General features: G+C 29.3%; 201 protein-coding genes, 3 tRNA genes and 1 other RNA gene (2 of these 205 only partly in view). 41 read left to right on the forward strand and 164 right to left on the reverse strand.

The genetic code is table 11. The annotated features are described in order from the left end of the window. The 11 genes from IPM32_00235 to IPM32_00285 form a co-directional block, all read right to left on the reverse strand. Positions 1-935 carry the 5' portion of a DUF853 family protein gene (locus tag IPM32_00235; protein ID MBK8943672.1) on the reverse strand. Its footprint begins 826 nt before the window's first position, so only the first 935 of its 1,761 coding nucleotides appear in the window; it begins with the start codon at positions 933-935; its stop codon lies off the left edge, out of view. After that, on the reverse strand, positions 932-2,125 hold the full coding sequence (locus IPM32_00240; protein ID MBK8943673.1) for an SIR2 family protein: 1,194 nt from the start codon (positions 2,123-2,125) through the stop codon (positions 932-934). Before IPM32_00240 ends, IPM32_00235 begins: the two co-directional genes overlap by 4 nt. 329 nt (positions 2,126-2,454) lie before the next feature. Next, positions 2,455-3,294, reverse strand: coding sequence for a carboxypeptidase-like regulatory domain-containing protein (locus IPM32_00245; GenBank protein ID MBK8943674.1), 840 nt, complete (start codon positions 3,292-3,294; stop codon positions 2,455-2,457). A 337-nt stretch (positions 3,295-3,631) separates the two neighbouring features. Continuing rightward, positions 3,632-3,859: a hypothetical protein gene (locus IPM32_00250; GenBank protein ID MBK8943675.1), complete on the reverse strand. Its 228-nt coding sequence runs from the start codon at positions 3,857-3,859 to the stop codon at positions 3,632-3,634. Positions 3,860-4,056: 197 nt separating this feature from the next. Continuing rightward, a complete protein-coding gene (locus IPM32_00255; protein MBK8943676.1) occupies positions 4,057-4,758 on the reverse strand; it encodes a hypothetical protein in 702 nt (233 codons plus the stop codon). Continuing rightward, positions 4,749-5,966, reverse strand: a complete 1,218-nt coding sequence (locus IPM32_00260) for a hypothetical protein (protein MBK8943677.1) — start codon at positions 5,964-5,966, stop codon at positions 4,749-4,751. The genes IPM32_00255 and IPM32_00260 overlap by 10 nt, the downstream gene beginning before the upstream one ends. A 135-nt stretch (positions 5,967-6,101) precedes the next feature. Beyond that, on the reverse strand, positions 6,102-6,326 hold the full coding sequence (locus IPM32_00265; protein MBK8943678.1) for a hypothetical protein: 225 nt from the start codon (positions 6,324-6,326) through the stop codon (positions 6,102-6,104). Positions 6,327-6,387: 61 nt separating this feature from the next. Continuing rightward, positions 6,388-6,663, reverse strand: a complete 276-nt coding sequence (locus tag IPM32_00270) for a hypothetical protein (protein MBK8943679.1) — start codon at positions 6,661-6,663, stop codon at positions 6,388-6,390. A gap of 68 nt (positions 6,664-6,731) precedes the next feature. Then, positions 6,732-6,986, reverse strand: a complete 255-nt coding sequence (locus IPM32_00275; GenBank protein MBK8943680.1) for a hypothetical protein — start codon at positions 6,984-6,986, stop codon at positions 6,732-6,734. Between the two features lie 90 nt (positions 6,987-7,076). Continuing rightward, the gene (locus tag IPM32_00280) at positions 7,077-7,331 is read right to left on the reverse strand and encodes a hypothetical protein (GenBank protein ID MBK8943681.1); all 255 of its coding nucleotides are present in this window, start codon (positions 7,329-7,331) and stop codon (positions 7,077-7,079) included. Between the two features lie 305 nt (positions 7,332-7,636). Further along, complete coding sequence (locus tag IPM32_00285; protein ID MBK8943682.1) at positions 7,637-7,825, reverse strand: hypothetical protein; 189 nt, start codon at positions 7,823-7,825, stop codon at positions 7,637-7,639. A 493-nt stretch (positions 7,826-8,318) separates the two neighbouring features. Here IPM32_00285 and IPM32_00290 point away from each other — a divergent pair, with 493 nt between their 5' ends. Genes IPM32_00290 through IPM32_00300 form a run of 3 tightly spaced genes read left to right on the forward strand, consistent with a single transcriptional unit; the run spans position 8,319 to position 11,676 of the window. Further along, entirely contained in the window at positions 8,319-9,059 is a 741-nt protein-coding gene (locus IPM32_00290) for a recombinase family protein (GenBank protein ID MBK8943683.1), read from the forward strand. A 56-nt stretch (positions 9,060-9,115) separates the two neighbouring features. Then, entirely contained in the window at positions 9,116-9,655 is a 540-nt protein-coding gene (locus IPM32_00295) for a hypothetical protein (GenBank protein MBK8943684.1), read from the forward strand. 2 nt (positions 9,656-9,657) lie between these two features. After that, a complete protein-coding gene (locus tag IPM32_00300) occupies positions 9,658-11,676 on the forward strand; it encodes an ATP-binding protein (GenBank protein MBK8943685.1) in 2,019 nt (672 codons plus the stop codon). A 6-nt stretch (positions 11,677-11,682) separates the two neighbouring features. On the opposite strand, the gene IPM32_00305 is transcribed toward IPM32_00300, so the two are convergent. The 8 genes from IPM32_00305 to IPM32_00340 all read right to left on the reverse strand — a co-directional run bounded on the left by IPM32_00305 (position 11,683) and on the right by IPM32_00340 (position 18,595). Further along, positions 11,683-11,958, reverse strand: coding sequence for a hypothetical protein (locus IPM32_00305; GenBank protein ID MBK8943686.1), 276 nt, complete (start codon positions 11,956-11,958; stop codon positions 11,683-11,685). Continuing rightward, the gene (locus IPM32_00310) at positions 11,955-12,344 is read right to left on the reverse strand and encodes a hypothetical protein (protein MBK8943687.1); all 390 of its coding nucleotides are present in this window, start codon (positions 12,342-12,344) and stop codon (positions 11,955-11,957) included. Before IPM32_00310 ends, IPM32_00305 begins: the two co-directional genes overlap by 4 nt. A 405-nt stretch (positions 12,345-12,749) precedes the next feature. Further along, entirely contained in the window at positions 12,750-13,787 is a 1,038-nt protein-coding gene (locus tag IPM32_00315) for a hypothetical protein (GenBank protein MBK8943688.1), read from the reverse strand. A 347-nt stretch (positions 13,788-14,134) separates the two neighbouring features. Beyond that, a complete protein-coding gene (locus tag IPM32_00320; protein ID MBK8943689.1) occupies positions 14,135-15,046 on the reverse strand; it encodes a replication-relaxation family protein in 912 nt (303 codons plus the stop codon). A 197-nt stretch (positions 15,047-15,243) separates the two neighbouring features. Further along, positions 15,244-15,598, reverse strand: a transfer-messenger RNA (tmRNA) gene (ssrA, locus tag IPM32_00325). Continuing rightward, complete coding sequence (locus IPM32_00330; GenBank protein ID MBK8943690.1) at positions 15,591-16,139, reverse strand: cob(I)yrinic acid a,c-diamide adenosyltransferase; 549 nt, start codon at positions 16,137-16,139, stop codon at positions 15,591-15,593. The genes ssrA and IPM32_00330 overlap by 8 nt, the downstream gene beginning before the upstream one ends. Positions 16,140-16,141: 2 nt before the next feature. Beyond that, positions 16,142-17,209: a hypothetical protein gene (locus tag IPM32_00335; GenBank protein ID MBK8943691.1), complete on the reverse strand. Its 1,068-nt coding sequence runs from the start codon at positions 17,207-17,209 to the stop codon at positions 16,142-16,144. An 18-nt stretch (positions 17,210-17,227) separates the two neighbouring features. Further along, positions 17,228-18,595 carry a dipeptidase gene (locus IPM32_00340; GenBank protein ID MBK8943692.1) on the reverse strand — a complete coding sequence of 456 codons (1,368 nt, stop codon included), beginning with the start codon at positions 18,593-18,595 and terminating at the stop codon, positions 17,228-17,230. A 152-nt stretch (positions 18,596-18,747) separates the two neighbouring features. Between IPM32_00340 and IPM32_00345 the strand changes: the two genes are divergently transcribed. Next, the gene (locus tag IPM32_00345; GenBank protein MBK8943693.1) at positions 18,748-20,109 is read left to right on the forward strand and encodes an LptF/LptG family permease; all 1,362 of its coding nucleotides are present in this window, start codon (positions 18,748-18,750) and stop codon (positions 20,107-20,109) included. Further along, a complete protein-coding gene (gene lptG, locus IPM32_00350; protein ID MBK8943694.1) occupies positions 20,096-21,178 on the forward strand; it encodes an LPS export ABC transporter permease LptG in 1,083 nt (360 codons plus the stop codon). The genes IPM32_00345 and lptG overlap by 14 nt, the downstream gene beginning before the upstream one ends. An 80-nt stretch (positions 21,179-21,258) precedes the next feature. On the opposite strand, the gene IPM32_00355 is transcribed toward lptG, so the two are convergent. The 6 genes from IPM32_00355 to IPM32_00380 all read right to left on the reverse strand — a co-directional run bounded on the left by IPM32_00355 (position 21,259) and on the right by IPM32_00380 (position 30,573). Beyond that, positions 21,259-22,701, reverse strand: coding sequence for a hypothetical protein (locus tag IPM32_00355; GenBank protein ID MBK8943695.1), 1,443 nt, complete (start codon positions 22,699-22,701; stop codon positions 21,259-21,261). Continuing rightward, entirely contained in the window at positions 22,698-24,749 is a 2,052-nt protein-coding gene (locus IPM32_00360) for a hypothetical protein (GenBank protein MBK8943696.1), read from the reverse strand. Before IPM32_00360 ends, IPM32_00355 begins: the two co-directional genes overlap by 4 nt. 16 nt (positions 24,750-24,765) lie before the next feature. Then, a complete protein-coding gene (locus IPM32_00365) occupies positions 24,766-25,812 on the reverse strand; it encodes a T9SS type A sorting domain-containing protein (protein ID MBK8943697.1) in 1,047 nt (348 codons plus the stop codon). A 113-nt stretch (positions 25,813-25,925) separates the two neighbouring features. Next, entirely contained in the window at positions 25,926-28,940 is a 3,015-nt protein-coding gene (locus IPM32_00370) for a hypothetical protein (protein MBK8943698.1), read from the reverse strand. 85 nt (positions 28,941-29,025) lie between these two features. Continuing rightward, positions 29,026-29,352: a DUF3467 domain-containing protein gene (locus IPM32_00375; GenBank protein ID MBK8943699.1), complete on the reverse strand. Its 327-nt coding sequence runs from the start codon at positions 29,350-29,352 to the stop codon at positions 29,026-29,028. A gap of 81 nt (positions 29,353-29,433) precedes the next feature. Beyond that, a complete protein-coding gene (locus tag IPM32_00380) occupies positions 29,434-30,573 on the reverse strand; it encodes a tetratricopeptide repeat protein (protein ID MBK8943700.1) in 1,140 nt (379 codons plus the stop codon). A gap of 225 nt (positions 30,574-30,798) precedes the next feature. Here IPM32_00380 and IPM32_00385 point away from each other — a divergent pair, with 225 nt between their 5' ends. The 4 genes from IPM32_00385 to IPM32_00400 all read left to right on the forward strand — a co-directional run bounded on the left by IPM32_00385 (position 30,799) and on the right by IPM32_00400 (position 35,080). Continuing rightward, positions 30,799-31,887 (forward strand): adenosine deaminase, encoded by a 1,089-nt coding sequence (locus IPM32_00385; protein MBK8943701.1) that lies wholly within the window; start codon positions 30,799-30,801, stop codon positions 31,885-31,887. A gap of 92 nt (positions 31,888-31,979) precedes the next feature. Further along, a complete protein-coding gene (locus IPM32_00390; protein MBK8943702.1) occupies positions 31,980-32,222 on the forward strand; it encodes a hypothetical protein in 243 nt (80 codons plus the stop codon). Continuing rightward, entirely contained in the window at positions 32,215-33,876 is a 1,662-nt protein-coding gene (gene hutU, locus IPM32_00395; GenBank protein MBK8943703.1) for a urocanate hydratase, read from the forward strand. Before IPM32_00390 ends, hutU begins: the two co-directional genes overlap by 8 nt. 16 nt (positions 33,877-33,892) lie before the next feature. After that, the gene (locus tag IPM32_00400) at positions 33,893-35,080 is read left to right on the forward strand and encodes a phosphoglycerate dehydrogenase (GenBank protein MBK8943704.1); all 1,188 of its coding nucleotides are present in this window, start codon (positions 33,893-33,895) and stop codon (positions 35,078-35,080) included. 32 nt (positions 35,081-35,112) lie between these two features. Here the strand turns inward: IPM32_00400 and IPM32_00405 are convergent, their stop codons facing one another. From IPM32_00405 to IPM32_00765, 73 genes are all read right to left on the reverse strand, one after another. Then, on the reverse strand, positions 35,113-35,865 hold the full coding sequence (locus tag IPM32_00405) for a hypothetical protein (protein ID MBK8943705.1): 753 nt from the start codon (positions 35,863-35,865) through the stop codon (positions 35,113-35,115). A 49-nt stretch (positions 35,866-35,914) separates the two neighbouring features. Beyond that, a complete protein-coding gene (rplS, locus tag IPM32_00410; GenBank protein MBK8943706.1) occupies positions 35,915-36,259 on the reverse strand; it encodes a 50S ribosomal protein L19 in 345 nt (114 codons plus the stop codon). 2 nt (positions 36,260-36,261) lie between these two features. Next, a complete protein-coding gene (trmD, locus tag IPM32_00415) occupies positions 36,262-36,942 on the reverse strand; it encodes a tRNA (guanosine(37)-N1)-methyltransferase TrmD (GenBank protein ID MBK8943707.1) in 681 nt (226 codons plus the stop codon). Continuing rightward, complete coding sequence (gene rimM / locus IPM32_00420) at positions 36,932-37,447, reverse strand: 16S rRNA processing protein RimM (GenBank protein ID MBK8943708.1); 516 nt, start codon at positions 37,445-37,447, stop codon at positions 36,932-36,934. The genes trmD and rimM overlap by 11 nt, the downstream gene beginning before the upstream one ends. Before the next feature lie 4 nt (positions 37,448-37,451). Continuing rightward, entirely contained in the window at positions 37,452-37,685 is a 234-nt protein-coding gene (locus IPM32_00425; GenBank protein MBK8943709.1) for a KH domain-containing protein, read from the reverse strand. Positions 37,686-37,786: 101 nt separating this feature from the next. Next, a complete protein-coding gene (gene rpsP / locus IPM32_00430) occupies positions 37,787-38,254 on the reverse strand; it encodes a 30S ribosomal protein S16 (GenBank protein MBK8943710.1) in 468 nt (155 codons plus the stop codon). A 26-nt stretch (positions 38,255-38,280) separates the two neighbouring features. Then, positions 38,281-39,615: a signal recognition particle protein gene (gene ffh, locus IPM32_00435; protein MBK8943711.1), complete on the reverse strand. Its 1,335-nt coding sequence runs from the start codon at positions 39,613-39,615 to the stop codon at positions 38,281-38,283. A 26-nt stretch (positions 39,616-39,641) separates the two neighbouring features. Continuing rightward, a complete protein-coding gene (gene atpG, locus IPM32_00440) occupies positions 39,642-40,526 on the reverse strand; it encodes an ATP synthase F1 subunit gamma (GenBank protein MBK8943712.1) in 885 nt (294 codons plus the stop codon). Between the two features lie 11 nt (positions 40,527-40,537). Then, entirely contained in the window at positions 40,538-42,091 is a 1,554-nt protein-coding gene (locus IPM32_00445; protein ID MBK8943713.1) for a F0F1 ATP synthase subunit alpha, read from the reverse strand. Between the two features lie 24 nt (positions 42,092-42,115). After that, on the reverse strand, positions 42,116-42,670 hold the full coding sequence (gene atpH / locus IPM32_00450) for an ATP synthase F1 subunit delta (protein MBK8943714.1): 555 nt from the start codon (positions 42,668-42,670) through the stop codon (positions 42,116-42,118). Between the two features lie 3 nt (positions 42,671-42,673). Then, complete coding sequence (atpF, locus tag IPM32_00455) at positions 42,674-43,195, reverse strand: F0F1 ATP synthase subunit B (protein MBK8943715.1); 522 nt, start codon at positions 43,193-43,195, stop codon at positions 42,674-42,676. A 53-nt stretch (positions 43,196-43,248) separates the two neighbouring features. Beyond that, positions 43,249-43,467, reverse strand: a complete 219-nt coding sequence (gene atpE, locus IPM32_00460; protein ID MBK8943716.1) for an ATP synthase F0 subunit C — start codon at positions 43,465-43,467, stop codon at positions 43,249-43,251. 25 nt (positions 43,468-43,492) lie between these two features. Then, complete coding sequence (gene atpB / locus IPM32_00465; GenBank protein ID MBK8943717.1) at positions 43,493-44,344, reverse strand: F0F1 ATP synthase subunit A; 852 nt, start codon at positions 44,342-44,344, stop codon at positions 43,493-43,495. Further along, positions 44,344-44,724, reverse strand: a complete 381-nt coding sequence (locus tag IPM32_00470) for a hypothetical protein (protein ID MBK8943718.1) — start codon at positions 44,722-44,724, stop codon at positions 44,344-44,346. The genes atpB and IPM32_00470 overlap by 1 nt, the downstream gene beginning before the upstream one ends. After that, positions 44,721-44,951: an AtpZ/AtpI family protein gene (locus tag IPM32_00475; GenBank protein ID MBK8943719.1), complete on the reverse strand. Its 231-nt coding sequence runs from the start codon at positions 44,949-44,951 to the stop codon at positions 44,721-44,723. Before IPM32_00475 ends, IPM32_00470 begins: the two co-directional genes overlap by 4 nt. Next, the gene (locus tag IPM32_00480; GenBank protein MBK8943720.1) at positions 44,938-45,318 is read right to left on the reverse strand and encodes a polymer-forming cytoskeletal protein; all 381 of its coding nucleotides are present in this window, start codon (positions 45,316-45,318) and stop codon (positions 44,938-44,940) included. The genes IPM32_00475 and IPM32_00480 overlap by 14 nt, the downstream gene beginning before the upstream one ends. A gap of 14 nt (positions 45,319-45,332) precedes the next feature. After that, the gene (locus IPM32_00485) at positions 45,333-46,166 is read right to left on the reverse strand and encodes a M23 family metallopeptidase (GenBank protein MBK8943721.1); all 834 of its coding nucleotides are present in this window, start codon (positions 46,164-46,166) and stop codon (positions 45,333-45,335) included. Positions 46,167-46,240: 74 nt separating this feature from the next. After that, a complete protein-coding gene (locus IPM32_00490; protein MBK8943722.1) occupies positions 46,241-47,116 on the reverse strand; it encodes a lysophospholipid acyltransferase family protein in 876 nt (291 codons plus the stop codon). Between the two features lie 8 nt (positions 47,117-47,124). Next, the gene (locus tag IPM32_00495; GenBank protein MBK8943723.1) at positions 47,125-48,489 is read right to left on the reverse strand and encodes a GWxTD domain-containing protein; all 1,365 of its coding nucleotides are present in this window, start codon (positions 48,487-48,489) and stop codon (positions 47,125-47,127) included. Between the two features lie 31 nt (positions 48,490-48,520). Further along, a complete protein-coding gene (locus IPM32_00500) occupies positions 48,521-49,894 on the reverse strand; it encodes a GWxTD domain-containing protein (GenBank protein MBK8943724.1) in 1,374 nt (457 codons plus the stop codon). 103 nt (positions 49,895-49,997) lie between these two features. After that, complete coding sequence (locus tag IPM32_00505; GenBank protein ID MBK8943725.1) at positions 49,998-51,023, reverse strand: PorV/PorQ family protein; 1,026 nt, start codon at positions 51,021-51,023, stop codon at positions 49,998-50,000. Positions 51,024-51,047: 24 nt separating this feature from the next. Continuing rightward, complete coding sequence (locus IPM32_00510) at positions 51,048-54,854, reverse strand: T9SS type A sorting domain-containing protein (protein ID MBK8943726.1); 3,807 nt, start codon at positions 54,852-54,854, stop codon at positions 51,048-51,050. Between the two features lie 35 nt (positions 54,855-54,889). Beyond that, positions 54,890-57,907 (reverse strand): TonB-dependent receptor, encoded by a 3,018-nt coding sequence (locus tag IPM32_00515; GenBank protein MBK8943727.1) that lies wholly within the window; start codon positions 57,905-57,907, stop codon positions 54,890-54,892. 429 nt (positions 57,908-58,336) lie between these two features. Continuing rightward, complete coding sequence (trxA, locus tag IPM32_00520) at positions 58,337-58,654, reverse strand: thioredoxin (GenBank protein MBK8943728.1); 318 nt, start codon at positions 58,652-58,654, stop codon at positions 58,337-58,339. A 23-nt stretch (positions 58,655-58,677) separates the two neighbouring features. Next, on the reverse strand, positions 58,678-59,820 hold the full coding sequence (locus IPM32_00525; protein ID MBK8943729.1) for an acyl-CoA dehydrogenase family protein: 1,143 nt from the start codon (positions 59,818-59,820) through the stop codon (positions 58,678-58,680). Positions 59,821-59,831: 11 nt separating this feature from the next. Then, positions 59,832-60,656 (reverse strand): SDR family oxidoreductase, encoded by an 825-nt coding sequence (locus IPM32_00530; protein MBK8943730.1) that lies wholly within the window; start codon positions 60,654-60,656, stop codon positions 59,832-59,834. 102 nt (positions 60,657-60,758) lie between these two features. Then, positions 60,759-64,208 carry a DNA polymerase III subunit alpha gene (dnaE, locus tag IPM32_00535; GenBank protein MBK8943731.1) on the reverse strand — a complete coding sequence of 1,150 codons (3,450 nt, stop codon included), beginning with the start codon at positions 64,206-64,208 and terminating at the stop codon, positions 60,759-60,761. Positions 64,209-64,222: 14 nt separating this feature from the next. After that, on the reverse strand, positions 64,223-64,678 hold the full coding sequence (gene dut, locus IPM32_00540; GenBank protein MBK8943732.1) for a dUTP diphosphatase: 456 nt from the start codon (positions 64,676-64,678) through the stop codon (positions 64,223-64,225). Between the two features lie 96 nt (positions 64,679-64,774). Continuing rightward, a complete protein-coding gene (locus IPM32_00545; GenBank protein MBK8943733.1) occupies positions 64,775-66,235 on the reverse strand; it encodes an oligosaccharide flippase family protein in 1,461 nt (486 codons plus the stop codon). Positions 66,236-66,255: 20 nt separating this feature from the next. Continuing rightward, positions 66,256-66,666: an acyl-CoA thioesterase gene (locus tag IPM32_00550; GenBank protein ID MBK8943734.1), complete on the reverse strand. Its 411-nt coding sequence runs from the start codon at positions 66,664-66,666 to the stop codon at positions 66,256-66,258. A 2-nt stretch (positions 66,667-66,668) separates the two neighbouring features. Then, positions 66,669-67,619: an acetyl-CoA carboxylase carboxyltransferase subunit alpha gene (locus IPM32_00555; GenBank protein MBK8943735.1), complete on the reverse strand. Its 951-nt coding sequence runs from the start codon at positions 67,617-67,619 to the stop codon at positions 66,669-66,671. Then, entirely contained in the window at positions 67,619-69,610 is a 1,992-nt protein-coding gene (locus IPM32_00560) for a glycosyltransferase (protein ID MBK8943736.1), read from the reverse strand. Before IPM32_00560 ends, IPM32_00555 begins: the two co-directional genes overlap by 1 nt. 3 nt (positions 69,611-69,613) lie before the next feature. After that, entirely contained in the window at positions 69,614-70,330 is a 717-nt protein-coding gene (locus tag IPM32_00565; GenBank protein ID MBK8943737.1) for a polyprenol monophosphomannose synthase, read from the reverse strand. Beyond that, on the reverse strand, positions 70,327-71,730 hold the full coding sequence (locus IPM32_00570; protein ID MBK8943738.1) for a sugar transferase: 1,404 nt from the start codon (positions 71,728-71,730) through the stop codon (positions 70,327-70,329). Before IPM32_00570 ends, IPM32_00565 begins: the two co-directional genes overlap by 4 nt. 154 nt (positions 71,731-71,884) lie before the next feature. Next, on the reverse strand, positions 71,885-72,352 hold the full coding sequence (locus IPM32_00575; GenBank protein ID MBK8943739.1) for an N-acetyltransferase: 468 nt from the start codon (positions 72,350-72,352) through the stop codon (positions 71,885-71,887). Positions 72,353-72,364: 12 nt separating this feature from the next. After that, complete coding sequence (locus IPM32_00580) at positions 72,365-73,384, reverse strand: Gfo/Idh/MocA family oxidoreductase (GenBank protein MBK8943740.1); 1,020 nt, start codon at positions 73,382-73,384, stop codon at positions 72,365-72,367. Positions 73,385-73,404: 20 nt separating this feature from the next. Continuing rightward, entirely contained in the window at positions 73,405-74,535 is a 1,131-nt protein-coding gene (locus IPM32_00585; GenBank protein MBK8943741.1) for a DegT/DnrJ/EryC1/StrS family aminotransferase, read from the reverse strand. Between the two features lie 308 nt (positions 74,536-74,843). Further along, a complete protein-coding gene (locus IPM32_00590) occupies positions 74,844-75,983 on the reverse strand; it encodes a glycosyltransferase (protein MBK8943742.1) in 1,140 nt (379 codons plus the stop codon). A gap of 37 nt (positions 75,984-76,020) precedes the next feature. Continuing rightward, a complete protein-coding gene (locus tag IPM32_00595; protein MBK8943743.1) occupies positions 76,021-77,130 on the reverse strand; it encodes a glycosyltransferase family 4 protein in 1,110 nt (369 codons plus the stop codon). Beyond that, positions 77,127-78,050, reverse strand: a complete 924-nt coding sequence (locus tag IPM32_00600; GenBank protein ID MBK8943744.1) for a glycosyltransferase family 2 protein — start codon at positions 78,048-78,050, stop codon at positions 77,127-77,129. The genes IPM32_00595 and IPM32_00600 overlap by 4 nt, the downstream gene beginning before the upstream one ends. Beyond that, positions 78,047-78,880 (reverse strand): class I SAM-dependent methyltransferase, encoded by an 834-nt coding sequence (locus IPM32_00605; protein ID MBK8943745.1) that lies wholly within the window; start codon positions 78,878-78,880, stop codon positions 78,047-78,049. Before IPM32_00605 ends, IPM32_00600 begins: the two co-directional genes overlap by 4 nt. Before the next feature lie 52 nt (positions 78,881-78,932). Beyond that, on the reverse strand, positions 78,933-79,787 hold the full coding sequence (locus IPM32_00610; GenBank protein MBK8943746.1) for a glycosyltransferase family 2 protein: 855 nt from the start codon (positions 79,785-79,787) through the stop codon (positions 78,933-78,935). A gap of 96 nt (positions 79,788-79,883) precedes the next feature. Further along, complete coding sequence (locus tag IPM32_00615; protein MBK8943747.1) at positions 79,884-81,371, reverse strand: flippase; 1,488 nt, start codon at positions 81,369-81,371, stop codon at positions 79,884-79,886. Positions 81,372-81,381: 10 nt separating this feature from the next. Then, positions 81,382-82,710 carry an oligosaccharide repeat unit polymerase gene (locus IPM32_00620; GenBank protein ID MBK8943748.1) on the reverse strand — a complete coding sequence of 443 codons (1,329 nt, stop codon included), beginning with the start codon at positions 82,708-82,710 and terminating at the stop codon, positions 81,382-81,384. An 11-nt stretch (positions 82,711-82,721) separates the two neighbouring features. After that, a complete protein-coding gene (locus IPM32_00625; GenBank protein ID MBK8943749.1) occupies positions 82,722-83,936 on the reverse strand; it encodes a hypothetical protein in 1,215 nt (404 codons plus the stop codon). Positions 83,937-83,953: 17 nt separating this feature from the next. Next, the gene (locus tag IPM32_00630) at positions 83,954-85,411 is read right to left on the reverse strand and encodes an SLBB domain-containing protein (protein ID MBK8943750.1); all 1,458 of its coding nucleotides are present in this window, start codon (positions 85,409-85,411) and stop codon (positions 83,954-83,956) included. 5 nt (positions 85,412-85,416) lie between these two features. Continuing rightward, positions 85,417-86,430, reverse strand: a complete 1,014-nt coding sequence (gene rfbB / locus IPM32_00635) for a dTDP-glucose 4,6-dehydratase (GenBank protein MBK8943751.1) — start codon at positions 86,428-86,430, stop codon at positions 85,417-85,419. 6 nt (positions 86,431-86,436) lie between these two features. After that, entirely contained in the window at positions 86,437-87,156 is a 720-nt protein-coding gene (locus IPM32_00640) for a hypothetical protein (protein MBK8943752.1), read from the reverse strand. Between the two features lie 167 nt (positions 87,157-87,323). Then, positions 87,324-88,589 (reverse strand): cell division protein FtsZ, encoded by a 1,266-nt coding sequence (ftsZ, locus tag IPM32_00645; protein ID MBK8943753.1) that lies wholly within the window; start codon positions 88,587-88,589, stop codon positions 87,324-87,326. Positions 88,590-88,612: 23 nt separating this feature from the next. Further along, complete coding sequence (gene ftsA, locus IPM32_00650; GenBank protein ID MBK8943754.1) at positions 88,613-89,857, reverse strand: cell division protein FtsA; 1,245 nt, start codon at positions 89,855-89,857, stop codon at positions 88,613-88,615. After that, entirely contained in the window at positions 89,854-90,627 is a 774-nt protein-coding gene (locus IPM32_00655; GenBank protein ID MBK8943755.1) for a cell division protein FtsQ/DivIB, read from the reverse strand. The genes ftsA and IPM32_00655 overlap by 4 nt, the downstream gene beginning before the upstream one ends. Further along, positions 90,611-92,008: a UDP-N-acetylmuramate--L-alanine ligase gene (locus tag IPM32_00660; GenBank protein ID MBK8943756.1), complete on the reverse strand. Its 1,398-nt coding sequence runs from the start codon at positions 92,006-92,008 to the stop codon at positions 90,611-90,613. The genes IPM32_00655 and IPM32_00660 overlap by 17 nt, the downstream gene beginning before the upstream one ends. Next, on the reverse strand, positions 92,009-93,124 hold the full coding sequence (murG, locus tag IPM32_00665; GenBank protein ID MBK8943757.1) for an undecaprenyldiphospho-muramoylpentapeptide beta-N-acetylglucosaminyltransferase: 1,116 nt from the start codon (positions 93,122-93,124) through the stop codon (positions 92,009-92,011). Next, entirely contained in the window at positions 93,121-94,197 is a 1,077-nt protein-coding gene (locus IPM32_00670) for an FtsW/RodA/SpoVE family cell cycle protein (GenBank protein MBK8943758.1), read from the reverse strand. Before IPM32_00670 ends, murG begins: the two co-directional genes overlap by 4 nt. Beyond that, the gene (locus tag IPM32_00675) at positions 94,197-95,543 is read right to left on the reverse strand and encodes a UDP-N-acetylmuramoyl-L-alanine--D-glutamate ligase (GenBank protein ID MBK8943759.1); all 1,347 of its coding nucleotides are present in this window, start codon (positions 95,541-95,543) and stop codon (positions 94,197-94,199) included. Before IPM32_00675 ends, IPM32_00670 begins: the two co-directional genes overlap by 1 nt. Continuing rightward, the gene (locus tag IPM32_00680) at positions 95,543-96,652 is read right to left on the reverse strand and encodes a phospho-N-acetylmuramoyl-pentapeptide-transferase (protein MBK8943760.1); all 1,110 of its coding nucleotides are present in this window, start codon (positions 96,650-96,652) and stop codon (positions 95,543-95,545) included. The genes IPM32_00675 and IPM32_00680 overlap by 1 nt, the downstream gene beginning before the upstream one ends. After that, complete coding sequence (locus IPM32_00685) at positions 96,652-98,025, reverse strand: UDP-N-acetylmuramoyl-tripeptide--D-alanyl-D-alanine ligase (GenBank protein MBK8943761.1); 1,374 nt, start codon at positions 98,023-98,025, stop codon at positions 96,652-96,654. The genes IPM32_00680 and IPM32_00685 overlap by 1 nt, the downstream gene beginning before the upstream one ends. A gap of 1 nt (position 98,026) precedes the next feature. Beyond that, positions 98,027-99,490, reverse strand: a complete 1,464-nt coding sequence (locus IPM32_00690) for a UDP-N-acetylmuramoyl-L-alanyl-D-glutamate--2,6-diaminopimelate ligase (GenBank protein ID MBK8943762.1) — start codon at positions 99,488-99,490, stop codon at positions 98,027-98,029. After that, positions 99,491-101,497, reverse strand: a complete 2,007-nt coding sequence (locus IPM32_00695; GenBank protein MBK8943763.1) for a transpeptidase family protein — start codon at positions 101,495-101,497, stop codon at positions 99,491-99,493. It lies immediately after the preceding gene. Then, entirely contained in the window at positions 101,490-101,687 is a 198-nt protein-coding gene (locus tag IPM32_00700) for a hypothetical protein (protein MBK8943764.1), read from the reverse strand. The genes IPM32_00695 and IPM32_00700 overlap by 8 nt, the downstream gene beginning before the upstream one ends. Before the next feature lie 125 nt (positions 101,688-101,812). Then, positions 101,813-102,733 (reverse strand): 16S rRNA (cytosine(1402)-N(4))-methyltransferase RsmH, encoded by a 921-nt coding sequence (gene rsmH, locus IPM32_00705; protein MBK8943765.1) that lies wholly within the window; start codon positions 102,731-102,733, stop codon positions 101,813-101,815. 3 nt (positions 102,734-102,736) lie between these two features. Beyond that, positions 102,737-103,177 (reverse strand): division/cell wall cluster transcriptional repressor MraZ, encoded by a 441-nt coding sequence (gene mraZ / locus IPM32_00710; GenBank protein MBK8943766.1) that lies wholly within the window; start codon positions 103,175-103,177, stop codon positions 102,737-102,739. Positions 103,178-103,677: 500 nt separating this feature from the next. Further along, positions 103,678-104,379 carry a hypothetical protein gene (locus IPM32_00715; GenBank protein ID MBK8943767.1) on the reverse strand — a complete coding sequence of 234 codons (702 nt, stop codon included), beginning with the start codon at positions 104,377-104,379 and terminating at the stop codon, positions 103,678-103,680. A gap of 350 nt (positions 104,380-104,729) precedes the next feature. Continuing rightward, complete coding sequence (locus IPM32_00720; protein ID MBK8943768.1) at positions 104,730-106,661, reverse strand: DUF4038 domain-containing protein; 1,932 nt, start codon at positions 106,659-106,661, stop codon at positions 104,730-104,732. A 12-nt stretch (positions 106,662-106,673) separates the two neighbouring features. Beyond that, the gene (locus IPM32_00725) at positions 106,674-107,876 is read right to left on the reverse strand and encodes a hypothetical protein (GenBank protein ID MBK8943769.1); all 1,203 of its coding nucleotides are present in this window, start codon (positions 107,874-107,876) and stop codon (positions 106,674-106,676) included. Positions 107,877-108,483: 607 nt separating this feature from the next. Beyond that, positions 108,484-110,805: a DEAD/DEAH box helicase family protein gene (locus IPM32_00730; GenBank protein MBK8943770.1), complete on the reverse strand. Its 2,322-nt coding sequence runs from the start codon at positions 110,803-110,805 to the stop codon at positions 108,484-108,486. 14 nt (positions 110,806-110,819) lie between these two features. Continuing rightward, positions 110,820-112,661, reverse strand: a complete 1,842-nt coding sequence (locus IPM32_00735) for an ATP-dependent helicase (protein ID MBK8943771.1) — start codon at positions 112,659-112,661, stop codon at positions 110,820-110,822. Between the two features lie 13 nt (positions 112,662-112,674). Then, on the reverse strand, positions 112,675-114,414 hold the full coding sequence (locus tag IPM32_00740) for an AAA family ATPase (GenBank protein ID MBK8943772.1): 1,740 nt from the start codon (positions 114,412-114,414) through the stop codon (positions 112,675-112,677). A 12-nt stretch (positions 114,415-114,426) separates the two neighbouring features. Beyond that, positions 114,427-115,641 (reverse strand): restriction endonuclease subunit S, encoded by a 1,215-nt coding sequence (locus tag IPM32_00745; protein MBK8943773.1) that lies wholly within the window; start codon positions 115,639-115,641, stop codon positions 114,427-114,429. Next, positions 115,638-117,092: an N-6 DNA methylase gene (locus tag IPM32_00750; GenBank protein ID MBK8943774.1), complete on the reverse strand. Its 1,455-nt coding sequence runs from the start codon at positions 117,090-117,092 to the stop codon at positions 115,638-115,640. Before IPM32_00750 ends, IPM32_00745 begins: the two co-directional genes overlap by 4 nt. 23 nt (positions 117,093-117,115) lie before the next feature. Then, on the reverse strand, positions 117,116-117,538 hold the full coding sequence (locus tag IPM32_00755) for a hypothetical protein (protein ID MBK8943775.1): 423 nt from the start codon (positions 117,536-117,538) through the stop codon (positions 117,116-117,118). A 130-nt stretch (positions 117,539-117,668) separates the two neighbouring features. After that, entirely contained in the window at positions 117,669-118,346 is a 678-nt protein-coding gene (locus IPM32_00760; GenBank protein MBK8943776.1) for a hypothetical protein, read from the reverse strand. 156 nt (positions 118,347-118,502) lie between these two features. Then, positions 118,503-118,826, reverse strand: a complete 324-nt coding sequence (locus tag IPM32_00765; protein MBK8943777.1) for a hypothetical protein — start codon at positions 118,824-118,826, stop codon at positions 118,503-118,505. 400 nt (positions 118,827-119,226) lie between these two features. Here IPM32_00765 and IPM32_00770 point away from each other — a divergent pair, with 400 nt between their 5' ends. The 5 genes from IPM32_00770 to IPM32_00790 all read left to right on the forward strand — a co-directional run bounded on the left by IPM32_00770 (position 119,227) and on the right by IPM32_00790 (position 122,476). After that, positions 119,227-119,808 (forward strand): host-nuclease inhibitor Gam family protein, encoded by a 582-nt coding sequence (locus IPM32_00770; GenBank protein MBK8943778.1) that lies wholly within the window; start codon positions 119,227-119,229, stop codon positions 119,806-119,808. After that, positions 119,747-120,199, forward strand: a complete 453-nt coding sequence (locus IPM32_00775) for a hypothetical protein (GenBank protein ID MBK8943779.1) — start codon at positions 119,747-119,749, stop codon at positions 120,197-120,199. Before IPM32_00770 ends, IPM32_00775 begins: the two co-directional genes overlap by 62 nt. Further along, the gene (locus IPM32_00780; protein MBK8943780.1) at positions 120,192-120,368 is read left to right on the forward strand and encodes a hypothetical protein; all 177 of its coding nucleotides are present in this window, start codon (positions 120,192-120,194) and stop codon (positions 120,366-120,368) included. Before IPM32_00775 ends, IPM32_00780 begins: the two co-directional genes overlap by 8 nt. Positions 120,369-120,382: 14 nt before the next feature. Beyond that, entirely contained in the window at positions 120,383-121,138 is a 756-nt protein-coding gene (locus tag IPM32_00785) for a DUF932 domain-containing protein (protein ID MBK8943781.1), read from the forward strand. A gap of 153 nt (positions 121,139-121,291) precedes the next feature. Beyond that, on the forward strand, positions 121,292-122,476 hold the full coding sequence (locus IPM32_00790; protein ID MBK8943782.1) for a hypothetical protein: 1,185 nt from the start codon (positions 121,292-121,294) through the stop codon (positions 122,474-122,476). A 171-nt stretch (positions 122,477-122,647) separates the two neighbouring features. Here the strand turns inward: IPM32_00790 and IPM32_00795 are convergent, their stop codons facing one another. Beyond that, positions 122,648-123,421 (reverse strand): competence protein CoiA, encoded by a 774-nt coding sequence (locus tag IPM32_00795; protein ID MBK8943783.1) that lies wholly within the window; start codon positions 123,419-123,421, stop codon positions 122,648-122,650. Between the two features lie 227 nt (positions 123,422-123,648). Between IPM32_00795 and IPM32_00800 the strand changes: the two genes are divergently transcribed. Next, positions 123,649-124,155 (forward strand): hypothetical protein, encoded by a 507-nt coding sequence (locus IPM32_00800; protein ID MBK8943784.1) that lies wholly within the window; start codon positions 123,649-123,651, stop codon positions 124,153-124,155. A 770-nt stretch (positions 124,156-124,925) separates the two neighbouring features. Here the strand turns inward: IPM32_00800 and IPM32_00805 are convergent. From IPM32_00805 to IPM32_00835, 7 genes are all read right to left on the reverse strand, one after another. Next, entirely contained in the window at positions 124,926-126,005 is a 1,080-nt protein-coding gene (locus IPM32_00805; GenBank protein ID MBK8943785.1) for a hypothetical protein, read from the reverse strand. Beyond that, positions 126,005-127,906, reverse strand: coding sequence for a PriCT-2 domain-containing protein (locus tag IPM32_00810; protein MBK8943786.1), 1,902 nt, complete (start codon positions 127,904-127,906; stop codon positions 126,005-126,007). Before IPM32_00810 ends, IPM32_00805 begins: the two co-directional genes overlap by 1 nt. Positions 127,907-128,135: 229 nt before the next feature. Beyond that, complete coding sequence (locus tag IPM32_00815; GenBank protein MBK8943787.1) at positions 128,136-129,140, reverse strand: site-specific integrase; 1,005 nt, start codon at positions 129,138-129,140, stop codon at positions 128,136-128,138. A gap of 175 nt (positions 129,141-129,315) precedes the next feature. Further along, positions 129,316-129,388 (reverse strand) — tRNA-Thr (locus tag IPM32_00820). Positions 129,389-129,502: 114 nt separating this feature from the next. Next, positions 129,503-130,093: a tetratricopeptide repeat protein gene (locus IPM32_00825; protein MBK8943788.1), complete on the reverse strand. Its 591-nt coding sequence runs from the start codon at positions 130,091-130,093 to the stop codon at positions 129,503-129,505. 22 nt (positions 130,094-130,115) lie between these two features. Further along, on the reverse strand, positions 130,116-130,415 hold the full coding sequence (locus IPM32_00830; GenBank protein MBK8943789.1) for an integration host factor subunit beta: 300 nt from the start codon (positions 130,413-130,415) through the stop codon (positions 130,116-130,118). Positions 130,416-130,559: 144 nt separating this feature from the next. Then, positions 130,560-132,173 carry a tetratricopeptide repeat protein gene (locus IPM32_00835; GenBank protein ID MBK8943790.1) on the reverse strand — a complete coding sequence of 538 codons (1,614 nt, stop codon included), beginning with the start codon at positions 132,171-132,173 and terminating at the stop codon, positions 130,560-130,562. Positions 132,174-132,284: 111 nt separating this feature from the next. On the opposite strand from IPM32_00835, the gene IPM32_00840 reads away from it, so the two are divergent. Both IPM32_00840 and cadA read left to right on the forward strand, forming a co-directional pair. After that, positions 132,285-132,482, forward strand: coding sequence for a cation transporter (locus IPM32_00840; GenBank protein ID MBK8943791.1), 198 nt, complete (start codon positions 132,285-132,287; stop codon positions 132,480-132,482). Positions 132,483-132,488: 6 nt separating this feature from the next. Then, positions 132,489-134,672, forward strand: coding sequence for a cadmium-translocating P-type ATPase (gene cadA / locus IPM32_00845; GenBank protein MBK8943792.1), 2,184 nt, complete (start codon positions 132,489-132,491; stop codon positions 134,670-134,672). 88 nt (positions 134,673-134,760) lie between these two features. On the opposite strand, the gene IPM32_00850 is transcribed toward cadA, so the two are convergent. From IPM32_00850 to IPM32_00890, 9 genes are all read right to left on the reverse strand, one after another. Next, complete coding sequence (locus IPM32_00850; GenBank protein ID MBK8943793.1) at positions 134,761-135,771, reverse strand: guanosine monophosphate reductase; 1,011 nt, start codon at positions 135,769-135,771, stop codon at positions 134,761-134,763. A 14-nt stretch (positions 135,772-135,785) separates the two neighbouring features. Beyond that, positions 135,786-137,693, reverse strand: a complete 1,908-nt coding sequence (gene pepF / locus IPM32_00855; GenBank protein MBK8943794.1) for an oligoendopeptidase F — start codon at positions 137,691-137,693, stop codon at positions 135,786-135,788. 84 nt (positions 137,694-137,777) lie between these two features. After that, positions 137,778-141,278, reverse strand: a complete 3,501-nt coding sequence (locus IPM32_00860) for a UvrD-helicase domain-containing protein (GenBank protein MBK8943795.1) — start codon at positions 141,276-141,278, stop codon at positions 137,778-137,780. After that, positions 141,278-145,075, reverse strand: coding sequence for a HAMP domain-containing protein (locus IPM32_00865; protein ID MBK8943796.1), 3,798 nt, complete (start codon positions 145,073-145,075; stop codon positions 141,278-141,280). The genes IPM32_00860 and IPM32_00865 overlap by 1 nt, the downstream gene beginning before the upstream one ends. A 99-nt stretch (positions 145,076-145,174) precedes the next feature. Continuing rightward, positions 145,175-146,023: a hypothetical protein gene (locus IPM32_00870; protein MBK8943797.1), complete on the reverse strand. Its 849-nt coding sequence runs from the start codon at positions 146,021-146,023 to the stop codon at positions 145,175-145,177. Between the two features lie 148 nt (positions 146,024-146,171). Beyond that, positions 146,172-147,461 (reverse strand): dihydroorotase, encoded by a 1,290-nt coding sequence (locus IPM32_00875; GenBank protein MBK8943798.1) that lies wholly within the window; start codon positions 147,459-147,461, stop codon positions 146,172-146,174. Positions 147,462-147,482: 21 nt separating this feature from the next. Continuing rightward, positions 147,483-148,406, reverse strand: coding sequence for an aspartate carbamoyltransferase catalytic subunit (locus IPM32_00880; protein ID MBK8943799.1), 924 nt, complete (start codon positions 148,404-148,406; stop codon positions 147,483-147,485). A gap of 14 nt (positions 148,407-148,420) precedes the next feature. Next, positions 148,421-148,963 carry a bifunctional pyr operon transcriptional regulator/uracil phosphoribosyltransferase PyrR gene (gene pyrR, locus IPM32_00885; GenBank protein ID MBK8943800.1) on the reverse strand — a complete coding sequence of 181 codons (543 nt, stop codon included), beginning with the start codon at positions 148,961-148,963 and terminating at the stop codon, positions 148,421-148,423. A gap of 170 nt (positions 148,964-149,133) precedes the next feature. Then, the gene (locus IPM32_00890; protein MBK8943801.1) at positions 149,134-149,415 is read right to left on the reverse strand and encodes a hypothetical protein; all 282 of its coding nucleotides are present in this window, start codon (positions 149,413-149,415) and stop codon (positions 149,134-149,136) included. 305 nt (positions 149,416-149,720) lie between these two features. On the opposite strand from IPM32_00890, the gene IPM32_00895 reads away from it, so the two are divergent. The 3 genes from IPM32_00895 to IPM32_00905 all read left to right on the forward strand — a co-directional run bounded on the left by IPM32_00895 (position 149,721) and on the right by IPM32_00905 (position 150,646). Further along, on the forward strand, positions 149,721-150,002 hold the full coding sequence (locus IPM32_00895; GenBank protein ID MBK8943802.1) for a hypothetical protein: 282 nt from the start codon (positions 149,721-149,723) through the stop codon (positions 150,000-150,002). A gap of 60 nt (positions 150,003-150,062) precedes the next feature. Next, positions 150,063-150,338 carry a hypothetical protein gene (locus IPM32_00900; protein ID MBK8943803.1) on the forward strand — a complete coding sequence of 92 codons (276 nt, stop codon included), beginning with the start codon at positions 150,063-150,065 and terminating at the stop codon, positions 150,336-150,338. Positions 150,339-150,487: 149 nt separating this feature from the next. Continuing rightward, positions 150,488-150,646 (forward strand): hypothetical protein, encoded by a 159-nt coding sequence (locus tag IPM32_00905; GenBank protein ID MBK8943804.1) that lies wholly within the window; start codon positions 150,488-150,490, stop codon positions 150,644-150,646. Between the two features lie 2 nt (positions 150,647-150,648). Here the strand turns inward: IPM32_00905 and IPM32_00910 are convergent, their stop codons facing one another. After that, positions 150,649-151,506, reverse strand: a complete 858-nt coding sequence (locus tag IPM32_00910) for an HDOD domain-containing protein (GenBank protein ID MBK8943805.1) — start codon at positions 151,504-151,506, stop codon at positions 150,649-150,651. A 125-nt stretch (positions 151,507-151,631) separates the two neighbouring features. Here IPM32_00910 and IPM32_00915 point away from each other — a divergent pair. Together IPM32_00915 and IPM32_00920 are read left to right on the forward strand one after the other, a co-directional pair. Continuing rightward, positions 151,632-151,705 (forward strand) — tRNA-Pro (locus IPM32_00915). Between the two features lie 87 nt (positions 151,706-151,792). After that, complete coding sequence (locus IPM32_00920) at positions 151,793-152,290, forward strand: YajQ family cyclic di-GMP-binding protein (GenBank protein ID MBK8943806.1); 498 nt, start codon at positions 151,793-151,795, stop codon at positions 152,288-152,290. On the opposite strand, the gene IPM32_00925 is transcribed toward IPM32_00920, so the two are convergent. From IPM32_00925 to IPM32_00935, 3 genes are read right to left on the reverse strand one after another with little or no spacing between them, the layout of a single operon-like run. Further along, positions 152,291-153,562 (reverse strand): insulinase family protein, encoded by a 1,272-nt coding sequence (locus IPM32_00925; protein MBK8943807.1) that lies wholly within the window; start codon positions 153,560-153,562, stop codon positions 152,291-152,293. It abuts the gene before it with no gap. A gap of 11 nt (positions 153,563-153,573) precedes the next feature. Further along, positions 153,574-154,785: an alkaline phosphatase family protein gene (locus IPM32_00930; protein ID MBK8943808.1), complete on the reverse strand. Its 1,212-nt coding sequence runs from the start codon at positions 154,783-154,785 to the stop codon at positions 153,574-153,576. Positions 154,786-154,822: 37 nt separating this feature from the next. After that, on the reverse strand, positions 154,823-157,372 hold the full coding sequence (locus IPM32_00935; protein MBK8943809.1) for a TonB-dependent receptor: 2,550 nt from the start codon (positions 157,370-157,372) through the stop codon (positions 154,823-154,825). Between the two features lie 360 nt (positions 157,373-157,732). On the opposite strand from IPM32_00935, the gene IPM32_00940 reads away from it, so the two are divergent. From IPM32_00940 to IPM32_00960, 5 genes are all read left to right on the forward strand, one after another. Then, positions 157,733-161,035 carry a TonB-dependent receptor gene (locus IPM32_00940; GenBank protein ID MBK8943810.1) on the forward strand — a complete coding sequence of 1,101 codons (3,303 nt, stop codon included), beginning with the start codon at positions 157,733-157,735 and terminating at the stop codon, positions 161,033-161,035. Between the two features lie 97 nt (positions 161,036-161,132). Continuing rightward, a complete protein-coding gene (locus IPM32_00945) occupies positions 161,133-161,627 on the forward strand; it encodes an HAD hydrolase family protein (GenBank protein ID MBK8943811.1) in 495 nt (164 codons plus the stop codon). Positions 161,628-162,088: 461 nt separating this feature from the next. Beyond that, a complete protein-coding gene (locus IPM32_00950) occupies positions 162,089-164,074 on the forward strand; it encodes an OmpA family protein (GenBank protein ID MBK8943812.1) in 1,986 nt (661 codons plus the stop codon). 229 nt (positions 164,075-164,303) lie between these two features. Continuing rightward, a complete protein-coding gene (locus tag IPM32_00955; GenBank protein ID MBK8943813.1) occupies positions 164,304-165,860 on the forward strand; it encodes an OmpA family protein in 1,557 nt (518 codons plus the stop codon). A gap of 78 nt (positions 165,861-165,938) precedes the next feature. Continuing rightward, a complete protein-coding gene (locus tag IPM32_00960; GenBank protein ID MBK8943814.1) occupies positions 165,939-167,273 on the forward strand; it encodes an insulinase family protein in 1,335 nt (444 codons plus the stop codon). 55 nt (positions 167,274-167,328) lie between these two features. Here the strand turns inward: IPM32_00960 and IPM32_00965 are convergent, their stop codons facing one another. The 13 genes from IPM32_00965 to IPM32_01025 all read right to left on the reverse strand — a co-directional run bounded on the left by IPM32_00965 (position 167,329) and on the right by IPM32_01025 (position 181,132). Next, the gene (locus IPM32_00965; protein ID MBK8943815.1) at positions 167,329-168,330 is read right to left on the reverse strand and encodes a hypothetical protein; all 1,002 of its coding nucleotides are present in this window, start codon (positions 168,328-168,330) and stop codon (positions 167,329-167,331) included. Positions 168,331-168,351: 21 nt separating this feature from the next. Beyond that, positions 168,352-169,131, reverse strand: coding sequence for an enoyl-CoA hydratase/isomerase family protein (locus tag IPM32_00970; protein ID MBK8943816.1), 780 nt, complete (start codon positions 169,129-169,131; stop codon positions 168,352-168,354). A 10-nt stretch (positions 169,132-169,141) separates the two neighbouring features. Next, positions 169,142-169,738 (reverse strand): hypothetical protein, encoded by a 597-nt coding sequence (locus IPM32_00975; GenBank protein MBK8943817.1) that lies wholly within the window; start codon positions 169,736-169,738, stop codon positions 169,142-169,144. A gap of 11 nt (positions 169,739-169,749) precedes the next feature. Continuing rightward, positions 169,750-170,205 (reverse strand): DUF2231 domain-containing protein, encoded by a 456-nt coding sequence (locus tag IPM32_00980; GenBank protein MBK8943818.1) that lies wholly within the window; start codon positions 170,203-170,205, stop codon positions 169,750-169,752. Positions 170,206-170,239: 34 nt separating this feature from the next. Further along, positions 170,240-170,974, reverse strand: a complete 735-nt coding sequence (truA, locus tag IPM32_00985; protein ID MBK8943819.1) for a tRNA pseudouridine(38-40) synthase TruA — start codon at positions 170,972-170,974, stop codon at positions 170,240-170,242. 26 nt (positions 170,975-171,000) lie between these two features. Then, positions 171,001-172,095, reverse strand: coding sequence for a DUF4837 family protein (locus tag IPM32_00990; protein MBK8943820.1), 1,095 nt, complete (start codon positions 172,093-172,095; stop codon positions 171,001-171,003). Positions 172,096-172,158: 63 nt separating this feature from the next. Then, on the reverse strand, positions 172,159-172,806 hold the full coding sequence (locus IPM32_00995) for a dolichol kinase (protein MBK8943821.1): 648 nt from the start codon (positions 172,804-172,806) through the stop codon (positions 172,159-172,161). After that, positions 172,793-174,862, reverse strand: coding sequence for an ATP-dependent zinc metalloprotease FtsH (gene ftsH, locus IPM32_01000; GenBank protein ID MBK8943822.1), 2,070 nt, complete (start codon positions 174,860-174,862; stop codon positions 172,793-172,795). Before ftsH ends, IPM32_00995 begins: the two co-directional genes overlap by 14 nt. Positions 174,863-174,900: 38 nt before the next feature. Beyond that, positions 174,901-175,464 carry a hypoxanthine phosphoribosyltransferase gene (gene hpt, locus IPM32_01005; GenBank protein MBK8943823.1) on the reverse strand — a complete coding sequence of 188 codons (564 nt, stop codon included), beginning with the start codon at positions 175,462-175,464 and terminating at the stop codon, positions 174,901-174,903. After that, positions 175,452-176,822 carry a tRNA lysidine(34) synthetase TilS gene (tilS, locus tag IPM32_01010; GenBank protein MBK8943824.1) on the reverse strand — a complete coding sequence of 457 codons (1,371 nt, stop codon included), beginning with the start codon at positions 176,820-176,822 and terminating at the stop codon, positions 175,452-175,454. The genes hpt and tilS overlap by 13 nt, the downstream gene beginning before the upstream one ends. Positions 176,823-176,840: 18 nt before the next feature. Further along, positions 176,841-177,311 (reverse strand): transcription elongation factor GreA, encoded by a 471-nt coding sequence (greA, locus tag IPM32_01015; protein MBK8943825.1) that lies wholly within the window; start codon positions 177,309-177,311, stop codon positions 176,841-176,843. Between the two features lie 108 nt (positions 177,312-177,419). Continuing rightward, complete coding sequence (locus IPM32_01020) at positions 177,420-180,563, reverse strand: PD-(D/E)XK nuclease family protein (GenBank protein MBK8943826.1); 3,144 nt, start codon at positions 180,561-180,563, stop codon at positions 177,420-177,422. A 14-nt stretch (positions 180,564-180,577) separates the two neighbouring features. Next, complete coding sequence (locus tag IPM32_01025) at positions 180,578-181,132, reverse strand: DUF192 domain-containing protein (GenBank protein MBK8943827.1); 555 nt, start codon at positions 181,130-181,132, stop codon at positions 180,578-180,580. A 76-nt stretch (positions 181,133-181,208) separates the two neighbouring features. Between IPM32_01025 and IPM32_01030 the strand changes: the two genes are divergently transcribed. Together IPM32_01030 and IPM32_01035 are read left to right on the forward strand one after the other, a co-directional pair. Then, positions 181,209-182,051: a S9 family peptidase gene (locus tag IPM32_01030; GenBank protein ID MBK8943828.1), complete on the forward strand. Its 843-nt coding sequence runs from the start codon at positions 181,209-181,211 to the stop codon at positions 182,049-182,051. Next, positions 182,051-182,527 carry an EVE domain-containing protein gene (locus IPM32_01035; GenBank protein MBK8943829.1) on the forward strand — a complete coding sequence of 159 codons (477 nt, stop codon included), beginning with the start codon at positions 182,051-182,053 and terminating at the stop codon, positions 182,525-182,527. The genes IPM32_01030 and IPM32_01035 overlap by 1 nt, the downstream gene beginning before the upstream one ends. 15 nt (positions 182,528-182,542) lie before the next feature. Here IPM32_01035 and IPM32_01040 read toward each other — a convergent pair whose 3' ends face one another. Both IPM32_01040 and IPM32_01045 read right to left on the reverse strand, forming a co-directional pair. After that, positions 182,543-183,040 (reverse strand): TlpA family protein disulfide reductase, encoded by a 498-nt coding sequence (locus IPM32_01040; protein MBK8943830.1) that lies wholly within the window; start codon positions 183,038-183,040, stop codon positions 182,543-182,545. Further along, the gene (locus IPM32_01045) at positions 183,037-183,624 is read right to left on the reverse strand and encodes a redoxin domain-containing protein (protein MBK8943831.1); all 588 of its coding nucleotides are present in this window, start codon (positions 183,622-183,624) and stop codon (positions 183,037-183,039) included. Before IPM32_01045 ends, IPM32_01040 begins: the two co-directional genes overlap by 4 nt. A gap of 104 nt (positions 183,625-183,728) precedes the next feature. Between IPM32_01045 and IPM32_01050 the strand changes: the two genes are divergently transcribed. Beyond that, positions 183,729-185,186 carry a PQQ-dependent sugar dehydrogenase gene (locus IPM32_01050; protein MBK8943832.1) on the forward strand — a complete coding sequence of 486 codons (1,458 nt, stop codon included), beginning with the start codon at positions 183,729-183,731 and terminating at the stop codon, positions 185,184-185,186. On the opposite strand, the gene ypdA is transcribed toward IPM32_01050, so the two are convergent. Further along, complete coding sequence (ypdA, locus tag IPM32_01055; protein ID MBK8943833.1) at positions 185,179-186,147, reverse strand: YpdA family putative bacillithiol disulfide reductase; 969 nt, start codon at positions 186,145-186,147, stop codon at positions 185,179-185,181. The two genes, IPM32_01050 and ypdA, sit on opposite strands and share 8 nt — an antisense overlap. Positions 186,148-186,244: 97 nt before the next feature. Between ypdA and IPM32_01060 the strand changes: the two genes are divergently transcribed. Beyond that, positions 186,245-186,745, forward strand: coding sequence for a hypothetical protein (locus tag IPM32_01060; GenBank protein MBK8943834.1), 501 nt, complete (start codon positions 186,245-186,247; stop codon positions 186,743-186,745). Positions 186,746-186,814: 69 nt separating this feature from the next. On the opposite strand, the gene IPM32_01065 is transcribed toward IPM32_01060, so the two are convergent. Next, the gene (locus IPM32_01065) at positions 186,815-187,546 is read right to left on the reverse strand and encodes an HU family DNA-binding protein (GenBank protein MBK8943835.1); all 732 of its coding nucleotides are present in this window, start codon (positions 187,544-187,546) and stop codon (positions 186,815-186,817) included. 245 nt (positions 187,547-187,791) lie between these two features. Between IPM32_01065 and IPM32_01070 the strand changes: the two genes are divergently transcribed. The 3 genes from IPM32_01070 to IPM32_01080 are packed head-to-tail and all read left to right on the forward strand — an operon-like array spanning position 187,792 to position 193,128. Continuing rightward, a complete protein-coding gene (locus tag IPM32_01070; GenBank protein ID MBK8943836.1) occupies positions 187,792-189,828 on the forward strand; it encodes a hypothetical protein in 2,037 nt (678 codons plus the stop codon). A gap of 34 nt (positions 189,829-189,862) precedes the next feature. Further along, on the forward strand, positions 189,863-192,658 hold the full coding sequence (locus tag IPM32_01075; protein ID MBK8943837.1) for a T9SS type A sorting domain-containing protein: 2,796 nt from the start codon (positions 189,863-189,865) through the stop codon (positions 192,656-192,658). Positions 192,659-192,663: 5 nt separating this feature from the next. Further along, positions 192,664-193,128 carry a DinB family protein gene (locus tag IPM32_01080; GenBank protein ID MBK8943838.1) on the forward strand — a complete coding sequence of 155 codons (465 nt, stop codon included), beginning with the start codon at positions 192,664-192,666 and terminating at the stop codon, positions 193,126-193,128. Here the strand turns inward: IPM32_01080 and IPM32_01085 are convergent. Further along, positions 193,120-193,866, reverse strand: coding sequence for an RNA methyltransferase (locus tag IPM32_01085; GenBank protein MBK8943839.1), 747 nt, complete (start codon positions 193,864-193,866; stop codon positions 193,120-193,122). The genes IPM32_01080 and IPM32_01085 overlap by 9 nt on opposite strands. Positions 193,867-193,949: 83 nt before the next feature. Between IPM32_01085 and IPM32_01090 the strand changes: the two genes are divergently transcribed. After that, positions 193,950-194,022, forward strand: a tRNA-Thr gene (locus IPM32_01090). Positions 194,023-194,095: 73 nt separating this feature from the next. On the opposite strand, the gene IPM32_01095 is transcribed toward IPM32_01090, so the two are convergent. Together IPM32_01095 and IPM32_01100 are read right to left on the reverse strand one after the other, a co-directional pair. After that, a complete protein-coding gene (locus IPM32_01095; protein ID MBK8943840.1) occupies positions 194,096-197,179 on the reverse strand; it encodes an efflux RND transporter permease subunit in 3,084 nt (1,027 codons plus the stop codon). A 19-nt stretch (positions 197,180-197,198) separates the two neighbouring features. Further along, complete coding sequence (locus IPM32_01100; protein MBK8943841.1) at positions 197,199-198,266, reverse strand: efflux RND transporter periplasmic adaptor subunit; 1,068 nt, start codon at positions 198,264-198,266, stop codon at positions 197,199-197,201. A 328-nt stretch (positions 198,267-198,594) separates the two neighbouring features. Between IPM32_01100 and IPM32_01105 the strand changes: the two genes are divergently transcribed. The 3 genes from IPM32_01105 to IPM32_01115 all read left to right on the forward strand — a co-directional run bounded on the left by IPM32_01105 (position 198,595) and on the right by IPM32_01115 (position 203,536). Continuing rightward, positions 198,595-202,107, forward strand: coding sequence for a PAS domain S-box protein (locus IPM32_01105; protein ID MBK8943842.1), 3,513 nt, complete (start codon positions 198,595-198,597; stop codon positions 202,105-202,107). Continuing rightward, on the forward strand, positions 202,108-202,725 hold the full coding sequence (locus IPM32_01110; protein MBK8943843.1) for a response regulator transcription factor: 618 nt from the start codon (positions 202,108-202,110) through the stop codon (positions 202,723-202,725). Between the two features lie 346 nt (positions 202,726-203,071). Continuing rightward, positions 203,072-203,536, forward strand: a complete 465-nt coding sequence (locus IPM32_01115) for a hypothetical protein (GenBank protein MBK8943844.1) — start codon at positions 203,072-203,074, stop codon at positions 203,534-203,536. A gap of 74 nt (positions 203,537-203,610) precedes the next feature. Here the strand turns inward: IPM32_01115 and IPM32_01120 are convergent, their stop codons facing one another. The 5 genes from IPM32_01120 to rfbD form a co-directional block, all read right to left on the reverse strand. Beyond that, the gene (locus IPM32_01120) at positions 203,611-204,153 is read right to left on the reverse strand and encodes a hypothetical protein (protein ID MBK8943845.1); all 543 of its coding nucleotides are present in this window, start codon (positions 204,151-204,153) and stop codon (positions 203,611-203,613) included. An 81-nt stretch (positions 204,154-204,234) separates the two neighbouring features. Further along, on the reverse strand, positions 204,235-204,621 hold the full coding sequence (locus IPM32_01125) for an iron-molybdenum cofactor biosynthesis protein (GenBank protein ID MBK8943846.1): 387 nt from the start codon (positions 204,619-204,621) through the stop codon (positions 204,235-204,237). A gap of 13 nt (positions 204,622-204,634) precedes the next feature. Next, positions 204,635-204,910, reverse strand: a complete 276-nt coding sequence (locus tag IPM32_01130; GenBank protein ID MBK8943847.1) for a DUF134 domain-containing protein — start codon at positions 204,908-204,910, stop codon at positions 204,635-204,637. Between the two features lie 78 nt (positions 204,911-204,988). Beyond that, a complete protein-coding gene (locus IPM32_01135) occupies positions 204,989-205,765 on the reverse strand; it encodes an HAD-IIA family hydrolase (GenBank protein MBK8943848.1) in 777 nt (258 codons plus the stop codon). Between the two features lie 4 nt (positions 205,766-205,769). Continuing rightward, a complete protein-coding gene (gene rfbD / locus IPM32_01140) occupies positions 205,770-206,675 on the reverse strand; it encodes a dTDP-4-dehydrorhamnose reductase (GenBank protein ID MBK8943849.1) in 906 nt (301 codons plus the stop codon). Positions 206,676-206,815: 140 nt separating this feature from the next. Between rfbD and bshA the strand changes: the two genes are divergently transcribed. Further along, positions 206,816-207,943 (forward strand): N-acetyl-alpha-D-glucosaminyl L-malate synthase BshA, encoded by a 1,128-nt coding sequence (gene bshA / locus IPM32_01145; GenBank protein MBK8943850.1) that lies wholly within the window; start codon positions 206,816-206,818, stop codon positions 207,941-207,943. Here bshA and IPM32_01150 read toward each other — a convergent pair whose 3' ends face one another. Genes IPM32_01150 through galE form a run of 3 tightly spaced genes read right to left on the reverse strand, consistent with a single transcriptional unit; the run spans position 207,944 to position 210,815 of the window. Then, positions 207,944-209,272: a UDP-glucose/GDP-mannose dehydrogenase family protein gene (locus tag IPM32_01150; GenBank protein ID MBK8943851.1), complete on the reverse strand. Its 1,329-nt coding sequence runs from the start codon at positions 209,270-209,272 to the stop codon at positions 207,944-207,946. A gap of 17 nt (positions 209,273-209,289) precedes the next feature. Next, the gene (rfbC, locus tag IPM32_01155) at positions 209,290-209,838 is read right to left on the reverse strand and encodes a dTDP-4-dehydrorhamnose 3,5-epimerase (GenBank protein MBK8943852.1); all 549 of its coding nucleotides are present in this window, start codon (positions 209,836-209,838) and stop codon (positions 209,290-209,292) included. Positions 209,839-209,840: 2 nt separating this feature from the next. Next, positions 209,841-210,815, reverse strand: a complete 975-nt coding sequence (gene galE / locus IPM32_01160) for a UDP-glucose 4-epimerase GalE (protein ID MBK8943853.1) — start codon at positions 210,813-210,815, stop codon at positions 209,841-209,843. 152 nt (positions 210,816-210,967) lie between these two features. On the opposite strand from galE, the gene IPM32_01165 reads away from it, so the two are divergent. Continuing rightward, positions 210,968-211,438, forward strand: a complete 471-nt coding sequence (locus IPM32_01165) for a MarR family transcriptional regulator (GenBank protein MBK8943854.1) — start codon at positions 210,968-210,970, stop codon at positions 211,436-211,438. A 43-nt stretch (positions 211,439-211,481) separates the two neighbouring features. Here the strand turns inward: IPM32_01165 and IPM32_01170 are convergent, their stop codons facing one another. From IPM32_01170 to IPM32_01200, 7 genes are read right to left on the reverse strand one after another with little or no spacing between them, the layout of a single operon-like run. Then, positions 211,482-212,135 (reverse strand): rhodanese-like domain-containing protein, encoded by a 654-nt coding sequence (locus IPM32_01170; GenBank protein MBK8943855.1) that lies wholly within the window; start codon positions 212,133-212,135, stop codon positions 211,482-211,484. Then, positions 212,132-212,737 (reverse strand): YeeE/YedE family protein, encoded by a 606-nt coding sequence (locus IPM32_01175; protein ID MBK8943856.1) that lies wholly within the window; start codon positions 212,735-212,737, stop codon positions 212,132-212,134. Before IPM32_01175 ends, IPM32_01170 begins: the two co-directional genes overlap by 4 nt. Further along, positions 212,734-213,312, reverse strand: coding sequence for a YeeE/YedE family protein (locus tag IPM32_01180; GenBank protein ID MBK8943857.1), 579 nt, complete (start codon positions 213,310-213,312; stop codon positions 212,734-212,736). Before IPM32_01180 ends, IPM32_01175 begins: the two co-directional genes overlap by 4 nt. Before the next feature lie 15 nt (positions 213,313-213,327). Then, a complete protein-coding gene (gene nrfD / locus IPM32_01185; protein MBK8943858.1) occupies positions 213,328-214,275 on the reverse strand; it encodes a polysulfide reductase NrfD in 948 nt (315 codons plus the stop codon). 9 nt (positions 214,276-214,284) lie between these two features. Then, the gene (locus IPM32_01190; GenBank protein MBK8943859.1) at positions 214,285-214,824 is read right to left on the reverse strand and encodes a 4Fe-4S dicluster domain-containing protein; all 540 of its coding nucleotides are present in this window, start codon (positions 214,822-214,824) and stop codon (positions 214,285-214,287) included. Continuing rightward, positions 214,825-217,035 (reverse strand): molybdopterin-dependent oxidoreductase, encoded by a 2,211-nt coding sequence (locus tag IPM32_01195; protein ID MBK8943860.1) that lies wholly within the window; start codon positions 217,033-217,035, stop codon positions 214,825-214,827. It lies immediately after the preceding gene. A 3-nt stretch (positions 217,036-217,038) separates the two neighbouring features. Further along, positions 217,039-217,482: a MerR family transcriptional regulator gene (locus tag IPM32_01200; protein MBK8943861.1), complete on the reverse strand. Its 444-nt coding sequence runs from the start codon at positions 217,480-217,482 to the stop codon at positions 217,039-217,041. A gap of 301 nt (positions 217,483-217,783) precedes the next feature. Here IPM32_01200 and IPM32_01205 point away from each other — a divergent pair, with 301 nt between their 5' ends. After that, positions 217,784-220,003, forward strand: a complete 2,220-nt coding sequence (locus IPM32_01205; protein MBK8943862.1) for a HAMP domain-containing protein — start codon at positions 217,784-217,786, stop codon at positions 220,001-220,003. Between the two features lie 56 nt (positions 220,004-220,059). On the opposite strand, the gene IPM32_01210 is transcribed toward IPM32_01205, so the two are convergent. The 10 genes from IPM32_01210 to IPM32_01255 all read right to left on the reverse strand — a co-directional run. After that, positions 220,060-221,250, reverse strand: coding sequence for a YeeE/YedE family protein (locus tag IPM32_01210; GenBank protein ID MBK8943863.1), 1,191 nt, complete (start codon positions 221,248-221,250; stop codon positions 220,060-220,062). A 12-nt stretch (positions 221,251-221,262) separates the two neighbouring features. Further along, positions 221,263-221,775, reverse strand: coding sequence for a YeeE/YedE family protein (locus tag IPM32_01215; protein MBK8943864.1), 513 nt, complete (start codon positions 221,773-221,775; stop codon positions 221,263-221,265). Next, positions 221,775-222,419 (reverse strand): cytochrome b/b6 domain-containing protein, encoded by a 645-nt coding sequence (locus IPM32_01220; GenBank protein ID MBK8943865.1) that lies wholly within the window; start codon positions 222,417-222,419, stop codon positions 221,775-221,777. The genes IPM32_01215 and IPM32_01220 overlap by 1 nt, the downstream gene beginning before the upstream one ends. Beyond that, the gene (locus tag IPM32_01225) at positions 222,412-223,995 is read right to left on the reverse strand and encodes a tetrathionate reductase family octaheme c-type cytochrome (protein MBK8943866.1); all 1,584 of its coding nucleotides are present in this window, start codon (positions 223,993-223,995) and stop codon (positions 222,412-222,414) included. The genes IPM32_01220 and IPM32_01225 overlap by 8 nt, the downstream gene beginning before the upstream one ends. A gap of 238 nt (positions 223,996-224,233) precedes the next feature. Then, complete coding sequence (locus IPM32_01230) at positions 224,234-226,042, reverse strand: hypothetical protein (protein ID MBK8943867.1); 1,809 nt, start codon at positions 226,040-226,042, stop codon at positions 224,234-224,236. A gap of 104 nt (positions 226,043-226,146) precedes the next feature. Further along, positions 226,147-226,734: a molybdenum cofactor guanylyltransferase gene (locus IPM32_01235; protein ID MBK8943868.1), complete on the reverse strand. Its 588-nt coding sequence runs from the start codon at positions 226,732-226,734 to the stop codon at positions 226,147-226,149. Between the two features lie 93 nt (positions 226,735-226,827). Then, a complete protein-coding gene (locus tag IPM32_01240) occupies positions 226,828-227,376 on the reverse strand; it encodes an RsbRD N-terminal domain-containing protein (protein ID MBK8943869.1) in 549 nt (182 codons plus the stop codon). 31 nt (positions 227,377-227,407) lie between these two features. Further along, positions 227,408-227,980 (reverse strand): hypothetical protein, encoded by a 573-nt coding sequence (locus tag IPM32_01245; protein ID MBK8943870.1) that lies wholly within the window; start codon positions 227,978-227,980, stop codon positions 227,408-227,410. A gap of 189 nt (positions 227,981-228,169) precedes the next feature. After that, positions 228,170-228,844 (reverse strand): hypothetical protein, encoded by a 675-nt coding sequence (locus IPM32_01250; protein ID MBK8943871.1) that lies wholly within the window; start codon positions 228,842-228,844, stop codon positions 228,170-228,172. Positions 228,845-228,862: 18 nt separating this feature from the next. Next, a protein-coding gene (locus IPM32_01255; protein MBK8943872.1) for a hypothetical protein crosses the window boundary here: on the reverse strand, positions 228,863-230,686 show its 3' portion. 72 nt of this gene lie beyond the right edge of the window; the window shows 1,824 of its 1,896 coding nt (coding positions 73-1,896); the start codon falls outside the window, past its right edge; its stop codon occupies positions 228,863-228,865.

Consider the following 230,686-nt stretch of genomic DNA (forward strand, 5'->3'; position numbering starts at 1 on the left):
AACAACTTGGCAGTCTCTCTTGTTTGATCATCTTTGTTTGATTTTGAGAATGTAGCATTTAGCCACCAATTCATTTCATACCATATTTTCCTAATATTAAACGGAATTGGAGAATCTGCTGTAATAAAATTAGGATCAATATCCCCATCTTTTAATTTGAAATTTTCTTTTTTGAATTTTGTAATGAGTTCGCGAAATAACCGATGTTCAGGTCTTTGGTCATCCGATGGTTTTGCGCCAACAAGAAAATAAGCTAACTCATCAAAATTCATTAACCAAAAAGGAATGAATAATGGATTTGTGTCATCTTTAATTTTAAATACTGTTGCGTCAGGAAAAGCGGTGGAATATTCTCCGTGTGGATCAACCAAAATTACTCTTGAGCCTTCATAATCATTTAAAATTGCTTTAAGAATACTAACAGTTGTATTAGACTTGCCACTCCCAGTAGAACCTAAAATTGCACTATGTCTTAAAACAAGTTTATGAAGATTCGCATAAACAGAAAGATTCTCTGAAGAAGAATGCTTTCCTATTTCGATAGAGCCAATATCCTTATTACCATAAATATCAAACAGATCTTTTTCGATTACTAAATGAACTTCATCGTTTATAGTTGGATATGTCCCAATACCTTTCTCGAATTCGCTATCGCCAATTTTTTCGCCAACAAGTTGAACGGTCAAATAACGAGAACCTATATCATAGCGAATATTTTCATCTAATTTACTTGGAGTATTACTAACAGATGAAACGATTCCATAAATTATGATATTGCCAATTGGGATTTTCACAAATGTTCCAATTTGACCAATTTTATAAAGTCTACCATTTATTATAGGAGCCGCTGAAGGGATATCATTCGATACTTCAACTTCAATTGTTTCAGAATCCACTCGTATTATTGAGCCCAAATATGTAATGTCATTTTTCATTTTAACGTTTTCTCGATGGTTTCTTTTTTACCAGAATTTATAAGAAGAAAATCAACAAGTTTATTAAAATCACCAATGAGCATTTTATTATTTGCTTCATCCCAATAATGTGCAAATTCTTCATTTGTTTTTAATTCATTCTTATCGAATTTCCATTCACCCAATTCTCCATTTATGATCGCTTTTGTTGGACCATAGACATTTAAATTTAGGTAGGATGCTGTGAGATTGTGAAGTTTTTCAACCTCTTCATCTTTGTAAAAGAACACAATCCCAAATAAACGATTATTTTCACGAAGACAACTAAAAACAATATCGTTTATATGTTGATCGGAAAATGAATATCCAGTAAATATGAAAAGAAGTTCACCATTTGATAAATAATTTTTTAGTCTATCAAAGTATGCTATAAATGGTTGCTTCCTAGAGCTGTCGTATTTATCCTTTGATGGATAAATAACTAATTCGTTTTCATATTTATTAATATCTGCAATCTTTCCGATCCTTATAATCCTTTGTGAATTAACTTTAGTTTCGTTTTTCCAAAACCAACTCAAGGAACCGTGTATCTTCCAAAGTCGTATCCAATTTTTGGTTAGGTCGGTATTGTATATTAAATGGTCAATACTTGATTGTAAAAAGAATGGTTCGTAAGATCCAACGAATCCATCGAAGTAAGGAATTTGATTTGTTTCAAGAGACTTCTCAATTATTAGATCATAATTTGTAGTAAATATTTCCTTAGAAAACTCACGATTTAAAAGACTTAACCAAGCGAAAAATTTTTTTGTTGCATCAAAATTTGCAACTTCTTCTTTAGCTAAAATTATTTTATAAATATTCTTGCAAATTTGAATGTCGGTGTTTTTTGCAGTCTCGCCATTAATTCCTTGATATTCCTTTGACTTTTGTTCATTTGTTAACTCTCGTATTCTACGAAGATGGTTTAATATATCTTCAATGTTTACTTCTCTATCAAGGATAGTTGTTTTTAGTTCCGTTATAAGCAGATTAAAAGTATTTAGTTCATCTTTTTCTAATTGTGAACCTACATCATTTGTAAGTTGCACAATATTTGGGATTCCTAAAGCACAGGAGGAACCAGCACCAAAAAAGAAGCCTATATTCTTTGAATATGAGAGTTGAGTTTTCAATTCTCTTATTTCTCTTACCAGATTAATAACAGACATAATAATTCCGTATTTATTTAAATATTATTTATGTGTATCAATTAACAAAATGCCTAACGATTTCTATCTTACGACCTGAAAAAAATAAAATATTAAAAAATGATATTTAATAAGTGTACCCTTTCTCTTCAAATTATATTTTTAATTTTCCCAAAATAAAAATAAGGAGTCAATATAATGAACACCAAAGTCATCGAAGAAAAAAGGCACTTTGTTCATAACAAAATAATAATTGGCTTAAATTACAAATTTAACTATTGGATTTTTCCTACTTCTCACTTGGATGCACCAACTGGACTATAGGCACCTCAAGGCACACGATTTGTTTGTTATGGCTCTTTTTCAATGTTATATTTTAAGCTAAATGTAAGATAATTACTTGATTCTACTTTTCCTCGAAATGCCATATTGTAAAAATAAAATGCATCTTTATAGGTTCTATTAAATAATTCTGCACCACCAGTAAATAGCTGACCAGTAATTTTTTCTTTTCTTTTGTATTCGTATGTTAAAGTAATTTCATAGGTTTTACTATCATTACGAAATAATCTTTGATCTAAATCAATTGGAGAATACTCAGTTTTTGAGTGAGGAAATATTTCAATAAAATCAGTTGAATCTGGAATAGTTTTCATTCCCAAACAATCATAAAATAATTTATGTATTGGCTTTTTTCCAATTTCTTCATTTTCAATATTTATATACGACATTACAATACAATCAATTGTTTTAATGACGTAAATTGGAAAGTCTGATTGATTCTCAAAAGTAGAAAAAACATATAAAACGTTATTTATATATTTTATACTATCCAAATGAATTCTTAAAATTTCACTTGGTAAGAATTTGGTTAATTTGGAATGATATTTTTCGATTTCCGTATCAATTGGAATAAAAGGAACAAATTTTTTCAAATCTATATCTAAATTAACAATTTGATTAATTGAATCAATAATAATATCTTTTTCATATTTTGGATAAAACATAGTGGGAATCGTTAACTTATATTTACCAATAGGCAGATTTTTAATTTCATAAAAACCCAAAGAATCTGTAATTGTCCCAAATTCCGTTTTTATCAAAACAACGCTAACATATTCGAGAGGCTCTTTACTATCGAGGTCTTTTATAGTTCCTTTGATTGTTCCACCAATAAGAATTTCAGACATCAATATTATTATTAAAATAAATATTTTCATATTAGAGCCATAGCATATATAATTAGGCGCCAAGCGCCGTTAATTAATTTTTCTTCTATCAGCAAACTTTTTTTGCTAAATTCTTTACAGCTTTTTCCACTTTTTAACGTCTTGTATGCATAGCAAATCGCCATTCTTATATTTTTATAACTAATCATTTATTTCTCTTTTTTAACCTTTTCCTACAGCTTCGCACCCTTACCCACATGTAATCTTTTTTAATTTAATTTTTATTCAAACTTTTATTTTGCAAAAACCTATTATGCACAAAGCAGTAATAATTTTTTGCTTTTTGTTTTGCTCATTGTTAAATAAATATTTTCATTTCAACTAATTTATTTTTTAAAATATTTTTCAAATAAAAGACAAATAATGAAATATCTTTTCTAGTTAAGACTAAAATATTTGAATTATTTTTTAATCCAATTGTGAAAGTATTTATTTTTCTTAATATGCGTGTTATACTTGGTAAAAGATATGTAGGTGAGTTTTTTCTAATTTGGCTTTCAAGTCTTGGTATGTATAGGAGTCGCATTTCACCACTCAATTAATTAAATAATTGACTTGACCCCCACTCAAAAATAATAATTTTATTACAATTTATTTATAAAATATTTTTTTCTATAATATTTCATATTTGTATTTCTTCTCTAATTAAAAATAAAATATATTTTTTAATTATATTAAATTAAAACGAGATCTTCATTGAAAGATCTCGTTTTAATTTTTACTTTAAAAAATCCCTATTTCAGTTGCAAATTTTTGCATGCATCCATAACAAGTTTCATTTACCACTTCCCTTTCTTCAAGTAATTCTATTCCGCAGTATTGGCAAAATTCGTAGTCTAGTAAATCGTGTGTCCAAGTTATGTTTAGTTGTTTTAGGAATGGCAGTTCGCAGTAACTGTAATTGCTGTACCAGTTTCCTTTTTTGTCCCAATGTCCAAGGTGTTCGTTTATTATCCAGTATTTGCCGTGGTTGTTCATAAATAGTAGTTTTGATCTTTCTACATATCTAGAGATCAATTCAACTAATGCATGGTTGTTTAGGAAGTTTTGTGGTAGTTGTTTTAGTATTTTTTGGTTGAATGCTATTGTGTCGCTGATTTTAGATTTTTTCTGCAGCAGTATGTTTATTATTCCGTTGTGCATGAATGCCAGGTTTTCATTTACGTTGAAAGGATGAATATTATAAATATCTATGTTTCCGGATGTTGCTATTCTGAAGTGAAGTGCAATTTTTGTTTTCTTAAATTCTTTTCTTAGTGTTGAGTAATATTCATAAAACGTATTGAAGTTTTTCAGTTCTTTGAAGATGTTTATTTTTCCATCTATTGCATACATCATTCCGGCTCCGTCGCTGTTGGTTTGCCAGCATTCGTTTAACAGCTCTTTTGTTAAGTGTTCTTTTGTGTTTAATATTATTATGCACATTTTTTTGACTCCATAAATTTTGTTAGGTTTTTGAAGTTTTTGTCTTTTTTTACAAAGTTGTAAAATGTTTCTGATGTCAGTTGTTGTAGTGAGGTTGTTTTCACATAGGAGCATATTGCTGCTACGAATTCAATATTTTTGAAGTATGAATAATCATTGAGTGTTCCTCTGAATATTCTGAATTCTACTGTATATTGGTTTTGAAGGTTTATTGCGGTGTATCTTTCACTTCCTCCCTTTTTTTTACTTTGGTCATAAATTGCTTTTTTGTCTTTTTTTATCTTGCCCCATTGGTCAAGGTTGTTTGGATTTCTTTGAGATATTGTTTTTATAAATCCTTCATTTTGGCAGAAGAATAAATGAAGTTTAGCTAAGTCCAGTCCGGATAAATATTTTTTGGATATGTGAATGTGTATTCCACAAGTGGTGGTGTTATATGATCTATATCCATTACTTCTTAGGGTTTCAAGTAGACTTTTGAATATGTTTTTATGTTCTTTGAACCATTCAAAACTGAATGGGTGTGTTACTATTTCAAAACCGTCTTCAATGCTGCTGTCGTTTTTTAAGTAGAATAGTTCAGAAATATCACATACTTCTTGTGCACATTTTTGCCTGTCGTTTCCTTTGGATTCTGTTTCAAGTTCTACGCCTATGTAATATTTGGTTTTTTCTTTTGAGTTATTGAAGAATATTGGGTTGGGTTTGTATGAGTAATTATGTATTGCGACACCGCAGTCACAACCGTCGTCACTCCAGTAATCTTCTCCGCAGTTTTCGCAGTAGCTGTGTAAATCGTGGTAGCAGTTATCGCAATAATCGTTGTTTGTGATTTCCGAATAGTATGATTCATCATTGGTTATTGGTTCTTGGCAATTATGGCAGTATGTGTGGTTTTGATAGTAACATTCACTGCAATAACTTGTTCCGCCGTATACGTGTTCACTTTCTTCGTTTTGGTGATAGTATCTATCACATCCATTACAATAATAGTGAGAGTCGTAAAATTCATCTTCGGGTAAGTATTTGTTTAAGTATTCTGAGTAGATACAATCATCTATCCAAAATCTTTCATGGTTAAAAACTATTGTTTGTTCGTTTAGGTAATAAGTTTCATACCATTCATCGTTAAATTCGGTGCAGTTGGATTTTAGTCTGTATTTGCCGTCATTACACTGGCAAATTTGTTCTTTGATTTGGTGCTGCATTATTTTGGTCTCCTTTTTTTTTGAGGAGATCAAACTTTTCCTTGCAGTTGTTTAGCAGTTGGTCACAATCTTCCTATTATAGTAATTTCCGATACTATTTTATTTTGTGATTGGTTTTAATTTGAGGGTTTGATGTTATTTGGATTTTTGGTATTTCTTTGCTTTATCGTTCATTATTACGAATTCAACTTTGTCAATTTTTATGGTATCAATTGAGTTTGAATCTCTTAATTGATAAACCATGTTTCTGTTGATGTTTTTTAACTTTGCAAAGGTTGAGAATTTTAATATGAGGTTTTTATTAGCGGCTTTTTGAATTTCTGCTATTGTGGGTATGATGTTCATTGAAGTATTTTTCATACTTATAAACTACTATAAGGCTAAACAACTGTCAAGTTTTGATGCTTGATCTCCAAAATTGTTAAATGTAAAATTTAGGGTTTTCGAATTCGTTAAGGAATACTACAGTTAGTGAATCGGCGGAAAAGTTAACATCATCTTTATCGAAAATTCCGCAAATTTCATGCTTATTAACTTTAACAGTCCATGTTTCCATATCTTGCGGATTTTCGTTGTTGATTTTCTCGATTAGTATTTCCAATAATTGTTTTTTTTCTTCTTGATTTAATATTGAAGCTACTTTCCTTGAATATATAACATATAGTCTTCCTAGTGTATTATTTTCTTGCATTTCCATCTTTTCCACCTCGTTTTACAGACTCAAGTACTTTGTGATTGAGGCTGTAAAAAAATAAATTGGAAGATTTAATAATCTTCCGGGAATAATACAGTTAGCAAATCCTCTCCTGTTGGTCCGGCTCTATGGTCAAGTATACCCCAAAGTTTATAGTTGTTGACGTATACTGTCCAAAGATCCGGGTTAAGCGGATCTTGTTTTTGCATTTTTACTTCAAGTTTTTGAAGTGCTTCATGCATTTCATCCGGTGTCAGTTTTGCTGCTACTGCTCTTGTGGCTACTATGCATAGCGAGCCTTCATTTTGTTTTTTTAATATGTTCATTTTTTACCTCCGATTATTTTATACAGACTCAAGTAATGTTAATTGAGTCTGTATGAATTATTTTTATTTATTTGAGTTTAGTGTTTCGGGTCAGAATTCTTCGGAAAAGATTATTCTTAGTAGATCTTCTTCGTTTGGTCCGGCTCTTGCATCCAGTAATCCATAGATTTCTTTGTTGTTAAAATTTAATGACCACATATTGAGATTTAATGAAGAATCCTTTTCAATTTCTTCATCTAATTTTGTTAATAATTCAGTTACTTCTTTTTCCGTTAATTCGGTTTTTATTTTGTTTGATGGGTCTATGAAAAGTGTCCCATTATTTTGTTTTTCGATTAAGTTCATTTTTTTATTCCTCCGCTTAAGTTTGCAGACTCAAGTGATTTATTATTGAGTCTGCAAAATATTTTAGAATTATTTTCTTAGTTTTTTGGAGAATTAGGATTGCAGTCTTTCATCTAGGCGATTTGGTCGTATTTGGGCTTATTTCAGCCGGAACGGGCCAAATATCTGTTTTCTTTACTTGAAAACTTCTGTTGGTATAATTAAACTACAGCAGCTTTTATCAATCCCGATTCTTTGATCATGGAGATATATGCTTGCTGTAATTTAATTAGTTGTTGTGAATGTGAGTTTGATTTGTGCGTGACCTATAATTTTTTATGATTATTATGTTCAATGAAGTCTTGGTAGTTGTTATGGAATGGATATTTTAGTTCTTCATCCCTTAACAATTTTATTATGTAATCTAATTTTTGATTTACTTCTTTTAATAATTTCATTGCTTCATCTTGAAAATTATTTTCATGGTTTTTTAATGTTTTATTTTTGGTTGTCATAACTTTTGGGTAATTACTGCTGATTAAAATATTTTTCGGTTTTGTTACTTATCAGTTGAAATCATATTTCTTTACTTGGGAATAGTAATCTTTATTTCTAAGTGATGATTTTATTTTATCATTTGTTTGCGGTAATATTTTAATTTTCATTTTTCAGTAGTAATTATTTTCTTCCAATAATTTTGGGGGCAGTAAGTTAGACTTTCCTTCCCCACCCTCTTGAAGCCATATTTATCGATAGATTTATATATAAGTCTATACATATAAAATTTTATATGGCTGCGATTCAAAAATTCCAGAATAATATAGTTAAACGGCTTCCCCGCTTAGGTGATAATCTTGTCAGAATTCAATTTCAAAAATCTAACGGTCAGTTTAAGATTACCATTCCGAGGGGTCTTGCGAAAAGTTTGCGTTTGGTTTGCGGTGATGTGCTTGAGGCTTTTATTGAACGCGGTGATCTGGTGTTTAGGCTAAAGGAGGTTAATATTAAATGAGAAGAGCTTTTGTGTATTTAAGAGTTAGTACCGGTGAACAGGCAAAAGGTTATTCTTTGGATGCTCAATTCGATGAGATTAAAAATTACTGTGAGAATAATGATATTCAGATTATTGAAAAATTTACGGATTCAATGAGCGGAACAAAATTAACCGAGAGAAAAGGTTTAATGGATCTTCTCGACCGTATTGATGTAGAAAAGCCTAATACTGTTATTGCAACTGAGTCAGACCGCATTTCAAGAAATACATTGCAGTTTGGTTGGATTGATACTCATCTTTCAATGAAAGGAATAAAATTATTATTAGTTAATGAACGAGAGGCTGACAGCCCTTTTGAAAAAGCTTTTCAAAAGATCAGAGCTGTGTTCTCAGAGTTTGAGACTGATCTTAGGCAATGGAGAATAAATCGTGGAAGAGAAAAAGCAAAGTCTAATGCCCGTTTTATGAATCGTCCTCCTTTTGGTTATAAAGTTATTGGCAGAGATGTTATTATTGATTCCGATTGCAAGGATGTTGTCGTTAATATTTTTGAGGATTATTTTGATAGAGTTCCGATAAAGAAAATTGCTAGGGATGTTGGAAAGAGTCCGGGTAGTGTCAGATATATTTTAAGTAATTATTTTTACATTGATTCTAAGTTGAATGGCGATCATGAGGTTTTTATTGATGTTGTTAAGTTTGAGCATGTGCAGGTCAGATTAAAATTTTCTAAAGAGTTTTCTACTAAAAGGTAGTAAAAACCGAAAAGTTTATATACTAGTATCACAATATTTGATTACGGGTGATACCAATGATATTCAACTATCAATACCTACCAAAGACAAAAGAATATGAAAGCATAAAAAACAATGATTCAAAAAATTATGCCATGCCAGTATTTTCAAACTACTTAATAAATAATTCAAAAGACAAAACTTACTTCTCAACTCTAGAAACAACAAATAAAAATTACAAATCCGGCACCGATATAGCCGATATGATAACAAATGATAAATTAAATTTCTTGGGAACAACGGTAAATCATCTTAAATCTCAAATCGAACAAAGAAGTAAAATTCGAGACGATCAAGTAAAAGATCTAGACAAAATGATAAGGGAGTGTGATGTGGGAGTTATGAATCTGGAGTCTTGGCCAATGTTTACAAATCAATTGGTTGAAAAGAAAAGAGCCGACTTTAAGACAAGTATTCAAAAACTGGAATTGGAAAAACAAAAAGAAATGCTTAATTGCTGGAAGGATCAAAACATGCTTTACAAAGAATTACTTGAAACACTCGGCGAATATAAAAATGTTCAGAGAAGATCAAAAATGTTATCCGGAGGTTTTTAGAATTGTTAGTTGAAGATATTTGTGTAAAGTTAAGACCAATACTTGGCGAGAAAATTGATAGTCTGTGGCGGGCTTATTTAGTTGAAGATATGGATGGCAAAAGAGAAATCGAACAAATTCTTAATATGCTTTATTTAGACAATTTGAATACTGAAATTTCTTCAGACAATGCTGATAATTTATTGGCTCCACCTCCGGCTGAAAATGTCCGAGGCGAATACCCAATCGGAGAAATCATGTACGCCGGTAAAAAACTTTATCCATTTTGCTTAAGAGAGAATGACTGGATAAAACACGTGTTAATAGTCGGCGCTTCGGGTTCGGGCAAAACAAACTTATGTTTTCAAGTTCTAAAGAACTTTATACATAAAAATAAACCTTTTCTTGTTTTGGATTGGAAAAGAAATTACCGGGATATTGTAACTGAAAGTTTTGGCAAAGATATAAGAGTTTATACAGTTGGAAGAGACGTTGCTCCATTTATGTTTAATCCTCTTATTCCTCCTCCGGGTACTTCTCCGAAAACTTGGTTAAAAAAGTTAATTGAAATAATTGCACATGCTACTTTTGTCGGTGAAGGAGTAATGTATTTATTACAAAAAGCTCTTGATAAAACTTACAATGATTTTGGATTATACAGCAATAAACCCGTTGTAAATTATCCGACACTCAAAGATTTACTAAATACTATTGAGCACACAGATGTAAAAGGTAGAGAATCCGGTTGGATGAGCAGTACTCTAAGAGCTCTTGGTGCCTTAACTTTCGGAGAAACTGGGAAAACATTCAATGTAAGACAGCAATCTAATATGGTTGATTTATTAAGTCAACAAGTAATACTCGAGATGGATTCACTTACCAATACAGATAAAATATTTTTAGTGGAAAGTATTTTATTATGGATACATCATTACAGACTATCGTCTCCTTCTCAAAAACGTGAGGAGTTTGATCATGCAATAATTCTTGAAGAAGCTCATCACGTTATCGGCAAAGATAAAAGTGATCTGGTCGGCGGTGAATCAATAACCGATGTAATTATAAGAGAAATCAGAGAACTCGGAGAATCCGTAATCATTATTGATCAATGCCCGAGTCTTTTATCCTTACCGGCTCGTGGAAATACTTGGTGTACAATTGTATTAAACCTTAAGGATTCAAAAGATGTTAACTCAGCAGCGAGTGCACTTCTTTTAGAATCTTCTGATAAAAAAATTTTAGGAAGGCTTGAAACCGGCCAAGCCGTAGCTAAAATTCAAGGGAGATGGCACAAACCATTTCTCATAAATGTTCCTTATATTCCTATTAGAAAGGGTTCTGTAAGTGATCTAATGATAAGTGATCTAATGAGACCTTATTCCGCTTGTTCCGCCTCTGAAACATTAACCACTGCCGAAGAGAGACAGATTCCGCAAAATGATGACCAACGGAGTAAAGAGGTTGGAATAACCTCGGAAGAACAAATCTTACTTCATGATATTCATTCAAATAAATTATCCGGTGTAGTAGAACGATACCGAAGATTACAATGGAGTAGAAGAAAAGGTAATGAATTAAAAAATTCATTACTCAAAAAACAACTCATTGAAACCGAAGAAATTCCAACGAAAAGCGGAAGGGTTATCGTACTTAAATTAACCAAAATTGGCAAATCAAATATCGATCAACCAATATCACAAGATATTCGTGAAGGCGGAATAACTCACGAATTCTGGAAAAACAAATATGCACAGATATTAAAGAATGAGGGTTTTGATATAACTTTTGAAAAATCAATCGGCGACGGAAAATATGTCGATGTTGTAGCATCAAAAAATGATATAAGAATCGCAATCGAAGTTGAAACCGGAAGATCCGATATTTTAACAAATATAAAAAAATGCTTGGAAGCAAATTTCGATAGAATCATTGTTGTTGCAGTCAACGAAAAAATCGAATCAAAAGTAAAGTCATTACTTTCAAGTAATGACTTACATCAAAACCCGAAAATCATTTTAAGCTGTGCAAGAAGAACTATTTAGTTCTTCTCACATCTCATCATTTTCTTCCTCCCCCGCTTCTTTATCAGTGTTTATAACAACAAACTCATAAGCTTTCTGCATAACCAAAATTACTTTTGGTAATTCAGAATAAACTGAAAAACTGTTCGTTGATTTCCAGTTATTATCTTTATCCTTATAAGTCTTACTTACAATCACATTAAATATCTTTGACTTCACCCCTTTAACAAACGCTGAATTTTCAAAAACGGAAGCCTTAATCGCTCCCGCCCGAAAAACCCTTACCGGTCTATTTCCATTCATTTTCTCACCTCAACACTTAGTTGAGAATCCTTAGGATTCTCAACGGTTTTCTTCTTGTTTGCCATCTCTTTCTTCCAAATCGCATGTTCAATTATTAAAAGTTTTAGACTTGGAGCTTCCCTATCCGGGATCGAAGCAAGCAACGGATCGTTTTCAAATTCAACGATTCTATCTACTTCTTTTATTTCTTCTGAATAAGCTTTTGAAAGCAAACAGTCTTTTAATACTTTGCATTCATCTTCATTCCATTCTTCAACGATTCCGTACCAAGAAAGTACTACATCGATTCCGAAATCCACTACATCGAAATATTCGTGTATTGTTTCTGCGGCTTCAATTTGCCTAATTGTGTTTACAAGTTTCTTTGAATACATCTTCGATTCCATTTTCTTTTCCTCCTTGCCCTACCTTTCTAACTCCGGCGGGGTCTTCACTTAATGAGACCCCGTTGGAAAGACAAGGGAAAAAAATCAGCGATTATACATCTTTGGGTTAGCCGACCTTGAAAAGGGAAAAGTTTATAAAGTCGGATTACGATGAGTAAGTCATGAAATGACGTATCCGATTTATAAACTTTTAGGCGTGAAGACCCAACTCTATTTCATATAGGGAAATGTTAAATTATTTTTATTAGGAGGTGAATATAAATTGGCAAGACCATTCAAATGCCCGTATTGCAACGGAACTAATACAACTAAGAAAGGTTATAGACAAACACAAACCGGAACAAAAAAAATAAGAATCTGCAGAGATTGTAATAGAAGATTTACTCTAAAAATTTAACCAAATTTTTAATTTGCAAATTTTTGATGCTCAAAATCATGAGAATTAGAATCTCTAGCAATATTATTCGAAATTTTATTATTACTAAAAATATTTTCAATTAAAAAACAATTTGAACAATATAGCCCTCCATTAGTCGAACCGCTATTATTCATAATTACTGAATCCTTCAAAAGAGTAAATTCCACATTAACACTTTCCAATGGATTTATTGATGTATTTCTAATTATCATACCTCCGCAAAATTCTTCGGAATAATTATTCTGAACAAATAATTTATCTAAAATAATTGTACCTTTATTTATTGAAATACCTCCGGCAGAATCAATACTTTTATTTCCATCAATAACTACATTACTTAAATTTGAAACTGTGTTTTTATTGAATGAAGGATTATAAATTTCTATGCCACCGGTTCTAACTCCCTCATTATTACAAACAATACAATTTCTCATCTCCAATATACCTTTGTATACAAACATTCCTCCACCACTTTCAGCTTTGCCATTACTAATAATAACATGATCTAACAATAAATTTCTACCTTTCGAAAATATATTTCCGCCCCTACTTTTTTCCTTTTCAAAGAAATAAGATTTTTCATCTCGAGGATTTTTCGAAGACCCATTCCCTCCATGAATAACAACATATTTAAGAAAACTTTTAATCCTTATGTCAATCGAATTTTCAACAAAAGTAATATTCTTCCATTTATCACCAGTAATTACAACAAGATCCTCTGCATTACCTTTAACTTCTAAACTTCCTAAAACAACTATTCCACAAGACTTACCAAAAAATAACTGAACACCAGCTTCAATAATTAATTTACCTTCATCCAAAACAATTAAATCATTATTTACAAAATATTTTCCTCTCTCAATAACTACTGAATTTCTAATTACGGATAAATTTAATTTTTTAATTGGTTCAGCAATTACACTCACAATTTCAGAAACAATTACCTCTGCTGAATACTGAAAAATAGATTTAGTTTCAGTTAATGTTTCTATCTTATGAAAGACATTCATTAGCAAATTATTCATTTCCTACTCACGAAATATTAGAATAAACTAATTACAATTCATTTAAACTTATTTTTTTTATAATCAACAAATAAACTATTTTATTCTTCTAAATCAATAAAAATCATGACTCATTTATATATATAGTCGACTTAACGAACTCTTTATAACTGATTGTTTTATATAGGTTTAAAAGGATATTAGGTGTTCGTTAAATGTACTGATTTCACATACTTAACGTACTTTTTTATGTATTAAATGTACAATTTTGAGGGACTTAACGTACTTTTTAAATGACTTAACGAACAAAAATTTGTTGAATAATTTTGAGAGAAATGATTTTATTATGTTCTAATAGATTTGAAATATTATTTAGGCTGGATAATTCTTTCTTCAAAATTTATCGTTGGACCAAGAATAGATTCTTGCGGTATTGATAACTTTCCTCCTCTTGACCATATTCTTCCACCCAATCCTTTCTCAAACATTTCGTATTGATCAGCTACCCAAACGAAATCATTTGAGCTATCAGAATTTATAAAATTCGAAATACTTACTTTTCTTTTTGTTGTGTTTGTTAAAATAAGTAACCTAAAACCATTAAAAATTGTATTCCATTTTTTTTGATATCTCAGATATTTTTTTGACTGAAAATGAGCTTGATAATTTTGGATTTTGGTTGCAATACTGTTTGATTTGAATCCTTGATTCTGAAGTGATTCGGTTCCCATATCAACTTCTAAAAAGAAAAGTAAACTCTTATTTTGTTTTTCACTTTTTATATAAAAAACTCCATCGGGAATTAATGTAACACTTGAATTTTCTAGCGATAGATTTTCAGTTATTAAAGGTTGTCCATTTTTGTTTAACGGAATAAATGGTGTTGTTGATGAAATAAATTCAGTTTTAATATTTGAGCATTTACTTTCGATTTTCTTTAACAATATTCTAAACCAATTTATTAATAACTCATGTTCAATGTTATAAATTTTATCAGTTATAAATCTTTCAACTGGAATTTTGCTATCAATTAAATTTTCATTTTGAAGAAGTTTAACTCCTTTCTCGCTGATTGAAATAATATTTTCCGGACGACCATGATTTTCTGAAGAGTATCTTTGTTTTAAATTTACCAGATAGTGCTTTGAAAATTTTGCGATTTTTTTTTGAATGATTCTTCTCCCGGAATTATTTATCAATGCCAATTGATCAACATTAAGAATATTATATTCACAAATTTGTTTTAATAAGAAGAAATCTTTCTTTGTTGTAATTAACATAATACTTCATTTTTAATTGAAATGTTTTTCATTTTGTAAGTGGTTTTTAGAATGAAATGTTTCAAAAAAATAGTTACTTATTTTTTTATAAATTAAATGTTTTATGAAATGATTCTATAACTGTTTAATTGATTTTAACCAATAAATTGTAAGAATAATGTAAGAAATGTCTGTAAGTTATTGTTTTTATTGATATTTGGTGGAGGTGGCGGGAGTTGAACCCGCGTCCGAAGATACCTTTCATTGAACGTCTACACACATAGCCTATTCTTTAGATTTCGAGAACCAAACCCAAATAGACATGGTTTTGATTTTCTATCTTTGTTAAAGTTTCGCTTCATCTACCAAAGAACTCGAATCCACTAGTGTACCTAACGGCGTTCATCCTAATTTCGGCACACACAAATTAGGCGAACGGCTACTTATAAATTAAGCAGCTAATGCGTAGTTATAGTCGTCGTCTCGACTTTGTTCCGTCGTTTAGCGTGTCTACGGAGAACACGGTGCGCAGTTCAAAGAACAAATAACCCCGTCGAAGCCAATTTCACCCCCGGGTTTTCCAAATTATTTCTGGTGTGGTTGTTACAAAATTTTCATAGCGTGCAAGTACAAATAACAAATCAGAAAGTCTGTTTACAAAAACTAAAATATTATTATTTATTGATTCACAATCTTTCAATTCAACGATAATTCTTTCCGCTCTTCTGCATATTGTTCTTGCAAAATGCAAAAGAGATGCTGATATATTTCCTCCAGGTAAAATAAAATTTTTCAACGTTGGTAATTTCTCATCAAATTTATCAATCAACTTTTCTAAATAATTTATTTCTTCTACTGATGTTTTTTTTATTACTTCACTTTTTACATTTTCCGGAGAAGCAAGTTCCGATCCGATTTGAAATAATAAATTCTGAATTTGTTCCAATTCAATTTTAATTTCTTCACTTACATTATTTGAAACAGCTAATCCAATTACAGAATTTAATTCATCAATTGTCCCGTATGCATTTATTCTGATATTATTTTTTTGAACTCTTGTTCCGCCGAACAAACTTGTGCTTCCGTCATCTCCGGTTTTAGTATATATTTTCATATTCAATTTAAAATTCTAACAGTAAATTTTGTTTCGGATTTTTCACTTAATGACAATTCAATTTCACCGTTTTTTTCAATTAAGGATTTTGAAAAATATCCCAAACCTTCAAATTTATTTTGTTCTAAGTTCTTAGTTAATGTAGTTATTGTGCAAACAACTTCTTTATTATCATTTAATAATTCAGCGGGAACATTTATATTGTTTGTGTTTATGGTAAACTTCCTTAAATGTTTTTGCACTTTATCATATGTATCTAAACGTGCAATTACTTCTTGACCAATATAGCAGCCTTTTGTAAAACTAATTTCATTTTTCAAATTTGTTTCATGAGGATTAAATTTATCTGTAATTTCATTTCCACCTCTGGGAACTTTATTAATTACTCTATATCTATCAAATGCATCTTCACCAACCATTTCCAAGTCAAATACACTTTTATGGTTTAGTAAATAATCTAATAGTTTTTCTGAATTTTCAATTTCTGTGATTAGCCAATAAATTATTTCTCCGCTTTGAGCTTTTTTCTTTAACAGATATGCCGTGGAAAAATTAATTTCAACTTTATGAAGCTTATTATTATCAAGTTCATCAACTTCTTTTCCACAAATAAGTGTTAGGTATGATTCTGCTTGAGGTCCAATAATATCCAAAATTAAAAATTTACTAGTAAAATTTTCAAGTTTTACATTTTCGGTTATAATATATTTTTCAATCCAGCGTGATAACAGAGATTCATTAAATTTACTTCCTACCAAAAAATATTCGTCATGCAATCTAATTAATGCAGTCCGATCGATTAATCTTCCTTTTTCATTAGTAAATAGAGTACTTATGTAATGATAAGGTTCTAAATTTTTTACGTCATTTGTAGAAATTCTTTGCAGAAAATCCAAAACATCATTTCCGGTTAATTTTAAAACTGCTGATTCTGATCTGTTATAAATTCCAACTCCATATTTTATTGCATCATTTTCTTTTTGATATGAAGAATAAACTTTTATAGTTCCATCATTGGAAAAAATAATTTCTACAAATTTATTTTTAAAATATGAATATACCTGATTCAATTTCTACCCTTTACTATTTTATAATTTTGAAAATTCATCAAAAAAGTATGCTGAACTGAGAATTCCGAGTTCAAAACTTTTAAGACTAAAATGTTCGTTTGGAGAATGAATATTGTCCGAGTCTAAGCCCAATCCCATTAAAATTGCCGGAGCTTTAAGCTGTTTTACAAAATCCACAACAATTGGAATTGATCCTCCTTCACGTGTATATACTGTTTTTTTCCCGAAAGCTTTTTTTGTAGCTTTGGAAGCCGCTATAATCGCAGGATTATCTAAAGCAATAACGACCGGTGAACCGCCATGCATATCTGTAACTTTCACTTTTACACTTTTGGGTGCAAGAGTTTTAATATAATTTGTAAATTCTTTTGAAATCTTTTTTGGATCTTGATTTGGAACTAAACGCATACTAATTTTTGCAGTAGCTTTTGATGGTAACACAGTCTTCGCTCCTTCTCCAGTAAAACCACCGAAAATTCCGTTACAATCTAAAGTTGGTCTTCCCCAAATTCTCTGCAATGTATTAAATCCTTTTTCACCGTGCAATTCATTTACACCTAATTCTTTTGCATATTTTGTTTCTGAGAATTTTAAGTTTTTAATATTTTCAATTTCTTTTTTTGTAAATGGCAAAACATCTTTATAAAAATTTGGGACAGTAACTTTTCCATTCTTATCATGAAGTTTGCTAATAATTTTTGCAAGCTCATTTATGGGATTTGCAACCGAACCGCCAAAACTACCGGAATGTAAATCTTTATTTGGACCAGTAATTTCAACCTCTAAATAACTTAAACCTCGCAAACCGTAATTTATTGTAGGAATTCCTTCGTCGTATAAACTTGTATCTGAAATTAATACTGCATCACATTTTAACAAATTTTTATTTTCTTTTAGAAATTTCCCTAAACTTTCACTCCCTATTTCTTCTTCGCCTTCAATTAAAAATTTAACGTTTACCGGAAGTTTATTTTCCGTTTTCATAAAAGCTTCAACACTTTTTATGTGAACAAAGTTTTGCCCTTTATTATCATTTGCACCGCGAGCCCAAATTTTTCCGTTTTCTATTACTGGATTAAATGGATCTGATTTCCACAAATTCAATGGATCGACAGGTTGAACATCATAATGTCCATAAATCAATACCGTTGGTTTTCCCGGAGCTTTCAACCATTCTCCATAAACAAGCGGATGTCCTTCAGTTTTAAATATTTCAACTTTTTCCATTCCAGCATCTTTAAGTTTTCGTGAAACAAATTCCGCACATTTAACCATATCATTTTTATTTGAGCTTAAAGTTGAAATACTTGGAATTCTCAAATAATCTTTTAATTCGTTTACATAATTTTCATTATTACTCTTAATATATTTTATAACTTGTTCCACAAAAATCTCCTTTTATGTAAGATGCAAAAACACTTTTTGAAACTTAAGAAATTCTTTTTAATTATGTTGGATTTTGTAACTACGGAATTGCGTTTTCCTAAATATAATTTGAAAAGATTATATATTTTTGAATAATAATAATAGAATTACAAATGATTTTATTTCGATACATTTCTAAAAATTTGTTACTGCCATTTTCGTTTGCACTTTTTACTTTAATGTCGGTTTTCATGCTTCAATTTTTAATGAAGATTGCCGATAAGCTTGTGGGAAAAGGTTTAAGCTTTATTGTGATTTCCAAATTAATAATATACAGTTTAAGCTGGATGTTTGTTTTAGCTGTTCCGATGGCTGTTTTAATTGCGACACTTATGGCATTTGGAAGTATGGCACAAAATAATGAAGTTGCAATTATGAAAGCATCCGGAATTAGTTTATATAAAATGATGATTCCGCCTTTTATTGGAAGTATTTTAATTGCTTTTCTCTTGGTTCAATTTAATAATAATGTTTATCCCGAAGCAAATCATGCGCTTAGAGTTTTAACTCAAGATATTTCAAATCAGAAACCAACACTATCTTTGGTACCTGGAGTTTTTTCTCAAGAAATGCCTCGTTATTCTTTACTTGCAAGAGAAGTTAATCCGGAAACAAATGAATTAAAAAATCTTACAATATATGATTATTCTTCTGCACAAAGTTATAATGTAGTAACCGCACAACATGGCGAAATTTATTTTACAGCAGATAGAAGAAAATTAATTTTAAATTTATTCAATGGTGAAATTCATACATCAAACCTAAGTAATTTGAAGCCATATAGAAAATTAGAATTTAATAATCATATTATTGCAATGGATGCTGAGCAATTCTCGTTAAGAGAATCTGCACTTGGCGGAAGACGCGGCGATAGAGAACTCGGCGCTCCGGCAATTTTAAATTTGGTTGATAGTATTAATCAATTAAATGAAAAAGAAATTAAGAATTTAGATAAACAGATTGCTTCAAATTTCACAAAAGATACGTTGCATTTTTCTAGCATAGAAAAACAAAATAAAAACTACAGAATTAGTTTATTTCATGTTGAAGATAAAATTCGAGCAACAAAAAATTCACTTGCTCCAATTTTACGTAGAATTGATACAAATGAAAAAAGAATGAACAGTTACTGGGTTGAAATTCATAAAAAGTATTCAATCCCTTTTGCATGTATTGTCTTTGTTTTAATCGGTGCACCATTGGGAACAATGACGCGAAGAGGTGGATTTGGAGTTGCAGCCGGAATTAGTTTAGGTTTCTTCCTAATTTATTGGGCATTTTTAATCGGCGGTGAAAAACTTTCAGATCGCGGAATGCTTTCGCCATTTTGGGGAACATGGACTGCAAATATTGTTCTAGGAATTCTTGGAATTATTTTGGTGAGGAAAAGTGCAAGAGAAAGAGTTGAACTAAATTTAGATTTTCTTAAAAAATTTATTCCAAAAAGTTGGAGAAACTTTTCTGAAAATAATTGATAAATATATAATTAAGCAGTTTGTACAAACTGTATTATTTGGATTGCTGACATTTACATTAATTTTTGTTGTTATAGATATGATGGAAAAGTTAGATGATTTCATTGATGCAAATGCTAATTCGAAAATTGTGATTGAATATTATATTGTTTTCATTCCGGAAATAATTCGCTTAATGCTACCTGTTTCTGTTTTATTAGGTGGACTTTTCACAGTTGGGAAATTATCAAATCAAAATGAACTTACAGCAATAAAATCAAGTGGAATCAGCTTTTATAGATTTTCGCTACCATTTATGTCAACTGCTTTAGTAATTAGTTTTATTGCAATTTATTTTGGCGGATATGTTGTTCCTGAAGCAAATAAACAAAGAATTTTCATTGAGCAAAATTATTTAAATAAAAATATGATTAGCTCCGGAAGTAATATTTATTTTCAAGATTCTGCAACAAGAATTGTTACAATTACATATTTCAATTCCAAAATGAGAAGGGCAAACCGTGTAAGCATACAAGAATTTGATGAAAAAAATATTTCAAAAATGATTTCAAGAATTGATGCACAATCAATGGCATATGATTCAACAAGAAAAAATTGGGAATTAAACGATGGAACCCAAAGGTTTTTCTTCAATGGAAAGGATTCGGTTTCAGTTTTTCAAAAATTGAATGTAGATTATCTAAGCTTCACACCAGACGAAGTAATTCAAAAACAAAAAATTCCGGATGAAATGAATTTGGATGAGTTAAAAAAATATGCCTCCGAACAATTAAATGCCGGAACTGATCCGACAAGAATTGAAATTGAATATCATTCACGAATTGCTTTTGCCTTTGCAAGCTTTGTGGTAATTATGTTTGGATTAACAATTTCAGCGAATAAACGCAAGGGTGGAACTGCCATACAGTTTGGGATAAATGTTTTATTAACTTTTGTATATTTAGTTTTTATGAAAATAAGTCAAGCTTTTGGAAAGAATGGTGTTTTTAATCCGTTAATTACTGCGTGGCTTGCAAATATAATTTTTTTCTTGGCGGGGATTTTCAATTTAATACGAATTAAAAAATAATTTTATAGGAAAATTTATTTCTGTTTTTTATCAAAAAAACTTTTGGTATTTGTGTTCTATTGTTTTTTCACTTTTTCTTATCAAAATTTCCATCGGCTTGACATTGCAAATCCCAATCTCTTTGCATTATTTCCATCAATTAGTGAATGTACGTATGAAGTTGCAAAATCAAAATCAAGTAAGCCAGTATTAAATCCAAGCCCCATTGCCCAATTAAATCCGTCAAATCCGCCGAAAGAAATTCCGCTTCTTAAATCAAACCATTTCCACGGACTCCATTCAGAACCCAAAGAAAATCTTGGTTCGGTTGTGTTTGCTGGCATATTATTAAATCCTTGATGATAATTAAATTCAACTAATAATTTACCGGGAAAATTTCCTTTTAAAAATTTATCTACTTTAAAACCAACCCCTAATTTCATTGCAGTTGAAAGACTTGTAGAAAATTCATCAATAAATTTTCCTTCTCCGGTTATTGCTTCACCTAAAGAATCTAGAAGTTTTTCATCAGTAATATCTTCTAATAAATATGATGCAGAAGAAGAATATTCAATTGCTTCATTATTCCAATTTATACTTCCTAAATCAGTTAATGCAAATGCAATTTCCCATGCATTATTTAGCTCAGAATGAAAACCAAAATCAAATCCAAACCCAGTTCCAGCCGGTTTATTAAATAAACCAATTTGAGCTTCCTTTTCAATTTCATCATCCTCAAAATCATATTTAATTCCAAAACTGGGAGAAGCTGCCATTAACATTCTTGAATCGCCATTAACTTGAATATTATAATTACTTAATGTTTGTAGAGTTGTATTAATTTCATCAACACCGGCATAAAAATATCCATGAACCATTTTTAAAGTTATTCCAGCACTAAATGTTTTAAATGCATCCGGAAATAAAAACGATAAATCTTTTGCATAAGAAAGTGTATAATTTCTTAAATACCATGATTTCAGATCCATATCTTTCAAATCAAAAACTTTTTCAGTTTCATTGCCAAATAAAGCCAATTCAAAAATTTGTTTTGGCAGATTTACATTAGCACTAACCCAATCTTGAATTGAAAAAGCAAATGCGCCCATTTGTTTTGAAGGATAAATTGTTGCAGAAATTAATGTTGTTCCAAAATTTGTATTTATCATTGATCCGTTATCAAACAATCCTAGAAATTTATTTTTTTCTGCATCATCTAAATATTTACCAATTATTTGTCCGGAACCATTTTCTTCGCCAGTAAAATAATATTGGTAATCATTCAATGTAATAAAATCATTACCGGCATTAATGTTTAAATTAGGAAATGGTAAAACTGTTGATATTTCCACTGAGTGTTCTTGATCTAAAACTAAATTTGCTGGATTAACACCAATTGCATAAACTCCGGTTGATGATACAGAATTTGTCCCAGCCATTGAAATATTTTTTGCATCAACAGAACCATATGATCCAAACCCTTGTGCAAAAATTGAATTCGAAATTATGATAATTATTGTCAAGACCTGAAATAAATTTTTCATTCATCTACCTCTTCAAAATCGGTATTAAAACTTGTCTTTGCTTTTACACTAAAATTAATTTTGTTCGATGTTCTGAACTTTACATTTTCTCCGGTTGCATTTGCTGTTTCGAATGTAAACAAAACTTTTAGAAATGGATTTTTAATAAATTTAATTATGTCTTCGTTATAAAGTTTTAAAACTTGCTCAGATTTTCCGGAACTCAGAACTTCACCATTATCAGAAACAACCGGCTTGGGAATTTCCAAATATGATAGATTGTTATAAGAAGTTGGCAAGTGAAGGATTTCAGTATTGTTTGAATCAAGAACAACTGCTGTAAATAAAATTCCTACTGGAACTGTGTTTTCAATATTAAATGTAATTTCACCAGAATTAACATTATCGATATCATCATCATTTAAATCTCCAAGATCCAAATCAATTGTATCAATATATGTTGCTGCAGCAATTCCAACATTTAATGGAATTTCAAAACTAATATCTCCGTAAATTGAATCTTGATTATTAACTGTTCCAGTAATGTAATCTGGATTTATTAATCCGCTTCCAATAATATTAAAGCTATCCGGTAAATCTTTTGTGAAGCCGCTTAATAATTGCGAAATATCAATTTGTACTTCATTGCTTGATGGTAACAAAATATTATTTAAATCAATTGATTTTGTAATTGATCCATTTGTTGAAGTTAATTTTCCGTTTAGTATAAAATTTAAATCTAACGAGGTATTTAGATTTAAGAATATTTTTGCATCTTTAAATATTGCAGATTGAAAATCGAAATTATTATCAAAGTCACCAAAATCAAGTTTAAATCCGCTTTCTTTGATATTAAATTTAGTCGGTTTTAATTTACCTGTTAATGATTTTATTACAATTTCATCAAAACTAAAACCGAATGAAATGCTGTCATTTTTTGTAACAGTAGAAAGTTCTCCGGTAGAATCTGTAACAACTTCGAAAGTATAAGTAATTTTATTAGTAAGTTCTCCGGGTTTATCCGAGACAATACTCCAATTAGATAAATTTAAATCAACAACTTTATTTTTTTCATTTCTTTGCAATGGAACATTTATTACAAATTTATTCTTTTCTGCATCCAATAAATTATCGAAAGTTATTTTTGTGTTAGCTTTAACATCCAAATTATTATTGAAAACCAAATTTGCATTTCCATTTTCAATTTCTGCAGATTCTATAAATGTTGAATCATCCAATATAATTGATTTTGTTGATTCAATTGACTGGCTTGGTAATGGAGCAGTTGCAGCAGAAATTACTAGATTATCAAACAATGCAAAAATTGTTGTCCCGGATTCTTGTGGAATTACTACCTCCAAACCATTGCTGCCTATACTGTAAATGGTTCCAACATATTCAAGTTGATTTGATACTTCAACATTTATTAACGGAAATTTTAATGAATCGATTTGATATCTAGGAATTCTAACCCAATTATCAACTGAATTAGTTCTTTCAGCAATTATACTTTGATCGACTTTATTTCTTATTAAAATTCCTTGAAGGACAATATCCACCGGAAGATTATTAAACATAACTAATTTAAGTTCACCCTCATCAAGAAATATTTTTTCTACTGTTTTAATTCCTTCAATATCAATTGTAACATTTCCTTCTTGTTCCGGAAATACTTGCGTTGAACCGCTTGTAACATCTTCTGCCCATTCTTCAACTCTAATATTTGTAGCAGTAGGAATTGGAATATTTACTTTTATTGCTCCTAGTTTTTGTGAATAATTTGATTCAATTGCTTTAAAAGAGATCTGGTTTTCAACTTTCGCAGTTTTTATTGGTTGGTCATCTCCAAAGTAAATCAACCCCAATGTTTCAGGATCTTGCGAAGATTTCAGAAAGGAACTATCCTTTTCAACTATTTCTAAAAGTGTATATTCTTTTTTCGTAATTGGAAGATTTAAATCAACATCCCAGGTCGGTGAAACAAATTCGCCGGGTTTATCAAAACATGCATTTAAAAACGTTGCAATTAGTAATGCAGATATTTGTAAACTCAGTTTAACATTCTTCATTAAAACACCTAAATTTTTATTTTGTCAGAATCATTTTTCTTGTAAATCTTAATTCATCTACTTGCAAAGTATAAAAATAAATTCCGCTTGAAATTATTTTATTCCCTCCAGTTGATGTTGCGTCAAAAATTATTTCATAATTCCCGGATTGTTTTTTTTCGTTTAACAAAGTTGTAACTTCTTTTCCAAGAATATCATAAACTTTTAAAATTATATTCGATGAATTTTTATTATGTTCAAGAGGAATTGCAAATTTGATTTTTGTTGTTGGATTAAACGGATTCGGATAATTTTGGAATAATTCAAATTTTTGCGGAATTCCATTTAATTTATTTATTTGAATTGATGTTGTTGTGTCTGTAGTTGGATTTACAATTGTTCTTTTTCTTCCACCGCCAATTCTTGAAAGATGAATTGCTTTAAATTTTACCGAATCTTCAGTTTCAAAAGTTTGTATTCCATCCGAATTCCAATCATCAACTTTTTTTGAATTTATTGTCTGTTCTTCTAAAAATGCAAATGCTAAACTATCGTTTGTTCCTATTCCGGTTAAGTTTAAAAAGTTATTTAAATTTTCAGATTTGGGAAGTGAAAAATGTGCATGAAATCCTTCATTGAAATAATAACTTACTTCTTCAGGAAAATAATTTGAATCTGGCAATTCCCAAATTCTTATTTCAAAATATGAGAATAATGTGTCTTCATCAATTCCTAAATTCAAATAAGTATTTCCGGATGGCTGTAAATTTCTGATAAATATTTTCATTATTATATCATTATTTAAAGCTCCATATTCTAAAGAAAAAATTCCTCCGGTTAATGCATCATACAAATCTTGATACATTGAAAAATCAATTGGACTTGATGGAAGTGCTGTTGCCGGAATTATAAATCCTTCACCTTCTTTAAATGAACCTTCGTCAACTTTAGTATCAATTGTGCCAAAGGGCACAGTCTTCTCTAACCACAAACTATAATTTACATTATTGGAATCTTGTGCATATATTAATAGAAAGGAAAAGTTTATAAAAAGTAAAAATGTAACTTTTACCGAAATTTTCATTGTTGTCCTCAAAGATGTAATTATTACCGATATTCAATTAAAAGGAATAATATAAGAAGTCAAGTTTTGAATTCAGTTATAAATTATTAGTAATATAATTTATAATCGTAGTTTTAACCGATATGTTTAAATTGGACTTGTGTTCTTTGAGCAGATTTATTATTAAGAATTATGTTTTCTCTGTTTAATCCTTTTACATAATACATATCAATACTTCCTTTACCTTTTGTATCAACTTTTCCACGATATTCGCATTCAAAATGATCTCGTACCAACATATAGGTATAACCGGAAATATTAATTTCTCCGGGTTCACCGGAACTTTCCATTCGGCTTGCAATATTAACCGTGTCTCCCCAAATATCATATGTAAATTTCTTTGTTCCAACAACTCCTGCTACAACACTGCCGGAATGAATTCCTAATCTCATTTCCCATTTAATTCCGGAAGTTTTGTTTCTTTCTTTTATTAATCTTTGAAAATCAATTGCTGCATAAACTATACGAACTGCATGATCTTCAACTTCGTTTGGAATTCCGCATGCAGCCATGTAAGAATCGCCGATAGTTTTTAATTTTTCTAATCCGTATTTATCAATTAATTTATCAAAACTTTTAAAGATATCATTCAATTCATTTACCAATTCTTCCGGTGGAAGTACACTTGTTGTATAAGTAAATGCTTTAAAATCCGTAAATAAAATTGATACGTTTGTAAATTTTCTTGGTTTTACTCTACCATTTATTTTTAATTCATTTACCAAGCTTGAAGGTAAAATATTAAGCAATAATTCTTCACTTTTATTTTTTTCAATTTCAAGTTCGCTTGTTCTTTTTCTAACCATTGCTTCAAGAGCTTCATTTCTTTTTTGAACTTGCAATGTTTTATAATAATAGATGTAATATGCAAAACCAAGTATGCTTAAAATTGATAATGTTATAAACCACCATGTTTTATAAAATGGCGGTGAAATAGTAAATGAACTTAAAATTCTTGCTTCGCCGGTTACGTTATCACTATTTCTTGCCCTAACCCAAAAATTATAATTTCCCGGAGGAAGTGCTCTGTAAGTTACAGTATGTTCTTTGGTTTCCGACCATTGATTTTCTATTCCGTCTAATTTAATTTCGAATATTGTATCTTCTGGTTTTGCAAATGATATACTGTAAAATTCAAACGAAATATTATTTTGATTATAATCTAATTCATCTTGATTGAAAGGTTTAAATGGAATTTCATTTTGACCATCGGAAACTTTTGCATTTGTTAAAAATACATTCGGATTTTCATCAAGCGCTTCTTTATTTGGATTAATTTTGATAACGCCGTTCATTGTTCCAAACCATAAAGATCCATCTCTATCTTTAAAATAAGCTTTCTGATTTATCTCTATACTTGGAATTCCCTCACTTTTTGTTAAATATTTAAATTTAATTTTGTTTTCATTTTTAAATTTTTTGTTATCCAAAATTGATAAACCATTTAAAGTACCAACATAAAGTTTGTGGTTATCTTCCAAAATAAAATAGCTAATATTTGATGAGAGTCCATCTTTTTCTGTAATTGTTACAAAATTTTTACCATCATATCGAATAATACCACCACCGTCCGTTCCGAGCCAAAAGTACCCAAATTCATCTTGCATTATGGAGAAAATATTATTTATCGATAAACCATTAGCAGTATCAATTTGTTGAAAATTTCTTCCGTTGTATTTTAAAAGTCCGGCATAGTGAGTTGCAAACCATAAATTTCCTCTGTTGTCTTCTAAAATATCATTAACTTCAAATTTGTTGTATCCATGTTTATCGTTTAATATTTCTGAAACAATTCCAGTTTTTGGTGAAAACATACTAATTCCTTCAACTGCACCAAACCAAATATTACCTTGACTATCTTCATAAACCTTTAAGATTTTATCATATTTTAGACCATTTCTTTCATTAAATGATTTTGTATTATCTTTGCCAAATTTTGTTACACCCGTTAAGGTTCCAAACCAAATATTTTTCTTGCTATCAAGTAGAATTGAACTTAAATCATTTCCAATTAAACCGGAAGAAGTTGTTAATCTGCTGAAATAACCATTATCTAAAACTGTAACACCTTTAGCATAATGACCAAAATACATTCTGCCATTTTCATCTTGAGAAATTGGATAAACTGCTCTATCAGCAAGTCCGTTTGAAGTTGAAAAAATTTCAAACCAATCTGCTGGAAGTCGGCTAACTCCACCCATAAAAGTTCCGAACCAAATATCGCCGCGTCTATCAACAAAGCCGGATCTTATTTCGTCACTTTGTAAACCTTCATGACGATATAATTTTTTCCCATCGTATCTTAAAATTCCATTATTATAAAGTCCGAACCAAATATTTCCGTTTGCATCTTCAAGAATTACACTAACTTCTTCATTCGGAAATCCTTCTTGAATAGAGAAATTATAAAATCTTTTTCCGTTAAAAGTTGAAACTCCTTGATCAGTACCAATCCATAAAAGTCCTTCACTATCCTCAAAAATTGTTGTTACTTTATTACTTATTAAACCGTCATTTGTATTAAAAACTTTAAAACCCTTTCCATTGAACTTAATAATTCCTTTGTCTGATGTTGCAAACCAAATATTACCATTTGAATCTGTAATAATATCAGATAATTCATTACTTGGGAATCCATTTTCTTCATTGTACTTTATTATTTTTTTTCCTTCAAATTTGCATGCACCACCGTATCTTGTTGCAACCCAAACATTATCTTTTTTATCACTGGTAATTCCCCAAATAAAATTATCGCTTAAGCCGTTTGCAGTCGTAAAGTTTGTAATTTCGTCTTCAAATAAAAGTGAAAGTCCATCATTTGTACCAACCCAAAGTGTACCATGATTATCCTTAAAAAGTGCCCAAACATTTGTGCCGACTAATCCATCAGCTAAACTATAGGTTTTAACTTTAATTCCGTCAAATCGACCAATTCCGGCTTCCGTTCCGAACCAAATAAATCCGGATGAATCTTGAACTATATCATAAACTGTACTTTGAGGTAAACCGTTATCTGTAGAGTAGTGTTGAAAATTTAATGATTGGGAAAAGTGGACATTCCAATTTATTGCACTTAAAATCAGTGCCAAAATAATATGTTTGAAAAGTTTGTACAATATTTATTTTATTTTTTACGTTTATTATCGGTAACAAATCTATTTGTATTAGATTATTTTAATTTATTCTTTCATCTTTGTTAAGATTGGGAAATCCAAATTGAGGTGATGATTGTCCTTCAATATTTATTTCTCCAAACCTTTTTTCAAACTTTAATATATTATCTTGCAATGCTTTTAGTAACATTTTTGCATGCTGAGGCGTTGTAATTATTCTTGCATGTACTTTAGCTTTTGGAACTCCCGGTACAACTCTTGTAAAATCTAAAATAAATTCTGCTGGAGAATGAGTAATTATGGCTAAATTTGAATAAATTCCTTCAGCTTCTTTTTCACCAAGTTCGATATTAATTTGCTGTGCCTTATTTTCGTTGTTTTTTTCCATTTTAGTCCTCAATTAAATGAAAAGCCCATAGGTTGTCAACTGACAAAATATGGGCTCAGCAATAAATTATTAAATAATTAATTATTTGTACATATCTGCTTTCTTAAATGCTTCTTCTGATTTTTCACCCATTCCAAGATTTGCATAAACTTTACCTAATAAATCCCAAACGGCAGCTTCTTTTTCATTGAGTGAAAGGAATTTTTCAAGTAATGGTAAAGCTGCTTCAAATTTTCCTTTGTATTCTTCTGATTTTGTTTCTTTTGCTTCAGCTTCTTCTCTAATAGTTGCACCCCACTTAACATAAGTTACTGCTAAATTATATAGTGCATTTTCATAATTGGGATCAATTTCAACTGCTTTTTTGAGTTGAACTTCTGCTTCCGGATATTCATTAGCATTTAATAATAATGATCCATAATTATATCTGTACATTTTATTTTCCGGATCTTGTTGAACCCCAGCTTTAAAAGCATCTTTGGCTACATCTAATTTTTCAGCACCAATATATGCATTTGATAAAAGCAATAAAATATCTCCATCTGTCGGATGTTCTTTTCTTCCTTTTTCTAAAACTTCAATTGATTTATTAAAATATTCCATTCCTTTATCTTTATCTCCCGCTTCTTTAACTTCAACACCTTTCTGAAGATAAATTTCGCCAAGCTGTGCATAAGAATCCGGTGTATTTGTTAATTCAACAATTTTTGTAAAAGGAACAATTGCAGCTTCTCTATCACCTTTATTCAAATATGCATAAGCTAAGTTCAAATAAGTATCTGCAGAATCCGGTTGGCAAGCAATTGCATTGTTGAATTTTTCAATTGATTCATCAAAAATTATTTTTGCGCTGTCTGTATTCCCAGCTTTTGCACCTTTATTAAAAAGTTGCACACCTTTGTTGAAACTATCTGCCCAATGATATCTTTTTGATTCTTCAATATTTTTTTCAAACTTGTTACTGATTTTTGATGATTGATTAAAATTTTCTAACATTTTTGTAATATTACCTTTTTCACCATTAATATATCCAAGCAAATAAAATCCTTCATCGCTTTTAGGATTTTTCTGAACTTCTTTTTCCAAAGATTCAATTGCTTTATCATAATTATTTTGCTGAATATAAAGCTTCGCACTTGTTAATTCTGTTGATGAACATTGGAATGCTGAAAATCCCAATACAATTGAAACTAATAAAATAACACTTACTAACCTCTTCATTTAAACCTCAATTTTATTTTGAAAACTTTTTACTTAAAATTATCTTAATAAAAATAATTTTTAACCAACTAAAATTAACATATTCTTTAATATTTTGCTTCAAATAATTACTTAAAATCCATTTATTCTTACCACCAAAACATTAATAATATTCATTTTTGATTTTAACCTAAATTGCTTTTACTTTCTAAAAAGAATATTTTTAGTTATTAAAATAGGACTATTATGACCACTGAAAACATAATTAGAGAAGTTCCTAAAGTTTTACTTCATGATCACCTTGATGGCGGATTGCGAGCTGAAACCATTATTGATTTGGCAAAAAAACAGAACTATAAAAAGCTTCCGACACATAATCCTTCCGAACTTGCCGAATGGTTTCATCGAGGAGCAAATAAAGGAAATTTGGTTGAATATTTGCAAGGATTTGAACACACATGTGCAATTATGCAGACTAAAGAATCTTTAGAAAGAGTGGCTTATGAAATGATTGAAGATATGTATAAAGACGGCGTGTGTTATGTTGAAACAAGATTTGCACCAATTCTACATTTAGAAAAAAATCTTCATTATGATGATGTTGTAAATTCTGTTTTAGAAGGATTGGAAAGAGGGAAAAAAGATTTTGGTGTTGGTTACGGAGTTATTTTGTGCGGAATGAGAAATATGAAAAAATCTTTAGAAATTGCCGAGCTTGCAGTTAATTATAGAAACAAAGGTGTAGTTGGTTTTGATTTAGCCGGAGAGGAAGGTGGTTATCCTCCAAAAGATCATTTAGATGCATTTCAATTTATTCAAAGAGAAAATTTTAATATTACAATTCACGCCGGCGAAGCTTTTGGAAAAGAATCAATTTGGCAAGCAATTCAATTTTGCGGAGCTCATAGAATTGGTCATGCAACAAGATTATTAGAAGATGTTGTACTTGATAAAGATGGCGAAGTTATATCATTAGGTGAATTAGCACAGTATGTATTGGATAAAAGACTTCCATTAGAAATATGTCTTTTAAGCAATGTTCATACTGGTGCGGTTGATGTTTTGGAAAATCATCCATTCAGCATTTTTTATAAGAAAAAATTTAGAGTTTTCTTGAACACTGATGATAGACTTATGAGCGACACAACTCTTACAAAAGAATATAGTATTGCCGCAGAGAAATTTGGAATTACTTTAGATGATATTGAAAAACTTAATATCAATGCAATGAAGTCTTCTTTCTTACCTTATGAAGAAAGACTTAAATATATTTACAATATAATTAAACCAGGCTATCAAAAAATCAGAGAAAAATTACTTTCATTTAAAAATTAATTATGAAAAAATTATTTAAAAATTACGAATTTGAATTTGATAATAATCAAAAAAAAATAATTACAACGTTTTCTAAACAAGCAATTAAGCAAATGGAAACGGATGATAGATTTATCCGCGATGTAAATATTTTCAAATCCATTATAGAAAAATTCAACTCCACTAGTGACCTAGTAAAGTTAACCAAAGAAGAAAAAACCAGATTAACATTTCAATTAAAAGAAAATACAAAACATTTGGAAAATAAAATTAAATCGAGTTGGTTTATTACAAAATGGTTTTATAAAAATATGCTTAAACAATACAATAATATTCTTACAATTTTTGCTGAATAAAATGTCAATAAAAAAAATTAAAGCCCCAATTGGAACTGAATTAAATTGTAAAGGTTGGATTCAAGAAGCTGCATTAAGAATGTTGATGAATAATCTTGATCCGGATGTTGCTGAAAATCCGGAAGAGCTAATTGTTTACGGTGGTTCCGGTAAAGCAGCAAGAAACTGGGAATCATTTAATGCAATTGTAGAATCATTAAAAAGTTTAGAAAATGATGAAACTCTTTTAGTTCAATCCGGCAAACCAGTAGGAATTTTTCAAACTCACACAAATGCACCACGGGTAATAATTTCAAATTCAATGTTAGTTCCGGATTGGGCAAATTGGGAAGAATTTAGAAAATTAGAAAATCTTGGTTTAACAATGTACGGACAAATGACAGCCGGAAGTTGGATATACATTGGAACTCAAGGAATTCTTCAAGGAACTTATGAAACATTTGCGGAATGTGCAAGACAACACTTTGATGGAACACTCGAAGGAAAGTTTTTACTTACTGCTGGAATTGGCGGAATGGGTGGGGCTCAACCTTTAGCCGCAACAATGAACGGTGCTGCTTTTTTGGGAATTGATGTCGATCGTTCGCGTTTGCAAAAAAGAATTGATACAAAATATTTAGATGTAATTGCAAAAAATCTTGATGATGCATTACAAATTGTTTTAAAAGCAAAAAAAAATAGACAAGCAATTTCAGTTGGCTTAGTTGGCAATGCCGCAGAAATTCTTCCCGAAATTTTAAATAGAAAAATTATTCCAGATATATTAACAGATCAAACTTCTGCTCATGATACATTGAACGGATATGTTCCAATGGGAATGAGTTTTGAGGAAGCAATAATCTTAAGAAAAGAAAATCCCACCGAATATATAAAAATAGCAAAACACACAATTGTAAAACATGTCGAAGCAATGCTGGAATTCCAAAAATTAGGAGCAGTTACTTTTGATTACGGAAATAATATTCGCGGTGAAGCAAAAGAAAACGGCATAAGTAATGCATTTGATTTTCCCGGATTTGTACCGACTTATATTCGACCACTTTTTTGCGATGGAAAAGGTCCATTCCGTTGGGCAGCACTTTCCGGTGATCCAAATGATATTTATGAAACCGACAAAGCCATAATTGAAACTTTCCCGGAAAATATAGCTTTAATCAGATGGATTAAAATGGCTCAAGAAAAAGTTGCATTCCAAGGATTACCGGCTAGAATTTGTTGGTTAGGTTATGGTGAACGAGCAAAAATGGGTAAAATTTTTAATCAACTTGTTGTTGAGAAAAAAGTTAAAGCTCCGATTGTTATTGGTCGTGATCATCTTGATTGCGGCTCAGTCGCTTCACCATTTCGTGAAACTGAGGCAATGAAAGATGGCAGCGATGCAATTGCCGACTGGCCAATTTTAAATGCATTGCTAAATTCAATTGGTGGTGCCAGCTGGGTTTCTGTGCATCATGGCGGTGGTGTTGGAATTGGGAAATCAATTCATGCCGGAATGGTAATTGTTGCCGATGGAACAAAAGAAGCTGAAGAAAGATTAAATAGAGTTTTAACTTATGATCCGGGTATGGGAATTATACGTCATTCAGATGCCGGATATGATAGAGCAATCAATAATGCAAAACAAAACAATATAAAAATTCCAATGATGAAATAATAAAGAGGCAAATTAAATGAAAGTTTTAATAGCTGACTCGCTACCAGAAGTTTATTTAGAGCAATTAAGGAAAAATAATCTTGAAGTAATTTACAATCCAAAATTAGGAGAAAATGATTTACCCGAAGCAGCAAAAGATGTTGATATTATTGTTGTTCGTTCAACAAAAGTAAATGAAAAAACAATATTGGAATCCAAATCATTAAATTTAATTGTTAGAGCCGGAGCTGGTTATAATAATATTAACGTTGCCGCTGCAAATAAAAGAGGAGTATATGTTGCAAATTGTCCCGGTAAAAATGCTCATGCAGTTGCAGAATTAGCAATTGGTTTAATGATTGCAATGGATAGACAAATTCATGAAAATGTAAGGGATTTTCGAAATGGAGTTTGGAATAAAGCAAAATATTCTAAAGCTAAGGGATTAAATGGAAAAACCTTAGCAATAATTGGAATGGGAAATATTGGTAAACAAGTTGCAATAACTGCTAACGCAATGGGAATGAATGTTTATGGAAAAGATATTTCGAGAATAGATGGAGTTGAGTATAAAGACTTCTCTGAATTTGATCAAGTGTTGCCGTTAGCAGATGTTATTTCATTGCATCTTCCGGTTACGCCTCAAACAAGAGGAATGTTTGATGAAAAAATGTTCAGTTATATGAAAGATGGTGCAATATTAATAAATACTTCTCGAGCAGAAGTAATAAATGAAGATGCATTAATAAAAGCTATAAAAGAGAAAAACATAAAAGTGGCTTTAGATGTTTTTAACGGAGAACCTGAAGGTAAAGATGGAACAGTTTCATCTAAATTACAAGAACTTGATAATGTTTATGTAACACATCATATTGGAGCTTCTACAGAGCAAGCACAAAACGCTGTGGCCGCTGAAACAGTAAAAATAATCATGCAATATATTGAAAGTGGAACAATTGCTCATTGGGTTAATAAAGCAAGATCATCAAATTCATATTATCAACTTTCTGTTAAACATTTTGATAAACCGGGAGTTTTAGCTTCAATAATGGATGTTTTACGACAAGCAAATATTAATATTGAAGAAGTTGAAAATATAATTTTTGAAGGCGGAATTGTTGCTCTTTGTACAATGAAATTAGTAGATCCGGCAACAAACAATATGTTGGAGGCAATTAGAAGAAATCCAAATGTATTAACTGTTTCTCACACTGCAATAAATTAAAAAAAAAATCTCCCAATTCTTTTGGGAGGTTTTCATAAAAACTTTACATCAAACATATCATCAATAATTTTTCTGAAATATAAAAGATTTATTAACTCAGCAAAACTTTCATTTGTGATTGAATTAAAATCAAAAAAAACTGTACTCTTATTATTAATTATAAATTCGTTTATTTCATCACCTAAATTAATTTTCTTAACATTTTCTACAAAATTCTTTGAAATGTTTCCTAACAAATTTTCATTTACTGAATGAAATTTTTCGAGGTCAGTTTTAGAATTTGAAACTAATAAATAATTTACATAAGGGAATTCAATAAATTCAGAAATATGTTCCGAAAAACATGTACCAATATTATATCTGTTTTTTATCCAATTCAAATTTCCCGAAACAAGATAATTTTTGTTTTCATGAAATTTATCATGAACATCAAGTTCAATCTCGGGTTGGATATTATATATTTCTTGAAAAATTATTTTGGAAAGTAAAACTTCATTTGTGCTTATATCACCTTTTAATAAAAGCTTATTAAAATTATCGTGAGCAAAATATAAAAATGTGTTTGAAATATATGCTTCAAAAGCAATAACAAATTTTTGTGAAACAAATAATTCTTTTTGATTTATCAAATCCAAAGAAGGAATAAATGCAATTGCATTTTGATGTTTATTTAATTCTTTAAGTAACAATGAAGATTCTTTAAGAATTAATTCCGGTTTATTTTTCTCATCAATTGATAAATAAAATATTGATGAAAAAATATTATTAGGTGCAATTATTTTCATAACTGTAAATAAAAAAAAGTCCGGCAGAACCGGACTAAGTAAATTCCGATTATATATTTTTAGATTTTATACGGGCAGCTTTACCGGCAAGATTTCTTAAATAATACAATTTTGCACGTCTAACTTTACCTTTTCTCACTAATTCAATTTTTGCAATTTTAGGAGAGTTCATTGGGAAAATTCTTTCAACTCCAACACCGCTAGATATTTTTCTCACTGTAAAAGTTCTGTTAAGTGCAGTTCCTCTAATACTAATTACATCACCTTCAAAAGGTTGAATTCTTTCTTTATTTCCTTCAATAACTCTAACGTGAACTTTAATTTTATCACCAGAGGCAAACTCCGGGAAATCCGTTGTTTTAGGTTCATCGATTAGTTCTTTTAACTTATCCATTTCTACTCCAAACTATTTATTTTTTTCCAATTTTCTGTTAAACTTTTTGATTGTTCTTCTTTCCACAATTTAATTTCTTTTTCATTGCCGGAAAGTAAAACTTCAGGAACTTTCATTCCTTTATATTCTGATGGTCGCGTATAAAACGGCGCTTCAATTGTTTCTCCATCCATAAATGAATCATTCAACATTGATTCACTATCCCCAATTGCACCTGGCAAAATTCTTACAATAGAATCTGTAATAACCAATGCAAGAAGTTCACCACCACTTAAAATAAAATTACCGATTGATATTTCATCGGTTGCAAATTTTTCTCTTACTCTATCGTCAATTCCTTTATAATGCCCAGCAATAATCATAATATTTTTTGCAAGAGAAAACTTATTTGCAATAGATTGATTATAAATTTTTCCTTTTGGAGTAGTAAAAATTATATGCTCGTAATTTCTTTCACTCTGTAAATTTTCAATACATTCAAAAAAAGGTTCCGGTTTAAGTAACATTCCAGCACCACCACCAAAAGGTTTATCATCAATTTGCTTATGTTTATTAAATGCAAAATCTCTCAAGTTATGAATAAAAATTTCAACGGATTTTTTCTCAACTGCTCTTTTAATAATACTTGTTTTTAAAGTACTTTGTAAAGAATCCGGAACTGCCGAAATTATATCAATTCTCATCTTTAAATATTACCGCTTCTTTTGAAAGATAAATTCTTTTTTCTTCCGGTAAAATTTTATCAAAATATTTTTTAACAGCCGGAATAAGAATTTCTTCGTTTTTATTATTCAAAATTACATAAACATCATTATTCTGCAATTTTATTAAGTCAATCATTTTTCCAAAGAACACGTTATCAAAATAAACTTCACTTTCAATAAGATCATGAATATAGAAGGAATCTTCCGGAAGTTTAATGAGATTATTTGAATCAACATACAGTTTTTTATTGATTAAAAACCGTACATCTTCTGTTGTATTAAATTTCTCAAATTTTAATACGTAATTTTCGTTGATTTTTTTGGATTTAATAACCTTCAATTCCTTCATTTTCCCAAAAAAATCAATATAAACTTTCTTGAGCTTTAAAAAACGCTCTGGAAAATCAGAGAAAGATTTTATTATAACGGAACCATCGGAGTTATGGAAATCAATGATTTCCGCTATTAAATAAAAATCACTCAATCAATTAATCAAGAATTTTGAGTATTGCCCTTTTTCCCTCTTTTGCAGCAATTGCAGTAAGAAGAGTTCTCATTGCTTGAGCAGTCTTACCTTGTTTGCCAATAACTTTACCAACGTCATCAGCACTTACTTTAAGGGTAAGCTCTACAGTATTTTCGTTGGGAATAGATTCCTGGATGCTTACACCATCAGGACTATCAACCAAGTGTTTAGCTATAAATTCAACGAATTCTTTCATGAGACTACCTTTAGATAAATTTGAGAATAGGATACTCTTTTATTTAACTCACAAAGTTCCTAATTGAAAATTATTCCAAAAGATAATGTTTAATTTTCTTTTTAAGAAACTTCTCCAGAAGCGGTATCCTTAACTTCTGTATTTTCAGCTTCTTTCTCTTTTAATTCTTGCGCGAATTTTTTCTTCTCAGCTTCAGCTTTTTCCAGTTTCTTTTTATCAGCTTTTACTTTTTTATCAGCTAAAACAGAATTTTTAACATTTTTCCATTCATCAAACTTTACAGCAATTTCATTTTCCGAAAGACCTTGTTTTTTAAGTTCTTTCTTAAGTAAAATTCCTTCTTTGTTCAACAAAGTTTTTACAGTAATTGTTGGCTGTGCGCCACAATTTAACCAATAAAGAATTCTCTCTTCATTAAGTTCAACTTGTGCATTATTACTTTTAGGATTATATGATCCTACAGCTTCAATATACTTTCCATCTCTTGGTGAACGAACATCAGCTGCCACAACTTTATAAATAGGTTGTCTTTTTTTGCCCATTCTCAATAATCTTAACTTTACTGCCAAATTAAATTATCCTCCGATATATTACATTAATTATATTTCAAATTATTAAAATTTCCAAGGAATTTTTTTCCTCCCATGGAATTAAATTTTTTCATCATTTTCTGCATTTCGTCATATTGTTTAATAAGACGATTTACATCTTGAATAGAATTTCCGCTTCCTCTTGCTATTCTTTTTCTTCGGCTTCCATTCAAAATTCTTGGTTTAGCTCTTTCTTCTTTTGTCATTGATTGAATAATAGATTCAACTTTAACAAGCTGTTTATCATCAATTTCAGCATTTTTAATTGCTGAATTCACGCCTGGAATCATATTGATCAAAGATTTTAAAGAACCCATTTTCTTTATCATCTTAATTTGCTTAAGAAAATCTTCAAAGTCAAATTTATTCGTAAGTAATTTTTTTTCTAAATCTTCGGCTTCTTTCTCATCAAATTGCTGTTGAGCTTTTTCAACTAAAGAAATTACATCTCCGCGACCAATAATTCTTGAAGCTAAACGATCCGGATGAAAAATTTCTATTGTATCTAATTTTTCACCAAGACTTACAAATTTTATTGGTTTCTGAACAACTGCTTTAATTGAAAGTGCGCATCCGCCTTTTGAATCACCATCAAGTTTTGAAAGAACAACTCCATCAAAATTTACAACTTCATTAAATGCTTTTGCAGAATTAACAGCATCTTGTCCGGTCATTGAATCAACAACAAATAAAATTTCTGTTGGATTCACAACTTTTTTAATTTCAAGAACTTCATCCATAAGTTCCTGATTTACATGCAATCTTCCGGCGGTATCAATAATAATTGTATTTAATGAATTTTCTTTTGCAAATTTTATCGATTCATCCGCAATTTTTACTGCATCTTTGCTTCCATCAATACTAAAAACCGGAACATTAATTTGCTGTCCTAATAGTTTTAATTGATCAATTGCCGCCGGTCTATAAACATCCGCTGCAGTAAGCAAAACTTTTCTATTTTTATCTTTTAAGTATTTTGCAAGTTTTCCACTGAATGTTGTTTTACCGCTTCCTTGCAAACCAACCATCAAAATAATTGTTGGTCCATTAGGGTTAAAAGTTAAATCTTGTTTTGTTGATCCCATTAATTCGGTTAACTCATCATAAATAATTTTTGTGATAAGTTGACCAGGTTTAACCGAAACAAGAACTTCTTGACCTAAAGCTTTTTCTTTAACTTGATCAATAAAATCTTTTGCAACCTTATAATTTACGTCAGCATCTAAAAGAACACGCCTAATATCTCTCAATGTATCAGAAATATTGGCTTCTGTAATTTTTCCTTGCCCGGTTACTTTTTTTAAGGCTTTTTCTAATTTTAAAGTAATATCTTCGAGCATTTTATTTAAATAAATTTAAGAACAATTTACGCAGATTTAAGTGCATTTGCACCAGAAACAATTTCCAAAATTTCTTTAGTTATTGCAGCTTGTCTTTCTTTATTGAATTTAATTTGCAAAGTTCTAATCATTTCTTTTGCGTTTTCAGTTGCCATTTCCATTGCTGTCATCCGTGCACCTAATTCTGCAGCATACGAATCTAAAAGTACAGTCCACATTTGTCCTTTCAAATGTCTTGGCAAAAGTGAATCTAAAATTTCTTTTTGAGTGGGTTCATAAATATATTCTATAGATTTTTTATTATGTTCTTCATCATTAACAATATTTTGAATTGGTAAGAATTGTTTATGCGTAATTTTCTGCTGAATTACGGATTTAAATTCATTATACACAATAATTACTTTATCATATTCTCCTAATAAAAATTTTGAAGTTAATTCATTTGCTAAAGATGCTGCAAATTCAAATTCAAGTTTAGAAAATATTCCGGGAAATGAACCAGCAATTTTTATTTTACTTTTTGATTTAAAATAATCATTACCTTTTTTTCCGACACAATAAAGTTCAACTTTTCCTTTTTCATTCAGATCTTTCAAATCGCCATTCAGCATTTCTTCGGTAATTCGAATTGCATTCATGTTAAAACCGCCGCACAATCCTCTATCAGATGTAACAACGACAAGCGCAACAGAATTTACCGGTCTTTCTAAGAATAATTGATTTTCGCTTCCAATACTTTTTAGCAGATGACTTAAAACTTCTGCCATTTTTCTTGCATAAGGTTTTGCATTAATAATATTTTCTTGAGCACGGCGTAATCTTGCCGCTGCAACCATTTTCATTGCTTTAGTAATTTGCTGAGTACTTTTAATACCGTTAATTCTTTGCTTTATATCTCTTAATGTTGCCATTTAAAATTTATTTATTCGCTTTTCTTAAACTTTGAAATAAATTCCGTAACTACTTTTTTAACATTTTCAATGATTTCATCATTTAATTGTTTCTTAGTTCTTATTTCTTCAAAAACATTTTTATTATTTACTTCAATATATTCAAGCATTTCTTTCTGAAATCTTTTAATATCTTTTACACTAATGCTATCCATAAAACCATTTGTTGCGGCAAAAATACTAACAACTTGTTTCTCAACGGGAATTGGATTGTATTGACCTTGTTTTAAAAGTTCAACTAATCTTTCACCTTTTGCCAAAGTTCTTTGTGTTGCTTGATCCAAATCAGAACCAAATTTTGCAAATGCTTCTAATTCTCTATATTGAGCTAAATCCAATTTTAAAGTTCCGGCAACTTTTTTCATAGCCTTAATTTGTGCATTTCCACCAACACGGGAAACGCTTATACCAACATTTATTGCGGGACGAACTCCGGCATTAAATAAATTTGGTTCAAGATAAATTTGTCCATCGGTAATAGAAATTACGTTTGTCGGAATATAAGCAGATACGTCGCCTTGCTGAGTTTCAATAATTGGCAAAGCAGTTAAACTTCCGCCGCCTAATTTATCACTAAGTTTTGAGGCTCTTTCCAACAATCTTGAATGAAGATAAAAAATATCACCTGGATATGCTTCACGTCCAGGTGGTCTTCTTAAAAGTAATGAAAGTTCTCTATATGCAACAGCTTGTTTTGATAAATCATCATAAATTGCGAGTGCATGTTTTCCATTATCTCTAAAATATTCAGCTAATGTTGCTCCAGAATATGGAGCTATATATTGTAAAGGTGCGGGATCTGAACTTGCTGCAGAAACAACGGTTGTATAAGCCATTGCGCCATGTTCTTCTAATTTATTTACAACTTGTGCAACTGTAGATGCTTTTTGTCCAATTGCTACATAAACACAGTAAACTGGCTTTATTCCATTTGCATTTGCTTCTTCTGAATGAGTATATTTTTGATTTATAATTGTATCAATTGCAACCGCAGTTTTACCGGTTTGTCTGTCGCCAATAATTAATTCTCTTTGCCCTCTACCAATAGGAATCATTGCATCTACCGCAGCAATACCAGTTTGTAAAGGCTCTGTAACAGGTTGACGTGCAACAACACCTAATGCTTTTCTTTCAATCGGTAAATATTTTGTTGCTTGAATTGGACCTTTACCATCAAGTGGAATTCCCAGCGGAGTAATTACTCTTCCTAAAAATTCTTCTCCTACAGGAATAGAAGCAACTCGTTTTGTTCTTTTTACTTGATCACCTTCTTTTATTAGTGAGCTATCACCGAAAATAACACAGCCAACGCTGTCTTCATCTAAATTTAGTACCATTCCAATAATTTCATTAGGGAATTCAATAAGCTCACTTGCCATAACTTGAGATAATCCATAAACTTGAGCAATTCCATCTCCAACAGCTAAAACGGTTCCAACATCATAAATATCAATTTCATTATCAAAACCGGATAATTGCTTTCTCAATATTGCAGAAACTTCATCAGGTCTAACTTGAGCCATTATTTTGCCTTATAATAAAATTCTAAATTAATTACTTAAATAACTTTGATCAAATAAACGTTTTTTTAACAATTCTAATTGATGCTGAATTGATGCATCAATAATTGTATCATTAAATTTTGCTTTAAATCCGCCAATAATTGAATTATCAATCTTATAATTTGCAATAATATTTTTTTTCAACATATCTGTTAATTTTTTTTCGATGTTAGCTTTCTGATTTTTAGTTAATTCAACTGCACTAATAATTTCAACATTTGCGTTGTTTAATTTTTCATCAGATAAACTCAAAAATCTTTTTGTTATATCTAACAAAAGATTTGCTCTTTCTTTTTCAATCAAAAAATTGAGAAAACTAACTGAATCACTACAAACATGCTGATTAAATATTTCGTTGAGTATTGTCTTTTTTTTCTGCGAATTTATAATTGGATTGCCCAATAATTTTTTTAATTCTTTCGATTCAGATAATGTTAAATTTATAAGTTTCATATCTTCTACAATTTGCGTAAATGAGTTATTGCTTTCGGCAATTCCCATAAGTGCATTTGCATATCTTGTTGAAATTATAAATTCACTCATTTACTAATTCTTTGATAAATCGTTTATAAATTCATTAACAATTTTTTCTTGCTTTTCTTTATCTAAATTGCTTCTTAAAATTTTCTCTGCAGCATTAACTGCAATGGAAGCAACTTCTTGTTTAAGATTATTAAATGCTTCAGCATTTTTTCTTTCAATTTCCAATGAAGCATTATCAATCATTTTTTTTGCTTCAACTTTACTTTCCTCAAGTATTTGAGATTTTAAACTTTCTGCATAATCTCTTCCTTGCGCAATAATTTTTTGAGCTTCACTTTCAGCATTAGCTAAATTTTGCTTGTTCTGCTCAAGTAATAATTCAGCTTCTTTTTTAGCAGTTTCAGCTTTTTCAACTGATTGTTTTATGAAATTTTCTCGCTCGTTTAGAGAATTTAAAATCGGTTTCCAAGCCATCTTTTTCAAAACTAAAAGCAGTAAAACGAAAGTTACAACAGTCCAAAAAATCAAACCAGGATTTACATCCAAGAGACTTCCAGAACTTTCTCCGCCGGAATACAGCAACATAATGAAAGCAGAAAATGCCATCATAATAAATTTCCTCTAATTAAATATTTTTTCTACTTAAGAGCTAAAAGTATACAAATAACAAGAGCAAAAAGCGAAATACCTTCAATAAGAGCAGCAGCAATAATCATTGAAGTTCTAATATCACCGGCAGCTTCTGGCTGGCGACCACTTGCTTCCATTGCTGATGCAGCTAATTTTCCAATACCTAAAGCACCGCCAAATATTGTTAATCCGGCTCCTAAACCAGCAGCTAAATAAGCAAATTCCATTTATTTCCTCCTAATTTATAAATAATTAATGATCTTGATGAACTGCCATTCCAATAAATAATGATGACAGCATTGTAAAAATATATGCTTGAATTAATGCAACTAAAATTTCAAGCAAATATATAAATAATGCAAAAGCTACCGAAACGGGAGCTACAAAAAATGTTTGTAAGATAAAAATCAATCCAAGTAAGGCCATAATTACAATATGACCGGCTGTCATATTTGCAAATAATCTTATTGCCAATGCAAATGGTTTTGTAAATAATCCTAAAATTTCAACAACAAACATAATTGGTAATAACCAACCAGGAACTCCATGCGGAATCAAACCTTTAAAGTAACCAAACGCACCATTTTTCATCATTCCGCCAGCTTGAATAACAATAAATGAAATTATTGCTAATGTAGCTGTTACAGAAATATTACTTGTCGCAGTTGCTCCATATGGAAGCAAACCTAAAAAATTACAAACAAGAATAAAGAAAAATACTGTTAAGAGATAAGGAAGAAATTTCTCATAACCTTTTCCTATTGTTGGTTTTGCAATTTCATCTCTTACAAATAAAACAAGTACTTCCATAATGTTGGAAAGTCCTTTTGGTAAAAGAGTTTTTTTATAAGATTTTGCAACAAAATTAAAAATTATAACTAATAATGCAAAAGCAATCCACATAAAAACGATATGTTTCGTAATTGAAATATCAAAACCAAATAAGTTAATATGAGGTAATGGAATTGTAAAAAACGGTTCAAAATCTAACGAATTACTATCCATTATATGATGCATTATCCAACCAGTTCCACCACTTTCGCTTTGTGTATTTGTGGAGGTTTGCAGACTATCAGCAACAGTTTTAATTTCTTCGGAATACATCAAAATTTGCTATTTTCTTTATATTTAATGTAAAAAAACACTTCTAGTATCAATGAAATAAAGTAAAATAAAAAGAATATAAATATAAACGCATATTCATCAATTTTCAAGAATTTTATTACGAGTAGAAAAATGATTAAAATTCCCATTAAGCGAATTCCCAATCCACCTAAATTATAAATCATAAATGATGAACTTCCTTTTTTGTATGAAACTTGAAACAACTTTACAGCTGCGAATGCATTTGCTAGATTAATTCCAGCAGCTAATAGAGATGAAAGAAGAAATAATGATGAAATTGTTTGTGTAAAATATAGAATTGAAATAATTGATAAAATTATGATGTAAAAAAATATAATTTGCTGATAAAACCTTTTCACTTTTTCTTTTTATTTAATTCAATTGTAGATTTTATTACATTATAAATTCCGGCAAAGCCGCCAATAAAACTGAAAATGATTGTTAGAATAGGATAAAATTGAAGTTTTTCATCTAACCATTTTCCCAAAAAGAACATTAAAATTATCGATGCAGCTAACTGTGTTCCTAAACCTAAATAGGGTCCAATTTCTTTATAAGATTTAATTAACTTATTATTTTGTTCCACTTTGTAAATTAGAATTTGCTGATGGAGATTGTGTCATCGAACTTTTTCCATCAAATTTAGCTCCTTCAACAACAACCAATATTTTTGTAATTATATCGCCTTTTATATTTGAAGAAGCTTCTAGAGTAAGCTTTTCTTCAATTTTCAATATTCCATCTACCTTTCCGCTTGCTGTCATATTTTTTGCAGAAACTTGACCCTTAATTTCTGCAGAAGGACCTAATGTAAGATTTCCTTTTACAATTACATCTCCATTTATTTTTCCATCAATTCTAACATTTCCATTACTTGTAATTTTTCCTTCAATATTAACTCCATCACTAAGGATGCTTACGTCTTCGGAATATCCATTTTCTTTTTTTAACATATTTTTTGATCCTATCATTTTATAAAAAATTCCTTTGGATTTACTGGTTTTCCTAATTTCCAAATTTCAAAGTGAAGATGTGGACCGGTTGTATTTTTGCCGGTGTTCCCACTGAGTCCAATAATTTCACCTTGAACAACAAACTCACGTTCCTTTTTTATAATTGACGAACAATGCTTGTAAATGGAAATGTATCCATTTTCATGCTGAATAATAATTTTGTTTCCGTCATCTAAAGTATAATCTGCAAATATTATTAAGCCTCCGGATGCAGCAAAAATTGATGAACCACTTGAAACTGCAAAATCAATTCCAAAATGCCCTTCATCTGGTTTAAATTCGTTAATAATTATTCCATTACTCGGTTTGATAAAAATACTTTTATCTTCACTTTGATTCAAGAATATTTTATCAATTAATGAATTAAAAACATGTAATAAATTTCCGCCATATGGTAAATTTTTATATGGTTCGTATTTTAAACTATCATAAATTGCATCGGAAGTATCTATTGAATCTGAAGTTGCGAGCAAATAAGCATATTTTAATTTTTTATTTGTGGAGGAAATTGATTCTAATTCCTTAGTAAGGAACATAATTTTTTTCTCTAACTCCACAGTTTTTTCTGCTTGATTTTTCAATTGACTATTTTCATAATAAAAAACAACATTTCTTAAAGGGGTTACACTAAGAAGTAAAATAGTAAAAAGCATTATAAAAATTGCGAAAGTTAAAACATAAAGTAAAATTTGTGTTAATCTAAATTTATAGCGAATAGTTTCGTGACTGAAAATATCCGGTGTAATATAAATACTAGTTTTTAGTAATTCTTTAAAATTAATTTTCATTTTTATGATTTTTTGATAAGTAAATATAGTAAGAAAATGAAAACAAAATCTTTGGTCGGCTGATTTTTATTTTTTTAATATTTCCAAATGTTGTGCATCCACAACCACTGTTCTGGATAATTTCTAATTACTGCTTCAAGTTTGCTCATATAAATTTGATTAAAAGAATTAATTTGATCTTCTTTACTAACCAAATTTTTATCATAAATTAATTCTTCAGCAACAATTCCAAAAGTTCCATCCGCTTTTCTAACAACAAAGATAATAATTACAGGACAACCGGTTTTAACAGCAATCGATGCTGTACCGGCAAATACAGAAGTATTTCTTCCAAAAAAATTTACTTTAATTCCTTCTCTGGGTCCTCTTTGATCGCCCACAATTCCAATAATTTCTCCATTCTTAATTGAAGAATAAATTTCTCTAATATTTGCACCAAGAGTAATTTGACGATTTCCAAATCTTTGTCTTATTTTTTCAAGCCAATCTCTAACAAAAATATTTTTTTGCTCTTTTATTAAAACATTAATTCTTCTTTCTAAAACAATTCCCGCAGCAACAGCGCCTAGTTCCCAATTTCCAACATGTGCTGTTAAAATTATTATTCCATTCTGATTTTTAACTTTACCTTTTACTAAATTTTTATCTTCCTCAGTAAAGAGAGAAGCTATTTCATTTTTATTTAATTTTTTTAGACAGAAAACTTCTAAAAAAGTTTGGGCAATGCTTACATAATTTTTGAATGCTAATTTCTTTAACCTTTTTTTGTCTAAATGCGGAAAAGCTATTGAAAGATTTTTTATTACAACATTTCTTCTAATTCTAATTAGGCTAAAAAAAATAACTGCGAGAAATTTTGCGGAATACTTAAGATTTTTAAAGCCAAAAATGCTTAATAAATTTCCTAAAAAGTTAAATGCAAGGAATTCTAGTTTATATTTGTTGAGCATGGTTTGATTTAATTTGCACTAATTCTGTAAATCCAATTGGGATCTTGTAATTCACCGCGTTTTGTTGAATGCAGTAATTCATATAAACCAAAACCGCTAAAATCACCAAAGACAAAAATTACACCGCCTTCAATACTGTTGAATGCCCAAATTTCATATGGTTTGGTATCGGTTTCATTGGGAAATCTATCAACTTCATCCGGCTCGCCAAATAAAGTAAATACTCTTCCTCTGTCTGTTTTATAACCGGGGGTTGACATTGTTCTGTATCTTGAATTTGCAACTTCAATTCTTGATAAATAAATTTTCTTAAATTCATTGATTTGTGTTTCTGGGGAATCATCTCGTCTTTTCCAAAAGTTAAAGAGAAATTCTCTTTTTTTATCTACACTATCTAATTTTTTAAAATCATCTAATTCTTGTCTCTCTGCTAGATATTTTGATTTTTCAAAAAGATCATCACATTCCTCAATTTCTAAAACTCCAAATTCTGAGTTTAAATAATTAGTGTTACTTTTTGAAATTTTCGGTGTAGAAATTCCCGGATTTACAAAAAAGAATTTTTTACTTGATGTAGTATATTTTTTCGAATTATTTTCAATCAATTTTAAAACTAAAGTGTAAGTATCTGTTGGATATTTTTTTAAATTTACCAAACCCACTTCCACTATTGACGTTTTGTTTGATTGAATTTCTTTTGATGTTTCGTAAATTAAATTATTTCTGCTATCAAATAATTTTTTTTCAAGTATAAATTGCTGAGATGTATTATTCTTTAAATTGTAAAGTTCGGAATAATAAAAAAGGACTGGCGATTTATCAGAATAAATAATTGATGGATTTGGAAAAATTTCTAAAGTGTTTTTATAAAATATTGAATTCTTATTTGCATTTTCATTTACAATACGAGTTGCTAATTCAATATCACTTATCGCAAAAGATTTTCTGAGCAGCGGATTAATTATTATGCTTTCGGAATAGTCTTTTCTACTTTTTTTGCTTGTAATATCTTCAATGCTAATATCAATATTGTATGAACCGGATTTTAAAGTAAATCCTACAAGTCCAAGCAGAGCTTTTCCATTTTTATGATCCGCCGAATCCTTTACCGGCTGGGTTAAACTCCAGTCTTTATTAACAACCAATTCATCTGTAGAACTATTTTGAATTTGAATATGCATTTTTGCTTTAATAAGATTTTTTCCGTCTTCCTTTTGTAATTTAAAATCTGCTGGATAAAACGAATAGTACAGTTCTAAAAAATTACTGGTTGAATCATATTGAAATTGTGCATAATCGAAATCAAATTTTACTGTATTTTGTGGTAAAATTGAATTGGAAACTATTAAAAAAAATAGTAAAAGTTTTTTCATTATTTGATAATAAATAAATTATAAATTCAATTTACTGATTTGTATCATAAATTGAAATTCTATCGCCCCAAGCTTCATTTCTTATTTCACCCATTTTGGTTGAGTGAAGTAATTCCAAATCGGAAATTCCCATCGTATCTCCAAACACAAATAAAACTCCGCCTTCCATTGAATCATAATACCAAATTTCATATGGTTTAATTGTTGATTCATTTTCAAAATTATCAATTCTATCAGGTTTACCATACATTAAAATTACGCGACCTCTATCTGTTTTGTATCCTTCTTTAAATTTATTACCATAGTTTGAATTTACATAATCTAATCTGTCTAAATATTTTACTTTAAATTCATTTGATGATGTACTTGGATCACTATCACGTCTTTGCCAAAAATCAAATAAAAATTTTCTCTTTGCATCAACTTGTGTTAGCTTTTCGTATAATGCAACTTCAGAACTTGCAGCAATATATTTTGAGATTTCAAAATTATAGTTACATTCTTCTTCATTCATAAGTTCAAATTCACTTCCAGTTAAGGTTGCAATTTCAATTTTATCTTCATTTTTAACATCGGGATTAAATACATAAAATTTCTTTGAACTATTTGCAAGTAAATTATTTAATGAATCAACAATATTTATGGAAAGCGTATAAGTTCCGGTTGAATATTTAGAAATCTTTAAAAATCCAACTTTAACTTGTGAATTATTTTCACTACTTAATTTTTCTTCATCACTATGTTGAATTTTTTCATTTTTATAAACTATTCTTTTAAGCTTAAGATTGTTTATTTTCTTTTCAAGTTTATTATAAATTTCTATATAGTAAAATAAAACCGGCATTTTAGAGCCATAAACTCCTTTGGGATTTGGAACAGTCTCCAAACTATTCTTAAAATAAATTGAATTTGGATTTGCATCTTCATGAATAATATTTGAACATAGTTGAACATCACTTATTTGAATTTTATTTATAACGATTGGTTGAAATTCAATTTCCTCATTTAGAGTTTTGATTCGATTTTGAGCATAATTATCAATTGCAGTTACATCCAACTTATATTTGCCAAAAGGAATTTTAAAACTTAATACACCAACTAAATCTTCTGTAAGATAATTTTGTGAAGTTAAATCCACCTTTGATTTAAAATTGTAATTTTCATCAAGAGTCTTAATATTTTTTTGATTTGTTAATGAGATCTTAATATTTGCAGAAATAAAATTTCCGGAATCAGTTTTACTAACAACAAAAGAATTTTGAGTTAATGAATAATAAAATTCAAAATATGAGTTTTGTTCATCGTAATCAAATTTAGCATAATCAAAATCAAAACCAATTTGTTCTTGAGCATTAAGTTTTAGTGAAAAAAATAAAATTATTAACAAGTAAATTTTAAATTTCATAATTCCTCGGTAAAATTTTTTCAACCATTTAAAATAAAAATTCCTGAGTCTAAATTATTAGACTCAGGAAAACTAAACATAATTGACTAAACTAACAGTGCAATTATTCAATACCTAATGATAATGAAATTAGGTGTGTATCATCAAAGAACTCTGTTGGTAAATAAGCATAGTCAATTTGAATACCAACACCGCTCATATTATAGTTTATACCAAAACCAGCAGTAAATTTGTAAAGAGTTTCTGATGCTTCAAATTCTGTAGTGTGGTTATAACCACCTCTAAAGAATAATAAGTTATCATAACTATACTCTGCACCAACTTTATATTGATCAGTATAATAATTATGATTAACAAATGTTCCAACAAAATTAATATGATTTTGAGCGTCGAATGCTAATGTATAACCTAAACCAATATCTAATGTAGTTGGTAAAGAGAAGCTTGCAGCATCTATTTTATAGAATTGTTCTCCTCTTCGTTGTCCGGAATTTGTAGCTGATGTCCAAAGACCTGAACCTTCATATTTCATGTCTGTTCCAATATTTTTCAAAATAACAGCCATATCAAAACCACTAATTCCTGCTAAATCTGCATAAGTTACACCAACGTCAAATCCTAACCCTGAAGCTGTAACTAAATCAATAGTTTCATTTACATAATTAAGATTTAACCCAACGGATACTCTGTCACTCAACATTTTGGAATAGGACAAACCTATTATTGTATATTGAGGTGAAAATGTTTGTCCGGTACCATCTGGGTTTTCAACAGTTGTTTTAAGAATATCACCAACAGATAGTGATTTTATGCTAAATGCCAAACTACCAAAATCTTCAAAGTTAACACCAACTGCACCAAATTGAACCCCAATATCTGCAATATAATTCATATTGGAAGCCATTACATCTACAGAATTTGTTGAACGTGCAATATTAGCTGGATTCCAAAATATAGCATCAACTCCAACTGAATTTGTTAAGTTTGCATTACCCATTGCTACACCACGACCACCGACAGGAATTAAAAGCTCGGTTGCACCGGCTGTTCCATTTCTATCAGATTGACCAAAAAGTGAGCTAGTAGCAATGATCGATAGAATCATAAAAATTAAATTTATTTTCTTCATTTTTTTCTCCTTTAATATTAAACACTAAAATCTGTCAAGAATTTGTGTTTCCTGGATTATTGCTACTTTTAATATTTTTGTTTTACCAAGTTCCGGCATGTCAATGTATGCTAAATACAAACCGCTTGCAACTGGTAAACTGCTTTCATTGCTAAGATCCCATCTTAAAAATTGAGAAGCATCGTCTTTATCTAATGTTCTTACCAATTGACCACCTAAGTTAAATATTCTAATTTTAGCTTTTGGTGGAAGGTGGTTAAATGTAACATATCTTTGATATTTGTTTATTTCATTTGGATTTACACCATAATACGGATTTGGAAAAACATTAACATTTTTTACATCATTCTTTGCATTTTCAGCTGAATATGTTGTAGCAGGAGCTTTAAATCTGAATGTATCTTTTCCTAATTGTAAAGGATTTGCATAAGTTATTTTTATTGCATCTCCAAGATGATAATTTGTTCCAGTAAATACCAAAACCCAAGTTGCTAATGCATTTGTTGGATCTGGTGCTGCACCCGGAATAACTTGATCAGGGTTATATGGAGAGTTTACAATTATTGCATACATTCTATCTGACATATTCCAAGCATAGAAAGGATTTTGTGTTCCGTTTCTTAGTCTGTCTCTATATGTCAAATTTACTTGATAAGGATTTGCTGGATCTGCAACATTCCATACTTCAAAAGGAATTCTAATTAAAAATGGAGCTGCTGTTCCGGGATTTGGATTTAATGGATGATTTGCTAAATCTGCTGCTGCAACCATTGTAAAACATGTAGCCATTTGTCCGCCTTCTTTAACAAAATGGATTTTTTGGCCATTTACTTCGGTGCTATCCCAAATACCAGTAAATCTTAATTCATAATCTTGCTGCAAAATGTCTAAATCAGTTGTACCTATTCCATTAAAGTTATCATATGCCCAACTCGAAATAGTTCCTCCGAAAACAGTATAATTAGAAATTGCTATTCTTGTAGCAGTAGCACCAAATGCTGTTGTTAGCGATGATTCTCCTGTATATTTACCATTGGCATCAACTGGTGCAGTAAAGCCAACACTAAAAAAGTTTATTGGTGTTACGTAACTTCCGTCTACAGCAACTTGAATTCCATCAACTAGAGGGGCAGCATTTGCGCCTTCATCAACGTTGGTATAAACGTTAACGCCAGCTAACACTCTTTGGTCTTCAATTACAGGTTGACCAGTTGTTAAGTCTTTAACATTCCAATGTTTTTCTGTTTTGAACTGATATCCAGTTTCGCCGGTTAAAGTAACGGTTCCAAGACCATCAACAATACCATTTCCTAAATTTAAGTAGGTTGAATCACCTGAGTCTAAAGCATATAATGTTGACCAGCCATCATCAAAAATTACATAATCAACACTAAATGTAGGATCAACAAAATCAATATTTACAACTAAATCTTCACCACCAACAAAAGCACCATCACCAGTTGTGTCTGGAGAACCCCAAGTTACAACTTGTCCATTAACAACACCAACAGCTTCATGGTTACTTTCAATGGTATTAGCACTATTTACTTTTATTCCATCTGGGAATTTTAATTGCACTGCGTCTGCATAATTAAAATCCGGAGCCAAAATATTAACAGTAAAATGAAGATCTAAAGTGTTATTTGGTGCATAAATAGAAGGTGCTGCAGTAATAGTTGATGGACCTTGATCACCTGGTTTACCTAAACTTGCACCAACTGAATCTGCGAAGTTAGTTTTTTTCCATTTTCCATCTTTATCTAAATAATAATGTTGTTGATCAAAATAAACTTCATAATCGTGACCAGTTAATTTCATTGGATCAACAACTTTTGCAGTTACAACTGCATTTGCTGTTCCAGTAGTTTGTGTAACTTCTAATCCATCACCATATTCAAAATCTGGCAAAGTGTAACCTGGATCAGGATTTTGAGGAATAACTTCCATAATATTTAATGGTGTTTCAAGTGTGTTAGGTACATGCAATGGATCGGGATTATAAGCGTAAGCTGTAACAGCAAAATAGTAAGTAGTACCATTTTCAAGTTGTTCACCAGTAATATAATCTTTGGTAACTTGGAAAGAATGCTGTACACCATTATCATCACCAAATTGTTGAGGAAGCATTAAAGTAACACCGGATTCAGGATCAACTTCTTGATCAAGAATTACTTTAACTTCATCTACTATATCAAATGTACCAATCCTTACAGCTTCAGCCTTTGTTGCAGATCTGCTTGGTAGTTGGTAAAGATTATAACCTTGGAAATTAAATTTTCCTCTATTTGCTATACCAATTGCTTCGTAATTTAATTCAATATCATCAACCCTTGTTTGATCTTCTCCCCAATTAACAATTACCTCATTTTCATAACCGGTAACAGTAACAATAGGACTTGGTGGAGGTGATGGTAATTCAAAGAAATTATCATAAATTGATTGTGCAATGTCATCATAAATTCTCAACAATTGAATAGCTTGCAATCTATTAACACCAGGAGTTGCACCTGCTGCTAATTCTGCAACTACTACTTCTTGAGTATCGCCGGGAGCCATAGTAAAAGGTCCTGCAACCATACCTTGTCTTCTATCATCCGGTGCTTCAAGAACACCATCTACCCAACCGGTTCCGGTTATTGGATCACCAGCTAAAGTGAATTTTGTTGCTTCTCCGGTTGTTGGATCAATAAAAGGTTCTCCTGAAGTTGTAATCAAACCTCTAAAAAGATTATGGAATTGTAATGTACCTGTAACATATTCACCAAGATCCGGATCATTATATACCGGATGACCATTAATAAAGAAATAATGAACACTCATTGGTAAATTTTTATATCCGGCTTTTCTCTTGTTTTTAAAGATTGCTTGATCTGTTGCTTCACCTGGGACAATAGGACCTTGGAAAAAGTCAAATCCAACAGCTGGTGGATTTGGGCCATAGATTCCATCATCATCTTCATCACCATTATAGCAGTACATTAAGGAACGGTCAACATCGCATGCAGAAAGATCGTCGCCTGCAAATCCATTATCAATATCCGACCACATTGATACGAACATTGAATCAAACACACTAGAACTTTTATTAATAAGAGTATATTTTCTAAACATAACATTTCCTAAAGCACCACCCAAAGAATATCCCCAGAATGTAGCCTGCATTTCAATACCCATAGGATCCGAACCATATAAGCTTTGTGCTGTTGCTCTGTCAAAATCATTAGCAACAAACCACACAGTTTGGTTAGCACCAGGAAATCCAGGAATATCAATCGATGGATCATATGAACCATCAGCATCAACATCCTCATATGGTGCCCCAAATTCTGCTGGCCATTCATTCCAATCTTTCTCATATTGTGCTCTAATATCAGCTTCAGCACCTTCGCCATCATTAATTTCACTAATCATACTACCATCTTCCCAGTCTGGTCTAACTCTGTAAATTCTAACATGATCTGCATCGGAATCTTCTCTTTCTCCATTAACAACTGCACCAGGAACTAAACCTTGGGAATATGTAGAACCACCAACTCGTAATTCTCCAGATACTTTTGCACCCCAAACTAGTCCAGATTCAAATACTGCAGCTTTATTGCTTCCCTTTGGAAAAATAAAACCTGAATTGCCGTTTGGATCAATGTCTGAGTTTCCATCATTATAAATCCAAGTTGAAATATTATTAATATTCAAACGAGTTCTAGATGGTGACCCAGCTGCTTTACTCAGAGCATTACTTTTTGAATTTAACTCTCCTTCTGCTCCAATTTCCATTGCTGTAAAAAAAGCAATTAGCAATATGAGAAGAGTATTTAATTTATTTTTATTCATAAATTTTCTCCTATAACTTTAATAATCTTTATTTTTTAATACTCTAATCTTATTCCTAATAATACTTGTCTTGCATTTGAATAATATCCTTGATAATCAATTTCTAATGCTTTATAAATATCATTAAATATCGGACCATAATCTTCAATCTTTTTTCCGCCTAATGCCGGATCAGCTAAATAACCATCATCATCAGCTGCGCCTGTTCTTTTAAATACATCTTCAACGTTTCTATTATCAAATAGATTTAAAACTCTTACATAAACATTTGCAAATAACTGATCAAATATTCTGAAAGATTTGTCTATTTTGAGATCAACATTAAATGTTGAAGGAGTTAATGATGAGTTTAAAGGTTCAAGTGGACTTCTGAATCTTGCATCAGTTTCCATATTTGCACTACCAATACCTCTGGTAAATGGATGACCGCTTGCAAATGAAGCAAGAACCGAAACACCTAATTGCTCAAGAAGAGCTGGGCCATCATCAACACCAAATCTATAATCTAGGAAAAAGTTGCCTTTAAGTGGTCTATCATAAGTTAAAGGAGCAACATAATTTGGTCTAAAGATTGTAACTCCATCTAAAGGTGCACCAACTATACCTGAGTTGCTATTAGGATTTGTACCAGTTCCAGCAGCATCTTGCAAAGATAATGAAGCAGAACCGCTTAATCTTTGATATCTTCTCATTGTAAATTGTAATTCAACACCTTTGGTTGTTGCAAAGTCTCCATTCTGCTTTATGTTGTAAGATTCATACGCGGAGTTAGCATCTGTTCTTTGTAAGTTAAAGAATACTTGCCCTTTAACATCATCATAAAAACCAGTTATATCAAATGCCAAAAAGTCAGTTAATTGTTGTCTAAAACCAAATTCATAATGCGTTTTTCTAATTGGTCTTAAGTTTTGACCTGTTGGATCAGAGAAGAAAAAGCTTTGACCTAACTGATAAGCTAATTGATGATAACCAAGATATGCTTCACTTAGTGCAGGTTGTTGAACATACTTTCCAAATCCTGCATGGAAAACTGTTCTGTCTGTAACTGGGAATGAAACACTTAACCTTGGGCTTACACCACTAAAAGCTTCTACATCTTTAAACCCAGCTAAATTGAGTTCACCACTATTCCAAGTTTCGGATACTCCGTTTTCTGGCAATTCTGGATTTACTAACTGCATATTATCCATATCAAAATAGTCATATCTTAAGCCAAGATTTAGAATAATATCATCAAATTCAATCTTATCTTGAATATAAAAACCAGCTTCTACTGGTTTGTGAGGAGCATAAAAACTACCATCAACACCGTTTACTTCACCATCTCCGTCAAATTCGTTACCATAGATATCATAACCATAATTGTTAACTCCTGCGGTATATAGTATTTTTGCTTTTTCAGCATCTATTTGTGCTTGAGTTGGATTTGAGCCATAAAGTTTTAAGAGATTATTAGCTAGTGTTCTTGCAAAACCAGATTGGCTTCCGGAAGTTGACCAAAATCTTAAAGTATGTTGTTTAAATTCACCACCGATTTTTATATTATGATGTTTTGATGGTAAATAGGTTAAATCGAATCTTCCAGTTAACCCAAGTTGATCAAATTTGTTACTGTTTGCGGAAACTGCTCCATCAGCATCAAATGTATATCCATAAACTGAAAAATCTGTAGGCTCAATATACCTTCTATCTGCTGCTGTTATACCTTGTCTTGTCCAAGTTGCCAATTCACGTGCTTTTCTTATCCAAACATTTCCTGCATTTGCATTAGCAATACTATCGCCATAAGCCCAATAGTCAGTTCCTAAATAAGGATCAGAACGTTCACTCTTACTTAGCGACAATCCACCTGTTAACTCATAAAATAAATTAGGAGTAACTACATGTTTAACTTTTAAACTAAAACTTCCATTTGACCAGTTATCTGTAGAAACTCTATCATTTAAAATGTCAAAAACTCCATCACCACCTGCATCATCCCAACCATCAGAATATGTTCCGGTAAGTCTAATAAGGATTGGATTAAAATCCATAGTAACAGAACCAGAGTGAGTATAAACTTCTCTTAATTGATTTTGACGAACACCTGCTGGATAGAAGAAATTAATTGTATCCTCACCAAAGCCATCATTTATCATTCCTAAATCAAAACCTGGATATGCTCTTTTAGCTTGGCTTCTATCAAAATTATAATTTAAGTTATAGAAAAATTTAATTTGATTTTCTAAAACTGGCCCACTTAACGAAAAACTTGTTTCATTGTAACCATACCAATAAGCACCTAATCTTTTGGATTGATTCTTAAAATTATCTTTAGAATCGAAACCAACATTATCTGTAATATATTCAACGCTAGCATGATAATCATTTGTACCAGATTTTAATTGTGATCTAATAATACCTGCATTAGATCCGCCAAATTCTGCAGTAAAACCACCTGTTTCAACTTGGAGTTCTTCAACTGCATCATTTGAAATTGTAATTTCTCTACCACCATCCTCAGGATCTGCGATATTAATTCCCTCTAAGTAGTAACCAACTTCATCAGGACGACTTCCACGAATATGTATATTACCTCCATCAACAACAACGCCAGCTTGTAAACCAATAATATTTGTAACTCCCCTAACTGGTAAATTCGAAATATCTTCACCAGATACATTTCTGATTGAACTTGTAGCGTCTTTTGTGATAAGTGGTTTTTGCGCAACAATTGTTACTGTTCCAACTGAAATTTCTTCAGCTGGTAATTGAAAATCTACTTCAGTTGTTAAATCTAAACTTACTCTCACGTTTGTAATTGTAATACTTTGGAATCCAAGATAGCTGGCTTTAACGGTATATTGACCAGCATCAAGGTTCATTATTACATAGTCCCCATTAACATCGGTTGCGGCACCAAAACTAGTTCCGATAACTACTACGTTTGCGCCAACCAATACTTCACCTGTTGATAAATCTGTTACTTTACCTTTTATTCTTCCGTCACCAGCGAATACTTGGAGAGGGATTAAGGCAAAGAGTAATAAAACGTAAATGATTTTACGACTCATATTTTTCTCCTAAATTAGTTTTTTTGTTAAGCGTTTGTACAAAAAATGTTTAACAACTATTCATCAAGACCTCCGTCTTTTTGTGTGTTACAATGATTAAATTATACAGCAATGTTGAATATTAAAAAATTCCTCAAAAATATACAAATAATATTTCCTTATTGATAATATTATTTATAATTGATTTGTAAAAAAAATATTCTAAAAACTTAATTACAATTCATAAAATTGGTAGCATTTCAGAACAATTGCAATTTATATTCTTTATCGAATTTAATATAATTGTATTGAAAATTTAAAAACGGTTTTTTTGTAAACTTAGAATAATTTTTTTAACTTTTTTAAATTTTGATAAGCATCATTGAAAGGTGAACAAATAAAGGTTATCTCAATCAATTTTAGTAAAATTTATGAAATAACCTTTTATATCTAAAGATTTTTAAGTTTATCTAAAAATACTGATTTGGGAACTGCTCCTATAATTGTATCTTTTACATTTCCGCCCGATAAGATCAGAACGGTTGGAATGCTTCTTACTCCGTATTTTATTGCGGTTTGCTGATTAACATCAACGTCAAGTTTTCCGACTTTTATTTTACCATCAAATTCTACCGCAAGTTCTTCAATTATTGGCGCTATCATTCTACAAGGTCCGCACCAAGCTGCCCAGAAATCAACTACAACAGGAATTTCAGATTTGATTGCTTCTTTCTCAAAATTATCATCAGTAAATGTAAATGGTTTCATTAAATTTTTTCTCCTTTAAAAAATTACATTATTCCTTTTTTCTTTAAAACATCTCTTGCAATAATTGTTTTTTGAATTTCATTTGTTCCTTCAAAGATTCTATTAATTCTTGAATCTCTATAAAATCTCTCAATTGGCAATTCTCTTGAGTAACCCATACCTCCATGAATTTGAACAGCTCTATCTGCAATTTTATCCAGAGATTCTGAACAATATAATTTCACCATTGCAGATTGTTTTGAAATATTTTTCCCATTATCATAATCAACAGCAGTTCTATATACAATTGATTCCATGTTATAAATCATTGTTGCCATTTCTGCTAGATAGAATTGAATTGCTTGAAAGTGGCTAATTGGTTCATCAAACTGTTCTCTTTCTTGTGCATAATGAGCTGACATTTCTAAAAGTTCTTTTGCTGCTCCTAAACATGCTGCACCTAATCCTAATCTTCCAGCGTCTAAAGTTTTCATAGCAAGTAAAAAACCTCTCCCATCAGAGCCAACTAAATTTTCTTCCGGAATTTTAACATTATCAAAAGTTATTGCATTTGTTGTACTTCCTTTAATTCCCATTTTCTTTTCAGGAGGTCCCGCATGAAATCCGGGAGAACTTGTTTCAACAATAAAAGCGCTAATTCCTTTAGGTGTTCTCGCAAAAACAGAAACTATATCAGCAATCCCGCCATTAGTTATCCATAATTTTTCACCATTTAAAGTCCAATTACCGTCAACTTTTTCAGCTTTAGTTTTTAGATTAAATGAATCTGAACCGGCTTGAGCTTCAGTTAAACAAAATGCAGCAATCTTTTCTCCGTTTGCTAATGGTGTAAGATATTTTTTCTTTTGATTTTCATTCCCGCCAAGATAAATTACATTTGCACCGATTGATTGATGAGCTCCAATTGTTGTTGCAGTTGACATACAACCTCGCGCAATTTCTTCTTGAGCAATACAATAACCAACTTCACCAAAACCGCCACCTCCATATTCTTCCGGAAATGAAATTCCTAAAATTCCTAACTCTCCAAGTTTTTTAAGTAAAGATTCTGGAATTTTTGCATCTTCATCAATTTTAGATGCGATGGGTTTTATTTCTTTATTCGTAAAATCTTTTACCATTTCACGAAGCATTTGTTGGTCTTCAGTAAAACCGAATTCGAACATAATTTTTCTCTCTATTTTATTGGTTTACAAATTGTTTCACCGGTATAGCTTACATTGTATTCTCCTCCATCAACACCAATTACGTTGCCTGAAATCCAATCTGCTTCGGGACTACATAACATTACAATTGCTTTAGCAACTTCTTCCGGTATTGTTAATTTTCCCATAGGATTTTTTTCTCTAGCAGCTTTAATCATTAATTCGTTTCCGGGAATTTTTCTTAAAGCAGGAGTATCCGTAACGCCAGCCATTATGGCATTAGCAGTAACTTTCATATGTCCTAATTCAACAGAAAGCTGACGAATGTGCGCTTCTAATGCAGCTTTTGCTGCAGAAACAGCTCCGTATGTTGGAATAACTTGTTGAGATCCTGCACTTGTTAAAGCAAAAATTCTTGCGCCTTTTGATAATAAATCTCTTTGAACCAATCCTTGCGTCCAATAAACTAAAGTATGTGCCATTACATCAAGTGTCATTTCCATCTGAGATTTTGATATACAATCATTCGGTGATTTTGTAATAAATGGTTTAAGAGTTCCAAATGCTAAAGAATGAATTAAAACATTTACTAAGGGATGTTCTTTTACTGCAAACCTTTCTTTAATTTCATCAAGTGTATCATTTCTTTTTAGCTGATCTGCAGCGTTCATATTATAAAAGATAGCTTGTTGTCCAAATTTTTCAATTTTCTTCACAATTAAATCAACATTATGCATTGTACTTTGACGATCCAGATGAATTCCAAAAATACTGTAACCGTTTTTAGCTAATTCGATTGCTGATGCACCGCCAAATCCGCTTGATGCACCTAAAACTAAAGCCCATTTCTGTGTCATTTTTCCCTTTTGTTTATATTTGTTTGCAAAAGTTATGAAAATAAAAAAGTTAAATCAATGAAAGATATTAAATCGATTTTAAGAAAATTTTGTGCTTTAGCTTTACATTGTCTGAAATGCAATTGCATCATCGCCTAAAAGATTATGCAAATTATTTAATAAATTTTCTGAGATCGAAATTTTGTTATTTATTATAAACCTTTTTGATGATCCATTAATTTTCACATAAACAATAACCGGAATATTTCCTTCGTTTTTATCAAAAACTGATTTTACTTTTTTTACTGTTTCCGGATTGTGTTTCTCTGAGTCGAAAAGAATTCCCAAACTTTTTGTAAATTTTTGTGCAACTTTATCTAATGAAATTGCATCTTCAGCATGAAGTTTAACCGCATCGCCGCTACTTTCCAATTTTCCTATTACCATTATTGTGGATTCTGGAACTATTAAACTTCCAATTTCACTATAAATTTTTCCAAACATTATACATTCGCAAGATCCTGTAAAATCATCAAGGGTAAAGAATGCCATGTTCTTACCGGATTTATCCATTCTTGTTCTAATTGATGTTACAACTCCGCAAGCTCTTACAAAATCCAAATTATTAAAAGTATCGGGATCGCCAAGTTTGATTGTAGAAAATGAATTATATTCTGCTTCATATTTTCTTAATGGATGATCGGAAAGATAAAATCCAAGTGCTTCTCTTTCTTTTGCAAGCGCAAATTTTTGATCCCATGAATCAACTTCCGGCAGTTCGGGTTCAGAAAAAGTTATTTCTTCAACATCACCAAACAAGCTGTCTTTTTGTGTTTCTTTTGTCGATTGAACTTTACTTCCAAATGATAATGCACTTTCAATTGATGAAAAGTTTTTCGCTCTATCTCCTTTGACCGAATCAAAAGCTCCGGCTAATACCAATCCTTCTAAGGCTCTTTTATTTACAATTCTTGTATCAACGTTTGAAGTAAAATCATAAATACTTTTAAAATTTCTTCCTAAATTTTTATGGGATTCTTCAATTGCTTTAACAGCATTTACTCCAACATTTTTTATTGCTGACATTCCAAATACAATTTTATCCTTATCAACAGTGAATTTAACCGATGGGCGATTTATATCCGGAACCATTACATGAATTTTTAATTTTCTGCAATCTTCCAAAAGCAATGTAACTTTATCTGGATTGCCAAATTCGTTTGTTAAGTTTGCTGCCAAAAATTCCGCAGTAAAATTTGCTTTTAGATATGCAGTTTGATAAGCTACAACGGAGTAAGCAACTGCGTGACTTTTATTAAAACCGTAATTTGCAAATTTATCAATTACGATAAAAATTTCTTCCGCAATTTTTTGAGGAATATTATTTTTTACGGCACCATCAACAAATTTACTTTTTTGTTTCTGCATTTCATCAAGATCTTTTTTTCCCATTGCTCTTCTTAGAATATCAGCTTGGGCTAAAGTCATTCCGGCAATTTTATTTGCAATTTGAATTACTTGCTCTTGATAAACAATTATTCCATATGTTTCACTTAAAATTTCTTCCAAAGAAGGATGTAAATATTCAATCGGTTTCCTTCCATGCTTTCGATCAATAAAATCGGGAATGAAATCCATTGGTCCCGGACGATATAAAGCATTCATTGCGGATAAATCTTTTATTGATGTCGGCTTTAAATTTTTTAAATGTTCTTTCATCGGAGCAGATTCAAACTGGAACACTCCGGTTGTTTGTCCGTTCCAAAATAATTTATAAGTTTTTTCATCATCAATTGGAATAGCATCAATATCAATTTTTATATTTTGTGTTTGCTCAATTAAATCAATTGTATCACGGATAATTGTTAAAGTCCGCAATCCTAAAAAATCCATTTTCAGAATTCCGGCAGAATCCAATTCCTTCATATTATATTGAGTAACCAAATCACCGTTTGCACCAGCAGAAGCTAAAGGAACTAAATCACTTACTTCTCCCGGAGTAATTACAACGCCAGCCGCGTGCTTACTGGCATTACGGTTCATGCCTTCCAAAATCTTTGCATACTTAATAAGATTCTGAATATTTTCATCATCCGAATCATTAACCCATCTTAATTCGGGAACTTCTTCCAATGCTTGGTCTATTGTAAAAACTCTGCCAAACTTTGATGGAATCCATTTTGTAATATTATTTACAGTGGGAATTGGAATATTTAATACTCTCGCAACATCACGCAAAACTGCTTTTGATGAGAGTCGATTAAAAGTAATAATTTGACTTACAGAATTTTCACCATATTTTTCTTTTACATAATCAATTACTTCACCACGCTGATCATCAGCAAAATCAATATCGATATCGGGCATTGATTTTCTTGATGGATTTAAAAATCTCTCAAATAATAAATCATATTCAAGCGGATTTACATTTGTGATTCCCAAAGAATATGCGACTAAACTTCCCGCTGCACTCCCTCTTCCCGGACCAACCGGAATTTTTTTATTCTTAGCGGCGTTAATAAAATCTTGAGTAATTAAAAAATAACCGGCGTAACCCATTGATTTTATTATATCAACTTCGTATTTAAATCTATCTTCAATATTTGTATTTAATTTAGAAAATCTTTTATTCAATCCTTCGCGTGCAAGAATTTCAAAATATTCATCCAAATCTTTTGCGTTTGATTCTTTGGGAATTGGAAAAATTGGATAGTGAAATTTTTCAAAATCTAAACTTACATTTACTTTTTCTTCAACTGCTAAAGTATTTTCAATTGCACCTTTGTAAGAAATAAACAAATCTTTCATTTGCTCTGAAGATTTAAAATAAATTTCATCTGTTCTATATCTTAAATCTCTATAATCTTTATTTCCGGTTTTATCTGAAAGTAGTAGTAAAATATTATGTGCAATTGCGTGTTCTTTTTCTATATAATGAATATCGTTAGTTGCAATCATCGGAATTCCCAATTCTCTGGAAAGTTTTGGAATCCCTTCTAAAACCGGTTTATCTTCTTCTTGACCATGATCTTGTAATTCCAAATAAAAATCATCGCCAAAAATTTCTTTCAAAATAATGGAATTTTCTTTTGCCTTTTGATAATCACCATTTAGCAAATGACTTGCAACCGGTCCGGCTAAACAAGCCGAAGTACAAATTAATCCTTCAGATTTTTCGCGTAACAACTCCAAATCAATTCGAGGTTTGTAATAAAAACCTTCTGTAAAACCTTGTGTAGAAAGTTTAATTAAATTTTTATAACCAATATCATTTTTAGCAATTAGCACAAGGTGATTATATTGTTTTGATTTTTTCTTTGGATTTGTACTTTCGTTTTTTTCAAAACGCGTGCCTTCAAAATTGATGTAAGCTTCCACACCAATAATTGGTTTTATACTTGCTTTTTTTGCTTTTTTATAAAATTCGGAAATGCCATACATTACGCCGTGATCGGTTAATGCAAGCGCATGCATTTTATTTTTTTGTGTTGCGGTAATTAGTGAATCAATTGTGCAAGCTGCATCTTGCAAGCTGTAATGCGAATGGTTATGTAAATGTACAAAATCACACATTTTATTTTTTCATCCTAAGATTTTCCGGTGTGACCAAATCCACCCTCTCCCCTTTGAGATGAATTTAAATCTTCAACTTCGTTAATGTTTGCTAAAATAACTTCGGCTAAAACTAATTGCGCAATTCTATCACCACGTTTAATTATAAAATCTTCTTCTCCAAAATTAAATAATATTATTTTTACTTCACCACGGTAATCGGAATCAATTGTTCCGGGGGAATTTAAAACACCAATTCCATTTTTTGCAGCTAATCCGCTCCTCGGTCTTACTTGAATTTCATATCCAATTGGAATTTCTACAGATAAATTTGTCGGGACTAAAATTACTTTTCCCGATTTAAGTATTATATCATTTTGAACTGCTGCTCTAATATCCATTCCGGAACTTCCTTCGGTAGAATAAGTAGGAAGCGGAATATCAGAAAATAAGTTTGAAATACGTTTTATATTTAAATCGATTTTTTTCATTTGGATTAGGATTTATTTTGGAAGATTAACTAAACGAATTTATAAAAAAATATGTAAATGAAAAACTTGCAGTTTAAAAAAGTAATTAAAACGAAATTATTTTTTTCTTCTGAAAATTAAATTCATTGTTGAAATAATATCTTTCTTTTTAACAATTTTAAAAACTATAAATGATAGAAAATAAATTCCCAACAAAATAATTTTTATTGAAAAAGTAATTCCACTTGTAAAAACAAAATAGTAAAAAATTCCGCTGATAAAAATTATTGTAAAAATTACTTTTATAATTAAAGAAAATTCATAATCAATTTTGTAAAACTTTTGGGAAACTATAAAAATTCCAACCGACATAAAAACATAACTTAATAGTGTTGAAATCGCGCCGCCGAAAATTCCAATTATGGGAACTAAAATAAAATTGCTAACAATATTTATTAACGCCCCAACTCCGGTAATTGCGGGAAGATATTTTGTTTTTTCTTCTAAATAAATTCCGGCGATAAAGTTTATATAAAGTCCGTGAAAAATATATGCGAGTAAAATTATTGGAACAATATAAATTCCCGATAAATATTCTTTGGCGATTAAACTTCTTCCGTGATAAAATTGAAAACTTGCGATGTCATCAATAAAAAGTGAAAGTACAATCCACATAAAACTTGTGAAAATTAAAAACAAACTTAGAACTTTAGAGAAAATTTTTTTTGCATTTTCTTCTTTTGCATTTGTTAAGAAAAACGGCTGCCAGGCATAATGAAACATTGAAACAAACAACATCATAAAAATTCCGAGTTTGTAATTTGCTCTATAAATTCCCAATGTTGATTCGTTCGTTAATTCACGAATTATTGGAACATCAATTACTTGAACAATCATTGATGCAACACTTGCTGGTAAATATGTTACTCCAAAAAACAACATTTTTTTAAGATAAAATTTGTCAATTGTGAAGTTAAGATTTCTAAAAATATCCGGAATGAGAACAACAAAAGCAAACGCAGAAGCTACCAAATTGCTTATAAATATTGCTTCAATTCCATATTTGTATTTTAGAATTAGAATAAAATTCAATGAAACATTTAAGAGAATATTTAGAATTTTTATTAATGCAAATTTTGAAGCTTTTCTTTCCAAACGAAGATTTGAAAACGGAATTAACGTTGCGGTATCAAGAAATAAGATTGCAATTACATAAATAAATATGTGCGAATAATTTGTTAAATCTGTTTCGTTAGCAATCCAATTGTGTGTAGCAAAAAGAAAAACTGAAAATATTAAAGTTGTAATTGTTACAAAAATATATCCGGTTGAATAAACTTTTTTCTTATCATTCTCATCTACTGTTGCAAATTTCATAAATGCAGCATCCATTCCGTAGATGTAAACAATATTTGCAAAAGCTAAAAATGCGTAAATGTATGATTGAATTCCGAATTCTGTTGGCGAGAAAACATTTGTGTAAAACGGCACTAAAATAAATCCGAGAAATCTCCCAACAATTGTGCTGATTCCGTAAAGAGCAGTGTCTTTTGTTAATTGTTTAATTTTATCAAGCATCGGAATTTTTCATTTTGAATTTATTCAAAATATTTTTTGAGTGTGTCAATATAAATTTGCGGAGGTTTTGTAGGTCTCTTCGTTTCTTCTCTAATGAACATATGTGTTGTAAATCCAGTAACTAAAATTTCTTCGGAGTTTTCTCTTTTTATTGAATATTCAATGTGAACTTTTGCGGAATATAATTCCGAAATTGTTGCGGTAATTTGAAGTACATCATCATAATGAGCTGGAATTTTATATTTCAAACTGGCTTCAATTAATGGTAACTGATAACCAACTTTTTCCAATTCACTGTATGCTAAACCGCAACTTCTTAAAAGTTCAGTTCTTCCGACTTCAAAATATTCTAAATATTTTCCGTTATAAACAAATTGCATTTTATCAGTATCGGCATATCTAACTCTAATTGAAGTTGTGTGCGAAAGCATAATTATTCGTTGTAAACTCCCATTTTGCCAAACTTTTCAATTCTGTTTGAAATTAATTTTTCCGGCTTGATTTTTTTAAGTTGATTAATTTCTTCCAACAAAATTTGTTTTAAAGTATCAGCAATTAATTTATGATCTCTATGAGCGCCGCCAAGTGGTTCGGGAATTATTCTATCAATAATATTTAATTCCAACAAATCGGGTGCAGTTAACTTTAAGGCTTCTGCGGCTTGTTCTTTATATTCCCAACTTCTCCATAAAATACTTGAGCAAGATTCCGGACTAATAACGGAATACCATGTATTTTCCAACATTAAAATTCTATCGCCAACGCCCATACCTAAAGCGCCGCCGCTTGCACCTTCCCCAATAATTACAACAATTACCGGAACTTTTAGTCGGCTCATTTCAAATAAATTTCTTGCGATTGCTTCCGCTTGCCCACGTTCTTCGGCTTCAATTCCGGGATATGCGCCTGGCGTATCCAATAATGTTACAATTGGTATATTAAATTTTTCGGCAAGTTTCATCAAACGCAATGCTTTTCTGTAACCTTCGGGATTCGGCATTCCGAAATTTCTTTCCAAATTTGATTTAGTATCTCTACCTTTTTGATGCCCGATTAACATAATTTTTTGATCACCGATCATTGCAAATCCGCCGACAATTGCTTTATCATCTTTGAAATGTCTATCGCCGTGAAGTTCAATAAAATTTTCAGTCATTAAAAAAATGTAATCTAATGTATAAGGTCGTTCTGAGTGGCGAGCAAGCTGAACTCTTTGCCAGCGTGTTAAATTTTCATATATGTTTTTTTTAAGAAGATTTACTTTACTTTCCAAATTCGAAATTTCATCGGTAATATCAAGATTATCTTCAAGTTTTTTCATTTCCTCAATTTTTTTCTCGAGTTCAAAAATCGGTTTTTCAAATTCCAATATATTTTTTGCCATTATTTCTCCAAGTTTTCAAAAATTTTAGAAATAGATTTCCCTATTATTTCTAAATCTAACCATATATTTTGATTTTTTGCATAAAATAAATTTATTCTATTTTTTTCTTCAATATCATTTTCATCAATATTTTCCGTGAACCAAAGTCCGGTAATTCCTTTTTTGCCTAAAAATAATTCTTGATAAAAATTATCACTTTGGGGTCCGACAAAACTTTTTCTTCCGATAAATATTTCCGGAATTTGCAAAAGTGAATTTATTAAAAAAGTTTTTCGCAAATTAATTTTTGAATAAATCCACACAAACGGAAAAACTAAAAACATTAAAATAAAAGAAAGTATTATATCAAAAATTCGCTTAATAAATTTGTGAATAAACATCGAAATATTGTACTCAACTTTTAATAACGGAACATTTTCAATATGAGTGATTGTTGATTTTCCAACCATAAAATCAAGCTCGCTTCCGGACATTAAAAAATTTACATTTTCACCTTGGCATTGTGCAACCGTTGAAAAAATTTTATCAAAACCAATACTTTCCGTTGAAAAAATTACATTGCTGATTTGATTTTCGCGAATTATCTTTTTTAAATTTTCAATTGAACCTATGACTTTTAAATTCTCAATTTTCTTATCAATGTCCTTTATATTTAATCCTATCAATCCAATTAACTTATACTGAATTGTTAGGTTTAATTTTATTTTATTCAAAAAATTAATTGCCGTTTCGTCAATTCCAACAAGCACAGTTCGTAATGGTAAATCATTATTTGAGGATTTATTCAGCCAAATTAATTTGTATAAAATTCTCCACAAAGAAAAAATAATTGTGGCAAAAATGTATGTTAATAAAACTACAACTCTACTGAAAGCAAATTGTTTGAAGAAAAATGTTAACGAAGCAATTGTTAATAATCCAATAAATAATGCAATAAAAGTTTTTAAAACAGAAAGTGAATTTCGTTTGTAAACTCCGCTAAAACTAGAAATTAGTATTTGAATAATTGCAGGAATTATATAAACCCAAGGTTTGTAAACATTCGGAAATCCGGGCCATTTTTCATTTGCATGAATTTGTTCGGAAAAATAAGTTAGAATAATATACAATAGAAAATCTGCAATTACCGAAACAAGAATTAATTTATTCTTATTTGCGAACGCAAAAGTTTTTCTTAAAATAATTGCAAACTGAAGAATAATTTCAACAATAAATGAAGATGAAAAATGTTTGCGAACAAAAAGATGCATTGCATTATAGAAAATTTTTGTTTCATCAATTTTGCTTCGTTTTGTGCTTTCACCTTTGTAATGAATTATTTCCGTATTATGAACATAAAAAACTTTTAATCCCGCTTTTTGAATTCTATAACACAAATCCAAATCTTCGCCGTACATAAAAAAATCTGTATCAAATCCGCCGACTTTATTATATGCTTCACGCGTAAGCATCATAAACGAACCGGAAATTGCATCAACTTCATAAGATTTATTTTCATCCAAATATGTAAGATTATATTTTGCAAATAATTTGCTTTGCGGAAAAAGTTTGCTTAATCCCATAACTTTTGTAAATGAAACCCAAGGTTTAGGGAAACTTCTTCTGCAAGGTAATTGCAAAGTTCCATCGGGATTTAAAACTTTACATCCGGCTATTCCAACTTTTGGATTTTGTTCAAGAAATTTTATCATTTCTTCAAAAGTATTTTCTCTTACTAAAGTATCCGGATTTATTAATAAAACAAATTTCCCTTTAGAAATTTCTAACGCTTGGTTATTTGCGGCTCCAAATCCAATATTTGTTAAATTTTGAATTGTTATTACATTAGGGAATTTTTCATTTATTGCGGGAATGCTTCCGTCATCAGAATTATTATCAACAACAATTATTTCCATAATTATATTTTTTGAAGCTTGCTTAATAGAATCAAGCAGATTAAGCAAATATTCTTTTACATTATAGTTAACAATTATTATTGATAAATCAATCATGTATTATTTTAAAATTCCAAGCATGTGTCTAAATCGTAATTTCCAAACTCTGAAGATTGCTTCCTTTACAATTTTTTTTGACATTTTAGAAGTTCCGGCAACTCTATCCATAAAAATTATTGAGGCTTCTTTTAATTTAAATCCTTTTATCCAAGCTTTATAATTCATTTCAATTTGAAATGCATAACCGTTTGATTTTATTTCATCAAGATTTATTGATTCTAAAACTTTTCTTTTGAAACATTTGAAACCGCCGGTACTGTCTTTAAGAGGTAATCCGGTTATAACTTTTGTATAATAATTTGCAAAATAACTTAGTAATAATCTTTTCATTGGCCAGTTAATTACGTTTACGCCTTGAATATATCTGCTTCCGATTATCAAATCATATTCATCAATATATTTTTTGAAATTTGCAATTTCCTTTGGATCGTGCGAATAATCAGCATCCATTTGAAAGGCAAGATCGTAACCATTTTTCAGCATATATTTGTAACCTTCTACGTAAGCTGTTCCTAATCCTAATTTTCCACTTCGAGAAATTAATTTTACTTTTGAATTTTGCTTGCTTAATTCTTCAACATATTTTCCGGTTCCATCTGGAGAATTATCATCAATAATTAAAATATCCAAATCCGGATAAAGATTTATTAACTCCGAAATGAGTTTTTTAATATTGTTCAATTCATCATAAGTTGGAATTATTACTATTGATTTCACTCGAAATGTCCCTTGCCAAATAGTACTACAAATATTGTTCTAAATAAAATTTTAAAATCCATTCTAAGCGACATATTCTCAATATAAAATAAATCAAATCTTAATTTTGTATTTACGTCTTCAATACTTTCATCATATTTATGTTTAACTTGTGCCCAACCGGTTACTCCGGGTCTTACTTTTAATCTTCTTTTATATAAAGGAATTTCTTTTGATAATTTTTCAACAAAATAAGGTCTTTCCGGTCTTGGTCCAACCAAACTCATTTCACCTTTTAACACATTAAACATTTGTGGAATTTCATCAATCCTTACTTTTCTTATAAATTTGCCAACGGTTGTAATTCTTGGATCATCCTTTGATGACCATACCGGACCCGATTTTTTCTCGGCATCGTTAACCATTGAACGAAATTTATAAACCTTAAACACTTTTCCGTTCATTCCGGTTCTCTCTTGCTTAAAAATAATTGGACCTTTGCTATCAAGTTTTATCCAAATTGTAATAATAACTATTATTGGAAGTGACACAATTAATACTAAAAGTGAAAATATAATATCTAAAAATCTTTTTACTTTTTTTTCCCACTCGGGCATTAATTGCGGCATAATATCAATTAGAGGAAATCCGTAAATCTGCATTGTTTTAGCTTGCCCGCTAATTATTTCATACAAATCCGGTACTATTTTAAGATTTACTTTTTCGTCTTCACATTTAGAAATTACTTCAATTAAAACGTCGTCTTCATGCTTATCCAAAGAAAGAATTATTTCTTGAGCATTAACTTTTTTTATAACATTTTCAATATTGTGAACACTATCTAAGACTTCAATTCCATCAAATTTTTTACCAATATTTTTTTCATGAACTGCAACATATCCTGCAACATCTAAACCTAATCCTTTATATTTTTGAATTTTTCTATGAATATCTTTTGCTTTAGAATTAAATCCAACTATAATTGCATTTCTTCTTCCAATGCCATTAATTAAAAGTCGACGTTGTAAACTTCTAACAAATAATCTTCCAAATCCTACAAAAAGAAGAAACATTCCCCAATAAAAAAATATTAAAAATCTATTTCCGGTTTGTTCATTATGAAGTAAATCATCTGAAAGTATAAGCGTAAATAAAATAAAAATTCCAGCAAACGAAGCTTTAAATAGTGAAGTTAATTCATCAAACCTTGAGCTTGCAAACCAAGTTCTGTACATTCCCACAAAAGTAAAAATGAGCAGCCAGTAGAAATAGATTATTATCATGCTTAAGAAAAATTCCGGTGATGTAAAAATGCTGAATAATCCGGATTGAACTCTTACAAAATAGTAAACTAACCAAGTAAAGTTTATGGTTAGAAAATCAATTCCAACAACAAATATTTTTTCTAATTTTTTGTTCACGTTAAAAATTAAGTATTTAAAATAGTTTAATGTTTTTAAAAAATATTTTTATAAAAACTTTTAAATATAGTATTTGTAATTGATATTTTTTTACTTAAAATGTGGAGATATGAAAGAAAAAGCCGCCCAATTTAAGCGGCTTTTTATAAAATGATTATAATTTTTTGATAATTTTTGCGGGAACACCGGCAACAACTACATTTGCCGGAACATCTTTTGTAACAACTGCACCTGCACCAATAATTGAATTTTCACCAATTGTAACTCCACCCATAATTGTTGAAGAAGAACCAATTGAAACTTTATCTTTTACAAATGTTTCAATCAATTTCCAGTCAGCTTCAGTTTGCATACTTCCATCCGGATTTACCGCGCGAGGATATTTATCATTTATAAAAGTTACATTGTGACCAACAAAAACTCCATCTCCTATATGAACTCCTTCACAAATAAATGTATGAGATGAGATTTTACAATTTTTTCCAATAGTTGCACCTTTTTGAATTTCAACAAAAGTTCCAACTTTTGTTCCGTCATCAATTGAACATCCGTATAAATTTACGAAATCAAAAATTTTAACATCTTTACCCAATTTAACATTATTAATATTTTTCTTTTCCATAAAAATTCCAAATTATTTTACTAATTCTAACTGATCGATTTCAATTAGTTTGCCTTTATTTTTAATTGATTTTTCACTTGCTTCTAAAATCTTTACAACATTTAATCCGTCTACACCGCTTGTTAAAGGAACTCGATTTTCCTTTATCGCACTAATAAATTCAGCCGCACCCAATGTTAAAGCTTCCGTAGCTTTAACTTTTGGAGAATACATATCTCCCATTCTATATTGAACTAATGCTTCATGAATTTTTTCTTTAGAAGACATTTGAACTCCGGCATCATAAACTTTAATTTTTTCGAAGTTTTCCATATCGTCAAAAACTAACATTTTCTTATCTCCGCCAACAAGCATTTTTCTAATCTTAACCGGAGAAGTCCAATTTACGTGAAAATGTGCAAAACAATTATCTTCAAAATAAACTGAAAGATGAGCAACATTTTCGTGATCGTAATAATTTGCAATTCCGTGAGCTGAAACCGCAACTACTTTATTGTTGGGTAAAAGATAATTCATAATTGATAAATCATGCGGAGCTAAATCCCATATAACATTAACATCATGTTGGAATAAACCTAAGTTAATTCTTACAGAATCAAAATAACGTATTGCCCCCATTTCTCCGGAATCAACAAGTTGTCGCATTTTTTGTACAGCACCAGTATAAATAAAGGTGTGATCGACAAATATTTTTAAATTATTTTTTTCAGCTAATTCAATTAATTTAACAGCTTCATCCGAAGTTGCAGTAAAAGGTTTTTCAACCCAAATATGTTTACCAGAATCAAGAGCCATTTTTGCAAATTTGAAATGTGTATCAACCGGTGTGGCAATTGCAATTATGTTGATGTCTTTTCTTAGTAATTCGTTATAATCTTTTAGTACTTCAGCAGATGGAAATCTTGATTTAATAAAATTTAGTCTGTCATCACTTAAATCACAACCATAGACTTGTGAAATTTCCGGATGAGACATAAAATTTCTAACAAGATTTGGACCCCAATACCCTAAACCGATTATTCCTACTTTCATTATAACCTCATTTTAAAAATTTATTTAAAGAACTCATGAATTTTTTCAGATACATAATTTATTTGTTCATCAGTTAATTCCGGGAACATTGGCAAAGATAATCCTTGTTCAGCCAATTGTTCAGTAACTGGAAAATCTCCGTATTTGTATCCTAAATTTTCGAAACATTTTTGTTGATGTAAAGGAAGCGGATAGTGCAATCCGGTTGCGATATCATTTTCTCCAAGGAATTTTTGTAGTTTATTTCTTTGATCTGATCTACCTTCACCATTTTTACCAGCAACTTGAATTACATAAAGATGATAAACATGTTTTCCATATTCCATTTCTGTAGGAAGTTTAATTCCATCAACATCAGAAAGAAGATTTCTATATTTTTCAGCAACTTTTCTACGTCCACTAGTCCATTTATCAAGATGATTTAATTTTACACCAAGTACAGCACCTTGAATTCCTTCCATTCTATAATTGTGTCCAAGAATTTCATGATTGTATTTTTCTTTACCGCCATGATCTCTTAACATTTTTGATATAGTAGCAAGCTCATCATTATTGGTTGTAATTGCGCCACCTTCTCCGTAAGCACCAAGATTTTTCCCGGGATAAAAACTATAAGAAGCAATATCTGAAAGTGCACCAATTCTTTTTCCCTTATACTCTGCAAAATGAGATTGGGCTGCATCTTCTAATAAATACACATTATGTTTTTTTGCAATTTCCTTTAATGGATCCATATCAGCAGCTTGTCCATATAAATGAACAGCAACAATTGCTTTAGTTTTTGAAGTAATTGCAGCTTCAACTTTTGTTGGATCAAGATTATAACTTTCGGGATGACAATCAACAAAAACCGGAGTAGCACCGCATAATGTTGCGCCCCAAGCTGTAGCAATAAATGTATTAGCTGGAATAATAACTTCGTCACCAGAACCAATACCAAGTGCCCATAATGCCACATGATTTCCATCTGTACCGGAACTTAATGCAACGCAATGTTTTGCTCCATGTTCAGAAGCGAAGCGAGTTTCAAAATCAACAACTGGTTTCCCTAAAACGTAAGCTGTATTTTCAAGCACAGTATGAATTGCTGGTAAAACTTCATCTTTAATAGAATTGTATTGTGCCTTTAAATCAAGAAAAGGAACTTTCATAAAATTTGCCTCCTAAGCGTGAGATAAAATATTTTTATGTATTTAATAAGTAGAACTTAATTTACCAAACCAAGAAAAAAGTCAACAAAAATGGACAAAAAAAACAAATTGTGATTTAAAACAAGACATTTGTTGTCAAAAAGAAAAATAAAAGATAAATGTCAGTAAAAAAACACTTTTGTTATTTAAGTTATTGTCGAATAAAAATGTGAGATTTTGAGACAGATTTTAGAAAAATATTTTTAATTCAATTTGAATAAATGAGATTCACCACTAACTCTAATAAAATTTGTAAATATTTACGTTGATTATTTATTCTCTAATAAGTTTTTATAAAGTTCAAATGTAGTTTTGACCATTTTTTTTGCAGAAAATTCTTTGAAAGCTCTTTGTTTACCTAAATTTCCCAAGTTTTGTCTTAAACCAAGATTATTTGTAAGTTTTAAAATTGCATCTACTAAAGCTTTTGAATTTCGAGGAGAAACAACTAAACCGGTAATTTCATTTTGATTAATGAATGTTGTTCCAGTTCCAATTTCTGTACAAATAACTGGTTTGCCACAAGCCATGGCTTCAATTTGTACAATTCCATAAGTTTCACTTTTTTCAACTGATGGAAGAATAAAAATATCACATGATTTATAATAACCGTGCAATGTAACTTCATCAACTTCTGGAATTATTTTTATACGTGAAGATAAATTTAAATCTATTATCTTTCTTTCTAATTTATCCTTTAACGGCCCAGATCCAATGATTATTAAGGTAATATCTTGTACTAAATTTATTGCATCAATTAAATATTCTATACCTTTATAATAAACTAGTCTACCAACAAATAAAGCCATCAAACCTTTTGTAGATTTTTTAATTTCTTCTGATAATTTATTTGAAATTTTACATTCTTCTACCCAATTTAAATTTACCCCGATTGGAATAATTTCAATCTTATTCTTAAAACTTGGAAGAAAATCAGAGTTTTGAATTAAGTTTGGATTGCTCACAATAATTTTATCAACATTTTCTAAGAACTTAAAAAGATAATTTTTATAAAAAGATAATACCCATTTTTGTCGAACAATATCACTATGCCAAGAAACAACAATTTTAGAAAAATTGTTTTTTATTTTAGAATTTGTTAATAATGCAATATCAGCTAAGGGAAACGGTTCGTGAATATGTAAAATATCACCAGAATAATTCCTTATTTCCTTGAAATAGTTTGGACTTATTGGCAAAGAGGCAAGAAATTCAAAAGTAGATAAATATTTAATATTAACACCATTTATTTTTTTTTCTTCTGTTTGAAAATTCTTTTTTCCACTGCAAGTTAATACCTTAACATCAGCATTGAAATAATTAACTAAGCCTTCAGATAGAGTTGTAATTGTTGTTTCAATTCCACCAACTTTAGGATAATATGCTTTATTTGTTTGTACAATTTTCATTAACAATTATCAATATCTAAATTATTTTTAAGAAACATTACAAATTATTAAAAATATCAACTAATTTAATAATATGATTACTTGCAGTAAATTTTTCTGCTTGTTTTAAAGCACTAAGTTTCAAAGTTTGATAGATCTGTTCATTTTCTAAAAGAAAATTAATTTTTTCTGCAAAGAATTCATAATCATCCGAATCACCCAAGATTCCACTATTACCTACAACTTCAGGAATTGAAGAATTATTTGAAGCAATAACCGGTAATCCGCATTTCATTGCTTCTAATGGTGGTAAGCCAAATCCCTCATTATAAGTTGGGAAAAAAAATAAAGTTGCAATATTATAAATACTAACAAGATCGCTATCCTCAACTTCTTTTAGATGAATAAATCTTTTTGAGTTATTTTTCAATTTATCAGATACTTTATTAAAGCCAAATCCTTCCCTTCCAACAAAAACAAAATTTATATTAATTCCACGATTTAGTAAAATCTCAGCAACTTTTAAAATTCCAATTATATTTTTTCTTTCCTCTAAAACACCAACAAAAAGAATAAATTTTTCTGGTAAATTATATTTTTTTGAAATTGAATTTTTTTCTTCCAATGTTAAATTAATTGGTTTATACTTTTCATCTGTCCATAAATGTAAATATTGAATTTTTTCAGGATCAACCTTATAAAATTTGATTATATCTTTCATTGCAGATTTTGATACGGTTATTATTGCATCACTTTTTTTTACAGAAAGCGGGACTAGATAATCCATATATTTTCTATAATGAAAAGTATAATATTCTTTAGAAACTTTTGTTAAAGTATCATGAATTGCAATAACATTTTTCCATTTTTTTTTAATGATTGGAACAAAAATGTATGGTGTAAAAAAAATATCGATTCTATTTTGTAAAATTAGTTTTGGAAGTTTGAAATTAAGCCAAAAATGTTCATATAACTGGCGTGGGCAATTACTTTTTTTTATTGCGATGTAAGTATAGAAATTATTTTTCTGAGGTAAATCTTCGTATTGAAAAATAAAGTAATTATTTTGGCTATCAAATAGTGGTAAATATTCAATCAGATTTGATAAATATCTTGCGGTTCCTCTAATTCTTGTACTTAATAATCTTGCATCTATTCCAATATTCATTTACTGGCCAACAATTTGTCTTTATTTAATTTTCCAAAATTGCCTTCTATAAAATCCCTAAATGCAAGTTTTATTGAAGTTATATTTTCTGATTTACCATTTAAAAACCAAATAATAGATTTATATATCATCGTTACAAAAATGTATAAAAAGGTTATTATAAAAAAAATATTGAAGTTTTTTTTTGCAAAATAAAGTCGATTTCTTGTTTCATAGTATAGTGGAATTTGCTTTAAATTAATAGAAGTAGAATTACCGACCTTATGATAAATTTTAGAATTGGGATTAATAATAATTTTAAAACCAGCTTTTATTGTGCGAAAACAAAAATCCGTATCCTCGACATACAAGAAAAATTTTTCATCAAGCATACCAATTTTTTCAAAAACTTCCTTTCTTATTAATAAGCAACATCCGGAAGCAAAATTTACTTCTCTAATTTTTTTTTCTATTTGATTTTCGTTTTCATCAGAGTAGGCAAAACCTGATCCGCGAATTTTACTAATCTGCCCACCAACTGACCAAACAATATTTTTATTATTATAATAATTTATTTGTGGTGCTGAAACACCAGCATTTTTACATTTATTAAAAGTATCTAATAAAATTGTTAAAAAATCTGGTTCAACAATTGTGTCATTGTTTAATAATAAAATAAAATCAGCACCATTTTCTAAAGCATATTTAATTCCTAAATTATTACCACCTGAAAAACCTAAATTAACTTTACTTACAATTATTTCTTTTACAAAATCACCAAATTCTTTCTTTATTATTTCAACATCATTTCCAAAAGAATTATTATCAACAATAATAACTACAAAATTTTTATAATCAACTTTCTTAAGTGATTCTAAACATTCCGAAGTATCTTTTAGTCCATTCCAATTTATTATTATAATACAGATTTTAGGATTCATCTTGTTTTTTTTGCGATAATTATATCTTGATAACTCATAAATTCTTTCCTTCCACACCAAGAACCATAAAAAATTTGTTTTTGAATATTTAATGAATTTTTGATATATAATCCCTTAATATATTCTTCATTAAAACCAATTGCATTTTCAGGCACTTTCTCATCTTTTGCAAAAGAAAAGTTATCTAATCGATAAATTAAATTTTGGGTTGATAGTCCATTTTTAATCATTTTATTCGATTCTTCATTCAATAAAAAAAAAGTTATTAAACATCTTCCACCATCTTTTAAAACTCTTGATATCTCTTTTAAGTAGTTTTCAACATCTCTTGCATACATATGAGTAAATACTGAAGTTAGAAATATAAAATCAAAATAATTGTCTTGATATTTAAATTTAAAGTTAAATGAATATTCCTTTCCATTTTCATTGTACATTTTATTATAGATATCTGCATGAGAAAAATGAAAATTTGCATATTTTGTTGAAATATTGTTTTGACACCATTCAATTCCTTTTTTTACTATATCAAATCCATGATATTCACCTTTTTCATTTAAATAATTTGTTAAAGGCACTGACATTCTACCGATTCCGCAACCAACATCTAAAATTTTATCATTTGTCTTTAGTTCCCCTAACAGTTTAAAATAGTTGAAAAATTCATTCCCAATTTTTTCATAATCACCATCACCAATAAATATCATACTTCTTGGTGGAATCAAAGGATTCTTACCTTTTATGCTATCATAAAAATCCAATAGTTTAAAACCAATTTGTTTTATATTGTTATAAAAAGGCTTCAATAATTTTTTAAAATATTTTTTCATTTTTATACTTTCCAAATATTATTTATTCTCAATTTTTTATTATTAACTAATACTAAAATTTTCTGCCTTTTATACTATTGTAATAATCCCACATTCCAATCAAAATCATTTTTATTTTAAGAAATTTTTGCTTCTCAAATAGAATTATTTTAAGTAATGTTCTATAAAATGAGTCATATTCAATTTTCAGCAAATGAGGGAGTGAGTTTTTATACATTGATCTAAGATAAAGTAAATTTCTCGTTTTATAATAAAGTCTAAATGGTTTATGATTAAGTGGATAAAATGTTTTGTTTAAAATTTTTTTTGAAGATAAGTCTGCTTCATTATGTTCCAAAATAATTCTATTCGCTCTAATTATTTTGTAACTATTTAATTGTAATCTAAAGCAAAACTCAATATCAACATAGTCAATAAAAAAATCACTCCTAAATTCTCCAACTTTTTTAAAAACTTCAAGTGAAAGTAAGTTCCCGGAAGTCATTGCAATCTTTACTTCATCATTTTCATTTTCGAACTTGAGATGGGTATTATACCTATTTGAATGTAATGGAGAAACTATGCCAATATTTTCTTTTTTCTCATAGATATTTAATAAATTTTCCACCATGTTTTTAGGAGCTCTACTATCCTGATCCATTGTTAAGAGAAACGAAAATCCTTTTTCACTGGCTTTTCTTGCAGCTATATTTAATGCTGCCGCAATTCCTATATTATCATTATTAAAAATATATTTAACTTTTTCAATGGAATGTATTTTCGTTTTAGTTTCGAAACATTCTTCTTTTGAATTATCAATGATAAATAAATAATCAATTTGATTTATGTAAGTATTAATATTTTCAAAAATATTATTTTCCGGTTTATAAATTACAACAACTCCAGCTACTTTTCTTTCATTTTTCATATAAAATAAATTTATAAATATTTCTGGCTTATATGTTTAAAAACTCTAAAAATGATGTGTGCTTTATTGTTACACTAATTCAAAAATTATACATTATTAAATTTTCATCATTTTGGATATTAAAAATCTTTTTTCATCTAATGAAAGTATTTTATTCCAATATAAAATTAGAAATCCAAATAGGATTATTGTTGTATAAATCATTTTCATTGAAATAGATTCAAATATAAAAGGAATCATTAAAAAAACAATTGCCACTATAAAAATCCAGACATTATATCTATATTGAAACTTTATGTAAGTTAAAAAAAATAAACTGCCGGTATCTAAAATAATTCTTACCAGCCAAATTATAGCTGCACCCTTTAAACCCCAGTTTTGAATGAAAAAAAACATAAAAATTAGATACAAAGGTAATTCGATTAAACTTAGTAATGCAGGAATGTGAGGTTCTCCCACGCCTTGAAAATAACTAAAAGGAATGTAGGAAATTGCGTTAAATAATATGCCAAATGCTAAAATTTGCAAAATTATGCTGCTTTCTTTAGCAAATTCTGAACCAATCCATAGTTCAATTCCTTCGTTTGCAAAAGTAATAACCAATAAAACAATTGGATAAATGAATAAAAAAATAAATTTAACCCCAGAATAAAATAACTTTTTAGAATCTGTTTTATTATTAAAAAAACTAGCGGAAAAAACCGGAAACAAAACAGCAACCATTGCATCTGGGATAATTAATAATTTTATTATCATTTCATACGGAGTAGCATAATAAGCTAATGCTTTTGCAGAGATTATAACACTTATTAAAACTCTATCAATATTGGAAATTATTGGTCCAATTATATTAGCAATTGTTATCCACGCGCTAAATTTATATATAGTTGAAACTAATTTTATTTCAAATTTTATCTGATTTTTAAGATCTTTGTGGACTTTAAAACATAATCTAAAATAAAGTATCCAAACAATAATTCTGATCAAAATTAAAAATAAAACAACCCAAAAAATATTTTTAGTAAAAACTAAACATAGCAGTGGAATTAAAAATGTAAAAATTCCAAGAAATACCCGAATTAAATTTATTTGGAAAAATTTTTGATAAGCTTCTAAAACTCCTCTTAATCCTGCAGTTGTAGCTACAAGCGGAATTGCTAAAATTAATAAGTAAAATGTACTTAAAAATTCCGAATGAAGTGTTGGAGTAATATTAAAAAGATCAACAATTTGGGGAACAAACAAAATTAAAATAAGAACTAATATTAAACTAACTCCCAACATTAAAAATAATGAAGTCCAAAATAAACTTGGGATTTGATCAAGTTTATTTTCACCTAACTTTTCAGAAATTATTTTAGTTAAACTTTTACCAATTCCAAAATCAAAAAAACTAAAATAACCTATTACAATCCAAGCTAAGTTAAGAATTCCAAACCTTTCAATTCCCAAACCATTTATTAACGCAGGAATTATAAATATTGCAAATACTGAAGGAATAATGAAACCCAATAAATTGTATATGGAATTTTTTGTTATTGAAGTACCATTATAATTCATTGACGGGTTTTTGAGATCTTTCACTTAAGTTCGCTTAATTAAATTTTATTGATTTTCTACTCAAAATTAATGCAAACTTTTCAATTATAGGAATTAAGATAAGAATAAATATAAGACTAATACCCCAAATATCAAGTCTAGTTATCATCATCAAAAAAGAAAAACCAATAATTAAACTTAAATATGTTAAAAATGTTAAAACAATTAATCCATGATTTATATAAAATTTGAACCATAACCAAGTTATAACAAATCCCAAAATAAACGGTACCAAATAAACACCAACTACTGTAAAATCTGCATGAAGTTCTCTTATAAAAGTACCTGTATTTGCTCCCATAGGAAAATTATAGCCTTTTTGCAAATCGGATGGTCTTTCAATTATATTAAACTTTGATAATATATAATGAAAAAGCATAAAAGTATTTTCACCAAATTTAGTTTTTTCACCATCAGATTTCATATACTGATTTAATACTCCAATATCACAACTAAGATAAAAATATATTGATGGAGTAATAATAAAATTACCTTCTAGGTCTTTTAATTCTTTACTTGTACCTTTATAATATTCAGAACTTATTCTTGTTGCTCTTGCAAGTGAAGCGCTAATAATTACAATAAAAATCAATATGCTTATATAGATAACTGCATTTCTTTTAGAAAATTTAAATCTTTGTTCACTATCAGTTTCAAGAAGATATTTGAAAAGAAAGAAAGTTATTAAAAATTCCATCAAAGCAAAAAGCATACTAACTCTACCAAAAGTTGCTAAACTTTTTATAATAATTCCAATAAAAGGTAATAAAGTTAAAAATGAAAACTTGCCTTTATAGGCACTGTAAATTCCTGAAAAGAAGACTGCAACAAATCCGAAATTTGAAATATATGGTATAACACCATCACCACCACCTTTTAAGTTTAATTTGTACACAAGATTTGCATTAATTAATGCAGAAGTAACGTTACCAAAAATATCTATTAAGACTAACCAATGCTGTACAGCTGCTAATATTCCTATAATACTTGAAATTAAAATTGAATATTTTAAGGACTTACCATCATCAGAAAAAATTTTAAAATTCAGTTTGGTTGGCTTGATATTATAACTGTTGGTAGGAGATAAATTTCTCAAACTTATTAGAGTTAGAATTCCAAATAAAAATGACAAAAAAGATGAAATTATAAAAAACCACGTTAATGGAATAATATCATAGTAAGGTAGTAATTTTAACTCATATAAAATTATTAAAAATCCCCAAATTACAGAATATAACGTTAAATGATTTACCCAGTGACGAAATAAATATTTACCACAGATAATTCCAAACAGTGAAACCAAAAATGTTAGTAGAAGTGACATTCTAATAATTACTAAAATTTTAATCTATAAAGCTTAACAATTTTCTGTATAAAATTAGAAAAACTAATTTGAATTGTGTTTTCAAAATCTTTTCTGTTTATTGCTTTTTCACCCCAAAAGACAAATGGAATTAAAAAAAAGAATATAAGCAGAAAAATACCTATTACTATTGCGGCTCTTTTAGGACCATATTTAAGCTGAGGTGGAACAGCTCTATCAAGTAATATAATTGTTGGCATACTTTTTTGTTCTTCAACTTTAGCCTGCTCATACATAGGCATAACAATCTCAAGTATTGACTGTTGTATTTCAACTTCTCTATATGTACGCATATATTCAAGTGCAATATCTGGCATTTTTTTAAATGGATATAAAATATTGGAGGTTTCTCCAAGGTTTGATGAATTTTTCAATTCTCTAACTTTCTTTCTTAACATTTCTAATTCGGCAGATAAACCAAGAAACTGAGGAGAAGATTCACCAAATAATTCCTTAGCAAAATATGATTCCATTTCTTTTTTAAAAACTTGAGATTCAATTTCTGCGGCAGCTTTTACAGTTACTTCTAATTGCTCTGGAATAGCAACAATTCCGAATTTTTTTTGAAATTTATATAAAGAATCTTCCGCAACCTTTAAATCTTCAATATTCTTTAAATACCTTTTCTCTATAAAAATTCTACTATTTGTTGCACGTTCTGTGTTAATTTTAATATTAATACTATCAACAAGTTTAACTATATAATTCGCAATATCTGCACTAGTAATAGGATTTTCATTTAGAATACTAACTTCAATCATTTCAAACTCATTTGCGTCTGCATAAATATCATTACTAAACGCCTTAATTGCTTTGTCCATGTTTTCATCATCAATTTCGTAATATTCAATTAGGTTAAATTTTTGTATAATATTTGTCAAAGCTGATCTACTATTTAGTATTCCTAATATTACATCTTGAGATGCACCACTTAATCCAAATATCTTGGAACCAAGAGCTGCAAATGAAGATTTTCCACCAACTAGACTAGATAGACCACCCAGCCCTGATAAACTTGATTGGGAGTCCGGTGGAATCATTATAGTTGCAGTAGCTTTATAAGTTTTAGGGATTATTAAAACTATTGTAACTGAAATCAAAGTTACAATTAGTAAATTGATAATTATAAACTTTTTCCATTTATACAATACACTTAAATAATCTGTAAAAGTCATTTCTTTATTCATCAAATATTTCCGAAATTTTATTTGCTAAATGCTAAAAATATTGTTGCTACTCCGCCAAGTATTCCTGCAATTGCACTTATTCTTCCTACATAATACCAGAAATTTTCAACTGGTCTGTTTTTCTTAATATATATAAAATCCCCAGCTTCAATTTTATCCTTTTCATTTTCCAAAACATTTATCCACTCTCTAGATTTACCTTTGATTAAATATAATTCATCATCTCCCATTGCAATTTCAGAATAACCTCCGGCATTTTTGATATAATCAATTATGCTTTTACCTTCTTCAAATTGACAATAACCGGAGTTTGCAACTCCTCCCCAAACATAAACTTCATTTCTAATTTCCGGAATAATTATTACATCATTTTCATGCATAATATATTTACTTTCAAAAGAATTTGGATCAGATAATTTAGTTAAATCAATTTTTGAATAACCTTCCAAATTTCTTAAAGCATTATCAATATTAAAAAATAAAGTGTCATCATAGGTAATATCTGCCGTTCTATACATTTTAAGCAATTCATTTTGTTTAAATTTTAACAATTGATCTTCTTGCTCTAAGGTTAATTGAATTCCTTCGTCATTTTCTAAAAGTACTTTTTTCTTTAGTGCTGAAACGGTGTTATAATTTCTTAAAATTTCAGCAAATTTTAATGATGCTTTATCGGTTAATCCACCGGCTCTTTTTATTACTTCCGAAATTGTTGTATTATTTTTAGAAATAAATATTTTGCCGGGTCTTTTTACTTCGCCTAAAACTACAACATTGTAATTATCTTTTTGATATGCATCTCCCAAAATATTTATTCTATCGCCTCTTTGCAAAAGGGGATTATCACTAATTTTTATTTTCAATAGAGTTTCAACTTCTCCGTTGCTTGAAAGCCTTGAAATATGTGCGCTATCAACATTGGAAAATGCCGGATTTAATCCTTGAGCTATAAAAATTGCATCAGATAATTTTTCACCTTCAACAAATTCAAAACGAATTTCTCTATTAACAGCTCCGGTTATAAAAACAAAATTCTTTTCTATATCAAATGGTGGGAAAATAATTACATCATCATTCATTAAATAAGGATTGTGAGAAAAATCTCCGGTTAATCTGAATTTCACTAAATCTAAATTTATTTGCTCACCATTAAATCGCTTTAAGATTATATTCCTTTTTGAAAAATTATCACTATTTTTTCTAATTAAGGATAGTAATTTTTCATCTGGGGTTGAACCAAGAATTTCTGCTTTATATTGTAGTGATATTCTCGTAATCAATTGGTCCACTCTTTCAGTTCTTGAGGCAGAATAAGAACCACTTAATGGAAAATCACCACCGATAGTTACATTTATTAAGTATAATGCTTGCATTTGAGATGTAGAGTTATCATTATTTTTTGTTTGAGCAAACGTATTACTAAAAAGTAGTACAAAAAATAAATTAAAAAATATTATTAAAAATTTTCTAAGCATAAATTTTATCTCTGTCCGTATTGTGTTTGATAATAACTTCTATAATTTCCTGAAATAATTTTTTCCCACCAATTTTTATTTTGCAGGTACCAATCTATTGTATTTTCTATCGCATTTTCAAAGTCAAATTTTGGTAACCATCCCAATTCATTTTGAATTTTCGATGAATCAATTGCATATCTTCTATCGTGTCCCAATCTATCTTTCACATATTCAATTAAACTTTCATCTTTTCCCAATTTACTTAAAATCAATTTTACAATTTCAATATTTTTCATTTCACGACTTGCGCCAATATTATAGACTTCTCCAACTTGTCCATTTTCTAGTACAAGAGTAATAGCTTTATTGTGATCAATAACGTAAATCCAATCTCTTACATTTAATCCATCACCATAAACCGGAAGTTTTTTGTTATTTAATGCATTTATAATCATCAAAGGGATTAATTTTTCCGGAAATTGAAACTGACCGTAATTATTTGAACATCTTGTGATAACAACAGGTAATCCGTAGGTATGATAAAAAGAAAGTGCCATCATATCAGCGGAAGCTTTGCTTGCAGAATAAGGACTGTTTGGAGAAAGCGAAGTCTGCTCAGTAAATAAACCAAATTCACCTAAACTACCATAGACTTCATCCGTAGATACTTGAAGAAATTTTTCAACATTATATCTTTTTGCTGCTTCTAGTAGTACATTTGTACCAATTACATTTGTTGTAAAAAATATTTCTGAGCCAAGAATGCTTCTATCGACATGAGATTCTGCAGCAAAATTTACAACATAATCAAACTTATATTTTTGAAATAAATAATCTATCAATTCTTTATTTGAAATATCACCTTTTACAAAAGCATAGTTTGAATTATTTTCCACTTGTTGCAAATTTTCAAGATTTCCGGCATAAGTTAGTTTATCAATATTTACTATTGTTAAATCATCTCTTTCAGAAAGTAGCGAATTGATATAATTGCTTCCAATAAATCCGGCACCACCGGTAACTAATATCTTTTTCATAATTTTTTAGAATGCAAAAAGTCCAATAAAAATTCCAGTCTGAATAAAGAAACTATTTCCATTTAAATCAGAAGGAACGTTATTTATTTTTTGTTGATTAGCTATTTCCCAGTTGTTACCAAAAGTAAATTGATAACCCAATCCAGCTCTAACTGCAAGAAATCTAGTTATTGGAATATCGGCATTAAGTGTTGGGGATAAAAGCCAAAATGAATTTGTAATTTGATAATTTCGATTTTGATCATTTGCATTAACATTATTCCAAATTTCATCCCAATTATTTTCTTCCAAATTTTTGTAGAAATCTATTTCCAAACTTCCACCGCCAAACATAATTCCAACTGAAACAGCAATATTTTTTACAAATGGCATTGTATACTCAATGGTTGCTGCACCGCCGCCAAGAGAATATTCAATTTCATTTTTAAAATTATTTACATCTGAATTTTCCGACTGATAACCGCTAAAACCAATTCCGCCCAATCTTAAATTATCAATAATTGTAACATAAGCATAACCACTTCCGCCCCAAGCATATAATGGTCCGCTTAATTTTTCCATGCCAAGTTTATCTATTTGAATATTTACTTCATCATAATTCGGGAAGTATAACATAGGTGTAAAACCACCGGCTCCGCCAAACTTTGCAATCCAGCCAACTTGAGATTCAGATTGTCCGAAAATATTTATCGTAAATATTAAAATTATGAATAATATTTTTTTCATAAAGTGTTTTCTTTTGAAAATAAATTTACCGAAATTAGACGTAATTAAAAATTGATAATTTATTAAGACTTAAAAAATAAAGGCTGTACTGATTTCGGTTGGTAATTGACGAGGTTACCTACAACAAGGATGAAATCAACGACAGCCTTTTAATTTTTTAAAGTACTTTAATCCATCATCATTCTTAAAAAAGATGACCCTCCTCTATTTTTCTTTTCATCTTTTTTGTCCTCTACTTGAACACCATCAAATGCATCAAGCTGATCAATTCTAAATCCGCTTCTTGGAACAAGATTTTCTTCGGAAAGAATTTTATTTGTTCCTTTTACTCTAAAAATAGTTGGAGTATCTAATTCTTCAGGTGCATTCGGAAGTTCAAAATTTTCAACTGTATAACCAGCAAAGCGTTTTTCTTTTTCCTCTATTTGTTCTTTTTTCTCGCTAATAATTTTACTTTCCTTTTTAGCGCTCGCACCAAATCCCGTTGCGATTACAGTATATGAAACGCTGTCATTCATTTCATCTTTTGCAACCCAGCCAAATATTACATTAGCTTCTTCGCCTGCTGCTTCGTATATAACTTTATTGCCTTCATCAATTTCTTGCATCGTAAGATCATCAGAACCAGTTACATTTAACAAAATATTTTTTGCTCCTTTAATACTAATACCATCTAACAATGGTGATGAAATAGCTTTTTGTGCTGCTTCAATCGCTCTATTTTCACCGCTTGCAGTTCCAGCACCCATTAGCGCTTCACCGCTAGCATTCATTACAGATCTTACATCTGCAAAATCTACATTAATAATTCCGGGAATTGTAATGATATCTGCAATTCCTCTAGTTGCTTCATATAAGACTTCATTCGGTTTTTCAAAAGCTGTTCTAGCTGAAACAGTTTTATCTAAAATACTTAGTAATCTATCATTTGGAATAACAATTAAACTATCAACACTTCTTTTTAAATCATGAATGCCTTCATCAGCATTGAGCATTCTTCTTTTTCCTTCCCACTTAAATGGTTTTGTAACAATTCCAATAACCAAAGCTCCAAGACTTTTAGCAATTGAAGCAACAACGGGAGCGCCGCCAGTTCCAGTTCCACCACCCATTCCGGCAGTAACAAAAACCATATCACTACCTTCCAAAACTTTAGTTATTTTTTCTCTATCTTCTTCAATAGCTTTTCTTCCAACATTAGGATCTGCACCAGCTCCTAATCCTCTTGTAATATTGTTACCAATCTGAATCTTATGATTTGCACTACTCATTCTAAGAACTTGAGCATCGGTGTTAACTGCAACATATTCAACACCTTTTAAGCCGCGCTGCATCATGCTTTCAATTGCATTACATCCGCCGCCGCCTACACCAACAACTTTAAGTTTAGCTGATAACATATCTTCTCTGTCAAGTGTTACAAAACTTGGCATGGTTCCTCCTTGTTGTATTTTATTTATAATTCGTCAAAAAATTCTTGTACTTTTTTAAAAAATTTAGATATACCTAAATCTTTAACATTAGTTTTATTTTTAATTGTAAACATTGCTTGTGAGCTTGTTGTGCCGGGCATTCCACGTATTAAACCAGCAACAGTTGCAAATTCCGGACTTTCAATTTCATTTGATAACCCGGCGCCTAAATCCAGTGGAACACCAATTCTTGTTGGTAATCCAAATACAGATTCTGCTAATTCTGTTACGCCGCTAAGTAATGAACCGCCGCCGGTTAGTACAATACCAGCTTTTATTTTATTCTTAAATCCGGCTTGACGCAATTCGTTATCAATAAGTGTAAAAAGTTCTTTCATTCTAACATGAATTATTTGTGTTAAAAGTGAAACCGGAATTTTAATATTTCCTCTTGCACCAACTCCTTTTATATAAATATCTTCATCTTTAATAATTGCTTCTTCAAGAGCGTATCCATGTTCTTTTTTCAATTTTTCTGCTTCCTCAGTAACAATACCAAGTGATTCTCTTATATCGTTTGTAACTTGGTTTCCGGCAACACCAATTACCTTGGTATATTTTATACTTTTTTCATGAAACACAGCAATATCTGTTGTTCCTCCGCCGATATCTATAAGCGCAACTCCAAGATCTTTTTCATTTTCTTCTAATACAGAAACGCTTGAAGCTATTGGTTGAAGTATATAATCTTGCACAGTATATCCGGCGCGTTCAACTGATTTTTTAATATTTTGCATTGCAGGTATTGAAGCAAGTACAACATGATTTAGGGCTTCCAATCTGCTGCCACACATTCCAATTGGATTTTCAATTCCGCCTTGATGATCAATGTAAAATTCTTCCGGAATTATATGAAGTATTTGTCGGTCAGCAGGAATTCTAATTGTTTTAACATCTGCTTTAAGTCTATCAATATCAGCTTGAGTTATTTCTTTATCCGGATTGTTTATTGTTACATAGTTTCGATGTCGTAAACTTGTTATATGTTCTCCGGCAACACCTACATTTAATGCTCTAACATCAATATCAGCACGATTTGATGCAATTGTCATAGCTTGTTTTATTGCATCGGCAGTTTTTGCAATGTTTGCAACAAGTCCTCTATTTAATCCATCTGAAGGAGCAACTCCAAAACCGAGAATATCAATTTTGTTTTCTTGCTGTTCTGCAATTACAGCTCCAACTTTTGTTGTTCCTAAATCTAAACCAGCAATAATATTTTTTTTCATATTGTTTCCTTGGTTGCAACTAAATTTTTGTCAAAACCTAAGTACACTAAATCTGTAAATCTTAAGTCAAGATAATCCATATAATCAGCAAGATTATTTTTACGTATGTGCTTTATAATTTTTGATAAATAAATTGTCTTCTCTATTTCAGAATCTTTCCCTAAATAAATTGGGAATTTTAAATCAGAAATTGTAAGTGTTATTTCTTCACTATTGTTAAAATTGATTTCAGATATTCTTTTGTATAAATCTTCATCATAAATTTCTGATGCAGAAATAATATTTAAAGATTTTACTAGATTATGAAACTTTCCGGCATTTTTGAAAGCTGAAATTCTATCACTATTTCTTAGGTTAACAATTACCGGAAGATCAATATGTTTAGTAGCTGTGTAATATGGAATTATTTCAGCTTGATCGGTAAGTAAAAATTGTTTAGTATTTGTTAATAATAAAGCTTCTAATTTTTTTTCGAATATTTTAATTTTAATTGTTCCACGTTCAGCTTGCCAAACATCAGCATTTTTAATATATGGATGTTTTTCCAATCGATCTTGAATTACGGAAATATTTATACTTGGATCTTTTTTGAAATTCGTTAGATTTGCTATTTCCAGATATTGGTTTGCAGTCAAATATTTTGCACCTTCAATTTCCAAATTATTTATTGAGTTAAGTTTACTGCCTTCTAACGAAAATGCTAAAACTCCAAACATGGATATTAAAATCACTAATAAAATTGAATGCTTTATTTTATTTATTGTTTTCATTTTTATTTTTCAATTTATATTCTTCAACAAACTTTTCACCAAATTTCCAAATATCGCCTGCACCAAGTGTGATAACAATATCGCCATCTTTAACTAAACTAATTAGTAAACTTGGAATATTATTTTTATCAGCTTCATAGATAACATTTTTATGTCCAAAATCTTTTGCCGCATCTGCAATTAATTTTCCGTTGATTCCTTCAATTGCTTTTTCTCTTGCCGGATAAACATCAGTGCAAATAAAAACATCTGAGTTTAAAAATGATCTGCCGAATTCAGCATAAAAGTCTCTTGTTCTTGAATATAGATGTGGCTGAAATACAGCTACAATTCTTCGTTTCCAACCGCTCCTAATTCCTAATAATGTTGCAGTTGTTTCGGTTGGATGATGACCGTAATCATCAACAACCAAAATTTCATTATCATATTTTTTCTCAAATCTTCTATAAACCCCAGAAAATGCACCGAGCGCTTTTTTAATTATTTCAAAATCAATTCCCATTTCTTTTGCAATAGTAACCGCAACTAATGAATTTTTAACATAGTGCAAACCGGGGAGATTTAATTTAATTTCACCTAATTCTTCACCTTTATAAATAACTGTATAAGTACTTTGGTTTTTATCAAAACTAATATCAACTGCCTTTACATCAGCTTGTGGAGAAATGCCATATGTAATAATAGTTTTGTTAATTTGTGGAATAATATCTTGCAAAGCCGGTTCATCTAAACACAAAACAACAAAACCATAAAATGGAACTTTGTTTGCAAATTGAATAAATGCTGATTTAATATCATCCAAATCTTTATAAGTATCTAAATGTTCTTTTTCTAAAGTTGTAATTGCTGCAATACTTGGCGTTAATTGAAGAAAAGTTCTATCAAATTCGTCAGCTTCTACAACAATATAATCGCCGTTTCCCAATCTGGCATTGGTTCCGCCAAGACTACTTAATTTTCCACCAACAATAATTGTTGGATCAATTCCACCTTCTGTTAAAACCAAACCAACCATTGAAGTTGTACTTGTCTTACCATGAGTTCCAGCAATGCCGATTCCATTTTTCATTCGCATTGTTTCTGCTAGCATTTCCGCTCTTTTGATTGTTGGAATTTTTCTTTCAATAGCTTCTTTGACCTCTGGATTTTCTTTATTAACAGCTGATGAATAAACAACCAAATCGCAGTCTTTAATATTTTCTTTTTGATGACCTTGAAATATTTCAATTCCGAGGGATTGCAATCTTTCTGTAATTTCTGTTAGAGATAAATCTGATCCGGAAACTTTAAAACCTTGATTAACCAAAATTTCGGCAAGTCCGCTCATTCCTATTCCGCCAATACCAACAAAGTGTACTTTCTTAATAAAGTTTTTTATCATTTAATTTCTCACAATATTTATTTCCGCACCGGCTAGTTTTATTACTTCTTCTGCAATAATTTTTGCTGCATCCGGTTTAGAAAATTTCAAAATATTTTTGCTCAAATTTCTTAGAAGATTTTCATCTTGTATTGATTTTAATATCAATGTGCCAAGTTTTAAATTTAATTTGGAGTCTTCTATCAGCAATGCAGCATTTTCATCAGCCAAAGATTTTGCGTTTTTATATTGATGATTTGCAGCAACATTTTTTGAAGGAATAAATAAAACCGGCAAACCCAAGTATGCAATTTCAGCTATTGTTGTTGCGCCAGCTCTAGCTACAATTAAATCACATGCTGAATATGCGTTTTCTATTTCTGAAATAAATGGGAAGATTTTAATTTTCTCATTTGCTAGCGATTTATATTGATCAAAATAAAGCTCTCCGGTTTGCCAAATTATTTGAATATCAGCTTTGGTTAACAAAGGTAGATTTTCTTTTATTGCAAAATTAATTGTGGAAGCACCAAGACTTCCTCCCAATACAAGTAAGGTTTTTTTATTTTCGCTTAGGTTTAATTTATTCAAAGATTCAATTTTATCTTTTAATTGCAATGTAGTTCTTATAGGATTACCTGATAAAATCAATTTTGTTTGATCTTTAAAATATTTTTTTGAATCTTCAAAACTTATATGAATTTGATCAGCTTTTTTTTCTAACATTCTATTTGTTACACCAGGGAAACTATTTTGTTCAAGCAATACAACTTTTGAACCTAGTAATTTTGACATCATAATTACTGGTCCGGAGACATAAGCTCCAGCGCCAATTGCTACATTTGGTTTGAATTGAAAATTAATTATAAATGACTGAATAGATCCAACTATCAATTTTATTGGGAAGAGTAAATTTTTAATTGTTAGTTTTCTTCTTAATCCACTTATCCAAATTGTTTTAAAGTTAAATCCAAGAAGTGGAATTACTTTCGCTTCAATTTTATTTTTTGTTCCAATAAAAAGAATATTTGAATTCGGCATCAATAATTTCAATTGCTCGGCAACTGCAACCGCCGGATATAAATGTCCGCCCGTTCCTCCGGCAGCAAATATAAAATTGTATGCTTTGCTGTTCATACTCTTGCCTTTTTCATTTCACGATGTCTTCCCGATATTAAAGCAATATTTATAAGTATACCAAGTGAAATAGAAAATATTATTATTGATGTTCCACCGAAACTAATAAATGGTAAAGTAATTCCGGTTGTTGGTAAAAGTCCAAGTCCAACTGCAACATGAATGAAAGCACTCATAACTATTGTAAAAGAAATTCCGAATGCTAAAAGTTGACCAAAATCATCTTTAGCTTTTTTTGCGATTAAGATGCCTACAAAAAATATTGCCATGTAAGCAAATAGAATAGCAAGTGCGCCAAAAAATCCCAATTCTTCACCAACAACAGAAAACACAAAATCGTTATGAGGTTCGGGAAGAAATAGATCACTCTGTCTGCTTTTACCAATACCTAAACCAAATAGACCGCCGCTCCCTAAAGCAATTTTTGATTGAAGCACTTGAAGATTTATACTTCCACCTTCTGTAATACTGTGGATGAAACTTAAAATTCTTCCTCGTGAATGCGGGAATGCCATTGCACCTAAACTTCCAATAACCGCAATGCCGCCAACTATTCCGCCCAAATGTAAAACCCTTGCCCCGGCAACATAAAGCAATACGAATGATGTTGCCGCAACAATTATTGTTGTACTAACATTCGGTTGAACAAATATTAATAGGCAAACTGCCCCAATCCAAAGCAGCATATATTTTAATCCATTATTAAAATCTTTTATTCCTTCACCTTTTTTTTCAATAAGTACTGCAAGATGAATCAGTAAAAATATTTTTGCAAATTCAGAAGGTTGAAAACTCATAAACCCTAGATTCATCCATCTTGAAGCACCTTTTACTGCCGGTGAGAATAGTGTATAAACTAAAGCAAGTAAAATTCCTACAAGCATATACTTACTTATGTTTTTATAATATTTGTAAGGAATTACTGCAAAAAGAACAAATGCACCAGCAGCAAAAATTACTTTTCCAATGTGAGAAATAAAAAATGAATATCCTCTTGCGGAGAAAATAATTATTGATCCAAGTATTATTAGAAATAAAACTATACCAATTAGTATTCTTGCTAAATTTTTCATTATAAATTATTTACAATTGATTTAAACTGAGTTCCACGATCTTCATAATTCTTAAACATATCAAAGCTTGCACATGCCGGAGAAAGAAGTACAACATCACCGTCTGATGCATCATCTAATCCCTTTTTTACTGCATCTTCAAGTGAATTAACAATTTCAACGGGCTTGATTGCCTTAAAGAAATCGACAACTTTTTGTGAAGATGAACCTATTGCATAAATTTTCTTAACTCTTTTTTTAACTTCTTCTTTAATATCATTATAATTATTGCCTTTATCTTTTCCACCAAGTATTAAAAGTATTGGTTCTTCAAAACTTCTTAAAGCATACCAAACTGAATCAACATTTGTTGCTTTGGAATCATTAATAAATTTTATTCCATTTATTTCCTTAACAAATTCAAGTCGATGTTCAACGCCCTTAAAAGTTCCAAGCGCTTTTTTTATTAGTTCTTTCTCAATTCCAATTTTCATAGCAACGGTAATTACAGCCATAGAATTCATTAAATTATGTTCACCTTTTAGTGATAAATCTTCAACTTGGCATACATCTTCTTCATATTCATCTTGAGCAAAAACTATCCAGTCATCATCTAAAAAGCAGCCATTTGTGATACTTTTATCAATAGAAAATGCAAATAGATTAACTTTGTTTGATACATATCCAAGTGGAATATTTTCATCATCCCCGTTGTAAATAAATGTATGTCTTTCAGTTTGATTTTTAATAATTCTCATTTTTGATTTAATATAGAGATCAAATCTATTTTCGTATCTATCAAGATGATCCGGTGTAATATTCAGCATAATTGCATAGTCTGGTGTAAATTGATCAATAAAATCAAGCTGAAAACTCGACAACTCAAGAACAACAAATTCATCTTTTTTAATACTTGTAACAACTTCAGAAAAAGGTAATCCGATATTTCCGGCTGCTATTGCTTTTATTCCCGATGAATTTAATAAATGTGAACATAAACTTGTAGTTGTAGTTTTGCCGTTTGTTCCGGTTATGCCAATAATTTTCGCTTCACGAAACCAATATGCAAATTCAATCTCGCTAACTACTTTAATTCCTCTACTTTTTGCATCAACTATTACTTTTGATTCTGAAGGAACACCAGGACTAGTAATAATAAAATCGCAATCAAATACTTTATCAGAATGCTGACCTAGCTCATATGAAATATTTAATTCGTCCAACACAGAAATATTTTTTCTGATTTCCGAATTATCATTCATATCGCTAACAAATGGAATTGCACCTTTTAGTTTTGCTAATTTTGCAGCGCTAATTCCACTCCTTACAGCACCAAGAACACTTATTTTTTTATCTTGTATTTCCATTAACGTATTTTAAATGATGCTAAACTTACAATTGCTAAAATTATTGTAATGATATAAAATCTAATCACAATCTTCGGTTCCGCCCATCCCATAAGCTCGTAATGGTGATGAATTGGAGCCATTTTAAAAACTCTTTTTCCTTCACCGGTTTTCTTTTTTGTGTACTTAAAATAAAGTCTCTGAATTATCACAGATATAGTTTCTAAGAAAAAAACTCCACCCAATAATGGGATTAGTAATTCCTTTTTTATTAAGATTGCAATAATTCCAAATGCACCGCCAAGCGCAAGCGAACCTGTATCACCCATAAAAACCTGAGCCGGGTAGAAATTGAACCATAAGAATCCCAAACCTGCGCCAATAAATGCGGCAATAAATACGGTTAGCTCACCAGAGCCGGGTAAATATATAACGTTCAAATAATCAGCATAAATTCTATTACCTGAAACATAACTCAATACAGCTACTGCAAGCATCACAATTATCATTGAGCCAATTGCTAAGCCATCTAATCCATCTGTTAAGTTTACAGCATTTGATGTTGCCGTGATTACAAAAATTACCATTGGTATGTAGAGTAATGAAAAATCAAAATTTAGATTTTTCATAAACGGTAATGTAGTTTGGGTATTGTATTCACTAAATTCTGGTAAAAAATAAATTACACAACCAACTACTAACCCAATTAATATCTGCCCTAATAATTTATATCGTGCAATTAATCCTTTAGATTTCTTCATAACAACTTTCATGTAATCATCAATAAATCCAACTACCCCCAGCCATAGTGTACCTAATAAAACAAGTAAAATATATGTGCTAATAATATCGGCCCAAAGAAGTACCGGAACAACAACTGAAAAAATTATAATCACACCACCCATTGTTGGTGTACCAGCTTTTAATTTGTGAGTTTGAGGTCCAAGCTCTCTTATCGTTTCACCTATTTGTTTTTTTCTTAAATAAGTAATGATTTTTGGACCGACATAAAATGCAAGAAACAAACCTGTAATTGCTGCAAGCGCTGATCTAAAAGATAAAAATTTAAATATCCCAAATCCTGGTGGGGCGTAAAGTTCATTCAAATAATTAAAAAGATGATATAACATTATGTATTATTCCTTTTAATTGTTTCAACAAATTCTTCCATATGCATTCCTCTTGAACCTTTAACTAAAATTACCGAATCATTTACATCATATTTTTCTAAAAACATATTCATTTTTTTTCTATCGTTAAAATGTAATTTGTCAATACCCTTTGATTTTATTGAGGCATTTATGTGTTTTGTATTTTTCCCAATAGTTGCAATAAAATTAATTTTTGATTTTTCTAATTCTTTAGCGATACTTACGTGAATCTGTTTTGAATTTTTACCCAACTCAAACATATCACCTAGAATTAAAATTTTATTTTTTCTTTTTTTATAATTCGATAAAACTTCTAAAGCATTTTTTACGCTTTCCGGATTAGCATTATATGTATCATCAATCAAAGTAAAATTTGTGAAGTTAAATTCCTCGAGCCTTCCCTTAACCGGTTTTAATGTTTTAATAGAATTTAGAATTTCAGATTTATTTAAACCCAATTTCAGGCATACTGTTATTGAGGAAACAAGATTTATAATATTTGATTTACCCAAAAGCGGAATGGTAAATATTAGATTTTTTTTAAATCCTTCAATCTTAATCTTATATTTTGATTCATCTGAAATCTCGAGAATCTGATAATTTACATAGGAATTATTTTTACCGAATGTAATTGTATTCTTAAATTTCCGAGTTGTGTTCTTTAAATATTTGTCTTCATTATTTATAAAAATATTTCCATCAGCTCTAGTAAAATCAAATAATTTAACTTTTTCTTCAAAAACTTTTTCCACTGATTCCAAATATTCTAAATGTGATGAACCAATATTTGTGATCATTGCATAATTTGGCTGAGCTATTTTTGTAGTATATTCTATTTCACCAAAATGATTTGTGCCATGCTCTAGAACAATAAAATCATCAGTTTCCGAAGCTGATAAAATTGTTAAAGGAACACCTATATCATTATTATTATTTAGAATTGTTTTGTGTACTTTGTATTTTGATGAAAGCAAATTCGCAATCATTTCTTTTGTTGAAGTTTTTCCGTTACTGCCGGTAATAGAAATAATTTTTGCGTTTAATTTATTTCGCCAAATGTTTGCCAATTCTCCGTAAGCTTTTATTGTATTATTTACTGAAATAATTGGGATATCAATAAAATCAAGTGAAGATAATTTATTACGATTAACAACAATTGCAATTGCACCTTTATTTACAGCCTCTTGAATATAATTATGACCATCAAAATTTTTACCCTTAATTGCAACAAACAGCGAATTCTTTTTAATTGTTCTTGTATCTATAGAAACTGACGTAACAGATTTATATAAGTCAGGATTATAAATTACTGCTGTTGAAAGATTAAATATGTCTTCTAAAGTTATTTTCATTTTATAAATATTTTTCCGCAATTTCTTTATCAGAGAAATAATTTCTTACCCCTTTTATTTCTTGATAATTTTCATGACCTTTTCCAGCAATTAAAATTACAGCATCATCTTCACTTTCTATAATAGCTGATTTTATTGCACTTTCTCTATCTTCTATTACTTTAAAATTTTTTGAATTTAAATTTGAAGTTATGTCTTGAATTATATCATATGGATTTTCACTTCTAGGATTATCTGAAGTTACATACACAAATTTGCTATTATTAACTGCAATTTTCCCCATAATAGGTCTTTTTGTTTTGTCTCTATCTCCACCGCATCCGAATACTGTATAAATTGGTCTATCATTTTTAACAATGTGTTTTATAGCTTCTAATGCTTGATGCAAACTATCCGCAGTATGCGAATAATCTATAATTACTTTTTTCTTATTTGAAGAAATAACTTCAAATCTTCCCGGGACTTGTTTTGTTGAAAAAATTCCCTCAACCGATTTTTCAATTGAAATATTTGAATATACTGCTGCTCCTATTGCTGCAACGGCATTATATGCATTAAACTTTCCAATTAATTTTGTTTCAACATTGTAACTTTTATTTTGATAATTTAAATCGAATTTCGTTCCATTAAGATAATATTCAAGATTGGAAATTTTAAAATCAGAATCTTCATTTAATGAATACGATATTTTTTGAACTGTTGTATCTGACAATAATTTCGAACTATTTTGGTCATCACTGTTATAAATAATTTTTGCATCACTTTTCAATGAAGTAAAAAATTTCTTTTTTGCTGCTAAATAATTTTCAAAAGTTTTGTGATAATCCAAATGATCTGAAGTTATATTTGTAAATACACCAATATTAAAATCAAGATTAGAAATTCTTTCCATTTCAACCGCATGCGAAGAAACTTCCATAACACAATTTGAGCATTTTGCTTTTATCATTTCACTCAATAATTCATTAATTATATGCGATTCCGGAGTTGTTAATTTTGTTGGAATTTCTATATCAGCAATTAGATTTTTATTCGTTCCTATTAATCCGGATTTCAATCCCGAATTATCAAAAATATTCTTCAAGAAATATGATGTTGTAGTTTTCCCTTTTGTTCCGGTTATTCCAACTAAGTTTAACTGAGATGAAGGGTTTCCATAATATGCGCTTGATATTTGTGCAAGAGCAATTCTTGCATTATTAACCAATATTTTTACAATATTGTTACTTGTTAATAATCTATCATTATTCACATTTTCATCGTCAACAACAACAGCCGAAACTCCATTACTAACTGCTTGCTGAATAAATTTGTGTCCGTCGGTTTTCAAACCCTTTAAAGCAAAAAATATTGATCCCTTTACAGCTTCCCGAGAATCAATTGTAATTTTATTTATTTCAACAACTTCCGGATTGCCAATAACTTGTATAACGGAAACATTATTTAAAATTTTACCTAAAAACATTTAGTTCTTATCCACTGATGTAGATGAGCAAATTAATTTGCATTCGGTTTTGGAAGAAATAGAACTTCCCGGTTTAATACTCTGATTTAAAATTCTTCCATTCCCTTCAATTGTATATTTAATATTCATTTCACTTAATATTGATACAGCTTCTCTAATTGTTTTATTTACTAAGTTTGGCATAATATTTTTTCTAATTTTTTGCTTTGGTTCAGCTTTTGAATTTTTATCAGAAACATTCGCAAACGAAGTTTCATTATCTCTTTCATCAATTATGTTCACTTCGGTCATTAAATTTTGAATAAGTTCATTTCTTTCAATTTTGTTTTTGTTTCGCTGAATAGTAAAATCAGTTTCAAGAATTTTTGATGTTACATTTTTAAATATTGGTGCAGCAGCTTGTCCGCCATATCTGCCAACTTGTGGAGCATCAAGCAAAATAAAACAAATTACTTTTGGATCTTCAACCGGAAAGAAACCGATAAACGATGAATTGTATTCCCAACTTGAATATCTACCATTTACTAATTTTTGTGCTGTTCCGGTTTTTCCCCCAACAAAGACATTATCTTGTCTTGCATTTGATCCGGTGCCGTTTTCAACTACACCAAGCATAATGTCCTTCATTCTATCTGAAGTTTCTTTACTAATAACTCTTCTAATTTTATTTGTTTCAAATTCTTCTTCGATTTCACCATTTGGTGTTAAAATTTTCTTTAGCATAAATGGTTGAAGCAGATTTCCGCCGTTTATAATTGCAGAGTAAGCCATAATCATTTGAATTGGTGTAACTGAAATTTCATATCCGTGAGACATGAATGCTTTACTAATTTTTGAATACTGATTAGGTTTTTTAAGACTTCCTCTTGTTTCACCCAATAAATCAATTGAAGTAAAATTACCGAAGCCAAAATCTCTTAGCCCTTTATAGAAATCATCATCATCAATTTTCTCACTTAACTTAACCATACCAATATTGCTGGATTGCTCCAGTACACCTCTAACTGTCAGCGAAGAAAATTCATGAGTATCACTAATTAATGCACCTTTAATTCTAAATTTTCCGTTTTCAGTATTTACTATATTATTTTCTTGTACTAAATCTTCATCAAGTAGTATTGCCATTACTATTGATTTCATTGTAGAACCGGGTTCATAAGTATCAGTTAATGCACGATTTCTTCTCGAAAAATCATCATAAGTATTATATTCATTTGGGTCATAATCCGGAACATTTGCCATTGCCAAAATTTCACCGGTTTGCGGATTTGCAATTATACCGATTCCGGATTTTGCTTTATAGAGTGTAACTCCGTTGGTTAATTCAGTTACTAAAATTTTCTGATAAACTTTATCAATTGTAAGCTGGAAAGAATAACCCGGTGTTGGCGAAACTGATTCATCATAATTTATTGATACTGTTTTTCCAATTGCATCATTTTCAATATGAAGTTCGCCGTCAATTCCTCTTAATTGTTCATTGTACATTTTCTCCAAGCCAGCTAAGCCTTCGGATTGCTTATCAACATAACCTAAAATATGAGAAGTAATATTTTTATATGGATAAACTCTTGTATAATCTTCAACTTTAAAAAATCCGTCAACAACAAAATTGTTTAGCAATAGTGATTTATCTTTTGGAATTTTTTTCTCAAGACAAATATTACCCTTGCTGTTATTTATCATTCGAATATATTTATTTGCATCTGTTTTAAAAATAACTGCAAGTTCCTTAGCAACTTTAATTTTGCTTTTTGGTCTTTTCTTAAGCATTCTTGTATCTGCAAATAAGGAAACATCATCTTTTGTGTATGCTAAAATTTCCTTATTTCTATCATAGATAATTCCGCGTTCTGCTTTTACAACATGAATTCTATTCTGCTGTTTATCGGCTTTAGCTTTATAAGTTGTGTGTTCACCAATCTGAACGCTAAACAATTTTATAACTAATCCAACAAAAGCAATTAGTACAAAAATCAATATGAGTAAGGCTCTATTGTTATTCATACTTTTTACTAACAAATTTTTTAATATTTTCAATTTGGTTTTTGCTTATGGAAATTTTGCTAAGATTATCAATTCTTATTAAAGCAAATTTATCTTTTGCTTTTTGTACAACTTCATCTTCCGAGGTTAGTCTTTGCAATTCAACTCTTTTTATTTCTAACTTATTTTCCTTTTCTCTTAATTCTTCCAATTTAAAATTCTTGAATGCATTTAAATTTTTTATTTCCTTTATTGTAAACATGTATATGAAAAGAAGCGGTGCTATTGTAAACACAACAACAAAAACATTCTTAAAAAATCTGTTTCCACCTTTAGTTATATTTTTTGAGCTGCTCTTAATTTTGCACTCCGCGATCTTGGATTATTTTTAATTTCAATTTCACTTGCAACAATTGGTTTTCTTGTTATTATTTGGAGTCGGCTTTTTTTATCACAAATGCAAACCGGAACTTCGGGCGGACAAATACAGCTTAACGATTCATATTTAAAAAAATCCTTTACAATTCTATCTTCTAAAGAATGATAGGATAGAATTACAATTCTTCCGCCATCTTTTAATAGTTCAACAGATTTTTCTAAATATAATTTAAGTTCTTCAAGTTCATTATTTACATAAATTCTTAATGCCTGAAAAACTCTAGATAGAGTTTTATTCAAATTTTTAACCGGAACGATTTTCTGAATAATTTCTTTTAACTGAATAGTTGTTTTAATAAACTTTTTTTTCCTTTCAGCCAAAATTTCTCGAGCAATTTTTCTTGAATTTTTCTCTTCACCATATTTGTAAATAACATCCGCAATTTCATTTTGATCTGCAGAATTAATAAACTTATAAGCCGGCTCACCAATTGATTTGTTCATTCGCAAATCAAGATCAGCTTCTTCTCTGTATGTAAATCCGGAATCTGCGTTATCAAATTGAAAAGATGAAACTCCTAAATCAGCAAAAATTCCATCGTAACCATTTATTCCCTCAAGGAGAGAAATATTTTTTATTTCTGTAAAACTTGAGTTATAAATTGTAATTCGCTTATCATCTGAAAATAAATTTTCACAATAATTTATTGCTGCAGCATCTTTATCTGTTGCAATTATTTTTGAATTGCTATCAAGTTGTTTTAAAAAATTTGAAGAATGTCCGCCAAAACCGAGAGTGCCGTCAAAGTATGTGCCCGAATTATTTTTGATAAGAAGTTCTGTTGTTTCACTCAACATAACCGGCACATGGTAAGCCATACGTCAAGCACCCATAACTTTTTTGGCTATTTCTTCAAAGGATAGCTCGCTGGTTTTTAAGTATTCTTCGTAGATTTTTGGATTCCAAATCTCAATTCTTTTAATTGCACCAAGAATAAGAACATCTTTATCAATTTGAGCATATTCTATTAAATTTTTAGGAATTAACAATCTGGCTTGAGTATCAAGTTTATCTTCTGCCGCTTGCTGTAAAAACATTCTTAAGAAAAGTGCTTCATTTGGTTCAAAACTATTTAAATTTTTAAGTTTTTCATGAACCAATTCTTCCCACAAATTCATTGGATAAATATCAATACATTTTGCCGTTCCCCTTGTCATTACAAAGGAATCATTTGCTTTAGGATCCATAAATTTCCTCAATTTAGCAGGAATGCTAATTCTTCCTTTTGTGTCAATTGAGTAATTAAAACTTCCTAAAAACATTTATTTATCCTATCATTTGGGAATATTAAACACTTTTACCCACTACAAGAAAAATAATGCTTTATTAGTTCAAAAGTCAAGTTTTTTTTACCACTTATCTAATAATTTAAGAAATAATTATTATAATGAAATTTGACGAATTGTATCCAAAATTTATCTTTAGTTTTATGTTTTGGATAATTAGTCTTAAATAAGCAGCTATTGATTTCTATAGAAAAAGTATGAAACTCTTGTAGGATAAAGTCTGATATTTGATTTGAGCAATTTAAAATATCATTGCACTAAAATTTTCTCTAAAATTTCAATATTTGAAAAAAAAAATAATTTTAAATGGAATGAGTTACAATGAAAAAGTAGATTTTTTTTGGATTTAATAATTTTGCTTTAAAATAAATCAAAATCTATGAAAACTTTTAATTTGTTTTAACAAATTACTCAATGTAAGTAAGTTTTAAATACTTACATTGACATTCAAAATTCTTATCAAATTAAATAATCGTCTATTCTAAATTTGTAATATTTAGATTGATAATTACCCCAATATGAAATGATAGAAAATCAGTTTTTGATTTTTGTGTTTCAAAAATTGGATTTCCGCTTTGATCAATTCCTATTAAACTTTCTTCTGTAAGATATTCAGCTTCTGTTCCAAATAAATATCTTGATTTGAAATCCAAAAATATTGCATCAACATTTTCTAATTCTCCAGCAATTTTAAATTGCAATCCAACACCCCCGCCGTAATTCCATGTGAAATCATCAAAATTTGTTGAACTTGCAATATCTTCTTCTTCATAATCTGCTTTAACAGAAGATTGTGTAAAAATATATGAACCTCCAAATAAGCCTTCTGCATAAGGGCGAATTGTTCCAAAGAATGGACTTACCTGCATTAAAACATGAAAATTTGCAAGACTGTTTGTTCTGCTTAAATTTAAATAAACACCGGGAAATCCAATCCAGGGTTTGCGTTCATCAACTTGACCGTATACTAAGTAACCTAAATCTAACCCAATTGTATAAGGCATTTCTTCGGAAGGAGCCCAAAAAGTTCCTTGTATTTGTCCGCCAAATCCCATTCTATCAACATTTGATCTGAATTCACCTTGCGGATAACCGAACATAAAACTTAACCCAAATTGCTGAGAATAGTTTGTTGAATAAAATGCAATTAAAAAAAGGATTGTTAATAATTTTTTCAAGTTTCCCCCTTAAATTTATTTCTTCAATAGACGTTTTGAAATTTAAATAGATTCGTACAATGTTTAAAAAATCAATACTGGTTTAAAATAATTCACTTAAATTCAATTTTCAATTTTATAAATAACTTTTTATAAAACTCAGATGACCCTAATTCGGAGTTAGTAAATTTTTGGAAATTTCGATTAACTTACGATTCTAAGAATGAAAATAATTCGTTTAGTTAACTAGATTTACTTATTTTAATTGCACTGTTACTATCGGCTGGTGTGCTTATCAAAATTCCAAATATTTTTCCGCAAATTATATTGAGTCTATCTTTTTAGTGATTCGAATATACTTTCACAATTTTTCAGAAGTTTTTGATAATTATTTTCGCTGCCCAATCTCTTGATGATATTTTTTCATTTCCGGGAAAATTTGGAAGTGATATTTTTCCATTTTCATCTGATTCTAAAATAATTTTATTCAACCATTCGCCAGTAATTGTATTAAACCAGAAAAAATAATATTCTTTTTTAGGAAGAAAATTAATTAAAATTGGAAGAGCTGATTTATTTTCAAAATATAGTATTGCAAAATCTTTTGCTGAATTTCTCATCAAATAAATCCATCCGTCTAAACCATCTTTCGGACTTCCTTCAGTTTTGTTCGGAATTATATCTTCTCTTGCAAGTAATAAATCTTGATATTTTTCACCTTCCGATAAAATAAATTCATGTAAATATTTCATATAGTTTGCTGATTTATATTTAAATGCTTCCCAAATATGCGGACGTGCGCCATCCGGTTCTCCAGTAGTTGTAATATCATAAGCCGCAGTACCATGAACGTGTCCGCTTAATCCACCCGATATAACAGAACCATACATTTGTGCTCGTGCAAAATAATTATCTCTTTCGGAATCAGCTTCAGGACGTTCGCTATTCGGTTTATTAATTTCGTGATTCCATCCCGTATAATATGGCTCAAAATTGATGGCTGGATAAGCCGGTTTAAGATTAAAAATTATTTCTAATGAATCTGCTACTCTATGATCTCTTGGTTTATTACCAACACTGTGCATTGTTAGCCATTTACAATCTTTATCATGCCCGAAAACTGAATGAGTTGAACTGCTTATTAATGATGTAACGGGTTGATCAAAAGGCGGTGTTCCATATTTTTCAAAATGATAAGTTAATGCTTCATTAAATTCATCAGCGGTTAGACTAAAATCTTTTGGAATCCAATCAAGATGAATTCCGCTAAATACAATATTATAAGCACCATAACGGGAAATTAGATATTGAAAAAATCGTGCAAATGTTTCATTAAAGTCGAAATATGCTTTCCATGATGGACCAACATCTCTTCTAACAGTTTCAAGCAATGATACAAATCCATTTTTAGATAAATATTCCATTTTCTTATCTAAACTTTTAAAATATTCAGGATTTATTTTTGTGAAATCTGAAACACCTAAATATTTTTCAGATAATTCAAAAGGAAGATTCCCAAATTCATCCCGCATATTTTTTGATGTAAAAGTTCCCCAATAACTTAAACCGCCGGAAGCATCAATTCCCTTTGCATCACTTACGTCATAACCAAATTTTTCCCAAGCATTTCTTAAAAATATTTTGTTTGAATCTGCATAAGTACTAGGATGAATATCCGAATCCCAATTTGGAAAACATGAAATCATACTTACTGAATTAAATCCTTGAGCTTTTCTATACATTACTGCATCTTCAAAACCCATTCCGGGTCCGGGATTATAATTCTTAAATGTTTCAGCATTTCTAAAAGGAAGTCTCCAAGTACTTCCGGCTAACCATGTATCGCCAACCATAAAGTAAGGAGTTCCATCAGCATATTCTAGAGCGTGTCCATTTTTAGTTGCTCTTAAAAATCCTCTTCGATTTGGATTTAATTGTTTTTCTTCTTCACTCCATTCTATTGCAATAAATGAACCAGATTTATTATTTAATCCATTGTCTTCAATTTGATTAGAATAACTTTTCCAATTCCAATTTCCAGATTCAGTTGCAACAAAACGAATTACAAAATTGTTACCGCCATTCCAAAATCCATAAATTTTTTTAGAAAAATTTGGACCATTTAATTCAATCCAGCAAGTAACATCAGTATAAAAATCATATTTCTTTTCAGATTGCAAAGTAATTTCTTTCATTTCCCATACGTGAATTGTATCAGAATTATTTGCGAGAATTAAATTTGAGACGAAATAAAACCCAAATAAATAAAAAACATAAAAAATTTTTGCTGTGGAAGTTTTCATTGGTTCACCATTTTATTTATTCATTGTATTGAAATGAAGTTTTGCCGTAAAGTTTTCGTTATTATTTTCTAAAGAATAAAAAGATGCATTAACTGCACCAAGCGGGCGAATCAATAATCCTTTTGTAGTTCCATCAATTAAGCGCTGCATAACTGGTTGTGAAATTGTAATATAATTTTTACCACCGTTTTCTTCAACCATTTCAAAATCGTAAATCATTTGACTATTAAAAACTTTGGAATATTTTTTATTTTTTGTTAATGAATTATAAGTAACGCTACTCTGATTCCATTCACTATCACCATTATGAATTTCTATCACTCTCACTTTTCCAAATTCAATTCCGAAATCTTCACCGAAAATTTGTTTATAATTTCCGCCAAAATTTACTGAATGCGTAGTAAGTTCAAGTAAAGCAGATTCCGTAATTTTTTTATCTTTAAATTCAGAAAAATCCCACTTTAAAATTCCCCATTGATTTGCATTTATACTAAGTAAATATTCCGTTTTACCATTAGCCATAGTTTTATAATCATTAAAATTCACATCCGGAAAATCCAAATTAACTAAACAATCATTTGTTACAGATAAGTGATTTGAGAAATTAATTATTTCCGGTTTAGGTGGATGATAAGGAACAAGATTTCCTTTATCAGGTTCTACTTCATTAATATTTACAATATCTGCGCGGTAATAATCAATATCAATAATATATTTTTCCAATCCAAAATCAGTTGCACAAAGCTGAACATAAACTGTATCTCCCGGTTTTGCATCAAACTTTTTTGTTGTCATACTTATTACATGCCAGTTTGTTGTATCGGGAATATCAAACTCCATTAAATCAATATGATAATCTGTTGTACGATTTGTATTAATCATAAAATTTAATCTTCGCGGAGCAATATGCAAACGAACTTTTGCTTCAACGCGCAATTGAAAATTTGGGTTTTCAAATTTTTTTAGATCAAGCCATTTTGTTACATCTCGTTTTATTAATGTCCAGTATACATTATATTTATCTTCAGAACCGTCTACAATCATTGTTGCAAATTCTTTATTTGGAATAAAACTTAATTTAGGATTTCCATCTCCAACCAAAGTAAACCATCCATCAATATTAGGTGAATTAAATTCATCCAAGAATTGCGCATTATTTTTTGTAATGCTCAGGAAAAAAATAAAAATTAAAAGCTTACTTACTTTAACGTTCATCGTCATTCTCATTTTTTGTTGATGCGAGTTTTTACATATATTTTGAAATTACAGAATTCACAGAACTTAAAAAATATTTACCTTTGTTAAAGTATTAAACTTATGTTTTTGTATCAAATACTATTGGAGACCAAAGCAAAATTTATTCAAAAAAAATTTCCAGGAAGAACACTTTTTATAAAGAGGATAAAGTGTAAAAGATTGAATACCTTTTTGATTACTTTTATTTGATATTTCTATTGGAGTTTAACTTTCTGGGGAAAATTAGGAATTGTAAAAAGTGTGTTTTCAGCTCATTCTCAACAGTTACCGAGCCAACTGGGGGAATCGAACCCCCGACCTACTCATTACGAATTCCGTACAAACTATTCGAATTTACCTTGTTGCAATCTATTGACTACATTTTAAATAACAATCTTGAAAGAACTATTTTTTGTAAGCTAAAATTATTTTGTTAGTCAAATATAAAAATTTATATCATTAATTTTTTATAAAGGTATAAATGCTTTTAAATTTTATGAATAGATTTCTAATATTTAATACATCCAAGCTTTTCAGTAGCATCACTTATTGCAAAATATATTAACTCCATTATTTTTTCACAATTTTATGCAGCAACATGTTCATACAAATGCTTCTGGAATAAAATAAACGTATCTCTTATTTTTTCAACTCCACCTAATACGGCTGCTGCATCTTGTAATGATTGATATTTTAATTGTAATAAACTTGGTAATTTTTCTTGATCAAGTTCATCAACACCAGTTTCAATATATTTACTAAGAACAAAGTCAATAAATTCTTTCTGATGATTATCTAATTCATTAAAAATATAATTTCTACTTTTCCGAACTCGTTCTTCCCTACTAATTGGTTGAACAGCAAACGCCACAAATTCTAGCACATCAAATAAATCACTTTTTTCTGCATGAATAAGATTTTGTAATGTAAGTAACTGCTCCCTACCATAACCAGCATCTTCTAACTTCTCTAACAAAACTTTACGAGTATTAGGATCACTCCAAATTTTCCTTAATTCTTCTTCATCCTTAAAAAACTTAGGCAGTGAACCAAATAAACTTTTAAGGAATTCTTCAGAAGAAATAGGTGTCCCATCTGCACTCCAAAAAGATGTTGAAATCATGTGTTGTATTTCTCTTTCCTTGCCATCCGCTAGTTTAATTTTAATCTTCTTGGGTCTATTTTTATCTTCTCTTTCAATATTTTCTTTTACTTTTTCCAGATATTCATTTTGTGGTTCTCGCACTGCTTTTGGTTCCGGTTCAATTGGTTCGCCATCCCATTCCGGATCAGCAAAATGATGATAGGCATCTACAAAATCATAAATTGTAAAATATTCTTTACCGTCAAATAATCTTGTTCCTCTACCTATAATTTGCTTAAACTCGATCATTGAATTTATTGGACGCAATAAAACAATATTTCTAATGTTGCGTGCATCTACACCAGTAGATAATTTTTGAGAAGTTGTTAAAATAGTTGGGATTGTTTTTTCATTATCTTGAAATTCTCTTAAAAATTGTTCTCCTTTATCTCCATCATTTGCAGTAACACGTACACAATAATTGGTATTATCTGATTCTTTGTGTTGATTTATTAAGTCCCTTATAATTGCAGCATGCGGTTGATTGGCACAAAATACAATAGCTTTTTCTTTTTGATTAACATCATCTAAATAAATCTTAACTCGTTTTTTCTCTCTTGCTTTTATTTCAATTGTTTTATTGAAATCTGTTTCTTTATAAATTTTCCCTTCTTCAACCTCACCTTCAAGTACATCATCATCTCTGGTATAAATATAATCGTCTAGGGTTGTTTTTATTCGCTTAACCTTAAATGGAGTTAAAAAACCATCGTTTATGCCTTCCTTTAATGAGTATATAAAAACCGGTTCGCCAAAATAAAGATATGTATCAACGTTATCCGTTCTCTTTGGAGTTGCGGTTAAACCTAATTGCACTGCCGGTGAAAAGTATTCTAAAATATCTCTCCAGCTACTCTCATCATTTGCTCCGCCTCTATGGCATTCATCAACAATAATAAAATCAAAATAATCTTTTGGATAATCTCCAAAGTAAGGAGTTGGTTTTCCATCCTTATCTTTTCCACTCATAAACGTTTGGAAGATAGTAAAGAAAATACTTCCGTTAGTTGGTACTTTACCTTTCTTTTTAATTTCATCCGGTTTAATTCTAACTAGAGCATCTTCGGGGAATGCTGAAAAAGCATTAAAGGCTTGATCTGCAAGAATGTTTCTATCGGCAAGAAAAAAAATTCTTGGTCGCATCTTTCCATCACGTTTTAAGTTCCATCTTGTATGGAATAGCTTCCAAGCTATTTGAAACGCTATCGCTGTTTTACCGGTTCCGGTAGCTAATGTTAAAAGAATCCGTTGTTTATTATTTGCAATTGCTTCTGTTGCTTTGTTAACCGCTAATTCTTGATAATATCTTAATTGCCAAGTTCCGCTTCTATCTTCAAAAGGAATTAAAGATAATTTTTCCCGCCAATCATTTTGTTCAGAAAAGGTTTTATTCCACATTTCTTCCGGTGTAAGGAAATTATTAACTAATCCCTCTTTACCAGATTTCATGCAGATATGATAAATTTCATTTCCATTTGTTGAATAGGTATTATCTAGTTTTAATTTTTCGGCATATTCTTTTGCTTGTGCAACACCTTCTCCAACTTCAAGCTCATCACATTTTGCTTCAACAACTGCAAGCTTAATACCTTTGTAAACTAACACATAATCTGCAATAAGTTTTTTTGATCTAATTCCACCAACTTGAATTTTACCGGCAGTGATATTGAATTCACGAAGTATTTTTGACTCCGGCACAACCCCCCAACCACACTCTTTTAATTTGGGATCTATTAGTTCCGCTCTTGTTTCAGATTCATTCATTAAACAACCTTTATTTAATTGAATGATTCTTTCAAAAATCTCGATTTAGTTCTGCACTTAGTTTCTCCCCAAGGCAACATTCGTTGTTCCGGATATGTAACATATAAAAACCTTCTAGCTCTAGTAAAGGCGACATACATGTTATTTTTTTCTTGAATCATTTCTACACCACCATTTTTGATTGCTCTATAGTCAGGGAAAGTACCATCATCCATACCTAAAAGGAAAATTATGTCATATTCTTGTCCCTTCATTGTATGTACTGTGCTAAGAGTAATTCCATTGGGTTCGGCTAATGGATGAGTTTGCCCAAGCGCCATAGCATTTTTAAATTGGTTCAGTTTTTTTTTGTCTGTTTTTCTTGCATATTGGAGCCAATGCATTTCAACTAAACCTATTTCATTCAAAATTAAATTTTTATCATCATCTTCAATTAAATCGTTGTTTTCAATATAAGTTGAAAACTTATTTAATAATAGGTTCAAATTACTACCGTCATTTTTAAGTTCTAACACAATCTCTAAAACTTTTTTATATTGATCTAAACTTAATCTTTCCACTAGGTCATCAATATTTTTGCTTTCTGGAATATTGGCTAAGTTTTTCAATCTCCCAAAATGCAAGCTATCTGCCGGATTTAGTTTGACAGTTAGAGCCAAGTCAAAAAGATTCATAACTGTCGATTCAAATTTTATCGACCCTGGAGTAATTTTATAATAGTAAGGAATGGAAGCTTCCTTTAATTTTGCTTCGAGATTAGCAAAGACATACTTATTACGAGCAAGGATAGCTATTTTTTCATAAGTTATCGGCCCCTCAATATCATCATGTATTTCAAGAGTAATCAATTCATTTATTTTTTTGATGATCCAACTTGCTTCAGCATCTTCGTCTATCGCTGGTATAATTTCAACAATACCTGGTATTACTGCATTAATAATATCCGTCGAATTGGGGATTATTTTTTCAGCAGCTTCTATGACTTTTTTTGATGAGCGATAATTTTCCCTCAACTCAATAATCTTTGGGTTAAAATCTTCAATGAAATTTTTATTCATATAATTAGATGAAGAACCATTAAAAGCATAAATTGATTGATTCGGGTCACCGACCATCATTATATTATTGTATTTTCCGTTTGTTATGGATTTAAGAAGTTGATATTGAGCATTATTTAGGTCTTGAGCTTCATCAATGCATATATATTCATAAGTTTTTCGATATAGAGCAGCAACTGGGGGGTTACTGATAAATAATTGATACGTTAGCATAATTAAATCATCAAAATCAATTGCATTTTGAGAAATGAGTATTTCCTGATATGAATGATATAATAAAACGGTATTCTCATTTTCAGTTTTACTTAATAATTCTGATTCTGATAATAATTCTCTCTTTACTTTTGAAATAAACTCCAAAGTTTTATATCGAAATTCTCGCTGTTTTTTTTCATCAAAGGTTTTATAATTTGCATAATATGAAGGCGTGGATTCGATAGCTTGTTCAATAAGCTGTAGTCTATCCGATTCTTTTTCAAAAATTTGAGGCATTGTTGTCAGGCCTATTAGATTACCACGCATTTCCAAAATTTGCTGACAGAAACCGTGAAAAGTACCAATAAAAACACGTGATTTTATCTCTTCAGAATCGCCCAGGCGTTCCTTCATTTCATCACCAGCTTTGTTTGTAAATGTAATTGCTAGAATTTTCTTCTTAGTAATATTTAGTAATCGCTTTATCCTTTCAGTAAGTATTCGTGTTTTACCACTTCCAGCACTTGCTTTAACCAAAAGGGCACCATCACCAAATGAAACTGCATCTTCTTGCTTACTTGATAGTTTTATAATGTCTTGCATAACGAACCTTTTTTTATAACACTTTTTTAATTAAATCAAATAAATCAATAATCTTTGGCGGCAATTTCTTGCCACTCTCGATAATAGCGTATGCAATTACAGGGCCGTACATGGTTTTGTTATTAGTAATAATTTCATATATTTTATCATCACTATAATCATTTATTTCCTTTGATTTGGCTATTTTATGGTGTTCATTTTGAAAAACAATTGAGTTAATAATTGCCTGTTTTATTTCATTCGAAAAACCATCTATTATCAATTGCTTTTCAAAATTATTACCGTCATTTAGAAATACTATACAATCTGATTCCGCATTGGAAGAGTTCAAATCTCTCAACTGTTTTTGAACACTTTCTTTGACATTCTGACCCTCTTTAGTTTCAGCATCACTAAAAATACACCAAGGAATGTTCAAGGATTCTGCGACTCTCATAAAAGGTAAATAACTTCCATGTCCACCAACTCCAATAAAATCAATTCCGAGTTCCACAGAGGTTTTATCAAAATATTTTTGAGCATAGATGGGCAATGCCTGTTCTTCAGTTTCACCCTCAAATAGAACTATAATTTTTGAGAAAAACAGTTCGCCTCTAGTATTAATAACTTGCCGTTTTATTTTTCGAATATCTTCTTTTGAAAAATCAGTAGTATTTATCTTCCCACAAATAACTTTATTTCCTTTTTTGTAGAAACTTCTGATTTGTTTCAAATCTGCTGAGCCCGCAACATAGGGTGAATGGGTTGATACTATTTTTTGACCATAAACATCTGAAATCTGACCAAACAATTTTTTCTGAGCATTGGGATGCAAATGCGCCTCAGGCTCTTCAATAGTTGTGATTGGGCAAAAAGGTTTTTCTTTCTTTTTTGAGTTTTTATAAAAAAAAGATATAAAAGATTTAAGAGTTAGGAAAGATGACCAACTTCGAGTTCCCATTCCATGGTAATCCATAGAGAATTCAGAATACTGAATTGAGACTCCTCGATTTAAGTCCCGTACTTTTTTAGGGAATGGAGTTATGTCAACACCGTTGTTTTCATTATCCATTGCAGTATCTAAATCCTTTAGATTTGCTGCAATATTCGATAGAATATCGCTGCTAGTTACCGCATGTTCATTTAGTTCCTTTATTTGTTTTTCAATAGATTCAATATCCTCTGGGGCGTATTCTATTATCGAAAGCATTTTACCCAGATATGAATTTCTCAATTTTAAATCCTCAATTATATCTCGTTTAGCATCCAAATAAAAGAAAGGTGTTTCATCAAAATGATAAGGTTTTTCACTCCCATTTTCTGCGTGATACCAACATTCTCCTTCTCCATTTTCAAAAGCACCCCAATCTTTTAAAATATATTGTTTTGCTTTTGGTGCATTTGTTAAAGGATCAATTTTAACTATGGTTCGAAGTGGAATAAATTGTTCTCCTAAAGTATTAATAACTATTCTATCATCGGTGAAAACTTCGAGCCAGATATCTGTGAAATCATTTATTCTTTCACCTATTTTATTTATGGGAATTATTCTAATATCAACAATAATTTCATTAACTTTTTGATTCTCTGACAAATAAAAATCATCGGGGGATATAAATTGACGATTTCCAAGGACAATTTGTAGAGCTTTAAGAAACGAAGTCTTACCAGTGTTATTCATTCCGGTCAACACAGTTAATGGTTCGAGAGTTACCTCAATATTTTCCAGCCCTCTAAGGCCATATATTCTAACGCTATCAATTAAAATGCTCATCATTAGCCTTATCTATAATCCACTACTAAATGCTTTATGCAAAAGACTTTTTTTTAACTCTTCTAAATATTCAATTTTCTTTTCGTAAATTCTTTCTAATTTCTTGGATTTCAAAGAAAGCGTATTTAATTCTTGAACAATCGCATCTTGTTCAGTCAATGATTGTGGATAGGATATTTTATATTGTTTTAACTTTTCAATTGTTAAAGCATTATATGCAGCACCAATTGCAAGAGTTTTAATTTTCTCAATGAAAGCAGTTAATACAAATTTCAGATAATTCGGATTTAAGCTATTAAATTCCTTAAACCAGACAATATTGCCATCTTTGAAATAGAATTCCTCTTCGTTCTCAACAACCATTATTTCACCTATTGTTCCCACTGCTGACATTAAAATATCGTTAACTTTGGGAACTCCAAACTTTCTTTTAATTTCATTATATTTTTCCTTTGAGATAAACAATTCTAATGAAATTTCTTTACCGTTTGCAAGTTCTTTTATTTCTTTTGTTCGATAGAATGGAATACCTTCTTCGATATATTCATTTTTATAAATTCTTTTACTAGATGTTATTACACCTAATTCATGCAAATAATTTTCTTTCCAATCTCCATTCGTATGTTCAAACACACTTAGCAAATAACTCTCAAAAAGTTCTTTAGAATTTTTTAAGTTCTTTTCTGCATGAGCTTTGGTTTTTTCAATTGCTTCAAAAGCTTTACCCAAAATAGCTACAATGCGCTTTTGTTCTGAGATAGATGGGACAATAATTTTTTGATTTTCAATAAAATCAACCGGTATTCTTTTATGACCAACAGCACCAGTCATTAACTTTTTCCCGTCTCTCCTTATATCATCTAGGGATAAATAATAGTATACATATTCTGATAAAATTTCTTCGTTTGGTCGAATAACAATATATTCGCTAGAGCCGAAACCAATACCATTTTTGAGGTTTTTTGCAATACCGAGTTTGCCATTTTCAAAACAAGGAGTAATTTTAGCTAATAAAACATCATTATTTTCAAAATAGGTGTAACCACTATATACATCTTTTAATTTTTTAGCTTGTGTTGGTGTAATGAAATAATCGAATTCCTCTAAATCAGCCATTGGCAAAAAAGTTACTAAATCATCATCAGATATTTTTTCTTTTGCTATTTTTTTTGGAGGTTTAATCTCACAAACTTCTCCAATAGATTTTATTTCCCAACCTTGCTTCATAAAAGATCCAAGATTGAGTTCAAAATTTGTTCACTTTCCTTATCCAGTCCTTTTATTTCTTTCATTATTTCTTTAGGTGTACGTAAAGCAGCTTCTTCTTTTTTGTTAGGATTTTTTACAGAAAGGTCAAATGTGTTTTGGTCAACATCCTTTACATTTATTTTCCAAGAATTATCACTATCAGCAAACGTTTTTTGCAGTTTAACAAATTCAGCTAAATCATTTTCATTTAGCGGATTTGTCTTCCCAAGATTTCTATCTAAGTTAAGTTGGTAGTACCATACATTTTTTGTTGAGCTTCCTTTTTCAAAAAACAATACGACTGTTTTCACTCCGGCACCTTGAAACGTTCCGCCTGGCAAATCTAAAACCGTATGCAGATTACAACTTTCTAGCAATAACTTTCTCAAGCTAATTGAAGCATTATCTGTATTGCTTAAAAAAGTGTTTTTAATTACAACACCGGCTTTACCACCGGCTTTTAATATTTTTATAAAATGCTGTAAAAATAAGAATGCCGTTTCACCGGTCTTTATTGGGAAGTTCTGTTGTACTTCTTTTCTTTCCTTTCCGCCAAATGGAGGATTTGCTAAAACAACATCATACCTATCTTTCTCTTGTATATCAGTAATATTTTCTGCAAGTGTATTTGTATGAATAATATTAGGAGCTTCAATACCATGAAGAATCATATTCATGATTCCTATAATATAAGCTAAAGACTTTTTCTCTTTTCCGTAAAATGTTTTCTTCTGAAGAGTTATAATATCTTTTGTGGAAAGTTTATTGCTTGTTGTAAGATAATCATAAGCTTCAACCAAAAATCCCGCCGAACCTACTGCACCATCATAAATTGTATTTCCAATTTCCGGAGCAACAACTTTTACAATAGTTTTAATCAACGGTCTTGGAGTATAATATTCACCGCCATTACGTCCGGCGTTGCCCATATTTTTTATCTTATCTTCATAAAGATGACTCATCTCATGCTTTTCAGCGTGAGTTCTAAATCTAAGCTGATCAATTAGGTTAATCACTTCTCGTAAATTATAACCGCTCTGTATTCTGTTTTTTAATTCACTAAATATTTCACCAATTTTATATTCTATTGTATCTGCACTGACTGCTTCAATTTTGAATTTCTTTAGATACGGAAAAAGTTTAATGTTCACAAAGTCAGTTAAGTCATCACCAGTAAGTGCGTTATGAAAATCTAATTTTCCTTCTTTATTTTTTGGAGCTGCCCATTTGTTCCATCGATATTCTGGAGAGATGATTGATGCGTAAGCTTTTCCGGTTAGTTGTGCTGCTGTTTCTTTATCTTTTTCAAGATCATCTAAATACTTAAGAAATAGGATCCAAGAAGTTTGTTCAATATAATCTAACTCACTACTGCATCCGGCATCTTTAAAAAGTATATCATCAATATTTTTGAAAGTTTGTTCAAACATTTATTTTACCTTTTGCTGCAATATTAAAAATTTGTTGTTTTATTAAATTTAGGAAAAATATTTCCGTTATCATCCATAAACAAAGGTGTTATAGCTCTCAATGGCATTTGACTAATACTAAATGATGTTTGAGCTGGTAATTCATTATTTAAGGCTTTATACACATCTTCAAAAAGTGCTTCGAATCCAATTGCAATTTTTACATCATTGATGTTAATTACTTGATACTTTTTTACTCCGTCATCTTCATGAATTGTTGTACTATATCGTTCTGGTATTGGAAATGATTTTGCAATTAAATAATCTGTTTTAGCAAATGTGTTAAGGAATTCAAGTTTTTCTTTATCGGAGCCGTAACCAATATAAGCTCTTCCTCGTAAGGAGTAGATAAATCCGAGTTCATCGTATACATACCAAAGATTAAGAATTATTTCGGGGTCATCCATTATTAAATTCCTTAATGTATTTGAAATTAGAAATTCTTAATAACGTAAGATTATTGAATAGAAATATAAGATAAATGTATAATATTTAGAAGTTAAAATAGTTTTAATTATAAACTAATCTTTTTTATTATCAATAAATTTTATACTTCAATGCAATATTTTCTCTTAAGGTATCAAATTCTACCAAGTAAGTATAAAATACATCTTGAAAGGATTTTGTTGGGCTAGACTTAATATCTTTATAACCAAGTAAACGTTCTATAAAATTAACTTTATATTGTGTCGGATCGTAATTATACTTCCAATTGTCAAACTTATTGACCAAGTCGGAAGTCATGTTTATAAGATTTATTAGTTCACTATCAAGAATATCATCTATCAATATTCTTTCTGTAAGTTCAACTAAATAGGTAGTATTTTTATATATACTTAAAGTTGTTATTTCTCGTATTACTTGATACAAATCAAAGGCATAATCACTTTTATTCACAACTTTGCTGAATAATTTTGAATGTCTGCTTACAATTAAATATAAAGAATTTTCTGTTTCATCAAAATGTTTTAAGAACCATACAAGTAATTCAGATATATCTTTTATAGGACTAAAGGATTTCTTAACAATATTCTTCCCGTGTGCAGCAGCATTCCCTTTATTTCTAATTTCTTCCATAGTTAAGTATGTATTTTTTTTGATCAATTTATTTTCATATAAATACTTGATCAATAAAAATGGAGTCGGATAGCCTTGGGCATTTTTGGGTTTTTCAATTTTATTTATTTCAAAAAATTCATTGATTAAGAGTTCCATAATTTTTCTTGATAAGAAATCTGCTGTAAGGGTATCAATCTTAGCAGTTTCAAATGTAATTGAAGTTAAATGGTTGATCTTTCTTATTAGTTTTTTAGATAGCATAAAAGAATCACAAAGTTATAAAAAAGATGCCGGATAAATCCGGCACCAATGTTATTTTATCGTATTACTATCGTTAAGAGAATTATTTTTCTCAACAGCTTCATTGATTTTCGATGCATATTGTTTACACATAAAAATCGCTTTTTTCAGATCTTGATTAGCAATTTTAAGTTGCATTTCTTTTAATTGAAGTGTAACTCTACTTGTACTATCATTTTTAGTTTTCAAAAGTTCAATCTCATTTGCAAGAGAATCAACTTTATTACTAAACTTAAGCTGATGCTTAAGAAATCTGTTAAAAAAAGATGAAGCACTAGTTATACGCTTTCTTGAAGTTCTTCGTGGTTCTAATTGAACCACTTTAGATTTTCTCATTTTACATCCTTTGTTTAGTGAGTAATTTGATCTCAAATCACAAAGTTTCAAATGATTAGTATCTTCAAACTTCTCAAAGTAACGACATTAAAATAAAAAATATTCTAAAAAAATAAAATTTATTTTTTAACTATCCATAACTTCTTTTATATAAACAAGTTATCCTATCCAAAATGACCAACTTAATTTTAGCTAACTTTTACTAATGTTAGCTAATATTTTCTTAGCAATCACTCGTCATATAATTTTATAAAAATTGGTATAAGAATACTGTAAATCATATAATAAAATATTTTATAAAGGAGGATCAATTTGAAAAAAATAATATTTGAAATCGGCAAAGTAATAGCCGAAGCAGTCCTAACATTTCTGAAGAATAAAAAACTATAGGAGTTTATTTATGAGTGATAATAAAAACTTCATTGATGAACTTCTTGAAGAAGTAGAAGCAAAGGAAACTTCTCTGCATCTTGCCCATGTTGATCTTATACTTGCAGAGATCGGTAGCATTGAAGAACAGATCAGCAAGAATTTTGAAGAAACTGAAAAGGAAAAACAAATACTTGATGACTGGACTCTTCGTAAGAACTCTAAACTACAAGAACGCATTGATTGGATGTTGAGAAAACTTGAATCATTTATGAATGATCAAGGAGAAAACATTAAAACAATTGACTTGCCAAATGGAAAGTTACTTCGCCGCAGACAACCCACCAGAATAGAAATTACCAGCATAGATGAATTTATGCAGAATGAAAATCTTAATCAGTTGGGAACGCTACATCCGGAAATTCTTAAACCAAACATCAACATGATTAAGGCTTTTATCAACTCTTATCGGAAGATTCCAAAAGGGGTAAGAGTAATTGATGGAACGGAAAAGTTTACTATTAAATTAAAAAACAAAAAGGAGGATGAAGATGGAGAGACCGAAGTTAGAACTCGACATAAATCAGCCATCGAAAATACGTTTACTGTTTGATGAAGCAATTGTTGGAGAATCACAGTACGGAAAATATTATCTCTATGCAGTCAGTAACGGTAACAACAAGGAATATTCTTTCTTTGCACCGGATATCGTACATGAGAAATTAAAGGATTACAAGAAAGGAACAGAAGCAATAATTACAAAGATTGCAGCTCAAAGAGGTAAGAAACTTGTTACTTCTTATGATGTACAAATTATCGAAGTGCAAAACTCAATACCAGCCACAAACCAACCCCAAAATAACCCATATCTTGAAAACATGCTGGCAAGTTTTGCCGATGCTTTAGTTGTTCAAGAGAAGTTTAACGGAATGGCAAATGTTAATCAGATAGCCATTACAATGTTTATTCAGAGAACTAAAGGCAATGGATTTGCTCATGAGTAGAAGAAAAAGAAAAAACATTATGGATAAAACATTTTACAAATGTGTTGAATCTCTGGAGTGGTTAGCTGATAAGTTAGGTATTACTTATGAAGAATTAAATGTAATCATTTTTGTAATTGGATATCCAATAGTTACAATTGGACTAATTACAGCATATCTTAAAAAGTGAGGTTAAAAAATATTATGACAACAGAAGTAGATAAAAAACTGTGGAAGTTCTTGTTTCCGGTTGTTGAGACAAAAGTACAAGTAAAGGACACAAGCGGATTATTCTTCCCTACCAACAAGTACAAAGCAATTATCAGAGAAGATAATAATGAACTTATTTCTATTCAGAAGAACACATATCAGTTGGTAACAAATGCAGAAGTAATAAAACCGGTTCTTGAACAATTAAATGATCTGACAACTGACTGGTACATTGATCCAAGCCATTCGTTTGTAGAAAACAACAGAATGAGATTGCAGATTACCTTTCCGGAAATAACCTTACATGACGGAGAAAGTGAAATAGCTCTCAGCTTATTCGTACACAACAGTTATGATTCAAGTGAAGGAGTAAGGATGTTCTGGGGAGGAATCAGATCAATTTGCAGTAATGGAAGTGTATTCGGTGAAGTACTTGCTAAGTTCTATGCAAAACACACATCGGGAATAATTGTGAACAATCTGAAACAACAGATTGAAGACACTTATGAACAAATCCCGCTAATCAAGGAAAGAATCAGCATCTTACAGAATCTAAAACCAACATCGGATTATAAGGAACAGATACAAAAAACATTTGGTAAAGGAATTGCCGAGTATGTTGAAGAACAGCCCAAAGTAAAGAATCAGTGGTTACTTTACAATCAGCTAACGCATTACATCAGTCATTTTGTTCAGCAGAGAATGAGAGCAAGTTACCAAATGAAAGTCAGTAAGATGTTTCAGTTATAAAAGAGAGCCTTGCTCTCTTTAGATTAGAAATTTAATTTATATGTAAATTAATATTTCAAATTTGTAGATAATGTTATAATTTGTAATCAAATAAAATTGTTGTATTTGGCGTCGGGTTATTTGCTACGCCGTTATATTTTGATGGAGATAAGTATGGATTGGTCAAAAATTTCGAAAACTGAAACAGAAGCTCTAAATGTTCCATCAGATTGGTTGTTCGTTCATTATTATGAAGCTCTTAATATTCTGTTCAGATTTGAAAACTCATTAAGAGTTTTTGTTTATATTATATTAAAGAATGAGTTTAAAGAGAATTGGGACAATATAAAGTTTACAATAAATGATAGTGAAACTTCTATCATTGCAATCTCAAAGAAAAGAATTAATCAAGCAAAAGTTTTTGGTTATCTTGGTTATGAAGTAATAAGCCCTCTTTTACACCTTACAAGTGGTGAGTTAATTGAAATCATAGTATCTGATTCTTATTGGAAATTATTTAAAAAATATTTTTTGGGTAGTAAAGAAGTTATGAAAAATAAACTATTAGAAATTGGAGTGATTAGAAATTCTTTAGCTCACTTTAGACCAATAAAAGAAGACGATGTTGAAGTAATTAAACAAAATGTAAAGCAAACAATGTTAGGAGTTGAAGAATGTCTAACTCAGTTGCTTGATTCTTTTAATTTTGTCCCAACAAATAATGATGAAGTATGGTATAAGCAACTTACCACCATTGGAAGTGATTTTGCAAAGTTTGATTATAGACAAAGTTCCAATGAGGAATGGATCAGAGTATTTATCAAATTTAATTCAACAATTACCAAAAAAGAACATTACAGTGATAAATACATTTCTTGTAGACTTACAAATTTAAAATGTTCAAACTTATTAATAAATTATCCAAAGTTAACAAAGCATATAACATTTTTAACTGAAAGTGCATATTCCACGGTCGACAAATCTAAAGATATTGAATACAGAAAGTATATATCAATTATTTTTAGCAAGGATTGTCTAATTAATAATTTTGAAGAAATTGGTGATGAGTTTAAAAATATCCTTATTAAAATTGCATCTGAAACAGAATTAATAAAAAAAGATCATTTAGCAAGAGGTACACTTGTTGAAAACGTTTCTTCATCTGTTCGATTAGTTGGTGATGACAAATTTCAAAGATGGGAATCGGATAAAACCAATCTTTTTGAAGATTATTCTCCAATACATCCAATTGAATATTGGGGCAAAGATGATTATCCACGTACTAATTTTATTACAAGTACTAATAGATATCCTTGGATGCCGTCAAATATTGCTGAATGTAATGATCTACCATTTTAAACAAAATATAACCAGCAAATGCCAATGACCACTAAAAAAAAAGTGCGAAAATAAGCTAAAAAAGGGATTTTCAATTATTATAAGAAAATGATTTATTTTAGTATGGTCATTTGATTTTTGAATAAAGACAAGGTCTTTATGGCAAACACAATCTGACCGCTCTACTTACAACTACTTCCACCATTTTTGTTTGGTGTCAGTAAGAATTAGACATTCTGGAACTTCAATTTTACTTTTCTTGAAACCATTATTAATTGTTTTTTTAAAGTCTGAGGTTAATTCAAGTTCATCTCCAACGTTTGGCGTTCTATAACGTTTTGACCTATATTCATAACCACCTTCGACTCTATGTTCACCACCCTTTTCATACCATTCCTTTTGAGGTCTGTCAAGCATAAAATCATCAAAATGAATTGGAATAATTTTGGTTTTTTCTTTCCAATAATAAACTTTTCCATAATTGAGTGTATGTAACCATTTTTCCCAACTTTTTGGCGTATAAGGACTGGACAATATATTTTTATTATAAATTGCTAACCATAAGACATGAATTTTTTTGGAAAAATATATTTTTGTTTTTTCCACTAATTGATTTGCTGTTAAATTTGATACTTGCAGCTCTATAGCAATTTTATAACCATTATCTTCAAGGTAAATGTTGGGTCTTACCGTTCCTAAACTGTGTTCAAGTTCACATACTGTAAAGCTTGTATTTTTCTTTAATTCTTCATATAAAGTTAATTTAGCGTTACGATGTTCTTCGGTTTCTCCTTTTCCATATTCGCAATTCACGGGTGGCTTGTGTGCAAAATGATGAGCAACGATTTTCCCTTTTTTTAATGTTACATCCTTTTTACACTCAGGGCAAATAAATGGTTTATCATTTTTGTTTGCTGATGTAGCAACAACTTTTTGAGAATTGCTTTTTATTTCTGCCGTTAGCATAAAACTCCTATAAATAGTGAGAATATTTAAAATTATTATTCAATTCAAAATGAGACTATCATTAAAATAATATTTTTAATTAGAAAGAAGCAAATATTTTTCACTCAAATTATTTAATACTATTTATTGATTTCATGATTTTGTAAAATAAAACTTATTTATATAATTTATTTTTCAGTAATAAAGAGTTTGAACTGACTAGTTATTTCCCACATGGTTTACAGACTATGGATATAAAATCAATTCACGAATCAGGACATTGTATAGCCTCTATTTCCATCGGCGTTGAATTTGTTAAAGTTTCGCTTGAAAGAAAAATAAAAGAAGCAATATCTAACGTTGGGGATACTATAAATTTAACTTCACCAAATGTTAGTTTTATAAACTTCAAAAACATTTCTTCTAAAGAGAGGAAAATAATTGCATTGGCTGGAAGCATTGCTGAATCGGTGTTTATTGAAAGTAAAATAGGTAATTTACCTATAAATAGATCTCAATTTGAATTTACAATTTCAGAAAAGGCAAAAGAATTTTTAAAAATTAAAAATAGTTCTGATTATAAGGTCTATTTAGAAAATGCAAACTCAGAAGCTGAATTAGATGAGGATATTAAGAATACTATGGAAATAATTAAAAATAATTGGGAAAATATTATACTATTATCAGATGAATTAGAAATAAAGAAGATTATGACATATGCTGAAGTAATGGCTTTAGTAAGAATCAATAATTAAATAAACTAATTAGCAAATCATCCCCCCCAATGCTACAGATCCATAATAAGTAGCTTAATTTTTGAAAAGTTTTTAAAATAAAAAAATTCAGACTCCGGTTTTTCTACCAGATTGTACCATCATTTTATTGGTTCACTTTAAACTTATTTTCTGCAATGGAATGAATTTATTCGTGTATATCCAGATATGACCCGGAGTGTGGTAGGTATCTTTTTTGGCTTGATCCCGAAGTTAAACTTTTTTTTTGGGGGCAATTTATGGGTTGATCTGGAGCCATCCTTTGGAAACCAAGAGCTGTAGTCCAACCTTTATTTTGATCTTATACCCGATATTTTTGGGCAAGTTTTGGGTTGATTAGGAGTTGCATATGTAACGCCCCCTTTTTAAAATCTGCGAATGGCAGATTTGATGATCTTATTTAGCTATGCGGACAGAGCCAGAATTGTTTGGGTAATTCTTGATTCAGCAGATTATCAGAATGATTCGGGATAACATCAGAGTAAATCAGATTGTTAACTCGATACCAAGTCGAGACGAACACCAAGTTAACATCAGACTAACACCAAGTTAACATCAGACTAACACCAGACTAACCCAAAAAAGCCCCGCAACGTAGTGGAGGGGCTTTTTATTCCTTTTAAACTATTTTAAATAGTTTTAAGTGAAGTTAACTCTTTATATTACAACAACTTACAGCCACATTTTGGATCGCTAGGCGTACTTTTTGGATCGCTAGGATTACTTTTACCCCCTTTTTTGGATCGCTAGGATTACTTTTCTTGCTGAAGTAAATAAATGTGTACCGTTTTTTTCTCTACAACTTTTGGCTTCATTTTCCTTAATTCACTTATCGTGGGCTTTATTTGTTGTACATACGCTATTTCTTCGAGTGCATCCAATAATTTCTTTACTTTTCTATCTGGTCTGGTTTCCTCAATCTTTGATTCTTCAATTAGTTTATCAAAACTTACCGCTATTACTTTTGACTCTTTAGTATTTAATTTTTTGTTTCCCAATTGTGTAATAAGAAAATGACCTAAGTAATATGAAGCCGGACTAGCATTTTTTGAATCAGCAATATAACTCAATGGATAATTTAGATACCCTCTGGCAAATAATGTTTGGCGCTCTTCTTTACTTAAAGATGTTCCGTCATTAGCCATATGAATGGCGCAGCCTACAAACAAAGGATTTACCCAAACCTTAAATTCGGCTGAGCTTTCAGATAGGTTGTAAATGAAATTACCAGTTGTTTTACTTTCTTGTTTGAGTTTCTTCTTTGTTTTATAATTGTAAACTAGGTAGTCTAACCATCGCAGTGATTGCATGGCATCTCTTATATCTTCATATATGTACTTATTAGCTGATTCGTATCCAAGAGCTTTTACTATTTCAGATTTTGAAAGAATAAGTCCTTCGTGTTTTTGTTGTTTGTAAACTTCACCTAAAATAATTATGGCTAACTTGTGTGCTAATTTATAAGTACTGATTTTCTTTAGTGCTTCATTTATTTTTTCTGTACCATATTTCTCAAGCATCAATTCATCTTTTAGTTCTTCTTCTGTTTTAGTTAGATTTTCTAGATACATCTTTGCTGAGAATGCTATTACATAATCTCCGTAATCTCTAATCACATAGGCATTTGATCTATACTTTCCTACTTTACTTAATACATTTCTTTCTTGCTCAAGGGTAAGATTATCTACTTTAAGTCTGTTCTTTTCTGCTTGAAGTATTTCATCTCTCTTGGGTAGATTTTCATAATTTGAAAATACTCCCCGATGCGTTAACATCGGGAGATATTCTTGTACTGTGGTACGGTCCAACTTGACGATATTTGTATTCTTCATTATTCAAGTTCTCCACCGCCTAAATTGGTAATGTCACTTAGCTTTAATCCTTTTTTGTTCTCATCTTCTGTATAGGTACGTTTATAGCTAAACTTCGACCAACCTTGCTCAATTTTACCTTTACCTCTGATGAAAGTTAGTTCTTGGATTCCCTTGAATTCTGAGATCTTGTTCTTAGCATATTCCAGCTTAAGTTTTACTTCGGGTTCATTCTTCATTTTGTAATCATCTGGATAGAGTAACCAAACTACATTTGCATTGTAGGCAAACTTTCCGGTTTCCATAAGATCATCAATAACCGGTTTCTTGTTTTCTCCTTCACTTTTTTGTTTCTTTCTAAACTCTCCGGTTGTAAAAATCGGCAAGTTATAAACATCAACTAATTTCTTTACTTTCTGAGCACGTTCAATATTTTCTTGTCTTATACCTTCCTTAGATCCGTCACTTACTTCTAAATTATAAAGTCCGTCAATTATTACAACAATATTCTTTGAGTAATAATTCTTAATTACATCTTCTACTTGATCAATGTGCATAATATCTGATCTATCATAAATAAGTAATCTTTCATCTTCAACATATTCAAGGAACTTTTCTCTAGCATAAGTTAAGGCAGTCCTATCAACTGGATCTTTGAGATTTTTCAGACCATATTTTACATCTTTGAATTTCAATTCAGAAAGAATGCTGAGATATCTGTAAGCTGCATATTTTTTTGAATCATCCAGAGCAAAGAAAAGTACAGATAAATCATCATTGCTATTTAGCATATCAATAGCAAGGTTTGTGTAATATGCTGTTTTACCAATATTTGTATCCGCTGCCAAATGATAAAACCCCGGCTGAACTCCGTCAAGGTTTTGAGCAATTTCTGAAAACTTATTCAACTTATAACCAATCAGTTCACCTATTACTCTGTTATCATCATGATTAAATTGATCTTTCATTTCATTAACAAAAGAAGCGACATTGATAATAGGGGTTATAATAGGTTGTTTAGGAGCTGAATAAGTAAATCCGTAATTTTTAGCTATTTCAAAAAGCGTGGCAATCTTAATTTTGCCGGTTGCTTTTTGAAGAAAGTTATCAAACTTTTTATCTACCTTTTTCGCTGTATCCTTGTATCTTGGATTTCTGCTGAGTTCTTGAAAGTAACTTCTTCCTTTCTCACCTAATGAAGCAAGAGCCATTCCGGCGCTTCTCCAATCATCATAGTTATTTATTTTATTACTTAGAAATTTTACTGCTTCCGGAATAAACATTTCCTCGTCAGTTTTTACTTTTGTTAAATCAATTTTTGCAGTTGTAACTTCTTCAGCAATGGTTTCTACAAATTCTTTAACGATTAAGGTTTCGGCATTCTCGTTCAAATATAAATTCGGATCATAACTGAAATAACATGCTCTTGCAACATCTTTTGTTTTTTCATCTATTTTATTTACATATTTGCTCCAAATTTTTTTTACATAATATTCATAATTTTTACTGTATTTCTCATAATCTTCAATTATTGGTTCACAGAATTTGTAGACAACTTTGTAACCGTTGCCACTTGGAGAAATAAAATACATAAAAACTTTGCTATCATTTTCTAATGTATTTTTTACTTCAATCATTTGTTCAGCAGATAAGCCATCGAGATCTACAACCATGAATTGTATTGAATCAAGTTGTTCTCCTCTTCTTATATTATCTTTGAATAAACCCAGATTGAAGTAAGGAAGATTTGCTCTTTTGAATTCTTGTCTGTCGGGTTTATCTGCAATCGCTCTTACATTACTTACTATTTTTGAAATTTTTTGGTCGGTTGTTAGTGATTCTACTAAATCACTAAAGTTTGCTCTTTTTACTTGATTGTTGTAAACGGAATCACCGTAAGAAATAATGAAATTATTTTTCATTATCTACCTCCTAAAAAGAGGTTTATTACGTTGCTAATTAAATAGCTTTATATGTTGAGCAAAACCAATGAAGTTCTGCTCAACTTTCCGTTTCCATTTTCCTTTTTCCGATGCTCTAAACTAGGGGAACTATATGATTTGCCATGCCAGTAACAAGTTGTTACAAGTATAATATATACCATTTCATCATTAATTTCCAATTTCTGTCAAATATTTTTCAAAATATTTTTTAGTCTAACAATTTTACTGAATCTCTTAAATCATCTGTTTGCAGATGTGCATATATGCTTGTTGTCGTTACAGAAGCATGACCTAAAAGTTTACTTACATGATAAATTGAAACTCCTTTCTGCACTAAGCGTGATGCAAATGTATGACGTAGTGAATGAAAATTAAGTGACTGATTTATATTTATTCTTCTTATATGTTTCTTAAATTTTTTTGTTATGTGATCTTGTTTGTAAAGTTCTCCATTATTATTAAACACCAACTCGCAATTTTTTTCTTTATAAAGTGCTTCAAGAATTTTTCTTGTTCTTTCGTTAAAAGGAATTACTCTGGATTTTTTACTTTTTGTAATTGAGGAATGATTGTTTAATAAAATATTTGAATTACCAAAATCAATTTGTTCCCAATTTAACTTAACAATTTCCATTTGTCTCATACCAGTATTATAAGCTAGTTCAACAATATATTTAAACCATACTTCTTTTATTGAATTTATGAATAAATCATATTCCTCTGGTTTAAAGAATTTAGGAAGTTTTTCTGGAATCTTATAGTTCTTTAAATTGCTGAAATAATTAGTTAAGATATAATTTTGATTTAGAGCATAATTAAATGCGCTTCTTAAGTAAGCGAGATGTTTTTGAACAGTATAAACAGAAATTTTCCTTTTATAATTTAGGTATGCTTCTATCTGAGATTGGTTAATTTCATTTAAATAAACATTCCCAATAAATTTTACGAAATCTTTGAAAATCCATTTTAATGAATCAGTAGTTTTATTAGAATGTGTTGATTCCGAATATCTGAAATACTGATAAATAAAATCAAGAAGTTTAATTTCATAAAATTTTTGCTTTTTTCTTTTTTCAACTTCACTAATATATTTTGACAGAAAAATATTTGCATCTGATTTTAATTTTGATCTTGTACTTATTCTACTGTATTTGCCGTTTTCTTGTTTATAGATAATATAATAACAACAGTTTTTGGGCTTGTATAGATACATAATATCTCCTTCAAGCTCTCCAGATTGTTAAATAAGACTTAGATGTCCTAAAGTAATCATATTTTTGACTACATTTTAATTATAAAGATATCCAAGAAACTAAACGTAGTTAAGGGATTGTAGTAGAGTGGGATTATAAATAGTTGATTTTGGACGAAATTTTCAACAGTTACCGAGCCAACTGGGGGAATCGAACCCCCGACCTACTCATTACGAATGAGTTGCTCTACCAGCTGAGCTAAGTTGGCAAAGTTAACTATTTACCTTTTTTCTTATGTCTATTCTTTCTTAATCTTTTCTTTCTCTTGTGAGTAGCCATTTTATGTCGTTTTCTTTTCTTACCGCAAGGCATGTACACGCTCCTAGTTATTTGTTTTTAATAATTCTTCTGCTTTTCTTCCAATGTTGGAGTTGGGATCCAAATCACGAGCCTTTCCCCACCATTCTTTTGCTTTTTCTATATTTCCATTTGATAAATTTACAATTCCTAAATTAAAATGTGCAATTTGATGTTTGGGATTTAAATTTATTGCACTTTCTAAAACAGAAATTGATTTATTATAATTTTTTAATTCAAAGTAACAAACTCCCATATCAACAATTACATCAGCATTTTCAGGGTGAAGTTTTAAATATTGCTCATATTTATCAACAGCTTTTTCGTAAAATCCATTATCGTTCAACATGTGTGCTAAACTTAATAATGCTTCATGATTTTCCGGATTATTTTTTATTATTTCTTCTTGTTTATTTATTTCATTTAAAACATTAAGATTTGCAGATTGTGATTGATTCTGCTGTGTTTCATTTGATGTGTGATTATGCTGTAATATTGGTTCTGCTGTATCGAATAAACCGGACATAATTAATAAAAATATTCCAAACGCTAATAAACCTAATATTGTAAATGCGAGATGAAAATTCGAGAATTCTTTTTTTATTTCTTTATTCATAAATTTTTTGATGGCAACTCAACTATTCTGATTCAGTATTTTTCATTCCGCGATCAACAGCGGCTTTGAAATCTTTAGAGAATTTAAAAACCGGCACATAATGCTCTGGAACATAAACTTTATCACCTGATCTGGGATTTCTTGCATAGCGTGCGTTTTTCTTCTTTGTTTTATAACTTCCGAATCCTCTGATTTCTATACTGTGACCTTCTCTTAATGATTGAATTACTGTGTTCAAAAATCCTTCTATAATTGCTTCAGTTTCTAATTTTGTTAAGCCGGTTCCGGATGCAACTTTTTCTACTATATCAGCTTTTGTCATATTTAAATTCCATTTTGGTTAATTCTTCAAACGAAGTTCAAAAGATATGAAAGATTTCCCACTAAATCAAACAAAGATGAGTTTAAATCAATAAAAAACAATCAGTTAGGAAAGTTAACTTTTAGATTTGTTAATAAAAATTCTTTAACCTATTTGTCCATTTACAAAATCATTTATTGGTTTTAGCTGCTCTTCTTTCTTTTTATCCAAATTTTTAATATTAGCTAATTTATATTTTACTGTATGATAATGCTCTTTTTCAAAACTTATTAAAGTATTAAGAATTTGAGAATCCAATTTATAAACACTATCAAGTTTGTTTTCATTTATTTCGCGAATGTCATTTGATAAGCCGGATTCAAGTTTTAGAGTATTATTAATTAATTCAATACTTTTATCAAATTTTCCACTATTTGCTGCTTCTTGTATTGCTTTCTGTGCAATTTCTAAATTTCCGTTTGCATAATTAATTTTTGATTTAAGCAATTGATATTCATCGCTATCTGCAGAATCTTTTATTCTCTCCAATTCAAATTCTGCTTCGCTTAATTTTCCAATTTCAATTAATGCACGGGATTTTAAAATTATCGCCTTTTCAGTTTCTGGTTGAAGCTGTAAATATTTCTCCAATGAATTTACGGAATCTTCAAAATTATTTGTCAAAAATTCCAAAATTCCTTTTTGCAAATATGCACTGCTGAATTCCGGATTTTTTTGAATTGCAGTTTTTAAATTCGTAATTGCGTTGGAATAATTATTTAATTTGAACTCGGTAAACGCAAGATTAAAATAAAGTTCAGCATCACCGGATTTTAATTTAATTGCTTTTTCAATATCTTTTTTTGCACCTTCCAAATCATAAATCATTGTTTTGAGAGCAGCTTTTTTAAGTATTATTTCTAGATTTCCCGGTTCAAAAGTTTGATATAGTTCCAAATCTTCTATTGCATTTTCATAATTTTCTGATAATAAATTAAGTTCGGCTTTCAGCAAAATTGCAAATTTATTATTTGGCTCAATTTCTAAAGATTTTTCAACGGAAATTTTTGCTTCGGTTAGTTCATTTAATTGATATAAAATTTTCGCTTTGTTAAAATAATAGAAAGCTTTTTCGGGATTTAATCTAATAGCGTATTCAAAATCTTCAACGGCTTCGTTATACTTTCCACATTTTATATTTATTAATCCGCGAATATTAAATAAATAATCTTCAACCGATGAGATTTCTATAGCTTTATCAATATCAACCGAAGCATTTTCATAATTTTTGAGTGCAAAATTTATTAATCCTCTTAAATATCTAACGTTATAATTTTCCGGTAGTAATTCACACAATCTATTTGAAATTATTAGAGCGTCATCGTATTCGCCATTAAAATATTTCATCCTTGCAGCAAAAAACTGAATTTTTGTATCGTTAGGATTTGTTTTATAATATTTATTAGCATATTCAGAAGCCGATTTTGCATCATTTAATTTTAGATAAATGTTTGAGAGATAATAATTTTGTAGAGGGTTAAAATCAGAATTTATTTTTTCGAGTGAAAGAAAATCGCCAAGTGAATCACTGAAATGTTTAACTTTGTATTGCGTTAAACCTCTATTAAACAAACCTTCTTCATTTTTAGGATCAATTTGTAATGCAAAAGTAAAATCCTTAATTGCCATAAAATAATTTTCGCTAAGTAAATTTTCTCTGCCGCTTTCAAGAATTAAGTCTAATTTTTTACCATAAAAAATTTTTTTTATAAAGTTCATGCATTACCTTTTTAATAGATAAAAATATCTTCAATTTTAGTATGGAAAATATTGAACGATAATTTATATCTTAAATTAGAAATAATCAATTTTATTAACAAAAAGGAACTTATGGAAGAAATAATTTTTAATGTTGAAGGAATGAACTGCAATCATTGCGTTAATGCTGTGGAAATTGAATTGCAAGAATTAAATTTAATTTCATATAATGTAGAAATTGGAAAAGTTACCGCAAAATTTGATAAAGAAAAATCAAGCGAGGAACTAATTAAAAATGCTATAACCGAAGCCGGGTATAGAGTTTTATAGATTTAAATGAAAAATGTGAGCGTTAAAATAAAAGGCATGACTTGTGCAAGTTGTGTTACACGAGTTGAAAAGATTGCATCAAAGTTTGATAGTTTTGAAAATATATCCGTTAATCTTGCAACGGAAAAATTAAATTTTTCCGCTCCCGAAAATAAAATTAATTTAAGTGAACTTTCTGAAAAACTAAATAAGTATGGTTACGAATTAATTGAGGAAAAATCTACAAAAGCGGAAAACAAAAATTCCGAAAGTGAAAATTTATTATCCGATCTCAAAATTTCAATAGTTTTTACTGTTCCAATTTTTGTTATAAGTATGTTACTTCATTTTGAGTTTTTCAAATCAATTTGGATTTTTGATCAAGATACAACAAATAAAATCCTGCTAATTTTAACAACACCGGTAATGTTCATCCCGGGAAAAAGATTCTTCAAAATTTTTGTAAAAAATCTAAAACAATTTTCTGCAGATATGAATACGCTTGTTGCAGTTGGAGCCGGCGCAGCTTATGTTTTCAGTGTTATAAATACTTTGTTTCCGCAAATCTTCGGCAATTCACATTCTTCACATCAAATATATTTTGAAACCGCAGCGGTGATAATTACACTTATTTTATTCGGAAAATATTTAGAGACAAATGCAAAATCCAAAACATCAAAAGCGCTTAAAAGTTTAATTGAGCTTACTCCAAAAAACTGTACAATAATTTCGGATGGAAAAACAAAAGTAATTCCAACTGAAAATTTGAAAATTAATGATAGAATTTTGGTAAAACCCGGTGAACACATTCCCGCTGATGGAAAAATTGTAAAAGGATTTTCAACAATAAATGAATCAATGATTACTGGTGAAAGCAATCCGGTAAGCAAAGAAATTAATTCAAATATAACTGGCGGAACAATAAATCTAACCGGCTCGTTTGAAATGATTGTTACATCAATTGGCGAAAATTCGTTTTTAGGAAAAATTGTTTCACTAATTGAAAATACACAAATATCAAAGCCACCGATACAAAGATTAGCAGATAAAGTTGCGGGAATTTTCGTTCAAGTTGTTATTTTAATTGCAATTCTCACTGGAATAATCTGGTATTTCTTTGGTAGTAATTTTGATTTAAATATTGCAATAATAAATTTTGTTGCTGTATTAATTGTTGCTTGTCCTTGTGCAATGGGACTTGCAACTCCAACTGCAATATTAGTCGGCACCGGACTTGGCGCACAAAATGGAATTTTAATTAAGGATGCAGAAAGTTTGGAAATTTTACATTCTGCAAAAACATTTGTATTTGATAAAACTGGAACAATAACTGAAAATAATCCGATTGTTACAAAAGTAAAATCTTTTACAAATCCATTTGATGAAATGATTTCATATGCAGCATCAATTGAAAAATTATCTGAGCATCCTTTTGCAAAATCTATTTCAAAATATGCGGAAGAAAAAAAAATAACTTTGCATGATGTAATTGATTTTCAATATTTAGTTGGAAGCGGAGTTTCTGGAATTGTGAAAGGGAAATTGGTTCAAATCGGAAGTAAAGAATTTGCAAAATCCATAAATTTAAATTTTAGTAATATAGATGAAACTGAATTGGGCACAAAAATTTTTGTGATAATAGAAAATGAAATTGCTGGATACTTTGTAATTCAAGATTCAATAAAAAGTGATGCAAAAATTGCAATTGAGAAATTAAATCAGTTGGGAATTAACACAGTTTTGCTTACCGGAGATAATAATAAAAATGCAGAATTTATTACTAATGAAATAAATATAAAAAATTATTTTTCAGAAATTAAACCAAATGGTAAAGTTGAAGTAATAAAAAAGTTACAGAATAATAATGAAAAAATTATTATGATTGGTGACGGAATTAATGATGCGGCGGCGTTGACCCAAGCAGATGTTGGAATTGCAATGGGTGCCGGGACTGATATTGCAATTGATTCTGCAAAAATAATTTTGATAAATAATAAAGTTAATGATGTTATAAAAGCATTCAAGCTTTCTCAAAAAACAATAAAAATATTAAAGCAAAATTTATTTTGGGCATTTATTTATAACATTGTCGGAATTCCTCTTGCTGCTTTAGGAATGTTAAATCCAATGATTGCCGCTCTTGCAATGGCTTTCAGTTCGGTATCTGTGGTAACAAATTCGTTAAGATTAAGAAATGCTAAATTGGATTAAATCAAAGAACTTATCTTAAAAAATAATAATGTCAGATTCCGAAATGAATTCGGAATCATATAATTTGAATAACTTCTTTTTCAAACAGCTATTTTTTAGGGAGTCTTTCTACATAAGAGCTGTGACTCATAACAGCAAATGTATTTACTGATTTCATTTCAGCAATTGAAAAACAATTCATATAACTCATCGAACTTCTTAATCCATCCGAAATTGAATCAATAACAGATTTAACGGGACCTTTATATGGGATCATCGTTTCTTCTCCTTCAATAAATTCATTTTTCATTTTTACGCCAAATGAAGCTGAGCCGCGATATTTTTTCCATAATTGATCGTTGTATTTTATTACTTCCCCGGGAGCTTCTTTCGTTCCGGCTAACATTCTTCCTAACATTACTGCATCCGCACCAAGAGCTAATGCTTTTGCAACATCGCCGGGGTTTTTAATTCCGCCATCAGCTATTAATTCTATCTCCAACTTTTTTTCTTCGCGCGCAAAATATAAATCAATTAAAGATGAAGCTTGTCCTATTCCAATTCCAGTTTGAATTGAAGTTGTGCACATACTTCCGCCGCCGATTCCAATTCTTACTGCATCTGCTCCCGCATTCACTAAATCTTGTAAAGAATTTCCTTGCGCAACATTTCCAACAATTACTTTAACATTATATCTGCTTTTAATTTCTTCACATTTATTAAGAACTGTAATGTTATTTGCGTTTGCAGTATCGATACAAATTGTCAAATTATATTCAGCAAGTTTTGCAATTAAATCTACATTATTATTCAAGCTGATTGAAACAGCAGAAATTCCTTCTGCATTTATTTTCACAATTTCTTCAAGTGAAGAATCAAACCTATTTACAATTCCCATACAACCCATTTTATCAAGTGTTTGAGCCATTGTAATTCCGGTAACTGAATCCATCGGACTAGATAAAACGGGAAGAAGTAATTTCTTCCCTAAAAATTCAGTGTGAGTAATAGCTTCAGTTCTGCTTTTAATTCTTGATACTTCGCAAGGAACTAAACTTATATCATCATATGTGAGTGATAGATCATATATGTTTAAATCCTTTTTTGTAAATATTTTCATTTAGATTTCCGAATTTATTCTGCTAAAAGAGCTTCAAGTTTATCAAGTAACTCATTCATTTTATTAACTACTGCCAAAATTGGTTTGGGAGAAGTCATATCAACTCCAGCGGTTTTTAAAACATCAATTGGGTATTTTGAACTACCGGATTTTAAGAACGATAGAAACCTATCAATTGCTGGTTGACCTTCCTTTTTGATTTGAGCAACTAATTCTTGCGAAGCTGCGTAACTTGTTGCATATTGATAAACATAAAAATTATAATAGAAATGTGGAATTCTTGCCCAAGTGTAAGTTTCTTCATCATCAACAACCATTTCCGGACCCCAATATTTTTGATACATATCTCCGTACAATTTGCATAATAATTCTGGAGTTAAAGCTTCTCCGCTTTCGGTTTTTTGATGAACTAATTGTTCATATTCAGCAAATCTTGTTTGGCGGAAAAATGTTAAAGTCATTCCCGTTAATTGATTTTCAATCAATGCCATTTTCTCTTCTTTAGTTTCAGCATTCTCGATTAAGTAATCCAACAATAATGCTTCATTTGCTGTTGATGCAACTTCGGCAACAAATATAGAATAATTGGCATAAGGATATGGCTGATTTTTTTCCGTATAGTATGAGTGCATATTATGCCCCATTTCATGCGCAAATGTAAAAACATCATTTAACTGATTAGTCCAATTTAGCAAAACGTATGGATGAACTCCATATGAAACGCCCGATGAATAAGCTCCGCTTCGTTTTCCTTTTGTTTCGTGAACATCAATCCATCTATTATTAAAGGCTAATTCAAGACTTTTTAAATAATCTTCACCAAGCGGTTTTAATGCTTTGAGTAAAATTTCTTTTGATTGTTCATATGAATATTCTTTTTTAACACCGGGGAAAAGTGTAACATAAGTATCGTAAGCATGAAGACTATCAATACCTAAAATTTTCTTTTTTAGTTTTCCCCATCTATGAAGCGGTTCCAAATTTTGATTAACAGTATTTACCAAATTATCATAAACAGCTAATGGAATATTATTTGCGTCTAAGGATGCAGCTCGGGTTGATTCGTATTTTCTTGCTTTTGCATTAAACATTGAAGCTTTAATATTTCCGTTAAATAAAGCAATCAAAGTATTCTTATATTCTTTAAATGGTTTATACAAACCTTCGTATACTCTTTTTCTGTAATCACGATCTGTTGAAAATAATGCGGCTCCATATCTTCCGTGTGAAATTTTGATTTCATCCGTATTGTTTTCACCTTTAACCATTGGGAACTGAATATCAGCGTTATTGAACATACCGAAGACACTGTAAGGAATTTCTCTAACTGGTGAAGATAATGCCATCAATTCTTCTTCTCTTGGTGATAATGTGTGAGCCTTAGTTCTAATCAAATCATGTAACTGATGATCATAAATTTTTAAACCATCTTCATTTTTAACAAATTCCCACAATTTAGTTTCTGGAATGTCTAAAATTTCCGGTCGGATAAATGAGCTTGCCGCAGATAAATTTGAAGCAAGCGCAGAAATTCTTTCATATCTTGCTTGATTTTCAGCATTTCCCAAATCTAAATCTTTTGATAAAGATGCATACAAATATAGACGACTCACTCTAATTCCGTTTTCATCATCAAATTTTAAACATTTCAATAACTCAGAACTTGAACTTCCTAATTTACCCCTGAAGGATTTGTAATTTTCAATTGAACTTTCTAATAATTTAAAATCATTTTCCCATAAATCTGGTGTTGAATAAATATCTGCAATATTCCAAGTTTGGTCAATTGGAATATCACTTCTGCTTGGCAATTCACCATTATTTTGAGCAATATTTAAATTGCCACTGAAAAGATTTAATAATAGATTCAAAGCTAAAACACTCCTTACTAAATTATTTTTAATATTTTTTCTGTTAAACATTTTTACTCCAGAAATTATTTTTAATGGAATAAACTTAATTAAATTGAGTTGATTTCTAAAGTGGTTTTGTGGTAATTTTTTATCCTAATTTCTGCATTCATCAAGCAAATAAAACTTCATATCCTTACAACCTTCTGTTGTTTCATCAAATTGTTTGTTTCTAATTTTTATTACTGAATTGTAAATTATTTTTCCAAACTCGGCAATATCATTTTTATGCAAATTTAATTTTACTGAATATTTATCTTCGCGCAAAAATATAAGCTGCAGTTCATAATTTTTAATTTGAGGATATTTTGCTAACAAAATAAATGCATAGAATTTAAGTTGATTTAAATAAGTCGTTCTTTTTTCTTTTACATTTTTCTCAGAAATTTTATCAGTTTTATAATCAATGATTATAATTTTACTTTCTTCAACAATAAGTTTATCGATAATGCCATAAAGGAAATAATCATTTTCGCGTTTATAAATTTCAATTTCATTGAAGTATTTTTTATTTGCAGAAATATCATTATATGATTTTGAGTTATAAAAATTAAACATCAAATCACTTATTTCTTTTACCAACTTTTTCTTTGATTGTTCATCATAAAACATTAACTCATCTTCCAATTTTATTTCATTCTCAATAGATGTTTGTAGATTATTTTTATCAACTTCATTTTTCAAAATTGAGTGAATTATTTTTCCCATAATATTTGCGGGAATATTTTCTTCTTCTTTACTATTATATTCAACCTCATCATCATTTCTAAAAAGTTTAATTAATTCACCATAACCAAAATCATATGTTAGCTGATATTTTTTGGGGCAAAGCAAAAACAAACTTATTTTAGAGGCAGAAATAATTTCATTTTTTTCTAAACTGTTTATTGAGTTAAGTAAGAATTTATAATTTTCATTATTAGGAATTTTATTGTCGGAAAACTTTTCATATTCTACATTCCGAATTAAATTAATTTCCGTTTCAACATTTTCAGAATTTGTAAAATATTTATCATCACTTGATTGCATGAAAACTAAATTTCCGGAAATATTTTTTTTATCGAGATTCAAATCAATATTAATCGAATCAATAATTTGTTGTGCAAAAGAATCTTCATAAAATTTTCCTTTTTGCGTTTGCATTGAAATTATTAAATATTCTTCACTTCTTGTAATTGCTACATAAAGAAGTCGCTTCAATTCAGCAATAGATTTTTTATTCTGAAAATAATTGAAAAGTCCTACACTTGGTGCTTGTTTAAATTCTTCAAAATAATTTTTACGGAAAGGAAGTTTTGCGAGAATTCCAAAATCTTTATCAATATAAATATCTTTTGATTTTAAGGTCTCATCAAAAAATTTCTGATTTGTTTTATACAGAATCACAACTTTAAATTCCAATCCTTTACTTTGATGAATTGTCATAATTTTTACAGTATTTTCGGTTTCGTCCAATTCGGCATGACCTTCATCATCTAAACTATTAATTGCATCTTTTAAATAAATTGTAAAATCATACAAGGTATTAAAACCTTGTTCAGTAAAATTTATTGCTTGATGTATTAATTTTTCGAGATTTGCAATATCTTGTTTCCCATTATGTTTATTGGCTAAAAACGCCCAGTAGTTTGTTTCGTTGTGTATAATTCTAATCAAATCATTTAATTCTGTTTTCGAAGAAAGTTTAATATGCTTATTTAAACGATTGAGAATTTCTGTAAAATTATTTTTTGCGTTTGCATAATTTTTAAATTTATCAAAATAACTTTCGCCATTCTCAAACGATATCTCAGTGATTTCAGAATCTGATAATCCATAATACGGAGAACGTAAAACTGAAAGAAAAGCTAAATCATTCTTTGTATTTAATAAAAATGAAAGATAATTATAAACATCTAGAATAATTTGTTGTTGATAAAATCCTTTCCCGCCAACGATGGAAAACGGAATATTATATTTTACAAAATCCTTTTCCAAATCACTGAAATTTTTTCTAACACGACATAAAATTGTAACATCGCTAAATTCATATTCTTTAGAATTTACCAAATGTGAAATTTTATTTGCAATAAGTTCGGCTTCATTTATATTTTCTTCTTTCTCAGAAATCAAAATATCAATTTTACCTTTTTTAGGTTTTGAATAAGCACAGACTAAATCATTATATTCAACTTCATTAAAATTACGATTTGGATTTGCAAATAATTTGGAGAAAAGTAGATTGGTAAATAAGGCAATGTTCGGGCTTAATCTAAATGAATGCGGAAGCTGTAAAATTCCTTTCTTCCCAACTTTTGATTCAATTTGATTTTTTGTATCGTTAAAAACTTTTACTTCTGCTTCGCGAAACATATAAATACTTTGCTTATCATCGCCAACGACAAATAAATTTCCTACAGATAAATATTTTAGAATAGGCATAAATATTTCATACTGAATTTCATTTGTATCTTGATATTCATCAACCATTACATATTTAAACTTTTGAGAAAGTTTGTTTACAACTTCTGTGTTTTGTACAAGATAAAATGTTTTTATCAACAAATCTTCAAAATCCAAAAAAGATTTTTGATTTTTTTTGAATTTATATTTTTCACTTACTTCATTGTAAAAATCTATTAAAGATTTTCCGAATTTTGCTAATTCATCATTAAGTTCAATATAATTTTCATCTAATTCTATTTTTTTAATTTCATCAAATTTATCGTTTATTGAATTTATTAATTCTTCGTTATCGCTATATAAATTTGAACTCAAATACTTTTGTTGTCTAACTTTTCCATCTGTCTTAATTAAAACTTGAGAAATATTTTTAATCAAACTAAATTTATCAATAACATCTGATTTTGAATTTATCTCATTTAAAATTTTGTTTATTTCAATAGATATTTCTGTAGATTTATTTTTTTCTGCAATAAAATTTAATAGAGAAATTTCATCAATTAGGGTATCAATTAAATCAGAAAATGTCTCGCTTATTTTTTTCTCAAAATTCTTTTGAAGCCATTCGGCAATATCTTTTACATTATTTGAATAAATATTTTGAAATAATTTTTCCGTTGATTTTCTTTTTGCAAAAAGCTGTTTAACTTTTTTAGTTAGCTGAGATTTATTTCCAAATATTCTTATAAGATTTTTTACCGAAGAATTTTCATCCTTTAAATTTTTAATAATAATTTCATCAATACTTAACTCCAACAATTCATCGGAAGTTCTTGCATCAATTGGAAAAAAGTTTGCATCAATTCCAGCTTCCGGTGCAAAGTCCTTTAGGATATCAATACAAAAAGAATGAATTGTTGAAATTTTAGCTGAGACTAAATTTCTTCTAATATTTTCTAATTTATTTTTTACGTAAAAATTTGAATCTGAAATTCTTTCATTTATTTCATTTGCAATTTTGGAATAAAGTTCGCTTGCAGCTTTTTCTGTAAAAGTTATTGCAACAATATTATTTAACGAAACATTTTCTTGCAAAATTATTTCAACAAATCTTTTTGATAAAACTGTTGTTTTGCCGGAGCCGGCATTTGCGGTTAATGAAATATGCTTATCAAACTTTAAAGCTTCTTTTTGAAATTGTGTAAGCTGTGTCATTACTTAAGAAAGTTTATTTGAAATGTTGCACCATCATTTGAAGTTTTAATCAACTTAATATCAGCATTTGTGCTGTTCAAATATCTTTTAGCCAAACTTAATCCTAAACCCATTCCATCATTTTTTGTTGTGAAATTCATATCAAATATTCTTTCAATATTTTCATTATTTATTCCGTTTCCGTTATCAGAAATTTTCAACAAATACTCTTTTTCATTTTCAGATATTTCAAAAACTATTTTACTTGAATTTGCTTGAATAGAATTTCGAATTAGATTAATAATTGTTCTTCTAAGCTGCTGAGAATCGCCATTTAAATTTATTTTTTCTAAATTCGAAATAAATTCGGTTTTAATATTTTCTCCCGAAAATAAATTTATCGATTGCTTAACAATTTCAATCAAGTCAATTTCTTCTAATTTTAACTTCGGCATTCTTGCAAAATTGGAAAATTCATTTGCAATATTTTTTAAAGTTTCTATCTGATTTAAAATTGTTGATGTAACTTTTTTGAAGAACATATCAAACTTATCCGATTTGTCTTCATAAGTTGTAATAAGTTGTTGAAGGCTTAATTTCATTGGCGTTAACGGATTTTTAATTTCATGCGCAACTTGTTTTGCCATTTCTTTCCAAGCTTCTTCTCTTTCAATTTCCGCAAGCATTGCTTGATTTTCTTTTATTTCTTTCACCATATATTGAAATCCCGAAACCAATTCTTTTATTTCACCTTTTGCATTGGTTTTTATATCCAGACTCAAATCACCAGCTGCAATTGATTTTGTTGCAAGAGTTAGTTTTCTTATTGGAGATGAAATTTGATTTGCCATTAATGCACTAAAAAGAATTATAAATATTGCGGCAAGTGAATATGATCCGAATAAAAATACATCAACCTCGGAACCACTTAATGGAAGTAATATTTTATTAAATCCTTCAGAAACTTTAAGAATTAATTTTGCATCGCCTATATTTGCTTTGTAATAAAATGATTTATAATTATAGTTATCAATAAGTTCATCAATTAATATTTCTTGCTCACCATCAATAACTAAATTTTTATAAACTTCCGGATTTAATAATTTTGGAATAAGACCAACATCGTAAATTAAATCATCCGTGCTGTATTCAAGCTGATTATGCAAATATGCTGAATAATTAATATTCAAATCATTTGAAGCATTTATGAAATTAATATTACCGTTTTCTAAATGATTATTTAGATAAGACTCAATAGAGAAAGCACGTTTACCAAGTTTGTAATAAGTCGATTCTTCATTTTTATCTTCTGTAATTCCACGAAAATAAAATGCAATTAGAATTAATGGAATTAATGAAATAATTAAAAACGCAGAAAGCAGTTTTGCTCTTAAGTCAAACTGATAGACTTTATATTTTTCATAATACACTATTATGTAAATTAAAATTGCAAAAATTAATATTACTGCATGAGTGAAAAAAACCTTGAAGAAATCAAACAATCCTATTGAAAGTTCCTTGTTTTTTAATGCAATTGAAACGAGTCTTTCAATTCCATTTAGTTTAACTTTTTTAAGATAAATAATAAATTCAGATTCATTAAATTGACTTTCAAGCCAAGCATCATTTTTTTCTGTTAATTCTGTATTTAATATTACTTCATTAATTTCATCGGATGGATTTATATCTCCGTAAACTAATTTTAATTCTTTGTTCCGATAATCCAAAATTGAAAGTTTATCAAGTTTTAAAATAGCTTTTTCATTTAATTTTCCAGTCGAAATAAATTCTGGGTGTGATGTAAACCCGAATTCATTTAAATCAGATAAAATTGAAACATCCAAATATCCAATAAATGCATATTCATCTTTAAGTGGAAAAATTCCTCTAATTATTTTTTGAGATTCACCTTCTAATTTTTCTTCAAAAATTTTTATTTCTTCAATTACAGAATTTGTGTCAATAATATTTTTAATTGTAAACTGCGGATATGCTGAACCAAACCCCCCAAGAAGATTCCCTTTTAAATCTAAAAAGTTCACAGAAGAATTTACAGATTCCTTTTGCAGATTGCTTTTGCTCCAAATCATAAATGCATATGAATTGAAATTTGCATGAGGATTTTGAAATGCTTCAGTTGCTATTTTTCTGCTGAAATCATCAAGCAAAGTTTCAAATATAATTGATTTGAAAAATTCATCGTTTTCTCTGGTTATAACATTAGCAGTTGTTTTTAAAGATTCCTTTTCAAGTTCTGTATTGTAAAATAGCAATGTCAGTATTGCCGTAAATGACGATATAAAATAAATTACCAAAACTCTTGTAGTAAATTTTATATCATATTTTGTAATTAGATAAACCAAAATAGAAACTAAAATTACATGTGTAATTTTTATGAAAATTGTGCTTTGTGGATTTTTTTGAGTGAATTGAAAAATTAATATTGCTAAAATAAAAACTATTGAAAGTGATATAAAAAATAATTCATATTTTATTTTAAATGATTTTTTAAAACACTTTGTTAGCAAAATAAATAATGATGAAGAACCTAAAATTGAAATTATTCCCATCACTAAAACGTTTATGTGCATTAGGATTGTTGGAAAATCTATGTAAAGCGATGGATTCTGAAAATATCTTATCGAAGTATCAAAAACAAAACTTCTTATTACAGCACTAAATCCTCTTTGTGAAATAACATAAATTATAATTACTAAAATTAGTAATATGAAAAAAATAGTTTTGCTAGAGATATTAGCATTTCCCGATTTATAAAAATTTATCGAATATCTAAAAGCATTTATAAAAATAATACACACAACAACTAATGTAATCAGCAATTCAATTGGTGAATTTGTAATTCCAAAAGCAAAGTATGAAAAATAAATATTGGGATCGAATATTCCTTCCGATGAAATATTTTGAGGAATTTTTATGAAGACCAATAAATATCTTAGTATAATCAGATAAATTGCATAAAGAAAAAATTTTACTAGATAATTTTCTTTAGCATGAATTTTTTGATAAAGTACAACTCCTAAAATTAAATAACCAAAAAGTGCAAGCAAACTTTGAACAATAAATATATTATCATTCAAACTTTGAACAGAATTTTCACGTGTTTGTTTTATAAAAATTATTGTTGCAATTTTTTTATCGAAATTATTTTTTAATTCAAATGAGTGTTTTCTTCCATCTCTATTTTTTACGTTTTGTTTTGAATAATTTATAGAAAACTCAACTCCAAACTTATTTTGTAATTCATTTGTTAAACTTATTTTATTAAAATATGCTGGATTTAATTCATATTGTTTTTCAATTATTTTCCCAAACAGTAAATATTGATTTGAATTATTTGAGTGGATTGTATCTCTAACTAAAAGATAAGTATCAATTCCGGATTTCAAAAAGTAAGTTTCACCAAATTTAAAACTGAGTGAATCATTTCTAATTATTTGTTGATTAAAATTCTTATTCCAGAAAATTATTTTATTGCTATCCAAAACTGCAAAAATATTTTCGGTATTATATTTTTGTTGAATTTTTTTATCAATTTCAGAAAAATTTAAAACACTTATTTTCTTAAGCTGATTTTTAATTAAATCTTTTTCACTTATTAAATCAGTTTGTAACTTCGTTAAATATTCATATGTGAATTTTTCAATAAAATTAGTTTTATCTTCAATAGTTTCAGCCCAATTTTCAACTTCATTATTTATTATTTTATTTCCGACAACGCCGGAAATAATTATGAAAAGTATTACAATAAGTAAAATTGTTAAGGTTTTATTTCTTTTAAGTAAAGAAGTAAATTTCATTTATATCAATTTGGTTTTTTCAGATTTCAAAATACTTAAACGAAAATAAAAAAGCATACTCAATTGAGTATGCTTTCTAATTTAGGAGTTTTAGGTGTGTTACTTTTTAATAACTTTTTCTGGTATTTTATTTCTTGTTTCAGCATTTCTATTTGTTTTAAGTTGTTGTTCACCTTCTAATAATTGATAAGCCCAATCAAAAACTACTCTATCTCCAGAAATTGCTTTTACTCTAATTTTTGCATAATGATTGTCCCAAGTCCAAATTACATAAGTATGACCAACAATTGCTTTTGTATATTTTACATTTTCACCTTCAACTAAAGGAACCCATCCATCTAAAGGAGCATAATAAATATCTAAGAAACTATTTGTGTAACCCATATCTTGAATATCTGTATCATCCCAGACATTTAAGTAATACTCACCGTTATAATTTTCGAAGAAAAAGTCAGTCGAAAAATCATCATTGTAAGCATCAAAAGGAACAACTGCATATTCGCTAAAATCATAACCGGAATTATTTGGATAAAGATTATAATCATAAATTGATCTATTCATTCCTTCCGGTCTTGCAACACCATAAACCATATCGTAACTTAATTCGCTTTCGTTTCCGTCATAATCATAAGCGGCAACTGCATAATAATATAATTCACCGTTTACTGCATCATGATCAACAAAATAATTTCCGGATGTATTTCCAATTAATTCATATTCACCCCAATAATCATATGCAAAATAAACATTATAACCGGCTACATCTCTTTCGGGATTATCTTCCCAAGTAATTTCAACTAATCCGTCACCTACATAAGTCACAACATTTACCGGAGCTGAAGGAGGTGTGTTATCATAATCATAGTTTAAATTTGGATCGCAATTAGTAAATAGAAATATTACTGCAATTACTAATAATATTCGATATAAAGCTTTTTCATTTTTCATTTTTTCCTCCAATAAGAAATTCTACTTTTAGTATTTCAAGGAAAGTGCCAAATAAAAAAGCCTCAAATTTATTCAAATTCAAGGCTTTATTTATATTTTGATTTATTTTGTATTCAGATGTGAATTTGAATGTACATAATAATATACATTATATTTCGTTAAAATTTCCTTCAAAATACATTTTAGAATTATTGATTACAGCAATTGGTTTTCCGGTGAGCAATCTTTTATCAAACGGAGAATTTTTAGATTTTGATTTAAACTTTTTAATGTCAACTGTCCAAATTTCATTCGGATCAAAAATTGTAAGATTTGCTTTTTCACCAACAGAAATTTGTGGAATTGGAATATTTAAAATCTTTCTTGGATTTATGGAAAGTTTTTCTATCAACTGTGGAATTGATAAATGATTTTTGTGAACCAATTCACTTAATGCTAAACCAAGTTGAGTTTCCAATCCAAGAATTCCATTTGGAGCATAAATAAATTCAGCCTCTTTTTCTTCAATAGAATGCGGTGCATGATCACTTGCAATGCAATCAATTGTTCCGTCTTTTAATCCTTCAATAATAGCTTTTATATCCTCTTCAGTTCGCAAAGGGGGATTCATTTTATAATTTGAATCATAACTTATTAGTGCTTCATCCGTTAATGTAAAATGATGCGGAGTAACTTCAGCGGTAATTTTCAATCCTTTTGATTTTGCTTCCCTAACTAACTGAACAGCATTTTTTGAACTTATATGTGCAATGTGAACTTTTCCATCGACGTATTCCGCAACTGCAATATCTCGCATAACAGTTAAATCTTCAGCAATTGTTGGAATTGCCGGAAGTCCTAACATTGTAGAAACTGTTCCTTCATTCATTGCTCCGCCAGCTAAAGATTCATCTTCGCAATGTTCAATAATTGGAAGATTATACATTTTTAAATATTCTAAAGCATTTCGTAAAAGTGAAGCAGTTTTTACAGCAACGCCGTCATCAGAAAAAGCAACAGCTCCGGCAGTAACAAGTTCTGCAATTGGAGCTAAATTTTCACCTTTTCTATCTTTGCTAACTGCGCCAATTGGAAAAACATCAACCAAATGATTTTCTGATTTGCTTTTAATAAAATTTACAACTTCCGCCGAATCAATTGCGGGTTTTGTGTTTGGCATACATGCAATTCCGGTAAATCCTCCGGAAGCTGCCGCATTTGATCCGGTTAAAATAGTTTCGGTATCTTCCCTTCCCGGTTCGCGCAAATGAACGTGCATATCAAAAAGTCCGGGAGAACAAATTTTTCCGTTAAACTCAAAAATTTTTGCGTTAGATAAATCTTCTTTATTCAGATTCCCAATTTTTCTGATAATTCCATCTTCAATTAAAATATCATTTTGTTCATCAAGATTTTGTGCGGGATTTATAATTCTAACTTTATTTAATACAATTTTCATTTTACAATCCAATTTTTATAATTACGAATTTTTTGTTCCTAACAAATATAGAACTGCCATTCTAATGGCAACACCATTTGTAACTTGATCTAAAATAATTTGATAAGGTCCATCAGCAACTTCTGAAGAAAGTTCTACTCCTCTGTTTATTGGTCCGGGATGAAGTATTAAGATGTCTTTATTATTTCGTTCAATTATATCAGTTGTAATTCCAAAATAATTATGATATTCACGCAAAGATGGAATTGTTGTTCCAGCATCACGCTCAAGCTGAATTCTTAAAACATTTAAAACATCATTTTCACTTACTGCTTTGTTTATATCATGATAAATTTTTATTCCAAATTGCTCAATATTTCTCGGAATCATTGTCGGTGGAGCGCAAAGCGAAACTTCTGCACCCATTGTTTTTAATCCAAATATATTTGAAAGCGCAACTCTGCTATGAGCAATATCTCCAACAATACAAACTTTTAATCCGGAAAGTTTTCCAAGTTTTTCTCTGATCGAATACATATCCAACAATGCTTGTGTTGGATGTTCATGTCTTCCATCGCCCGCGTTAATTATTGATGCTTTTGAAATTTTAGTTAAATATAACGGAACTCCAGCTGATTGATGTCGTACGACAATCATATCAATTTTCATTGCTTCAATATTTCTTACAGTATCTTTAAAAGTTTCACCTTTTTTTGCGCTGCTAGTAGAAGTTGAAAAATTTAAAGTATCTGCGGAAAGTCTTTTTTCTGCAAGCTCAAAAGAAATTCTTGTACGTGTTGAATTTTCATAAAATAAATTTACAACTGTTGTTCCTTGCAATGTTGGAACTCGTTTAATTGGTCTTTCTAAAACTTCCCTAAAGGTTGTTGCCGTATCTAAAATTAATTGAATATCATTTTTAGAAACGTCTTGCAAACCCAAAAGGTGTTTAATTTTTAATGACATTTTTCCCCTAAAAATTATTTTGGTGATTCTATTAAGTAAACAGCATCTTCATCATCTACTTCTTTCATTTTAACTTTCACTTCTTCATTAACAGAAGTTGGAATGTTTTTTCCGACAAAATCTGCTTTGATCGGCATTTCTCTATGTCCACGATCAACCAACACGCAAAACTGAATTGAGCTTGGTCTTCCTAAATCCATTAAAGCATCTAAAGCAGAGCGAGTTGTTCTTCCGGTGTATAAAACATCATCTATAAGAATTACATTTTTTTCAGTTATATCAAAAGTGATATTTGTTACGGAAACTTCCGGTTGTTTTAATCTAGTACGAAAATCATCTCTATATAATGTTGCATCTAAAATTCCAAGCGGCGGAGTTTTTTTATCAATTTCCGTAATTTTATTTAAAATTCTTTTTGCCAAAAATTCACCGCGTGTTCTCATTCCAATTAAAATAATATTTTCTGAACCTTTATTTCTTTCAAGAATTTCGTGAGCTAATCTTGTAATTGTTCTGTTTAAACCGGATTCATCTATAATTTTTGCTTTTATATTCATATAAAAAAAATCCCCATTGACTAAAAGTCGCTGAGGTCTCCTAATTTTATTATAATTTTATTTTCCATTCCTTGGTTATCTCTCCGGATAATGTTAAAGGATTTATGTGTAAAAATAATACAAAAAATAATTTCTACAAAGGGGAATGATTATAAAGTGGAAAATTAAATTTATCTCGAAAGAATTCTTTTAACTTGTCTAATAAATTCAGTTAAAAAACCCAAACCAAATCCAATCAGAGAAAAAAGAATATCGTAAATATTGAATCCGAAAATTGCCGTTGATCCAATAAAATAAGTGGATAGTTTAGTTAGTAGAATCACGGAGAAAAATATTGAAAAGAAGAAAATTCCTAAAATTAACGGCTTTATGAAAAATGATTTAAATCTTCCTTTTAATTGAAGACTTTCACCAATAAAATCAAATTCCAAAGTATTAGTAATTTTTTTCATTAAGAAACTCCGTTTTCAACAATTTAGTTTAGACATTTAGAATTAGTAAAATGCACAAAACCAAGACAAAGTAAAAATATGATAAATATCTTTTTGCATTTATAGAAGTTATTAAATTCACTTGATGTAATTCCTAATATAAATTCTATAACTTGCGTTAAAATAATAATTTACAATTTAAAATCAAATTTTTTAAAATATTTTTTCAAATTGAGAACATTTTTTGAGAATCGTTTGTTCTTTATCACAAATTTTTTTTATACTTACTACATATTTGAGATAGAATTATTTAAGAAAGGGAAAAAATGAACAATGAATTAGTACTTGATAGATTTGGAATGAAATCAAATGAAAATCTTGAAGAAAAAGTTAAACTCTTTAAGAAAATCTGTCATGATAGCTTATTCTATTTTGGAATATTTTTAGGTGCATTTTTTATAATGAAGTTAATTCCTTTTTTGTATGGTGTAATTTCAAATTTAGAATTTGGAATAAATGAGGTTGTTGTAAGTTTTTTAGGTTTTGGAAACGTGTTTTTTATGTTCTTAATAAATAAAGTGTTTCATAAAAAAACTTATGATGATTAATATTTAAATTATTTTTATATTGCTGTTTAAGTTATTTCAAAAATTATTTAAGAATTATTAATGCAAAATAGAGAATCAGATTTAAAACATAATATTTCAAAAAGTAAAGAAAAGACCGGCTCATTAAATTCGATTAAAAAATTTTTTCTAAATCATTTTTTTTACGGAATTTACGGCTTTACTTTATTTTTTCTATTTTCCATTTTTATTGATTTTTTCCTTTCACTTTTTGATCCTCAGAAATCTTTTTCAGTTAACTTATTTACTTTATTAATTGGAATTGCCGGCTTTTTACTTGCATTCGGTTTTAGTTTTTTAGATTCTTTAAAAAAGTAGTTATAATTAATACTTAAAATTGCTATGATTTATTTCATTATATTTTAATAATACAAGATGTATTTTTATATTTGATTTTAATTGAGAATTTAATAATTTCCTAAGGAATTAATAAAACTTTCTCAAAAAGCTACATTTTTTTAGAAGAAATGAGTGAAAGAACTGCAAAACTAGATTTATTAAGTAATTATTTTATTACTTTCTTAAAACTTCATCCAGAAATTGCAAGAAGTAATTATATCATTAAGTTGTTTGTAAATTCATTTTACTTGATAATTCTTGGTCATTTAATTTCTAAACTCATCTAATTTTAGATGTGAATAGAATCAACTGTATCTGAAACCAATTCTGAATAATCCGAATAAAAACCCACTAATTCATTATGAGTATCAAAACCAAGAGCGTTGCATGTTGATGTGTTTAACTCAATTCCTTGATCCCAAACTCCCTTTGCATTATTAAATTCGGTGGTAATAAAATCCGCCAAATGAACAATTGCAACAAGTTCTTTGTTTTCAATTGAATTTTCTGGATTGTGATGAAATTCTACACAATCTGAAATTGAGGATGGTAAATTCCATTTTTTTAATAAATATGCACCAATTTCTTGGTGGGATAAACCTATTATGTGATTTTCACATTCAAAAAATTTTTTATCGCTGTTTAAGTTTGCATAAATTTGTTGAAATTCTTGGGGGAAGTATTTAACAATTAATTGAATTCCAATATCATGTAAAATTCCACCAACAAAAGCATCGCCAGCTAATTCCGGAAAACCTAACCTACGAGAAATATCTTTTGCTACTAATCCAACAGCCATTGAATGTTTCCAATAATCTTGCTCATTAAAGTTTGGAATCGGTTTAAATCGAATTGCATTTGATAATGAAATTGCTGTTACTATTTTCTCAAGTTCGTTTGATCCCATTATCATAATTGCAAATTCCAATGTAGAAACTCTTCTTAACATTCCGTAAAGTGGAGAATTTGCAACTGATAAAATTTTTGCAGCCATTCCTTGATCTTTTCCAATTATTTCCGAAATTTTTATAATATTTCCCGGCTCGGTTTTTATTGTGCTAATAGCATCGAACATAATTTCCGGAATGGTTGGTAAATTTTGGATTTTGTTGAGTTTATCGTAGATTTGTTCAGTGCTAACTTGCATTTTCTCCTCAAGAATAGATTAAGTTTGAATTAGGGCGATAATTAATAACATTATCGCTTCATTTTTCTTTTTTTTTAATAATATTTTGTGAGTAATTTTGGGTTATGATATAAATCAATTATTTTCGGGGTGTGGCGCAGCCCGGTAGCGCGCTTCGTTCGGGACGAAGAAGTCGTAGGTTCAAATCCTATCACCCCGACTTGAAACTTTTAAATAACATGAAACGTTGATTTCGAGATTATTTATTATAAAAGCAGTTTTTAATACAATTATTTAACAAAAATTTATGGCACAAAATTTTTCATTCGATATTGTTTCTGAAGTTGATTTTCAAGAAATTGATAATGCTTTAAATCAAGCTAAAAAAGAAATTATTCAGAGATACGATTTAAAAGATTCCAATACTACGTTGGATTTAAGCAAAAGTGATAAAACAATTACAATAAATTCTAAAGATGAATACGGTGTAAAAACTTCAATTGATATTCTTCAATCAAAATTTATTAAGCGACAAATTTCTTTAAAAGTTATGAAACTTAAGGAAATTGAATCTGCAAGCGGCGGCAGAGTTAAACAAGTAATTAATTTGCAAAATGGAATTAGCAAAGAAAATGCAAAACACATCACAAAATTAATTAAAGAGATGAAGTTTAAAGTCAATTCACAAATTATGGATGAACAAGTTAGAGTTCAAGGTGCGAAAAAAGATGAGCTTCAATCTGTTATCGCCAATATTAAAAGTGCCGAATTAAATTTTCCGGTTCAATTTGTAAATTTTAAATAATCAATTTTTACTTTTAGGAATTATTTTCAACTCAACATAATTTTTTTCTAAAAATAATTTTGCTGCATTTTGAACATCTTCCTTTTTTAAATTCAAATATCTTTTAATATCATACACAAAAGAATTGGGTTCACTCAAATTACAATTGTAACTATTAATTTGATTTGTCAAATTATCCAAATTTTGGAGTGAATAAATGTAAGATGATTTATAACTAGTAATTGCTCGCTCCAATTCTAAATCCGTAATTCCTTCAGAAATAATTTGATTTAGAATTTTAATAGTTTCTTCCTTTAATTTTTCCAAATTGCAATTTTGTTGAGATGTAATTGTTATAAAAAATGCTCCATCATATTTTGCAGAATATTGAAATGCAGAAACATCTTGTGCAATTTGTAAATTATGAATTAAATGTTTTTGCAATCTTGAACTTTTTGATCCAGTTAAAATATCAGCCAAAACATCAAGCGCCGCATCATATTTTCCGTAACCTTTTTCAGATTTCCAAGCAAAATATATTTTAGATAATTGAACATTATCTTCATGAATTATTATCTTCGATGATTCCAATTCAAAAAAATCAATTTTAATTTCTGAAATAATATTTTGATTCGGAATTTCCTCAAAATATTTTTCCACCAAATTGATTGCATTTTCCTCATCAAAATTTCCGCCGATTACAAGACTTGCGTTATTTGGAGTATAATAATTCGCAAAAAAATCTTTTACATCATTTAATTCAAACTTTTCTATGTCTTTCATCCAGCCAATTGTAGGCCAATGATACGGATGATTTTCAGGAAATAAATTTGAAAATAAAATTTCCCACGCCAAACCGTACGGCTGATTATCATAATTTTGTCTTCGTTCATTCATAACAACATCTTTTTGGTTATCAAGTTTATCTTGAGTTAATGCCGGAAGAAAAAATCCCATTCTATCAGCTTCAAGCCACAAAGCTAATTCCATACTATCAGATGGAACTGTTTCATAATAATTTGTTCTATCCATACTTGTAGAGCCGTTTAAACTTCCACCAACTTCCTGCACAAATTTAAAATGTTTTTCTTTAGGTACATTTTGCGAACCTTGAAACATCATATGCTCAAACAAATGTGCGAAGCCAGTTTTGTTTGGTTTTTCGTTTGCGGAACCAACTTTATACCAAATATTTACGGCAACTGTTGGAAAAGAATCATTTTTATATAGAATTACTTCCAATCCATTTTTTAAAGTATATTTTTTGTAATTAATGTTTAATAAATCTTCCAAATTTTTCCTTTCTATTTTAGGATAAATTCAATTCGTTCAAGTTTCCCGTCAATATTTGATTTTGGATTTATTCCAAAAATTTTTGCAAGTAACGGATTAATATCAATGTTTTGTATAGTTCCAATTTTATAATTTTCTTTGAATGCAGGACCTTTTGCAAAAAATATTCCATGCATATCTAATTCATTATTATCAAATCCGTGATTTCCTTTTGAGTAAGAATTACTAAATTTTTTAAGTAATTTATTATCAACCAAAGTCCAACCCAAATCAGCAATTATTATAATTGATGAAATAAACGGATGTTTTGAAAAATGAAAATATTCAGGAACTTCATTTTTCAAATATACTTTATAATGATTTTCTCTTTCCTTTAAAATTTGATATACTTCGTTTATTTCATTATGCCATGGCTCAATAAATGCAAATATTTCGTTATTATCAAATTTATATTTATAATCTTTAAGTATTTCTTCGATATTTATAAGTTTATCTTTACTCACTTCAGTCATTCCATGATCTGAAACTAAAATAATATTTACACTGTCTTTCATTTTAATTTCGTCAAGTTCGGAATTCAAATATCCAATTAGTGAATCTAATCTTTTAATTGATTGATTTACCTCAATAGAATTGGGACCAAATTCATGTCCGTAAGAATCCGTATCATGAAAATATAAAGTTACAAAATGCGGTCTTTCGTTTTGCGGAAATTTTAACCATTCAATTATATTATCAATTCTATCTTTGTAAGGATTGTTATGTTGATAATATTTAAAGTAATTTGGTCTGCGATATTCCAAATCAACTTCTGAACCGGGCCAAAAATAACTTGCAGTAATTATTCCATTTCTTCGTGCAGTTTCCCAAAAAGCTTCGCCTAAATACCATTTGCTATTTCTTACACTGTTTGTATCACCAAGTCTGTATTTTTCTTTTGTAAATGGATTGATAAAAAAATTAGAAATTATTCCATGATTTTCCGGATACATTCCGGTAATTATTGAATAGTGATTTGGAAAAGTTTTTGAAGGAAAACACGGTTTAAGAGATTTTGCTTTTACACCATATTTTTGTAATGAATCTAAATTTGGTGTAATTCCACGTTCGCAATAATCCCAGCGGAAGCCATCAAAAGAAATTAAAATTACATATGGAGTTTTTTGCGAGAATAGAATTGAAGAAAATAAAAAGAGAATAATTACAACATTTTTAGCTTTCATTAATTTTTATAAATAATTAATTTTTGATTTTCGTGATTTATAATTCGAATGATAACGAAAAATTCCACCATCTTTCTCTGCCGTACCAAACTAAAGCTGATTGAGAACTGTGAGATGTTCCATCAATTGCATCAATTATGTAATCTTTATTGTTAAGAATATTAAATGAATTTATATGAATAATTACTTTTTCCAAGTAAGATAAATTTAAGTTTACAAATGCAGAAATGTGAAAATCTAAAATAAAATAATTTGGTAATTTCCACGAGTTCACATTTTCATCATTAACATTTGTTCTTAAATTTGGATTGAAATCAGCATAATGATTTCCAAAAAATTTCAAAATAGGATTTAAAGAAATTGTAAAATTTTGATTAAAAATATTTTCATATTCAATTCCTAAAAATGCTGTAGTCATTGGTGAACCGCCAACAAATACATTTTTTACATATGAAGAAATAATTGTTTGTTGAGTTGGATCAGATTCTGGCGCAACAACTGCAAAAACGTTATCTGTCCATTTATTAATTGAATTTGAAAACATTCCTTCTAATCTTAAGAATTTTTCCGGTTGCCAAACTGAAGAAAGCTCAATTCCCATATGCCTTGCGGAAGCTCCGGATAAATTAAAAAAGTAAAATTGATTTGTATTAACATCGCTTATCATTTTACTAATTGCTTTGTCTTTCCATTCCGTAAAATAAATATTTGAAGTAATCTTAAAATCGTAAGTATTTAATCCGTGCCCCAATTCAACATTAAAGATTTTTTCATTTTTAATATTTTCGAATTTATGATTTGTGTAATCGTAAACATTTTCTGCTAACGGTGCTTTTGAAAAATATCCGATATTAAAAAAGAGATTATTAAAATTATCCAAATTATAATTTGCTCCGGATTTTATTGTGTATCCGAAAATATCAAACCAACTTGTTTCACGAAATGGATCATCATTTAAGTAATTAAAATAATCCAATCTTTTATATCCGGTTGAAGAAACTGAAATATTTGCGAATGTTAGTAAATCACCAAATTGAAATTCGCTTTGTAAAAATCCGCCAATCTGTCGAACATAACTATCAGCATTATAATCAACTTTATCACCTTTGAACAATAATTTATTGGGATCCAAATTAAAATTACTACTGCCGATTGTATAATCCCCGCCTAATAAATTTCCTACTTCCCTATAATTTTGAGCTGAGTAATATCTTGCATCAATGCCAGTAGAAATTTCTATATTTTCTTTTTTAAATCTTGCATTAGAAATTACACCAAACCAATTATGTCTGTGAACAGTAAATCGTAAAGCATTTTCTGTATAATTTAATAAAGGATGAAAATTTGTATTTACATTTTTGGAATTTTTTCCCCATTCGGAATCAAAATCAATTAATCCATTTTCTGTTTTGCTAAAATTTGCCCAAGGTGGAACGGTTCCTCCGCCATCTCCATAAGAATAATATAGAATGTTTGATAAAATCCAATTTTGGTTAATTTGCCAATTATGATTTAAATTGAAAGTCGGTTTGTGAAAAATATTATCTCTTAGATTTAATGGTTTTCCATTTAAATATCCCCAATCGGGATTAAAATTCTTTCCGTATAATTTCCATTCATCAATTGTAAGCATTGTTAAACGCTGACCATGTTCTTGAGGAGAACCAATAGCTTGAAGTTCAAGTGAATGATTTCCGTAAATTCCGCCAAGAGCAAAATAATATGAAAATTCATCAACCCAAGTTTGATCAACATATCCATCCCAATCTTTTTTTGAAATAAATGATGTTAGCAACAAACTATTTCCAAGTATTTGTTGTGAAAATGCAATTGTCTTTTTTTGAAAATTATCAGAACCAAATTCCATGCTGAATTTTGCGAAATTATTTAAACTATTTACACCTTTTGTTAAAAAATTAACTGATCCTCCAATTGACGAAATTGAATATGGATTTGCACCTAGTCCTCTTTGAACATTTACACGTTCTAGAACATCCGCAATTCCAGCCCAATTTGACCAATAAATTTCACCGTTTTCCAAATTGTTTACCGGAACTCCGTTTAACATAACTGCAATATTTGTATGGTTAAATCCTCTTATAGAAATTTTGTAATCTCCCATTCCTCCGCCGAGCGAAGAAATAAAAACACTTGGAGAAGATTCCATAATAAAACCGGCATCTCTGTTTCCAAGATTTTTTTCTATTTGAAAATTATCATAATCCTTATTTGCTACCGGAGTTTCTCTAAATTTAGGAAGTGAACTTAATACTGTAGTTTGCTCAAGTAAAATTTCCGAAGGAATTAAATTTATTTCAAAATATGAATTTTTTGTAATCTCGAAATTTTTACTATATGTTCGATATCCAACATGTGAAAATTTAATTAAATATTTTCCCGCTTTTGGAATCTCTAATGAAAAACTTCCGTTTGTATTACTGCTTGCTCCAATGTTAATTTCTGTTAAAATTATATTTGCAAATTCGATAGGATTTCCGGTTAACGAATCTTTAACTACACCATTTAAAGTTACTTGTTGGGCAAATAATTTTAAGGAAATTAAAATAAATAAAATTGTTTTTTTCATAGTAAAAATTTATTCAAAATATTTATCAAAAGGGATGCAATTCGGTTTGTTCAATATAATCTTCTAATCTTTTGGATAATTATTCAAATTCATTTAGGAAAATTTTTATTTAATATTTATTTATAAAATTGCATTGATTACAGATTTATAAATTAGTTACAAATTTAAGAATTTAAAAATTTTCAAACTTCTCAAATTCAAATTTTCTTTATATTTTTTTTTAATAAAATGCAATGTTAAAAAATTATTAAATCTTATTTTTGTTTTGGAAAGCCGAAGTATTTTACAAATATTTGAGTACAAAAATCTTAGAAAAACGTAAATTAAAACTGAATTTACATAACAAAATAGGAGACCTTTATGCCCCAAACTAATTACTTTAAATCTGCCCTAATGTTATTACTTTTTGTAATAAGTTTTGGCAGTTTATTTGCACAAGGTGTTACAACTTCATCAATTAATGGAATTGTAACAGACGGTGACGGAAATCCATTGCCGGGTGCAAACGTTATTGCAGTTCATACTCCATCTGGAACAACTTACGGTGCTTCAACCCGATTAGATGGAAGATTTTTTGTAGCCGGTATGAGAGTTGGTGGTCCTTACAAAGTTACAGCATCTTATGTTGGATTCAAAGAACAAGTAAGAGATAACGTATATCTAAACCTTGGTGTTTCTTCTGATGTTAATTTTAATATGGTTGATGCAAATATTGAATTAGGCGAAGTTGTTGTTGCTGGTGAAAGAGATGCAATATTTAGTTCTGAAAGAACAGGTGCTGCTACTGCAATAAACAAAGAAGCTATTAAAACTTTACCAACAATTACTGGAAGAATTGGTGACTTTGCTCGTTTAACTCCTCAATTCAGTAGAGCTGGTGTTCCTGATGGAAGCAGTGCTCAAGGTTTTTCATTTGCCGGTCAAGATAACAGATATAACAATATTTCTGTAGACGGTTCATATTTCAATAATTCATTTGGATTAGCTGGTCAACCTGGTGATAGGACCGGTGTTGCTCCAATTTCTATGGATGCAATTGAACAATTGCAAATTAATATTGCTCCTTATGATGTTCGTCAAGGTAATTTCGTAGGTGCTGGTGTTAACACTGTAACAAGAAGTGGAACCAACGATTTTTCCGGAACTGCTTATTATAAATTTAGAGATGATGGTTTAGTTGGAACAAAAGCTGGCGATTTGGATTTCAATCCAGGAACTTTTAATTACAGCCAAGTTGGTTTAAGTTTAGGCGGACCGATAATTAAGAATAAATTGTTCTTTTTCATGAATTTTGAAAATGAGGCTCTTACAAATCCTGCAACAACTTTTGAAGCAAATGCTGGTGGTCAAGAAGTTGTTGGAAATACTACAAGAGTTTTAGCTTCTGATTTAAATACCTTAAGTGCATATCTAAAACAAAATTTTGATTATGAAACCGGACCTTATCAAGGATATGATTTTGAAACTCCAGCAACCAGATTTATTGCTAAATTGGATTATAACTTAGATGACAATAATAAATTCAGCTTAAGATATACACATCTTGATTCTGAAACTGATGTACTTATGTCAAACTCTTCTTCATTAGGATTTGGAAATAGAAGAACAAATTCTAATTCAATGAATTATGCGAATTCAAATTATAGTATTTTAGAAAATATCCGTTCTATAGTTGGTGAATGGAATGCAAGAATTGGCGATAATATGTCAAATAATTTAATTGCCGGTTATACATATCAAGATGAAAGCCGCGGTTATAAAAGTGATAAATTATTCCCGATGGTTGATATATTAAAAGATGGTACAAACTATATTTCTTTTGGTTTTGAACCATTTACACCAAATAATGAATTAAGATATAAAAGTTTTCAATTGCAAAATAATTTTTCAATTTATGGAAAAGATCATAATTTCACATTCGGTGCTAGTTTAGAATATTATGAATCAGAAAATATATTCTTCCCAGGATCTCAAAGCGTTTACGTATATAATTCTTTAGATGATTTTTACGCTGATGCAAATGCTTACTTAAATGGAACAGCTTCACCTACTACAGTTAGAAGATTCCAAGTAAGATGGTCAAATATACCTGACTTGGATAAACCAGTTCAACCTCTTGAAGTTACATATGCTGGAATTTATGGACAAGATGATTGGCACTTGAACAAAGATTTCAAATTAACTTTAGGATTAAGAGTTGATGTTCCATTCTTTGGAAATACCGGATTTGAGAATTCTCAAGTTGATGGTTTAAATTTCCAAGATGAAGAAGGAAATACTGTAAAATATTCAACAAGTAAATTACCTGATGCAAATCCATTATTTTCACCAAGAGTTGGTTTTAACTGGGATGTTAATGGCGATAGAACTACTCAATTAAGAGGCGGTACTGGAATATTTACTGGAAGACCAGCTTATGTTTGGATTTCAAATCAAATTGGGAACAATGGAGTATTAACTGGATTTGAACAACAAGATAATACAACCGCTAGACCATTTAATCCAGATCCAGATCATTATAAACCAACTTCAGTTACCGGAGATCCAGCATCAAGCTATGAACTAGCATTTACTGATCCTGACTTTAAATTTCCTCAAATTTGGAGAAGTAATTTAGCTGTTGATCAAAAATTACCATTCGGTTTAATCGGTACTGCTGAAGCTATTTATGGTAGAGATGTAAATGGAGTTTATTATATCAATGCAAACTTAGCTGATCCAAATACTGCATTTAGCGGTGTTGATAACAGAGCAAGATGGACTTCCGGAAATAGAATTAACAGTAATATTTCAAGTGCAATTGTTTTGAAAAACCAAGATGAAGGTTCTTCATTAAACTTATCTGCTACTCTAGAAAAACCATTTAGTGATAATTGGTTTGCAAAAGTTGCATATAATTATGGTTATGCAGAAAATACTGTTGATGCGGGATCAATTGCTTTTGGTTCTTGGAATAATAATCAACATAGCGGTGACCCAAATAATCCAGGAATTGCTTTTTCAACATATTCTCCTGGGCACAGAGTTTTTGCAGCGGCTGCATATAGATTAGAATATTTCGATTTTGGCGCAACAACTTTCTCATTATTCTGGGATGGCTATACACCCGGTAACGCAAGCTATGTATTCAGCGGTGATATAAATGGTGACGGCGGAACAAGCAATGACCTTATTTATATTCCAAATGATAAATCAGAAATGAATTTTGTTAACATTACTGATAATAGTAACAATGTTTTATTTACAGCTGATCAACAAGCAGATGCTTGGGATGCTTACATAGAACAAGACGATTACCTAAGTGAACACAGAGGCGAATTTGCTGAAAGAGGTGGTGCATATTTACCAATGGTATTCAGAGCTGACTTAAGCGTTACCCAAGAAGTTTTCATGGATTTATTAGGTGCTCGTAATTCATTGCAATTTAGAGTTGACTTCTTAAACTTTGGAAATTTATTAAATCCGGATTGGGGAGTAAATCAAAGATTTACAACTACACAACCTTTAGTTGTTATTAGAAATCAACAAGCAAATGCAGAAGGTGAAACTCAATATCAATTAGCAAGAACCGGTGGAAAATTAATAACTGAAACTTTCCAGCCAACTGCTTCAATTGATGATGTATTTAGAATTCAATTATCTGTAAGATATACATTTAATTAAAATCTAAAAATATAGATTTCATAAAGGCTGCAGCTAATGCAGCCTTTTTTATTATATTTCAATTATAATTTATTTATCAACTTACAAATTATCAAATATGAGTAATTCCCAATTTTTAAGAAAAGTATACAAAATAAAACTAGTAATAACCGATGTTGATGGAGTTTTAACCGATGGCGGATTATATTATACTTCCGAAGGAATGGTGATGAAAAAATTTAATGTAAAAGATGGAATGGGAACGCGTTTACTAAAAGAACAAGGAATTAAATGTGCAATTATTACAACCGATACTTCAGAATTAATAAAAATAAGAGGAGAAAGAATTAAAGTTGATTATTTATTTCTTGGCATTTGGGATAAAGAAAATAAAATGAAAGAAATTTGTGAAATTGAAAATATATCGCCGGAAAATGTTGCATTTATTGGTGATGATGTAAATGATTTGGGAATTATTAGGGAAGTAGGATTTTCCGCTTGTCCTGTAGATGCAGTTGATGAAGTAAAAAATTTAGTTGATTTGGTACTTACTCGTAAAGGTGGTGATGGAGTTTTTAGAGAATTTGCTGATTTGATTATAAAAAATATTTAGAAAAATAAATTCATTAATTCAATTAGTGCATAATTTTGGTTTGAATCGCTTTTATCTCAATTACAAACAAATCTTATCTTAAAAAATAATTTTCCAACGTCAATTCAATTTAATAATTGGTGAAAAGTTAATTTAATTGTGCTTACATTCCCCCAAACTTGCCTGCGGCAGGCATGTGTGGGAATCCAGTAAGAATTCAAGAGACTTTCTTATTCACGGGAATGATATTTTAAATCCTTTAATAAACGGATTTAGAAATCTCATTTATAAAGTAATATTATTTCCAATTTCTTTCACAAAAGATAACTTTATAAATACAAACAATTTACAATTTTTAGTTAAAAAAAATATTAAGTAAATAAATGTATTTTATTATTTTATATGGATTAAGAAAAAAATATTTATTAATTTTTTTTAAGCAATAATTACTTAAATTGTAATTAATTCAAGAGGTACAAAAAATGAAAAAAATATTGTTGTTTTGTTTATTTATTTCAAATTTATTTTTTGCTCAGACGGTTATTGACGATGACAGTGATAGTATACGTGTATATAAAACAAGTTGGTATTTGGGCGGTGGTTTAAGTTATCCACGTTATATGACAATCAGTGACAAATCAATTGCATCTCACAAAAATTTTGGAGCTTATTTAACTTTAGGTTATAATCTAACGGAACATTTTGGCTTTCGATTAACTCCTTCTTATGTTTTGTTACATTCATTTTACTATGGAAATTTTGGTGGTGAAATTGATAATTACGTTAATATGGGTGCAATAAATTTAGAAGCATTGTATTCACTTCTTCCTTGCGAAATAATATCCCCTTATGTGCTGCTTGGTTACGGAATGACTTATTTCAAATCAACAAACCCTTATTTGGGTGAGATAAGAAAACCAATAAATGATGCTTGGATTGGATACCAAGCTTTATTGGGCTTAGGTGCTGAGTTTAAATTTTTTGATGATTTAAGTATAAAAGCAGAATTTGATTATATCACAGCATCAAATAATAAAATAGATGGAAATGATCATATTAATGAAGTTAAAGGAATGCTATATAGTAACGGCGATTCCTATATGAATTTAAAACTTGGAGCAGTTTGGTATTTTGACCGAGGCGAAAGATCTAGAATTTGCGAACCGTTTAGTATTAGAGAAGTAATTAGAGAAGTTCCCGTAGAAAAAATAGTTGTAGATACTGTTTATATTGATAAAGTAATTGAAAAAGCTGTAACCAAACGCGAATCATTTGTATTGGAAAATGTAAAATTCAAATTTGATAAAGACGAGCTTACAGAGGAATCAAAAGCAATTCTGAATAATGTTGCAAATACATTAAATAGATTTCCGGATGAAAAAATTGAAATTCTAGGACATACAGATAATATCGGATCAGATGAATATAATTTGGATCTTTCCGAAAGAAGAGCTAACAGCGTAAAAAATTATTTAGTTACTCGTGGAGTTGTAGCAGATAGATTATATACTGCCGGTTGCGGCGAACGTAAGCCCGTTGCTGATAATGATACAGAAATTGGCAGAGCAATAAATAGAAGAATTGAATTTAGCATATACGATGGAATTAGTAGTAAATGTCCCAAACCAGAAGAAGGTGGAATTCAACAGAACGAAAGTGAATTTGAAAAAGCTGTTCTGAACAACGAACAAGTTATAATTGAAGGAGTATTCTTCAAATTTGATAGTGACCAATTAACTCCAGAATCAGAAAACACTTTAACAAATGTTGCAAATGTTCTGCAAAAATATCCGGATGCAAATGTAGAAATTCAAGGACATACAGACAGTTTAGGAAATAATATGTACAATGAATTTCTGTCGGATAAAAGAGCAAAATCTGTTAAAAATTTCCTCGTTAAAAAAGGAATTAACGAATCAAGATTAACCACAATCGGTTACGGCGAAACTAAACCAATTGAAGATAACGGAACCTCATACGGCAGAGCAGTAAACAGAAGAATTGAATTTAATATTAAAAATTCCAGCAATATAAAAGTTCAAACTGCAAAACCGGTAAAAACTGATGCTGTTGCTGATCAATTTACAACAAAAGAAGAGAAAGAAATTGCACAAATTATTGCAAGCGGAGAAAAATTAGTATTCACAAATATTCATTTTCGAACAAACAGTGATATAATTACAAAATCATCTTTAAACATTTTGGATAATGCCGCAAATGTTTTATCTAAAATGTCTGATGTGAATGTAGAAATCCAAGGTCATACAGATAGTGACGGATCGGAAAATTATAATCAAATTCTTTCGGAAAAGCGGGCAATTGCTGTGAAAAATTATTTAGTACAAAAAGGAATAAGTGCAGATAGACTTACTACAAAAGGATTTGGTGAAACTAAACCAATATCTGATAATTCAACCAAAGAAGGTAAAGCTCAAAATAGAAGAATTGAATTCGAAATTATAAAGTAGAATTTTAAATTACTTACGAATCCCTATTTTGCTAAACAGAATAGGGATTTTTTTAAATTTTTTAACTTTCCTGATCTAAACCAACATCACAAAATTTAAGAAAATTTCTCAAAAGTGATTTGGATCACTACAATTGTATTAATTTTACACTTTAATTGTTAAAATTATTTATATTCTTGAAGTTCATACAAAAATTAGTACAATAAAAATTTTATAATTGATAAAAATTATGAAAATGAAAACTATCATAAAATTAAAAATACTTTTCATGATATTATTTTTTTCAAGCAAATGCTTTGCACAACAGCATGTTTGGGAAGATTCATGGGGAATTGGATTTGGCGGTATATATCCAAGATTTATGGGAATAACTACTCCAATGATTTCTGAAGATGAAAATTTTGGTTTCTATCTTGAATTAAATAGAAAATTTAACGAAAATCTATCAGCAAGGTTTAGACCAGCATTTATGCATATGGAATCTTCATATTATCAAAATTTAGATCATAAAATTGTTAAGACAAATTTAATTACCGGAAGTATTGATTTTACTTATAACATTTTTCCATGTTCATTTATTTCACCTTATATTTTAACCGGATTTGGATTTCAAGTTTTCAGACCTTCCGGTGCTCCATCCAAAACTATTGATAAATTTCATTTTAGATATCAATATGATTTAGGTGTTGGGCTCGAAATTTATTTAAAGGAATATTGGAAATTATTTCCGGAAATAAATTATATAACTTCTTCTCATAATTATTTAGAAGGCAATAAAGAGCGAAACGAATTAAAAGGATTATTTGGAACTAACGGTGATTCTTACATGACTTTTAACGTTGGCGTTTTGTGGTATTTTGAAACGGGAGAAAAATCTAAAATTTGTGAAAAACCGTCTGGGCTTAGTGAAATACCAAGTCGTGTTGTTGAACAAAATACTTATATTACTAATAATTTTGAAGCAGAACCAAAAGAAATTATTAAAACGGAAATTCAGCAAATTGAAAAAATTAATTTGTTCGGTGTAAATTTTGAATTTGATAAAGCTACTTTTTTACCAGAATCTTATCCAATTCTTAAACATTTGTTAACTGTTTTACAAAATCATCCAACAATGGAAATTGAAATTCATGGACACACAGATAATATCGGAACTGATCTTTACAATATTGGACTTTCACAAAGACGTGCTAATGCAGTAAAAAATTATTTGGTAGCAAATAATATTAATCCAAATAGATTAAAAACTATTGGCTTTGGAGAAAGAATTCCAATTGCTGAAAATGATACTCCCGAGGGTAGAGCATTTAACAGAAGAATTGAAGTAAAAATTATTAACACTGAAGAATTTAATACTCAACCTTCAAATCAGAAAAATATAAAAAAGGATTTAGGATTTATTAATACTCCAAACGTAAAACAGATAACACAAACTTTTAATAATGGTGAAAAATTATCATTTTCAAATATTCAATTTGAAGTTAATAGCGATATTATTACTAAACATTCTAAATCAATTCTCGATCAAGTAAAATATGTCTTAACTAAAATGTCGGATATAGACGTTGAAATTCAAGGTCATACAGATAACGATGGTGATGAATATAGTAACCAATTTCTATCCGAAAAAAGAGCACTTTCGGTTAAGAATTATTTAGTGCAAAAAGGAATTTCTGTTCATAGACTTACAACTGCGGGATTTGGTGAATCACAACCAATTGCTGATAATTCAACCAAAGAAGGAAAAGCCCAAAACAGAAGAATTGAATTCCAAATAATTAAATAAATTTTTCTTTATTAGTTTTTAAATCCCTATTTTGATTTTCAGAATAGGGATTTTTTTTAAATAAAAATTACGGAAATTATGTTAGATCGATCAATAAAACCAATACCAACCGGCAAAATACAATTTACAACTCCAAATATTGAAAAATTCTTTTTAGAAAATTCTGCTCAAGTTTATTTTAATAAAAAAGATAATCTACCCATAATTCAATTGAATTTAATTATTCCGTGCGGAAGTATTTATAATCCAAACGGCAAAGAAGGATTATCATTTTTAACATCTATGCTTCTTGATGAAGGCGCAGATAATCTATCTGGATTTGAAATTTCAGATAAGCTTGAATTAATGGGATCAATTTTAAATATAAATTCCAACAAAGAGTTTACAACAATTTCACTTTTATGTTTAAAAGAAAAGTTTGAAAATTCTTTAGAGATTTTATCTAAGATAATTTTACATCCTAATTTTAACGATGATGATTTTGAAAGACAAAAATTAAAATTGGTTACAAAAAATATTCAGCTTGAAGATGATCCATCTTATGTTGCATCAAATATTTTTAATAAGAAAATTTTTAAAAATACAAATTATCAATTTCCTTCAAGCGGAATTAATTCTTCAATTGAATCAATTACAAATTCAGATATAAAGAATTTTCATTCGGAAACTTATTTGCCAATCGGCTCTTTCTTTGTAATAGTTGGAAATATTGAAAAAAGTAATGTTGCAAATCTTTTGAATAAATATTTTGAAGGATGGAAAAATCAAAATAGAGTAAATCACAATTTTGAAAAAATTATTTTTGATAAAAAAATAATTGCAATTAATAAACCGGAAGCTGTTCAAAGCGAATTACGAATTGGTCATTTTTCTAAAGGAAGAAACTCTGATGATTTTTATTCGAGATCACTTTTAAATTCAATTTTGGGCGGACAATTTTCAAGCAGAATAAATTTAAATTTACGTGAAGCAAAAGGTTTTACTTACGGCGCAAATTCAAATTATAATTACAATTCATTAGGAAGCACTTTTTCCGTTTCAACTTCAGTCAAATCAGAAAATACTGGAGATTCAATAAAAGAAATTCTATTCGAACTAAATGAAATAAAAAATATAATTCATCAACATGAAATTGATTTTGCTAAATCTTATTTAGTGCGAAGATTTCCTTCAATGTTTGAAACTTATTCCCAAATTGCATCAAACATATCGTTGCTTCCGCTATATAATTTGCCGCAAAATTATTTTGATACTTATATTCGAAAATTAAGCGAAGTAGAATTAAATGATGTTTTGAAAGCTGCCAAGGAAAATATTGATTTTGATAAGCTATTAATTGTTGTTGTTGGAAATCTAAAATTGATTGAAGAACAGATTGCACAATTTGATGAATTTGAGATTGAAAAATATTAATTGCAATAAGCAACAAGTAGATGGGAGTTTTCTAAAGAAGTAAAGAATTGGAAATTTATAGAAGCCAAGAAGGATTTACAATTTTGTTTCCCCTTTTCTGAATATTTGTAAGCTCATCTTGTATTAAATGCCAATCTTCAACATTTATTCTAAAAACTTTTGCCTCACCGGATTTCAATTTAGAAATGTGGAATCTTAAAAGTGAATTTATATCACTTTCATTTTCACCTTTTATATACGTAAATTTATTTGATAACAAAATTCTTCGATTACGTTCTTTAAATTTTTCTGCTAAATAATTTTGAATTGATTTTGCAAGTTCACTTTTATTTTCATCAATAAAAAATATGTGAGGCGAATTAAAAGATGCAATAATTTTTTTGGAATTACTTTTTAATTCATCTAATTTCATATCATCAGAAAGTTCAAAATCAATTTCGTCCGAATTATCATCAAGCTCAATAAAATACTCTTTTTTCCCTTCTTTAAGAATTTCTGCAATGGATGTTGAATTGCTTTCAAGCGGAAGAACTGTTCCAAAATGCAATGGATTTTTTATTAATTCACTCAATTCATTTTCGTCCAAATCTTCAACTTGATAAAGTAAAAATGAAATGTTTGAAAACTCTCTAATTATATTTTCATCATGTTTAAAGTCTGCGATTAATTTTATAGAGTTTCCGGATTCTATAATTAAATTTGTTAATCCATTAATTTTTTCTTCCGAAGAACTAATAATCACTGGTTTTTTAGAAAATTCAATATTAATATCTTTAATAATTTGTGCAATTGGAACATCATTTGGCAAATTAATTATTAGACTATTTTTAAGTGAATCACTTTTCCCTTTTTGAATTTTTCCTTTCTTAATCCAATTTTCATCAATTCCATAATCTGATAAAACTTTTAAAAATTTTTCATCAATTACTTTTTTACTTAAATATGCAGATTGATTATTTGGTAGACTTATATGTAGAAATCCCAATACGACATTTAATAAAAGCAGAATTGCAACAATAGCAGTAAGTATGTAAATTAATTTTCTTTTGTTAAACATCTTTCTTTGGAAAAATTTATATTATTCGTTAATAAAGTTTGGTGCACGCTTTTCTAAAAATGCAGTAGTTCCTTCTTTGAAATCTTTTGTTCCGCAGCATTTAGAAAATTGCTCAGCTTCAAAAATTAATCCTTCTTGTAGATTTGTATTATTTGTCGCGAGAATTGAATTAAGTGCAGCATTTATTATTGGTTGACTTTTACTTGCAATTTTTTTTGCAATAATTTTAGCTTCGGTTAATAAATCTTCAGGAGCTGTAATTTTATTTATTAAACCAATTCTTAATGCTTCTTCAGCATCAAATAAATCTCCGGTTAAAATATATTCTGCAGCAACGCCAGTATTAACTAACCTAGTAAATCTTTGGGTTCCGCCGTAACCCGGAATTATTCCTAAATTAACTTCCGGTTGACCAAATTTTGCCCGACTGCTTGAAATTCTAATATGACAAGCTAACGCAAGCTCACAGCCGCCGCCTAATGTAAATCCATTTATTGCAGCAATTACGGGCTTTCCGCAATTTTCTATTTTATTGAAAACTTTTTGCCCTTTTAACGAAAATTGTTTTCCGGTTTCTTCATTGCAATTTTGTAATTCCTTAATATCTGCGCCGGCAACAAAAGATTTATCTCCGGTTCCGGTTATAATTATTACTTTTGAATTATTATTTTTTATTTCCGAAAATAATAAATCTAATTCTTCCAATAACTCACTATTTAATGCATTTAATTTTTCCGGACGATTTATTTGAATAATTACAATATCATCTTCAGCATTAACAATTAAATTTCTAAATTCCATTTTCTTATCCTTATAAAGTTGCTGCAACCGGAATTGTAATTCTTAAATCAAGTGAAAAAAATTGATATTCATGCAAATAAGTATAACTTGCAAAAACATCCATTAGAAAAAATGACAACCCGCCGCCTGCATGAAATCCAAATTTTGAAATATTCTCTAATACATTTGGTTTTCCTAAATCAATTTTATATTGATGAAATTCATTTATATAAGCATAAGTGAATCCAGCTTCAGCAAACGGCATAAGTAAAATCATATCATCAACGATTGGCGCAAAAAAATATTTTGCACCAAAATCGGCACCAAATAAACTTGAGCTTAAAGTTGAATGATCTGTATTTTGATAAAATTTATAATTCCCGGAATGTGATTGATAACCAAATTTTCCATAAAGAAATACCGGAAGAAAATTTATGTCTGTGTATGATATTGTAGCATTAAAACCCGGACCAATATTACTTCTTGTGCTAAATTCTCCCATAGGAAATCTTGGTCCAACTCCAAGTGTAAAAAAAGCACCTTTTGCTTCTTTGTAATTTTCAATTTGTGCAAAAAGTAAATTGCAAGAAATAATAAAAAGTAAAATTAAATTTTTTAATAATTTCATTTTGTTAAAATTTAGTTTATCAAATTTGTACCAATGCCAAATTCGTAAACAAGTCTGCCGCCAATTTTTGATGTATTATATATCAGATAAAAACCAATCACTGCAAAAATAATAAATAAAAAGCTGAATTTAGATTGATTTTTCTTTTTCAAAATTAGGTAAGTTTTAACAATTAGTAGAATGAAAAAAAACCACATTGTTAAAGTTGCATAAAATTCATGTTCAGAAATTTCATAAATAATATTTTCCGAAATAGTTTTGTTTTGAGTAATTAATTGAAACTCCATATTCCCGGTTAAAACCGCTGCAATTCCGCCCCAAACTCCAAACAATAAAAATAAATATGTTATTTTTTTCGATAAATCATTCTTTAAAAATTGAGATAAAATTTCCATAAAAGTATAAAATATTAAAAACGCAATTGGAAAATGAATTACTAAAGGATGTTTATCAGCTAAAAATTCCATAAGATATCTTTCGAATAAGAAATTGTCTAATTTGTTAATATTCAACTTTGTGCAAATATAAACCCTTTGCCGGAACCGCTTCTCCAGCTAATGTTCTATTTTTTGATTTAAGAATTTCCTCAATATAATTTTCATCATTTTTATTATATGCTACGGAAAGTAAAGTTCCTACAATTGTTCTAACCATTCCGTGAAGAAATCTGTTTGCAGAAATTTTAAATATTAGGAAATCTTTTGTTTCCCTCCAATTACAATTTTGAACATTACAAATTTTATTTTCAGTTTCAGTATTTACTTTACAAAAAGATGTAAAATCATATTCACCAATAATTTTTCTTGATAGAATTTTTAAATCATCAAAATTTATATTTCTTATTTGATGATAATTGTATGCAAAATTTTCATAAAACGGATTTTTATTTTTGGATATTAAATAAGAATAAGTTCTTTTTTTTGCGTCAAATCTTGCGTTAAAATTTTCATTACAAATTTCCATGTTTGAAATAGAAATTGATTTTGGCAAAATGCAATTTAGCGAATGTTGAAATTTGTAAATTAAAATTTCTTTTGAAAGATGAAAATTTGCGACTTGTCCAATTGCATGAACCCCGGCATCCGTTCTGCCAGAACCAATTAAAGTAATTTTTTCTTGAGAAATTTGCTGAATTGCATTTGTAATTTCATCTTGAATTGTATTACCTTCCGGTTGAGATTGCCAGCCATAAAAACTTGTACCATCATATTTGACGGTAATTTTATAATTAGGCATTCTATTTAAATTTCAATTCAGTGAAATTACTTATTCAAATGTTCTAAAATATCTTTTTTAACTTCGGGATCAATTTGATAATCTGTTTTAAAGCTATGAAGTAAAACATCAACTTCTTGAATTATACTTTTCTTAAAATATTTTGGAGCAAATACAGAAGCATCTAACATATAAATTCTTCGTGATTTTTCATCATAAAGTGTATAATTTACAAAGGGACCACCGCCGCTTAGATCATTAAACCTCCATAATCCTTGTGTCATTAATGAATATTTTCCGTTAAAATTTATTTCGGTTTCCATTCTATAATCATCATATAATTGAACATAAGATGAATCATCTGTTGTTCTATAAAATTTTTCAGTCAGAAAATTTCTTTTTGATGTAATAGAATCTTTTTGCAGAAATTCTGGTGAAGCGTTTTCAATCCAATGAATGAAAATCCATCTTTCCATGTCTGTATTTACACCTCTTCTAAGCCAAACAAAATTATCATCCGGAGCTTCCATTGCCAATTGATAATCTGCTTGAACATAAATCATCCAACCATATTTTGATAATAAATTTGCTTCAATATTTTTTTGTTCAAAATGTTTATTGTAAAGCCCGAGAGCCATTCTTTTATTTGAAGCATCTCTAAAGTAATAGAGTAAATCATCTTTTTTACTTAATATTTGCGATTTCAGCTTTTCAATAGATGAAGAAGTTAAGATCATTACGAGCTGATTATTTGCCCACAAATCATATTTATTAATTACAAAAACTGAATCGGAATTAATCATTTTCTTTACTTTTTCATCAATTATTGAATGCAAATATTGTGATGTTGGCAAATCAGTGTCAAGAGCTGCAAGAATAATAATATTCTTTTGCAATTTTAATTTTTCAAGATCTGAGAAACGTCTACGTTTAATTTCGAAAAGTTCTTCGGGCTGCGGAGTGTAAATTACCTTACCGAATGTCTGCTTCAGTTCGTCTTCAACTTCCTTAAATTCAATGGAATCTGCAACAATAAAAATTTCATCTTCTTCACCTTTTGCTTGTTTCTTGGTATCGCATGCTTGCAAAACAAATAGTGAGAATAAAATTGAGATTACTAAAAAAGTAGATTTTGTTTTCATATAATTAAATTTTGTTTTTAAGTTCTTTTTAAACATTAAAGCGTTTATATGGTTCCTTGTTAATTATAAAATAAACTTCGGTAATAAAAGAAAATACAATCCCCACATTGTTAAACCAATAGAAATTGGAATTGTTAAATTATCATCAGCCCAGCCGTAAGAAATATTTTCAACTATTGCCCCAACAGCACCGCCAATAATTCCTATAAAAAATTCCAAAAAAATTCCTTCAACTTTTGGCGTAAGCAAAACTACAATTATTCCAAATACAAAAAATGCAAAAGTTCCTTCAAAACTTTTTGAAAGGAATTTATGTTTGCCAAATTTTCTTCCAATTAATGCGGCAGCAATATCGCAAATTATCAGCATAGAAAATGCAGTAATAAAAATAATTTTGGGGAAAATCCACATAGTAATTGTTGCAGCAATGAAAACATATGAAGCTCCATTTAAATTTTTCTTCTTCATATCATTTTCATGTTCACGCATTATAAATCCGAAAATATTCTGAACAAATTTATTAAGAGAAGGAATATAATATCTGCTGAAATCAATTAATACCGAAATAACAGTAATTGGAATTAAGATTTTTAATGCATCAGATTTGGATATAAAATTATAAATAATTGGAATAGATAATGAACAAAGGTGAATACTCTTTCTGAGCAATTCACCTTTAAAATTTATTGAACCATTATCAAATGAGGTCATTTTCCTTTGTAGGATTTGATTCGGCAGGAGAACGGTTAACTTTTTCATCCATCAATTTTTTTACATGATCCGGAATTTCTTCTTTCTTGTTGGAAGGTTCATCATTTCCATTTTTTCTAGCTGGTGGTAAATTTTCACCCTTTAGGATTTTATCAATTTCTTCGGCATCTAAAATTTCTCGCTCCAACAATTCTTCTGATAATCTATGAAGTTCATCAATATTCTCTGTCAATATTTTTTCAGCTCTTTCCATTCCCCTAGTTACAATTGCTCTAACTTCTTCATCAATATCTTGCGCTGTTTTTTCACTATAATCTTGATGTTTTGTAACTTCTCTACCCAGAAATAGTTCTTCTTCATTTTTTCCGTAAGCTAAAGGTCCAAGTTTTTCACTCATACCCCATTCGCAAACCATTTTGCGTGCAATATTTGTAGCTTTTTCAATATCATTTCCTGCACCGGTTGTAAAAGAATTGAATACAATTTTTTCCGCTGCGCGTCCGCCTAAGGCATAAGCAATCATAGCTTCTAGATAATCTTTCGAATAAGTATGTTTTTCATCAACTGGAAGATAAGTTGTAACACCGAGCGCTCTTCCTCTTGGAATAATTGTAACTTTGTGCACGGGATCTGATTCCGGAATTTTTAATGCAACTAAAACGTGACCAATTTCATGATAAGCAGTTGTGCGTTTTTCCTTTTCGGAAATTATCATACTTTTGCGTTCCATTCCCATCATAACTTTATCTTTTGCATCTTCAAAATCATCCATATTTACAGTATTTTTATTTTGACGAGCAGCAAGTAAAGCGGCTTCATTTACAAGATTTGCAAGTTCAGCTCCGGCTAATCCCGGTGTACCTTTTGCTAAAACTTTTAAATCAACTTCCGGTGCCAATGGAATTTTTCTTGTATGAACTTTTAAAATTCCCTCACGACCATTTACATCCGGTCTATCTACAACAACTTGTCTATCAAATCTTCCGGGACGTAATAAAGCGGGATCTAAAACATCAGGTCTATTTGTTGCTGCAATAATAATTACACCGTTGTTTTGTTCAAAACCATCCATTTCAACAAGTAAAGCATTTAAAGTTTGTTCACGTTCGTCATGTCCGCCGCCTAAACCAGCACCGCGGTGACGACCAACTGCATCAATTTCATCAATAAAAATTATACATGGTGCATTTTTCTTTCCTTGATCAAAAAGATCTCTAACTCTGCTAGCACCAACTCCAACAAACATTTCCACAAAATCTGCACCGCTGATTGAAAAAAATGGAACTCCGGCTTCGCCAGCAACTGCACGAGCCATTAAAGTTTTTCCGGTTCCAGGAGGTCCCAATAATAAAACTCCTCTTGGGATTTTTCCACCAAGTTTCTGAAATTTTGATGGTTCTTTAAGAAACTCAATAATTTCCTGCAATTCTTGTTTTGCTTCATCAGCTCCGGCAACATCTTTAAACGTAACTTTCAAAGATGATTGAGAATTTAATTTAGCTCTACTTTTTCCAAAATTAAAAATTCCTCTTGTTCCGCCAGTACCTCCACCTTGCATTCTACGCATGATAAGTACCCAAATTCCAATCATTAAAATCCATGGTAAAAAACTGATTAAAACCGTGAACCATTCATTAGAATCTAAAGTGAAATTATATTTTATTCCTTTTTCTTTCCAAAGTGCTTGATGTTGTTCAATAATTTTTTCATAAATAATTGTGCTTATTTTTTCTGTGGGAATTGAATTTTTTCCAACTGGTACAGTTTGTTCTGATTTAAGTTTAATCTCAAGCGTATAATTATTAATTTCCGATTTTATAACGTTAATTTCGCTAATTTGATCTTGAGCTAAAAGAGATTCATAAACACCGTAATCAACTTCAATTGCTTCTCCTCTATTTGTATTGAGGAATTGCATAACAATTACTGCTGCAATTATTACGGCTCCCCAGCTAAAAACAGATTTTAGGATTTTTGACCAATCAAAATCTCCATCGGGTTTTTGAGGTCCAAATCCTTTATTTTTTTTAGGATTATTATTTTGTTCGTTTGCCATAAATAGTTTATTAAAAGGTTTATACATTTATTTCTCCGCTATTCGCTTAAAGCGTAAATAGAATTCAAATTCCTAAATTTTTGTGCGTAATCTAAACCATACCCAATAACAAATTTATTTGGAATTTCAAAGCCAATATAATCAATTTTAGCTTTATATTTTAGACTTTCCGGTTTTACAAGCAGACTTGCAATTTTTACACTTGCTGGTTTATGGTTTTTCAAGATATCTTTTATAAATTGAATTGAAAGTCCGGTATCAACGATATCTTCTACAATTATTATATGTCTTTCGTTAATATCGGCATTTAATTCCTTAATTAATTTTACATCTCCGGTTGAAATTTTTGCATCGCCGTAACTTGAAAGTTTGAAAAAATCAATTTCAACATGAATATTAATTTTTTTTACCAAATCTGATAAGAAGATAAAAGAACCATTTAATACACCAATTAAAATAGGTAATTTGCCTTGATATTCTTTTGAAATTTGTTCGCCTAATTCCTTTACTCTATTTAGAATTTTTTCTTCAGAAATAAGTGTTACAAATTTTTCGGTTCCAACCCAAATTTCACCTTTTTCGTTTTCAATTATTTTAGACATATTTTAATCGCGTTTTTTGTTTCATTTGTTATTTTATATTTCTCACTAATTCTTAAACCAACTAAATAAATAACTTCATCATTGTTAAGCAAAACCCATTGATTTTCTTTTTCTGAGTTTGGAATTTTCAAATCTGTTAAAACATCAGATACTTTTTTTGTTCCTTTCATTCCTAATAGTTGAATTTTATCTCCGGCTTTCCATTTTCGTAAGACTAAATTTCCTTCAATTTTTTCTGCCGAAATTATTTCAACATTTTTTTGAATTTTCAATTCATCGGGAATTTCTTCCAACTTTTCAATTGTCAGTGTTTTCCCCAAAACTCTTACTTTGCTGTTTAATTCCAATAAAAATGAATCCTTGGAAATTTTATTCTTTTTCAGAATTACAATTTTATTTCTTTCTCTAATTGCAAAAAATTCTTTGCTGAATTCAAGTTTAGTTCCACTTTTAGAACTTATTAGATTTTCAAATTGTAGAAAATCTTTAAAGTTGAATTCAATTTTTAAATTTTTCTCAAAAACTAACTTTAGAATTTCACCAAGAATTTCTTTCGGATATTTTTTCAATTCAATTAAATCAAGATTAATTTCGCTTTTATTTTTTGAAATAATTTTCCAGAAAGAATTTTCAATAAAATAATTTAGAATTTTATTTTGATTTCTAAATACTTCAGACGAATTAAGTACAGTTTCGTTTAATGAAGGATTTACTTTTTTCAAATTTGGAATTATTTCATTCCGAATAAAATTTCTTCTGAAATTTATATCTGAATTTGAACTATCCGTAACAAAATCTATTTTTCCATTTTTTAAATATTCAAAAATTTCTGATTTTGAAATGCATAAAAATGGTCGAATTAGATTTTCTTTCTTGATTGTAATTCCACTTAAACCTTCAATTCCGGTTCCGCTAACAATATTTAAAAGAACACTTTCCAAATTATCATCAGAATTATGAGCAGTGATAATTAAATCAGAATTACTTTTTTTTAGATTTTCATCAAACTTTTTGTAACGTAAAATTCTTGCCGCTTCTTCAATTGATAATTTTTTCTTCTTTGCAAAACTCTTAACATTTATACTTTCTGAAAAAAATTCAATATTTAATTTTGAACAAAAATTCCTGCAAAAATTTTCATCATAATCAGCTTCTTTCCCTCGCAGATTATGATTTATATGAACTGCGGCAATTTCAATTTTATATTTTTTTTTATACTTATTAAAAAAGTTAAGTGCAAAAACCGAATCTGCACCGCCGCTTAAACCAATTAAAACCTTTTTTGCGTCACTTAGCAATTGATGTCTGTTAATAAAATTTATAACTTCTTGTTCAATTGTTTTCTGATGCTTTTTCAAATTCTTAGTAAATCTATTTTACTCAATTTTCAAAATTTCAAATTTAATAATTCCGGCAGGAACTTTTGCTTCAACAATTTGACCCTTTTTTGCTCCCATCAATGCGCTTCCAACCGGAGAAGTAATTGCAATTTTACCACTTTGCAAATCTGCTTCTTCCTCTGAAACCAAAGTGTATTTATAATTTTTTTTGTTATTCATATTTATAACTTCAACAGTTGAAAGAATATGAACTTCATCTTCTTTAAATCTAGATGTATCAATTACTTTTGCTTTTGCAAGCATTTCTTCCATTTTGCTGATCTTAAGTTCCAAATGACCTTGAGCTTCTTTTGCTGCATCATATTCCGCGTTTTCAGATAAATCACCGTAAGATCTTGCTTCGGCAATTCTTTGAGCCATATTTTTTCTTCCATTGGTTTTAAGATCTTTTAATTCTTTTTCCAATTCATGTAATTTTTCTTGACTTAAATAAACAAAGTTTGCCAATTACGTTCTCCTTTTTTATGGCTATATAAAAAAAATTGCCATCGCTTTCGCAATGGCATGCATAAAATTAATAAAATTTAGCTTCGTAAACAAGAAAATGAATTTAGATTATGCAGACTCAAAGACCTCTTTTACTCTGCAAAAAGAATTAAAATCGCAATAATTACAAACTTTTTCTTCTCTATTTTCCAAAGTTGAGAGATGAAAATTTCCGTTTTTAATTTTGTTGTGATATTGAATAATTTTTCCACTTGTTGAATTTAACAATTCATCGGTTAATATTTTTTTTTCGTCTGAATTTATTTTCCCTCTAACTTTTAGATTGATTGGCATTTTACCAAATTTTTCATCTCTAAAATTTAGCGAATAAATTATCATATCATTTGGGTCAAAATCTTTATTTTCGACTTCTTTCAAAATTTGTTTTCCGGCAATTAAATAAACCGGAAGCTGAAGCGATAAACCATCAAACAATTCTTGCACACTTGGTTTCTTACCTTTTAGTTTATAATCAACAATATTGTATTGCAGATTTATTTCGTCAAGATCAATTCTATCAATAGTTCCGCGCAAATTTACTTCACCGATTACTAAATTTTTATTAAAATCATTTTTTCTGTTTGAAATATTTCCGAAACTATTTTCAAAATATTTTGGAAGAAAATTTGTCTGATTTTCTGTTTCTTCTTGCAGAAATTTATATAGAATTGATAATTCTTTATTTCCCTCAATTCCAAGAATTTTTTCTTTTTCGAAAAATGCAATTGGCGAATTTAAATTTAATGCGGAAATTTTTTCTTCAGCAATTTTAAATATAATTTTTTTCAATTTTGCAAAATCTTCAGTTCCTTCAATATTCAACGGAAGTTTTTCATCATTAACTTTTTTGTAAAATTCATACAAAATTGAGTGAAGAACATTTCCTAATTCCATTGGTTCAAATTCTTCAGTTGGTTCTTCTATTGGTTTAATTTTTAAAATTCGTTCAGAAAAATATTTAAACGGACACTTTGCAAAAGTTTCTAATTGTGAAATTGAAAATTCACGTTTAGAAATTTCATTTAAATATTCTTTAAAGTTTTCTTGATTGGAATTTACAAATCCATTATAAATATTTTCTTCAAGATAGTTTTCTGACCTTAAATTTCTGATTTTATTTTTTTTAATAATTTGCTCAGAGTCAATTCCAGCTTTGTTAATTTCACATAACAAATTTTTATTTTCAATATTGTTACCAAATTCAATAAGTAATTCTTCGGTTGAATATATTTTTTTTTCTTCGGAAGAATTATATTCTGTAACTTCAAAAACATTTTCAAAATCGTCAATAAATGTTGATTGAACAAGTTCGGAATCTTTATCACTTTGCGGAATTGATAAAAACAGTTTTTTATTCCACGAACATAAAGTTTGATAAAAATGAAACTTTTCTTCAATTTGATGAATAATTTCTTGCTTTCGGAAAGAACCGGAAAAAAATATTTCCGGAGAATATTTTGTGGGGAAATCACCATCACACATTCCGCCTAAAAATAAATAATCAAAATCCAATCCTCTAATTTCATTTAAAGAAGTAACCAAAACTCCATAGTCTGATTTTTCCTTTACATTAAATCTTGCCCAATTGCAAATTGTTCTAATTTGCTCAAGGTAAAAACTTAATGAATATTTTTTTTCAATTTCTTCTTCTTTCTTTACTAAAAATAAAACTTCACTTAATGTTTTAACCAATACAGTTAAGGCTTTTATGTGTTCTTCTTCTTTTCCGTTTGAATCTTCAAGAACTGTACATGGCAATTTTAAGTGTAATAAAACCTTGTTGAAATTTTGTAAAAATTCGTCAATTGTATTTTTCTTCCTTAACGAATATAAAATTGCATCTATTTTTTTTATATCAGTTAAAGCTTTGTTATAATTTTGAATAATAGAGTTCTGATCTTGATTCAATAATCTTTCATTAAATTTTAATAGATTTTTTGCATCTGAAATAATTTGTTCCCAATTATTTTTTCCACCGATAATTTTTAATTCATTTGCAACAGAAATCAAATTGTTAAAATCAACATTTTCAATTTTAATAAATCCATTTGTTAATACTCTAAAAATATCATCATAATTAAAATCGCTTTCAAGCAATTCCAGCAGACTTATTGCGGCAATTACGGGCGAAGATGATTTTAAAGAAATTCTATCCGTAAGATTTAATGGAATTCCATACTTATGAAAAATATCTCTTACTTTACTTGAATAAGTTCCAACAATATTAAATACTACACAAATATTTTCCGGCTGAATATTTTTTTCTAAAATTAATTCTTTAGTGATTTTTGCAATAGTTTCAATTTCATCATTTCTATTTTTGGAATTTATCTTTACAACTTTATCTTTATAAACTGATAATCTTACATCAACTTTATTAAATAAATTTTGTTTTAAACTTTCTCTGAACGTATTATTTTCATTCTCAGAATTTTTTTCAACTTGGTTAAATCCAAGCTGGATAAACCTCAAATATATTTTTGATAAATGGCTAAACAAATTTTCATTTTGTTCATCGTAATCAAAACTAATCGATAAATTATTATTTACAACATTTGCTAATTTGATGATTATTTCAATTTCCGGATTTGTAAATTCATCAAATCCATCAATAATAATTGCATTTACATTTGGAAATAATCTCGTGAATGAATTTTTAAAATCATTATTGGATACAGAAATTATATCATTATAAATATCGCCAATTTCATAAGCAGATAATTTTTTACATTTTTGCGCATATGATGTAAATATTTCCGCAATATCTTCAGCTTTTAATTTTTCACTTCCATCTAATTTTTGAGATTCTTCCAGTAATTTGTTTTCTGAAATTCCATTTCGTTTATATTCCGAAATTACATTTTTAATTTTATCTAAAGTTCCGAATGGAATTCCGTTTGAATATGCAGCAAAGTATTTTAATTTTAATTCATCACAAGTTTCTTTAATTAAAACCGTTGATGCGGCTTCACTTAATAAAACAAATGGCTTTAAATGTTTTAGTAGTTTTGTGTTAAGAGTTGTAAAAGTTTCTATATTTATTTTTGTTATTGGAGAATTTGAAAATTTACCAATTATGTTTTTTTTCAATTCTCGAAGTCTTCGATTTGTAGGAATTATTATTAAAATATTTTCAATGCTATCTTGAGATATTTCTGAATTAAGTAGTTTTTGAATTGTTGAAGAAAAATTTTTATTTCTTGAAAGTATCATTAAAATGAATTTTTCTAATTTAATTTTCTAAACAAAACTTTATCACCGATTTCAATATTATATTTATTAGTATAACCAGCATTAACTTCAATTACATATTGAGCGGGCGCATCCGAAGGAAGTGAATCCAACGAGAATGGAGTTGTATTTTTAAATATTGTAACTATTTCCAAATTTTTGTTTACATAAATTATATCCAAAGAAAGAATTGTATTTTTCATATAGAATGATTGCTGTTCTTCATAAGGAAAAATGAAAAGCATACCTTGATTTTCCAACATTTCATTTCTAAACATTAAACCGGTTGCGCGTTCATCATCATTATCTGAAAATTCAACATCAATTGTCGAAATAAACTTTCCATCATTTTTCTGAAAAGTTAATTCGCCATCTTTTTTAAATTTATAGGTATCTCCACTTAATATTTGTTTACTATTTTTCAATTCATTCTTTGGCTTAAATAAATCTGCTAAAAGCAAAATTGCAAAAGCAATAATTACAATAATTACAATTATTTGAAATATTCTACTTTTTTTATTTACTAAATTATTTTTTTTCTGTTTGTTCATCTTTAGATAAATTTAATTTTAAGATTATTTTTGGTGTTTAAAATTTATCTAAAATGTTTTAAAGATTATTATAAAAATGATACTTGAACGAAAAATTATTGAATTAACGGAAGCACAATCAAGAATTTTAAAAACCGGTTGGGGAAATTCAGCAATTAATGAAACTATTTTGGAAAAAATCACTTATGATTCGGATGGATTAAAAGTGAAAGGTTATGTTGCTTATCCAAAAATAATAAATGAAAAATTGCCATGTATAATTTGGTGCAGAGGTGGATTTGGGAATACCAGCAAATTAGATGATTTTTATGCAAAAGGAATTCTTGGACAAATTGCAAGTTGGGGCTATTTTGTTTTTGAAAGTCAATATAGAGGAAATGATGGTGGTGAAGGTATTGATGAATTTGGTGGAAATGATTTAAATGATGTACTAAATTTAATTCCGATAGCAAATGAATTTGAATTTGCCGATAAAAATATTTGGGGAATTGAAGGATGGAGTCGCGGTGGAATGATGACATATTTAACTTTAACCAAAAATTATAATTTTAAAGCAGCAATTTCAGTCGCCGGAATCTCGAATGTTGAATGCAGTATTAGGGAAAGCAGATTTATGAAAAAAATAATTGAATCTCACCAAAATCTAATTGATGATGAATTTTGTGAATCTAGAACAATTTTAAATAAAATGGAAAACTTTTCTAAATCAACTCCAACATTGTTAATTCACGGATTAAAGGATGAAAGAGTTCCCGTTCATCATTCAATTGATTTATCAAACGAAATGATTAAATTAAATATTGAACACAGATTAATTCTATTAGAAAATGGTGATCATTTTTTAAAATCTCATAAACAAGAAGTAGATAAGTTTAGAAAAAATTGGTTTAAAAAATATTTAATAAATGAGGAAAAATAATGTCAAAAAAATATTGGCTTATAAAATCTGAAGCTTCCGTCTTTTCAATAGATGATTTAGAAAAATGCAAAAACAAAACAACCTATTGGGATGGAGTTAGAAATTATCAAGCAAGAAATTTTCTTCGTGATGAAATGAAAATTGGCGATCAAGTTCTTTTTTATCATAGCAATTCTGAACCAAATGAAATTATTGGCGTTTGCGAAATTGTTAAGGAAGGTTATCCCGATTTTACAGCTTTTGATCCGAATGATATTCATTACGATCCGAAAAGCAAAAGAGAAAATCCAACTTGGATAATGGTTGATATTAAATTATTGAAAAAATTTAAGAAGGGGATTTCACTTGAAGAAATTAAAAAAAATGAAAAACTTTCTAATATGCGATTGGTTCAAAGAGGAAATCGTCTTTCGGTTATGCCGGTTGTGAAAAAAGAATTTGATGAAATTATTAAATTAAGCGGGATTTCAATTTAGTTGAAATCCCTAAATTTACTTTTTCAAAATGTCATCTAATAAATTTTTAATATCTAAATAAGATTGTTTTCCATTAAGCATTTTTATTTGTTTTCCATTTACATCAAAAATAAAAGTTGCCGGTAACGCACCATTCCATTCTATATTTAAAATATTAATTAAATCTTCTTCTTTCTTGAACGAACTTATGAAATTTTTAAAATCAACATTATTATTGTTTAGAAACGGTAAAACTTTTTTTTCCGAATCATCAATATCATCAACACTTATTCCAATAATTTCAATCGTGTTTTTATAAATTGAATTAAGTTTAACCAAATCCGGAAATTCTTCTCTGCAAGGAATACACCAAGTTGCCCAAATATTTAAAAGTAAAATTCTGCCATTGCGAGTTTTTATAATTTGAGTGAGTTTTGATTTATCAATTAATTCAATTTTTTTTGATATAGTTGAATTCGATTGAGCAATTTCAAAAAATAGAATTAGAAATATTATTACAAATTTAATTTTCACTTTTCAACTCGTTTAATTGAACAACCAAATGCTTTTGTATTTTTTACACTAACTTCTTTATTTGCTAGTATTTCATCAATTGAATTTTGTAAATCTTTAGATTCAACATTTTTCTCATTTTTAGAATCGTCAATTCTTCCATGATAAACTTTGCTAAGACTACTATCTAAAACATAAATTTCCGGGGTTAAACTTGCTTCAAATAAATCAGCAACAACATTATTTTCATCTTTTAAAATTGTGAATGTTAAATTATTTTCTTTTGCATGCTCTTTAATTTCTTCAATTGATTCATTTTTGTTAGAATTTATACCAAGAAAAACAACATTTTTATTTTTATACGTATTATAAATTTCTTCCATTCTTTTATTATAATCATTTGAAACCGGACAACCGGTTGAAATGAACATTAAAACAATAGCTTTGGAATTTTTATAGTCTGTTAAATTGTGAAGTTTTTTATTATAATCATAAAGTGAAAAATTATAATTCTCTTTGGATTTAACTTCTGATATTTTTATCGAAAATAATTGAATTGATATAAAAAGAAAAAGCGATAAAAATATAATTACCGTTTTCTTCATAGTTGCTTCCTTTCTTGTTAATTGATTTTAGTTGTTGATGAAAAAATTTACACATAATTGTTAATTTAATAAATACCAAAATGAGTAATCGAAAGGGCTTCAAAATGAAATATTTTTCATATATATTTTTGATTTCTATAATTGTTTCTCTTGTTTCAATATCTTGTAAAAATGAAACAACATTAGCGCAACCCAATATTTCAAAGGCATTTCCCAATTTAACTTTTGAAAATCCAGTTGATATTCAATCACCGGATGATAATACAGATAGAATTTTTGTTGTATCTCAAAAAGGAAAAATTTTATCTTTTGAAAATAATCAAAATGTTCAGTCAGCAAATTTATTTTTAGATCTTGAGGAAAAAGTTTTATTTGGAGGTGAGCAAGGTTTATTAGGTTTGGCATTTCATCCAAATTATAAAAGTAATGGAAAATTTTTCGTTAATTACACTACAAGCAACCCAAGAAGAACAATTGTTTCCAGCTTCAATATTTCTTCAGATATAAATAAAGCTAACCCTAATAGTGAAGAAATTCTGCTTGAAGTTGAACAACCTTTTTCTAATCATAATGGAGGACAAATTGCATTTGGTCTCGATGGATATTTATATATAAGTTTCGGAGATGGTGGTTCCGGAGGTGATCCGGGAAACAGAGCGCAAAATCTAAAAGATTATTTAGGGAAAATTTTAAGAATTGATGTTGATAAAAATGAAAATGGTAAACTATATGGAATTCCCATAGATAATCCATTTGCAGAAAATTCTGAAGGATTTTTAAAAGAAATTTTTGCTTACGGATTAAGAAATGTTTGGCGTTTCAGTTTTGATAGCAAAAATAATTTTTGGGCTGCTGATGTTGGACAAAATGCTTGGGAAGAAATTAATTTAATTGAGAAAGGAGGTAATTATGGATGGAGAATTATGGAAGGATTTCATTGTTATAACCCAAGTGAAGATTGCGATAGAACCGGATTAAAATTACCAATACATGAATATGGACATGTTGAGTCTGGAGGTTATTCTGTAACCGGTGGTTTTGTGTACGAAAAAAATGATTTGCCGGAATTAAATGATAAATATGTTTATGCAGATTTTGTTACAGGAAATATTTGGACTTTTGATTTGGTAAATAATAGAAATAATTTTCTTGCAAAATTTAATGGACAAATTTCAACATTCGGAATTGATCAAAATAATAATTTATATTTTGCAGATTATTCTTCCGGAAGTTTATATAAGTTTGTTGGTGAAAATTTAAATTCTATTGATTTAGAACTTCCCAATCGATTTGAACTTTATCAGAATTATCCAAATCCTTTTAATCCAAATACAACAATAAGTTATTCAATTCCAAATAATTTCTCAGCAAATCCACAATTGGTTAATTTAAATATTTATGATTTACTTGGAAGGGAAGTTCAGAGATTAGTTAATGAATTAAAATCTCCGGGGAATTATGAAACAAATTTTGTTGCAGAAGATTTAAGTTCCGGAGTTTATTATTATAAATTAACATCCGGAAATTTTTCACAAACAAAAAAAATGATTTTACTTAATTAATATTTGCAAGAAGATGTTTAAATATTATTGGTGCATGAATTCTTGAATTTTCAATAAACCATTTGCTTGTATTTAATCCGCCGCAAACAACACCGGCTAAATACAAACCCGAAATATTGGTTTCGAAAGTTTCTTCTTTATAAAATGGAATTTTATTTTTATCGGAAATTTTAATTCCTATTTTTTGAAGAAAATTAAAATCCGGTTTATAGCCGGTCATTGCTAGTACAAAATCATTTGGGATTGTTAAAATTTCAGTGGGAGAAATAATATCAACTTCTTTCTCCCTTATTTCTTTTAATTCAGAATTGTAAAAAACTTTTATTTCATTTTCCTTAATTCTGTTTTCAATATCCGGTTTTACCCAATACTTAACATTATCTTCTAAACTATTTCCTCTAATCACCATGGTAACTTCTGCACCTCGTCTAAATGTTTCAAGTGCAACATCAACGGCAGAATTTCCTCCTCCCACAACAATTATTTTTTCGTATGCAAATGGATGTGGTTCATGATAATAATGTTTTACTTTATCAAGTTCCTCACCGGGAATATTCATCAAATTTGGAAAATCATAAAATCCGGTTGAAACAATAATTTTTTTTGCAAAGAAATTGTTCTTATTAGTTTCTACTTTAAATAATTTTTCAATAGAAAATATATTCTCAACTTTTTCATAAGTATTAACCTTTAAATTCCATTTATCTTTAACTCTTCTATAATATTCCAAAGCTTCCGTTCTTGTTGGCTTTACTCCATGAGAAATAAATGGAACATCTCCAATCTCTAATCTTTCAGAAGTTGAAAAGAAAACCATATTTGTCGGATAGTGAAAAATTGAGTTTGTTAAACTTCCCTTTTCCAAAATTAAATGCGATAAGTTATTTTTTACTGATTCAATTGCACATGCTAATCCTATTGGACCAGCACCGACAATTATTACATCATAAATTGAACTCATAATTTTAAATTATTTTATTACTTTGAAATTTCTTTTAATATTTTTACAATCAAATATAAAAATAAAAACAACTCAAATTTATATGTGAAGTGAATAGATGATAACTTTTAAGTACACATTTTTTTCAAGAATATTTTACAGATATGCAGTTATACCAATTAATTTAATTCTACTTTTTTATATACTTATTTCGGTAATTTCAATTTCATCCGATTGGAAATTGATTTTTCCATTACTTATAAAAATTATATTGCTTTATGTTTTTAATAGATTCTATTACAAAATCTATAAAACATTTCCCTTTAAGATAGAAATAAATAATGAAGAGATGATTTGTTCGGATTTTGTAATTAATGATAGAAAAATAATTATTAACCATTCTGATATTACAAATATAAGCGGTGGAATATTTTCGGGAAGAAATTATAAGCCACTATATATAACGTCAAAGGATAACAAAATTGGTGTAAGTCCGCACATAAAAAATTATAATGATCTACTAAAAATTATTTTAACAAATATTAAGAAGGAACTTTACTTAAAGCTATTGGATGATATTAAAAGTAATTCGATAACTACTGCTAAATCAAAAAAATAATTTTTACCAACAATTTAAAATAAAAAGTCCGGCATAAACCGGACTTTTAAACATCGTACATCAAATAAGTTATTTTGTTGGAAATACTGCATCTTGCAAAGCTTTACCAACTTTGAATTTAACTTTATTCTTAGCTGGAATAACAATAGCTTGACCAGTTGAAGGATTTCTGCCATTTCTTTTTTTAGTTTTACCAGTTGAGAATTTTCCAACACCTGGTAATGTGAAAGTTTTCTTTGCATTTGCAGCAATAAGACCTGCTAATTCGTCAACAAAAGCATTAGCTGTTTTTTTAGTTACTTCCAATTTAAAAGCTAAATGATCAACAATATCACCTTTTGTATAAGGTCCTTTGGGAGGAACAGGTTTTTTAACAGCTGGTTTTGGAGCAGCAACTTTTTTTTCAGCGGCTTTTTTAGCTGCTAATTTTTTTGCAGCTGGTTTTTTAGCAGCAGCTTTCTTTGGTGCAGCTTTCTTTGGAGCGGCTTTTTTAGCAGCAGCTTTTTTTGGAGCAGCTTTCTTAGCAGCTGGTTTCTTTACTGCAACTTTTTTTGTTGCGGCTTTTTTAGCAGCAGCTTTTTTTGCAGCTGGTTTTTTAGCAGCAGCTTTTTTTGGAGCAGCTTTCTTAGCAGCTGGTTTCTTTGCAGCAACTTTTTTTGTTGCAACTTTTTTAGCGGCAGCTTTCTTAGCAGCAGCTTTTTTTGGAGCAGCTTTTTTGGGTGCTGCTTTTTTAGCAGCAGCTTTTTTTGGAGCAGCTTTTTTTGCAGCTGGTTTCTTTACTGCAGGTTTTGCTTTTGCCATTTTTTTTCCTTTATAGATTGTTAGTTAATGAATGCACCGAAAAAATAATTATTTTATTTAATAAAAAAAAATATTTTTATTAAAATTTTAAAACTTATTTCACCCTTACTGAGCTTTATCTTTCACCGTTTCATAAATATTTTTTTTAAATGTTACTTTTTTCTTTATGATGATGGTTGTAAAAGTGAAAATGACAAAATAATTTTGACTAAATTTCATGCAAGTGAATTTTAAATTATGTCGTTATGAAAAATCAAATAATATTTATTTTTAATTTTATTTTATTGTTTGTAATAAATATTAACGCGCAAATTATAAAAGCTGATAGCGCTCTTACACCTATAAATATTGGGGATAGTGCTGCCCATGTCGATTCTTTAAGCCATTCTAAAATTGTGAATAAATTTTTTCTAAGAAATTCTTTTGATAGTCAAGAAAACATTATTTCATCCTATGTAAAAAGTAAACAAGAAATTGATTTTGAAAATTATAGAACTGCAAGTGACTTTTTGAATTTTCTTCCTTTTACTTTTCAAAAATATTTTGGAATAGCGGGTTCGCCAAATGTTCCAAATTTATTTTTTCTTGAGAATAAAAATATTTCATTTGTTCAAAATAATTTTTCACTTTCAAATAGTTGGAATGGAAGTAGTGATTTAAATTTAATTTCTTCAGAAAATGTAAATGATATTGAAATCATTCCACTCTCACGAAGCTTTCTTTATAACAATTATAATTCACCAGCTGTAATTAGAATCTCTGCACAAGATAGTATTACTGAAAAACCGGTTTCTCGTATTAGATATTATCAAGCACCAGATGATGATGCATCTATTGATGCAATGTTTGGCGCACTCATTTATAAAGATTTACATTTATCATTTAGATTATCTAACTCTGCATATACCGGCTTCAATGATAACTCCGAATACGGTGTTTGGAAATCAGATTTAAAAAGTATTTACAGAATTGCAGATAGTTTATTTCTGAAATTGAATTATTATCATCTAAAATCAAATTTGCAGTTAAACGGTGGCGTTGATGTGGAAACACTTTTTGCTAACAATGTAATTTTGGAAGATGAAATATTTAATACAATTGCACCGGTAAATTTTGTGAATAGATATAAAGAGACAACGATAAACAAAGTTTCATCAGATTTTTATGGAATTATTTTACCAAACAGTTCTTCAAAATTGAATTTAGAATATAATTATTCTTATGAGAGATTGCGACAGAATATTGATATTACTTATCCCGATAGCATTCAAATTTCGAGCTTAAATAAGTTCTCAACATATAATATTGCTTTTCACCATTTGCATTCTATTAATAATCTTTCATTAAAATTTAATTTCGATTATAATTTTACCAATTACTCTATAGAATACTATAATATATATGAAAATAAAAATAGCTATTCTTATTCTGCGTTAATTGATTATAAGATTTTTGATAGTACAATTATTCCATCTTTATTTTTTAAATCTGGCAGTTATGAAAATCAACTTACAAACGGATTTGGGTCTGATGTTAAATTAAGTATTAACAAAAATTTAAAATTTATGTTGGGTTTTTCTAAATTCAATCAGCCTTATTTAATTTCAGAGTTATTCTCATTGCCAAAATCAGAACAAGAAAAAAATTATGTCACAAATTATTTTTTATCTTCTGAAATTTCATTTGATAATTTCATTACATCAATTTCTTACTTTAACATATCATCAGATAATACACCGGTTCCAGTATTCAACAATAATGATCTAAATCTAAATTCAACAAAAATTATTTTCCCATTTACTGAAGAAGTTAAAACTGAAGGGATAAATTTTTTCTCAACAGTTAAATTGTGGAGTTTTGAATTTTTTATAAATTCCAATTTTCTTTTATCTAATAAATCAAACTATATAACAAAACCCAACAAGTTTAATCTGTTCTCCGGAGTTTATTACAGAGATAAATTATATAATGATAATCTTGATTTAAAAATGGGTTTCAACCTTTTCTTAAGTGATAATAACGAATATCAACTTTTTGATTTTCAAATTATGAGATCGACTTCATATTATCTCAACAATAGTATTTTAACTCAATTTAAAAATTATAAAGTATCAAATACGCCTTTCAGAATTGATTTTACTTTAGCCGGTAGAATTCAAGATCGAGCAACTTTTTATTTTGCATATGAAAATATTTTGGGAAATAATTATTATTCAATTCCCTTTTACCCAATGCCAGATGGCGGAATAAAAATTGGTATTTCTTGGGATTTTATTGAATAGTAAATTTATCAATAAATTTTGCATGGAAAAAAAAATGAAAAATTTTATTCTTTTATTAATATTAACTGCATTCAATTTTATTTATTCACAAGCAATTAGCACAAATCCGGAATTCCCAACCGAAACAGATGAAATTGAAATAACATTTTTTATTCAAGAAATGTCAAGAAAAGATTTAGCTGGTTATGGTGGAATTCTCTATACACACACTGGTGTAAATACTAGTTTGGGAAATTGGCAGCATGTTATCGGTACTTGGGGAGACAATAATTCTCAACCAACTTTAGAAAGAATTTCCACAGATGTTTATCAAATTACAATTAATAATCCTAGAGCTTTTTACAATCTTACAAATTCAAATGAACATATTACTTCTTTAAATTTTGTTTTACGAAGTGCAGATGGTTCTAAGCAAACTGAAGATTTATTTGTTCCTTTATTCGAAGACGGTTTAAATATTAAAATTCTTGAACCTCTTTCTTTACCAATTTATCCGTTAGCTGGAGAAAAAATAGATTTTGTAATTGTTGCAAGTGAAGCTGACAGCTTAAAATTACTTTTGAATAATAATATCATTGCACAATCAATTGAAGATACTCTTCGTTATTCAATAATTGCTGAAGGTTCCGGTAGACAAAAAATTAAATTTCTTGCAAAAAGTAATGATGAAACTTATGTTGATTCGCTTCATTTTATTATTCGAGAAAATGTAAATATTGAGGAACTGCCAAGCGGATTAACAACCGGATTAAATTATATTGATGATAATTCAGTTACACTAGCAATTTTTGCCCCAAATAAAAAATTTGTTTATGCAATTGGTGATTTTAATAATTGGGAATTTGATCCTAGTGATTCTGAAAGCTGGGATTTCGATTCTAAATATTATTTTAATTTAACTCCGGATAGTACAATATTTTGGCTAACATTAAATAATTTAGTTAAAAATAAAGAATATAGATTTCAATATTTAATTGATGGAAAACTTAGAATCGCCGATCCGTATTCAGATAAAATTTTGGAGGAAGAAGATAGTTTTATTTCGGAAGACACTTATCCCAATCTTATAGAATATCCAAATGACGAAACAAGTTTTTCGGTTTCAGTATTACAAACTGGTCAAACGCCATTTCAATGGGAAGCAGATAATTACATAAAACCAAATCAATCAAATTTAATTATTTATGAACTGTTGATCAGAGATTTTGTCTCAACTCATCATTATCAAACTTTGATTGACACTTTGGACTATCTACAAAAATTAGGAGTAAATTCTATTGAGTTAATGCCGATAAATGAATTTGAAGGAAACGAAAGTTGGGGTTATAATCCATCATTTTATTTTGCTCCCGATAAATATTACGGAACTAAAAATGATTTAAAAAAATTTATTGATGAATGTCATAAAAGAAATATTGCAGTAATTATGGATATCGTTTTAAATCATATGTACGGAAGGTCATCGTTTGTTAGATTATATTCGTCCGGAGATTATGGTCCGGTAACTTCAGAAAATCCTTGGTTTAATATTGCAAGTCCAAATCCGGTTTTTTCTTGGGGATACGATCTTAATCATGAGAAAATTGAAACACAAAATTTAGTTGATAGAGTTACAAAATACTGGTTGAATGAATTTAAATTCGATGGATTTAGATTTGATTTTACAAAGGGATTTACAAACAGGGTTGGCGATGGCAGTTCATTCGATCAATCTCGAATAAATATTTTAAAAAGAATAGCAGATAAAATTTGGGAATTTGATTCTACTGCATATATTATTTTGGAACATTTTGCACCGGATTCTGAAGAAAATATTTTAACGGATTACGGAATGATGGTTTGGGGAAATGTAAATTATAATTATAGCGAAGCTGCAATGGGTTATAATGAAAGTGATAAATCAAATTTTGGAAGAATATCATATAAAAATCATGGATTTACAAAACCAAATTTAGTTGGTTATATGGAAAGTCATGATGAAGAAAGATTAATGTATAAAAATTTAACCTTTGGAAATGTTCTTGGTGATTATAGTGTAAAAAACTTGAACACTGCTTTAAATAGAATTAAAACTGCAGCAGCTTTTTTTATATTAGTTCCCGGACCAAAAATGATTTGGCAATTTGGTGAATTGGGTTATGATTATTCAATTGATTATAACGGTCGAGTTGGAAACAAACCAATAAAATGGGACTATTTAGAAGTTCAAGAAAGAAAAAATTTATATAAAACTTTTTCATCATTAAATTTTCTTAAACAAAATTATCCAACATTTTCAACAAATAATTTTACACTTTCAACAAATTCATCTATTAAAAAAATTGAACTTCTGCATGAAACAATGAATGCAGTAATTTTAGGGAATTTTGATGTTGTGGTAAATTCAGCTAATCCTAATTTCCCAAATACAGGTAAGTGGTATGATTATTTTAGCGGTGACAGCTTAAATGTAACTTTGTCACAATCTTTAATTTCTCTTCAACCAGGAGAATTTAAAATATATACTTCAAAAAAAATACATAACCCGGAAAATGATGATGACAGTACTGATATAGATATTCCGGATACATTTAAACTTTTGCAAAATTTTCCAAATCCATTTAATAGCGGTACAGATATTAATTATACAATTCCTAATGAAGAAACTTATGTTCAGCTAAAAATTTATGATGCTTTAGGAAAGGAAGTTGAAACATTAGTTAATGAAAAACAAAAACCGGATTCATATGAAGTTCATTTTGATGGACGTAATTTAGCTAGCGGAATATATTTTTACAAAATTACTTACGGTTCAAAATCCGAAACTAAAAAAATGGTTTTACTAAAATAACTTAAATGAAAAAATATTTTCAAAATTTATTTGAATTTAATAGTTGGGCAAATTCTTGTATTGTTAAGAAGTTATTTTTAATTGATGATGAAAAAGCTGATTCAATAAAATTGATGAGTCATATAATTTCTGCTCAAGATACTTGGCTTGAAAGATTAAAAGAAACTCAAAACTATATAATTGATATTTGGGAAATATTTACAATTCAAGAATTGCAAATTCTTTCGAATAAAAGTTCAAAAGAATGGCAAAAATTTATTGCTAAAATTAGTGATCAAAATTTCCAAAAAATTTGTAATTATAAAAATTCTATTGGACAACAATTTTCACATTCTTATCATGATATTTTCACTCACGTTATAAATCATTCAACGTATCATCGTGCGCAAATTAATACTCAATTAAAATTAAAAAATATTGAACCGGCGAAAATTGATTATATAATTTTCGAAAGAGAAAAATTAAATTGAAGAAAGTATAACTGCTGCGGCAACTGAAACATTAAGTGAATCAATATTTCCTTTTTTGGGAATAGTAATTTTTGTGTCACAAATATTTAATAATTCCTTTGTAGGTCCAAAAGCTTCATTTGAAAAAATAATAATTGATTTCCCGTCAAATTTTATTTTCTTAAAATCAACACCATTTAAATCTGCGATGTAACTTTTATAATTCAGCTTTTTATATTTTTTAATTATTTCAACAAGATCAACTTCATCAAAAATATTTAAACTAAAAATTGCTCCCATACTTGCACGTAGAACTTTGGGATTAAATAGTTCTACACTGTTCTCACTAATAAACACATTTTTGATTCCAAACCAAACGCATGTTCTCAAAATTGTTCCAACATTTCCGGGATCAGAAATATTATCAAGACAAATTATTTTACCATCAATTTCAATTTTCTTTTTATCTGGAATTTCGAAAACTGCAATTATTCCTTGGGGGTTTTCTGTAAATGTTAATTTTTCGATTTCAATTTTATTAATTATATCATATTCTATTTTTTTCGAATTTATTAAATTAATTGTATCGATGGAATTATCTTTAAAATGTTCAGTTACAAAAATTTTGGAACATACAAATCTACTTTTTAAGCCTTCTTCAACAAATCTCTTTCCTTCTACAAGGAATTTCTTTTCTAAAATTCTGTATTTTTTTTGCGAGAGTTTACTTAAATATTTTAGTTCAGTTTTTGATATCAATTTTTTTGTCAGTTATTTACTAAAAATGTATGTTAAGATATTGCATAGAATTCTAAAAAGTATTAGATTTAGTGTCTTAAAATGCTGGTGTAGCTCAATTGGCAGAGCAGCTGACTTGTAATCAGCAGGTTGCGGGTTCGAGTCCCATCACCAGCTCAAAAAAGTTCGAATATATTATTCGAACTTTTTCATTTTAAATATCTTTAAATTTAACACTACTTCGTAAAAACTAAATATTTTCACTTTTTAATAATTCATTTTCTTCAATTGTAACGTTACTTACTTCTTTCTTTTTATCAGATAAAAATGAATAAATTGCCGGTACGATATATAATGTTAAACCGGTTGAAAAAATCAATCCGCCAATTACAGCAATACCCATTGATACCCTAGCTTCCGAACCAGCTCCAAGAGCTAAGGCAATAGGTAATGTTCCCAAAATTGTTGAAAAACTAGTCATTAAAATTGGTCGTAATCTCAAACTTGCGGATTCCTTTACCGCATCTAATATTTTTAATCCTTGAGCTTTTTTCTGATTTGCAAATTCAACAATTAAAATTCCGTTTTTTGTTACCAAACCAATTAACATTATTTGTCCAATTTGACTAAAAATATTTAGTGTTTGATTGAAATACCATAATGAAAAAACTGATCCTGCAATTGCAAGAGGCACTGTAAACATTATAATAAATGGATCTCTGAAACTTTCAAATTGTGCGGCAAGTGTTAAATAGATTAAAACAAGCGCAAGCAAAAATGTGAAGAATAAACTTGACGAACTTTCCACAAAATCTTTTGATGCACCTTCTAAAGCGGTGGAAAATCTGTCATCGAGTACTTTATCTGCAATTTTATCCATCGCTGAAATTCCATCTTGAATTGTTTTGCCCGGCGCCAAACTTGCAGAAACTGTTGCACTTACATATCTATTAAATCTAAATAATTGCGGCGGACTACTTTTTTCTTTCATTGTTATAAGATTATCAAGTTGAATTAATTCTCCTCGATTATTCCTAACATATAATGAAGTAAGATCAAGTGGTTTTGTTCTGTCTTCTTTCAAAACTTGACCAATTACTTGATATTGTTTTCCATTCATTACAAAAAACCCGAAACGCTGGCCGCTATATGCTAATTGTAATGTTTGGGCAATATCAAATGCAGAAATTCCTAATTGGCGGGCTTTTGTTCTATTTATTTCAATTATAATTTCCGGTTTACTAAATTTTAAATTTATATCAACATTTGCAAATGTTGGATCATCTTGTGCTGCATCTAAAAATTTTGGAACAACTTCTTGTAGTTTTTCGAAATTAGGAGCTTGAACAACGTATTGAACTGGAAGTCCGCCACGCCTTGTAGATATTGATTGACTTTGAATTACAAATGATTTAGCATCATTTAAATCTTTCATAATTTCTGTAATTTCATCTGCAACTTGCTGCTGTGTTTTATTTCTTTCTTCTGGATCTTTTAAGATTAGTCGAACAAAACCGGAATTTGTTCCTCTTCCTCCTCCAGTTAAAGAAATCATAGCTGAAGATTCTTCTATTGAATCTTGTAAAACATTAACAATCTGCATTATATTAAAATCCATTAATTCAAAAGATGTACCTTCCGGCATTTTACTTTCTACTCTAATTTCACCTCTGTCTTCAATAGGAGCCAGTTCAGATTGTAAATTTGTACCAATAAAATAAATAATTCCAAATGCTACAATCATTATAATAATTGCGAGCCATCTTTTTTCCATAAATGAATCGAGAGAATTTTTATATGCTGATTCAAAAGAGTTGAAAAATGGTTCAGTTATTTTGTAAAACCAATTTTGGTGATCTTTATGTTTTAAAATTCTTGAACTTAACATTGGGGTTAATGTAAGTGCAACAAATGATGAAATAATTACAGCTCCGGCAATAACTACTCCAAACTCAATAAATAGTCTTCCGGTAATTCCCTTCAAAAACATAATAGGTAGAAATACGGCAACAAGAGAAATTGTTGTAGAAATAACTGCAAAAAATATTTCGGAAGTACCTTTAATACCGGCATCTATTGGATTTAATCCGTCCTCAACTTTTTTGTAAATATTTTCCAGCACAATAATTGCATCGTCAACAACAATTCCAATTGCCAAAACAATTCCTAAAAGTGTTAACACATTTATAGAAAAATCAGCAATGTACATAATGAAAAATGAGCCAATGAGCGAAACTGGAATCGCAATAATTGGAATTAATGTAGTTCGCCAATCTCTTAAGAATAAAAATATGATAAGTATAACCAATAGAAATGCTATCAGAATTGTTTCTTGAACTTCTGCAATAGAATTCCTAATGTATTTTGTAACATCAAAACCAATTCCCAATTCAATATCTGCCGGTAAATCTTTTTTAATTTGTTCAATTCTTTTGTAAAATTCATCGGTAATATCAATGTAATTTGCACCGGGTTGTGGAACAAGTACAACTCCAACCATCGGAATTCCATCTCGGCGTAAAATTGATTTATCATTTTCCGGATATAATTCCGCAAAGCCAATATCTTTAAATCTAACAATTGCACCCTTATCTTCTTTGATTGTAAGATTGTTGAAATCATCAACATTTACTAATCTGCCTAATGTTCTAACAGTTAATTCAATATTTTTGCCTTCAATACTTCCGGAAGGTAATTCAATATTCTCTCTATTTAACGCACTCCGAATATCAAGCGGTGTAATATTATAAGCGGCAAGTTTTGTTGGATCCATCCATAAACGCATTGAGTAGCGTTTCTCTCCCCAAATCATTATTTGGCTTACGCCGGAAATTGTTTGTAATCTTTCTTTAAAAGTATTTAATGCAATATCTGATAATTCCAATAAAGTACGGTTATCACTTTTTACATTTAGGAAAACTATTGGAACAGCATCAGCATCGGCTTTTGATACAATTGGCGGATCAACATCTGCAGGTAGATTTCTTTGCGCACGCGATACTCTATCTCTTACATCGTTTGCAGCAGTTTCCAAATCAACATTTACATCAAACTCAACCGTTATATCGCTTCGTCCATCACGACTAACAGAAGTTAAAGTTCTTATTCCAGCAATTCCATTTATTTGTTCTTCGAGTGGTTCTGTAATTTGAGATTCAATTACATCTGCATTTGCTCCTACATAACTTACACCAACACTAATTATTGGTGGATCAATACTTGGATATTCTCTAATTCCTAAATATGTATATCCAATAACTCCAAATAAAACAATTGCAATTGACATTACAATTGCCAAAACGGGTCGGCGTATACTTATAGATGATAAACTCATTTAAAATTTCTTTAGAGAATTATTTAGTTAATTTAATTTTTATTTGCATATTAGGTCTCAGTTGAATTATTCCGGAAACAATTACAGAATCACCCATTTCTAATCCTTCTGTAATTTGAATTTTTGATTCGGTTCTAATTCCGGTGGTAACTTTTTGAGGAATCGCTTTCCCATTTTTAAATAGAAATACTTTTTCGCCTTCCATATCCGGAATCAATGCATCTGTAGGAATTAATATTGCATTCAACATATTTTCCAAAATAATATTTATTTCAACATAAGCGCCGGGTAACAGTATTCCATTATTATTATCAGCGATTGCTCGCACTAAAATTGTTCTTGTTGTCTGATCAATTTTTGGTTCAACGGCATAAATTTTTCCAATGAAGTTTTTATTAACACTAGGAATTGCAAATTCAATAATTTTCCCTTCTTTTATTTCGCTATAATATTTTTGCGGAACTGCAAAATCTATTTTAATAGGATTTATACTTTGAATTGTTGCAACTTGAATTTGCGGTGTAATATAACTGCCAATACTTACCGAACGCAAACCAATTATTCCATCAAATGGAGCACGGATTTCAGTTTTTGCAATTTGGGCAATTGTAAATTCAACATCAGCTTTTAGCGAATTAAGTTCATTTAAAACAATATCATATTCTTGCTGACTTGTAAGTTGTTTTTCAAGTAATTGTCTGGCTCTAAACTCTTTGTCTTTTGCAAAATCAACTTTTAATGAGTTTTTCTTTAACGTTGCTTGAAGTTCTTCATCATTTATTTTTAAAAGCAATTCACCTTTTTTAACTTTTTTACCTTCATCAAAAAGTATAGCTGTTACTTTTCCGGATGATTCGCTTCTTAGTAAAACTTCCTCATTCCCAATTAACGTTCCGTTTGTGAATATTTTATTTTGAAGAGATTCCGGTTTTATAATTTTGATATCAGCAACAATACTTTCATTTTTTTTTCCGCCATCATTTTTATTCATTTCATCATTTTCATTCAAATTCAATTTTGGAAAAAAAATAAGTAATAAAATAATTACTACAATTATAAAAATTATCAACTGTTTTTTGTTCTTCATCATAACCTACTTATCAAAAAAAAATCAATATTACAATATGAAATATAATTAACTAATTTGTTTTTTAGTCGCTATTTTAAATAGCAATATTATTTATAAATATTTAGAATGTTTTGTAAAGGAACATCAATAATTTTGTGCAAAAGTAATTCTAATAAAAAAGTATTCACATTAATTTAATTCAATATCTTTCAATAATTAATTTTTTATTAGAAATAATAAATTTTAATTTTTCTGAAAATTCAAAAAAATAAATAAAATAGTTTCTTAAAATATTTCTTTATATTTTTTTACTACATTTCTGTAAATCACAAATAAAATTGAATTTATGTTAAAAGAAAAACTTAATTCATTATCAAAAAAAGAACTTATTGCGCGAATTAAAAATTTAGAAAGTAAGCTCACCAAATTTGACAATCAAAAAAACAAAATTCAGCAGAAAAATTTTTCTGATAAAAAAATTGAAATATTAGATCAAGAAAATAATTTTGACATTTTCAACAATTCAATGCATGCACTATATATTTTAGATAAATCTATGAAGTTTATTGATGTAAATAATGCTGCAGAAAAAATGTATGGTTATGATAGAAATTATTTTAAGGGGAAGACTCCGGAATTTATTTCCGCACCAAAAAAAAATAATATGAAGTTAGTTTCATATTATATGGAAAGGGCATTAAACGGAGAACCTCAGCAATTTGATTTTTGGGGATTAAGAAAAAACGGAGAAATTTTCCCCAAAATTGTTACCCTCCATAAATTCAATTATTTTGGAAACGATGCAGTTCTTGCATACGGAATTGATATAACTCAACGAAAAAAAATTGAAGCACTTCTTGAGAAAAATGAAAAGTATATTAATAGTATTTTCAATTTTGCACCCGTGGGTATTGGAGTTGCTGTAAATAAAATAATTACAAAGACAAATGAAAGATTTTGTAAAATTACCGGATTTACGGAACCAGAAATTATTGGAAAACAAATAAATAAATTCTTTTTATCTAAGAATGAAATTGATAAGAATTTAAAATTTTCATCTCTTGAAATTAAACAAAGTAAATCCTTTGAAACAAAAATTATCGGAAAAGATAAAAAAATTATAGACGTTCAACTTACTTCAACGTTAATTGATAAAAATAATCCGGAAAGTGGAATTATATTTTCAATTGAAGATATAACCGAGTTAAAATCTGCTCATGAAAATATTAAAGAGAGTGAAAAGAAATTCAGACTTTTAGCAGAAAATATGCAAGATGTTATTTGGACAATTGACTTGAAAGGATATTTCACTTATGTAAGTCCGTCTTTTAAATACGTAACCGAGCAAATGCCGGAAGAAATTATTGGACGTCATATTAAAAATTTTGTTTATCCAAATGATTACCAGCAAATCAAAAATAAGATTATGATTTTTAAAAAGGCGGGTATAGATTTTCCAAGCTGGGAAATTGAATTCATTAGGAAAAATAAAAACAATATCTGGGTTGAAACAAAAGTATCGGTTTTAAGAAATGATGAAAAAAAAGTTATTGGGTTTATTGGTATTTCAAGAAATATTAATGATAGAAAAAAAGCAGAATTTGCATTAAAGGAAAGTCAGTATAAATATGTTGAGCTTTCAAGATTACTTGTAAGCATGGCAGATAATATTGCTGATATGATTTGGGCAAAAGATTTAAATGGTAAATATATCTTTGCCAATCAGGCTATTTGTAAAAATCTACTAAGTGCAAAAAATACGAAAGAACCAATCGGTAAAAATGATATGTTTTTTGCAAACCGCGAGCGCGAAAGTCATCCACATAATAAATATTGGCATACGTTCGGCGAACTTTGCATGGACTCAGATTCAATTGTACTTAAAACTAAAAAACCAGGTAGATTTGACGAATTTGGAAATGTAAAAGGAAAATTTCTTTTTCTTGATGTATATAAATCACCTCTTTACAACGAGAAAGGTGAAATTATTGGAACTGTAGGAAGTGCGAGAGACGTAACAAAAGAAAAAGAATTTGAGAGCAAATTAATTGAAAGTGAAGAAAAATTTAGATCACTTTTTGAAAATATGAGTGAAGGAGTTTTTTACCAATCCGCAAATGGAACTTTAACTGATATTAATAAATCTGCACTTAAAATTTTTGGAATCAGCAAAAAAAGTTTTATCGGTTCAAATTCATTTGATGAACGATGGATTGTAACTGATAAAAATCTAAAATTACTCTCACCCGAAAAACATCCCTCAATGGTTGCGCTAAAAACGGGTAAAAGTGTAATTAATACAGAAGTTAGTTTGGAAAATCTTATTACAAAACAAAAAAAATGGTTACTTATAAATGCAATTCCGCAGTTTAAAAAATTTGAAGAAAAGCCGTTTCAAGTTTTTGTTACACTTCATGACATAACTGAAAATAAAAATGCAGAGAAATTAATTTTAGAAAACAAAGAAAAGTTTAAACATCTTTTTGATAATATGCGTAATGGTGTTGCAATTTATGAAGCAATTGAAAATGGTAAAAATTTTATTCTTGACGATATAAATAAAGCCGGTGAAAAATTAAGTAAAGTTGATAAAAAAATAATCGTTAACAAAAAAATGAGCACCATATTTCCGGAAGCTAAAACTTCTGGATTGTTTAAAATTTGTCAAGAAGTATATAAATCGGGATTGTCTCAACATTTTCCGTATAAAGTCTACTGTAATGGAAAGATTGAGAGATGGATTGATCATTACATTTTCAAATTACCAAACGATCAAATTGTTGCAATATTTAATGATGCAAGCACCGAAATGAAAGCTTTGGAACAATTAAAAGAAAGTGAAGATAACTTAAGAGCTGTGTTAGACGCTTCTCCTGATATTATTGTACTTGTTAATAATAAAGGTAAACTTCTTGAATCAAATGAAAGATTAGAGAAGTGGCTTGGGCTTGATCGAAATAATTTAATTGGATCAGAAATTCTAAAAAAATTTGATAATGAAGTTAGAGACATAAGATTAGATGTTTTTAAAAAAGTACTACAAACAAAAGCAAAGTTTACTTATAAAGATAAATCTAACAAAAGAATTTGGGAGAACACAATTATTCCAATTCTTGATGAAAAAAAACGTGTTAACAGATTTGCAGTTTATGCTTCAGATATTACTGATAAAGAATTATTTGAACAGAAGCTTAAGGAAACAAATGAAACTTTAAGAAACTTATCACAGCACATTATAAATATTAGAGAAGAAGAAAGGAAAAATATTTCGCGCGAAATTCATGATAATCTAAGTCAAATATTAACAGCAATAAATATGGATGTTTCATGGATAAAAAATTTAATTCCGGATAACTTGGAAAATATAAAAGAAAGATTTAATCCTCTTCTTAAATTAATTGATAATTCTATTTTAACTGTGCAAAAAATAAGTTCGGAATTGCGCCCCGGAATTTTAGATGATTTGGGATTAGTTAATGCAATTGAATGGCAAGCAAATGAAATAGGAAGAAAAACAAATTTATCTATAAATTTAAATTTACCTGATAATGAAATTGAATTATCAGAAGAAAAAAGAATTGCGGTTTTCAGAGTTTTTCAAGAATCAATGTCAAATATTATTCGTCACTCAAAAGCCAAAAATTTAAAAATTAGTTTAAAAGAAAAAACTAAAAATCTTATGTTAGAAATTATAGATGATGGAATTGGAATTGAACAAAGTAAAATTAATGATAATAAATCACTTGGTCTGCTTGGAATGAAAGAAAGAATTCTTTCAGTAGATGGTAAAATTAATTTTACTCGAAATAAAAAAGGTGGAACAACTGTAAAAATATTAATCCCAATTATTGAGAATTAAATGAAAGTTTTAATTGCAGATGATCATGCAATAGTTAGAAAAGGACTTCTTCAAATTGTTTCATCATTGCAAAGTATTAAAGAAGTTGAAGAAGCTGAAAACGGTAGAGAAGTATTAGAAAAGTTTGAGATCGGTAAATATCAATTACTAATATTGGATTTATCAATGCCGGTATTAAATGGTTTAGATACTTTAAAAATACTTATAAATAAAGATCCGGAAATAAAAGTATTAATTTTAAGCATTTATCCCGAAGAACAATATGCTATCAAAGCATATAAATTTGGTGCATACGGATATATTAATAAAAATGCTGCATCTGTTGAACTAAAAAAAGCAGTTGAACAAATTTTAACTGGTAAAAAATATTTAAGCACAACTTTAGCCACAAAAATAATGGATTATCAAGATTTTGATAAACCAATTTCGGAAAGATTATCTAAAAGAGAATATCAAATAATGATGATGAGTGCAGAAGGAATTTCATCTAAAGAAATTAGCGAAAAATTATCAATCAGTCCCAAAACTATAAGTACTTACCGATCAAGAATCTTAGAGAAATTAAACCTCCAAAATTTTGTACAATTAATGCATTTTCTTAACTTCAAAAACTTGTAAGATAAACCTTACAAAAATTTAAGAATTATTTTCCTATATAAATTTTTATTATGCAATTAAAGTTTAACACTTTTTAATTAAATGAAATCTTAATCATTTAATTTTATTATATATTATTTTGAAGTAGAGCTAAAATCTATCTTAGTTCGGGGGCACATTCGGGGGAGTTGTGCCCTTTATATTTTAAACAATTTTAAAATATGTTTTAAATATTATTTTATTTCATCCTTCCATTACATTTTAGAGAATTAGGTAAAAATTTTTCTCTATCAAAACTTTTCAAACTATCCTCCGTCCTAATTTATGAAATAACAGAAATTTAATTTTTACATAAATGGAGGAAGCCATGAAGAACTTTAGTAAATTATTTCTAATTGTTCTAACTTTCCTTTTCACTACTGCAAATTTTGGTTTTACAAAAGAGAAATATCAACAAATTGAAGATAATTTAATTGTTGGCATTAATACCGATAACAGAGGTCTTCAAATTAGCTGCGCCTTTTTCTTAGGCGAATTCAAATCTGAGCGCGCCGTTATTCCTTTATTAAGAATGTTGAAAAGCGGAATTACCGAAGAGGAAAGAATTATTGCAGCACTTTCCTTATCAAAAATAAAATCTGAGAAAGGAATGTTTGCCGTAAAGCAAAGAATTAAATATGATGAAAGCGAACGAGTTCAAAAATTATGTGCAAAATTCTATAATTGCTTTTTAGCAAATCAGAAAAAATCTGAAATAATTGTTGAACCTTTTGAAGTTGTAAATTTGAATTTAGAGTATAACGGTGTAAAGTTAGCAGATTTTATAAAATAAACATTTTTGAAAATTAAATGAACGGTTGTTTCTATTCTAAACTTGAAAAACAACCGTTCACTCCCCTAATAAAACTAACGGAAAGAATAATCAATTCCTAAATCTAAAGCACTGTAACTTAAATTTCCGAAACCCATACGAATACTAAAAGCCATTTGTTTATTTAGCCAATATCGCATTCCGGCTTGAACGCCAAACCACATTCCGCCTTTATCAACTTCATTTACAATTGCATTTTCCGTTAAAATTTGTCTGTTAACATCATTAAAATCATAAGCAATTATTACACCAGCCCAAGGATCAAATTTTGGATCTTTTAATTTAAAATGATAATTTGTTTGAAAACCAAACAAAATATTTGAATAACTCCATTCAACATCCGGAAAGGTTTCTGTATAACTCCATGATCTAAAAATTCCGCCTATTCCCATTTTTCCAATATTAGAATTTTCCGAATTTTCCAAATCAATTCCGAATTCATGATTTATTCCCAATTGGACAGTAGAACCAAGAAAAGAAAAACCTAATGATGGCCCGGATGTATGTAAATTTGACTGAAACTGACAAAAAATATTTGACGAAATAAAAAGTAAAATAAATATTTTTTTTACGACCATCAAAATTCTCAAATGCTTAGGTTTTCAACTGCCAAAATAAAAAAATTAAATCATTTTTTTACTACTTATACATTAAAAGTTTTAATGCGAATGACACGAACCTTCTTCATTAATTTCTAAAGTTCCTTCAAAAAGTTTTATTGCTGCATCTTCCGCCAATTCTTCATTTGTAAAAATCAATTGTTTACCGTTATTTGTAAAATCTTCTTGTAATCTCCAGCCGGCAGAAGTACAAATTAAATGTGAACAATCTTTCAATCCACTTAAAAGATTTCCATGCGTAGAATTGTGTTCATGTTCATTAGAATGATGGTGATGATTGCCATGATGATGATTAGTAAAATTATTTTCTCGATTTTCTTTATTAGCAATTTTTCCGTCTTTAATTTCAAAAACTACAAATCCATTACATCTTCCAACATGTCCGGTAACTGTTTTAAAATCATCTGTTGCAACTGCGATTTTCATTTTTCCCTCAATTTTAATTATTAATTTTTATTGCTTTGCCAAATATTATGCTTTCTGCCAATTTGTTTCTTGCACTTTTAATTATTCTACCAAATGTAGCTCGAGACACATTCATTCTTTCAGCAGCATCTTCATGTGAAAGATTTTCATAATCTGCCAAATTTATTGCTTCAAATTCATCTTTCTCAAGAATTAATTCATCTAAAAATCTCAACGGAATTCCCTGAGGTTTATAGTATGTTGCTGTAGGATTACAACATGTAATTCGATTTTTTTTTGGTCTAGGCATTTAACTATTATGAGCATATGCTCATAATAAAAATATGAAAAAATATATTCCTTTACAACGAATAAATATTTCTAAAAATTAAAATAAATCAACTACAGAATTTATTTTATAGGTTGGGTGAAATTTTGAAATATGCAAAATATCTTTCGAAACACCGGTTTTAACTAAAGCTGTATCCATTCCAAATTTATTTCCCATTGCAATATCTGTTTCCAATCTATCTCCAATTATAATACAACCTTTAAGTGGAAGATTTATAAGATTTACAATTTCGTTGAACATAAATTTTGATGGCTTGCCAAAATGTTTTTGCAGTTTTCTGTTCGTACGTTTTTCAAGTGCAGAAATTGTTGCACCGGCATCTAAAATTTCTCCGCCATCAATAGGACAAGTATTATCAATATTTGCGGCAAAAAATTTGGCTCCGTTAACAAGAGCTTGTCCGGCAATTTCTAACTTTTTATAATTTAAAGTTCTATCTAGAGTTATAATTATAATTTCAATTTTATTTGGATTATCACAAAATTCTAATCCGGCCGATTCAATTTCCATTATAAATTTTTTTTCAGCAATTGCGTAAAACTTTTTACCATAATAATTATTTGCTAAATATTTTTTAATAATTAAAGTTGAAGTTACAAATTGATTTTTATTAACCTTAAATCCGTGAGATAAAAGAAAATTGTAGTAATCCTCAACACTTCCTGTAGTTTTGTTTGATATGAAAAGAATGTTTTTATTTAATGATTTTAAACGATTTATAACTTTTGCGGAATTAGGAATTATTTTATCTTCAAGATAAATAGTGCCATCCAAATCAAAAATAAATCCGTCATATTTTTCAATAAAGTTCATAGATTTATAAATTATTTTTCCAATGTTGATTAATTATTCTAAAACATTCATTCAAACTTTTGGGAATATAATTTAATTCAGTTTGTGCTTTTAAATTTAATAATCCGGAATTTAGAGGACGCAAAGCCGGTTGTTTTAATTCCTTTGTTAAAATTGGTTCAACAAGTGAAAAATCTAGATTAAAATATTCCGCAATTCTTTTTGTAAATTCAAATCTATGTAAAAATTCACTTCCGCCAATATTAAATAATCCGGTTTTTCCGGAATCACAAATTCCTGTAATCGCAGAAGCTAAATCATCAATAAAAGTGGGATTATTAATCTGATCTGTAACAATTTTAATATTTTGATTTTTAGAAAGTGAATCAAAAACCCATTTAACAAAATCCGGTCTACCGAATTTTGTTGCACCGAATAAAACATTTGTCCGCAAAATTGTACTTTTTATATCAAACTTTTTTATGACATTTTCACCAGCTAATTTACTTCTTCCATAGTAACTAATTGGATTGGGTAAATCTTCTTCTGAGTATGGTCCTTCTTTTCCATCAAAAACATAATCAGTTGAAATATGAATTAAATGAGCATTACTTGGTACAGAATATTTTGCTAAATATTCAACTCCGTTAACATTAATATTCCAAGCTAGTTCTTTTTCAGTTTCGCATTTATCAACATTTGTATAAGCCGCTGTATTTATAATAAAATCCGGATAGAAATTCATTACCAAATTTTTAACATCCTTCTTATTAGAAATATCCAATTTACTATAATTGATTTCCCCAAAAAATGAAGCGTCCTCTGCTGAAGCTAAAAATAATTCGACATCGCTGCGAAATTTTAATATTTCAACAACACTTTGTCCTAACATTCCATTGGAGCCAATCAGCAAAATTCTCTTTTTTATCATTTTATAAAATTCTTTGTTCAAAAAATTATTTTTCAAATATACTTATAATAAAATAAAATGGAATAAATTTGTATTTTCAATTAGTAATTATTTGTTGTAATGTTATAATATTTACTCAAAATAAATTTGAAAGTTATTTTATGAAAATTGGAATTACATGCTATCCTACTTACGGCGGAAGCGGAGTTGTGGCAACGGAATTAGGCAAGGAATTAGCATCGCTTGGATATGAAGTTCATTTTATAAGCTATGCACTTCCACATCGTTTAACTCAATTTGTAGAAAATATTTATTATCATGAAGTTGAAGTTAGTAATTATCCACTTTTTGAACATCAGCTTTACAGTTTAGCATTAACAAGTAAAATGCTGGAAGTAATTGAATATGAACAATTAGATTTGCTTCATGTTCACTATGCAATTCCTCATGCAACAAGTGCATATTTGGCAAAACAAATTTTAAAGAAAAACGGTTCCGATATAAAAATTGTTACAACTCTTCACGGAACTGATATTACTTTGGTTGGATTGGAACCTTCATTTTTACCATTAATGAAATTAAGCATTGAAGAAAGTGACGGTGTTACAGCCGTTTCAAGATTTTTAAAGGAAAAAACGTTAACAAATTATCACATAGAAAAAGATATAGAAGTTATCTACAATTTTATTGATACTGAAATTTTTAAACCCGTTTGTAATAAGCAATTTAAAGATCATGTTGCACCAAATGGAGAAAAAATATTAATTCATACTTCTAATTTCAGACCAGTAAAAAGAGTAAGTGACACAATTAGAATTTTAGAAAAAGTAAATAAAAAAATTCCAACTAAATTAATTCTAATTGGTGATGGTCCTGATAGATCTGAATGTGAAAGATTAACTCGCGAATTAAAGCTAGAACACAATGTTTTATTTTTAGGAAAACAAGACGGATTGGAAAATTTACTCAGTGTTGCGGATATTTTTTTGCTTCCTTCCCAACAAGAAAGTTTTGGTTTATCTGCCCTTGAAGCAATGGCTTGCGGAGTTCCGGTAATTGGATCAAGCGTTGGAGGTTTACCTGAATTAATAATTCACAATACTACTGGATTTATTGCTGAATTTGGTGATGTTGATAGAATGGCAAAATATGCTTTGGAATTATTAACGAACAAGAAAAAATTTAATTCCTTCTCAAAAAACTCCAGAAAAAGATCGGAAAATTATTTTGAGAAGAAATTAATTGTCCCACAATATATTAGATATTATGAAAAAATTTTAAATCAATAATTATTGAACAATTGGAGTTTTTCCAATACTGTAATGAGTAAAACCTAATTCTTTTGTTTTTCTTCTATTGAATACATTTCGTCCGTCGAAAATAATAGGTTTTGCAAGTAAAGATTTAACTTGTTCTAAATCCGGATTATTAAATTCATTCCACTCAGTTAAAACCAATAATGCATTTGCACCATTTACAGCTTTATATTGATCTTCAGCATATTCAACTCTATCTTGTAAATAGAATTTAGCATTTTCCATAGCTTCCGGATCATATGCTGTAACTGTTGCTCCACGTTTTAACAATTCTTCAATAATTACAACAGATGGCGCTTCTCGCATATCATCTGTATTTGGTTTAAAAGCTAAGCCCCAAACAGCAAATTTCATTCCTTGAATATTATCGCCAAAATGTTTGAGTATTTTCTTAACAATCACTTGTTTTTGATCTTTATTAACTTGATCTACAAGTGTTAGTAATCTCATTTCAGAACCCTTTTCTTTGGAAGTTTTTATAAGAGCATTAACATCCTTTGGAAAACAAGATCCACCGTAACCAATTCCGGCATATAAAAATCGTTTCCCTATTCTTGTATCAGAACCCATACCTTTTCTAACCAAATCGATATTTGCTCCAACAACTTCACAGAAATTTGCCAATTCATTCATATACGTAATTCTCATTGCCAAATATGAATTTGCAGCATATTTAGTTACTTCAGAGCTTTCCGGATTCATTTCAATTATTGAACTTCCTTTTAACACAAAAGGATAATAAAGTGATTTCATTTTATTCATTGCCGCATCAGTTGAAGCTCCAATTACAATTCTATCAGGTTTCATAAAATCATCAACGGCAAATCCTTCTCTTAAAAATTCTGGATTAGATACAACTTCAAAATTTTCAATGTTATATTTTTTTAGGATTTTTGTAACTGCTGCTGATGTTCCAACCGGAACTGTACTTTTATTTGCAATAATTTTAAAATCATGTCCGGGATTTTCACTTAAAATTTTACCAATTTCATCAGCAATTCCGTAAACATATTTTAAATCCGCTGATCCATCTTCACCTTGTGGAGTAGGCAGACAAAGCATAATTACTTCACAATCCAAAACTGCTGATTTTAAATCATCGGTAAAATGAAGTCTGTTTTTTGCAATATTTCTGTAAAATAATAAATCTAATCCAGGTTCATAAATTGGGACTTCTGCTTTTTTTAGCTGAGCAAGTTTTTGAGGATTATTATCAACACAAATTACGTCATTTCCCATTTCTGCAAAACAAGTTCCGGATACTAATCCAACATACCCAGTTCCAATAACTGAAATTTTCATTTTTTACTCCAAAAATTTTAATAATTAAAATCTTGCTTAATTTCTTCGAAATTTACGCCCATTAAATCTTTATCAGATATAATCGGATTTTTAATTCCCCAGTTTATTCTTAGGTTTGAATCATTAAATAAAATGCATCTTTCATCAGATTTGCTATAATAATTTGTACATTTATAACTAAATATTGCTGTTTCTGATAATACGGAAAATCCGTGTGCAAAACCCGGCGGAATCCATAATTGTTTTTTATTTTCTTGGGATAATTCTATACCAAAACTTTTTCCAAATGTTGGTGAATTAAACCTAATATCAACAGCAAAATCTAAAACTTTACCAAATAAAACTTGACACAATTTTCCTTGTGCAAATTCACCAACTTGATAATGCAAACCTCTTATTGTTCCATAACTTGAAAACGAAATATTATCTTGAACAAATTTCAGATTAATACCCAATTCTAAATATTTTTTTTCCGAAAATGATTCAAAAAAATAACCTCTATCATCTTTAAAAATATCCGGTTCAATAATAAATAGATCACGGAATGAAGTGTCAACTTTTTTCAATATTAATACCTTTTATTTTTGTGCCAATTAAAAGCTGATTGTAAAATTTCATCTAAATTATATCGTGAATTCCAGCCTAAAATTTCTTTAGCTTTTTTATTATCAGCTACAAGAATTGCCGGATCGCCTTCTCTTCTATCAACAATTTCATATTTGATTTTGAGATTTGTTATTCTTTCTGCAGAATTTATAATTTCTTTAACTGAATTTCCTTCGCCGGTTCCCAAATTAAAAATATTGCTATTTTCGTCATTTTTTAAATATTCAATTGCTTTAAAATGTGCATCACCTAAATCATTGATGTGAATATAATCTCTTATACAAGTTCCGTCTTTGGTTTCATAATCATCGCCAAAAATTAAAACTTTTTCTCTTAAGCCTAATGCTGTGTTCAAAACTATTGGAATTAAGTGAGGTTCGGGATTATGACTTTCACCAATTTCTCCGCTAAAATCAGCACCAGCTGCATTAAAATATCTCAAAGCAACATATTTTAATCCGTATGAATTATCAAAATCTTTCAACATATTTTCAATCATTAATTTTGTCTGCGCATAAGGATTTATTGGATTTGTTTTTTGATTTTCAGAAATTGGAACTATTTCAGGATTTCCATAAAGTGAACATGTTGAAGAAAAAACAAATTTCTTAACAGTATTTTGTAAACATGCCTTAAGTAAATTATAACTTCCAACAACATTATTTTCATAATATAGATTTGGGTTTTCAACAGATTCACCAACATATGCAAAAGCAGCAAAATGAACAACTGCATCAAAATTTTGATTGTGAAAAACCCGATTTAAATTTTGATAATCCAATAAATCAACAATTTCCAATTTAACATTATTTGGAATTGCTTCTTTATGACCTCTGCTCAAATTATCTAGTACCACAACTTCTATGTTTTTCTCATTCAATATTTTTACAAAGTGAGAACCAATATATCCTGCACCACCAGTTACTAAAACTTTCATTTAATTATTAACCATTTTTTTTCGAAAGATACAAAATAATAGTAAATATTTTCTTAAACCAATAATTGAAATTATTTTATGAAATGTAATATTTGATAATTATATAATAAAATTTTACTTTACATCATAAAGTAAAAAAATTTGATGGAATTATGAATATTACAAAATCACAAGCAATAGAAATGTCTGAATTGACTTGCAGACTTTCTCGCGCATGCAACAAAAAAGAAAGTAGTTTTGCAGCTCTTTTTAATCTTACTCCAACTGAATTAAAATGTTTACGAATGTTTGCAAAAAAATCTACTGTTTCAATCAAAGAAATGATTGACGAATTAGAAATAAGTGCTGGAAGAGTAACACATATTTTAACAAGTTTGGAAGAAAAAAAATATATTGTTAGAAGAATTGATAATTTAGATAAGAGAAATCACCTTGTTGATTTAACTCCGGAAAGTAAAAAGTTTATTAGTCTTCTTACCAAAAAACATATTGAACTACATCAAAATATTTTAAATAATTTTGAAATTGAAAAACAAGAATTTGTTGCTGTAATTATGAAAGAATTAATTAATGCTTTAGAACTATGGAGTGATTCGAACAAACAAAAGTTAGGCGAAGAATAATTTTTTCTCCCGCAATTTTTGCGGGAGAATTTATTGAATTATTTTAACATCCTTCTCTTTTTTTCTTCCCGGAAGTTTTCTTTAATGTTATTGCGGTTGGGGCTTTTAACTGCGGCATTTCATTTTTAACAATTAATTCTTCTGAATTTGTCTGAATATTTCCACCAAAATATTTACTAACTTCCGCAAGTTTATCATGTTTATGTTTCTGCTCAACAGAAGGATTTTCTCCGCAATCACATTTGGGAAATAAAATATTTTCCTTCCAATTATTTAATCCACCAGGAATAATATTTATTCCTTTAAAATTATTTGTTTTCAATAAAAACCAAGCTTGCGTTGCTTCAATATCATTATCTGAATAAAGAATTAATTTTTCATTTCTCTGTAATTCTGAATTTAGCAATTGATCGAGTTGAATATTTTCTGAAGTTGGAATATTATACTTTGCAAATTCTTCCGGTTTACGCAAATCAATTAATCTAAAATCAGATTTTGATTGAATAATATTATCAGCTAAATCTTCAACTTTAACTTTACCAATTTCATTTGGTGAAATTAACGATAATTCCTTTACATTAATTTTTATTGAAGTTTTTCCGTATGGATCACCCGCAAAAATTGCAATTACTCCTATACCAAAAGCAAACATTGCAAGTTTTTTTTCTGCATTCAAATTTGAGAAAAACTTTTTCATATTTTTTTCTCCAATGATTTATTTCCCATTTTCCTTTCTCCCCACTCAGCAGCAGCGAATGCGCCAATTGCCATAACCACAACAAGAAAAACTACAATTCCATAAGGAATATTGAAAAATTGTGGTAATGTTACACTTCCCATTGCTGTTGAGTTGAAGAAATGTTCAATAGATGGAAACATTTCTCCGAAAACAAAAATTCCGAACAGCATTCCAATTACATAAACCAATGCATCAATTTTTCCGGTAGCAACAGCAACAATTGATGTTCCTGGGCAATAACCACCAATTACAAATCCAACACCAGCAACTAAACCCCCAACTAAATTAGGCATCACATTAGTTGGAGTAAGATAAATTAGAGATAAATCTAAAAATCCAATTACGGATAAAAAGAAAATTCCAAGCATTGCAGTTACAATTGCTGTAAACATAACTTTTAATACACGCATATTTGTAAAATAAAATTGAGCTGCCAAAATTGTTGCTCTACCGAAACCGCCGCGCTCCAAAGCAAATCCGAATGCAATCCCAATTACAAATGCAATAATTAAACTTACGTCTGTTCCAAAATATTCATATTTAAAGAATGGTGCACTCATATCCATTGTCTCCTTAAAAAATAAGCTGCCGCATAACCTCCGACAAAAACCATCATCATAAATATCCAACTGCCAAAATTTAAAACTGCACCACCGGTTAAAGCTTGTCCGCTCATACAACCGCGAGCTAATTTAGCGCCCCAGCCTAATAATCCTCCACCAATAAATGCATAAACCAATCTCATCTTTGTAGAAATTTTTGGACCTTTCTCAATTCCTTTTTTAACCCGATGTGAAAGAATCCCGGAAATAAATCCTCCGAACAAAACTCCAATTACTTGAAAGACTAACCAATCTTTAAATGGATTTGAATTTTTATCGCCGAGATATTCTGTATAAAAACTATTTTTTGCAGCATGTTCCGGTGCAATTTTATTTACACTAACTGCAACTGCGGTAGAAAGTGCGCCGGATGCGCCTAATCCTCTCCCCATAATTACGAAAGCCGCAAGCAAAACTAAACCTAAACCAATTCCAACAAAATAAGGGTTTGAGAAAGGTTTTTCTTTCACATGAATGTGAGCATGATCTCCATGTTCAAAAATATGTGAAATTTTTTCTGTTAAACCATTCATAATTTATATTCTCCATTAATGTAAATTTGAGTTAAACCAATGACTGTATTGACCGGCAGAAACAATTATAAATCTTAAAATTAATCCTCCAACAATAACCATTAAAGGTGCAAGTGCCGTATGTTTTACTTTATGATTTACGGCAAGCAGCTGAATAATAAGCGGGATAATAATTCCAATACCAATAACAAAAACCCAAAAACTTGGTGCAAATTCTCCGGTTAAAAGTAAATCAGCGGCTTGCGCTTGTACTTCAGTTGCTGTTTTCAATCCTATAATAAAAAGAGCAATTACGAAAAGTTCAATAATTAAAAATGCATTATCAGCCTTTGCTAACAATTCACGTTCGTAAACATCTTTAGCAATTACATGAACAAAAGCCGCAGCACCGGAAAGTCCGGAAACCAAAAACAGTAACCAAAGAATCGCCGAACTCCATAATGGTCTTGCCCCAAGTGAGCTTAACAGAACTCCGGTATATAATCCAATTCCCGCTCCAAAAAACATAGTAATTATGCCGATGTTTTTCAGCAGAATTGGTTTTTCAAGCAAATATTTTTTCCAATTTATAATTTGCGGAAGTTTTTCTTCAAGAAATTTTGGTGGTTTTAATAGAATGTTAACCAATAAAATTGGATATACTAATACTAAAATCCAAGAACCCCACGACATTGCAGAGCTAATCTGAAATGTTGTGTATAATCTCCAAACATATAGTTTGTGTTCTAAATCCAAGAACAATGCAAACATTCCAATGCTCAACAAAATCACACTCATATATGGCAAATAAAAACATGAACAATTTTTTTCAGTTTGTCTTCCCTTAAATAAAAAATATCCGGAAATTAGCATCATACCGGCAACCATTCCGCCAAGAAAAAGATAAACCGGAATTTCCCAACCCCATACGGAAAGTGTCGGATCAATCATGTGATTATTTCTTGTTGAAGTAATTTCGTTCATCTCAATCTCCTAAATCAAATAAAAAATATTAGGTTTTGTTCCAGCTTCTGGAATTAGCGAATGATATTTTCTTGATTGTAACAATAAATTTACTTGGCTGTTTGGATCATCAAAATCACCAAAATACATACAATGAGTTGGACAGACAGAAACGCATGCTGGATTTAATCCTTTCTCAACTCTGTGAATGCAAAATGTACATTTATCAACATAGCCTTCGGGATGAACATATCTTGCATCATAAGGACAAGAAGCAATACAAGCTTTACATCCAATGCATTCATCGTGATTTACCAAAACAACTCCGCCAATATCGTGATAATGACTTGCGCCGGTTGGACAACATGAAACGCATGGTGCGTCTGTGCAATGATTACATCTTTCTGTTCTGATTTCTAAACTAATTGTTGGGAATTTTCCTTTCGATTCTGTAGTAATCCAATCTCTGCAAAATCCTTGCGGAACATTATTTTCAGATTGACAAGCAATTACACAATCTTGACATCCCACACATTTTTTTGTATCGATAACCATTCCGTATCTTGCCATCTACGCCTCCAACTCAATAGTTACGAAATTTACATTCATTCCCGTTCCTCCCATCAATGGATCAACTTTATATTTTGTAACAAGCTGTGCATCGCTTGCACCTTTATTGAAAGTCTGCCGATACATTTTTGCTTTCTGTCCAAAACCGTGAACCATATAAACGCAATCTGTTCTAATTCTTTCCGTAGCTTTAACCTTGATTTTATTGCTTATAACTCCATCTTGATTTTTTAATTTTACATATTCACCATTATTAATTCCCAATCTTTTTGCAATATCAGAATTTAACCACAACTCATTTTCACTCATCAAATCTGATAAAAATCTGTTTGATAAAGTTTTGCTAAAAGTATGAACCGGTGCTCTTCCAAATAATAATCTAAAATATCCGGCTGGCGGTTCTTCAGGTTTGGTATATTTTGGAACGGGATCAAATCCCGCTTCTTTTAGTGGAATTGAATAAAATTCAACTTTTCCGGATTGTGTATAAAATTCCGGAACATCATTTTCTCCATAATAAATAGGCTGTTGAGGAGCTTTTATTATACCTTTTTCTTTTAATTCCGCTAAACTCAATCCCGCACTTTTCAATCTTGTTTCAAGATATTCTTCAACATTTTTCCAAGGAAAATATTTTCCTAAGCTAAGTTTATTTGCGAGTTGTTTTGCAATCCACCAATTTGGTTTTTGATCATTAGGAGAATCTATTACCGGTTGACGCAAACCAACAAATCCTTCTTTGAATGACGAAGTATTCAAATCATCATATCTTTCCAAATAAACTGATTCCGGTAAAACTACATCTGCATATCCAGCAATTTCACTTGGAACAACATCTACAACAACCAACACATCTAATTTCTGAATTGCATCTATTGTTTCTTGCATATTCGGCAAAGCTTGCAAAAGATTTGTAGCATAAATAAACCATCCTTTTATTGGATAAGGATTTTCGGTCAATGTTGCATCACGCATTCCACTTGAACTTTTTTCGCCTTCTGCAAATGGATATCTTCGATTTGGATTATCAGCAGCTTCCCTTTTCGGTTCCGGGTAAGCTGGATAAGGATATTTTGGAATACTGTAATTATATGGAATATAAAATCCGCCTTTCTTTCCCCAATTTCCCATAAGTGCATTTAACAAAGCAATTGCTCGGCTTCGTTGTGTATCATCTCCGTACCAAGTTGTGTGTCTTCCGGGATGAATTAAAGTTGCCGGTTTATATCGCGCCATTTCGTAAGCAGTTTCTCTAATAATATCGGGTTCGATCGAAGTTACTATATATGCCCATTCCGGAGTGTATTGGGAAATTTCATACGCAAATTGATCAAAACCAAATCCGTAATTTTCTACAAATTCTTTATCATATAATTTTTCTGAAACTATAACATTCATCCAAGCTAAAATTAATGCAAGATCGGTTCCGGGTTTAATTGGTAGATAATATTTCGATTTGCTTGCAGCAACGGAAAATCTTGGATCAACTGTAATTATTGTTGCACCCTTTTCTACTGCTTCGGCAAATTCTTGTACTTGTGTATTATGCATATTTTCGCCAAGATGCGAACCAATTAAAACCAAACATTTTGCATTTTGAATATCTGTTCTTTCCGGTGAGCCAACTACATCTCCGAATGTTAATTCAAATCCAACTTCTCTTGGTCCGCGGCATTGAGTAAAAGATGGAGCAGTAATATTCGGACTTCCATAAGCATTAAATAAATGCTGAAGAAAATTTCCTCCAATTCCGTGACTAAATAAAACCATAGATTCGGGTCCAAATTCCGACTTAATTTTTTTCATTTTTCCGGCGATGTAATCTAGAGCTTCATCCCAAGTTACTTGAACAAATTCTTCTTTTCCTCTTTCACCTTTTCTAATTAACGGAGCTTTAAGTCTATCGGAATCCGAATAAACTCCAATTCCTCCGGTTCCTCTTGGGCACAATCTTCCGTTGCTTAATGGATCTTCCGGATTTCCTTCAATTTTCCAAAGTTCTCCGTCTTTCAAATATGCAATTGCTCCGCATTTCCAAAAGCATAAATCGCAGTAAGTTGGAATTTTCTGAATCCCTTCAACTTTTTTTCCGGATTTACTTTCAATTTTTTCTGCACCTTTTACAACTTCACTAAGTGAAGTTACGGCAACGGCGGCACCAAAGGTTGCGCCGGTAATTTTTAAGAATCTTCTTCGTGATAATGAATTCATAAATTATAATCCCGATATTTTCTTAATTAAATCTTTTATTGCTCCGCATTGCGAAAATTCATTATAAACTTCGCATTCTCTGCAGTTTCGGTTTTCACAAATCGTATTTGGGTGTGTGAATGTCCAGCAAGGTTGCTGATGACTCTTAAAAGCATCACAAACTTTTCGGTCTTCTTCTGTACATTTTACAACTTCCCAGCAAGGAATAAGCGAGTAAATTGTTTTGATTCCGTTTATACTGATTTTCGATTCGTTAATTGCTCGGCGAATACATCTTAATCTTTCCAAATCGTCTTCGGAATAAATTCTTTGGTTTCCATCAGATTTATGCGGAATTATTAAACCTTCTTTTTCATACATTCTAAGGGTTGGAACGGAAATTCCAAGAATTTGTGCGGCTGTTCTGATTGGATAAATTGGAGTTTTTTTATCTATGGCAATTTCCATTTCATTCCAAAAATGTTGATAATTATGAATATCAACTTTCTTGCCATTTTAAAATATTAGCTTTTGTTAAATATTCTAATTTTATAATCAAATATTTTCTAAAATTTTGGATAAGACTAAATGTGTTTTTTTAATTTTGGGAGAAAGAATATAACTTATCTTTATAAAATATTTTCATACAAAAGTAGGAGTATTTTTCACTTTCATTACCTAAATAAGTTTCAAATTTTACCATATTTTCCTAAAAAATTGTAGTTGTTTGTCCGATAATTAAACATCTATTAAAAATTTTGGGAAAACGATGAAATTAAACACACTTAGAGCAAAAGTTACTTTAATTTTATTACTTTCGATTACGTCAATTTCTGTAATATTGCTTATTCTTTCTTACTCAAATTCTGTTGAAGAAAATAACTCAAAAATTGCCAATGAGTTTAAGAAATTTGAAAATCTATTTGACAAGGAAATTGAAGCTAAAATTCTTGATCAATCTGCAGCATTAGAAATTTTAAGTCATGATGAAAAAATTTTACAACTTTTTGCCGAACAAAATCGTGATGAATTATCAAAATATTTACTTCCTCTTTTTGAAAATAAATTAAAACCTATTTACAAAATTGCTCAACTTCATTTTCACACAAGAGATAATCTTTCCTTTTTACGACTTCATGAACCTGAAAATTTTGGTGATGATTTAAGTTCATTTAGAAAAACTGTTGTTGAGTGTAACTCACAGAGAAAAATTGTTTCCGGAATTGAAGTTGGAAAATTTGGAACCGGATTACGAAATATTACTCCACTTGAGTATAAAAATATCCATATTGGAAGTGTTGAATTTAGCGGAAGTATTTTCGGAATTTTGGATGGAATTGGTAAAGCTTTAAATATGGAATACTCGATTGGAATTCATAAAAAAAATCTTGATGCAACCGGAAAAAAATTAGGTAATAATGATATTGTTAAAGAAAAAAGTATTTACTATCATTTTTCAAATCCGGAAATAATTAAACAATTGGAAAATGTAGAAATTCAAAAAGAGCCGATAGTTTATGATTTTGGTGATAAAAAAATTGCCGTCGCTTCTATTCCACTTTATGATTATAAGAAAAAAGATGCCGGCTGTGTAACATTATTTAAAGATGTTTCAAATAATTATGCAGTTCTTCATAGCGCAATTTATAATTCTATTTTAGTTGTTTTTATTTCTACATTAATTATTTCACTTATTTCATTCACATTTTTGAAAAAAAATCTACTAAATCCTCTTGTTGCAATTAGCGAAGCAGCAAATAAAATTTCCAACGGAAAATATGATTTTACACTTTCGGTTAGAAAAAATGATGAAATTGGTGCAGTAAGAAAAAGTTTAAATAAAATGATTGAAAATATTAATAGAAGCAGGCAAGCACTTCATGATGAAAAAAACAGTATAGAAGAAAAAGTAAAAATTGCAATAAAAGAATCCGAAGAACAAAAACTTTATTTGGAAAAAAGTGTTGAGAAAATGCTTTATGTAATGAATGAATTTTCCAAGGGAAATTTAACAGTAAAACTTCCGGATGATTATCAAGATTCAATAGGAAAACTATTTAGAGGATTTAATTCAACTGTGAAAAATCTACATGATTTGGTAAGTAAAGTAAATGAAACAGTTGATTTAACAATTAATGAAAGTATGCGAATTGCCGCCGGTGTTGAGGAATTATCCATTGGCTCTGAACAACAAAGTGAACAGACAAATGAAATAACAAATTCAATTGATGAAATGATTAAAACATTTTCAGAAACTTCACGAAATACAAATTCTGCAGCAAAATCTGCTAATGAAGCCGGAAAATTAGCCAAAGAAGGAAGCAAAGTTGTGCAAAATGCAGTTGAAGCAATGGATAAAATTGCATTGATTGTTTCTAACGCAGCTGAAAAAGTTTCTGAACTTGGAAAAAATTCTGATAAAATTGGTGAGATTATTCAAGTTATTGATGAAATTGCCGATCAAACAAATCTGCTTGCACTAAACGCTGCAATTGAAGCCGCTCGAGCTGGCGAACATGGAAGAGGTTTTGCTGTTGTTGCTGATGAAGTTAGAAAATTAGCAGAAAGAACAACAAATTCAACACAAGAAATTTCAAAAATGATTCAGCAAATTCAGACAGATACTCAGCTCGTTGTTAACTCAATTTATGAAGGGAATCAAGAAGTTGAAAAAGGAAAAAAACTAGCTAAAAATGCCGGAGATGCAATTGATCATATTGTAATTAGCACAAATCATGTTGTTGATGAAATTAACCAAGTTGCAACAGCTAGCGAAGAACAATCCTCGCAATCAAATCATGTTTCTGAAAATATAATTAGAATAAATAATGTTGCTTCGGAATCTTTAGTCGGTGTACAACAAATAGCAAGCGCCGCAGAACATCTAAATAATATGACAATGGATTTGAAAGAATTAACTTGTCAGTTTAAAATTAACAACAGTAATTTTAAAAATAATTGTAAAGAAAATGTTTATGTAGAATATTAAAAAAAACCTCAGGCTAAAGCCTGAGGCTACAGTTTAAATGTATTTATAAAAATATTTTAACAACCGCCGACAACTCTTTTTAACTTTTTCTCAACACCGCCTTTGGGCTTATTGTTTTTAATCATTTCCGGAATTACTAAAGAAGCTTTTTCTCTAAATGCAAATGTTGTTTGTTCAACTTTATTTTGTGGAGTTTGTGTATTATCAAAATTCAAAATAAGTTTGTTAAATGTTTTAATCCCACCGGAAAGTATTTTAATATTATTATAACCAAGTTCTTTTGCTATAATTGCAATTTTTCTTTCTTCAATTTCGTCATTTGCAATAAATACATTTGTTCTATTTGCCAAGCTTAAAAATCTGTTTGGTTCTTTTTCAAAAAAATTATCTATAGAAAATAAAATTGAATTTGGCAAACTTTGTTTTCTATATTCATCGGAAGTTCTAAAATCGAAAATTTGTAATTTTTTATCGCCTTCCATCATTCTGTAAGCTAATTCATCAGAAGTGATTTCTTTAAGCGGATATGAATTTACAAATTCTAAATTTTCAACCATTTCTAATAATCCCGCTTTTTTAGGAGGAAACATAAAAGCCGAAATTGCGATAAAAATTCCAACTGCTGTTAATCCCAAATAATAAGGAGTAAATCTAATTGCCGGTTTTTCAACTCCGTTAACTTTATTTTCAATTATTGAAGTTGCCCAAAAAGCTATAAGTGCTATTGAAGTAAGAATAAATGCAAATAATGATTGTGAAATTCCGAAAGTATCAAAAATTCTTATTCCGCCAAAATTATAAGCTTTATAAAAATCTTCCCAAAGAGGATAACCTTCTGCGAAAATTAATATTCCCAAAACAGAACCAAGGATGAAATACATTGCATCAATTTTACCAATGGCGGCTGCACACACGGAAGTTCCGGGACAAAATCCGCCAATCACAAATCCTAATCCCATAATTAATCCACCGGCAATTGCTGCGCCTACAAATGTTGGATTTATATAAATTAGATTTACATCTAAATATCCCCAATGATCTAACATTATAATTCCGAACATTGCTACAAGTCCCGCAGTAAAAAACACGCGAAGAACTGTAAAATCATAACCGTAGAATAATCCAACTAATTTTTTAGAAGTTGAAAATCCGGCTTGCTCTAAAATTGCACCAAATGCAACTCCAATAACCAAAGCAATTATAAAATTTAAATCATTGCTGATTACATCGGGAACTAAAGGACCCATTTTAAATTCTCCTTAAATCCAAAATTTTCTAAAAAAATATGCAAACAAATATGCACCACCAAAAATTGCAATCATTGTTAAAATTCCACCGGAAGATAAAACTGCCATTCCGCTTAATGCTGCACCGCTTGTGCAACCTCTTCCCAATTGTGCACCAAATCCAAATAATAATCCGCCGGTAATTGCACCAAATATTCTAATTCTTGAATCTATTCTTGGACCGTGTTCGAGAGTTAAATTTAATCTTTCAGATACTAATCCGGAAATAAATGCGCCGATTAAAACTCCGATTACTTCAAAAACCAGCCAAGATTTTAGCGGGCTTCCAGTATGTTCTGATAAATATTCTTTGTAAAATTTTGTATTCTCTGCATGATTCGGAGTTACTGATTCAACAACTTGAACAGTCATACTTTTTACAGCTCCGCTTGCACCTAATCCTCTTCCGGTTATGTAAACTGTTGCAACTAAAAGAAGTCCTAATAAAAATCCTGCTAAATATGGATTCATATATTTTGTCTGCATTATTTACTCTCCTTTAATTTTAATACTTCAGCATCATCATGCTCAAGTTCTTCGTAGCCCGTTAACATTGCTTTTAAGTTTGTTGTAATAGTTTCACCAGTTGTTATTAAGTAAAGATGAACAATTAAAAATGAAACCAAAAAGAATGCCGCAACTGTATGAACAATCGCAATAATTTCCAAAGAATCAATATTTAAAAATTTTATTTCATGTCTTTGCGGATAACGATAAAGCATATAGAGTAATCCGGAAGTTACCGAAAGCGGAATTACCAAAATTTTTAATCCGAAGTAAGTTAACTTTTGCATAGGATTTAATTTTCTTAAAACAGTTTTCTTTGTAGGATGTGGAGCATTTTTAAAAATTCCGGAAAAATAATAATGCACTTGAGCAACAATATTTTTATAAGTTGGAATATATTGTTTCCATTCGCCTGTTGTAAAATGCCAAAATATTGCAAATACAATTAGTATGATAAATAAATAAGCTGAAATATTATGGTACATTACTGCTTCTTCAAATCCGAAGAAATTATATGAACCGTGAATTTCAAATCCGGTAAATCCAAGAAATATTATTAAGATTGCCTGCATCCAATGCCAAAATCTTTCAAAGGATTTATAGACATAAACTTTTTTAGTCATTTTTTTGAACTCCATTTTTTAATTTTCTTGCAGCGTAAAATCTTAATGAACCATGAAGAGCAATACCAATAAGTGATAAAAGGATATTCCAAATTCCTATGTAATCAATAATTTTTGAGTAATCTCTTCCGGGCATATAAAAATCCTTTAATTCTGCTAATCGGCTGTTTTCTCTTGTATGGCATTCAGCACATTGAACAGAATTTTCTGCGGGAGAAACTTGATGATTTACCGGCCAATTCATTTCAGTTTTGATAAATGAAATTTTTCCGCTAAATGGTAATTCTGCATCTTTCATTCCTTCTGCACTTGCGGTTTCCCAATTAAAATCTTGCCAAAATGCACCTTCACCTTTTTGATCTGCATAAAGTTTGGGCTGAATTAATATTCTGTATTCCGGATCAAAAGGTTGAATTGCTCTGTGAACTTTTACCGGTATTATTTTGGATTCCGAATCTGAATAAGATCCGTGAAGTTCATTCATTACCAAAGATTTTGTTGTATCTTCAATTTTATCACCCTCTAAATAATGAGATGCTGTACCGTTAAACCATTGATATTCCGGCTTAACATTGTTTTCCCATTCAAAACTTCCTTTAATTGAAAGATAAGTATGATTGCTTAAACTGTCTTCTTCATGATAAGGTTCACCATTTTTAAGTTTTCCGGCAGTCGACCAATCCCACGCCATTTTTGTTGATTTTCCTTTTGCATAAGTTGGGATGTGGCAAGTTTGACAAGCAACTTTTAAAGTATGTTCGTTCAAAATTTCCTTTTCATGCGGAGTTGAAGTGTGGCAATCTTCGCAAAAAACCCGATTATGATTCATCGAAGAAAGCGAGTACATTTTTCCGGCAATTGTATGCTGATTTGTTGTATGGCAATCAACGCATTGCAAATCCATTCCATCAGCATCCATGTGAATATCAATATCTCTATTTGGGTAAAACATATCACTGCTTAAATCACCGTGTTTAACATTATCTCCGCCGCCGCCAAAAAAGTGACAAACACCGCAATTTGTTCTTTCAGGCTTTCCAACATTTTGTGCAATGTTATTAAAATCCAATGTTTCCAAAGGTGCTCCACCTTGATTTTGAGCTTTTGTATAAGTTTCGGTATTGTCATGGCAAACCAAACAATCAATATTATTTGCGTCTGTAAAAACTGTACCTTTTTCATCCATTCCATAACCAATATGACATTTTGCACAGCTTTTTTCATTTCCTTGTGTTCCGATACAGAAATTATTCATTATATTTTTTTTACCGATTGAAACAATTCCACGGCCTTCTATATATTCTTCACGTTCCCAATTCCAATGATTTGAATGCATAACTTCTTCGTGACGTTTATTATGACAAGTTATACATTCCGCAGTAACTTCTCTTGGTGAATTAAATTCTTTCTGCAATTCTGCAAATTTCGAATGATCAACAGAAGCAATGTGTTTTTCGGAATATTTATTTTTAAGTTTATCTAAAATAGTTTCTTCACTACTTTTGGTTGTTAATGTTCCAATTGCAACAATAATTACCAAAACTAAAACTCCAATTGAGCCGATAATTTTTTTCATAAAAGAATACTTTCCAATTTTATTTTATAATCTAAAATATTAGGATATTTCCTTTCAAATTGTTTGCCAAGTTTTTTTATTGTTTTACACTATAAAACAAATAATTCTGAGTGAAACTTCTTAATTGTGGGAAATTCAAATTTTATAAAATTATTTTAGGGAATAAAAAGATATGATAGATTATTTTATTTTATAGTATAAAATAATTTATGAGATGGTTTTTAATTTGTGGTAATTTTCACCAATTTGGCAAAATACATTTTTGTGATAAATTTTTTAATTGATTTTCAATATTGGATAATGATTCTTTCATTATTTCAGAATCTGATTTATGGCAAGTTAAACAAGCTCCAACAGTTAAAATTCTTTTCTGTTCATCAATATTAAAAGGACGAATATTTTTTCTTGTTGCAAAATCTTTATTTCTAGTTTGAAGAAAACCAATCCATGCATCTTCTGGTAAATTATCATATTCTACATTTTTGTATTTTGATTTGAAAATCCATTTACCAATTTTATTGTGAATTATGTATTTCAAATTTCCTCTTCCGTAACCAATTGCGAGTGAATTATTATGGCAAGATTCACAGCTTCTGCTTTCTTTTCCAATTGTATGAGCAACCGATGGAGCAAACAATCTCTTGAAAGTAATTTCTTCATTTTTCTTTGAATATTTAGATTTGTCCAAAGTCATAATCATTCCGGGTATAAAAGTCTCAACACTTTTTTTGATTTTCCCACTTTCATAAAATTCTTTAATTCCCAAAGTAGGAAGTTCTGCAAAAAATTCTCCGTTAAATTCAACCCAAGAAGAATCCGTATCATTATTTTTTAACAAATCAAAACCTTTTGTTTTTGGATCAAACTCAGTATGACAACCAACGCATTGCGGCGCCCAAGAAGTATGGCAACTGTTACACGAAAGTGATTTGTGCGCTTTTGAATTTACACATTCAAATTTTGCCGGATTCAAATCGTAAATTTTCTTTGATTGTTTTCCATACAATTTTGCAATTCTGTTATTTATAATTTTTGTATTTACTAATGGAGTTTGAGATTTTTTTACTTTTATAAATTTTCTATTTTCATCATCAATTCCAAAAATTTCTGCAATTTTTTTCGACTCAAAATCAAATTCGCTCAATTTAATTGATGTGAATTTTTCAGAATGACAATCTTCGCATTTAACTAAAATTTGTTCTTCCTTGTGTTCGTAAAATTTTCCGTTTCCCATAATTTCATATGAAATATGGCAATCAACGCAAACCAAACCGGCTTCAAAATGAATATCGGAAATTTCCTTTTGAAAAATTCTTCCATCTTCCAACAATCTAAAATTTTTATCGTCAACTATTTTTTTATCTGTAAAACTTGTTTCGTGCCAACCCTCATAATTTGTTGAGATTCTTCCTGAACGACTATGACAACCAAAGCAATGATTATTTGTAATGTTCAAGGAAAGTGAAGGATGATATTTTATTAATGCTAAATCCGGTTTTTCAATTTTGAACAAATTATAAATATGCAATTCATTTTTTGCTTCATCAGAATAATTTAAATGGCATGTATTACATCCGCCGCCGCGAGATAATTCTGTGATTGGACCAAATTCAGTTTTCTCGTTCCCCAAATGGCAAGATGCACATAAATTTCTTAAATGAGATTCAGCTGCGGAATTTTTAATTTTTTCGATATGATATTTTCCGTTTAGGTTTTTAATTTCATCGAACGCAAATTTATTTACGGAAATAATTCCACTCATTGTTGACATTAAAGATGAATCAACTCTTTCTGAAATTCCGGGATGGCAATTTACTTTTCCGCAAGTTTGTTTAGCATTTTCCAAATTTCCGGGAATTTTTATCATTCCGGCATGGGCAAGATTTTTATCTTTTTCTTTTACGTTTCCTAAATGGCAAGAACTACAGCCAATCTTTTGCGGATTGTGAAATTCTGAAAATCCTTTTACATCGCCGTGGCAATGAACGCAGCTTTCCGATAATGCGGAAATATTTTTAATAGCGTTTTTGGTTTGATATAATTTCACCCAATTTATTTTAAATACAAAAAAATATATCAAGAAAAGAAATAATATTATTCCAAAAATAATTAGAGAAATTTTTTCAAGTGATTTATGATTTAAGTAAGATTTCATTCTAAAATATTTTTTACAAATTCAAAATCATCCAATGAATTCATATTAAAAATAAGTCTACCATTAAAAAATGATTCATCTGAAATTTCAACAAATTTTGTATTCAAGGAATTTATCAAATCAAAAAGTTTAACTTTAGTTTTACCATTTTCACTCATTTTTTCTGAAGCGAGTTTAAGCAATTCCTCAGCTTTTGGAATACAACTTTTCTTATAAACTGCACAAAGCGTGAGAAAATTATTGTACGATTTGGGAATTGAAATATCTTCACTTTTAGTTTGATGAATGATAAAATTTATTAAATCTTTCGTAACAAAAGGCATATCGCAAGAAATAATAAAATTATTTTCTGAAGTTGAATTTATTAGCCCGGAATGAATTCCAGATAAAGGTCCAAATCCGGGATAAATATCTTCATAAATTTTCGAATTCAAAAATTTATAATTTCCCGGAGAATTAGAAATAATTATTACTTTATTAAAAATTTCTTGTAACAAAAATTGTATTCGTTCAATAAGTGTAATTCCGTTAATTTTCAGAAGTGCTTTATCGCTACCAATTCTTTTACTTTTTCCGCCCGACAAAATTATTGCCGTAAAATTTTTAATCATAGTCGTAATAAAGAAAAGCCCAGCTTTTTATAGTTGGGCTCAAATTAAATTTTATAAAACATTTATCTAGACATGACGCCAAATAAATTCATCGTCTTCTAATTTTTCGGCATCGAGTTTACCTTTTGTAAGTAAACTTTTTAAATCTTCTTTAGAAATTGATTTATCATCATTTATACTGTTTAATAATTCATTGAAATATCCTTTTGTAATGCTGAAATTTGCGAGATCAAAATAATCATTAAAAACACTCATAATTTTCGTTGCGTTAGAAGTTTCAAAAGAACCGGTAACTTTATCGCGCCAGTCAATTCTGTTCCAAAATATTTTCTTTAACAAATAAACTGCGTAATGAACTTCCGTTAACGGAAATCTTTCTCTAAATCTTGAAGCACCAACTTGTTCAAAGTATTCTTCAGCATTTTTATTTGTACCGCCTTCTTTTAACCATTCGCTTAAATATGAAAAAACTGCACCGCCTCTTTTAATTGTTTCAACATCGTTAAAAGTTTTGTAAGTTTTTAAATATTCGGATTTTCTAACTTCCGTCAGCCATTCTTGTTTAAGTTCATCAATTTGATCATCAACAATTTTGGATAAATTTCTTGCAGACATTTTCCCTCCATAAATCAAAATAATTTATTTTTTATCTAATTATTCCAATACTCAGAGCTTCGCTATACATTTTTTCTTTAACTTTTTTAATACTTTCTTGATACAAAGCTCCGCTTACTAAAAACTGTTGTAATTCTACATCAGTAAATTTTTTTGTTTCTGTTAATTTTGAAAAAAGTTGTTCATTATAACCTTTAATAATATAAAAATTACCAAGATCAAAATAGTTATTGATCACTGTCATAAACTCAATAGCATCAACGGCTTTTAGTATTCCGCTTACTTCATCTTTCCAAGCAACAAAACTCCACAAAACTTTTTTTTCAAGATGTAACGCATAATAAACTTCAGTAAGCGGCATTCCTTCATTAATTCTTTCTTCGCCAATTCTCTTAAAATAAATTGCCGCATCATCATTAGATGCACCTTTCATAAGCCAACTTTGAAGATTACTAAAAAGAACTCGTCCTCTTGAGAAAATTTCATCATCAGATAATTTTTGATATGTACTTAAGTATTCCGATTTTTTAACTTCTTGAACCCAAGTTTTTGTCAAATCTTCTAAATGGCTTTCAACTATTGCAATTAAACTTTCGTAAACCATTTTATCCTCCCAATTATTTTAGATAATAAAATGATAGAATGATAATTATCATACTTATTTATCTTGTTAAAATCAAGAGTAAATTAATTTATAAATTTTAAAATGTGCAATATCGAGTTTACGTTGATGAGAATTTTTGTGTAATTTATTTTCTAAAATTTTAGAAAATCACTTAATTGAAGTATTATCTTATTTTACCAATTTCAAATTTACTTCCTCTTTGAGTTTGGTTAATTCTATTTTTTGATTTTCTGTTAACTCTAATTTTTCAATTGAATTGTATTCTCTCAATGATTCTTCGAATAAATCTAATTCATTTAACAAGGATGCAAAATAAATTCTATCCTCAAAATTATTAGAAAGAGAAGGATAATTTCTAAATACTTCTTTTGCTACAATTATTGAAGATTCCTTCAGTCCTTTTTCATTTAAATATTTTGCACCGTTTAATTTTAGTTTTCCGATAAAATTATTTTCATCAATATTATTTTTTTGAGAAACATCCGAACCATAAACAGCAGTGTTTTTAGCCAAGCCACTTTTTTTTGTTTTTGGAACATTTCTAATTTCTTCCATTGCTAAAGACAAAATCAGATCAGAAACAGTAGTCTTTTTTATATTTTTTAAACCAATTGCAACATCACCTTTAATTAAAAAATTTCCGTTTTCATTTTTTAGTTGAATTAATGAATGCGAATTTGTCATGAGCAAATCACTACTTTTTAATATTTGATTTACTTTAACAGCTTCCCATTTTTCAGATGTTCCGCGCAGAAGTTTAACTTCTCCTGAAACTTTTTCAACGGTAAATTGCTGAGAAAAAATTAGTGAAGAAAAAAATAAAATTAAAAATATTGTTTTCATTTTATAACTCATTAAAATTTAATTTGTGTCAATTATTTCAACTATACTTTTTGCCAAGCCAAAATTATCAATTGCTTCCGTATAAAATTTTTCTGCTCCTAAATTCCATGCATCTTCAAAATTTGTTAGAGATGTAACTTCAATCGGAATCCAGATTTCGTAAATTCCATCAATATTTTTTCTTACAAAATATTTTCTTTCGTTTATTGAAATTAACTCAGATTTTTGGGGAGATAATTTTGTATTTATCAAAAGTGTTACATGTCCGATTGATTCTTTTGGTTTGTAATCAATAAATGCTGTTTGGATTCCAATGCTTTCCAATTGCGAACTGAAACAAACACTTAAATCATCGCAGTCTCCACCTTTTGCTGAAATTGTTTCTTTCGGAAATTGTACATGATCGGTACTTGTTCTACGATCTGAAACATAAATCATTTCTTTACAAAAACTATTAAATAATATTTGAAGTGACGTAAAATCTTTTATTTCACTTTTTTGCTTCAACAAATCTTTATAGGAATTCAAAATTTTATTTGTATAATTTTTCGAAAATTCCAAATCTCTTTCAACAAAATATTTAAGATTTTTAACTTCACCATTCCAACTATTTTTATCTTTTATTAAAATCGGTTTCTGAAAATTATCATCAAAATTTTCCGTTGAAGTAAATAAATAAAATTCAGCTTGTGAAATTATATCTTTGCTAAAATCTTTTTTATCATTTTCAAAAACTGTATAATAATTAATTTCCAAAGTATCATTCGGATTTATTGAAGCTTCCGGCGAATATATTTTATCGTTATTCAAATTTTCAATAAAACTAGCCGGCTTAACAGATATTCTATTAGAAGTTAAATTTAAAACTTTAGCTTTTGCGAAAGGTTGATTTATATAGTTTTCGTTAAAAGTTGGATAAATTGCATCAATAATTTCAACATCCAAAAATTTTACAAATTGATCTTTTTGAAAACTTAACGCAATATTCAAATTTGCAAAAAGTCTATCTGAGGAAAAATAATTATGCTGAATATTATGAATTTGGTATTGATTAAAATCATTCACTGATTTTGATTTATTTCTATTTCCAAAATATTTTAAATAAGAAATTGTTATGCTGTAAAGTTTATTAGAATAACTTAAATTTGATAAAATGCCCGCAATTATTGGCTTTTGATATTTATCATGAAAAATTGTTGTGCCAAAAACAATATTGGAATTTGTAAAAGGAAATAAAATATTTGTACCAAATATAAATGAACTTGTTGTTTCATAATTTAGTTTTAAATTTATTTTTTCCGTTGGATTGAAGTTTGTGCCAATAATTACAGACTTATTTTCTTTAAGATTATATTTATTTGTTCTAATCAAAAAATCACTTGAATTATCTTCCTTATCAAAATCTTTTAGAATTAGCAGATTATTTGTTGATATTGAAAAAATTAGATTTTCCAAAACTCCGTAAGAAATTCCAAAATCACCTTTCCAAAAATTCTTACTTATTTCATCCTCGTTGATCTGCCATATTGTTTGGTTTGATGATGAATCGGAATAATATGTTGGATATTCTTCGGTAAAATTTTGTTCAAAATAATTTAGAGAAAATCCGAAACCTAAATTTTCATTAAGGTTAAAATTATAAGCTGTTCCGTATTTTTGAAAATAATTTAGTGATGTATAAAAGTTTTGAATTGAATCTGAGATTATTGCTTTTCTTCCGGAACTGAAAATAAATTTTTGTTGAATTCCCGGAGAATAATTAAAATTGAATGAATGCTTTCCAATAGTTTTTCCCAAGCCAAAATAATCCGGAGAAAAATTAATATTGTAGCTAAAATTTAA

This window comes from Ignavibacteriota bacterium, assembly GCA_016716225.1.
Classification (GTDB): Bacteria; Bacteroidota; Ignavibacteria; order Ignavibacteriales; family Melioribacteraceae.

Excerpts from the sequence above, each read along its gene's own strand:
- IPM32_00240 (MBK8943673.1), bottom strand. The coding sequence starts at position 2,125 with ATGTCTGTTATTAATCTGGTAAGAGAAATAAGAGAATTGAAAACTCAA.
- IPM32_00245 (MBK8943674.1), bottom strand. The coding sequence starts at position 3,294 with ATGTCTGAAATTCTTATTGGTGGAACAATCAAAGGAACTATAAAAGAC.
- IPM32_00250 (MBK8943675.1), bottom strand. The coding sequence starts at position 3,859 with ATGCGACTCCTATACATACCAAGACTTGAAAGCCAAATTAGAAAAAAC.
- IPM32_00255 (MBK8943676.1), bottom strand. The coding sequence starts at position 4,758 with ATGTGCATAATAATATTAAACACAAAAGAACACTTAACAAAAGAGCTG.
- IPM32_00260 (MBK8943677.1), bottom strand. The coding sequence starts at position 5,966 with ATGCAGCACCAAATCAAAGAACAAATTTGCCAGTGTAATGACGGCAAA.
- IPM32_00265 (MBK8943678.1), bottom strand. The coding sequence starts at position 6,326 with ATGAAAAATACTTCAATGAACATCATACCCACAATAGCAGAAATTCAA.
- IPM32_00270 (MBK8943679.1), bottom strand. The coding sequence starts at position 6,663 with ATGGAAATGCAAGAAAATAATACACTAGGAAGACTATATGTTATATAT.
- IPM32_00275 (MBK8943680.1), bottom strand. The coding sequence starts at position 6,986 with ATGAACATATTAAAAAAACAAAATGAAGGCTCGCTATGCATAGTAGCC.
- IPM32_00280 (MBK8943681.1), bottom strand. The coding sequence starts at position 7,331 with ATGAACTTAATCGAAAAACAAAATAATGGGACACTTTTCATAGACCCA.
- IPM32_00285 (MBK8943682.1), bottom strand. The coding sequence starts at position 7,825 with ATGACAACCAAAAATAAAACATTAAAAAACCATGAAAATAATTTTCAA.
- IPM32_00290 (MBK8943683.1), top strand. The coding sequence starts at position 8,319 with ATGAGAAGAGCTTTTGTGTATTTAAGAGTTAGTACCGGTGAACAGGCA.
- IPM32_00295 (MBK8943684.1), top strand. The coding sequence starts at position 9,116 with ATGATATTCAACTATCAATACCTACCAAAGACAAAAGAATATGAAAGC.
- IPM32_00305 (MBK8943686.1), bottom strand. The coding sequence starts at position 11,958 with ATGAATGGAAATAGACCGGTAAGGGTTTTTCGGGCGGGAGCGATTAAG.
- IPM32_00310 (MBK8943687.1), bottom strand. The coding sequence starts at position 12,344 with ATGGAATCGAAGATGTATTCAAAGAAACTTGTAAACACAATTAGGCAA.
- IPM32_00315 (MBK8943688.1), bottom strand. The coding sequence starts at position 13,787 with ATGAATAATTTGCTAATGAATGTCTTTCATAAGATAGAAACATTAACT.
- IPM32_00320 (MBK8943689.1), bottom strand. The coding sequence starts at position 15,046 with ATGTTAATTACAACAAAGAAAGATTTCTTCTTATTAAAACAAATTTGT.
- IPM32_00330 (MBK8943690.1), bottom strand. The coding sequence starts at position 16,139 with ATGAAAATATATACTAAAACCGGAGATGACGGAAGCACAAGTTTGTTC.
- IPM32_00345 (MBK8943693.1), top strand. The coding sequence starts at position 18,748 with ATGATTTTATTTCGATACATTTCTAAAAATTTGTTACTGCCATTTTCG.
- IPM32_00355 (MBK8943695.1), bottom strand. The coding sequence starts at position 22,701 with ATGAAAAATTTATTTCAGGTCTTGACAATAATTATCATAATTTCGAAT.
- IPM32_00360 (MBK8943696.1), bottom strand. The coding sequence starts at position 24,749 with ATGAAGAATGTTAAACTGAGTTTACAAATATCTGCATTACTAATTGCA.
- IPM32_00365 (MBK8943697.1), bottom strand. The coding sequence starts at position 25,812 with ATGAAAATTTCGGTAAAAGTTACATTTTTACTTTTTATAAACTTTTCC.
- IPM32_00375 (MBK8943699.1), bottom strand. The coding sequence starts at position 29,352 with ATGGAAAAAAACAACGAAAATAAGGCACAGCAAATTAATATCGAACTT.
- IPM32_00380 (MBK8943700.1), bottom strand. The coding sequence starts at position 30,573 with ATGAAGAGGTTAGTAAGTGTTATTTTATTAGTTTCAATTGTATTGGGA.
- IPM32_00385 (MBK8943701.1), top strand. The coding sequence starts at position 30,799 with ATGACCACTGAAAACATAATTAGAGAAGTTCCTAAAGTTTTACTTCAT.
- IPM32_00390 (MBK8943702.1), top strand. The coding sequence starts at position 31,980 with ATGGAAACGGATGATAGATTTATCCGCGATGTAAATATTTTCAAATCC.
- IPM32_00400 (MBK8943704.1), top strand. The coding sequence starts at position 33,893 with ATGAAAGTTTTAATAGCTGACTCGCTACCAGAAGTTTATTTAGAGCAA.
- IPM32_00405 (MBK8943705.1), bottom strand. The coding sequence starts at position 35,865 with ATGAAAATAATTGCACCTAATAATATTTTTTCATCAATATTTTATTTA.
- rplS (MBK8943706.1), bottom strand. The coding sequence starts at position 36,259 with ATGGATAAGTTAAAAGAACTAATCGATGAACCTAAAACAACGGATTTC.
- trmD (MBK8943707.1), bottom strand. The coding sequence starts at position 36,942 with ATGAGAATTGATATAATTTCGGCAGTTCCGGATTCTTTACAAAGTACT.
- IPM32_00425 (MBK8943709.1), bottom strand. The coding sequence starts at position 37,685 with ATGAAAGAATTCGTTGAATTTATAGCTAAACACTTGGTTGATAGTCCT.
- ffh (MBK8943711.1), bottom strand. The coding sequence starts at position 39,615 with ATGCTCGAAGATATTACTTTAAAATTAGAAAAAGCCTTAAAAAAAGTA.
- atpG (MBK8943712.1), bottom strand. The coding sequence starts at position 40,526 with ATGGCAACATTAAGAGATATAAAGCAAAGAATTAACGGTATTAAAAGT.
- atpH (MBK8943714.1), bottom strand. The coding sequence starts at position 42,670 with ATGAGTGAATTTATAATTTCAACAAGATATGCAAATGCACTTATGGGA.
- atpF (MBK8943715.1), bottom strand. The coding sequence starts at position 43,195 with ATGTTGCTGTATTCCGGCGGAGAAAGTTCTGGAAGTCTCTTGGATGTA.
- atpE (MBK8943716.1), bottom strand. The coding sequence starts at position 43,467 with ATGGAATTTGCTTATTTAGCTGCTGGTTTAGGAGCCGGATTAACAATA.
- atpB (MBK8943717.1), bottom strand. The coding sequence starts at position 44,344 with ATGTATTCCGAAGAAATTAAAACTGTTGCTGATAGTCTGCAAACCTCC.
- IPM32_00480 (MBK8943720.1), bottom strand. The coding sequence starts at position 45,318 with ATGTTAAAAAAAGAAAATGGATATTCCGAAGACGTAAGCATCCTTAGT.
- IPM32_00485 (MBK8943721.1), bottom strand. The coding sequence starts at position 46,166 with ATGAAAATTAATTTTAAAGAATTACTAAAAACTAGTATTTATATTACA.
- IPM32_00490 (MBK8943722.1), bottom strand. The coding sequence starts at position 47,116 with ATGCTCAACAAATATAAACTAGAATTCCTTGCATTTAACTTTTTAGGA.
- IPM32_00495 (MBK8943723.1), bottom strand. The coding sequence starts at position 48,489 with ATGAAAAAACTTTTACTATTTTTTTTAATAGTTTCCAATTCAATTTTA.
- IPM32_00500 (MBK8943724.1), bottom strand. The coding sequence starts at position 49,894 with ATGAAATTTAAAATTTACTTGTTAATAATTTTATTTTTTTCACTAAAA.
- IPM32_00505 (MBK8943725.1), bottom strand. The coding sequence starts at position 51,023 with ATGAAGAAAATAAATTTAATTTTTATGATTCTATCGATCATTGCTACT.
- IPM32_00510 (MBK8943726.1), bottom strand. The coding sequence starts at position 54,854 with ATGAATAAAAATAAATTAAATACTCTTCTCATATTGCTAATTGCTTTT.
- IPM32_00515 (MBK8943727.1), bottom strand. The coding sequence starts at position 57,907 with ATGAGTCGTAAAATCATTTACGTTTTATTACTCTTTGCCTTAATCCCT.
- trxA (MBK8943728.1), bottom strand. The coding sequence starts at position 58,654 with ATGAAACCATTTACATTTACTGATGATAATTTTGAGAAAGAAGCAATC.
- IPM32_00525 (MBK8943729.1), bottom strand. The coding sequence starts at position 59,820 with ATGTTCGAATTCGGTTTTACTGAAGACCAACAAATGCTTCGTGAAATG.
- IPM32_00530 (MBK8943730.1), bottom strand. The coding sequence starts at position 60,656 with ATGACACAGAAATGGGCTTTAGTTTTAGGTGCATCAAGCGGATTTGGC.
- dnaE (MBK8943731.1), bottom strand. The coding sequence starts at position 64,208 with ATGTGTGATTTTGTACATTTACATAACCATTCGCATTACAGCTTGCAA.
- dut (MBK8943732.1), bottom strand. The coding sequence starts at position 64,678 with ATGAAAAAAATCGATTTAAATATAAAACGTATTTCAAACTTATTTTCT.
- IPM32_00545 (MBK8943733.1), bottom strand. The coding sequence starts at position 66,235 with ATGCTTGATAAAATTAAACAATTAACAAAAGACACTGCTCTTTACGGA.
- IPM32_00550 (MBK8943734.1), bottom strand. The coding sequence starts at position 66,666 with ATGCTTTCGCACACAACTTCAATTAGAGTTAGATATGCCGATACTGAT.
- IPM32_00555 (MBK8943735.1), bottom strand. The coding sequence starts at position 67,619 with ATGGCAAAAAATATATTGGAATTTGAAAAACCGATTTTTGAACTCGAG.
- IPM32_00560 (MBK8943736.1), bottom strand. The coding sequence starts at position 69,610 with ATGATTGATTTATCAATAATAATTGTTAACTATAATGTAAAAGAATAT.
- IPM32_00575 (MBK8943739.1), bottom strand. The coding sequence starts at position 72,352 with ATGGAAAAGAAAAATATTAATAATGTTAAATTGGGTAAAGATGTTAAA.
- IPM32_00580 (MBK8943740.1), bottom strand. The coding sequence starts at position 73,384 with ATGAAAGTAGGAATAATCGGTTTAGGGTATTGGGGTCCAAATCTTGTT.
- IPM32_00585 (MBK8943741.1), bottom strand. The coding sequence starts at position 74,535 with ATGAAAGTTCCTTTTCTTGATTTAAAGGCACAATACAATTCTATTAAA.
- IPM32_00590 (MBK8943742.1), bottom strand. The coding sequence starts at position 75,983 with ATGAAAATTGTACAAACAAATAAAGCATATTATCCTAAAGTTGGTGGA.
- IPM32_00595 (MBK8943743.1), bottom strand. The coding sequence starts at position 77,130 with ATGAATATTGGAATAGATGCAAGATTATTAAGTACAAGAATTAGAGGA.
- IPM32_00600 (MBK8943744.1), bottom strand. The coding sequence starts at position 78,050 with ATGAATCCTAAAATCTGTATTATAATAATAAATTGGAATGGACTAAAA.
- IPM32_00605 (MBK8943745.1), bottom strand. The coding sequence starts at position 78,880 with ATGAAAAAATATTTTAAAAAATTATTGAAGCCTTTTTATAACAATATA.
- IPM32_00610 (MBK8943746.1), bottom strand. The coding sequence starts at position 79,787 with ATGAAAAATGAAAGAAAAGTAGCTGGAGTTGTTGTAATTTATAAACCG.
- IPM32_00620 (MBK8943748.1), bottom strand. The coding sequence starts at position 82,710 with ATGTCACTTCTACTAACATTTTTGGTTTCACTGTTTGGAATTATCTGT.
- IPM32_00625 (MBK8943749.1), bottom strand. The coding sequence starts at position 83,936 with ATGAATAAAGAAATGACTTTTACAGATTATTTAAGTGTATTGTATAAA.
- IPM32_00630 (MBK8943750.1), bottom strand. The coding sequence starts at position 85,411 with ATGCTTAGAAAATTTTTAATAATATTTTTTAATTTATTTTTTGTACTA.
- rfbB (MBK8943751.1), bottom strand. The coding sequence starts at position 86,430 with ATGAAAAAGATATTAGTTACCGGTGGTGCCGGATTTATTGGAAGCAAT.
- IPM32_00640 (MBK8943752.1), bottom strand. The coding sequence starts at position 87,156 with ATGAAAAAAATATTATTCATAATTTTAATATTTACGATAAATATTTTC.
- ftsZ (MBK8943753.1), bottom strand. The coding sequence starts at position 88,589 with ATGCCAAGTTTTGTAACACTTGACAGAGAAGATATGTTATCAGCTAAA.
- ftsA (MBK8943754.1), bottom strand. The coding sequence starts at position 89,857 with ATGAAAAAAAATATTATTGCTGGTTTAGATTTAGGAACAACAAAAGTT.
- IPM32_00655 (MBK8943755.1), bottom strand. The coding sequence starts at position 90,627 with ATGAAAACAATAAATAAAATAAAGCATTCAATTTTATTAGTGATTTTA.
- IPM32_00660 (MBK8943756.1), bottom strand. The coding sequence starts at position 92,008 with ATGATAAAAAACTTTATTAAGAAAGTACACTTTGTTGGTATTGGCGGA.
- murG (MBK8943757.1), bottom strand. The coding sequence starts at position 93,124 with ATGAACAGCAAAGCATACAATTTTATATTTGCTGCCGGAGGAACGGGC.
- IPM32_00670 (MBK8943758.1), bottom strand. The coding sequence starts at position 94,197 with ATGAAAAATTTAGCAAGAATACTAATTGGTATAGTTTTATTTCTAATA.
- IPM32_00675 (MBK8943759.1), bottom strand. The coding sequence starts at position 95,543 with ATGGAAATACAAGATAAAAAAATAAGTGTTCTTGGTGCTGTAAGGAGT.
- IPM32_00680 (MBK8943760.1), bottom strand. The coding sequence starts at position 96,652 with ATGTTATATCATCTTTTTAATTATTTGAATGAACTTTACGCCCCACCA.
- IPM32_00685 (MBK8943761.1), bottom strand. The coding sequence starts at position 98,025 with ATGAAAATAACTTTAGAAGACATATTTAATCTTTCAACAGCAGTAATT.
- IPM32_00690 (MBK8943762.1), bottom strand. The coding sequence starts at position 99,490 with ATGTTTTTAGGTAAAATTTTAAATAATGTTTCCGTTATACAAGTTATT.
- IPM32_00695 (MBK8943763.1), bottom strand. The coding sequence starts at position 101,497 with ATGAATAACAATAGAGCCTTACTCATATTGATTTTTGTACTAATTGCT.
- rsmH (MBK8943765.1), bottom strand. The coding sequence starts at position 102,733 with ATGGCTTACCATGTGCCGGTTATGTTGAGTGAAACAACAGAACTTCTT.
- mraZ (MBK8943766.1), bottom strand. The coding sequence starts at position 103,177 with ATGTTTTTAGGAAGTTTTAATTACTCAATTGACACAAAAGGAAGAATT.
- IPM32_00720 (MBK8943768.1), bottom strand. The coding sequence starts at position 106,661 with ATGAAAACTTCCACAGCAAAAATTTTTTATGTTTTTTATTTATTTGGG.
- IPM32_00725 (MBK8943769.1), bottom strand. The coding sequence starts at position 107,876 with ATGAACGTTAAAGTAAGTAAGCTTTTAATTTTTATTTTTTTCCTGAGC.
- IPM32_00730 (MBK8943770.1), bottom strand. The coding sequence starts at position 110,805 with ATGAATGAATCTGAAACAAGAGCGGAACTAATAGATCCCAAATTAAAA.
- IPM32_00735 (MBK8943771.1), bottom strand. The coding sequence starts at position 112,661 with ATGCAAGACATTATAAAACTATCAAGTAAGCAAGAAGATGCAGTTTCA.
- IPM32_00740 (MBK8943772.1), bottom strand. The coding sequence starts at position 114,414 with ATGAGCATTTTAATTGATAGCGTTAGAATATATGGCCTTAGAGGGCTG.
- IPM32_00745 (MBK8943773.1), bottom strand. The coding sequence starts at position 115,641 with ATGAAGCAAGGTTGGGAAATAAAATCTATTGGAGAAGTTTGTGAGATT.
- IPM32_00750 (MBK8943774.1), bottom strand. The coding sequence starts at position 117,092 with ATGTTTGAACAAACTTTCAAAAATATTGATGATATACTTTTTAAAGAT.
- IPM32_00755 (MBK8943775.1), bottom strand. The coding sequence starts at position 117,538 with ATGGATGACCCCGAAATAATTCTTAATCTTTGGTATGTATACGATGAA.
- IPM32_00760 (MBK8943776.1), bottom strand. The coding sequence starts at position 118,346 with ATGGAACTCTTAATCAATGAATTTTTTGAAATAAATAAAATTGAAAAA.
- IPM32_00765 (MBK8943777.1), bottom strand. The coding sequence starts at position 118,826 with ATGAGAAAATCTAAAGTGGTTCAATTAGAACCACGAAGAACTTCAAGA.
- IPM32_00770 (MBK8943778.1), top strand. The coding sequence starts at position 119,227 with ATGAGTGATAATAAAAACTTCATTGATGAACTTCTTGAAGAAGTAGAA.
- IPM32_00775 (MBK8943779.1), top strand. The coding sequence starts at position 119,747 with ATGGAGAGACCGAAGTTAGAACTCGACATAAATCAGCCATCGAAAATA.
- IPM32_00780 (MBK8943780.1), top strand. The coding sequence starts at position 120,192 with ATGAGTAGAAGAAAAAGAAAAAACATTATGGATAAAACATTTTACAAA.
- IPM32_00785 (MBK8943781.1), top strand. The coding sequence starts at position 120,383 with ATGACAACAGAAGTAGATAAAAAACTGTGGAAGTTCTTGTTTCCGGTT.
- IPM32_00790 (MBK8943782.1), top strand. The coding sequence starts at position 121,292 with ATGGATTGGTCAAAAATTTCGAAAACTGAAACAGAAGCTCTAAATGTT.
- IPM32_00795 (MBK8943783.1), bottom strand. The coding sequence starts at position 123,421 with ATGCTAACGGCAGAAATAAAAAGCAATTCTCAAAAAGTTGTTGCTACA.
- IPM32_00800 (MBK8943784.1), top strand. The coding sequence starts at position 123,649 with ATGGATATAAAATCAATTCACGAATCAGGACATTGTATAGCCTCTATT.
- IPM32_00805 (MBK8943785.1), bottom strand. The coding sequence starts at position 126,005 with ATGAAGAATACAAATATCGTCAAGTTGGACCGTACCACAGTACAAGAA.
- IPM32_00810 (MBK8943786.1), bottom strand. The coding sequence starts at position 127,906 with ATGAAAAATAATTTCATTATTTCTTACGGTGATTCCGTTTACAACAAT.
- IPM32_00815 (MBK8943787.1), bottom strand. The coding sequence starts at position 129,140 with ATGTATCTATACAAGCCCAAAAACTGTTGTTATTATATTATCTATAAA.
- IPM32_00825 (MBK8943788.1), bottom strand. The coding sequence starts at position 130,093 with ATGAATAAAGAAATAAAAAAAGAATTCTCGAATTTTCATCTCGCATTT.
- IPM32_00830 (MBK8943789.1), bottom strand. The coding sequence starts at position 130,415 with ATGACAAAAGCTGATATAGTAGAAAAAGTTGCATCCGGAACCGGCTTA.
- IPM32_00835 (MBK8943790.1), bottom strand. The coding sequence starts at position 132,173 with ATGAACTTTATAAAAAAAATTTTTTATGGTAAAAAATTAGACTTAATT.
- IPM32_00840 (MBK8943791.1), top strand. The coding sequence starts at position 132,285 with ATGGAAGAAATAATTTTTAATGTTGAAGGAATGAACTGCAATCATTGC.
- cadA (MBK8943792.1), top strand. The coding sequence starts at position 132,489 with ATGAAAAATGTGAGCGTTAAAATAAAAGGCATGACTTGTGCAAGTTGT.
- IPM32_00850 (MBK8943793.1), bottom strand. The coding sequence starts at position 135,771 with ATGAAAATATTTACAAAAAAGGATTTAAACATATATGATCTATCACTC.
- pepF (MBK8943794.1), bottom strand. The coding sequence starts at position 137,693 with ATGTTTAACAGAAAAAATATTAAAAATAATTTAGTAAGGAGTGTTTTA.
- IPM32_00860 (MBK8943795.1), bottom strand. The coding sequence starts at position 141,278 with ATGACACAGCTTACACAATTTCAAAAAGAAGCTTTAAAGTTTGATAAG.
- IPM32_00865 (MBK8943796.1), bottom strand. The coding sequence starts at position 145,075 with ATGAAATTTACTTCTTTACTTAAAAGAAATAAAACCTTAACAATTTTA.
- IPM32_00870 (MBK8943797.1), bottom strand. The coding sequence starts at position 146,023 with ATGAAAAATGAAAAAGCTTTATATCGAATATTATTAGTAATTGCAGTA.
- IPM32_00875 (MBK8943798.1), bottom strand. The coding sequence starts at position 147,461 with ATGAAAATTGTATTAAATAAAGTTAGAATTATAAATCCCGCACAAAAT.
- IPM32_00880 (MBK8943799.1), bottom strand. The coding sequence starts at position 148,406 with ATGTCATTAAAAATTAAACACCTTTTGGGTTTGCAAGACGTTTCTAAA.
- pyrR (MBK8943800.1), bottom strand. The coding sequence starts at position 148,963 with ATGAATATAAAAGCAAAAATTATAGATGAATCCGGTTTAAACAGAACA.
- IPM32_00890 (MBK8943801.1), bottom strand. The coding sequence starts at position 149,415 with ATGAAAAAAATTACTAATACTTTGGAATTTGATTTTATTGGTGAAAGT.
- IPM32_00895 (MBK8943802.1), top strand. The coding sequence starts at position 149,721 with ATGAACAATGAATTAGTACTTGATAGATTTGGAATGAAATCAAATGAA.
- IPM32_00900 (MBK8943803.1), top strand. The coding sequence starts at position 150,063 with ATGCAAAATAGAGAATCAGATTTAAAACATAATATTTCAAAAAGTAAA.
- IPM32_00905 (MBK8943804.1), top strand. The coding sequence starts at position 150,488 with ATGAGTGAAAGAACTGCAAAACTAGATTTATTAAGTAATTATTTTATT.
- IPM32_00910 (MBK8943805.1), bottom strand. The coding sequence starts at position 151,506 with ATGCAAGTTAGCACTGAACAAATCTACGATAAACTCAACAAAATCCAA.
- IPM32_00920 (MBK8943806.1), top strand. The coding sequence starts at position 151,793 with ATGGCACAAAATTTTTCATTCGATATTGTTTCTGAAGTTGATTTTCAA.
- IPM32_00930 (MBK8943808.1), bottom strand. The coding sequence starts at position 154,785 with ATGAAAGCTAAAAATGTTGTAATTATTCTCTTTTTATTTTCTTCAATT.
- IPM32_00935 (MBK8943809.1), bottom strand. The coding sequence starts at position 157,372 with ATGAAAAAAACAATTTTATTTATTTTAATTTCCTTAAAATTATTTGCC.
- IPM32_00940 (MBK8943810.1), top strand. The coding sequence starts at position 157,733 with ATGCCCCAAACTAATTACTTTAAATCTGCCCTAATGTTATTACTTTTT.
- IPM32_00945 (MBK8943811.1), top strand. The coding sequence starts at position 161,133 with ATGAGTAATTCCCAATTTTTAAGAAAAGTATACAAAATAAAACTAGTA.
- IPM32_00950 (MBK8943812.1), top strand. The coding sequence starts at position 162,089 with ATGAAAAAAATATTGTTGTTTTGTTTATTTATTTCAAATTTATTTTTT.
- IPM32_00955 (MBK8943813.1), top strand. The coding sequence starts at position 164,304 with ATGAAAATGAAAACTATCATAAAATTAAAAATACTTTTCATGATATTA.
- IPM32_00960 (MBK8943814.1), top strand. The coding sequence starts at position 165,939 with ATGTTAGATCGATCAATAAAACCAATACCAACCGGCAAAATACAATTT.
- IPM32_00965 (MBK8943815.1), bottom strand. The coding sequence starts at position 168,330 with ATGTTTAACAAAAGAAAATTAATTTACATACTTACTGCTATTGTTGCA.
- IPM32_00970 (MBK8943816.1), bottom strand. The coding sequence starts at position 169,131 with ATGGAATTTAGAAATTTAATTGTTAATGCTGAAGATGATATTGTAATT.
- IPM32_00975 (MBK8943817.1), bottom strand. The coding sequence starts at position 169,738 with ATGAAATTATTAAAAAATTTAATTTTACTTTTTATTATTTCTTGCAAT.
- IPM32_00980 (MBK8943818.1), bottom strand. The coding sequence starts at position 170,205 with ATGGAATTTTTAGCTGATAAACATCCTTTAGTAATTCATTTTCCAATT.
- truA (MBK8943819.1), bottom strand. The coding sequence starts at position 170,974 with ATGCCTAATTATAAAATTACCGTCAAATATGATGGTACAAGTTTTTAT.
- IPM32_00990 (MBK8943820.1), bottom strand. The coding sequence starts at position 172,095 with ATGAAAACAAAATCTACTTTTTTAGTAATCTCAATTTTATTCTCACTA.
- IPM32_00995 (MBK8943821.1), bottom strand. The coding sequence starts at position 172,806 with ATGACCTCATTTGATAATGGTTCAATAAATTTTAAAGGTGAATTGCTC.
- ftsH (MBK8943822.1), bottom strand. The coding sequence starts at position 174,862 with ATGGCAAACGAACAAAATAATAATCCTAAAAAAAATAAAGGATTTGGA.
- hpt (MBK8943823.1), bottom strand. The coding sequence starts at position 175,464 with ATGTCTAAAATAATTGAAAACGAAAAAGGTGAAATTTGGGTTGGAACC.
- IPM32_01020 (MBK8943826.1), bottom strand. The coding sequence starts at position 180,563 with ATGATACTTTCAAGAAATAAAAATTTTTCTTCAACAATTCAAAAACTA.
- IPM32_01025 (MBK8943827.1), bottom strand. The coding sequence starts at position 181,132 with ATGAACAAACAGAAAAAAAATAATTTAGTAAATAAAAAAAGTAGAATA.
- IPM32_01030 (MBK8943828.1), top strand. The coding sequence starts at position 181,209 with ATGATACTTGAACGAAAAATTATTGAATTAACGGAAGCACAATCAAGA.
- IPM32_01035 (MBK8943829.1), top strand. The coding sequence starts at position 182,051 with ATGTCAAAAAAATATTGGCTTATAAAATCTGAAGCTTCCGTCTTTTCA.
- IPM32_01045 (MBK8943831.1), bottom strand. The coding sequence starts at position 183,624 with ATGAAGAAAACGGTAATTATATTTTTATCGCTTTTTCTTTTTATATCA.
- IPM32_01050 (MBK8943832.1), top strand. The coding sequence starts at position 183,729 with ATGAAATATTTTTCATATATATTTTTGATTTCTATAATTGTTTCTCTT.
- ypdA (MBK8943833.1), bottom strand. The coding sequence starts at position 186,147 with ATGAGTTCAATTTATGATGTAATAATTGTCGGTGCTGGTCCAATAGGA.
- IPM32_01060 (MBK8943834.1), top strand. The coding sequence starts at position 186,245 with ATGATAACTTTTAAGTACACATTTTTTTCAAGAATATTTTACAGATAT.
- IPM32_01065 (MBK8943835.1), bottom strand. The coding sequence starts at position 187,546 with ATGGCAAAAGCAAAACCTGCAGTAAAGAAACCAGCTGCAAAAAAAGCT.
- IPM32_01070 (MBK8943836.1), top strand. The coding sequence starts at position 187,792 with ATGAAAAATCAAATAATATTTATTTTTAATTTTATTTTATTGTTTGTA.
- IPM32_01075 (MBK8943837.1), top strand. The coding sequence starts at position 189,863 with ATGAAAAATTTTATTCTTTTATTAATATTAACTGCATTCAATTTTATT.
- IPM32_01080 (MBK8943838.1), top strand. The coding sequence starts at position 192,664 with ATGAAAAAATATTTTCAAAATTTATTTGAATTTAATAGTTGGGCAAAT.
- IPM32_01095 (MBK8943840.1), bottom strand. The coding sequence starts at position 197,179 with ATGAGTTTATCATCTATAAGTATACGCCGACCCGTTTTGGCAATTGTA.
- IPM32_01100 (MBK8943841.1), bottom strand. The coding sequence starts at position 198,266 with ATGAAGAACAAAAAACAGTTGATAATTTTTATAATTGTAGTAATTATT.
- IPM32_01105 (MBK8943842.1), top strand. The coding sequence starts at position 198,595 with ATGTTAAAAGAAAAACTTAATTCATTATCAAAAAAAGAACTTATTGCG.
- IPM32_01110 (MBK8943843.1), top strand. The coding sequence starts at position 202,108 with ATGAAAGTTTTAATTGCAGATGATCATGCAATAGTTAGAAAAGGACTT.
- IPM32_01115 (MBK8943844.1), top strand. The coding sequence starts at position 203,072 with ATGAAGAACTTTAGTAAATTATTTCTAATTGTTCTAACTTTCCTTTTC.
- IPM32_01120 (MBK8943845.1), bottom strand. The coding sequence starts at position 204,153 with ATGGTCGTAAAAAAAATATTTATTTTACTTTTTATTTCGTCAAATATT.
- IPM32_01125 (MBK8943846.1), bottom strand. The coding sequence starts at position 204,621 with ATGAAAATCGCAGTTGCAACAGATGATTTTAAAACAGTTACCGGACAT.
- IPM32_01130 (MBK8943847.1), bottom strand. The coding sequence starts at position 204,910 with ATGCCTAGACCAAAAAAAAATCGAATTACATGTTGTAATCCTACAGCA.
- IPM32_01135 (MBK8943848.1), bottom strand. The coding sequence starts at position 205,765 with ATGAACTTTATTGAAAAATATGACGGATTTATTTTTGATTTGGATGGC.
- rfbD (MBK8943849.1), bottom strand. The coding sequence starts at position 206,675 with ATGATAAAAAAGAGAATTTTGCTGATTGGCTCCAATGGAATGTTAGGA.
- bshA (MBK8943850.1), top strand. The coding sequence starts at position 206,816 with ATGAAAATTGGAATTACATGCTATCCTACTTACGGCGGAAGCGGAGTT.
- IPM32_01150 (MBK8943851.1), bottom strand. The coding sequence starts at position 209,272 with ATGAAAATTTCAGTTATTGGAACTGGGTATGTTGGATTAGTATCCGGA.
- galE (MBK8943853.1), bottom strand. The coding sequence starts at position 210,815 with ATGAAAGTTTTAGTAACTGGTGGTGCAGGATATATTGGTTCTCACTTT.
- IPM32_01165 (MBK8943854.1), top strand. The coding sequence starts at position 210,968 with ATGAATATTACAAAATCACAAGCAATAGAAATGTCTGAATTGACTTGC.
- IPM32_01170 (MBK8943855.1), bottom strand. The coding sequence starts at position 212,135 with ATGAAAAAGTTTTTCTCAAATTTGAATGCAGAAAAAAAACTTGCAATG.
- IPM32_01175 (MBK8943856.1), bottom strand. The coding sequence starts at position 212,737 with ATGAGTGCACCATTCTTTAAATATGAATATTTTGGAACAGACGTAAGT.
- IPM32_01180 (MBK8943857.1), bottom strand. The coding sequence starts at position 213,312 with ATGAATGGTTTAACAGAAAAAATTTCACATATTTTTGAACATGGAGAT.
- nrfD (MBK8943858.1), bottom strand. The coding sequence starts at position 214,275 with ATGAACGAAATTACTTCAACAAGAAATAATCACATGATTGATCCGACA.
- IPM32_01190 (MBK8943859.1), bottom strand. The coding sequence starts at position 214,824 with ATGGCAAGATACGGAATGGTTATCGATACAAAAAAATGTGTGGGATGT.
- IPM32_01195 (MBK8943860.1), bottom strand. The coding sequence starts at position 217,035 with ATGAATTCATTATCACGAAGAAGATTCTTAAAAATTACCGGCGCAACC.
- IPM32_01200 (MBK8943861.1), bottom strand. The coding sequence starts at position 217,482 with ATGGAAATTGCCATAGATAAAAAAACTCCAATTTATCCAATCAGAACA.
- IPM32_01205 (MBK8943862.1), top strand. The coding sequence starts at position 217,784 with ATGAAATTAAACACACTTAGAGCAAAAGTTACTTTAATTTTATTACTT.
- IPM32_01210 (MBK8943863.1), bottom strand. The coding sequence starts at position 221,250 with ATGGGTCCTTTAGTTCCCGATGTAATCAGCAATGATTTAAATTTTATA.
- IPM32_01215 (MBK8943864.1), bottom strand. The coding sequence starts at position 221,775 with ATGCAGACAAAATATATGAATCCATATTTAGCAGGATTTTTATTAGGA.
- IPM32_01220 (MBK8943865.1), bottom strand. The coding sequence starts at position 222,419 with ATGACTAAAAAAGTTTATGTCTATAAATCCTTTGAAAGATTTTGGCAT.
- IPM32_01225 (MBK8943866.1), bottom strand. The coding sequence starts at position 223,995 with ATGAAAAAAATTATCGGCTCAATTGGAGTTTTAGTTTTGGTAATTATT.
- IPM32_01240 (MBK8943869.1), bottom strand. The coding sequence starts at position 227,376 with ATGTCTGCAAGAAATTTATCCAAAATTGTTGATGATCAAATTGATGAA.
- IPM32_01245 (MBK8943870.1), bottom strand. The coding sequence starts at position 227,980 with ATGGTTTACGAAAGTTTAATTGCAATAGTTGAAAGCCATTTAGAAGAT.
- IPM32_01250 (MBK8943871.1), bottom strand. The coding sequence starts at position 228,844 with ATGAAAACAATATTTTTAATTTTATTTTTTTCTTCACTAATTTTTTCT.